Below are 228,889 nucleotides of genomic sequence, written 5' to 3'. Positions count from 1 at the left end.
GATAGGGCAGCAGCGTGGCGACGGGGCCGAACACCTCGGTGTCGTGCACCGCTGAGGCCGCATCGGCATCGGCGACGCCGAGCAGCGTCGGCCCGATGCAGCAGGCCACGGCCGGATCGGCGTCAACCAGCGGCTGCCGCGTGCCGTCGTGCAGCATCTGCGCGTGCTGGCGCAACGCCGCAAGCCCTTCGGTGACCGCATCGAACTGTGCGCGGCTGACCAGCGCGCCCATGCGCACCGCGTCGTTGCGCGGATTGCCGACGGTGACTTTCGACAGCCGCGCGCCGATCGCTTCGGCGGCCTGCCCGTAGAGCGCTTCGGGCACGAACACGCGGCGGATCGCGGTGCATTTCTGCCCGGACTTGACCGTCATCTCGCGCACCACTTCCTTCACCAGCAGGTCGAGCGCGGCGGCGTCCGGCCCCGCCTGCGGCAGCAGGACCGCGCTGTTGATGCTGTCCGCCTCGATATTCACGCGCACCGAACGTTGCGCGATAGCCGGATGCGAGCGGATCACCGCGGCGGTATCGGCCGAGCCGGTGAACGACACCACGTCGAACGGTTGCAACGGGTCCAGCAACCCCGCCGAGCTGCCGCAGATCACCGACAGCGCGCCGGCCGGCAGCACGCCGGCCTCGACCACGTCGCGCACCATGCGCTGGGTCAGCCAGGCCGTGGCGGTGGCGGGTTTGACGATCACCGGCACGCCGGCCAGCAGCGCGGGCGCAGCTTTCTCCCACAGGCCCCAGCCTGGAAAGTTGAAGGCATTGATAAACAGCGCCACGCCGCGCGTGGGCACCAGCACGTGCTGCGATTGGAACAGCGGATCCTTGCCCAGCCGCGCGGCCTCGCCGTCGGGCAGGTAGTGGCGATCGCCGAGCGTATCGCCCAGCTTCGCATAGGTGCCCAGCGTAAAGATGCCGCCATCGATGTCGACCGCGGAATCGTTCTTCACGGTGCCGCTGTTCGCGGTGGCAATCTCGTAATAGGCATCGCGGTTGGCCTGCAGCACCTTGACGACTTCACCCAGCAGCGCGGCGCGCTGGCGGTAGGTCAGCGCGCGCAGGGCGGCACCGCCCTGTTCGCGCGCGAAGGCAAAGCCGGCGGCGAGGTCCAGGCCGGTGGCATCGACCCGCACCAGTTCATCGCCCAGCACGGGATCGAACAGTGGCGTGCCGGCACCGCTGCCTGCCTGCCATTTGCCGCCGAGATAGTTGGAAAGCAGTTCGGTCATGGCAGTCCTTAGCGGGTGAAGTCGCGGGTGAAGTCGATGCGGCCTTCAGGCAGCAGGTAGAGCACCAGCGCGCGGCCGTTGCTGACGGTGGGGCGGTGCGCACTGCCCGGCGGACATACCAGCCAGCCGGCGGCGCGGCCATCGAATTGCGCATTGCCTTCCAGCGGCATGATCAGGTCGATCTCGCCGTTGGGATGCATATGGTGCGGACCGGCAATGTCCCGCATGTCGACCACGTCGACCGAGAATCCGTGCAGGTCGCCGGCGGGCTTGAAGATGCGGCCGTAGCGGATGCCGCCGCCTTCGCGGTCGCACAGCCAGCCTTCCGCCACACCGGCCTCGCAGCTTGCCTTCAGTTGCTGGTAGGTGGCAGTGCTGGCGCCATGCTCGGCATTGAGCCAGTCGTCCAGGGCGGCATCGAGCGGCCGGCCGGCAAGCTGTGCGGTAAGTTGCGCAATCTGCTCGCGGAATTGCGTTGGAGAGAGGGTGGGGGACATCCGAGGGGCTCCGTCTGATTCAGCCATTGCTATCCAAGACTTCATGCATTATTGTGCATGTATGAAAAATAGGACCGCCGAGAAATCATGTCAAGCACTATATTGCATGAATCTGGGTTAACCCGGGATCAGCGCCTGCAAGATGATTCAGGCGCAGCCGCCGCCAACGGCGCCGAGAAGAACCCCTTCCTGGTCGCGCTGGGGGAGCGCGTGCGCGACCTGCGCGCGCGCCGCGGCCTGACACGCAAGGCCGCGGCGCAGGCCGCCGGGGTGTCGGAGCGGCACCTGGCCAACCTGGAATATGGCAGCGGCAACGCGTCGATCCTGGTGCTGCAGCACATTGCCGACGCGCTGCAGTGCTCGCTGGCCGGGCTGCTGGGCGACGTCACCACGTCCTCGCCGGAATGGATCCTGCTGCGCGAGCTGCTGGAGCACCGCGATGAAGCCACGCTGCGGCGCGTGCGCATTGCCGTGGGCGAAATGCTCGGCACCGGCGGCGAGAATGCCGTGCAGGCGGCGCGCAGCCCGCGCGTGGCGCTGATCGGCCTGCGCGGCGCCGGCAAGACCACGCTGGGCGGCATGCTGGCCGAGGACCTGGACTTCCCGTTCGTCGAGCTGAGCCGCGAGATCGAGAAGTTCGCCGGCTGCAGCATTGCCGAGATCCAGGGGCTGTACGGCATGAACGCCTACCGCCGCTACGAGCGCCGGGCGGTGGAAGAGGCCATCCAGATCTATCCAGAAGCCGTCATCGCCACGCCCGGCGGGCTGGTGTCCGACCCGGCCACCTTCAACCTGCTGCTGGCCCACTGCACCACGGTCTGGCTGCAGGCCGACGCGGAAGACCATATGGAGCGCGTGCGGGCACAGGGCGACTTCCGCCCGATGGCGGCCAGCAAGGAGGCGATGGAAGACCTGCGCCATATCCTGGCCGGCCGCGCCGCGTTCTATTCCAAGGCGGAGTTTTCGCTGGATACCAGTGCGCAGCCGCTTGAAGCCACGTTCGCGGCGCTGCGCGAGCTGGTGCGCACGGCGCTGCAGATGCCGGGCTGAACCGAGTCTGCTGTCAGCGGCGGCACTTCGGTGCCGCCGTTCTGCTTTCCGGGCGGCGCGAACGCCGCATATGAACCATGGCGGCGCCGCGTTCGCCATATCCTCCAAAATCTGCACAATAGTGCTTGCATGAAATTCTGTTGATGAACTATAGTTCGTTTCAACAGATTCCTGCTCATGCACTATGGTGCAGATCCACAGAGGAGACACCGCCGTGACCACCGCCCCCCGCGTCGAGTACCAGACCACCCCCGCCCAGTACAAGCACCTGAAGCTGAAGTTCGAAGGCCCTGTCGCCACGCTGGCGGTGGATATCGACGAAAACGCCGGCCTGCGTCCCGGCTACAAGCTCAAGCTGAACAGCTACGACCTCGGCGTCGATATCGAGCTGAACGATGCGCTCAACCGCATCCGCTTCGAACATCCGGTAGTGCGCACCGTGGTTGTCACCAGCGGCAAGGACAAGGTGTTCTGCTCGGGCGCCAATATCTTCATGCTCGGCGTCAGCAGCCATGCCTGGAAGGTCAACTTCTGCAAGTTCACCAACGAGACCCGCAACGGCATCGAGGACTCGTCGCAGCACAGCGGCCTGAAGTTCCTGGCCGCGGTCAACGGCGCCTGTGCCGGCGGCGGCTATGAACTGGCGCTGGCCTGCGACGAGATCCTGCTGGTGGACGACCGCTCGTCGGCGGTCAGCCTGCCGGAAGTGCCGCTGCTGGGCGTGCTGCCGGGCACCGGCGGCCTGACCCGCGTGACCGACAAGCGCCATGTGCGCCACGACCTGGCAGATATCTTCTGCACCACCACCGAAGGCGTGCGCGGCCAGCGCGCCAAGGACTGGCGGCTGGTCGACGATATCGCCAAGCCGGCGGTGTTTGCGCAAAAGGTGCAGGAGCGTGCGCTGGCGCTGGCCGCAAAGAGCGACCGGCCGGCCGATGCGCAGGGCGTCGCGCTCACGCCGATCGAGCGCACCACCGAAGCCGATGCGCTGCGCTATACGCATGTGACGGTCGAGATCGACCGCGCCGGCCGCACCGCCACGTTCACGATCAAGGCGCCGACGGGCACGCAGCCGCAAGACATTGATGACATCGTGCAAGCCGGCGCCAGCTGGTACCCGCTGCAACTGGCGCGCGAACTGGAAGACGCGATCCTGTCGATGCGCACCAATGAGCTGGACATCGGCACCTGGCTGATCAAGACCAGCGGCGACGCCGCCGCGGTGCTGGCCACCGACGCGACGCTGCTGGCGCACAAGGACCACTGGTTCGTGCGCGAAACCATCGGCCTGCTGCGCCGCACGCTGAGCCGACTGGACGTGTCGTCGCGCAGCCTGTTCGCGCTGATCGAACCGGACTCCTGCTTTGCTGGCACCTTCCTGGAACTGGCGCTGGCCTGCGACCGCAGCTATCACCTGGCGCTGCCCGATGACGAGGCGCGCGCGCCGAAGATCACCGTGGCGGAAGTCAACTTCGGCCTGTACCCGATGGCCACCGGCCAGAGCCGCCTGGGCCGCCGCTTCTATGACGAACAGCCGGCGCTGGACGCGGTGCGCGCCAGGGCCGGCCAAGCGCTCGATGCCGATGCCGCCCATGCGCTCGGCCTGGTCACCGCCAATCCCGACGACATCGACTGGACCGATGAAGTGCGCATCGCGCTGGAAGAGCGCGTGGCGATGTCGCCCGATGCGCTGACCGGGATGGAAGCCAACCTGCGCTTCAACGGCCAGGAAAATATGTTCACCCGTATCTTCGGCCGTCTGACCGCGTGGCAGAACTGGATCTTCCAGCGCCCCAACGCCGTCGGCGACAAGGGGGCGCTCAAGGTCTACGGCAAGGGCGACAAGGCTGCCTTCGACTGGAACCGCGTCTGATCCCGCACCCAACGACAACCGAATCGTCCTCCCCAGGAGACCACCATGTCCGGCATCAACTACAGCGACAAGATTCCCAACAACGTCAACCTGAGCGAAGACCGCACCCTGCAGCGCGCGCTCGAGCAGTGGCAGCCCAACTACCTGAGCTGGTGGAACGACATGGGCCCGGAAGGCTCGCACAGCCATGACATCTACCTGCGCACCGCGATCAGCGTCGATCCGCAGGGCTGGGCCCACTTCGGCCACGTCAAGATGCCGGATTACCGCTGGGGCATCTTCCTGAACCCGGCAGAGGCCAACCGCAGGATCCACTTCGGCGACCACAAGGGCGAGGACGCGTGGCAAGACATCCCCGGGGAATATCGTGCCAACCTGCGCCGCATCATCGTCACGCAGGGCGACACCGAGCCGGCATCGGTGGAGCAGCAGCGTCACCTTGGCCTGACCGCGCCCAGCATGTATGACCTGCGCAACCTGTTCCAGGTCAACGTGGAAGAGGGCCGCCACCTGTGGGCCATGGTCTACCTGCTGCACAAGTACTTCGGCCGCGACGGCCGGGAAGAGGGCGAAGCGCTGCTGGAGCGCCGCAGCGGCCAGCAGGACAACCCGCGCATCCTGCAGGCGTTCAACGAGCAGACCCCTGACTGGCTGTCGTTCTTCATGTTCACCTACTTCACCGACCGCGACGGCAAGTTCCAGCTATGCGCGTTGGCCGAGAGCGCCTTCGACCCGCTGGCACGGACCACTAAATTCATGCTGACCGAGGAAGCGCACCACATGTTCGTCGGCGAGAGCGGCGTGTCGCGCGTGATCCAGCGCACCTGCCAGGTGATGAACGAACTGAAGACAGACGATCCGGCGAAGCTGCGTGCCGCAGGCGTGATCGACCTGCCGACCATCCAGCGCTACCTGAACTTCCACTACAGCGTCACCATCGACCTGTTCGGCGCGGATGAGTCGAGCAACGCCGCCACCTTCTACAGCACCGGCCTGAAGGGCCGCTATGAAGAAGGCAAGCGCATGGACGACCACGTGCTCAAGGGCCAGACCTACCGCATCCTGCAGGCGCAGAACGGCCAGTTGACCGAGAAGGAAGTGCCGATGCTCAACGCGCTCAACGAAGTGCTGCGCGACGACTACATCAAGGACAGCATGGCCGGCGTCGAGCGCTGGAACAAGGTGATCGAGAAGGCCGGCATCCCGTTCCGCCTGAAGGTGCCGCACAAGGCTTTCCACCGCAATATCGGCGCGCTGGCCGGCGTGAAGGTATCGCCGGACGGCCGCGTAGTCTCCGACGCCGAATGGCGCGATTTCCGCGACCAGTGGCTGCCCACCGAAGGCGACCGCGCCTTTGTCGCCAGCCTGATGGGCCGCGTGGTCGAGCCGGGCAAGTTCGCCAACTGGATCGCGCCGCCGGTCATGGGTATCAACCGCCAGCCGGTGGATTTCGAGTACGTGCGGTTTAACTGACCGGCATGGCGGCTTCCGTGCTGCCGGCTTTCTCCCCTCTCCCGCTTGCGGGAGAGGGGCGGGGGTGAGGGCGGGAGCTTCAACGAAGCGCCGGTGCTTAAACCACCCCTCACCCTGCCCTCTCCCCTGAGGGGAGAGGGGAACACCGGTGGCACGGGATGCATGCCCGGAAGTCCTCTGAATTGTGGAGACCGCCATGGACATGGCCGAAATTCAAGTCATCAAGCAGCACCTGATCGATCCCGAGATCTGCATCCGCTGCAACACCTGCGAAGCCACCTGCCCGGTGGGCGCGATCACCCATGACTCGCGCAACTACGTGGTCGATGCCGACAAGTGCAACCTGTGCATGGCCTGCATTTCCCCGTGTCCGACGGGATCGATCGACAACTGGCGCACCATGCCCAGACTGCGCGCCTACAGCGTCGAAGAACAGCTCACTTGGGACGCGCTGCCCGAAGAGCTGTCGCCCGAGCAACTGGCCGACTTGGCGCCAGGCGCCGACCTGCAGACCGCCGCGCCGGAACCTCCAGCGGCGTCGCCGCTGTCCGGCACCGCCGAGGAGACCTTCAACAGCGCCCGCTATGGCGCCACCGTGCCGCCGTGGTCCGCCGCGCATGCCTACACCAACCTCTATGGCGCCAAGTCCGCGCACAAGACCATCACTGCCACGGTGACCGGTAACGTGCGCGTGACCGAAGTCGGCCGCGAATACGACACGCACCACATCGTGCTGGACTTCGGCGCGACGCCGTTCCCGGTGCTCGAAGGCCAGTCCATCGGCATCGTGCCACCTGGCACCGACGCCAGCGGCCGCCCGCACCACGCGCGCCAGTACTCCATCGCCAGCGCGCGCAACGGCGAGCGGCCGGGCTACAACAACCTGTCGCTGACCATCAAGCGCGTGCTGCAGGATCACGACGGCAACCCCGTGCGCGGTGTCGGCTCGAACTACATGTGCGACCTGAAGGTGGGCGACAAGGTGGAAGTGATCGGCCCGTTCGGCGCCAGCTTCCTGATGCCGAATCACCCGCGCTCGAACATCGTGATGATCTGCACGGGCACGGGCAGCGCGCCGATGCGGGCGATGACCGAATGGCGCCGGCGGCTGCGCAAGGCCGGGAAGTTCGATGGCGGCAAGCTGATGCTGTTCTTCGGCGCGCGCACGCAGGAGGAGCTGCCATACTTCGGCCCGCTGCAAAAGCTGCCCAAGGACTTCATCGACATCAACCTGGCGTTCTCGCGCACGCCCGGCCAGCCCAAGCGCTATGTGCAGGACCTGATGCGCGAACGCGCGGCGGACCTGGCGGCGCTGCTGGCTTCACCGGATACGTACTTCTATGTCTGCGGGCTCAAGAGCATGGAAGAGGGCGTGGTGCTGGCGCTGCGCGAGGTGGCGCAGCAGGCTGGGCTGCATTGGGAGACGCTGGCGGAGGGGCTGAAGCGGGACGGGCGGCTGCATCTGGAGACGTATTAAACGCTATGCTGCAACAAGTGCCGTCGTCGCTGGCACAGGATCCCCTCGACCGCTAGCGGGAGAGATCAATGCACGCTTGCACGCCGGCTTGCCTTCCAGTAACCGTTGGTTGTCGTCCCCGCGCAGGCGGGGATCCTGCTGGCCGAGCGCGACACCGTATGCTCCAGCTCTGACAATGAAAACGCCCTTTTTATGTATCCTCGATATTGTCCGGCGAACACATAATCGTTTTCATCCTTTTTGCTGGTTGCGTAGCCAACATGCTCTTTCATTTTTTCCGGCCATGTGCGCCGATAGCCAGAATTATCCTGCATGACGATGTGATGAATGTCGCCAAAATTGACCGTAACCCCTTTGGTTGATGGATATCCGAGTAAGCAGCTTTCAATGACGGCGCGCGGAGGCTGTGCATATGCCAACTGGCACGCCGAGGTGAGCAAGAATCCGGCTCCAATTTTCCTCATATATATTCCTTTCCGCCTTTATTTTTAGATAGCCTTCGGAGAATTTCCAGAATATCGTTCCACCTTGCGCCGCCGTTGACTCGTATTGATAGCCAACCGTGCCAAGAACTTTCCTTTCTGTCACGATTTTTCCTTTAGTGCCTTAACCAGTTCTGTCCACCCGTTCTTCTGCTGGCGGCGTCGGGGATTAACGACTGACGCAGCACTGGTATTGCTGTGAAAGCCCGTCCAATGCCTGCGCGGTCGCAGTGAATATTCGCGTAAAATCGCGGATGGTTGTCAGCCATATAATGCCAAAGTCGCCCCGTTTTGTGAGCAACCTTGTTGACACGTGCGGCCTGTTTTCTGAAAGCCGCGCTAGACAAGGGACTCATTTGAGAGGGGAGAACACACGCGAAAGGCGAGGCCCTCAGCCATACGCAAACCGCCTGCGCAACACCTTCCCCGCATCCACCAATTTCCCCTCCGCCACCTCCACCGTGCGCTGCAGGTAATCCTCGCTCGCCGCCAGCAGCGCACCATACATCGCGCTGCACATCTCCCGCGCCGTCCGACCCGGCCAGTCCTGCGGCAGCAGCGCCTCGGGCAAATTGGGATCGCGCAGCAGCACGCGCCGGTATTCATGCACCAGCAGCGTCCGCACGAAATAGGCGTCAGCCGGCGATAGTTGCGCCGCTACGTCCGCCAGCGGTGAAAAGCGCCGCAGCAGCGCCTGCCACGCGTCCGCCACGTCGCCCAGCTTGAAGGTCTGGTGCATCAGCGCCTGCAGCGGCTGGATCGGGAACGCTTCCAGGCTGCTTGCCTGCATCACCGCGACGTACTCCTGCGCGCGCGCCGCGCCGATGATCTCGCGTAGCGACCCAAGGTCTGCATTGGGATGCGCCATCACCCCTGGCGCGATCGCGCCAAAGCCCTCCCACAGCAATTCCCGCTTCAGCTTCTGCCGCACGGTGGCGCGTACGTCACTGCGCACCATCACCATCGTCCAGCGGCCATCCCATTCCTGCGCTTCGCCCGCATAGATGCGCTTGCCGGCGTGCAGCACGCGTTGCAGCCCGGCTTCCGACAGTCCGTAGTAGCTGCGCCGTCCGATCCTGGTGGCGCTCAGCCAATCGTCCGCGGTCAGACGGAACGTGGCGGTGCGCACCAGCCGGTCGTTGATGCCGAACGGTGCCGCGAGGCGGATCAGGCTCCCCAGCCACACCGCCTGCGGCCGTGGCGCCACCACGTCGCCGAACAGCGTCACCAGCAGGGAATTGGCCCCCAGCTTGAGCCCGCGCGCCAGCCGGGCAACGCGTGGAGAGGGTTGTTCCGGGTCAGGTGAAGTCGCCATCGCAGGCCCTTGAAGTGATACACATTCGTCGATTGCTTGAATCAAATTGTATCACTACCATGCATTGCAACTGACGCAATTGACGTAAATCAAGACCCCCAAGCGGGACCCAACAAAAGCGGAGCAGGCATGTACGCACAGCTGGTGGAGACAGGAGCAACAAGGCTCCGCGCGATGGAAGAGATGGACCCGCAGGAGCGCGCGTTCCAGTCCCGTGTGGATGACGGCATCAAGATCGAGGCCAAGGACTGGATGCCCGAGGCCTATCGCAAGACCCTCGTCCGCCAGATCTCGCAGCACGCGCATTCGGAGATCGTCGGCCAGCTGCCGGAAGGCAACTGGGTGACCCGTGCCCCTACGCTGGAGCGCAAGGCGGTGTTGCTGGCCAAGATCCAGGATGAAGCCGGCCACGGCCTGTACCTGTACAGCGCCGCCGAAACGCTGGGCGTGTCGCGCGACCAGATGCTGGGCGACCTGCATTCGGGCAAGGCCAAGTATTCCAGCATCTTCAACTACCCCACGCTGTCCTGGGCCGATATCGGCATGATCGGCTGGCTGGTCGACGGCTCGGCCATCATCAACCAGGTGCCGCTGTGCCGCTGCTCGTACGGCCCGTATGCGCGCGCCATGGTGCGCGTGTGCAAGGAAGAGTCGTTCCACCAGCGCCAGGGCTACGACATCCTGCTGAAGCTGTGCAACGGCACGCCCGAGCAGAAGCAGATGGCGCAGGACGCGCTCAACCGCTGGTGGTGGCCCGCGCTGATGATGTTCGGCCCGTCCGACGGCGATTCGCCCAACAGCGCGCAGTCGATGCAATGGCGCATCAAGCTGTTTTCCAACGACGAGCTGCGCCAGAAGATGGTCGACCAGACCGTGCCGCAGGCCGAGTACCTGGGCCTGACCATTCCCGACCCGAAGCTGAAGTGGAACGAGGAACGCGGCCACCATGACTTCGGCGAGATCGACTGGTCAGAGTTCTACAACGTGATCCAGGGCAACGGCCCGTGCAACCGCGACCGGCTGCGCACCCGCGTCAAGGCCTGGGACGACGGTGCATGGTTCCGCGACGCGCTGGTGGCCCATGCGGAAAAGCAGGCCGACAAGCAGGCACAGCAAGCCGCCGCCTGACCCATGCGGCGCAGCGCGCCGCTCCCACATCGAATCGTTTTACACAGGAGGTTGCCATGAAAGAGTGGCCGCTTTGGGAGATCTTTATCCGCAGCCAGCACGGCCTGGCCCACAAGCACGTGGGCAGCCTGCACGCGCCGGACGGCGAAATGGCGATCAACAACGCCCGCGACGTCTACACGCGCCGCAATGAAGGCGTCAGCGTCTGGGTGGTGAAGGCCAGCGACGTGATGGCCAGCAGCCCCGGCGACAAGGGCCCGCTGTTCGAGCCGGCCAACAGCAAGGTCTACCGCCACCCGACGTTCTTCCCGATGCCGGAAGCGGTCAAGCACATCTGAGACGGCCCGCATCATGACGAACCACAAGCTCGAATTTTTGCTGCGCCTTGGCGATTCCGCGCTGGTGCTCGGCCAGCGCCTGTCGGAATGGTGCGGCCGCGGCCCTGCGCTGGAAGAGGACATCGCGCTGACCAACGTCGCGCTCGACCTGGTCGGCCAGACCCGCCTGTGGCTGGGCTACGCCGCCGAGGTGGAAGGCGCCGGCCGCGACACCGACCAGCTGGCCTACCTGCGCGATGCGCACCAGTTCCGCAACCTGCTGCTGGTGGAACAGCCCAACGGCAGCTATGCCGATACGCTGGCGCGCCAGTTCCTGTTCGATACGTGGCACTACTTCCAGCTCGAAGCGCTGCAGCGCTCCACCGATGCGCGCATTGCTGAAATCGCCGCCAAGTCGCTCAAGGAAGTGACCTACCACGTGCGCCGTAGCGCCGACCTCGTGGTGCGGCTGGGCGATGGCACCGAGGAAAGCCACCGCCGCATGCAGGATGCGTTCGACGACCTGTGGATGTTCACCGGCGAACTGTTCGAAGCCGATGCGGCCGAGGCCGCGCTGGTGAACGAGGGCGTGATCCCCGATCCCGCCACCCTGGCCGGGCCCTGGCAGCGCCACGTCGGCGAGGTGCTGGAAGAAGCCACGCTGCGCGTGCCCGCCGGCCAGTGGGCGCAGAGCGGCGGCCGCCACGGCCGTCATACCGAACACCTCGGCTACCTGCTGGCCGAGATGCAGTTCCTGCAGCGCGCCTATCCCGGCGCGCAGTGGTGAGCATCGTGAACACCGTGAGCGCCATGACTGCCGCCGCACAGGCACGCCCGGCCGTCGAACAGGTCTGGTCCTGGCTCGACACGGTGCCGGATCCCGAGATCCCGGTGATTTCGGTGGTCGACCTCGGCATCGTCCGCGACGTGGCCTGGGTGGACGACGCCTGCGTCGTCACCATCACGCCGACCTACTCGGGCTGCCCGGCGATGACGATGATCCGCGCCGGCATCGAAACCGCGCTGGGCGCACGGGGCGTGCACAACGTGCTGGTCCAGACCCGGCTGGCGCCGGCATGGACCACCGACTGGATGACCGCGCGCGGCAAGGCCAGCCTGACCGGCTACGGCATCGCGCCGCCGGCGCAGCAGGTGATCGATATCAGCGGCATCAGCCGCAAGGCAGGCAGGGGACCGGCGGCGCTGGTGGTGGCCTGCCCGCACTGCGGCTCGCGCCATACGCGGCTGGTCAGCCAGTTCGGCTCGACCGCGTGCAAGGCGCTGTACCGCTGCGGCGACTGCAAAGAGCCGTTCGACTACTTCAAGGCTCACTGAGAAGGAAAGGTGGGGAGATGAGCAAATTCCATGAACTGACGGTGGCCTCGGTCACGCGCGAAACCCGCGACGCGGTGGCCGTGACCTTCGCCGTGCCGGACGAACTGGCCGACACCTACCGCTACGTCCAGGGCCAGCACCTGACGTTGCGCACCGGCATCGATGGCGAGGATGTGCGCCGCTCGTACTCGATCTGCTCGGCGGTGCAGGATGCACAGCTGCGCGTGGCAATCAAGCGCGTCGACGGCGGGCTGTTCTCCAACTGGGCCAACGAGCAGCTGCAGCCGGGCATGAAGCTGGAAGTGATGCCGCCATCCGGCCATTTCCATGTGCCGCTGTCCGCCACGCACGCCAAGCACTACGTCGCCTTCGCCGCCGGCAGCGGCATCACGCCGATGCTGTCGATCATCAAGACCACCTTGCGGGCGGAGCCCGACAGCCGCTTCACGCTGTTCTACGGCAACCGCGCGTCGTCGTCGGTGCTGTTCAAGGAAGAGCTGGAAGACCTGAAGGATACCTACCTGCAGCGCTTCAACCTGGTGTTCGTGCTCAGCCGCGAGCAGCTCGACATCGACCTGTTCAACGGCCGCATCGACGGCGACAAGGTCAACGCGCTGCTGGAGCACTGGGTCAGTCCGCGGGACATCGACGTCGCCTTCATCTGCGGCCCGCACTCGATGATGGAAGAGGTCTCGCAGGCGCTGCTCGATAACGGCGTCGACAAGACCCGCATCAAGCGCGAACTGTTTGCCACCAGCATCCCGTCGGCGCGGCCCGCCGCGCATGCACACAAGCAGGTCGGCCAGCAGCAATGCGAAGTGACCGTGATCCAGGACGGCCGTACCCGTTCCTTCACGCTGGAGAAGAACAAGGATACGGTGCTCGACGCCGCGCTGGCGCAGGGCATCGAGCTGCCGTACTCATGCAAGGGCGGGGTCTGCTCGACCTGCCGCTGCAAGCGCATCGAAGGCGAGGTCGACATGGACGTCAACTTCGCACTGGAAGACTACGAAGTCGCGCGCGGCTTCATCCTGAGCTGCCAGAGCTACGCCGTCAGCGACAAGCTGGTGATCGATTTCGACCAGGAAACCTGAAGCGTTCTCCTGCCATCCCAAATACCCAGATTCAATTTCGCCCCCGGAGCAAGCCGTGTCCCATCCGTTTTTCGAACGCCACCAGGCGCTGCTGGAACAAGCCACCCAAGCCATCGCCACGCGCGGCTACTGGAGCCCGTTCGCCGAAATGCCGAGCCCCAAGGCCTATGGCGAAACCGCCAACGCCGACGGCAAGGCTGCCTTCGAGGCGCGCCTGAACCAGCCGTTCGCACTGTCGCAGCCGGGCACTGTCGGCCAGGCCGGCAAGGAAGTCTCGCCATACGGCCCGGAACTGGGCGTCACCTATCCCAAGCCCGACCTCGACCAGCTCTTTGCCGGCGTTGCCAGGGGCATGCCTGCCTGGCGCAAGGCAGGCCCGGAAGCATGGGTCGGCGTGTCGCTGGAAATCCTGCAGCGCCTGAACCGCCGCAGCTTCGAGATCGCCTACGCGGTCATGCACACCACCGGCCAGGCCTTCATGATGGCCTTCCAGGCCGGCGGCCCGCACGCGCAGGACCGCGGCCTGGAAGCCGTGGCCTACGCCTGGGATGAACTGCGCCGCATCCCGAAGCAGGCGACGTGGGAAAAGCCGCAAGGCAAGAACGAGCCGCTGCGCATGGAAAAGCGCTACACCGTGGTGCCGCGCGGCGTGGGCCTGGTGATCGGCTGCTGCACGTTCCCGACCTGGAACGGCTATCCCGGCCTGTTCGCCAGCCTGGCGACCGGCAATGCGGTGGTGGTCAAGCCGCACCCGGGCGCGATCCTGCCGCTCGCGATCACCGTCGAGGTGGCGCGCGAAGTGCTGCAGGAAGCCGGCTTCGATCCCAACCTTGTCACGCTGGTGGCCAACGACCCGAGCGAGCGCATGGCTTCGAAGCTGGCGCTGCGCCCCGAAGTGCGCCTGATCGACTTCACCGGCAGCAGCGCCAACGGCGACTGGCTGGAGCGCAACGCGCACCAGGCGCAGGTGTACACGGAGAAGGCCGGCGTCAACCAGATCGTCATTGACTCCACCGCCGACTTCAAGGGCATGGTGCGCAATATCGCCTTCTCGCTGTCGCTGTACTCGGGCCAGATGTGCACGGCGCCGCAGAACATCTACGTGCCGAAGGACGGCATCGATACGCCGGAAGGACGCATCGGCTTCGACCAGGTCGCCGCGGCGATCGGCGAGGCGGTCGGCAAGCTGACCGGCGATCCGGCAAAAGCGGTGGAACTGATCGGTGCGATCCAGAACGACGGCGTGGTGGAACGGATCGAAGCGTCGCGCGCGCTGGGCGAGGTCGTTGCCGACAGCCGCGTGCTGGAGCATCCGGAGTTTCCGGGCGCGCGCATCCGCACGCCGCTGGTGCTGAAGGTCGATGCCAGCGACGAGGCGAAGATCATGCAGGAACTGTTTGGCCCGATCTCCTTCGTCGTGGCGACCGACAGCACCGCGCACAGCATCGAACTGGCGCACCGCGGCGCGAAGACGCACGGCGCGCTGACGCTGTCGGCCTACACCACCGATGCCGGCGTGACTGAAAGCATCCGCGACGCCGCGGAAGACGCGGGCGTGGCGCTGTCGCTCAACCTGACCGGCGGCGTGTTCGTCAACCAGTCCGCCGCGTTCAGCGATTTCCACGCCACGGGTGCCAACCCCGCGGCCAATGCATCGCTGTCGGATGCAGCCTTCGTCGCCAACCGCTTCCGCGTGGTCCAGAGCCGCTCGCATATCTGATCGCAATACCTGCAGTACCCCGGCGCCGGCCCCCCCGCACGCGGCGCCATCATAACGAGATGGAGTAGACAATGGTGCAACGCAACCCCAACCCCAACGAGCTGGAGCCGATCGAGCGCGCCAGCCGCGACGAACTGCAGGCGCTGCAGCTGCAACGGCTCAAATGGAGCGTGCGCCATGCCTATGACAACGTGCCGCATTACCGCAAGGCGTTTGCCGCGGCCGGGGTGCATCCGGACGATCTGCGGTCGCTGTCCGACCTGTCGAAATTCCCGTTCCTGACCAAGCAGGACCTGCGCGACAACTATCCGTTCGGCATGTTCGCGGTGCCGCGCGAGCAGGTGGCGCGCGTGCATGCGTCGAGCGGCACCACGGGCAAGCCGACCGTGGTCGGCTATACCGCGAAGGATATCGATACCTGGGCAAGCGTGGTGGCGCGCTCGATCCGCGCCGCGGGGGGACGTGCCGGCGACCTGGTCCATGTCAGCTATGGCTACGGGCTGTTCACCGGGGGGCTGGGCGCGCACTACGGCGCCGAGAAGGCGGGCTGCACGGTGATCCCGATGTCGGGCGGACAGACCGAGAAACAGGTACAGCTGATCCGCGAGTTCCAGCCCAATATCATCATGGTGACGCCGTCGTACATGCTGAACCTGATCGAAGAGATGGAGCGGCAGGGCATGGACCCGTCGGAAAGCTCGCTGAAGGTCGGCATCTTCGGCGCCGAGCCCTGGACCGACGCGATGCGCGCGGAGATCGAGGCGCGCGCGGGCATCGACGCGGTAGACATCTATGGCCTGTCCGAGGTGATGGGGCCGGGCGTGGCTTGCGAATGCATCGAGAGCAAGGACGGCCCGGTGATCTGGGAAGACCACTTCTATGCCGAGATCATCGACCCGGTGACCGGCGAGGTGTTGCCCGATGGCGCGGAGGGCGAGCTGGTGTTCACCTCGCTGACCAAGGAAGCGCTGCCGGTGATCCGCTATCGCACGCGTGACCTGACGCGTCTGCTGCCGCCGACTTCGCGTTCGATGCGGCGCATCGGCAAGATCACCGGACGCTCGGACGACATGCTGATCATCCGTGGCGTCAACGTGTTCCCGTCGCAGATCGAGGAGCTGATCCTGAGGGCGCCGGCGCTGGCGCCGCAGTACCAGCTGGTGGTGACGCGCGACGGGCACCTCGACAAGCTGGAGGTGCGGGTCGAGGCGCGGCCGGAGCGTTCCGCGTCGCTGACGGCGGATGACCGGGCGGCGCTGGAGCGTGACCTGAAGGACCAGATCAAGACCTATGTCGGCGTGACCACGCGGGTGCAGGTGGTGGCGGCCGAGGGGATCGAGCGCACCACGGTTGGCAAGGCACGGCGCGTGCTGGACATGCGGCCGAAGGTTACGCACGAGCAGCCGGTCGGCGCGATCTGACAGCGCTGCTTTTCACCCACACCCCTGGCAAAGGCTCCCCTCTCCCGCTTGCGGGAGAGGGGTGGGGGTGAGGGCGGGAGCCTCCACGAAGTGGCAGCGCATCGTGCTTGCCACACGCCGGCCCTCACCCCCGGCCCCTCTCCCGCGCGCGGGAGAGGGGAGCAAACCGCCGGCAGATTGACTTCAACCGATTTACCAAAAAAAGGCGCCACCCAGAGCCGCCACACCCCCCTGCGCCAAAGGAGACAACCATGGACGCACAACAACTGGAAGCCATCCAGAACCACCCCGACTTTATCCGCCTGACCCACGGCCGCACGCGCCTGGGCTGGTCGCTGACGCTGATCATGCTGGCGGTCTACTTCGGCTTCATCCTGCTGCTGGCTTTCTCGCCCGCCACGCTCGGCACGCCGGTCGCCGGAGGCGTCATGACGGTTGGCATCCCCGTCGGCGTGGCGGTGATCGTCGCCGCCGTGCTGCTGACCGCGATCTACGTCCACCGCGCCAACCGCGACCTGGACCCGCTCAACGAACGCGTGCGCAAGGAGTGCGAAGCATGAAGCCGGTACATCGTTTCCTCGGCGCCGCCCTGTGCGGGCTGGCAGCCAGCGCCGCCACGGCGGCCCCCGCGATCCAGGGTGAAGCCTCGCAGCGGCCGCTGAACTGGAGCGCCATCGTGATGTTCCTGCTGTTTGTGCTGTTCACGCTCGGGATCACCCGCTGGGCCGCGCGCCGCACCCGCTCCGCGTCGGACTTCTACGCAGCCGGTGGCGGTCTCACCGGTTTCCAGAACGGCCTGGCGATCGCCGGCGACATGGTGTCGGCCGCGTCCTTCCTCGGCATCTCGGCCATGATGTTCGACAAGGGCTACGACGGCCTGATCTACGCGCTAGGGGTGGTGGCCGGATGGCCGATCATCCTGTTCATCGTGGCCGAACGCCTGCGCAACCTGGGCCGCTATACCTTTGCCGACGTGGTCTCGTACCGGCTGGCGCAGAAGCCGGTGCGCATCACCGCCGCCTGTGGCACGCTGACCGTGGTCATCATGTACCTGGTCGCGCAGATGGTCGGCGCGGGCAAGCTGATCGAGTTGCTGTTCGGCACCAGTTATGAATCGGCCGTGGTCATCGTCGGCGCGCTGATGGTGCTGTACGTGATGTTCGGCGGCATGCTCGCCACCACCTGGGTGCAGATCATCAAGGCGTTGCTGCTGCTCGGCGGCGTGACCTTCATGGCGGTGATGGTGCTGGCCCATTTCGGCTTCAGCCCGGAAGCCATGTTCGCCAGCGCCGCCAGGGTGCATGACAAGGGTACCGCGATCCTGTCGCCGGGCGGGCTGGTGTCCAATCCGATCGATGCGATTTCGCTGGGCGTCGGCATGATGTTCGGCACCGCCGGCCTGCCGCACATCCTGATGCGCTTCTTCACCGTGGCGGATGCCAAAGAGGCGCGCAAATCCGTGCTCTACGCTACCGGTTTCATCGGCTACTTCTACGTGCTGATCCTGGTGGTGGGCTTCGGCGCGATCGTGATGGTGGGCGCTGACCCGGCCTACCGCGACGCGGCGGGCAAGCTGATCGGCGGCAGCAACATGGTGGCCGTGCACCTGTCCCATGTGATCGGCGGCGACCTGTTCCTCGGCTTCATCTCGGCAGTGGCGTTCGCGACCATCCTGGCGGTGGTGGCGGGGCTGGCGCTGTCGGGCGCTTCGGCGGTGTCGCATGACCTGTACGCCAACGTGTTCCGCCGCGGGCAGGCCAATGAGAAGGACGAGATCCGCGTGTCGAAGATCGCCACGCTGGTGATCGGCCTGCTGGCGATGGTGCTGGGCGTGATGTTCGAGAAGCAGAACATCGCCTTCCTGTCCGGGCTGGTGCTGGCGATCGCCGCGTCTGTCAACTTCCCGGTGCTGTTCCTGTCGATGTTCTGGAAGGGGCTGACCACGCGCGGCGCGGTGGCCGGCAGCCTGGCGGGGCTGGTGTCGGCGGTGGTGCTGCTGGTGCTGGGCCCGACCGTGTGGGTGGGAATCCTCAAGCACCAGCGGGCGATCTTCCCGTATGCCAACCCGGCGCTGTTCTCGATGACGCTGGCTTTTGCCGCCGCGTGGCTGGTCTCGGTGCTGGACCGCTCGGCACAGGCGAGCGGCGAACGCCAGCGCTACGGCGCGCAGTTCGTGCGCGCCATGACCGGCATCGGCGCGGCCGGCGCCAGCCAGCATTGAGCCAGCATTGAGCCAGCACGGCGCCAGCCGCGCGCTCAGTCGGTGTCCTGCTGCGCCTTGTGGCGGGACGCCATCTTCTCCTGCTGGCCCGGCGGCACGTTGTCGTAATGGCTGAACTGGATGGTGTAGCTGCCATGGCCGCCGGTCATGCTGTTCAGCCGTGACTGGTAGTCGTTCAGTTCCGACAGCGGCACCTGCCCGGCAACGACCACGCTGTTGCCGGCACCGGTGCGGGTGCCATGCACCTGGCCGCGCTTGGCGGACAGGTCGCCGATGACGTCGCCCATCGCGGTGCCAGGCACCGTGACCTCGATCTCGACGATCGGCTCCAGCACGCTGGGGCGTGCCTTCATCACCGCGTCGATAAACGCCTTGCGCCCGGCGGTGGCGAACGCCACTTCCTTGGAATCGACGGGATGGCTCTTGCCGTCGTATACGGTCACGCGCACGTCCTGCATCGCAAAGCCGGCCAGCGGTCCGCTTTCCAGCACCTGGCGAATGCCTTTTTCCACCGCCGGGATGAACTGACCGGGAATCGCGCCGCCCTTGACCGCATCGATGAACTCGAAGCCATCGCCGCGTGGCAGCGGCTCCACGCGCAGCATCACTTCGCCGAACTGTCCGGCGCCGCCGGTCTGCTTCTTGTGGCGGTGGTGGCCCTCGGCCTTGCCGGCAATGGTTTCGCGATACGCGATCTTCGGCGGCCGCGTGGCGACTTCCAGCTTGTACTGCTCGGTCAGCCGCTCCAGCGCGCAGCGCAGGTGGAACTCGCCCAGCCCGAACACCACGGTCTCGTTGGTGCCGGCGGGATGCTCGACGCGCAGGCAGGGGTCTTCGGCGCTGAGCTTGTGCAGCACCTCGGCCAGCCGCTGCTCGTTGCCGCGCCGCGCCGGCTCGATCGCCAGCCCGTAGATCGGCGTGGGAAACTCCAGCGGCGTCAGGTGGATGTCGCCATCTTCAGTGGCGTCATGCAGCACGGCGTCGAAGCCGAGTTCATCGACCTTGGCCACCGCGCAGATATTGCCCGGGCCGGCGCGCTGCACTTCCTGCGTCTCCTTGCCCTGCAGCAACAGCAGGTGCGCCACCTTGAACGGCTGGCGGCCCTCGCCGATATAGAGCTGGCTGTCGCGCGTGACCGTGCCCTGGTGGATGCGGAACACCGCCAGCTTGCCGACATAGGGATCGATCACCACCTTGAACACGTGTGCCAGCACGTGCTTGTCGGGCACCGGCTCGGCGCGCACCGCCTTGCGCTTTTCAGTGCCTTCGGCGTCCTGGCCGGTGGCGCGGTAGAACAGCGGCGGGTTGCCTTCAGTGGGATTGGGCAGCAGCCGCACAAAGACATCGAGCAGTTCCTCGACGCCCGCCCCGGTGGCGGCAGAGGTAAAGCAGATCGGCACCAGGTGGCCCTCGCGCAGCGCGCGCTCGAACGGGGCGTGCAGCTGCTCGGGCGTGATGGCCTCGCCCTGTTCCAGGTACAGCTCCATCAGTTCGGGATCGATCTCGATCACCTGGTCGATCAGCGCTTCATGCGCCGACGCCACCGATAAAAAATCCGACTCGCCGGCCGGATTGAAGAAGCAGTCCACCACCTTGCCGCCGTTGCCCGCCGGCAGGTTGATAGGCAGGCATTCCTTGCCGAACGCCTCCTGGATCTCGGTGAGCAGCCCCGGCAGGTCGACCTTCTCGCCGTCGATGCCGTTGATGACGATCATCCGGCACAGTTGCCGCGACTGCGCCCAGGCCATGGCGCGGCGCGTGGTCATCTCGATCCCGGTCTGCGCATTGATGACGATGGCGGCGGTCTCGACCGCCGCCAGCGCACTGATCGCAAGGCCGGAAAAATCGGGGTACCCCGGTGTATCGAGCAGGTAGATGCGGGTGTCGCGGAAGTCGACGTGGGTGATGGCGGAACTGAGCGAGCGCTTGTACTTGCGCTCCAGCGGATCGCTGTCGCTGACCGTCGAGCCGCGCTCGACGCTGCCCGGGGTGTGCAGCGCACCCCCCTTGTGCAGCAGCGCTTCGACCAGCGAGGTCTTGCCGCATCCCGCATGCCCGAGCAGGGCAACGGTTCGGATGGCATCGGGACTGTCGTGCATGGTGGCTCTCTCGTCCGGCAATGGCTGTCAGGGCATTATTGGCTAAATTTGCCGGAAACGACATATGCCAGTGTCGGCATCGTGACAAAGCCTGATACGGGCAAGGGTGTGAAGTGGTGCGGCCGGCGCTTGGCCGGCCGACCGCACTCGCTTCACCGCCTGGCTGCAGCGCAGCAATACGCGGACTGCTGCGCTGCAACAGGATCACGCGCGCCCGTCGGCTTGATCGGTCGAGACCGCCAATGCATGCCATGCGGCCAGCTCGCTTTCCACCTTGCGGTTCTTCTCGGCGATGCGGGCCACCGTATCGGAGCCCAGCGGCAGGCGCACCGGCGGGTTGTCGCTGTCGGCAAGGGCGAGCAGCGCCACGGCGAGCCTGGCCGGATCGCCGGGCTGCTGGTGGTTGGCGGATGCCATGTGGCCGCGCATCGCGCCGACGGTTTCGGCGTATTCGGCGATTTCGGTGCCGACGCGGACCAGCGAGCTGGCATCGAGGAAGTCGGTGCGGAAGAAGCCCGGCTCGACCACGGTGGCGCGCACGCCCAGCGGCGCCAGCTCGGCGTCGAGCGCTTCGGTCAGTCCTTCCACCGCGAACTTGGTGGCGCCGTAGACACCCCAGCCAGGATAGGCCGCATAGCCGCCGATCGAAGAGATATTGACGACGTGGCCGCTGCGCTGGCGGCGCATCTGCGGCAGCACCGCGCGCGTCACGTTCAGCACGCCGAAGACGTTGGTGGCGAACTGCTGCTCGACTTCGCGCGCCGACGCTTCCTCCACCGCGCCCAGCAGGCCGTAGCCGGCGTTGTTGACCAGCACGTCGATGCGGCCGAAGCGGGCCACGGCGGCCTCGGCGGCGGCGATCGCCTGCGCCTCGCTGGTAACGTCGAGCGCTACGGCGAGCAGGTTGTCGTGCGCGCCCACGGCGTCGGTGATCGTTTCGGGGCGGCGCGCGGTGGCGACGACACGGTCGCCGCGGGCCAGCGCGGCACGGGTCAGTTCCATACCGAAGCCGCGCGAGGCGCCGGTGATGAACCAGACCTTGCCGGCGGCAGTGGCGGCAGTGGCGGCAGTGGCGGCGTTGGCGGCGGTGTTGGCAGCGATGGTGGTGTTGGCGGACATGGTGAATCTCCTTTGGCGTAGTGCTCGGTTTGACTGCGATGTCTGATGGCGGGGGCCACGGAGACAAATTTAGGCGCGCAAGCTCCGCAACACTAGGCCGCGCAATTGCGATATAAAGACAACCAAAAGTTGTCAATAGACGCGCGTGCTATCGATTGAGCATTTCTCAAGCGTGTGGCAGACTCGCCGGCATGGACAAACTGCCTCCCCTGAACGCCCTGCGCGCCTTTGAAGCGGCGGCCCGGCACCTGAGCATCACCACCGCCGCGGAAGAGCTGCACGTGACGCCGGGCGCCGTCAGCCGCCAGATCCGCGCGCTGGAAGAAGGACTGGGCGTGCAGCTGCTGCATCGCGGCCACCGGCAGATCTCCCTGACCCGTACCGGCGAGGATTACTACCGCGCGGTGACCCGGGCCATGGACGACCTGCGGGAGGCGACGCGGCGGCTCAGCAAGCGGGCCCGGCGCAAGCAGCTCAAGGTGCGCGCCTATACCACCTTCGCCATGCGCTGGCTGATCCCGCGGCTGTCCAGCTTCCATGCGGCAAATCCCGGCATCGAGGTGCTGTTGACCGCGTCGCTGGATCCGGTCGATTTCCGCAAGGAAGACATCGACGGCGCGATCCGCCTTGGCGACGGCAAGTGGAGCGGCGTGAATACCTACCGGCTGGTGTCCAACATCCTGGTGCCGGTCTGCAGCCCCGGTGTTGCCGCCGGCAGCCCGAAGGTGAAGAAGCCTGCCGACCTGCAGCACCAGACGCTGCTGCATTCGATCGCGCGTCCGGACGACTGGGCGCACTGGCTGAAGGCGGCGCGCGCCGACGCGCAGGTCGATGCGCGCAGCGGCATGACCTTCCAGAGCTCCGCCATGGCATACGCGGCGGCAATGGAAGGGCAGGGCTTCGCCATCGCCCAGCGCTTCCTGGTCGCGGCCGACCTGGAAGCCGGGCGGCTGGTCGCGCCATTCCGCCAGGCCGTCGACATGGGCGATTTCACCTACTACCTGCTGACGCCGGCGGACCGCAAGGAAAGTGCCAGCATGGCGGTGTTCCGCGAATGGCTGCTGGCGCAGTGCGAGACGCAGGGTTAGTTTCCTGAACACCAGCGCGGCGCGCGCCGCTTACCATCCGGCGAAGCGGGCAAATGCCTCCACCGGCTCGCGCGTGGTGCGCAGCCCGTTGGCCGGCTCGGCGGGATCGGCATAGCCGAGCGACATGCCGCACACCACGATTTCGCTGTCGGGAATGGCAAGCTGCGCGCGGATGACCCGGTGGTAGCGCGCGAACGCTTGCTGCGCGCAGGTCTCCACGCCGTGCCCCAGCGCCGCCATCATCACCGCATGCAGGAACATGCCGAGATCCAGCCACGCTGCCTGTCCGTGCCGGCGTTCGATGGTGAAGAACAGCCCTACCGGCGCGCCGAAGAAGGCGTAGTTGCGCGCATACTGCCGCGCCATGCCGGCGGCGTCGCCGCGCGGGATGCCGAGCAGGCCGTACAGCGCCTTGCCCAGCGTGCGGCGGCGCGCCAGGTAGGGCTCGCGCCACGCGGGCGGGTAGTAGACGTATTCCTCGCAATGGCCGTCGCCGCCGCTGTCGTGCAGCGCCAGCAGGGCATCGCTGAGCCGGTCGCGCACGGCGCCGGCGCAGGCATGGACACGCCATGGCTGCGTGTTCGACGCGCTCGGGCTGCGCGCCGCGTCGGCCAGGATCGCCGCCACCGTCTCGCGCGGCACCGGCGTATCGAGAAAGCCGCGCACGCTGCGGCGGGCGTGGAGCGCGGCGATGATGTCGGCGCGGTTCATGATGCCGTTGCCGTGAGCGGTGCCTCGACCGCGTCGGCACAATGGACCGCGCCGCGCGCCTGCAAGGCAGCGATCTGTGCCGCGCTGAAGCCAAGTTCCGCGAGCACCGCCTGCGTGTGCTGCCCGCATGCCGGCGCCGGCCGCGCCGGCAGCGCGTTTTCCTGCGCGCTGTTGATCGGGAAGCCTGGCATGCGGACCTCCCCCAGCGTTTCGTGTTGGATGCGCTGTACCATGCGGTTGGCCGCCACCTGCGGGTGCGCCATCAGGTCTTCATAGGTGGCCACGCGTGCGCACAGGATGTCGGCGTCCTGCAGCACCGCCAGCCACGCGTCGGTGGAGCGGGTCACGAACACGCTGGTCAGTGCCTCGACCATTGCGCCGCGGTTGGCCACGCGCAGCGGCGAAGTGGCGAAGCGCGGATCGTCGGCGAGCGCCGGCAGGCCCAGCACATCGCACAGCCGGCGCCAGCGCTCGGGCATGTAGGCGGCGACCATGATCCATCCGTCCGCGGTGCGGAAGGCCTGGTTGGGCGCCGAGTAGGGGGCGGCGCTGCCGGCGCGTTCCGGCAGCTGCCCGTCGGCGCAATAGCTGGTGAGCGACGATTGCTGCAGCGCCAGCGCGGCGTTGAGCAGGCTCACGTCGAGGTGCCCGCCCTGGCCGTCGCGCGCCCGTTGCGCCAGCTTGCCCAGGATGCCCACGCAGGCGACATAGCCGGTCATCACGTCGACCACCGGCGCCTGCACCTTGCACGGCTCGCCGTCGGGCAGGCCGATCAGGCTCATCAGCCCGGAATCGGCCTGGATGATGCCGTCGACGCCGGCGCGGGCGGCATATGGGCCATCCTGGCCATAAGCCGAGATCGAACAGTAGACCAGCGACGGGTTCAGCGCCGACAGCTCGGCATGGCCCAGCCCGAGGCGCTCCATCACGCCGGGACGCATGCTTTCCACCACGATGTCGGCTTCCGTCGCCATCCGGCGCGCCACCGCGAGTCCCTCGGGGGATTTCAGATCCAGCGCCACGCCCAGCTTGTTGCGGTTGAAGCCGTGGAACAGCGCGCTGTCGTCGCCCAGCCAGCCGGGGCCGAGCCCGCGGCCCAGTTCGCCGCCGGGCGGCTCTACCTTGATGACCCTGGCGCCCATGTCGGCCAGCAGCATGGTACAGGTCGGACCGGCGCCGATCTGGGTGAAGTCGATGACGGTCAGGCCGTCCAGTGCGTCGCGCAGCATGTCAGCTCTCCGGAAGAATGCGGGATCGTTTGAAGGTGCCCTGCGCGGTGGCGACCAGCACGCCGGCATCGGTGGCCAGTTCGGCCGAGGCAAAGTACAGGCTCTTGCCGGCGCGGCTCACCGTGGCGGTGGCGCGCAGCCGGCCCGCGCTCGCCTTGCTGAGGTAGCTGATGGCCAGCATCACCGTCACGGCGTGGCCGAGGGCGCCGTCGGGACCGGTCGGCAGGCCGGCGTAGCCGCACGCGGCGTCGAGCAGCGTGGCGATCACGCCGCCCTGCACGCTGCCCTGCCGGTTCAGGTGGCGCGGCTCGATGTCGAGCTCGAAGGCGCAGCGGCCGTCGCCAACGCTGGCCAGGCGGATGCCAAGGTAGTCCAGCAGCGGGTTGTCGGCGGGCGGCGGCATGGCGCGATCGATGAGATCGACGAGAGCGGCGGGCGCGTTCACAGCGCCACCTTGATGTTGTTGTCCTGGATCACACGCTGCCAGCGCGACATTTCCTTGCCGATATACGCCTTCAGTTCGTCCGGCGTGGAGGCTTGCGGCTCGAAGCCCTGCTTTGCCAGCTGCCCGGCAACGTCGGGCGACTTCAGCGCCGCCACCAGCGCGGCGTTGACCTTGTCGACCACGGCCTTGGGCGTGCGCGCCGGCGCCAGCAGGCTGTACCAGAGTTCCGCGTCGTAGCCGACGATGCCGGCTTCGGCAAAGGTCGGCAGGTCGGGCATCAGCGCGCTGCGCTTCTTGCCGGCGATGCCGAGCGCGCGCAGCTTGCCGGCGCGCACGAACTGGATCGACGAAGCAAAGGTGGCGAACGAGATCTGCACCTGGCCGCCCATCAGGTCGGCGATCGACGGGCCGGTGCCGCGGTAGGGCACGTGCAGCAGCTCGGTCTTGTTCAGCCTGGCGAAGACTTCTCCCGCCAGGTGCTGCGGCGTGCCGGGCCCCGGGCTGCTGTAGCTGAGCTTGCCCGGGTTGGCGCGGGTGTACTGGATGAATTCCTGCAGCGTGCGGAAGGGCTGGTCGGGATTGGCAACCAGCATGATCGGTACCGACGCGATGCGCCCGACCGGCTCGAAGTCGCGCTCGACCTGGAACGGGACCTTCATGCCGAGGAAGGGGTTCATCGTGATCTGGCTCGACGCGATCACCAGCGTGTAGCCGTCCGGCGCGGCATGCGCGACGTAGTCGGCGCCCAGGTTGCCGCCGGCGCCGGGCTTGTTCTCGATCACGATGGTCTGGCCCAGCAGCTGGCCCATCTTGGGCGCGATGGCGCGTGCCAGGATGTCGTTGCCGCCGCCCGGGGCGAACGGCACGACCAGCGTGATCGGCTTCTGCGTGGGGTAGGGCGCCTGTGCCGCCGCACTCAGCGCCGTGACCGACAGCACGCCGGCCATTGCGGCGCGCATGATTCGAAGGATTCCTGCCATGGTTGTCTCCTGCGTGGTTCTGGTCGGGCCGCTCAGCGGCCCGTGTAGTGGGGCTGCCGCTTTTCGGCGAAGGCCTGGCGGCCTTCAACGCGGTCGGCGGTGTCGCGCAGCACGCCCCAGTAGAGTTCGGTGAGCTGCTGCGCGTCGGCTTCGCTGAGGTGGCTGGTTTGCCGCGACAGCTTCTTGACCGCCTGTACCGCCAGCGGCGCGTTGGCGGCGATGCGTGCGGCCAGCGCCAGCGCGCGGTCGAGCAAGGCATCGGGCGCCATCGTCTCGGTGACCAGGCCGATGCGCGCGGCGTGCGCGGCATCGATCCGTTCGCCGGTGAGCACCATCTGCATCGCATGCGCCGCGGGCACGGCCTTGAGCAGCCGGTGCAGGCCGGATACCGCGGGAATCGAGCCGACCGCGACTTCGGGCAGGCCGAAGGTGGCCTGCGTCGACGCAATCCGCAAGTCGCACTGCAGCGCGATCTCCAGCCCCGCGCCGAGGCAGTGTCCGTTGACCGCCGCGACCAGCGGCTTGCCGAGGCCGAGGTCGCTCAGGTCCATCAGCCGGATATAGAGCCCCAGGTCCGCCGCCTGCTCCGGCGCGCGGAACAGCGCCTCGGGGTAGGTGGCGGTCGAAGTGCGCGTGCCTTTCAGGTCCGCGCCGGCGCAGAAGGCGCGAGTGCCGGCGCCGGTCAGCACCGCGACGCGCAGGTCGTCGCGGTCGCGCACCTCGGCCAGGTGCGCGCGCAGTTCGCGCAGCGTGGTCACGTCGAGCGCATTGAGCGCGTCGGGCCGGTCGATGGTCAGCACCGCGACCGCGCCTTCGATGTGGCGTTGGATGGTCATGGCGACTCCTTACACGCTGGGCGACGACAGGCTGCGCCCGCCGCAGACGTAGAGCGTCTGGCCCGTTACGTATGACGACTGCGGATCGAGGAAGAAGCTGACCGCATTGGCGATATCGTCGGCGGTGCCGATACGCTGCACCGGCACCGACTTCTGCAGCCGCGCCTGCACCTCCGGCGCAAAGCCGCGGAACAGCGGGGTATCGACGATGCCGGGCGCGACCGCGTTGACGGTGATGCCCTTGCCGGCGAACTCGATCGCCAGCGAGCGCGTCAGGCTGACCACGCCACCCTTGGCCGCGGAGTAGTTGGCCTGCCCGAAGCCCCCCAGCCAGGCCCGCGACGAGATATTGACCACGCGCCCGTAGCCACGCTCGACCATGCCGGGCAGCGCCGCGCGGCAGCACAGGAACTGCGAGCGCAGGTTGGTATCGATGACCAGGTCCCAGTCGTCGTCGGTCATCTTCAGGAAGCGCATGTCGCGCACGGCTCCCGCGTTGTTGACCAGATAGTCGACACGGCCGGCGCGTGCCGCGACTTGCGCAAAGGCGTCGTTGACCGCGGCGGAATCGGTCAGGTCGGCGGTGGCGCCGAAGGCATGCAGCCCTGCGGCGGCGAGCGTGCCGACGGCCTCGTCCAGCGCACCGCCATCGCGGTCCAGCAGTGCCACGGTCAGTCCTTGCCGCGCCAGTTGCGTGGCGATGCCCAGGCCGATGCCGCGCGCGGCGCCCGTGACCACGGCCACGTGCGTGGGATCGAATCGTTGCGTACTCATCTCAGACTCCCAGCAGGTGGACCGACGAAGCGGCGTGGTCAACCCCCGCGATGCCGCCGCCGGTGCATTGCGTCAGGCCGACGCGGGCGTTGTCGACCTGGCGCTCGCCGGCGCGCCCTTGCAGGTGCCACAGGATTTCGACCATTTGCGCCACGCCGGTGGCGCCCAGCGGGTGGCCCTTGGCCAGCAGGCCGCCGCTAGGGTTGACCGGCACGCGGCCGCCCAGCCGGGTCGCGCCGGACTTCAGCAGCGATACCGCTTCGCCGGACTCGGCGAGCCCCAGCGCTTCGTAGTAAAGCAGTTCGGCGATGGTGAAGGCGTCGTGCAGCTCGACCACGTCGACATCGCGCGGCCCCAGCCCTGCCTGTTCATACGCCTGCCGCGCGGCGCGCGCGGTGATTTCGGCGTCAAGGATGTCGTCGTCGGCCTCTTCGCGCAGGCCCGACACTACCACCGACGACAGCACCTTGACCGGGCGCGCCTGCACCGGGCGGCGCGTGCTCAGCACCACCGCGGCGGCGCCGTCGACCTGCGACGGGCAGCACTGCAGCAGCGTCAGCGGGTCGGCGATCATGCGCGAGCCCAGCACTTCTTCCACCGTGGTGGCCTTGCGCTGCTGCGCATACGGGTTGAGCGAGCCGTTGTAGCGGTTCTTGACCGCCACTTCCGCCAGGTCGGCGGGCGACGCGTCGCGCTCGTGCAGGAAGCGCGTGCCGCGCATCGCATACACCGCGGGCAGCACCATGCCGGCCTTGGCATAGAGGTCCGTCTTGTGGTCGTTGCGCTGCAGCGGGATGGTGCCGCCGCCAAGCGCGGTGAGTTGCTCGATGCCGAACACCAGCACGGTGTCATATTGCCCGGCGAGCAGCGCGTGCCGCGCCAGGTGCACGCCGGTGGCACCGCTGGCGCAGGCGTTTTCGATGTTGTAGACCGGGATGCCCTTCAGCCCCAGGTCGCGCACGATCAGCTGGCCGAGGATCATGCCGCCCAGCACATTGGCGCAATACACCGCCTGGATGCGGCTGGCCGGCACGTCGGCGTCGGCCAGCGCCTTGAGAATGGCCTGTTGCGCCAGTTCCGGTGCCAGCACGCCGGGGTGGCGGCCGAACGGCGTCATCGCGCCGCCATGGATGTAGATGTCTTGCATGTTGCTTTCCCTTTCCTTCTGCGTTCTTTCGATCGGTCAGGCCGTGACGGCCTCGAAGACATAGCCGAACTCGGCGTCCGGACGGGCTTCATAGCGGTCGCCAATCACCGGGCGCGCCTTGCCCTGCAGGCGCCCGAAGATGCGCACCGGGCCGACGAAGTCGACATAGCCGAGCGCGTACGGCGGCTGGCCGGTCTTGGGCGCGGGATGGATCACGGTGAAGCTGTAGACCACGCCGGAGCCGCGGATGGCGACGGGGTCATGCTCGGCGGCGAGCGGCGAACCGGCCGGCACGGCCGGGAAGATCCATTCGCCGGTGGCGCGGTGGCGCGAGGCGATCAGGTGGGGGAGGGGGTCCGCACTCCAGAGCGGATAGGCTTGGTCTGACACGGCAGTCTCCTGTGTTGGTGGGCCTTGGCGTAATGGTTGTCGCTGGCGGCGCGCACGACAAACGACATTTCCGGCGCCTTCGCTTGAGAAAAAATCAAATGAATGACCGGAGCAGGGCATCATGAGAAGCGTGTTGGCGGGAAGCCGGCGTGTGGCTCTGGGTGGCCGGCCGCGTACTGAAGGGTCAGGCCACCAGGCCTACCAGCCGCGACAGCGATTGCTCCGCGCCGCGGCCCGCTTCCACCACGAAGTCGATGAAGCGGCGGACCCGCACCGGCATCTGGCTGCGATGCGGGTAGTACATGTACAGGCCGACATTGCTGCTGCTGAATTCCGTCAGGATCGCCTTGAGCCGGCCGCTGACGAGGTCGGCGTGGATCATGTACGCGGAAAGCTGGCCGATGCCCATGCCGGCGCGCACCGCCTCGACCTCGGTCTCCACGTCGTTGAAGCTGGCGACGGCAGGCACCTCCTGGTAGACCAGCGCGCCGTCGACCTGCAGCTCCCAAGGCACCATGCGCCCGGTCGCCGGGCGGCGGAAGCCGGTGCACTGGTGCCGCAGCAACTCGTCCAGCGTGGCGGGCTCGCCGTGCCGCGCGAGGTAATCGGGCGCGGCGCAGATGACCAGCGGCAGGTCGCACAGCCGGCGCGCCACGAGGTTCTGGCCGGGGCTGGTGCCGGCGCGGAAGCCGATATCGATCCGGGACTCGACCAGGTCGGTGAAGAGGTCGCTCAGCACCACGTCGAAGGTGATGCCCGGATGCAGCTCGCGGAAGGCGCGCACCAGCGGCACCAGCACCCGGCTGCCGACCGACGGCGGCGCGGTCAGGCGGATCAGGCCGTCGTCATCGCTCTTGCTGCTGCGCACCTGGTCCAGCGCCTCATCGAGCTGGCGCATGCCCGGCGCGGCCAGCTCGAACAGGCGGGCGCCTTCAGTGGTGAGGCTGAGCTTGCGCGTGGTCCGGTGCAGCAGGCGCACGCCGAGGTCGTCTTCCAGCGTGCGCACCGCCTTGCTGACGGCTTGCGGCGTCACGCCGGCTTCCACCGCGGCGCGCTGGAAACTGCCGGCGCGCACCACGCCGATGAAGAGGGTCAGCACACGGGCCTTGTCCATGACTGGCAACTGGAGGTTGGGAATGTGCCGATGATAGTGCGGAACCGGCCTTGCTGGTTCGAAAAGGCGGGATTTCGTACAAGTGACGGGACCGGGCTGTGTTGCGTAGCATTGGCGGGTTACCGGGGACCAGCTGCGACAGGCGGGGAGACCATGGCAGAACCCTTGAGGTGGATCACCGAGGGCTATCGCGGCATGTATGTCCACGTGATGGCCTTCGAAATGGCGGATATCGCGGTCGCGCGAGACACGCCCGGCCCGAAGTGGGGCTACCTGCTCGGTGTCGGACGCTCGAAGGCGCCGACGACTGACATGCAGTACGGCCTTGATGTCGACGAGCAGGACTACTTCACGCGCGCCGCGGCGGAGCAGGGCGCGCTGCATTTCGGCAAGCGGTTGATTGACGTGATTCTGGAGTGCCAGTGAAGGGGCTGAAGTGTATGTGCCAGACGCCGTCGTCCGAAGTCAAGCGCAGCACTTCGTTGATGCTCCGGCCCTCACCCCCGGCCCCTCTGCGGCAAGCGGGAGAGGGGAGCAAACAGGCGGGCCAGGCTGGGCGCACGGGCTCATCGGCGAAAGCGCCGAGCGAGCGCAGCGACGCGTACTGGGCTACGGCTTTTGCCGCTCGGGCAAAAGTGACTCGCCCCTTTAGGGGCGAAACCAGGGCATATCAAATCACCACCAGATGCCAGCCGCAGGCTAAGAACCCGCGGGCACCGAAATGGTAGCCCGCCAAAAACGCCTTACATCCTCCCCTTCCAAGGCACCATCCACTTCGCCATCTTCCGCATCAGCAAATCAAACACATAGGCAATCAGTCCGATCAGCACGATCCCCATGATCACCACGTCGGTCCGCAGGAAGTTGGAAGCATTCAGCACCATCTGCCCCAGCCCGGCGGTCGCGGCCACCATCTCGGCCGCCACCAGCGTGGTCCAGCCGAAGCCGATCGCAATGCGCATGCCGGTCAGGATGTCGGGCAGCGCCGCGGGCAGTACCACGTGCCGCACCACCTGCCACGGCGTGGCGCCCATCGAATAGGCCGCGTTGATCTGCTCGATCGTGACCGAGCGCACGCCGGCCTGCGCCGACATCGCCAGCGGCGCGAAGCACGCCAGGAAGATCAGCAGCACCTTCGAGGTCTCGTCGATGCCGAACCAGATCACGATCAGCGGCAGGTAGGCCAGCGGCGGCAGCGGACGGTAGAACTCGATGGGCGGATCGAAGATGCCGCGCGCGATGCGCGACACGCCCATCAGCACGCCGATCGGCACCGCCGTGGCCACCGCCAGCCCGAACGCGCCGAACACGCGCACCATGCTCGCGGTGAAATGCTCGGTCAGCGGCTGGCCGCCTTGCAGGTTGCCCTGCCAGGCATCGATGAAGGCGGTGACGATCGATTCCGGCGTGGGCAGGAACAGCGGCGGCAGCCAGCGCAGGTGGCTGGCAATCCACCACAGCACGAGCAGGCCCACCACGGTCACGGTGGAGATGCGCGAACTCGAACCCTCGCCGGGCAGGCGATAGCCCGAGACGGCTTTCATCGGCTTGCTGGCAGGGGCGGAGGCAGGCGCGGCGCCGGGCGCTGCGCGCGGCGCGGTTTCGATGCGTTGAGCGGAAGCGGGCATCTTGTATTCCTCAGGCGGTGGCATGGATCAGGTCGACGATCTCTTCGCGGTAGCGGATGAATTCCGGGTCGGACTTGACCTGGCGGGCATCGCCGCACTCGATGAAGCGGCGCGCGAACGGCAGTTCATAGGTATGCGCGATGCGGCCCGGCGACGGTGTCATCACGATCAGCCGCGTCGCCAGGAACAGCGCCTCTTCCACGCTGTGGGTGATGAAGAAGACGATCTTCTGCTCCTTCGCCCACAGCCTGAGGATCAGCGCCTGGATCGACTCGCGCGTCAGCGCGTCGAGCGCGCCCAGCGGTTCGTCCATCAGCATCACCGCCGGATCGCAGGCCAGCGCGCGCGCGATCCCCACACGCTGCTGCATGCCGCCGGAGAGCTGGTAGACGGGCTTGGCCGCCGCCGCTTCCAGCCCAACCGCGGCCAGCTTCTCGCGTGCGATGCGCAAGCGCTCGGCGCGCGGCACGCCGCGCAGGCGCAGGCCCAGCGCCACGTTGTCGGCCACGCTCAGCCACGGCATCAGCGCATGCTTCTGGAACACTACGCCGCGCTCGGCACCGGGCCCGCGCACGGCCTTGCCGTTCAGCCGGATCTCGCCTTCCGAGGGCTCCATGAAGCCGGCGATGCACGACAGCAGCGTCGTCTTGCCGCAGCCCGACGCGCCCAGCGCGACGACGAAATCGCCGCGCTCCATGGTGAGATTGACCTGCGACAGGGCCAGCGTGCGGGCGCCGCCGGTGGCGCCGTAGTTCACGCTGAGGTTATCGATTTCAAGTTTGTTCATGACGATTTCCGCTGCTCTTGCCGTTCCACACACAGCGCGCGTTACCGCAGCGCACGCCTGGCCCATTCCGCATTGACGCCCTTGCCGTAGTCCGGCAGCACCGTCTGGATGGTCCCTTGCTCCTTCAGGAACTGCGCCGCCGATTGCAGCGCGCGCGCCGCGCCGCCACCGAGCCAGCGCTCCGAGACCTGTTCTTCCAGCGTCGGAAAGGCATACAGCGCCATGCTGGCCGGCACCGTCTCGGCCTTGGCGCCGGAGACCTTGGCCACCGCCTTGACCATTGGCGAATCGGCGGTCCATGACCCCTTGTTCTTGCGGTAGTTGTCGTCCGCGGCAGCCAGCACGCGCACCAGCTTGACCATGAATTCCGGGTTTTCCCGCGCGAATTTCTTGTTGGCGATCATCCCGTCGAAGGTCGCCTTGCCGGTATCGGCGGCGATCTGGCCGGAGGTCGTCAGCACCGTGCCCGACTGCTTGAGCTTGGCCAGCACCGGGTCCCAGATAAAGGTCGCGTCGATGTCGCCGCGCTCCCACGCGGCCGCGACCTCGGGCGGACGCATGTTGACGATGCGCACATCCTTGGGGTTGACCTTGGCGCGCTCCAGTGCGACCAGCGTGTGATAGTGCGTGGTCGACACGAACGGCACGCCCACGCGCTTGCCTTTCAGGTCGGCGATGCTGGCGATCTTGCTGCCGTTGCGCGCGACCATGGCCTCGGCCGCGTTGATGTCGTCCAGGATCCAGAACAGCTCCACGTCGAGCCCTTGCGACAGCGCCGAAGCGATCGGCGATGTGCCCGCCTCGCCGATGGCGATCTGGCCCGACGCCATCGCGCGGATCACGTCGCCGCCGCCGCCGAACTGGCGGAAGGACACCTTGTAGCCGGTCTGCTTCTCCAGCTCCTTCATGTCTTGCGCATATCGCCAGGGCACCACCATGTCCTGGTAAGCAATCACTACATCCTTGCTTTGCGCGTGGGCGGCTGGCACCAGTGCTGCTGCCAGGGCGAAATACGTCGCAAGTCGCTTGATCCACCGCATGGTTCTGCTCCTCGAAAGGAAAGGGGTTGAAGGTCTCGGCTTTATAGGTGAGCGCCGATCCGCCGCTATAGGACCAGTTGGCCGGATTCGCTGGAGCCAGCCTCGTTGCGGGGCGGGAAATGGCGACAGGGCGGGCGGAGCGGTGGCAAGGGCAAGCGTCAATCATGGAAATCCTTAGCGGCCCGAAAGTGCGCCCGCACGCATCCAAACTCATCGGATCCGACGACGAGCTTTGCGCCGTGACGGGTCAACAATGTCCGGTCGAGGCAGCGACCCACCCATCCGAGGAGACAGACATGAGCAAGCACCCCTTCGACCTGACAGGAAAAGTGGCCCTGGTGACCGGCGGCAACGGCGGCATCGGGCTGGGCATTGCCGAGGGCCTGGCCGCGGCCGGCGCGGATATCGCCATCTGGGGCACCAACGCGGACAAGAACGCCGCCGCCGCCGACCGGCTGGCGCAGCATGGCCGCCGGGTGCACACCGAGGTGTGCGACGTGGGCGACGAGCAGGCGGTCGATGCCGCGATGCAACGCACGGTGGCGACGCTGGGCCGGATCGACGGCTGCTTCGCCAACGCCGGCATTGGCGGCAACAAGGGGCCGTTCGATGCGATGACGACGGAGGTCTGGCGCAAGACCATGCGCGTCAACCTGGATGGCGCCTTTTTCACGCTGCGCGCCGCGGTGCGGCAGATGCTGGTGCAGGGCGAGGGCGGCGTGCTGTGCAGCACCGCGTCGGTCGCGGCCATCGAAGGCGCGCCGCGCACCGAGCACTATGCCGCCACCAAGGGCGGCGTGATCTCGATGATGCGCGGCCTGGCCGTCGAATATGCGCGCAAGGGCATCCGCGCGCATTCGATCCTGCCGGGCTGGATCAAGACCGAGATGACCGGCGCCGCGCAGGCCAACGATGCCTTCCAGGAGATGGTGCACAAGCGCGTGCCGATGCGCCGCTGGGGCGAGGGCAGCGATTTCGCGGGCATTGCGGTCTACCTGATGAGCCCGGCGTCGGCCTACCACACCGGCGACACCTTCGTCATCGACGGCGGCTATACCCTGTTCTGAGCGCTGTTCCGAGGCGCTCGGCCAACCGGCCAGACGCGGCCGCCGCCGACCACGTAGACGCGTTCGTCCGGCTGCGGCCGCACTGTGGCGTGGCCGGTGAAGGCGCCGAAGGCGGGCAGGATGGCGCCGCGCGGGCCGAACAGGAAGCAGGGCAGGCGCAGGCTGTCGGCGCCGGCGCCACGCAAGCGGCAGGCCGGGTGCAGGTGGCCCGCAATCACGTAGCCCAGTGGGGACGCGCCAGGCAAATGGCATAGCGCGAACGGGCTCGCCACGGCGGGCTCCGTCACCACGCGGATCTGCAGCGAATCGGGCGGGTCGCCGGCACGCGCATCGTGGTTGCCGCGCACCAGCGTGCAGCGTACCTGCGGCGGCAGGCTGCGGCGCCAGCCGTCCAGCGCCGCCAGCACCGCCGGCGTGCGCGCCGCGCGAGCGTGCAGGAAGTCGCCCAGGAAGACCAGTTCCGCGACCGGCAACTGCCGCGTCAGCTGCGTCAGCAGGCCGAGGTTGTCGCCGGTGGTGCCGTGCGGCACCGGCTGCCCCAGCGCGCGGAACGCCGCGGCCTTGCCGAAATGCACGTCGGCCACCATCAGCATGCCCGCCACCGGCCACCAGGCCGCGTGCTCGGGCAACAGCCACAGCGTTTCTCCCGCCACCTGAATGGCGCAAGCGCCATTGGCCTGCAGGGTGCCGGCATCCGGTGTCATAGCAGCGGCAGGGGTCTGGAGGGCTTGCGCGCGCGGCGGGGCTTGCGCGGCGTGCGGGTGGACGGGCCGGCGTGGTCGGCCATGCCGAAGCGCGCGGCCTCGGCCACTGCTTCGGCCTGCATGCCGGCGGCTGCACCGGGCTCGGGGCCCGCCGCCAGTTCCAGCTCGGCGAGCATGCGCGCGATGCGGTCGGCCAGCTTCTCGGTGCTGAGCTTCTCGCGCAGGAATTCCACCACCAGCGGGAACGACAGCGGCGTGGGCCGCTTCAGTTCGTGCAGGTCAAGCCTGAGCGCGGCCAGCCGTTCGAGGGTTGCGGCCAGCCGGTGCGCATCCAGTTCCTGCATCAGCACTTCGCGCTCGGCCTGGCCGAGCAGCAGGTTGCCGGGATCGTGCTTGCGGAAGACTTCGTAGAACAGGCTCGACGACGCCTGCAGCTGCCGCGCGCTCTTGGGCGCGCCCGGGTAGCCCTGGAAAATCAGCCCCGCCACGCGGGCGATCTCGCGGAAGCGCCGCAGCGACAACTCGCCCGCGTTGAGGCTGCCGAGCACGTCGGCGGCCAGGTCGCGCCGGCGCTCCTCGGCCAGCACCTGCGGCAGCCATTGGATCCAGTCCAGCGGCGCCGAGGCCAGCAGTTCCAGCCCGTAGTCGTTGACGGCGACGGAGAACGTCGCCGGCACCTTCTGCCCCAGCCGCCACGCCAGCAGGCTGCCCAGGCCAAGGTGGACCGAGCGGCCGGCGAAGGGATAGAGAAACAGGTGCCAGCCCTCGCGCGAGTGCAGCGACTCGGCCAGCAGGGTCTGGCGCGTGGGCAGCGCCGACCACTGCGCCTGCAAGTCCACCAGCGGCTGGATCAGCGGCAGTTCGGGCGTGATGCGCGGATCGAGCCGGCCCGCGGCGGCGGCTTCGAGCGTGTCGATCACCGCTTCGGCCAGCTCGGTCGACATCGGCATCTTGCCGCCGTTCCAGCGCGGCACCACCGGGCGCCTGCCGGTGGCGCGGCGCACGTAGGCGGTCATCTCCTGCACGCGCACCAGCTCCAGCAGGCGGCCGCCGAACAGGAAGCAGTCGCCCGGCGCCAGCCGCGCGATAAAGCCTTCCTCGACCGAGCCCAGCGAGGCGCCGCCGCTGCCGGCGCGGCTCCAGTAGCGCACCTGCATGGTGGCGTCGCTGACGATGGTGCCCACGCTCATGCGGTGGCGCCGCGCCAGCCCCGCGTCGGGCACGCGCCAGACGCCTTCCTCGTCGGGTATGGCGCGACGGAAGTCGGGATAGGCCGACAGCGTGGCGCCGCCCTGGCGCACGAAGTCCAGGCACCATTGCCATTCGGCGTCAGCCAGCTCACGGTAGGCCCAGGCGCCGCGCACCTCGGCCAGCAGCGCCTCGGGCCGGAAGCCGCCGCCCAGCGCCACCGTCACCAGGTGCTGCACCAGCACGTCGAGCGGCTTGTCGGGCGACTCGCGCGCTTCGATCCGGCCCGCCTGCACCGCGTGCCGCGCGGCCACCGCTTCCACCAGCTCCAGGCTGTGCGTGGGCACCACCGTCACGCGCGAGGCGCGACCCGGCGCATGGCCGGAGCGCCCGGCGCGCTGCAGCAGCCGCGCCACGCCCTTGGGCGACCCCACCTGCAGCACGCGCTCGACCGGCAGGAAGTCGACGCCGAGATCGAGGCTGGAAGTGCAGACCACCGCGCGCAGCTCGCCGTTCTTCAGGCTCAGCTCCACCCACTCGCGCACCGCGCGGTCGAGCGAGCCGTGGTGCAGCGCGATCTGGCCGGCCCAGTCGGGGCGCGCATCGAGCAGCGCCTGGTACCACAGCTCGGCCTGCGAGCGGGTATTGAGAAAGACCAGCGTGGTGCCGCTGTGCCCGAGCTCCTCGACCACGTGCGGCAGCATCGACAGGCCCAGGTGGCCGGCGAACGGAAAGCGGCTGGCATTGCCCGGCAGCAGCGTGTCGATGACGAGCGTCTTGGGCGCGTGGCCGTGCACCAGCACGCGCTGGTCTTGCGGCACGCCGGACAGCAGCACCTCGGCGGCATGCGGCAGGTTGCCGAGCGTGGCCGACAGTCCCCACACCATCAGCGCCGGCTGCCATTGCCGCAGCCGCGCCAGCGCCAGCTGCGCCTGCACGCCGCGCTTGTTGCCGATCAGCTCGTGCCATTCGTCGACCACCACCATGCGCACGCGCCGCAGGGTTTCCTGTGCATCGGCGCGGGTCAGCATCAGCGTCAGGCTTTCCGGCGTGGTCACCAGTGCGGTCGGCAGGCGGCGCTGTTGCGCGGCGCGCTCGGCGCTGCCGGTGTCGCCGGTGCGCAGCGCCACGGTCCAGTCGAGATCGAGTTCCGCCAGCGGCGCCTGCAGCGCGCGCGTGGTGTCGGCGGCGAGCGCGCGCATCGGCGTCAGCCACAGCACCGTCAGGGGCGGCGCCGGTTTCTCGTGCGACGGCGCGGCGCGCGGGGTGCCGAATGCCATCAGCGCGCCCAGCCATGCCGCGTAGGTCTTGCCGGTGCCGGTGGTGGCATGCAGCAGGCCGCTCTGGCCGCGCGCGATGGCGGTCCACACCTCGCGCTGGAACGCGAACGGCTGCCAGCCGCGCACATCGAACAGTGCCTGCAGGCCCTGCGCGACGGTGAGCGGCTCGGCGGCGCCGTCCTCCGCCGGCTTGCGCGCGGCACGCGGCGGAGTCATGCGGCGTCCTCCCGGGGCGGGGTGGCACCGGGCAGCATGGCTTCCAGCGAGGCCAGGGTGTCGGCTTCCTCGATGGGCTTGTCGGTGCGCCAGCGCAGCATGCGCGGGAAGCGCACCGCGATGCCGCTCTTGTGGCGGCCGCTGCGGGCAATGCCCTCGAAGCCGAGTTCGAACACCTGCGTGGGCTCGACGCTGCGCACCGGGCCGAATTTCTCGACGGTGGTGCGGCGGATGATGGCATCGACTGCGCGCATCTCCTGGTCGGTCAGTCCGGAATAGGCCTTGGCGAACGGCACGAGCGTCCGCCCCGGCGTACCCTGCGGCGCGTTCCATACCGCGAAGGTGAAGTCGGTATAGAGGCTGGCGCGGCGGCCATGTCCGCGCTGCGCGTAGATCAGCACCGCATCGACCGAATAGGGGTCGATCTTCCATTTCCACCAGACGCCCACGTCCTTGGTGCGGCCGGCGCCGTAGGCCGCATCCGCCGCCTTCAGCATGAAGCCTTCCACGCCAAGGTCGCGCGAGGCATCGCGCAGCCGCGCGTAGTGCTCCCAGCTGTCGGCGTCGACCAGCGGGCTCAGCTCCAGCGCGGGATGGATGTGGCTGGCGACCACCTGCTCCAGCCGCGCACGGCGCTCCGCCTGCGGCCGGGTGCGCCAGTCCTCGCCCTGCCATTCGAGCAGGTCGTACGCCATCAGGATCGCCGGCGCATCGCGCAGCAGCTTCGCGCTCAGCGTCTTGCGGCCGATGCGCTGCTGCAGCAACGCGAACGGCTGCACGCGGCCGTGCTGCCAGATCACGATCTCGCCGTCGAGCACCGTGCCATCGGGCAGGGCTGCCGCGGCATCGACGATCTCCGGGAAGCGCTCCGTGATCAGTTCCTCGCCGCGTGACCACAGCCAGGTCTGCCCGCCGCGGCACACCAGTTGCGCGCGGATGCCGTCCCATTTCCATTCGACCAGCCAGCCGCCGAGGCCGCCGAGCACGTCGCCGAACTGCTCGACGGGTGCCTGCAGCGGATGCGCGAGGAAGAACGGGTAGGGCTGGCCGCCGGCGCGCAGCTGGCGGTCGTCGTCGCTCTCCGGCGCCAGCAGGGCGAGGAAGCGCGCGGCATCGGGACGCGCCGACAGGTCCGTGTAGCCGACCATGCGCTCGGCCACGCGCTTGGGATCGATGCCCGCCACCTCGCCCAGCGCGCGCGTAACCAGCAGGCGCGACACGCCGACGCGAAAGGCGCCGGTGATCAGCTTGAACAGCACCAGCCGGCCTTGCGCGTCGAGTGGCCGCCACAGCGCGTCGAGGCGCGGCATCAGGTCTTCCGGCGGCAGCCCGCGCAGCGGCAGCAGGCGCTGCTCGACCCATTCGGCCAGGCCGGCGTGGTCGGCGTCCATGGGTTCAGGCAACAGCAGCGCGATGGTTTCGGCGAGGTCGCCCACGGCCTGGTAGCTCTCCTCGAACAGCCAGTCGGGCAGGCCGGCGGCTTCGCGCGCGAGTTCTCGCAGTACCGACACCGGGACGATCTGCCGTGGCTTGCCGCCGGCCAGGAAGTAAACGGCCCACGCCGCGTCCCGCGGCGGCGCGACACGCAGGTAGCCGACCAGCGCGGCCAGCCGGGCCTTGGTCGAGGTGGTGCCGTCGAGCGCGGCGTAGAGGTCGGCGAAGGCTTTCATGGGGCGGCCTGTTCTTCGCTGGCGCCGTTTTCGGCGGCTTTATCGCCGACCCCGTCATCGGCCCCGTCATCGGCCCCATTGTGGACCCCATCCCCCGCTTCAGACGCCTGCGCCTCCACGCGCACCGATTCATCGTCGTCGCCGTACTCGGTCTCGAACGCCTGCGCCTGCCAGCCACGTTCGTTCAGGTAGCGCACCATCACCGGCACATTGCCGTGGGTCACGATGATGCGGCCAGCGCCGGTGGCACTGATTGCCTGCAGCAGCCCCGGCCAGTCGGCGTGGTCGGACAGCGCAAAGCCGCGGTCGACCCCGCGGCGCCGGCGCGTGCCGCGCAACTGCATCCAGCCGCTGGCAAAGGCATCGGACGCATCGCCGAAGCGCCGCAGCCACGCCGAGCGTTGCGCCGATGGCGGCGCCACCACCAGCGCCTGCCGCAGCAGCGGGCTGCGCGGCGGCAGCTCGGACGCCAGCACCATCGGCGGCAGCGCCACGCCGGCGTCGGCGTAGGCGGCGTTGAGCGTGGCCAGCGCGCCATGCACGATCACCGGCCCGGGAAGTCCATCGACGCCGGCGTGGTGCAGCAGGCCATGCAGGATGCGCTGGGCCTTGCCGAAGGTGTAGGCGTAGACCACGCTGGCGCGGCCGGCCTGCGCATTGGCCTGCCACCAGTGGAAGATCTCCGCCATCAGCGTTGCCTGCGACGGCCAGCGGTAGATCGGCAGGCCGAAGGTGCTTTCGGTGATGAAGGTATCGCACGGCACCGGCTCGAACGGGTCGCAGGTTCCGTCCGCCTCCAGCTTGTAGTCGCCGGAGGCCACCCAGACCTGGCCCCCGTATTCCAGCCGCACCTGGGACGAGCCGAGCACGTGTCCGGCCGGATGCAGGCTCAGCGTGACGCCGTGATGGGTGATGCGTTCGCCGTAGGGCAGGGTGTTGAGGTGGATGCCGGGCAGCCGTGCCAGCAGCACGCCGCGGCCGGGATCCGAGCACAGGTAATGCGCATGGCCGAAGCGGGCGTGGTCGGAGTGGGCGTGGGTAATGACCGCGCGCTCGACCGGGCGCCACGGATCGATATAGAAATCGCCGGGCGGGCAATACAACCCTTCAGGCCGGGCGACGACCAGGTCGCCAGGGCGCGCGGGTTCGGACGGGAGCGGCCGGGGGTGGTCCAAGCGTGCCTCCTGATGCACTGCGGCCGGCATGCGGCCGCGATGCTCCCGGGGGTGGGAGACTTGGGCATCATACTGCGGCGGCATGGAGGGTGAGGAGGCGGTGGGGTCCGGTTTGGGTGTCGGTGGGGGTCCGACAAGCGTAAAAATGGTCGTACGCGCTACAGGTCTTTCATCATCGTCACATGACTGTCCGCATAGCCAAGCTTGCCATACAGACTTCGCGCAGCATGGTTATGTCCGAATACATGGAGTCGGATTGTGGATACGCCAAGTGTCCGAACATAGCCTTCAACTGCCAAGAGGGCACTCTTGGCATAACCAAGTCCGCGATAGTCGGGATAAATGTAGATGTCAAACAGGAATGCGGATTTATCTTTTTTTTTGACTTGAAGCCAGATGTCTCCTACGGCATGCGTTGCATATATTGGGCGAATTGACAATAAATGATGATTCGGTGTGTCTGGTCCATGTGGCAAGTACCTGCGGAAAATCTGGCCGGCTTTTGATAATGCCGTAGACATGGTCAGAGTTGAGCATTTCGTCATGTTTTCCGCATAATCGGATACCGAGCGCTGCGAGAATTTCTCAAACTCAGCTTCAGTAAGAGGGGAAAGTTTGATCATCAGGATATTAGGCTTCCGATTCCGCGGATCCCTTTGCTATGGGTGTCTGCAAGTACGCGAACAGGAGTATGCTGGTGATGCTCGACATAATTATCGCCCAACTCAGATTGAGAATGGTATTGTTGCCCATTACGCTGACCAAGGCGCTGATGGTCCCGGCAGCGCAGAACCTTATAGTGCTGCCCGCAGCTGCTGCCGTACCCGCGATCTCGTCGAATAGATTCATCGCTTCGGTGGCAGTCGCGGGACGAACAAATACGGTTCCTGCCGTACAGGCAAGCATCGGCAATAGAACTGTCAGGGCTGCCTCTGCTTCATAGTGCGACATCGCGAGCATGAGGAATCCGGATAGCATCATCAGCAGCAGCCCTAGCTTGATCTGTTGGCGAGTGTCGATTATTTTCGCCGCGTATGATGCCAAATATCCACCTGCTATATAGGCAGTTCCGTAACCCAGTAGCACTAAGGAATAATGATAGTTGTTCATTTTAAGCCCGGCAATGAATATTGTCGGTGACACAATGATGAAGGCCAGGTGGCAGGAAAAGGCTAAAGCCCCAATCACTGAGTAGATCAGGAAAGGTCGGTTTCCAAGTATCCGGAGGTAGGCTCGTCCATAAAACAGCATGCTGCCATGATGAATGTTGGAAGTTTCTTCGAAGCGATAGTGAACCTGAAAGAGTATGATCAAGGAAATGATTGAGAATAGTAAGAAACTACCCTCCCATCCTAAAGCGGATTGAAGAATGGATCCGAGCAAAGGTGAGCAGGAAATAAATATGCCGGACAACGTCGTCGTCAAGATTCTTGTTCTCACGCCTTCTGTTCCCTTGAATGCGTCCTGAACAATGGCCTGGGCTAGAACAAATGAGGCGCATCCGATGGATTGGAGAACCCGAAAAGCAATGAAGACGCCATAGTTATAGGAGAAGATGCAACCCGTCGCTCCGACAAGGGCAAGAAGAATTCCAATCATCAGCAGCTTCTTGCGTCCGAAGCGATCGGATAGCGGACCGACGAACAATTGTGCAATCGAAAAGCCTATGGAGAAGATGCTGATCGAAAGTGCTATATTGTCAATCCCGGTGTGGAAGTGGGTGGCCAACGCGGGAAACGACGGTAGCATGACGTCGAGCGGTACAGCGCTCAATAGAATCAGAAGACTGATAAGAAGCAGTAAGCGATGGTTTTTGGGGGTAGTGTCTGGCAATATAGGTCTCCTGTCGGATCAGCCCGCCGGATCAATAAGACCATGTTTGGCAAAATTGGCTACATATCGCGGCTCGCTGAAGAATGCGCATTCTCGCAGGGCATGTAGCGTTGCACTTGCCCCATTCTTTGCACGCAGACGATTTGCCGTTTCGTTATTTCTTTCCGCCGAAATTGTTTGCGCTACGTTGCTATCAAGACCTAATGCGGCCAGGTCGCGCTCAAGGAGACTCTCGTCTAGGCGAAAGCATTCCTGAATGATTACTGGTAGCTGAGTCGCGCAGAATTCCCGTTCGGGGCGAGTGAGGCGCGGCCAGAGGTACGAGAACATACGGACAAAGCATCGGCTGTGCTTCCATTCGTCTGACAAGTGATCCATAAGCATACTGTGGACCGCAGGTACGAGGGCAGATCGCCCCATTTTGGCGAATTCCTTGGTTATGGCCGTTTCCGAAACAAAGCCAATAAGGAACCATCCGAGCGCCTGTTGTTGAAAGCCCGAAGCCAGCGCCTCAAGGCGCGATATTCGACTGAATTGGCGCGTAGTTTGCGATATTCCGAAAATTTCGGAGACTTGATGTGCCACATCTGCGGACATGACAGCATGATATCCTTCGTCGGTATAAATGCGTAAAGCATCCATACACATGCCATGCGGAACTGCGACCGGTAGGCAATTATGGACGATGTGTTCGACTGATCTATTGACTATCCTATGCTCGAGCAACGTGGTGTACTCTAGAAAGCTAACCAGGTTCCTTGCCAGGAGTTCCTGTACTTGATCTGGCGTGAGATGCGCCAGCAGAGGATGAGACAGAAAAGAAAGGGCGGAGGGAAAGAACCAGTTTCCTGACTTCGGGTCATTCTTATTAGTGGGTTGGCAGTTGTATTTGTAGGGTCTCACCCGGACAGCGGACTGCTTGTCCCACTCAAGCAGATATCCGGTCTCCCCGTCGTAGATGGTCGTCGGTGGGTAGTTTTCAGGTTTCATCTGTGCTGCTCGTTGAGTATTCGGCAAGTACCTGTCGGCTCGCAGCATCGAGGTCTTCGCCGTTGCTATAGCCGGCGCCAACGAAGAGAAGGACCTGCTCACTAAGCGACTTGATATCCAGCAATCTTTCAATGTCGCTGTCCTTGAATGCGGCGGATATCCATGTCTTCAGGCCGCACGCAGTGCTTGTCAGCTGAAACGTTTGAGATAGATGGCCAATGTCCAATAGCGATACGCGATAGGCTCTTGAGTGACCGTATTTCCACCACATTCGATCGAATCTGCTAGCGATGAAAGCGCCGAAAGCTAGCCCGGAGGAAAAATACTGACCCATCAGCACAGCGGGCAGGACATCTGGATCGGGGATTTCGTTAATCAACATGAGGCTGTGGGTGGCAGGGCTATAGTGGTACGTCCCAGGACGTAATCCATCAATGCGAAGGGCCCAAATGTAAACCTCGGTCGAGTTCAAGCCGCCGCCAGATGGGCTACTTCTTCTTTGGCGCAAATATTTTGGAACGTATTTATTGATTCCTTCTTCTCGCTCACTTAGAAATCCGAACGTGGAATATAATATGGTGCTTAGTGTTTCTCGATTCACGCTCTCCTGTCGAAACTCTCTGCAGGTCCGACGCTCAAGCAAGCTTTGCCAGAGCGATTTACTGTCAACGGTCGATAGGTCTGGCGCAGGCAAGGAAATGGTGGGGCATGCGAACTGAGTTCTATAGGGCGGAATTTCGCGATTCAATGTGTCGACGCACAGTGCAGCATGATTCATGGCCCACTGCCGGGCGGTCGTGGGTGTTGAATTTTGTGGAATGTCCTTGGTTCCAACATGAAATATGCGCGCAAGAATATCCCAGCCCCAATCATGCTGTCCGAACACGTGATTAGCGACGATATTATTTCTTTGTAGCTCGCTATCAATCCGCGTGTCCGTTGCGAGGGTGCTGCCGTTGTAAGCAATTTCCAGTAGGCGAGAAGCATAGTCCGGAGCGAGGGCATATTGATGGTGTCTTTCGAAGTCCCATAGCACAACGCCATCTTGTGTAAAAATCAGAAATATATTGGGGTTAATATGCAGGTTCATATCAATTCCCTCCGTCAGGCGCCCCGGCTGGGGCGCCTGAGTTAATTACTTCTTGATGGGTTCGCCAATTTGGGTCCAGTTCGCCATTTTCGCGGATTCGAGCTTGATTTCTTTCATGACGGTGATGCCTCCTACGTGATACCGAGTTGCCGCACCAAAATGTGCGGTATTTGAAAAGTAGGAGGTGAAAGGCCGAACGGCGATACGACGATTCCGATTAGTCGCGTGGAATCGTCCGCCTTTTGAAGGTAGGCGTGTGCGCGCGCCGATATGCGGGCGCATTGAGCGTGGAAAAGCGAGGGCCTAACGGGACGGTGTGTACACGGGCTATTGCTCAAGCGACTCGGGGTTCGCCCGGCGTTTGGCTCGTGAGTTAAACCGAGGTAGGGAAGTGGGCGTTTGATCGGCGCGGCACCGCATGGCATGGATGCCGGCGCTGGCAATGTGACCGGCGCTTCAATGGGCGAGCTTGGTGGCTCGCCGAATGCCAGCTAGTGCGCTTGGATGGGAGAAGCAGTGCGGCCATGCGGCCGCCCATCTTCAAAACACATCATCCTTCCAGTGATACCAGTGATACAGCACCCGCTGCCCCATCCGGCGGAACGGCGCGAACATCTGCGACTCCACCATCTCGCGCACATTCGGGAACGGCAGCGGCGAGCGGAAGATCGGCAGCTGCGGCAGCGACGATTCCTTGCCGGCGATCAGCGCCGCCAGCCGCTTGCCCGCCTGCGCGGAGTACATCACGCCATTGCCGCCATAGCCCATCGCGTAGTAGATCGATTGCGACGGATCTGGCTGCGTGATGCGCGGCATCATGTCGTGGCTGACGTCGACCCAGCCCCACCACGAGTAGTCGATCTGGATGCCGCGCAGCGCCGGGAACTTGCGGTACATGTCGGCGATCAGCTTCTGCTTGTACTGGTCCTGCGGCGCGTCGTTGCCGGTGATCGCGCTGCGGCTGCCGATCTGCAGGCGGCCGTCGGGCATCAGCCGGTAGTAGTGGCGCAGGATGCGCGTGTCGGTGATGACCTGCGTGGTGCGGAAGTTGCACGCCGCCAGTTCATCGGCGGTCAGCGGGCGCGTGACGATCGAGTTCGACAGGATCGGGAACAGCCGGTTCTTGAGCTCGCGGTGCAGCGACTGCGAGGTGTAGCCGCCGGTGGCGACGCCCACCGCGCGGGCGCGCACGATGCCGCCGGGAGTGCGCAGGTAGTGCACGCCGTTGCGCGTTTCCCAGCCGGTCACGGGGCTGGACGGATGCACTTTGGCGCCCAGCTCGCGCGCGCGGCGCAGGTAGCCGAAAGCCAGCTTGCCGGCGTGGATACCGATGCCTTCGGGCTCGTGCATGGCGCCCGCGGCTTCCTTGTCGTCGACGTATTCGCGGCGCACGGTGTCGGCATCGAGGATGCGCGCGTCGTAGTTGAAGATTTCGCGCAGGATCTTCGCTTCCTTCTCCAGCCCCGGCATCACCTTGTCGCGGTGCGCGATATACAGGTGGCCACCCGGCTGCGGGTCGCAGTCGATATTCTTGATCAGCCCCTTGAAGGTCTCCATGCCGTCGCACACTTCCTCATGCAGGCGCAGTGCGGTATCGAGTCCGTAGCGTTGGATCCATTGCGAACGCTTGAGCCGTCCCGACGCGCATTGCGCCTGGCCGCCGTTGCGCGTGCTGCAGCCCCAGCTGACACGGTTGGCTTCGAGCACGGTGGCCTTGATGCCGTACTGCTCCGCCAGGAAGATCGCGCAGGTCAGGCCGGTGAAGCCGGAGCCGATGATGGCCACGTCGACGTCGATGTCATGCGTGATCGGGCCGTCGTCGGCGGGCGGCGTGCCGGCGGTGCCGATCCAGTAGGTGGGCGCGTACTCGCGGCCCTGTCCGGGGGTGGGGGTATGCAGCGGGTCGTAGGCGGGGTCGTACGGACGCGACGGCGCGGTCGTGTGCTCGCCGCCCAGGGCACTGCGGGGGACTACGGCTTCCATGGCGCGTCTCCTGCGTTCAGGCTTGCGCGGCCACCACCGGCGCCACCACCGGCGGGCGGTCCTTGCGGTAGGCGTTCTTCACCGCGATCTTGCCGTCGCGGAAGGTGAAGACGTCGACCATGCGCGCTTCGATGCGGGCGCCGTCGGCACGGGTGCCTTTGAAGGTGGATTCGCTGACGCCGCGGTCGCCCACGACAAAGTGCTCGCCATCGACCCATTGCGCGTCGGGGAAGGTCTGCCACGCGAGCTGGAAGCCTTCGCGCACGGCGTCGCGGCCGATGAAGCTGCGGCCCAGCAGTTCGCTGCCGGCCACGCCGTGGAAGGCGCAGTCATCGGCCATGAAGCCCATCAGGGCTTCGAGGTCGTGACGGTTCCAGGCGTCGTTGAAGGCTTGCAGCAGTTCGATACCCGCGGCGGTGTTGCGATCGGACATGGCTTGGTCTCCTGAGTGTTGTCCACCGGCCCGCGCAAGACGCTGCGGAACCGGCCATGACTCGAGGATAGGGAAGCCGGCCGCGCCGCTGTAGCGCCAGTTCGGGACAATCGCTTGGGCCAGCGCCAGCCAACGCTTTCAGGCCGCGGGGCGCGCGTGGGAAGTGACGGTGGCGTCCGCTGCGGCCGCGCCTGCCGCGCCGCCGGTGGCCTGCAGCTCACGCGCCACGCCAGCGAGCACGCGGATGCCGGGCTCGATGCGGTCCAGCGAGATCGACGAATAGCCCAGCCGGAACACGTTGCGCGGCGCCGGCTCGGCCATGAAGAAAACACTGCCGGGCTCGATCAGCACGCCCTGCAGCTCGGCCAGGCGCGCCAGCGCGTCGGCGTCGAGCCAGGGCGGCCCTTCGATCCAGCATGACGCGCCGCCGGCGATCGGCACGGGGCGGAAGTCGGGCATATGCGCGGCCAGCGCCGCCAGCACCGCCTCGGCGCGCTCGCGGTGCGCCGCCGACAGGCGCCGCAGGTGCGCGTCGTAGTGGCCCAGTGACAGGAACAGCGAGAACGCGCGCTGGATATACGCGGACGGATGCCGCAGCATCAGCCGCCGCGCCGCGCGCAACTCGGCGATCAGCGGCGCCGGCCCGACGACATAGCCGATACGCAGCCCCGGCGCCAGGCTCTTGGACAGGCTGCCGACGTAGATCACGCGGTTGCCGCGGTCCAGGCTCTTGAGCGTTGGGGTGGGATCGCCTTCGAAGCGGCTCTCGCTTTCGTAGTCGTCCTCGATCAGCACGAAGTCCGCCTCCTCGGCCTGGCGCAGCAGCGCCTGGCGGCGGGCGAGCGGCATGGTGACCGTGGTGGGGCACTGGTGGCCGGGCGTGACGTAGACGTAGTCGCACGCGCGCTGCGCGTCGGATAGCACCAGGCCCTCGCCGTCGACCGGCAGTGGCACGAGATGCGAGGTATGCGAGCCGAAGATATTGCGCGCATCCGGGTAGCCGGGGTCTTCGATGCCGACCGGCGTATCGGGGCTGACCAGCAGGTCGGCCAGCAGGTACAGCGCCTGTTGCGCGCCCACGGTGACCACGATCTCGTCGGCGCCGGCCCAGACGCCGCGGCGCGGCAATACGCGCGTGCGGATCTGCTGCACCAGCGACTCGTCGTCGCGCAGGATCATGTCCTGGGCCCAGTCGTGGATATCGAGCACGCTGAGCGCCTTCAGGCAGCATTCGCGCCAGTCGGCGGTGGGGAACAGCGTGGGGTCGTACTGGCCGTAGATGAACGGGTACGTGTAGTCGCGCCAGTTGGCGCGCTTGACGATATTGCGCTGCTGCGTGGGGCGGAACACGAAGCGCCGATCCCAGTCCGGTTCGCCGCCGCGTGCGGGCACCGGCTCGCCGCGCAGCGAGGCCACGCCGCTGACGCGCGTGCCGAGGATCTCGGGATTGACGAAATAGCCGCTGCGTTCGCGCGCCACCAGGTAGCCTTCATCGACCAGCTGCTGGTAAGCCAGCACCACGGTGTTGCGCGCCACGCGCAGCTGCGCGGACAGTTCGCGGCTGCTCGGCAGTGGCTCGCCCTGCGGCAGTTGCTCGTCAAGGATCGCCGACACCAGCATCTGGCGGATCTTGCCCTGCAGGCTCAGGCCGGACAGGGCGTGCTGCTGGAACAGCTGGAACCACATGGTGGAGGGGGACTTGAGGCTCATGGTGCGGGGGCAGCTAAACGGCACAGCGCGCCAGCTTACTGCACTGGCGCGCCGCGTGGCACATCAATACTTGTGGAGGTTGGGCCCTGGCATCTCTGCCAGCGGCACTACCGGCTCCGCGCCACGGCGAAACAGTTGCCGCGCGCCGTAGGCAATCAGCAGGATCAGCAGGCTGACCACCCCCAGCGCAAGCGGGGTGCGCTGGTCGGGGATAAAGGCCATGGCAATCACGATGCCCAGCATGCCCAGGATCGCGACATAGGTGAGATACGGGAAGCACCACATGCGCACCCGCAGCAGGCCCGGCGCTTCGCGTTCCAGCCGCGAGCGCAGGCGCAGCTGCGAGATCGCGATCAGGATGTAGACGAAGATGGCGACGGTGCCGTACGAGTTGACCAGGAAGGCGAACACCGTATCGGGCGAGACATAGGACATCACCACCGCACCGTAGCCGAACAGCGTGGCCACCAGGATCGCGCGCACCGGCACGCCGTTGCGGCTGACGCGGGCCAGCGACTGCGGCGCATCGCCGCGGCGGGTCAGCGCGAACAGCATGCGCGACGAAGCGTACAGGCCGGAGTTGAGCGCCGACAGCACCGCGGTCAGCACGATCGCGTTCATGATCTGCGCGGCGGCGGGCACGCCCATCACGTTCAGCGCGCTGACGTACGGCGTGGCGATGCTGTTGGAGTTCCACGGCACCAGGCATACCACCAGCAGGATCGAGCCGACATAGAACACCAGCACGCGCGTGATCACCGAGCTGGTGGCCTTGGCCACTGCCTTCTGCGGCTCGGCGGTCTCGGCGGCGGCGATGGTGACGATCTCGGCGCCGAAGTAGAAGCCGGTGGCCGCGACCGCGCCGGTCAGCACCGGCACGATGCCGTTCGGCAGGAAGCCGCCGTTGACGGTCAGGTTGGCCACCTGCATGCCCTGGGCGCCGGGAGCCAGACCCAGCACGTACACGCCGGCGACGAACAGGAACACGATGATTGCCGCGACCTTGATCGAGGCGAACCAGAACTCGAACTCGCCGAACGACTTGACCGATACCAGGTTGGTCAGCGTCAGCATCACCAGCAGCACCAGGCTGATGATCCAGTTAGGCACGTCCGGCAGCCAGTAGCGCACCAGGTCGGCGCCGGCGACGGCTTCGAGCGCCACCACGATGACCCAGAAGTACCAGTACATCCAGCCGGTCAGGAAGCCGGCGAGGTTGCCCACCGCGGGGCGGTCGCGCCAGGCTTCGCGCGCATACTCGTAGAAGCCGCCCGTGCCGGGCAGCGCGCAGGCCATCTCGCCAAGCATGCGCATGACCAGCACCACCAGCAGGCCGGTGATCAGGAAGGAAAGGACCGCGCCGGGGCCGGCCGACTTGATGACGACGCCGCTGCCGACGAACAGGCCGGCGCCGATCACGCCGCCAAGCGCGATCATGGTCATGTGGCGTTGCTTGAGGCCGTGGGAAAGTCCGTTGCCGGACTGGGGTTGTTGGATCATGGTGTGTCTCCTGTGCTGCGCGTGCTGCCGGTGCTACTTGCAGCCAGACCAGCGTTTTTGGCAGGCGCCACGGCTTCTCTTCGGTATAGGTGGCGGCGCGGGAAACGCCAGCCAGGGCCGTGGTCGGTTCAGTGCTTGCAATCCCGGGTGCGGGATGCTTATCCGTCCATGTCGACTAGTCTCCGGTGTTTACTTAAAAATCCGGAACCAGTTGTTCCGAAAAATTATTGTTTCACCGGAATGTAGGCCCTCCTAGGCGGAAGGTCAACCAGAAGTTTCGATAATTGATATGATTTGACTCTGAAAATGAAACTTACCTATGATGGAGCCAGGCATGAACGATATGCGCCTCGCCAAAAGTGACGCCAAGCCCGACGGAGACACGCCGGCACTGCGTTTGTTCGGCCTGCTCGAAGTCATCGCGGAGAAGGACCAGTCCTTCAACCTGCAGGCGCTGGTGGAAGAAACCGGCCTGCCCAAGCCCACGCTGCACCGCATGCTGCAGCAGCTCGAGGCGGCAGGACTGATCCAGCGCAATGGCGACGGACGGCAATACGGCACCGGCCTGCGGCTGCGCCGGCTGGCGGAGAACCTGTTGCTCAACAGCACCTCGCACGGCGCGCGCCACATGGTGCTGCGGCGGCTAGTGGAAGAGGTGGGCGAGAGCTGCAACCTGACCGCGTTCTCGGGCGGCGAGGTGCTGTACCTGGACCGCGTGGAAACCGCGGCGCCGCTGCGCTTCTACCTGCATCCGGGCTCGCGCGTGCCGGCGCACTGCTCGGCCACCGGCAAGCTGTTCCTGGCGCAGCTGGCGCCGGCGCAGCGGCAGCGGCTGCTGGCGCATGCGGAGCTGGAGCGGTACACGCAGAACACGCTGACCGATCACGCGCAGCTGGAAGCGGAACTGGAGCGCGTGAAGCGTGACGGCTACGCGCTGGATGACGAGGAATTCCTGCCCGGGCTGGTCTGCATCGGCGTGCTGGTGCCGGCCGCGGATGGCGGCAAGTCCAACCTGGGACTAGCGCTGCAGGCCCCGGTCATGCGCGTGGCGCGCGACAAGGTGGTGCAGCTGCTGCCCGCGCTGCAGCGCGCGGCGAGCGCGCTGGCGGCGATCGAGGCCGAAAGCGCCAGCAGCTGGCAAGGCGGCGCGGAAGGCGCGGAAAGCGCCGAAGAGGACGAATAGCGCGCACGGCGTCACGCGGGTAGCTCCGCTGGTCGCGGTGCCAAGGTGAAAAAAGGCATGGCGACCAACGAGGAGCATGAGGTGACGCAAGAGCAGTATGGCAAGCCGGACCGGATGATTCCGGTCCGCGAGATGTTCGGCATCGATTCCGGCCTGATGGTGCCAGCCTTCAGCGAGCGCGACGACCACGTACCGGAGGTCGACCCGGCCTACCGCTTCCAGCCGGAGGTGACGCTGGCGATCCTGTCCGGCTTCATGCGCGACCGGCGCGTGATGGTGCAGGGGCTGCATGGCAGCGGCAAATCCACCCATATCGAGCAGGTGGCGGCGCGGCTCAACTGGCCGTGCGTGCGCGTCAACCTGGACGGGCATATCAGCCGGCTTGACCTGGTCGGCAAGGACGCCATCGTCGTGCGCGACGGGCGCCAGGTGACCGAATTCCAGGAAGGCATCGTGCCGTGGGCGCTGCAGCGGCCGGTGGCGCTGATCTTCGATGAATACGACGCGGGCCGGCCCGACGTGATGTTCGTGATCCAGCGCATCCTGGAGCGCGACGGCAAGTTCACGCTGCTCGACCAGAACCGGGTGATCCGGCCGCATCCGTCGTTCCGCCTGTTTGCCACCTCGAATACCGTGGGGCTCGGCAACGTCAACGGGCTCTATCACGGTACCCAGTTGCTCAATCATGCGCAGATCGACCGCTGGAACGTGGTCGCCACGCTGGACTACCTGCCGCATGAGGAAGAGGCGGGCATCGTGCTGGCGCGCGTGCCCGAGCTGGACAACGACGCCGGCCGCACGCTGGTCGACGCCATGGTGGCCATGGCGGGGCTGACGCGGCGCGGGTTTGCGGCGGGCGACCTGTCGGCGCTGATGTCGCCGCGCACCGTGATCAGCTGGGCCGAGAACTGCCAGATCTTCCGCGATCCGGGGCTGGCGTTCCGGCTGACCTTCCTGAACAAGTGCGACGAGGCCGAGCGGCCGGTGGTGGCGGAGTATTACCAGCGCTGCTTCGGGCAGCTGCCCGGCGACACCGCCGCGGTTGCGGCCGCGTCGGAGTCCGCGCGATGACCGCGGCGTCGGCCACGGCGCCGGCCGCGCAGCTGCGCCGGCGCCAGCGGCAGGACGAGCTCTCCGGAGCCGCCGTGCGCGCGCTGACCGGCGACGCCGCGCTGCATTTCCGCGATGGAAAGCTATGGCGCGCGATGCGGCCGGTGCCGCAGCACGCGCCGCACCTGCGTACCGATCCGGATACCGACACGGCGGCCTGCCTGCGCGGCGCCGCCGACGGCGCGGCGCTGCGGCAGGCGCATTCCGATGCCACGCTGCACCGCAGCCTCTGTCCCGCCGATCCGGTCGAGCGCCTGGTCTTCGAGCTGCTCGAGCAACTGCGCTGCGAAACCCGCCTGCCGCGCGGCATGGCCGGCGTGGCAGCGAACCTGCGGCACCGCTTCATGGCATGGTCGCGCGCGTTCCATCGCTCGGGGCTGACCGAGGGCCATCTCGGCATCCTGCTCTACACCGTGGCGCAGGTGGCGTGGTCGCGCCTGAGCGGTGAGCCGGTGCTGGAAGAGACCGAAGACTTGATCGAGGGCACGCGCGCCGCCATCATCCCCGTGCTGGGCACGGCGCTGGCCGGGCTGCGCGCGCATCGCCACGACCAGTCCGGGTTTGCCGTGCATGCGCTGGCGCTGGCACGTACCGTCGCGGACATGGTCCGCAGCGAAGCGCCGCATGCCGGCGAGGATGACGACAATGCCGTTTCCTCAGCACGCGCCGGCTTTGCGCTATGGCTCGATTTCGACGAGCCACCCGCCGAAGCCTTCGCGCTCGCCGACAGCGGCCACAGCCGCGTGCTGGCCGACGCCGCCGATGGCTACCGCATCTTCACCACCCGCTACGACCGCGAAGTGCGCGCCGCCACGCTGGTGCGCCGTGCCTTGCTCGACGAGTACCGCACGCGGCTGGACGCGCGCATTGCCCGCGCCGGCGTCAACGTGGCGCGGCTGGCCCGCAAGCTGCGCGCCGCGCTGGCGCAGCCGCGTGTCGATGGCTGGTCCTTCGGCGAGGAAAGCGGCCGCATCGACGGCCGCCGGCTGGCGCAACTGGTCAGCTCGCCCGCCGAGCGGCGCCTGTTCCGCCGCGAAGCGTACAAGGCGCATGCCGATTGCGTGGTGGGTTTCCTGGTGGACTGCTCGGGATCGATGAAGGCGCGGGCGGAGCCGCTGACATTGCTGCTCGACCTGCTCGCGCGTGCCCTCGACCAGGCCGGCGTGGCCACCGAGGTGCTGGGTTTCACCACGAACGCCTGGAACGGCGGCCGCGCCCGCTCCGACTGGCTCGCGCGCGGCCGGCCGGCTCACCCTGGCCGGCTCAACGAAACCTGTCACATGGTGTTCAAGGATGCCGCGCGCAGCTGGCGCCGTGCGCGCACCGACATGACCGCCTTGCTCAAGGCCGACCTGTTCCGCGAAGGCGTGGATGGCGAGGCGGTGGAGTGGGCCTGCGCGCGGCTGCACGCTACCGGCAAGACTCGCCGCATCCTGCTGGTGGTGTCCGATGGCAGCCCGATGGATACCGCCACCGGGCTGGCCAACGATGCCAGCTATCTCGACAACCACCTCAAGGCCGTCGTGGCGCGGCACGAGACGTTGCGCGACGTGGAAGTGCTGGGGCTGGGGGTCGGGCTGGACCTCAGCCCGTATTACCGGCACACGCTGGCGCTGGACCTGGCGCAGCCGGTGGATATGGCGATGCTGGATGAGGTGGCGGGGTTGGTGGCGACGAGGCGGCGGTAGCCGCCCGTCGTTGAAACCGCTGCCAGGCCGTCGCTAGATCGCCGATGGATGGCGCGCCAGCGGCGTGACCGCGATGGTCATATAGGGAAACAACGGAAGCGAAGACAGCAAGTCGTGCAGCTCATCGTTGCTTTCCACGTCGAAGATGCTGATATTGGCATAGCGGCCGGCCACGCGCCACAGGTGGGGCCATTTGCCGGACTTCTGGATTTCGATGGCGCGCGCCTTTTCGGCGGCCTTGATCGCTTCGGCGCGGTCTGCCGGAAGCGATTCCGGGATCTTCACTTCCATCTGTACGCAATAAAGCATGGGGGTCTCCTCGCTTGTCGGGATGCAGTGTGTCTGGACGGTCAGCTCGCGCTGGCGTCGCCGGTGACGGGCGCCGTGCGGAATGGCTTGAGGCGGCCGATAAAGGTCTTGCCGTGCTCGAACCAGGCCTTGCGGACATCAGACGCCAGGTAAGTGGCGTAGGCGGCTTCGCTCTCGAACCAGCATTCGCCGATGGCATCGACGTGCCCGGTGTCGAAGTAGGGCACATGGGTATCGGTGGGCTGTCCGGCGACGAGGCGGACCTCGTACTTGTGCAGGCCGGGCACATCGTGCGACATCTCGTCGTGGCGCAGGCATTCCGCGCGGAAGGTTTCGTCGGACATGCCTTCCGGCTTGACCAGCAGGTACAGCAGTCGAATCATATTGGCTCCTCTTGGTTCGGTATTGGTTCACGCGTGGCCGTTGCGCGCCTTGCTGGCCCTCGCGCCGCGTTATCAGGCATGCGCCCGCGCCGGTTCGGCCAGGGGCGCCGGCGCGAGGCGATCGCCGTCTTCGCCGATGGACTCGATGGCGATGCCGCGGGTCTCGGGCAACAGCAGCATGCCGAATACCGCGAAGGCATAGGCCACCAGGCAAAATGTCCCCATGGCATTGGCCAGGCCAATGTGAGTGGAGAGTACGCCGACGCCGACGACGGAACCCGCGCCCACCGACTTGCCCACGTTATAGGCGAAGCCCATGCAGGTTGTGCGCACATTGGTCGGAAACAGCTCGCTGAGGAAAGGCCCAAGGGCGGCGAACATGCCGATTGCCGAGAACCCGACCAGGAAGCCGAGGACGGCGGCAAGCGTGGTGTTCAGCGGCAGCAGCATGTAGCTGACGGTGACGATCCACGCGCAGACCGACAGCAGGATCAGCGTCGGCCGCCGCCCGATGCGATCGCACAGATCGGCTGCGAACGCGAAGCCGCAGAACGAGCCGAAGGCCATGATGAAGACCGTGACGATCATCGATGTCGGCGCGACTCCCCGCTGGCTGAGCAGGGACGGCAACCAGACCAGGATGGCATAGCAGCCGGCCTGCAGGCCGATCACCAGCACGCTCGACAGGATCAGTGAACGCGCGTATTTGCGGCTGAACACCGAGGCCAGCGAAGCGCGCGGCGCGCGGCTTTGCCGGGCGCGCTCGAACATCGGTGCATCCTTGATATGGCGCCGGATGAACAGCACGATCGACGCGGGGATGATGCCGCTCCAGAACGCCACGCGCCATGCCAGCTCCTGCGGAAGCCAGGCCAGCAACAGCGTCGCCACGACGACCGCCAGCGCCCAGCCCAGCGCGAAGCCCGATTGCACATAGCCCATGGCCTTGCCCCGATGCCTGGGGTCGATCACTTCTGCCATCAGCGCCGCGCCGACCGCCCATTCGCCGCCAAAGCCCAGGCCCTGAAGCATGCGGGCGACGACGAGTTGCTGGTATGTCTGGGCGAAGCCGGCGAGTACGCCGAACAGTGTGAACCAGACGATCGCCACCACCAGGATGCGCGCGCGGCCATAGCGGTCGCTGAGTATGCCGGCACCCCAGCCGCCGATGGCGGTAACGATCAGCGCAACGGTCCCAAGCACGCCGACTTCAGCCTTGGTCAGCCCCCATGCCAGCGTCAGGGCGGGCAGCAGGAAGCTGAACATCTGCATGTCGAAGGAATCCAGCGCCCAGCCCGAATAGCATGCCCAGAACGTCTTCTTCTGCTGGGCAGTCCCGGTCTTGTACCAAGCTAACATGGTTGTCTCCTGTATTGCGTTTCGTTCTTTGTTTGTCCGGCGCCCCAGCATGCATCGATGCCCGGGGGCGCTGGCGTTCCCGGCGGGAATCAGGCAGGCTCGGCCATGGCCAGCGTGGAGAAGTCGAGATCCACGTCTGTGACTGACTGGAGCGCCTGCGGCGACATGTCGCCGATGATCTCGATGACCGACACCCCTTGCGCACCGATGGCAAAGGTGCCGAGTTCGGTGTAGACGCGGCTCACGCAGGCAAGCCCCGTCAGCGGATAGCTGCATTGGCGGCGCAGCTTGCTGGCACCGTCCCTGGTCATGTGGTCCATCATCACGAACACGCGCCTGGCGCCGATGGCCAGGTCCATGGCGCCGCCGACCGCCGGAATGGCGTCGGCTGCCCCGGTGTGCCAGTTGGCCAGGTCGCCGCGTTGCGATACCTGGAATGCCCCAAGCACGCAGATATCCAGATGGCCGCCGCGCATCATGCCGAAGGCGTCGGCATGATGGAAAAAGGCCGCGCCTCGCTCCAGCCGGATGGCTTCCTTGCCCGCATTGATCAGGTCCCAGTCTTCCTGCCCGGGCTCCGCAGCCGACCATTGCCCGAGCACGCCGTTCTCGCTGTGCAGGATGACTTCGCGGTGGCGGGGCAGGTGGTTGGCCACCAGGGTCGGCAGGCCGATGCCCAGGTTCACATACGATCCGTTGGGGATGTCGCGCGCCACGCGCGCGGCCAGAAGGTTCTTGGCTACTTGGTCCATGGTTCTCAATCCGCTTGCATGGGCGCAGCTTGTGCGTGCGCGCTGTCGCGCAGCACCACGCGGCTGACGAAGATGCCGGGCGTCACGATGGCTTCCGGGTCCAGCTCGCCCAGCTCGCAGATCCGCGCCACCGCGGCGATCGTCTGGCTTGCCGCCATCGCCATGACGGGAGCGAAATTGCGCGCGGTCTTGTTGTAGACGAGGTTGCCCCAGCGGTCGGCCGCCTCCGCATTGATCAACGCAACGTCCGCATGGATCGGATGCTCAAGCACGTAGCCGCGCCCGTCGATCTGGCGCGTCTCCTTGCCCTGGGCCAGCAGCGTGCCAAAGCCGGTCGGCGTGTAGAACGCGCCGATGCCGCTGCCGGCGGCGCGCAGGCGCTCCGCCAGCGTGCCCTGCGGCACCACTTCCAGCTCGATCTGGCCGGCGCGGTACAGGGCTTCAAAGACGTGGGCATCGCGCTGGCGCGGGAACGAGCACACCAGCTTGCGCACGCGACGCGCCTTGAGCAGCGCAGCCAGTCCGGTGTCGCCGTTGCCGGCGTTATTGCTGACTACCGTGAGATCGGTGGCGCCCTGTTCGATCAGGGCGTCAATCAGTGCATCGGGCATGCCGGCGCCACCGAATCCGCCGATCGCGATGGTGGCGCCGTCGGGGATGTTGTCCACCGCTTCGCGCGTCGTTCTGTAGAGCTTATCGATCATGTCTCGCTTCGTTGTTGTCTGGCGAGACTAGGTTGCCATGCAGCGGGCGGCCTCACAATTTCGGGTTCTGCAAGCACCCTTAGCGCTGGCTTAAGGTCCCGAAGGCAGCCCGCGAACTAGCCGTTGATCCCCGGTGCATAGCGGCCGATCAGCCGGTTGGCAAATTCACGGGCGAAGCTGGACAGGCCGTCGAGGTCGCGCGCACAAACCTGGAAGGTTCGCACGGCCCAGTCATCGCGCAGGTCGCAGGCGCCGATCGGTTGCTCGCCCTTGAGGCGCGCGAACGCGGCCTTGGGCATGATGGCGATGCCGGCGCCGGCTGCGACCATGCGGCAGATGGCATCGTAGCTGGCCACATGCACGCGGATGGTCATGGGTTTGTGCAGCGCCCCTGCGGCGCGTGTCATGAACATCTGGAAGGCGCTGCCATCGAGCAGCGCGACGAAGGCATATTGCAGCGACTGCTCGAACCAGACCTCGCGCTGCGTCAGCAGCGGGTGGCCCAGCGGTGCAACCAGGATCAGCGCGCTCTTGACAAAGGGAACAGCCTGCAAGCCGGCGGTGGGCACATTGCCGGAGATGATGCCGAGGTCGGTGCCGCCTTCACGCACCAGGCGGACAATGTCATCGCTCAGGCGCTCGCGGACATCGATGCGTACATCCGGATGGCTGGCAAGGTAGTCACCGATCACCGGGGGCAGGTACTCCGTGATTGCCGTGGTATTGGCCACCAGTTTGAGCTGCCCGGAAAGGCCTGTGGTGAACGGCTGGAGGTTGCCCGTAAGCCGTTCCAGCTCGGCAAGCACCACGCGGGCATGCTGGAGATAAACCTCGCCGGCTGCCGTCAGCGTCACGCCCTGGGGCGAGCGCTCCAGCAATCGTACCCCGAGCGTGTCTTCAAGGTTTTTGATGCGGTTGCTGACCGCCGGCAAGGAGAGGAAGGAACGCTCCGCGCCACGGGTCAGGCTGCGTGTTTCCGCCACATTGACGAAGAGGCGGAAATCGGTGATGTCGAAGGGAACGGCCATGCTGCTGGTCTCGCGGCGTACTGACTGTGCCACCGATACCCGCGTCGGCGGGCATGCGGCGGCGGGATAACGGCCGCCGCGTCGCTACCAGGTGGCGGGCTCGAAGCGGAAGCCTGGGCCCTGGCGCCTGACGTAGCCACAATAGGGCTCGCCGAAATGCACCGGCAGGATCAGCGCCTCGCGCTCGGCGGCGTCATTCAGGAAGGCCAGGCGCGTGCTGCGCGCCAGGTCGGGGCGGATGCAATAGCCGGAGTTCACGTCAGGGCGAACGATCTGCAGCGGGCTGTGCAGGATATCGCCGCAGAAGACCGCCTCTTCGCCGCGCGAACGGATGCGGAACGCCACCTGGCCGGGACTATGGCCCGCAGCGGGTTCTACCTGCAGGCAGCCCGCGATCTCCTGCCCAGGCACCATCATTTCCGCCAGACCTTCGCTGACCACTGGCATCACGCTGTCAAAGAAGGACTCACCGAACACGTCCACCACGCCCGGCTCCTTGTTCCGGCCCTCGTCGCAGAATGTGAAGTCATCCTTGGGGATGAAATAGCGCGCGTTGGGAAAGGTCGGCACCCAGCGGTTGTCCTGCCAGGTGGTGTTCCATCCGACGTGGTCCGCGTGCAGGTGCGTCATCACGACATGGGTGACCTTTTCCGGCGGTGCGCCAGCCGCGATCAACCACTCGCGCACCAGCGTGTTGAGCCTGTGCATGCGCGCGATGCCGGCGCGCGGCTTGAAGTTGCCAACGCCCGTATCGACCACGATGATGCTGTCCCCCGCATGGACCACCCAGAACTGGATCGTCACGATCAGCTTGTTCATGTGCGGTATCCAATGGTGCGGCGCCATCAGGTCAGCATGGGCGTCAAGCACGGCGCGGCCGATGTCCGGGAACAGGAACGCGGGATCGTGCGTCGGCCCCGCATATTCGAGGATGCGGGTGATCTTGAGGTCGCCGAAGGTGCGCGCTTGCATCATGTGGCTTGTCTCCGTTTGGTGTTGTGAGCGCCCAGCGGCGAGGCCGCTTGCGGCATGGCCGATGCCGGCTTTGGCAGGCATCGAGCATCGGCGATCTTCGTCACCTCGCCAATTTCGCAATCCAAAAGAGGGGTTTCAGGCAGCTTCATGCATGACGCTGCAGCACTGCGGCAGAGGATCGATCAGGGACAGCAGCGAGGTCCGTCACTTATCGATTCGCGACCATGACTGGACCAGTTGCCAGTCGGCCGGAGTATGGGCCCTGGAGTTGCAGGCGTCCAAGACAGAAAAAGTTGTTTCCCATACCCGATGGGTATGGGGATAGAGCAAAGTGGCGAGACCGTCGGATACATCGCCGGGTGAGCCCGAGCACTGACCGCGCCTTTCTAGCCTTCGCCGGCAGCGGCAGTCTGTCTTCGAGCAATCACGTCTTTCGGCTGCCACGACACCGCGATATCGCCATCGATGAAGGTCTGGCAAGCCAGCCGGAAGCCCGCTGCGAGTTCGTCTTCCGTCAGCAGTTTCTTTTCCTTCGGCTTGACCGCGTCGGTATGCTCGCGGCCCTTGTCGATGCGGCACTTGCAGGTGCCGCACAGGCCGCCGCCGCATTTGAACGGAATGCCGCCCTGCTCGCGCAGCGACACGCGCAGCAGGTTGCTGTTGACCGGCGCGCTGACCGTCTTGCCGTGGTTGGTGAGGAAGGTGATCTGGATCATGGCGATGAATGCGTAGCGTACGGTCGGGTGGCTTCAGGATCGGCCGCCCACGGCGAGCGGCGTGGGCACGAGGGCGATGTCCATGGTGCCGAAGCTGGCCAGCTCGCGCAGCGCGGCGCGGGCGGCCTCCAGCGTGGCGTATTTTTCGAGGAACCTGGTCGATACCAGGTTGACGACGCCGGGCGGGGTTTCCTCCTGCACCCGCACCCTGGTATCGGCCGCCAGCTCGGCGATGACAAAGCGGGCCGTGCGCTTGCCGTAGAAGACGTAGTCGTACGCCTCGACCGCGGTCATGCCGTCGGTCGGTTCGGTGCGGAACTGGCCGGGGCGGCTGGTGAGCAGCACGAACATGTCAGGCTCCCGCGGTCGCCGTGGCGAGCGCGGCGGGCGCCGGCAGATCATCCTGCGCCAGCTCGATGTCATGCTCGATCCACAGCTGGCACGCCAGCCGGTATCCCTGCTCCAGCCGGCCGCCGAGCTGCTTCTTTTCCTTCCAGTTGGGCGGCGGCAGGTGCTCGGCGCCGGCGAGCACGCGGCAGGCGCACTTGGAGCATTTGCCCATGCCGCACTCATAGCGCAGGTTGGGGTAGGGGAACTGCCGGATGCCGGCGCGGACAACCAGGTTGGTCTGGGGCTTGACCTCGTCGGTGAAGGTTTCGCCGAGCTTGTGGAAGGTGACTTTGGGCATCGTTCGTTCTGGGAAGAATCAGGGAAATCCGGCTGCGGTGGTGATGCTCGCGCGCGCCTACGACCACAACACCATTGCCGCCACGGTGGAGCAGCCCAGCCCGATCAGCACCGGGAGCAGCAGCGCGCGCACCGCTTCCAGCACCGGCACACGGGCGAAGCCGGCCACCGCGATCAGCGACGACCAGGCGATCAGCGTGCCCCCGCCGGTCCAGACCGCGCCCATCTGGCCAACGGCCGCCAGCGTGGCCGGGTCGAAGCCGACCACCGGGCCGAGCGCGCCGGCCAGCGTGCCGGTCAGCGGCAGGCCGGCGAAACCGGAGCCGTCGATGCCGGTGATCATGCCGACCAGCAGCACGCCGAAGGCGACCAGCACGTGGTTGTCCGGGATCATGTGCTGGTAGGCCTGGATCAGTTCGAACAGCAGGCTCGGCGCCTTGCCCGGCGGCAGGCCGAGGATCTGCGCGGCAGTTTCGCCCGCGCCCACGAAGAAGAAGCCGGCGATCGGCAGCACCGAGCCCATCGCCTTGAAGGCGAAGACGAAGCCATCGGTGATGTGTTCCGGGCAGACGTCGAGCATGCGGCGCGGGCCTTCGGCCGCCAGCGTCGCCAGCATCATCAGCACCGCCGCGACCCCGCCGACCAGCGCGGCCGCGTCGCCGCCCTTGAGATCCTGCACGCCGGCGCCGAGCTTGGGCAGCACCATCACGGCGACCACGGCGAGGAAGGCAATCGGCGTCACGATGGCGAAGCACTTCGACCACTTCACCCGGCGCCTCGCGACCATCGACAGGCTTGCCTCGATATTGCTGTCGGTGGCAAGCGGTTCGGTGTGGGCGGTGCCCCTGGCGATCTCGGCCTTGTCGAAGGTGATGCCGCCGTCGATGGCCTCGGCGGTGCCGCCTGCCTGCGCCTGCCAGCGGTCGAGCAGGGTGCCGCAGGCCGGTACGATGTGCTTGCGCATCGACAGGTATGCCAGGCACAGCGCAATGCAGCCGGTGATGATTGACAATGCCAGCGCGCGGTCGGCCACCACCGCGGCGCTGACCGCCGCGCCGGCGGCCTTGGCGCTGATCCCCGGCGCGACGCCGATCACGTAGTCCGACGACAACGCCATGCCCTGCCCGGCGATTGCGATCGCCATCGCGCCCGCCAGCGGCGGCAGCCCCGCCGCGATCGCGGCCGGCAGCAGGATGGCCGAGACCAGCGGCACCGCCGGCGTCGGCCAGAAGAACAGCGAGATGACGTAGGTGATGCCCGCCAGGATAAAGAACGCCGAATGCCCGTTCTTCATCACCACGCGGAAAGGCTCGACCATGCGTATGTCGGAGCGCAGCGTCTTGAGCGCATTGAGCAGCGCCGTCATGAAGGCGATCACCAGGAAGATATTGAACAGCTCCTTGGCGGCGACCAGGCTCGCGGAAAACACTCCGCCCAGTGCCGACACCGGGCTTCCGGTCAGCGCAAAGACGACCAGGGCAGTGCCGACGATCGACGGGACGACAACATTGGCGCGCAGGATCATCGTCAGCACGATGACTGCTACCCCTGACAGATAGATCCAGTGCGCGGCACCGATCACGACTTGTTGTGACATGAAGACTCCCTGGGGGCGGAGGGTTTGTGGGGGCGATTCGATTCCATCGGGCTGCGCTGCACCCGTGTCGGTATACTATATTCCAGAGCATCTTCGCGCCAAGCGATTTCGCATCCGGACTTACGCTTAGGCGAGAACGGTGCGGAGTCGCTGTGAAGCGCACATTTATGGGGAATCTGGCCGCTTTCAGCCCCTTCCGGTGGTGCATGGGCTGCCCAGGCCGGTTGCCTGGCATCCCATGGATATGTAGACTGTATACCGTTATGTATCGATGTCGGCGGGACAAGCGAGCAAGATGAGCGGGACGCGTCCCCGTTCCCCGGGCGATCCGTCAACCAACCCGGCCGTCCGGCTGTCCCCGCCCCCACCACTTCCGCCATGCCCGACACATTGCTCACGCTGCTGCCCGCCGGCCTGTCCGTCCCGGCCTACCTGTCGATGGGAGCGCTCATCCTGACGGGCGCCTGCCTGCAGGGCGTGGGTGGGATCGGCTTTGCCATGCTGTCGGCGCCGCTGGGCGCGATCTTCTTCCCGGACCTGGTACCTGGGCCGCTGCTGGCAATGGGCTGCTGCCTGTCGCTGATGGGCGCTTTGCGTGAGCGCGAGGCCATCGTCTGGGACATCGCCGGTCTTGCGCTGGCGGGCCGCGCCCTTGGCGGCGCCGCGGCCGTGCTGACCATCGCCTGGCTGGCGCCGGGACCGCTGGCGGTGCTGTTCTCGGTGTCGATCCTCGCCGCCGTGGCGTTGAGCCTGCTGGGCTGGCGTCTGCTGCCGACCGCGCGCAACGTGGTCGTTGCGGGCACCCTGTCCGGCTTCATGGGCACCATCACCTCGGCCGGCGCGCCGCCGTTCGCGCTGGTCATGCAGCACATGGCGCCGGCGCCGCTGCGCGCAACCATGGGCTGCATCCTGTCCGGCGGCGCCGTGCTGTCGCTCGCCATGCTGGCGCTGGCGGGGCGCTTCGGCCTGCGGCAACTGGTGCTGGCGCTGGTGCTTGCACCGTTCCTGCTGGCCGGCTTCGCGCTGTCCAACCGGCTGCGCGGGCGCGTGTCGCCCACCGCGGTGCGCCGCTTGCTGCTGGGCCTGTGCGCGGCCGGCGCGCTGGGCGTGCTCGGCCGCGCGGCCCTTGCCTGATGCCGGCGGGCCCGCGGCGCTTCCGAATTTTTCCAGTTCAACCCAACCAGCGGAGTTCCCATGCAGCACATCACAGACGCGATGATCGATGCCCACGTCACCCCGGAAGATGCCCGGCAGGTCATGGAGGCGGCGTTTTCCAGCTTCGGGCGTGGCGAGGCCGCGATGCAGGAACGTGTCCGCACCGAGGCCGGCGGCGTCAAGCTGTCCACGCTGGGGGCGGTGATCCCCCAGCAGGGCGTGGCCGGGGCCAAGGTCTACACCACCATCAACGGCCAGTTCTCCTTTGTCATCCTGATTTTCTCGGCCGAAGACGGCCGCCCGCTGGCTTCATTCGATGCCGGCGCCATCACGCGCCTGCGCACGGCGGCCTGCACCACGCTGGCGGCGCAGCGGCTGGCGCGTCCCGGTGCGCGCACGCTGGCTTTGTTCGGCGCCGGCACGCAGGGCGTGCAGCACGCGCAGCAGCTCAGCGCCACGCTGGGGCTGGAACGCATCCTGGTGTCCGATCCGCACGCGGACGCCGGCATGCCCGCGCGGCTGTCGGCGCTGTGCGGCATCCCGGTCGTGCTGGCGGAGCCCGATGCAGCGGTGGCCGAGGCCGACGTCATCGTCACGGCTTCGCGCGCAACCACGCCGCTGTTCGCCGGCACGTCGATCCGGCCGGGCGCCTTCGTGGCCGCCATCGGCTCCAGCCTGCCGCACACGCGCGAACTGGATGACGCCGCGCTGCGCCGCGCCGCCGCGGTGGTGGTGGAGTGGCGGCCGCAATCGACCCGCGAGGCCGGCGATATCGTGCTGGCCGATCCCGAGGCGCTGCCGGCGCAAAAGATCGTCGAACTGGCCGACGTCGTGCTCGGCAAGGTGTCGCCAAGGCAGCGCGAGGACAGCGAGGGTGACATCGTGATCTACAAGTCGGTCGGCGTGGGCCTGGAAGACGTGGCGCTGGCCGGCCTCGCCTGGTCGCGCATCGCCGGCGGGGCGGAGCGCCGCGCCGCGTGAGCGGCGCCGATCGCTCCAGCGCCGGGTAAACACTGACGTGATTAGTCAACAGAGCCCTTGTCGTCGCTGATTGAATGTATATAGTATACAACCATGCCGAGCCCGATCTGTCTGCGACCCGGGCCTGGCATCCAACCCACCGAATCGCCCCACATCGCCAACCAGGAGCCCCCGTCATGGCCGAACTGATGAACCGCGAAGATTTCCGTGCCGCCCTTGAAGAAGCCATCAAAGGCAAGAGCGCCAACAAGGCGCCGTTCAGCGTGGCCTGGGCCAGCGGCAAGCTGACCCGCGCCCATCTCGCGCGCTGGGCCGAGAACCACTATCACTACGTCGGCCCGTTCGCGGATTACCTGGGCTACATCTACGCCCGTACGCCGGACCGCTATACCGAAGCCAAGGATTTCCTGCTCGCCAACATGTACGAGGAAGAGATCGGCGGCGACCGTCACACCGACTTGCTGATCCGCTTTGCCGAAGCCTGCGGCACCACGCGCGAGCGCGTGATCGACCCGGACAACATGTCGCCCACCACGCGCGGCCTGCAGAGCTGGTGCTACGCGGTGGCCATGCGCGAGGATCCGATCGTGGCCGTGGCCGGCCTGGTGGTCGGGCTGGAGTCGCAGGTGCCGTCGATCTACCGCAAGCAGACCCCGACGCTGCGCGACCAGTACCAGTTCACCGATGAAGAAGTCGAGTTCTTCGACCTGCATATCGTCTCGGACGAGATCCACGGCGAACGCGGCTACCAGATCGTGCTGGAGCACGCCAACACCCCGGAGCTGCAGCAGCGCTGCCTGAAGATCTGCGAGATCGGCGCGCAGATGCGGCTGCTGTACACCACGGCGCTCTACCACGACTACGTCGAGAAAGAGCTGCCGCTGCCCGAACTGGACATGGCCGCCTGAGCGGCGCCGCGCATCCGCACCGACGATGACCATATTCCTGAACCATATCGACGGCGAATGGACGGCCTGCCAGTCGGGCCGCACCTTCGACAACGTCAACCCGGCCGACACCGCCGACCTTGTGGGCCGCTTCCAGGCGTCGTCCGCAGTTGACGCGCAGGCGGCCGTGGCCGCCGCGGCGGCGGCCTTTGCCGGCTGGAGAAAGACTCCCGTCGGCAAGCGCGCCGCCATCCTCAACCGCGCGGCGGAGCACCTGGAAGCCCATGCCGACAGCATCGCCGCCGAGCTGACCCGCGAGGAAGGCAAGGCGCTGGCGCTGGCGCGCGACGAGGTGCTGCGCTCGGCCCAGACGCTGCGCTTCTATGCCGTGGAAGGGCAGACCTTCACCGGCGAGGTGTATCCGAACGACGACCCCGATCAGCTCGTCTACAGCCAGCGCGAGCCGCTGGGCGTGGTGACGGTGATCGCGCCGTGGAATTTCCCGGTGTCGATCCCCGCGCGCAAGATCGCGCCGGCGCTGGTGACCGGCAACACGGTGGTGTTCAAGCCGTCGTCAGAGGCACCGCTGTCGGGCTACCGGCTGGCCGAGGCATTGATCAAGGCCGGCTTGCCCAAGGGCGTGCTGAACTTCATCACCGGCAGCGCCACCGAGATCGGCGCGACCATCACCGAGGCGCCGGCCGTGCGCGCGATCTCGTTCACCGGTTCGTCGCGCGCCGGCGAGCAGATCCACCGCGCCGCGCCGCTGACCACGCGCACGCAGATGGAACTGGGCGGCAAGAACCCGCTGATCGTGATGGAAGACGCCGACCTCGATCGCGCCGTCGACCTGACCATCAAGGGTGGCTTCTCGCTGTCGGGGCAGGCCTGCACCGGCACCAGCCGCGTGCTGGTGGCCGAGTCGGTCAAGGCCGCATACACCGAGCGCCTGCTGGCGAAAATCGCGACGCTGAACGTCGGCAGCGGCATGACGCCGGGGATGGATCTAGGGCCGCTGGCCTCGCACAAGCAATTGGAAACCGTGCTGCGCTACATCGACATCGGCAAGTCCGAGGCAACGCTGCTGTGCGGCGGCACGCGCCTGACCGGTGCTGACTTCGACAAGGGCTATTACGTCGCGCCGACGGTATTCACCGACGTGACGCAAGCGATGCGGATCGCGCGCGAGGAGATCTTCGGCCCGGTGATCGCCATCATCGGCTTCACCGATTATGCCGACGCCATCGCCAAGGCCAACGATACCGAGTACGGCCTGGCCGCGGCCATCGTCACCGGCAACCCGCGCTACATCCACCACTTCGCCACCGACATCGAGGCGGGCACGGTCAAGATCAACCGCACCACCACGGGCAACCTGGTCAACGCGCCGTTCGGCGGGGTCAAGAGGTCGAGCACCTCGACCTTCCGCGAGTCGGGCCGCACCGGGCTGGAGTTCTATACGCAGGTCAAGACGGTCTACCGGGGCGCCTGAGCCCGGCCGTCGCAAGGAGTCACAGACATGAAGAAAGCCATCAAGCTGGAACTGCGCGAAGCGCGCCACATGGTTGCCGCCGCGATCCGGCGCTCGGAAGAAATCGGCGTGCTGGAGTCGATCTGCGTGGTCGACGAGGGCGGCTACCCGCTCGCGCTCGAACGCATGGACGGCGCCCGCATCACCGGGCCGCAGATCGCATGGAACAAGGCCTTTACCGCCGCGGGCCACAAGCGCTCCACCCACCTGTTCACTACGCCGCCCAACGGGCCGGCGCTGCCGGGCAACGAGGCCTTTGGCATCCAGTGGAGCTTCGAGGGCAAGTTCGCGGCGTTCGTCGGCGGCTTCCCGATCGTGGTCAATGACGAGGTCATCGGCGGCATCGGCCTGTCCGGCGGCAACGGCGAGCAGGACACGCAGGCCGGGCTGGCGGCGCTGCAGGCGCTGGCCGAGCTGCTGGCGCCGCAGGACCTGAAGGTGCTGGTGCAGGCCGACATCAAGAAGTAAGTACAAGTTCGTCTCAGCGGAGGTTCCATGTCGTACCGCATCCAGATCGCCGAAACGCAGCAGGTCTTTTTTGTCGAGCGCGGCGAGACGCTGCTGCAGGCCGCGCAGCGCGCCAGCATCGCGTTGCCGCACGATTGCCAGCTGGGCGGCTGCGGCACCTGCCGCATCCGCCTGCTCGACGGGCAGGTGCGCTACGACGAGGAACCGTTCGGCCTCGCGCCGGACGAAGCCGCCGCCGGCTACGCGCTGGCTTGCCAGGCGCAGCCGCTGGCCGACCTCGTCATCAGCGCCGCACGCGAGGACGAGGCCTGCGCCGAGCCCGCGCGGCACCGCGCGGTGGTGCAGGCGGTGCGCCAGCTGTCGGCGGACGTCATGCACGTGGAGCTGGAGGTGCCGGACGCTGGCGCGCTCGACTACCGCCCCGGCCAGTACCTGAAGCTGTTGAGCACCGACGGGCTCGCGCGCAGTTTTTCGATGGCTTCGGTGCCACGCGACGGCCGCGTCGATCTGCACGTGCGCCGCATTCCGGGCGGCGCCTTTACCGACGGCATCCTGCCGCGCATGAAGGCCGGCGATGCGATCGACGTCGAACTGCCGCTCGGCAACTTCTTCTATCGCGCCCGCGATTACCGGCCGCTGCTGATGGTGGCCACCGGCACCGGCATGGCGCCAATCAAGGCGATCCTGGAATCGCTGATGGGCGATCCCGACTGCCCGCCGGTGTCGCTGTACTGGGGCATGCGCCAGGCGCAGGACCTCTACCTGCACGACGACATCGCCGGGTGGGGCGAACGGCTCTACGACTTCCAGTACGTCCCGGTGCTGTCGCGCGCCGGGGCGGACTGGCAGGGCAGGCGTGGCCATGTGCACGACGCGGCGCTGGCCGACCTGGGCGACCTGAGCGAACACGCCATCTACCTGTGCGGCTCGCCCGACATGATCCGTGACGCCCGTGCCGCTTTCCTGGCGCGCGGCGCCAGTCCAGATCATATCTACGCGGACAGCTTTACCTTCCAACACCCTTGTTAAGACATGGCGGTATGCAAGAGGAGGCTGGTATACAATAACGCCAGCCTTTCCGCCTACGCCTCTGCCGACCCATGTCCCTCACTTCGTCTTCCGCCGCGCCCGCCGAGCCGCTGAGCCTCGGCGCCAGCCACTCGCCGCTGTTCGCCCTTGTCACCGACAAGGTGCGCGAAGGCATCCTGAATGGCAAGTACGCGCCGGGCGAGCGGCTGGTGGAAAACAAGCTGTCGGCGGAACTGGGCGTGTCGCGCATCCCGGTGCGCGAGGCGCTGCGCGCGCTGGCGAGCGAAGGACTGGTGCTGATCGAGCCGCGCCGCGGCGCGACCGTGGCAAGCCTGTCGCCGGTGATCGCGCGCGAGATGGTCGAGGTGCGCGCCACGCTGGAAGGCCTCAACGCCAAGCTTGCCGCGCAGCGGCGCGACCCGGCGCTGGTGGCGGAACTGGAAACGGTGCTGCGCCAGGGCATGGAAGCGGCCGCACAGGGCCGCGCGGATGAGCTGCTGGCGCTCAACACCCGCTTCCATGAGGTGCTCGGCACCATCGCCGCGAACAGCGTGCTGCAGGAAATGATGCGCTCGCTGCGCGAGCGCACCGCGGTGCTGTTCGGCCCCGCCAACGTGGTGCGCGCGCGCCAGAACTGGGACGAGCATGCCCAGATCCTGCAGGCCGTCATCGCCGGCGACGCGGACCTTGCCGCGCTGCTGGCCGCGCGCCATGTCTACAGCGCCGCCAAGGCGGCCGACCTGCCGGTGGGCGGGCAGGGCGCGGTGCAGGCGGCCTGAGCGAAGGCTGCGGCCCGGGCTGTCACCCGCTCCCGGCCGGTATTTCCCCAATCCGCGTTGTCATTGCCATTGCATGCCCCGCAACAGGGCATTGCATGCTTGCGAATGACGCACTGCACCAATAATGTGTATACTGTAGGCACTCAAGGTCAATTGGGATTTACCATGCAGTCGCCCGAGCAACGTTACCTGTCGCAACCCGTAGGCCAGCAACTGCTGCGCCACTTTGCAGCGTGCGACGCCGTGCGCCACGCCTCACCGCTGATGCCGCTGCGCCTGCGCGATATCGGCCGCTTCTTGCTGGCGCTGGGCGGCCGCGCGCCGCGCCGAAGCCATTGCTGATCCAGCCTGAATGACCGGGCGGCGCAGCGCGCCGCTCCTTCCCCTTTTCCCTCCTGGCACGCGTCCTGCGCGCCGTCGCAACCTTCCGTTCCTTCTGGCGCTGCCAGCGCGGTATCCGCACGCACATTAGCCTTGCACTGCGCGAAAGACGGAATATAGTATACCAACACAATCGCAGCACCTCCTGAGCCCATACGCCCCCCACCGCGCCTGAACCGCGCGGATAACGACAAGGAGCCAATGTGAACCTGCCGGACTGGACGACTGGCGGCTTTCCGCCGCTATGGGAGGTGGCACAACGGCTCGCCGGCGGCTCAGTTTCATCGGAGGAACTGGTAGACGCGTGCGAGGCAGCGTGGCAGCAATGGCACGGCGCCATCAACGCGCTGGTGCTGTCGGATTTCAGCGCAGCGCGTGCCGCGGCGCGCGACAGCGACCGGCGCCGCCGCGCGGGGCAGGCGCGCGGCGTGCTCGACGGCGTGCCGTTCTCGGTCAAGGAATCGTTCGACGTCGCCGGCTGGCCGACTACCTGCGGCAATCCTGCCTTGCGCGGGCACGCCGCCCAGCGCGATGCCGTAGTGGTGCAACGGCTGCGCGAAGCCGGCGCGGTCCTGCTCGGCAAGACCAACGTCCCGCTCGGGCTGCGCGACTGGCAGAGCTACAACGCCATCTACGGCACGACCCGCAATCCGCACGATCCGTCCCGCACGCCGGGCGGCTCGTCCGGCGGCAGCGCCGCGGCGGTCTGCGCGGGTTTGTCGTTCTTCGACGTGGGTTCCGACATCGGTTCCTCGCTGCGCAACCCGGCGCATTATTGCGGCATCTTCTCGCTCAAGCCGAGTCACGGGCTGGTGCCGCTGGCAGGCCACGGCACCGGCGCGGCGCGCTTCGGGGAACAGGACATCAATGTCGCCGGACCGCTGGCCCGCAGCGCGCGCGACCTCGAACTGGTGCTGCGCACGATCGCGGGGCCGGCCGATGACGAGGCGCTGCCATACCGCCTGCAGTTGCCAGCATGCCCGTACCGCTCGCTCGCCGACTTCCGCGTTGCCGTGCTGCCGACCCATGCCCAGGCGGAAGCCGACGCCGAGGTTGCCGGGCGGATCGAGCAGCTTGGGCACTGGCTGGCCGGCAAGGGCGCCCGCGTCGACTGGCATGTGCGGCCGGACTTCGACGCCGGCGAGCTGTGGCATGTCTACGTGACGCTGCTGCGCGCCACCACCTCCGTGCACATGGACGACGCCGCCTTTGCCGATGCGCTCGCCCGCAGTGCCACCGCCGCGGTGGGCGATCATGGCTATGCCACCCTGCAGGACACCGGCGCGACGCTGAGCCACCGTGACTGGCTGCGGTTGCAGGTTGCGCGCGAACGCTTTGCCGCCGCCTGGCGCAGCTTCTTCACCGGCTACGACGTGCTGCTATGCCCGGCCGCGGCCACCACGGCCTTTGTCCTTGACGAGGCGGGCGAGCCCTGGCAGCGCACCATCACCGTCAACGGCCGCCCGCAGCCAATGACCACGCAGCTGTTCTGGGCCGGCCATTCCGGGCTGTGCGGCCTGCCTTCGGCCGTCGCGCCAATCGCGCCATTCGGGCCAGGCACCGGCGGCCTGCCGGTCGGCGTGCAGATCGTCGCCGGCCGTTACCAGGATCTCACTGCCCTGCGTTTTGCCAGCCTGCTGGAGGAAGCAGGCCATCGCTGCCGGCCGCCGCCGCGGCCGGCAGCGTAGCCGGCGGACCACCGCAACCAACCAACCACACCACACCACATCACACACCACTGGGGAGGGGAATCATGTTCGACTGGTTCCGTGATTTGTCGCGCATGGAGCGCAAGGGCTTCTATGGCGCGTTCCTGGGGCATGCCGTCGACGTATTCGACTTCATGATCTATTCCTTCCTCATCTCCACGCTGCTGGGGCAGTGGGGCATGAGCAAGTCCACGGCAGGCGCCATCGTCACGTGGACGCTGGTGTCGTCGCTGGTCGGCGCAATCGGCGCCGGTATCCTGGCCGACCGCTACGGGCGCGTGCGCGTGCTGCGCTGGACCATCATCGTGTTCGCGGGTGCCTGCTTCCTGTGCGGGCTGGCGCAGTCGCCGGAGCAGCTGATGCTGTTCCGCATGATCCAGGGGCTTGGCTTCGGCGGCGAGTCGTCGCTGTGCATGGTGCTGGTGACGGAGATGATCCGCAACCCGGCGCACCGCGGCAAATACTCGGGCTTTACCGCCAGCAGCTATTCCTTCGGCTGGGGCGCGGCGGCGATCGTGTATGCGATCACCTTCAGCGTGCTGCCGGCGGAAACGGCATGGCGCGTCTGCTTCTTCCTCGGCATCCTGCCGGCGCTGGTGGTGATCTACCTGCGCCGCAACCTGGAGGAGCCGGAGATTTTCCTGAAGAGCCGCGCGGCGGGGCGGCAAGGCTCTGCGCTGGCCGGGCTCGGCCGCTTGTTCCGCGGTCCGCTGCTGTCGAAGACGCTGCTGTGCAGCCTGCTTTCGGGCGGCATGCTGGGGGCGTACTACGCCATTGCCACGTGGCTGCCGACCTTCCTCAAGACCGAGCGCGGCCTGTCGGTGTTCGGCACCAGCTCGTACCTGACGGTCACCATCATCGGCTCGTTGGTCGGCTACGTGGCGGGGGCCTACGCCACTGACCGCTGGGGCCGGCGGCTGACCTACATCGTGTTCGCGGCGGGTGCGTTCGTGGCCGCGCTGGTCTACATGGTGATTCCGGTGTCGAACACGTCGATGCTGTTCCTGGGGTTCCCGCTGGGAGTGCTGATGCAGGGCGTGTTCGCCGGCATCGGTGCAACCATCTCCGAGTCCTATCCCAACGATATCCGCGCGACGGGCTATGGCGTCTCGTACAACGCGGGCCGCGTGATCGGCTCGCTGTTCCCGTTGTCGGTCGGGTGGCTGAGTTCGGGCCACACCTCGCTGCCGATCGCGATCGCGATCGTTGCCGGGGTTGGCTATGCGATGGTGGTGGTCGCCGCGGTATTGCTGCCGGAAACCACCGGCATGGATCTCGGGCAGGCCGGCGGCAGCGGGGAGCAGGAAGACGCCGCGCCGCTGGCGCAGCCGGCGGGAACGGTGGCCTGAACGCGCGGGGAGGGCGCTGCCGGCGCCCTTACCGCATCCACGCCGAGATCGCCGGCAGCATCAGGCTGACACCGATTCCGACCAGCACGCCGAACGCGACGCGCCGCGTCGTGGCTGGCGAGAACGGCGGCGGAAAGCGCCGCCCCAGCAGCGTGGCGACCACCACCACCGGCACGCCGAACGCGGCCTGCAGCCAGATCGCGCCATCGAGCTGGCCCTGCCACGCCGAGAACAGCGTGCGCACGCTGGACGTGACGGTGAACACCAGGATCAGCGCGCAGCGGATCTCTATGGGCTTCATCGGCTGCCGGTAGAACTGGAAGATCAGCGGCGGCCCGGACACGCCGAACATGCCGCTCAGCAGCCCGCCGAACACGCCGCTCATGAAGAAGCTGCCGTCGCCGGAGCGTCTTGGCAGCGGTTCCGGCCGGAAGGCCGCGCTGAGTCCGCCATACAGGATCACCGCGCCCAGCAGCAACTGCAGCAGCGTGGCGGCGCTGGAACTCAGGTATTCCAGCACCAGCACGCCGACCAGCACCGACGGCAGGATGCCGATGGCGGCCGCGCCCACTGCGCGCCAGTCGATATGCTCCAGCTTGCCGGGCAACGCGCAGGCGCTGTTGGCCAGCGTCACCAGGCTGACCACGGCGGCAACGGTGGCCACCGGCGCGAGCCCCAGCCCGCTGGTGGCGCCCATCACGATCATGCCCAGGCCGAAGCCGGTCACCGTCTGGAAGTAGGTGCCCGCGCCGAGCAGGGCTTGCAGCCCGAGCAGCGGCAACAACAATTCCGCTTTCATGCCGCCGCCTGCTCGCCTTTGCTGGCCTGTTCCGCGGTGGCTTGCGCCTGGACCACGGTGACGGCGATGACATGGAATACGTCGTCGGCACTGCAGCCGCGCGACAGGTCGTTGGCGGGCTTGCTCAGCCCTTGCAGCATCGGTCCGATGGCCTTGGCGCCGCCGACGCGCTCGGCCAGCTTGTAGCCGATATTGCCGCTCTCGAGGTTGGGGAACACCAGCACGTTGGCGCGGCCGTTGACCTGCGAATGCGCGACCTTGCGCGCTGCGATCTCCGCGACGATGGCGGCATCGAGCTGCACGTCGCCATCGATGGCCAGGCCGGGGCGCTGCGCGCGCACGCGCTCGGTGGCGGCCACCACCTTGTCGACGGCGGCGTGGTGGGCGCTGCCGCTGGTGGAGAACGACAGCATCGCCACGCGCGGCTCGTCGTTCAGCAGCGCACGTGCGCTGTCGGCGGCGGCCATGGCGATATCGGCCAATGCCTCGGCATCGGGATCGACCACCAGCCCGCAGTCAGAGAAGATCAGGCCGCCCTTGAGCGTATGGAAGGGCTCGCACAGCATCATCAGGAAAAAGCTCGACACCAGCCGGAAGCCGGGTGCCAGCCCGATCAGCTGGATCGCGTTGCGCACCACGTCGGCGGTGGTGTGTTCCGCCCCCGCGACCGAGCCGTCCGCATGGCCGAGGCGCACCATCAGGTTGGCAAAGCACAGCGGATCGAGCACCGCGCGCCTGGCTTCGTCCAGCGTCATGCCTTTTTTCTGGCGCAGCGCGTAGAGCTGCTGCGCGAAGGAGGGCGCGAGTGCCGAGGTGGCGGGATCGACCAGCGTGATGCCGTCCAGCGCGATGCCGTGGATGGCGGCGGCGGCGCTGATCTGGCGCGGATTGCCGACCAGCACGATGCGCGCGATGCCTTCCTGCGTGGCACGCTGCGCGGCCTGCAGGATGCGCGGGTCTTCGGCCTCGCACAGCACGATGCGGCGAGGGGCGGCGCGGGCGCGGTCGATGATGCGGAGGATGGGTTTCATGGTGGTTGGCTCGGTAAACCTGAAAAAAGGGCCGTAGCCCTTGTCATGCTGGTGATTGGCTCCCCTCTCCCGCTTGCGGGAGAGGGGCAGGGGGTGAGGGCAGGCGCGCGCCATACCGAAGCGTGTGACTTCGTGGTTGCGCCTGGCCCTCACCCCAACCCTCTCCCGCAAGCGGGAGAGGGAGCACACCGGTCGCAAGCGAGGGTTCTGGGCAAGCTCAGGCTCAGACGTAGTCCTTGTACTTGTCCAGGTACCGCACCGGCTTGGCCAGCGCATCGCGGCGGAACGGGTCGCCCAGTTCACGCGTGCACATGATCTCGATGATCGTGGTCTTGCCATGATTCATCTGCAGGTCGATGGCGCGCTTCAGTGCCGGGCCCACGTCTTCCAGGCGATCCACCACGATGCCTTCCGCGCCCATTGCCTTGGCGATCTCGGCGAAGCTCTGGTTGTCGAGCTCGCCCGCGACGAAGCGGCGGTTGTAGAAGTCCACCTGGTTCTTCTTCTCCGCGCCCCACTGGCGGTTGTGGAACACCACCGCGGTCACCGGGATGTTGTGGCGCACGCAGGTCATGGTTTCCATCAGGCTCATGCCCCAGGCGCCGTCACCGGCGTATGACACGGCCGGGCGATGCGGAGCCGCGACCTTGGCGCCGATGATGGTGGGGAAGGCGTAGCCGCAGTTGCCCCAGCTCATCGCCGCAAAGAAGCTGCGCGGCTTCTCGAAGCGCAGGTAGCTGTTGGCCACCGAGTTGATGTTGCCGATGTCGGTCGACACCATCACATCTTCCGGCATGGCCTTTTCCAGCTCGCGCAGCACCTGGCGCGGATGCAGGTAGTGGCCGCCGGTGGGCGTGCGCTCGTTCTTCTGCTCCTCGATCATGTCCAGGCTGTACGGGTCGCGCTCATGCGTCCAGTCATCCAGCTCCTTCTCCCACGCCGCCTTTTCGTTGGCGATTTCGGTGGCGCGGCCATCGCGGCTGGCGTCGCATGCCAGCGTGCGGCCGGCCAGGCGCTGGGTCAGCGCGATGGCGGCAGCCTTGGCGTCGCCGCAGATGCCCACCGAGATCTTCTTCACCAGGCCCAGCATCTTGTGGTCGGCATCGATCTGGATGATCTTGGCGTTCTTCGGCCAGTAGTCCATGCCGTGCTGCGGCAGCGTGCCGAACGGTCCCAGGCGCGAGCCCAGGGCCACCACCACGTCGGCGCGCGAGATCAGCTTCATCGCGGCCTTGGAGCCCTGGTAGCCCAGCGGGCCGCACCACAGCGGGTGGCTGGCGGGGAACGAGTCGTTGTGCAGGTAGCTGTTCACCACCGGCGCGCCCAGGCGCTCGGCCAGGGCCTTGCATTCCTCGATCGCATCGGCCATCACCACGCCGCCGCCCGAGATGATCACCGGGAACTTGGCATTGGCCAGCAACTCGGCCGCCTCGTTCAGGCTCTGCTCGCCGCCGGGGCCGCGATCAAGGTTCTGCGGCTTCGGAATCTCGGCGGTGATCTTGCCGTAGAAGTGGTCGCGCGGGATGTTCAGCTGCGTCGGGCCCATTTCGGCCTTGGCGCGGTCGAAGCAGCGCGCGGTGAATTCGGCCATGCGCGCCGGGTTGGTGACGTGGCCCTGGTACTTGGTGAACTCCTGGAACATCGGCAGCTGGTTGGCTTCCTGGAAGCCGCCCAGGCCGATGCCCATGGTGCCGGCTTCGGGGGTGACGATCACCACCGGGCTGTGGGCCCAGTAGGCGGCGGCGATCGAGGTCACGCAGTTGGAGATGCCGGGGCCGTTCTGGCCGATCACCACGCCGTGGCGGCCGGACACGCGGGCGTAGCCGTCGGCCATGTGGCCGGCGCCTTGCTCGTGCACCACCGGGATCAGGCGGATGCCGGCGGGGGCGAAGATGTCCATGGCGTCCATGAAGGCCGAGCCCATGATGCCGAACATGTCGGTCACGCCGTTGGCGGCCATCGTTTCGACGAAGGCTTCGGACGGGGTCATGGTCTGCGGGCCAGCCGGAACCTGGCTGTCCTTCGCGGCGGCCGAGCCACCGGAAACGGCGGGCTGCTTGGTGGTTTCGAGGTCGCGCATGGCGGGTGTCTCCTGGTTGGGGTGTTATAAAGTGGAACAGTACGTTCCGGAAAATTGATGCGTTGGTCGAAATGTAGGCGGAAGATCGGCGGTCGTCAATAAGAAGTTCTGGTTTACGGAATGAAATAATCAAAAAAATGAGACAAGATCGGATATAAGCGCCTTGTGAGGCACTATTGCGTCCGTCATGGGAGGAGAGTAGGCAAGACAACGCCGGCATGGGGGCCGGCGCAGGGGGAGGAAAGCAGGAAGGAAGGTGCCGCGCCCAGGCGGCGCAGGGTATCAGCGCGTCGACAGCGCTTCGAGGACAGGCAGGTTGCCCTCGCCGAAGCCCTCATGACCATCACGCTGGACGACCTCGAAGAAAAACTCGCCTGCCTCGCGTTTCAGGAAGGCTTGCTGGAAGCGCCCGCGAGGGCCGGTGCCATCGACGAGGATGCCGTAGCGTTGCAGTGCGGCCAGGTCGAGCCCATGGCCTGGCACCCGCGCCGGCAAGGCATCGTAGTAGGCCGGCGGCGGCTGCACGAACTGCACGCCACGGTCAGCCAGTGCCGCGGCACTGGCCAGAATGTCCCCGCTGGCCAGCGCAATGTGCTGAATGCCTTCGCCGTGCTGATCTGACAGGTAATGACGCATCTGGTCGTGGCGCGTCGTTCCCTTCTCGTACAGCGGGATGCGGATGCTGCCGCATGGCGATACCAGCGCGTGGGACTCGCCGCCGCTGCGCAGTTCCCGGAACCCCAGCACCTTGCGGTAGAACTCCAGCCATTCCTCCAGGTGGCCGGGATCGACCGCCTGGGTCAGGTGGTCGACGCGGAGCAGGCCGGCGTCGGGCATGTCGCCGGCTGGCGGCAGCGGCCGGAAATCCACGTCGTAGATCGAGATATCCCCGACATCGCCGGGCCGGCCTTCCTTCCCGCGCCAGCGGTCGATGAAATACAAGACCGACTGTCCGATCCCCTGGATGGCGGGAATATTCAGCTCCATCGGCCCCACCGTGCCACCCTCGAACGGCCATGCGCCGGCCTCCAGCGCTCGCGCAAACGCTGCCGCCGCATCGTCGACGCGAATCCCGATCGCACAGATCGACAAGCCATACCGCGCCGCATAGCGCGTGGCGAACGAATCCGGCTCGGCATCGACGATGAAATTCATCTCGCCCTGCCGGTACAGCTTCACCGCCTTGTGGCGATGCCGCGCGATCGCGGCGAAGCCGAGGCGTTCCAGCGTCCGGCCGAGCGCGGCCGGATCTGGCGAAGCGAACTCGATGAACTCGTAGCCTCGGATGCCGAGCGGGTTGTCCCACGGTTGGACATCATCGGCGCGCGGGGAAGAGTCGGTTGCGGCGCTCATGGTATGGGCTCCTGTCTGGGTATTGCGGGGGTATTGCGGCGTATTGCGGCGTATTGCGACGTATTGCGGGCGCGGTGCCGGGCGCGGTGCCGGGCCTTGCGGCGACGACCGATAGTAGCAACGGCGCCGAGGCAACCCGCGCGTTGGCGCCCTTCGCAACGGACCCGTAGAAACCCGCATTCGGCGCCTTGATCGCGCATGTACGTTCATTAATCGCGCAGAGTGCCATATGCGACAGTTGGCTGTGCGCTGGGCGGCCACTAATCTCCGGTCAACGACGCGCCCCCGTCTCCCTGCCAGGTCCATACAGAGGCCCCATGCCGGAGTCCGGGAAGCGCGAATCACCGGAACCCAGGCACACCATGATCCACGGCAAGACCACGCTAATCCCCCACATCGGCTATCCGACGGAATCGTTCAAGGCGCCGATGATCTACAACCCCTGGTTCGACCGGCAAGGCATCGACGCCGCCGTGATCCCGATGGGGGTCAGGCCGGACGACTACGCGACGGTATTTCCGGCGCTGTTCCGCCTGACCAATATCCGCGGCGCGCTGGTGACCATGCCGCACAAGGTCGCCACCGTCGAGCTGGTCGACGAACTGACGCCCGCCGCCCGCATCGCCGGCGCCTGCAACGCGGTGCTGCGGCGCGACGACGGCACGCTGGTCGGCGACCAGTTCGACGGTGAGGGCTTCGTTCGCGGCATCCGGCGCAAAGGCTGCCGGCTGGAAGGCGCGCGCGCCATCGTGTCGGGCAGCGGCGGGGTGGGCAGCGCGATCGCCGCCTCGCTGGCGGCGGCCGGCGTGGCCGAGCTGGCGCTGTTCGACGCCCGCGAGGCGGCCGCGTGCGCCCTGGCGCAGCGCCTCGCCGCGCACTACCCGGCGCTGCGCGTCAGTACCGGCTCGGCCGACCCGGCGGGCTTCGACGTGGTGGTCAATGCCACGCCGCTGGGCATGCAGCCCGGCGATCCGCTGCCGTTCGACGTGGCGCGCATCGCCCCCGGCGCGATGGTCGGCGAGGTGGTGATGAAGCAGGAATACACGCCGCTGCTGCAGGCCGCGCTGGCCCGCGGCTGCAAGGTGCAGGTGGGCACGGACATGCTGTTCGAGATGATCCCGGCCTACCTGGAGTTCTTCGGGTACGGCACGGCCACGCCCGACGCGCTGCGCGAGGTGGCGCAGATCCGGTACTGATGCATCGACGGGCGGGGGCGCAAGCCCTGCCCCGGGCCGCGCGCGAGCCACCACAAAAAGGCACGCCGGCAAGGAAGACTTCTTATCCATTGGTGGAGACAGACAACATGACAACGACTCACAAGGAGCTGCCAGCGGCTTCCGCGCTCGGCAACTCGCTCGGCGACAAGGTGCGCGCCGCCTTTGCCTTCGGCAAGGTGCGCTGGGGCATGCTGGCGCTGGTGTTCTTCGCGACCACGCTGAACTATGTGGACCGCGCCGCGCTGGGCGTGTTGCAGCCGGTGCTGGCCAAGGCCATGGCCTGGACCGCGCAGGACTACGCCAATATCAACTTCTGGTTCCAGGTGGGCTATGCCATCGGCTTTGCGCTGCAGGGCCGCTTCATCGACCTGGTTGGCGTCAAGCGCGCCTTTGCGCTGGCGGTGCTGCTGTGGAGCATTGCCTGCGGCGCGCATGCGTTTGCGGCGTCTGCGGTCGGCTTCATGATCTGCCGCTTCTTCCTCGGCTTGTCGGAAGCGGCCAACTACCCGGCCTGCGTCAAGACCACGCGCATCTGGTTCCCGGCCAGCGAGCGCGCCATCGCCACCGGCATCTTCAATGCCGGCACCAACGTCGGCGCGATGCTGACGCCGATCATGCTGCCGCTGATCCTGCAGGCGTGGGGCTGGCAGGCCGCGTTCCTGGTGATCGCTTCACTGGGCGCGATCTGGCTGGCATTCTGGTTCGCGCGCTACCACAACCCGGAGCAGCACCCGACCGTCACCGCCGCGGAACTGGCGCACATCACCCGCGACACCGATCCGCCGGCCCAGCGCATCCGCTATGCGCAGATCCTGCGCATGCGCGGCACCTGGGCCTTCGCGCTGGCCTACGCCATCACCGCGCCGGTGTTCTGGTTCTACCTGTACTGGCTGCCGCCGTTCCTCAACCAGCAATACCAGCTCGGCATCAGCGTGACGCAGATGGGCATTCCGCTGATCGTGATCTACCTGTGCGCCGACGTGGGCAGCGTGGGCGGCGGTGCACTGTCGTCGTGGCTGATCGCGCGCGGCATGCCGGCGGTGCGGGCGCGGCTGCTGTCAATGCTGGTCTTTGCCGTGTGCATCACCTCGGTGGTGATGGCCGCCGGCGCCAGCAGCCTGTGGATGGCCGTGGCCGCGATCTCGGTGGCGATCGGCGCGCACCAGGCCTGGACCGCCAATATCTGGAGCATGGTGATGGACTACACGCCCAAGCACGTGGTCAGCTCGGTGTTCGGCTTTGGCGGCATGATCGGCGCGATCGGCGGCATGTTCATGACGCAGCTGGTGGGCTACGTGCTGACCGCGACCCACAACAACTACGCGGTGCTGTTCACGATGATCCCGTGCGCTTACTTCATCGCGCTGACGTGGCTGTTCTTCCTCGCGCCGCGCAAGGTGCCTGACGCCGTCTGACCACACGCCCCCGGCGGCACCGCTGGTGCCGCCAGACGACAACAACAAAGCCAGAGACAACACTTCCGATGCATAAACGACTCATTGCGCTGCTCGCGCTGGGCGCGGGCAGCGTGCCCGCTGTCGCCCAGACTTCCGGCGGCGTCACGCTCTACGGCCTGCTCGATACCACCATCCGCTACAGCACCAACGAAGACGCGGCCGGCCACAGCCGCACCCAGATGACCGACGGCGTGCTGACCGGCAGCCGCTGGGGCATCCGCGGCACCGAGGATATCGGCGGCGGCAACAAGGCGTGGTTCATCCTGGAGTCGGGCTTCTCGCCCGACACGGGGACCAGCCAGCAGGGCGGGCGGCTGTTCGGGCGTACCGCCGTGGTCGGCTTCGATGGTCCTTACGGCAAGCTCGCGCTCGGCCGCCAGTACACGCTGGCGCATGAAGTGCTGTCGTCGTACGAGGCGATGGCCTTTGCCAACAACTCCATCGTCGGCTACCAGGGCGGCAACTACACCGGGCTGCGCTACGACAACACGCTCAAGTACATCAAGAGCTTCGACGGCCTGCAGGTGGCGGCGGCCTATACCTTCGGCGAGGTGCCGGGCAGCATGAAGACCAATTCGGCGGCGGCCGGGTCGCTGGTGTACAGCTCGGGGCCGCTGGAAATCGGCGCGGTCTACCAGCAGACGCAGAACGTCACCTCGGCCTATTTCGGCGCGGTGCCGGCGGCGCAAGCGAGCAAGCAGACGGTGTGGGGCGTGGGCGGGACGTGGAAGGCGGCGCGGTCGCAATACTACCTGGGCTATACCAACAACCGGCTCGACGTGGCGGACTATCGCAACAACGTGGGCTATGTCGGCACGCGCTTCAGCCTGACGGATGCGCTGGCCTTCATCGGCACGTTCCAGTACGACTGGCTGCGGCACGCGGGGCAGGGCGGCAAGCGGCTGACCACCGCGGGCATGCTGGACTACAACTTCAGCAAGCGTACCGATGTCTATGTGGAGGTGGACTACACCCACCTGCAGGGGCAGTGGATTGCGCTGAACAGCGGAGCGGCATTTGTGAACAGCGGCAATACCTATGGGAACAAGACGCGGCTGGGAGTGATGGCGGGGGTCAGGCACAAGTTCTGAGCGCGCAGCGCAAGCCTATCCCTCGCTGCGGGTGTGCTCCCTCTCCCGCCTGCGGGAGAGGGGAGCAAACCGCCGGCATGAGACGGCGGCCGGGCAGCGCTCACGCCGGATCTGTTTGCGCCGCCACCCCCGTCACCTGCGCCACCGCCGCCACCGCCAGCCCATATCCCTTCACCCCCAGCCCCGCCATCACCGCCACCGCCACGGGCGAAATCCACGACTTGTGCCGGAACGCCTCGCGCGCATGGACGTTGGAGACGTGGTACTCGATCACCGGCACTGCTGCGCCCTTGATGGCATCGTGCAGCGCAATCGACGTATGCGTGAGCGCGCCCGCGTTCAGCACCACGCCGGCCATCTCGCCGCTCGCGCACAGCTTGCCCGCCTCGTGGATCCAGTCGATCAGCTGCCCTTCGTGGTTGCTCTGCCGGCACTCCGCCCGCAGCCCGAGCCGCTGCGCGGCCTGCTGGCAGATGCGTTCCACGTCGGCCAGGGTTTCGCTGCCGTAGACGGCCGGCTCGCGCGTGCCGAGCAGGTTGAGGTTGGGCCCGTTGAGCACCAGTACTGTCTTCATCATGTCTCCTTCATGTCCGCTTCATGTTCCCTTCAATCTGCCGCGCTGCTGGCGCGGCCACGGCCGATAGCCTATCGTTTAGCCCTCGTCCCATCATCCACTGCCATGGAAACTCAGCATGCGCCCAGCGCGAACAATGACCCGTTCCTGCGCGACCTGCGGCTGTTCTGCACGGTGGCGCGGCGCGCCAGCTTTATCGCCGCGGCCCAGGAGACGGGCATTTCGCCGGCCCATGTGAGCAAGCGCATCGCCATGCTCGAGGCCATGCTCGGCGCAAGGCTGTTCCACCGCACCACGCGCCGCGTCAGCGTCACCGCCGAAGGCGAGAGTGCGTTTGCCTGGGCGCAGAAGATCCTGGAAGACGTGGACGGCATGCTGGAAGCGGTCGGCGGTGCCGGCGGCGAGGCGCGCGGCCAGTTGCGCATCGCCACCAGCCTGCGGCTGGGGCGCCGGCACGTGGCGCCGGTGCTGTCGCTGCTGCGGCAGCAACATCCGGGGCTGGAGGTGTGGCTGGAGCTGCTGGATCGCCGCGTCGACCTGATCGGCGAGCAGTTCGACCTTGATATCCGCGTGGGCGACGTGCAGGAGCCGCACCTGATCGCCAGCCGCATCGCCACCGGCAGCCGCGTGCTGTGCGCTGCGCCGGCCTACCTGGCGCGACGTGGCATGCCGGAGCATCCGTCCGACCTGCCGCGCCATGACTGCCTGCTGCTGCGCGAGCGCGACCAGGCGTTCGGCGTGTGGCGGCTGCAGGGGCAGGACGGCGCCTGGGAGACAACGAAAGTCACCGGCCCGATGGCATCGAATGTTGCCGACGTGACGCACGAGTGGGCCCTCGAGGGCTACGGCATCATCATGGCGTCGGTCTGGGACGTGGCTGCCGCGGTGCGGGCGGGCGACCTGGTGCGCGTGCTGCCCGGCTGGCAGCATCCGTCCGACATCTGGGCCGTCACCAGCGCGCGGGCATCGGCCTCGGCGCGCATGCGCGTGTGCCTGGCCTTCCTCAAGGCGCAACTGACACAGGGGCCGCACGCGCTGGCGACGTCGCTGGAAGGCTAGGCGCGCTACAGCACGCGCATGATCAGCAGCGCCGTGTCCTGCATCACCTGCAGCACGCGGTCCAGCGCCTGCTGCGGAGTCTCGTCGCCGATCGGCATGTTCACCGACAGCGCGGCGATCACCTTGCCGTGGCGATCGCGCAGCGGCACCGCCACGCCGCGCACGCCGGTCTGCAACTGCTGCTCCAGCATCGCATAGCCCTGCGCGCCGGCCTTGCGGATCTCTTCCAGTAGCCGGTCGTGCTGCAGGATGGTGTAGGGCGTGTAAGGCGCCAGCACCACGTTCTCTAGCCATGTCCTGACTTGTTCTTCCGGCCGCGACGCCAGCATCATCACGCCCGCCGAGCCCAGCGGTGCCGGCACCCGCGCGCCCAGCACAAAGCCCGTGCTCATCACGCGGTTGGTGCTGGTGCGGGCGATGAACACCAGCTCCCAGCCATCGAGCACGCTCAGGTAGGCGGCCTCGCCAAGCTGCGCGGTGATCTGCTGCAGGAACGGCTGCACCGTGCGCGGCAGCCGCGCCGAATCGAAGTACGACCAGCCCACCTTGAGTACGCGCGGCGTCAGGCTGAACAGCGTGCCGTCGCTGGTGGTGTAGCCCAGGTGCTCCAGCGTCAGCAGGTAACGGCGCGCCGCGGTGCGCGTCAGGCCGGTGCGCTCGGCCGCCTGCGTCGGGGTCAGGCGCGGATGGTCGTGGTCGAAGGCCTCCAGGATGGCCAGGCCTTTCTCCAGCCCGGCGATCCAGTCGCGCCGGTTCAGCGGTTCGTTTTCCATGGTTAACCCTTGCTTCGCGCGATAGATGATTGCATTGGAGCGATTGTCGCACGCATGCGCGCGAATGACGGTTGTTGCGGGCAATGATGGCTCATAACCTTGGGAAATCCAAGCCGCCATCCCGACTGACCGCCATGACTCCTTTTTCTGCCCCGCTGCGCAAATCGATCGCCACCGTCACCTTGTCGGGATCGCTGCCGCAGATGCTGCAAGCCGCTGCCGGCGCCGGTTTCGACGGCGTGGAGATCTTCGAGGACGACCTGCTGCAATTCCCCGGCACGCCCGCCGAGGTCCGGCGCATGGCCGCGGACCTCGGGCTGCAGATCCTGCTCTACCAGCCGCTGCGCGATTTCGAGGCCATGCCGGGCGGCCTGTCCGCCGCGGAGCTGGTGCGTGCAGGGCGGAAGTTCGACGCAATGGAGCAACTCGGTGTGGAACTGGCGCTGGTCTGCAGCAACGTGCAGGAAGCGGCTCTGGACGATCCCGCGCGCGCCGCCGCCGATCTGCACGTGCTGGCCGAAGCCGCGGCCCGCCGCGGCCTGCGCCTGGGTTACGAGGCGCTGGCCTGGGGCCGCCATGTGCGCCGCTGGCGGCAGGCCTGGGACATCGTGCAGCGCGCCGGGCATCCCGCGCTGGGGCTGATGCTGGACAGCTTCCATACGCTCGCGCTGGGGGATACGCTGCATGGCCTAGATGCCGTGCCGGCCGAGCGGATCTTTTTTGTCCAGCTGGCAGATGCACCACGCATGTCGCTGGATGTGCGCACCTGGAGCCGCCACCACCGCAATTTCCCCGGCCAGGGAGACCTGCCCGTGGCCGGCTTCACGCGTGCCGTGCTGCGGGCCGGCTATCGGGGACCGCTGTCGCTGGAGGTGTTCAACGATGCCTTCCGCGTGGCGCCCCCGCTGCCGGTCGCGCAGGACGGGCTGCGCTCGCTGCAATGGCTGGAGGCGGTGACGAACGGCGTACCCATGGCCGCAGCGCGCTCCGGCGGCGCAGCGCTCGCGGCAAGGTGAAACGCTAGACCGCGCTCGCTTTGCGCCGCCGGCCGTGCCGGCAAGGCGCGTTCGCGGGCCGCCACCGCGGTGCCGGCCACGCCGCTGGCGGCAATCATCGCCACGCCCAGCAGCGACCAGGCGTCGGGCAGCCAGCCGAATACCAGCCAGCCGCCCAGCATGGCGAAGGCGATCTGCAGGTAGAGATAGGGCGTCAGCACGCCAACGGGCGCACGCGCATAGGCCAGCACCAGGAACATGTGCCCGGCGCAGCCGGCGAGCGCCATGCCCGCCAGCAGCCACCAGTGCAGCGCGTCGACATGCCAGGTCCATGCCAGCGGCAGCGCCGCCGACAGCAGCACCGCGGCAATGCAGCCGGTATAGAAATGCGTGGTGCCGCCGCCGTCGGTCCGGGTCAGCACGCTGGTCAGCAACTGGTAGGCGGCATTGAGGCAGACCGCCGCGAGCGGCAGCAGCATGGCCGGCTCCACGTCGGCGCCGGGCCGGATCACCACCAGCGCGCCGGCAAATCCGGCCAGCAGGCAGAGCCAGCGCAGCGCCGACATGCACTCCCCGAACAGCGTCGCCGCCGCCAGCGCGATCGCCAGCGGCGTCAGGCTGACCACCGCGGTGAACTCGCCCACCGGCAGCACCTGCAGGCTGAAGAAGGCGCAGGCGCTGGACAGCAGCATCGTTACCGCGCGCGTTGCCTGCAGCCACGGCCGGCGCGTGCGCAGCAGGATGCGGCCGCGCGCCGGCAGCAGCACCGCGCCGGTCAGTGCCGCCTGCGCGAGATAGCGCACCCACAGCGCCATCACCACCGGCACGGCGGCGCCGGTGATCTTGGTCATCGTATCGAGCGCGGCAAAGCATGCCACCGCGGCAACCATCAGTGCGATGCCCTGCAGGGGCCGCGAACTTCCCATGGCGCTCATGGCGCCACCCTCAACCACAACATGTCAGCGTTCCAGGCTGGTCCTTCATGAAGCCGAGGGTACTGTCCCGGGCGAGGCCGATGGCGGCTGCGGCTGGAAAGTCAGAATTCGCTGCCAGCGAACAATCACTGCTCAATGGATGAATCCGCCTTTGACGAAGCGTACCGGCTCGGCATCCATGCGCAGCAGCAACGCCGTCAGGCCATCGATGCCGGCGGGCATGGCCGGCGCCGCGGCGGCCGGCCCGGACACGCAGACGAGGTCGGCATCGGACCATGCAGTGCCCGGCGTGCCGCGCGCGCGCAGCCATCCCGCGCTATCCGCCAGCAGTTGGGTGCCCGCCAGTTCTGCCGGCGGCAGGCCGGCGATCGCCGCCATGGCTTCCCAGGCCCGGGCCGCTGCCGTGCAGCCTGCGCGGAAACGCGGCACCTGCGCCGGCACGCGGCCGTCCCGTGTGACGAGCACGGTCAGGAAGCGCGGGTCTTCATACGGCAGGGACGCGGCGGTCCCGTCCACTGCCACCAGCCGCACGCGCTGCCCGCCGCGCCATTGCGAGAGCGCCACCGGCGCGGCGTCGCCGCAGCGGATGGCCATCTCCGGCAACCGCAGCGGCACGGGCCAGTTGCCTTCGGCACTGTTGGCTGCCGACAACGCCTTCATGTAGTCGATCACGGCCCAGGCCTCGCGATCGGCAAGCTGGCCGCGGAACGCCGGCATGGTTGGACGCCCGCGCCGGTCGCGCATGCCGGACAGCACGTGCCAGAACAGTTCGCCCTCGGCACGGCGTGCAAGCAGGGGGCTGACCAGTGTCGGCGGCCATTGCGGCAGGCTGGCGGCCAGCGGGCCTTCGCCGCGGCCGTCATTGCCGTGGCACGCGGTGCAATGCCGTGCGTAGGTGCGTTGCCCCAGCACGATGCTATCGACGGCAAAACGGGTAGGGCTGGCGTGGAAACTTGTGGGGCTGGCCGGGCCGAGCAGCAGCGATGCCTCCGGCCACGGCGCGAGCAGCAGGGCCAGCCCGGCTGACACCAGGAGCACGGGGCGGCCCCGGCGCCATGCCAGGGCGACGACGAGCGCCAGCACGGCAAAGGCGAGCGCGCACAGGCTGAAGCCGACCTGCCGCGCGAGGGGAAGGTCGATCAGCAGCGTTTCGCCGGCAATGCGCCGCGCCCATGGCCAGGCCGGCTGGCCATGGCTGGTGCCGCTCAGCCCCAGCGCATGCCACAGCCACAGCAGGCCCAGCTGGCTTTTCTCGGCCAGGACGAGCAGTGCGTTCAGCCACGCATGGGGCTGCGGGCCGTTCAAGACGCGGCCCGCCAGATGCTGCGATCGGACATTACCAGCTCGCGTCCAGTCCCAGGTGGCGCAGCGCTTCGTGACGCAATTCGGTCAGGCGCGGGTCGCCGCGATGGCGCGGGTAGGGCAGGTCGACCCTGAGTTCCGCCGCGATGCGCGCGGGCCGCTGGCTGAACACGATCACGCGCTGCGCCAGGAACAGCGCTTCTTCCACGTCATGCGTGACCAGCAGCGCCGAGAAGCGCGAGCGCTGCCACAGTTCGACCAGGTCGCTCTGCATCGCCAGCCGTGTCAGCGAATCGAGCTTGCCCAGCGGCTCGTCCAGCACCAGCAGGCGCGGATCGTTGACCAGCGCACGCGCCAGCGCCACGCGCTGCGCCATGCCGCCGGAGAGCTGGTGGGGGAAGGCGCGCGCGAACGATTCCAGCCCGACCCGGCGCAGCGCGTCGTCGACGCGATGGCGCTGCTGCGCGAGGATGCCCTGCGCCTGCAGCCCTAGCGCGACGTTGTTCCAGACGCGGCGCCACGGGTACAGCGTGGGATCCTGGAAGACCACTATGCGCGAGGGATCGGGCTCGGTGATGGGCGTGCCGTCCTGCAGGATCTCGCCGGACGTGGGCTGGTCCAGGCCGGCGACCAGGCGCAGCAGCGTGGACTTGCCGCAGCCGCTGGGACCGAGCAGGGCAACGAATTCTCCGGGGGCGACGCTGAGGTCGACGTGGTCGAGGACCTGCAGGCGCTCGTTGCCGTGGCCGAACCAGTGGCTGACCTGATGGATCCCGATACGGGCCCCGGTCAGTACTTTCGAGTCATCACCTGCCGCCGCGTTAACTCCCCTCTCCCGCTCGCGGGAGAGGGGCTGGGGGAGAGGGCCGGCGCCTGCAGCACCTATATCGCCTGCAGCACGGCCACCGCCTGCCCTCACCCCCGACCCCTCTCCCACTGCGCGGGAGAGGGAAGCCTTCTGCCCGCGTCCGTAAGCCCCGGCGGCTTTCAACCGCTCCACCACGCTCACCATTTCACCGTCCCCTTCTGCCACGACAACACGCGGTCCCGCGCCACGAACAGCAACGTAATCACCCCGGAAAACAGCAGCGCCATCACGATCAGCGCCGCATACATGTTCACGTACGAGGCCCAGCCCTGCGCCCAGGTCAGATACCACCCCAGCCCCGATTTCACGCCCATCATCTCCGCTGTCACCAGCACCGAGAACGACGCCCCAAGCCCCATGAACAGCCCGACAAACACCTGCGGCAGCGCCGCGGGAATCGCCACGCGCAACACCAGGAACCAGCCCGAAGCCCCAAGCGTGCGCGCCACGTCGTAGTAGCTCTTGTTGACGCCGGCGACGCCGGACCACGTCAGCACGGCTACCGGGAAGGCGGTCGCCAGCGCGATCAGGAACACGGCCGCCGAATAGCTCGACGGGAAGAAGTAGAAGGTCAGGGGCAACAGCGCGGTCGAGGGCAGCGGCCCCAGTACGCGCAGCACCGGATGGACCCAGTAGCCGATGCGCCGCGACCAGCCGATGGAAACGCCGACCAGGAAGCCCGCCAGCCCGCCATATGCCACGCCCAGCCCCAGCAGTTTCAGCGTGTTGAGCACGCTGTCGCCGAGCCGGCGCCAGTCATCGGCATAGACTTCGATCAGCGCCTGCGGCGGCGCGAAGAACGGCGTCGGCAGGATCGCGGTCTTGGCGGTCAGGATCTCCCATGCGGACAGCGCCGCCGGGATCGCCACCAGCCACGGGCCGGCGATGCGCAGTGCGGCCAGCGGCCGCTGCAGCGCGCGCACGTGCGGGCCGCCGAGCGCCAGCAGCGCCAGCAGGGCCGCAGCCAGGAGCGCCGCGAGGCCCAGTTCCTCGGTGTAGGCCCAGTCGCTGAAGCCGACCACGCGGTTGGGCCAGCGCCACGTCAGAGCGCCGAAGCCGGCCCATGCCAGCGCCGCGAGCAGCCCAACGGGCCAGATGCGTGCCGGGGCGGCGTCGTGCGCGGGGGTGTCGGAAATCGCGGCGGCCGGCTGCCGCGCCAGCTGTACATCCAATGCAGGTTGGCTTGTCGTCATCGCTTACCCCAGTACGTTGGCGTACACATGCTGCGCCAGGCGTTTGGCATCGGTGGTCTTCTTCAGCACGCCGATGCGGCGGAAATCGTCGGCGTAGAACGCAATCTCGTCGCGCAGGTCGGCGCCGGTCGGGTGGTGCGTATAGGTCAGCGTCGCGTACAGCTTGCGCAGGTCGTCCGGATTGATCCTGGGCGAGTATTTGGCGAAGACCTTCGCGGCCTCGTTGGGGTTCTCGTTGACGTAGTCCGTGGCCTGCACGATGGCGCGCGCCAGCGACGCGGCGGCGGGGCGGTCATTGCGCACCAGTTCACCGCGCGCGCCGACCACGCAGCACACCTTGCGCGCATATTCGCCGGTCAGGTTGGTGGCCAGCTCCACATAGGCGCCGTTGGTGCGCTTCTCCAGCAGGTAGAGGTTGGGATCGCCGTCGGCGATGGCCTGGATCTCGCCCTTGTCGACCGCCACGCCGAGCAGGTCGGCCGGATACTGGCGCCATGTGATGTCCTTGTCCGGGTCGATGCCGTTCCTGGCCAGCAGGATAGTGAAGAAGTGCTTGCCGGGCGCGGCCAGGTCGCTGACGCCCACGGTCTTGCCCTTCAGGTGCTGCAGGCTGGTCACGCCCGCCGCTTTCGCTCCCACCAGGCGCACGCAGCCACCGTGCGAGCTGCCGATGATCTTGACGTCGAAGCCTGCCTCCAGCGGCTTGAGCCAGCGGTGGATCATGCCGACCGCGGCATCGGCCTTGCCGGTGGCGATCGATTCCAGCAACTGGTCGGTCGAGCCGCTGTAGTTGATCAGGTCGACCTGCAGTCCGTTTTTCTCGAAGAAGCCTTTCTCCTGCGCCACCACGACCGGCGTCAGGCAGAACGAATTCTGGTTCCAGGCGAAGGTCAGCTTGCGCGGCGCGGACCAGGCCTGGCGGCAAAGGATCAATGCGGGCGCGGCGACCGCGGCGGCGCCGGCAAGTCGCAGCACGCTGCGGCGGCGCGGGTCGGTGTCGTTGTGCTTGTGGCTCATGGAGAGACTCCCCGATTCTTGTTGTGGGTTTGTTGTGGTGGCTTATGGCTGCAGTGGTCAGGCGGCGCGGCGTTCCGCCTCGCTGGCGGCATCGTGCTGCGCCACCAGCTCGCGCACGCGCGGGATCAGCTCGCGCCCGTAGTCAGCGGCGTCTTCGAGCGGGTCGAAGCCGCGGATCAGGAAGGTGGTCACGCCCAGTTCGTAGTACGGCAGCAGTGCATGCGCGACCTGCTCTGGCGTGCCGACCAGGCCGGTGGAATTGGAGCGACCGCCGGTCTCGCGCGCGATCGCGGTCCACAGGCGCTGGTCGACGCGGTCGCCCTTGTCGGCGGCGGCCAGCAGCCGGCGCGCGCCTTCGCTCTGCTGCGGGCCGCCACGGCTGTAGCCGGCCTGCACGCGCAGTGCGCGGGTGCGTTCCAGGATGCTGTCGGCGCGCGCCCACGCCTTCTCTTCGGTCTCGGCCAGCACCGGGCGGAACGACACCGAGAAGCGCACGGTGCGGCCATGCCTGGCCGCCTCCGCGCGCACGCGGGTGGTCAGTTCGCGCACCTGGTCGAGCGACTCGCCCCACAGCGCGTAGACGTCGGCATGCTTGCCGGCGACCTTCAACGCCGCATCGGACGCGCCGCCGAAGTAGATCGGCACATGCGGCTGCTGTGCCGGCCTGACTTCGGAAAAGCCCTGCGTGAAGCGGTAAAACTCGCCAGCATGGTCAAACGGCTGCGGCTCGGTCCAGATGCGCCGCAGGATGTGCAGGTACTCGTCGGTACGTGCATAGCGCTGGTTATGGTCGAGGAAATCGCCGTCGCGCTGCTGCTCGCTGTCGGAGCCGCCGGAGATGACATGCACGCCCAGGCGCCCGCCGCTGAACTGGTCGAGCGTGGCGATCTGGCGCGCCGCCAGCGTCGGCGCGGTAAAGCCGGGCCGGTGCGCGAGCATGAAATGGATGCGCTCGGTCACGCTCGCGGCATACGCGATCGTCAGCGTGGCCGAAGGCCCGGTCGAATGGTGCGGCACCAGGATGCGGTCGAAGCCGGCCTGCTCGTGCGCCTGCGCAAAGGCGCGCACATAGTCGCGGTCGATCACGGGCCCCGCGGGGGGATGGATCTCGGACTGCTTCTGGCTCTGGATCATGCCGATGAAATCGACTGGCATTGGTACGCTCCTGTTCGGTGATGGCGGCGGCGTGCCGCCCGGGTCTTGTATGGACTGGGGAATAAAGTACGCCCGTGGCGCGCCGCGACTAACGAATAAAAACGACGGACCTTATTCAATAAGCGTCGTTCCCGGAACGCGGGCGCGGCGCTACGCTATGCGGCATCGGTGGCATTCGGCTCGAGCTGCCGCAAGCTTTCCGAATTGCCAGCCATCCCTCCCGGAGTCCCTTTCCATGTCTTCGACTTCATCCCTGCGCCGCCTGCCAGCCGGCGACGCGCGCCTTGGCGAAGTGCTGGGCGGGCTGTCGGCGCGCTTCGCCGCCGGCGCCGCCGCGCACGACGCGGCGGCCAGCTTCCCGCATGACAATTTCGCGCAGCTGCATGCGCATGGCCTGATCGCGCAGGTGGTGCCGCGCGACTACGGCGGCGGCGGGGCCGGGCTGGCGCAGGCGCGCCGCATCATCGCGGCCATCGCGGGTGGCGAGCCGGCCACGGCGCTGGTGCTGACCATGACCTGGCTGCAGCATCGCGCCATCGCGCGCCCCGATTCGCACTGGCCGCAGGTGGTGCGCGAGCAGGTCTTTGCCAACGCGGTCCAGGAGGGGGCGCTGATCAACGCGCTGCGCGTCGAGCCCGGGCTCGGCTCCCCTGCGCGCGGCGGCCTGCCCGGCACCATCGCCACGCAGGTTGCGGATGGCTGGCGCCTGAGTGGCCGCAAGCTGTACAGCACCGGCATCCCCGCGCTGCGCTGGCTGGCGGTCTGGGCACGCACCGACGAGCCGCAGCCGCGCGTGGGGGTATTCCTGGTGCCGGGTCCCGCAGCGGGCGTGGCCGGCGTGCGCGTCGTCGAGAACTGGAACCACCTGGGTTTGCGCGCCTCGGGCAGCCACGAGACCGTGCTCGACAATATCTGGATCCCGCCCGACCACGCGGTCGATATCCGCCTGCCCGCCGCCTGGGCGCCGGCGGGCGCGAGCCAGGCCGACACCGATGCCAACGCTGACCAGCAGGCGTGGATGATCGTGCTGCTCGGCAGCCTCTATGACGCAGTGGCGCGCGCCGCCGGGTCGTGGGTGCGCGGCTTCGTGCGCGAGCGCGCACCCGGCAGCCTGGGCGCGCCGCTGGCCACGCTGCCGCGCGTGCAGGAAACCATCGGCGAGATCGGCGCGCTGCTGCGGACCAATCAGGTCCTGCTCGACGATGCCGCCGCGCGCACCGACGCCGGTGCGCCGCCTGCGGCTGCGGACAGCGGCCTGCTCAAGTTCACGGTGACCGGCAACGCGATCCGCGCGGTGGAACTGGCGCTGCAGCTCGCGGGCAACCACGGCCTGAGCCGCAACCATCCGCTCGAGCGGCACTATCGCGATGTGCTGTGCAGCCGCATCCATACGCCGCAGAACGACTCGATCCTGGTCGCAGCCGGCAAGCACCAACTGGGCCTGCAGGTGCATGCGCCGCCGCTGGCATGAACGCGGCCGCCGCGACCGTGTTATGTTTGCAGCGGCAGCGCCCCACAGAGGGCCCGAAGACAGAACTACCCCCGGAGGCATTTCATGAGCAGTTCCCCCGATGCCAGCGGGCTTGCCCCGCTGCGCGATTTCATCACCGGCCTGGCCGCGCTGCTGGACCAGCATCCCGACGAGCCGCGCATCCTGCGCGAGGGCGGGGCGCTGCTGGCGCGGCTGGTGGCACGCGACGACTGGCTGCCCGAGGCATGGGCCGAGCCGCACCCAGAGTATTACCAGCAGCACCTGCTGCATTGCGATTCCGCCGAGCGCTTCTCGGTCGTCAGCTTTGTCTGGGGCCCGGGGCAGCGCACGCCCATCCATGACCACACCGTATGGGGCCTGATCGGCATGCTGCGCGGCGCGGAAGAGTCGCAGCCCTTCGTGCTCGACGCCGCCGGCCGTCCCGTGCCGAAGGGCGAACCGGTGCGATTGCAGCCCGGGCAGGTCGAAGCCGTGTCGCCCACGGTAGGCGACATCCATCGCGTCAACAACGTGCACGACGACCGCGTCTCGGTCAGCATCCACGTGTACGGCGCCAATATCGGCGCGGTGCGCCGCTCGGTCTACGCCGAGGACGGCACGCGCAAGCCCTTTATTTCCGGGTATTCCAACCCGACCCTGCCCAACCTGTGGGACCGTTCCCGCGAAGCCTAGAAGTCATGACCATCCAGCACGCCACGCCAGCCGACACGGCATTCCCGACCTTCACCCGCGCGCAGGTGCGCCAGGCCCTGCTGGCCGGCGCCGAGATCGCGCTGATCGACGTGCGCGAGGAAGACCCCTTCGCGCAGGCGCATCCGCTATGGGCCGCCAATTTCCCGCTGTCCAGGCTTGAGCTGGAGGCCTGGACGCGCATCCCGCGCCGCGACACGCTGATCGTGGTCTACGGCGAGCATGCCGGCGAAGACCTCGCGCCGCGCGCGGCGTCGGTGCTGCAAGCACTGGGCTATACCAATGTGCATGGGCTCGAAGGCGGGCTGGCCGGATGGATCGACGGCGGCGGCGAGGTGTTCCGCGACGTCAACGTGCCGAGCAAGTCGTTCGGTGAAGTGGTCGAGTCAAGGCGCCATACGCCCTCGCTGTCCGCCGAGCAGGTGCAGGCCCTGATCGACAGCAAGGCCGATGCGGTGATCGTCGACGCGCGCCGCTTCGACGAGTACCAGACCATGAGCATTCCCACTGCCACCAGCGTGCCCGGTGCCGAACTGGTGCTGCGCGTGCGCGAGTTGGCGCCCGACCCGCACACGCAGGTGATCGTCAACTGCGCCGGCCGCACGCGCAGCATCATCGGCACGCAGTCGCTGGTCAACGCCGGCATTCCCAACCCGGTGGCGGCGCTGCGCAACGGCACCATCGGCTGGACGCTGGCGGGCCAGCAGCTCGACCACGGCGCGAGCCGCCGCGCCCCCGCCGAGGTGAGCAGCGACAACCGCGACAGCGCCCGCCGCGGCGCGCGCGCGATCGCCGACCGTGCCGGCGTGCGCCGCATCGCGCTGGCCGCGTTGCCATCGCTGCAGGAACCGGGCCGCACCGTGTACCGCTTCGACGTGCGCACGCCGGAGGAATTCGCAGACGGGCACCTGCCGGGCTTCGCCAATGCGCCGGGCGGACAGCTGGTGCAGGAAACCGACCACAACGCCCCGGTGCGGGGCGCGCGCTTCGTGCTCGCCGATGACGACGACGTGCGCGCCAGCATGACGGGATCATGGCTGGCGCAGATGGGCTGGGAGGTCTGGGTGGTGGAGCCGGCCGATGCCGCCGCGCGCAGCGAGTCCGGCACGGTGGCGGCCGACGTGCCGGTGCCCCCGGCGGTGCCGGCGGCGACGGCCGCCGAACTCGCCGCGTGGCTCGACAAGGGCGCGGACGGCAGCACCGTGGTGCTCGACTTCACCGCCAGCGCCAACTACGTCAAGCGCCATATCCCCGGTGCGCACTTCGTCATCCGCGCGCAGCTGGCGGGTGCGCTGGCGCGCATCCCGCAGGCACGGCGCTATGTGCTGACGTGCGGCTCCAGCCTGCTCGCGCGCTTTGCCGCCGCCGACCTGCGGCGGCTGACCGATGCGGAGGTGGTGGTGCTGGAAGGCGGCACGCAGGCGTGGATCGCGGCCGGGCTGCCGCTGGAGTCCGGCGAGACGCACCTGGCGTCCGAGCGCACCGACCGCTATCGCCGGCCATATGAAGGCACCGGCAATCCGCGCGAGGCGATGCAGGGCTACCTCGACTGGGAGTTCGGCCTGATCGCGCAACTGGAGCGCGACGGCACGCACGGGTTCAGGGTGGTCTGAGCGGCGTTGGTTCGGGTGGTGCGCACCCGTGCTCGTGCAGCCCGCTACCGGGGCTGAGGCCAGGCCTGGCACCGCGCAGCCACGCGACAACGCTCGTGCGCGCTGGAGACCTCATGCCAGTCCAGGCCACGCAAGTGGGGGCCCGTCGACGTCGGACTGTCAAGCCTTCAGCATCTCCGGGTGATTCGCATGCAGCCATTGCGAGGTCTCGTTCAGCATGCGCTCCGCAAGTGCCAGGGCCAGGCGCAGGTCGGGTGCCCTGACCGTGGCAAATCCCGTGTACTTCGAATTGCGGATCGATAGCAGGCCATCAAGTTCGTCCAGCAGCAGCTGCCCGCCTTCGAGGGATCCGACCAGGCCCTCCAGCGCGATTCGATGGTGGCCGTGTGCCGCGGATAGCCGGAAGCCTTGGGCGGCAAACACGGCAAGCGCCGCGAACAGGATGGCGTCGTAAGCGGCTTCAAACTTTGTCGGGTCGGAAACGCCAGCGACTTTGGTGTCCTGGAACTTCTGCACGGCCGCGCGCAAGAGTTCCTGGACCATCTGCTTGTTCTGCATCCGCTCCGCTCGGACAACTTGCGGCTCTTCAAGTGCCAGCGTTGATGGCTTTCGTGCGGCCATGGGCCAATTCTCCTTTCAGCAAAATCATCGGCTGTTGCATCACCCCGACCGCGAAGCTGTTGCCGCCGGCCAGCATCTCCTCGAACTCGGACCGCGAGAAGACCGAGGCATGGATGTCGCGGCCGTGCTTCCGTCCCACAGCTTTCAACAGGGCGTTGATGCGGATCGAACTGAGTTCCTCGCCCAGCACCAATACGTCAAGATCCGACTCTGCCTTCTCCTCGCCGCGCGCCACCGATCCGAATATCGCGGCCATCTCAGTCTCCTCCGGGAGTGCCGCCCTGATATCGTCAAGTACCGCATCGCTGCGCCGTACGATATCGGTTAGCCCCGCCAACGCAGGGGACTCGGCTGCACGATAAAGCACATTTCGCCCATCCTGATGGCGTACTGTAAGCCCCACCTGAGCCCATCGCCTTAGCCAACGGGTCACATTTCCGCTGTCTGCTCCGGTAAGGCGGGCCAGTTCCGCGGGTGAATATTGCTTGCCGGGACTCATGTAGAGCGCCCTAAGCAGCGCGAAGCGCTGCTCGCCTCCAAAGAGCTCGGCCAAAAGAGCGTTTCGCATAGCATCGAACTGTCTATTGAACAGTGATACTGTACTACATACAATTGTACTGCGTGTTAGACAGTAGCACTGTCTAACATACAGTGTTGGCCTGGTTGGCGCCTCGTTGCGAAGGGATAGCCCTAAATCCACGACTTGGTATAACGCCTCAGCCTTTTCGCTCGCATGCAGCAAAATGCCGAATTTCCAACTTCCACTGCCCATCTTCCGTCTTCGATAGGGAACGAACGTAACGATTCTCTGTCAATCGTAATCGTTACGTTACAATGCTGTACCGCAGCACGGCGTGCGCCTTGCCAGAATGGCGCTTTCGCCCGTGCTTCCAGCCCCCGACCCATGCGATTGTTGTTCCTGCTGTTGACTGCCATGTGCCTGTCACTGCTCTCCTTTGGAGCGGTGGCGGACGCACGCGCGTCGGTGCAGCCGGAGCTGCAGGCCAGTACCGAGCTGGCCGCGCTGGAGTCGGTGGACGACATGGGCCGCGTCATCGTTCCTGGCGACGATGGCCTGCATGACGACGACATCTGCGCAGACCCGCCACCCGGGTACTGCAATATCTGGTCGGCCGACCTGCTCGATCCGCTGGACCTGCTGGACGAAATCGAAGAGTCCAGTGCCCTCATTGCCCTGCCCCCGGTGAAGCTGCTGCTGCCCACGGGGGATGTCGCGCAATATCCCCCAGGCCGCGCCGGGCCGCCGCCTTCGACCTTCTTCCGGCCGCCGATATTCCGCTCCTGAGCGCCGGGCGTTCATACGCCTTGCCGCTCCCCCGCGCGCACGCGCTGCCCCCGCAGCTGCCGTGCCGCGGGCCGCGCCCCCTTGCCTGATACCGCCAGCCTGCCCGCCGCTACCGCGCGCGGGTAAGCCGCTGCCGTGGTCCGTCCCGCCGTGACTCGCGCCGGGGCGCGCCGCGGCATGGCGCAGGCGTCGCATTGCTTGCATTCCGGACTCATGACAACAACCAAGCTGACCCTGATCGCGTCGCTTTCGCTGCTCGCGTTCGCCGCTGCCCCGGCCCATGCCGGAGAGCAGGGCGCCGCTCCGGCGAAGGCCGCGGGGGCAGCGGGCACCAAGCCCGCTATCCCTGCCTCACCGGCCGCACCGCTCTCCAAGCCTTCCGCGAAGATTTCCGCCGCCCCGGCGCCCACGCCCGGCGCCGAACTGGTGGCCGCCACGGCCGTGCCCAAGGCGGCATCCGCGCGCCCCGCCGGTGCGGCGGCCGGCCCGGCTTTCTCGCTGCCGCAACTGCTCGACATGGCGCAGTCGACCAACAAGGGCGTCGCCGTGGCCGAGGCCAATGTCGATGCCGCCAGCGCCGCCATCAGCAGCGCGCGCGCCTATCCCAATCCGCAGGTCGAAGTGATGTACGGCCGCCTGTCCGGCAAGCAACCCGGCGTGACCAGCGGCAATGCGCCGAGCTACGCCGTGGTGCAGAAGCTGGACTACCCGCACCAGCGCAGCCTGCGCGAGGCCATGGCCTCGCGCGGCCTGGAGTCGTCGCAGGCGGCCCGCCAGGGCTTCCGCGCAGACCTTGCCGCGCGCGTCAAGACTTCCTATTACGATGTGCTGCGTCGTGAAAGCGAGCTGCATGCCGCGGAAGAAGACCTGGCGATGATGCGGCAGATCCATTCGCGCGCACGCCTGCGCGTGGAGGTGGGCGAAGCGCCGCGCTATGAACTGATCAAGGCCGAGACCGAACTGCTGGCCTCGCAGAAGAACCAGCAGACCACCGAGCTGCGCGTGAACCAGGCCAAGGCCGCGCTGCGCCAGCAGGTTGGCGGCGCCATGCCGGGCCAGTTCTCGCTGGACGGCACGCTGGCACAGTCGCCGGACGTGCCGCCGCTGCCGGTGCTGCGCGACACCATGACCGCGAGCAATGCCGAACTGGTCCAGCGCCGCACGGAACTGGAGCGCGCCCGCCTGGGCGTCGACTACCAGCGTTCGCTGCGCTGGCCGGAAGTGGCGGTGCGCGCCAGCACCGACCGCCAGCCCGACAACAACGTCTCGCAGATCGGCCTGGTCATGACCATCCCGCTGTGGGACCGCCGCCGCGGCCCGGTGGGCGAGGCCACCGCGCAGGCGACGCAGGCGCAGAGCGCGCTGGAAATGCGCGAGTTCGAGCTGGCGCAGGAACTGGAATCCGCCTACCGCCAGTACGAGATCACGCAGGCGCAGGTGACCGCGCTGGAGTCCGGCATCGTGCGCGAGGCCGAGTCGGCGCTGGGCGTGGCCGAGGCCGCCTACCGCTTCGGCGAGCGCGGCATCCTTGACTTCATCGATGCTCAGCGCGTGCTGCGCAGTGCGCGCAACGAGCTGATCGCCGCCCAGTACGAGCAGCAGCTGGCCGCCATCCAGATCGAAAAGCTCATGTCGACCGCCCCGGGCGCCACTGCCGCGCCAGGCCTGCCGCCGACCTCCACCATCGAACAGAAATAACCATGCGTCCCAATTTCCTGCTTTCGCTGACGGCCGCTGCCGTCCTGACGCTCAGCCTGGCGGCCTGTTCCGACAAGCCTGAACCCGTTGCCGAAGCGCCCAAGCTGCCGCCCGGCGTGATCCAGCCGGAAGGCAACCTGCAGCAGTCGCTGAAGGTGGCGCCGGTCACCACCTCCCCGTTCAGCGAGATGCTGCGCGTGGCCGGCCGCATCGACTTCGATGAGCAGCGCGTATCGCGCATCGGCGCCAGCGTGACCGGCCGCGTCACCGACCTGTATGCCACGCTCGGCCAGGAAGTGAAGGCCGGCCAGGTGCTGGCGCGCCTGCACAGCAGCGAGCTGGGCGCCGCGCAGATGTCGTTCCTGAAGAGCGAGGCGCAGCACGACCTGCAGGTGCGCAACGCCGAGCGCGCGCGCCAGCTGTTTGCCGCCGACGTGATCGGCCGCGGCGAGCTGCAGCGCCGCGAGAGCGAACTGGCGATCGCCTCCGCCGAGATGCGCGCCTACCGCGACCAGCTGCGCGTGCTGGGCATGTCGCAGGGCTCGATCGCCGAGCTGGCGAAGAACGGCAGCATCAACTCGCATTCGCCGGTGTATTCGAGCATCAGCGGCACCGTGGTCGAGCGCAACGTGGCGCAGGGCCAGGTGGTGCAGCCGGCCGACGCGCTCTACACCGTGGCCGACCTGTCGCGCGTGTGGGTCGTGGCCGAGGTGCCGGAGCAGCAGGCCGCGCAGGTCGCCGAAGGGCAGAGCGTGGAGATCGAGGTGCCGTCGCTGGCCAATGGCAAGGGCGGCAATACCATCACCGGCAAGCTGATCTACGTGGGCCGCACGGTCAGCCCGCAGTCGCGCACGGTGCTGGTACGCACCGAGCTGGAGAACCGCGAAGGGCGCCTGAAGCCCGCCATGCTGGCCAGCATGCTGATCGCCGGCAAGCCGCAGGACCAGCTGGTGATTCCCGCCGCCGCGGTGGTGCGCGAGGGCAACGACGAGCTGGTCTATGTCGAGATGCCGGGCAACAAGTTCCGCCTGACCAAGGTCAAGCTGGGCGCCGAGAGCGACGGCATGCGCGTGGTGCAGAACGGCGTGAAGGCCGGCGACCGCATCGTGGTCGATGGCGCGTTCCACCTGGACAACGAGCGCAAGCGCATCGAGCAAGGGTAATCGGACATGATGAAATCCCTAGTCGAAGCCGCCATCAAGCAGCGGCTGGTGGTTTGCGTGCTGGCCGTGGTGCTGTTCTTCTTCGGCCTGCGCGCTGCCACCAAGCTGTCGGTGGACGCCTTCCCCGATGTGACCAACGTGCAGGTGCAGATCGCCACCGAAGCCGCGGGCCGTTCGCCCGAGGAAGTCGAGCGCTTTGTCACCGTGCCGGTGGAAATGGCGATGACGGGCCTGCCCGGCCTGGAAGAGATGCGCTCGCTGAACAAGGCGGGCCTGTCGCTGATCACGCTGGTCTTTACCGACGCCACCGACGTGTACTTTGCACGCCAGCTGGTGATGGAGCGCCTGATCGAGGTGGGCGGGCGCATGCCGGAAGGCGTGTCGCCGGTGCTGGGCCCGGTCTCGACCGGCCTGGGCGAGGTCTACCAGTACACGCTGGACCGCGCCGACGACGGCAACCGCGAACTGACCCAGGAAGAGCTGGCCGAGCGCCGCATCGCCCAGGACTGGGTGGTGCGCCCGCTGCTGCGCTCGATCCCCGGCGTGGCCGAGATCAACTCGCAGGGCGGCTACGTGCGGCAGTACCAGGCGCTGGTCAACCCGGAGCGCATGCGCCACTACGGCGTGTCGATCCAGCAGGTCTACGAGGCGCTGGCGCGCAACAACGCCAATTCCGGCGGCGGCGTGCTGCCGCACTACGCCGAGCAGTACCTGATCCGCGGCGTCGGCCTGGCCAAGGGCGTGGAGGACCTCGGCAGCATCGTGCTGAAGGAAGTCGACGGCACGCCGGTCTACCTGCGCGATGTGGCTAACGTCACCGTCGGCCATGAGGTGCGGCAGGGCGCGCTGGTCAAGAACGGCCAGACCGAGGCCGTCGGCGGCATCGTCATGATGATGCGCGGCGGCAATGCCAAGGAAGTGGTCAGCCGCGTGAAGGCGCGCGTGGCGGAGATCAACGAGCGCGGCATGCTGCCCGGCAAGCTGCAGATCGTGCCGTACTACGACCGCAGCGAGCTGGTCGATGCCGCGCTGTGGACGGTGACCAAGGTGCTGCTCGAAGGCGTGGTGCTGGTGGTGATCGTGCTGTTCCTGTTCCTGGGCGACGTGCGCTCGTCGGTCATCGTGCTGGCCACGCTGGTGCTGACGCCATTGCTGACCTTCATGGTGATGAACCACGTCGGGTTGTCGGCCAACCTGATGTCATTGGGAGGGCTGGCGATCGCGATCGGCCTGATGGTCGACGGCTCGGTGGTGGTGGTCGAGAACGCGTTCGAGCGATTGGGGCACAAGGAACCGGGGCTGACCAAGACCGAGATCCTGGTGAAGGCCGTGCAGGAAGTGGCCACGCCGGTGATCGTCGGCGTGGGCATCATCATCCTGGTGTTCCTGCCGCTGATGACGCTGTCCGGCATGGAAGGCAAGATGTTCGCGCCGCTGGCGTTCACCATCTCGATCGCGCTGGCGATCTCGCTGTTCCTGTCGCTGACGCTGTCGCCGGTGCTGTCGTCGTACCTGCTCAAGGGCGGCGCCGAGCATGACACGTTCCTCATTGCCTTCATGAAGCGCCACTACCTGCGCATGCTGCACTGGGCGCTGGGCAACAGCCGCAAGACCGTGCTCAGCGCGGTGGGCGCGTTCGTCGCCACGCTGCTGATCGTGCCGCTGCTGGGTACCTCGTTCATCCCCGAGATGAAGGAAGGCTCGATCGTTCCCGCGATCGACCGTGTGCCCAACATTTCGCTGGAAGAGTCGATCAAGCTGGAGAAGGAAGCCAACAAGCTGGTGCTGGGCGTGCCGGGCGTCAAGTCGGTGGTGTCGGGCGTGGGCCGCGGCGAAAGCCCGGCCGACCCGCAGGGCCAGAACGAATCGACCCCGATCGCCAGCCTGAAGGACCGCGACGAGTGGCCCGACGGCTGGACCCAGGACGATATCGCCAACGCCATCCGCGAGAAGCTCAAGGCCATCCCCGGCGTGCAGATCGTGATGGCGCAGCCGATCTCGGACCGCGTCGACGAAATGGTCAGCGGCGTGCGCTCGGACGTGGCGGTGAAGGTGTTCGGCGACGACCTGGACAAGCTGCGCGAGCTGGCCGGCGAGATCTCGCGCGTGGCCGGCGGCATCCAGGGCTCGCAGGACATCCGTATCGAGCGCGTCTCGGGGCAGCAATACCTGTCGATCGAGATCGACCGCCAGGCGATCGCGCGCTACGGGCTCAACGTATCCGACATCCACGACGTGATCGAGATCTCCATCGGCGGCAAGCGTGCCACGGACATCTTCGAAGGCGAGCGCCGCTTTGCCGCGGCCGTGCGCCTGCCGGATGACTTCCGCAACAACGTGCAGGCGATTCGCCAACTGCTGGTGACTACGGCTGACGGCACGCAGGTACCGCTGCAGAGCGTGGCCAAGATCGAGGTCAACGACGGCCCGGCCCAGATCAGCCGCGAAATGGCCAAGCGCCGCGTGGTGGTGATGATCAACGTGAAGGACCGCGACCTCGGCGGTTTCGTGGCCGAGCTGCAGCAGGCCACGGCAGCCAAGGTCAAGCTGCCCGAAGGCTACTACCTGGAGTGGGGCGGCCAGTTCCAGAACATGGAACGTGCCATGGGCCACCTGAAGATCATCGTGCCGGTCACCATCGCCGCGATCTTCTTCCTGCTGTTCCTGCTGTTCAACTCGCTGCGCTTTGCCACGCTGATCATCACGGTGCTGCCGTTCGCTTCGATCGGCGGCATCATCGGGCTGTTCGTCACCGGCGAATACCTGTCGGTGCCAGCGTCGGTGGGCTTTATCGCGCTGTGGGGCATGGCGGTGTTGAACGGTGTGGTGCTGGTGTCGTATATCCGTTCGCTGCGCGATTCGGGCTTGTCGCTCGACGAAGCGGTGGTGCAGGGCGCGACGCAGCGATTCCGTCCGGTGATGATGACCGCGACCATCGCGATGCTGGGCCTGGTGCCGTTCCTGTTCTCTACCGGCCCCGGATCCGAGGTGCAACGTCCGCTGGCGGTGGTGGTGATCGGCGGGCTGATTACGTCGACGCTGCTGACGCTGGTGATGGTGCCGACGCTGTACCGGTGGTTCGATGACAGCAAGCCGGATCCGACCAGGGATGTGCCGGTTTAAGGTTCACCTTGTGTCTGTGTAGTGTGCAACGCCTCATGCGCCATTTGCGCGTGGGGCGTTTTTTTATGGCTCGATTCGCTGCTGTCGTCTTGGCCTGAATTGCCTTGGGATGGCCGCCATCGCCCGTATCGCCTCACCGCGCGTTTCCCCGCAGGGCAATCGAAACCAGGGTGTACAAGCCTTTCCAGCCACGTAGGCCGAGCCTGCGACCCGATTCGAACGCCACAGGGGAATCGCCATCCGGTGGGCGAGTCGACAATGCCGAAGCGCCGCATGCGTTGGGCGGATAGCGCCAAGACTGCTCATTGTTGGTTTGCGTCCTGCCCAGTGTGCCGGACATCGGTGCCCTCGACGATGTAGATCGTGAATTCGGCGATGTTCGTGGCGTGGTCGCCGATGCGTTCGATCGCTTTGGCGATGAAGAGATAGTCGAGCGACACGGAGATCAGCTTTGGGTTCTCCATCATGTAGCTCATGAGCTTGCGCACGAAGCCGTGGTTATTCGACTTCGCCGCAATCGGTATCGCCTTCAGCGTCTTTCTCGTGGCGCATCGCCGCGGCAGTCAAGGTGGCCACTTCCGCTGGCGCGGCGTCCTTGCGCTCGCTGTAGCGGTCCGTCAGATAGTCAATGCGATCGCGCTCAGCATCAATCGACTTGATGTTCGCCGGAGGACTCGATGATATTCGGATGGCCATGGCGCACGTGGCGTGGCTCGAGCAACCGGTGCAGCATGAGTCCGATCGCGGCCCCTGCGCATTGAGCCAGCACGAACCCCGGTACGCTGCCCGGTGCAATACCAGCAAAGCTGTCGCTGAACATCCGTCCAAATGCCGCCGCCGGATTGGCGAACGACGTGGAAGCGGTGAACCAGTAGGCAGCACCGATATACGCCGCAACCATGGCGGAGGCCCGGCCGTTCGGGGCGCGCAGGATAACCAGCAGGAGACCGGCAGTTGCGACCGTCTCTGCAATCCATTGCCCGGGGCCACTACGCACCTTGGCGGAGAACTGCAGCATGGTCATGTCGAACATGGCATGAGCCAACCAAGCTCCGAGTACCGCGCCGACAAGCTGTGCGGCGATATATGGAACCAGCGCGGCGCCAGGCAGCTCTCCTTGCGCCACCATGACCGAACTGACCACCGGGTTGAAATGGGCGCCACTGATCGGGCCGAACACTTCGATCAGGATGTAGAGGCCACCGACGGTTGCCGCCGTATTGGCCAGCAGCGCCACGGCGACATTGCCGCCTGCAAGCCGCTCGGCCATGATCCCAGAGCCGATGACGACGGCCAGCAGCAAGGCTGTTCCAAGCGTTTCCGCGGCCAGTCTGTTGCGCAAATCAATCATGGCGCTCAACTCTTGGAAATACGCTCAAGGTGTTCCTGCAACTCGGCGTTGCTCATCGAATCCAGCGGTAGCATCAGCAGTTGCATCATCCGATAGCCGATGGCCTGCCGCGTCAGCTCGAAGGCCTGGCGCTTCCCTTCATCACCGCCCGGCGCATTGGAGGGATCGGCATATCCCCAATGCACCTTGACCGGGCCTCCCGGCCAGTACGGGCATTCCTCGGCCGCCGCGCTGTCACAGACAGTGATGACAATGTGCATCTCCGGGGCACCGTCACCAGTGAACTCATCCCAGCTCTTGCTGCGATAACCGCTGACGTCGACGCCGGCGTTACCCAGCGCCTCGATGGCGAACGGGTTGATCCGTCCGCTGGGTGAACTTCCGGCACTATAGGCGCGTACGTCCCGGCCGAATTGCCTGGCCAGATGGTTCAGCATTCCCTCGCTCAGCACGCTGCGGGCCGAATTATGGGTACAGAGGATCAATACGTTCGTCGTCATGGAGCGCTGTGAAATCAAGAATGAATGCGGTTCAGTAAACGAGTCAGCGCGTTCCGATGTCCTGGACAGCCTTCCGAAGCGCGACCGCGTCCAGCTTAGGAAGCGGCAATGACAGGAACAATTCGATACGGCGCTTGAGCGTAATGGTTGCGTCGTTGATAGCCTGCAGCATCTGGGCTTCCGTACCCACGCAGGCGGCCGGATCGGCGACACCCCAATGCAGTGGGTTCGGCGGCGAAGAGGGCCGAGGAATAACGGATGCTCGCGGTCAGGTCGGCGACGCTGACGTGGACGTGGAAGCGTTTCATGATTTGGACTCGGAGGCGATGGTGCAGCTGGACACAGGCGAGCACGGATTGCCGCTGCAGCAGTTCTCCGTGAGGTAACCCAGCAATGCGTTCATGGTCTCGAAACGAGCCATATAGATGATGGAGCGTCCGTCCTGGCGGCTGGAAAGCAGGCCCGCGCGGTGCAATTCCTTCAAATGGAAGGACAGCGAAGATGCGGGCACTTCCATCAGTTCAGCAATCCGGCCAGCCGGTAGTCCTTGTGGACCGGCCTGAACCAGCAGCCTGAACACGGACAGGCGGATCGAATGAGCGAGCGCGGCGAGCGCTTCAAGTGCGTGGTCTGTTTCCATGATTCGAAGATAATAGAATCATGGAAATTTTGAAAGTGAAGTCTTTGTGACAGGGCAGTGCGTCTACCTTTTTGTTACAGGATCGGCACTTCGGCACGCTTTCCAGGGGTGATGATGTTTCTGCGCTATCGATGGGGGCGCTGTCCGCCTTGCACTAGAGCGTATATTCCTGAAACTCGCGGCATTCATACGGCTTGCGGGCCACCCACATGACCTTGTTGGCGGCATCCATCAGCGTCGTTGCCACCGTGGCGGAGATGCTGCTGAAATCACCGGGCTTCGGGCTGCGCAATACTCCGTCGGGGAAACCGAAGTCGTCCGCCAGAATGGATCGGATATCGCTCCATTCAATGCCACGGTCCGTCATGGAGCGCAGGGCATGCTCCACGCGATGCTGCCTGTAGAGGCTATCGGGCCTTGTGGCCAGCCCGGGGTCCCGAAGCCTTGTGACTGCCACGGGCGATAGCCAATGATTGGCATGCACGAGCACATCATCCTGAGGAAGCGTCCAATACACGTCGGTGGGTGCAGCTTCAAGGCTTGCGCAACACCCGTCGGTGGTGCTGCTCTGCGCAAGGATCATGTTGCTCGAGCAGTAGCGCCGGGCGTTCCATACGGTTCGCATCGCGTGCGCGAGGTTGGCGGATTCCAGGAGCCGCCGGCGCAAAAGCACTACCGGGACGCCGGGGCCATGCTGATAATCCTCATGGCAGGACAGCGCATTCCCTGTAAGCGACACGCCGTTACTGTTGAAACCGTGCCGCGCCAGGGCACCGGCTTCCGTGAAGGCCAGGATATCGGGGCCATTTTCGGCGCGGATGCGCAGGACGATGCAGGTATCCACGCACTCCTGGCGCCAGTCCCAGTTGTGCGCATGCAGCAGCCGGCCTGTGGCGGAGCGTTTCGGTAATACCACCAGCCCGGTGCAATCGCCGTCTTCGCCGCCGTCTTCCTGTGCCGCGTTGCCGCCGATTGTCGAGAAGCCATACAGCATCTCCGTCCGGCAATTGATGACGACGACGTCTTCGAGCGAAGTACCGGCGCCATGGGCGATGCCGCGCATCTCTTCCAGGTAGGCCGGGTCGAATGCTTCGATTTGCGGAAGCATCGCGCGTGCGAGCCGCTCGATGGAGGCATCGTCCAGGCCGCGACGGCCGAGTTGGGCTCGGTATAGCGCCGCACCGGCAGCGATTCGTTCGGGTACCGCGCCCCCGTGTTGCAGCCCGCGGTCGTATGGCCCGCCGGCCACGTCCACGAGCGGGAAGTATTGCATTTCACGCATTCGAATATCCATCATCCAGCAGTCATGAAGGGGCAGGGACCGTTCAGCCGTGGTCTGCCCAAACGAGGTCTTACTGCGCCGCCAGGTTCAGGGATCTGACCAGCGGGCCCCACTGTTCAGCATCCTGCCGGGTGGATTTCGCGACAGCGGAAGCCGTTTTATCCGCGGGTTCCGCCATGTAGATCCTGCCCAATTTCTGCCGGGATTCAGGATCTGCCCACATCTTCGTGGTGGCCGCATTGAGCTTCTGGATGATGGCGTCGGGCGTTCCCTTTGGCGCAACCAGGCCATACCAGCCGCCGCCCAGCGACTTGGGAATCCCGATTTCAGCCTGCGTAGGGACATCGGGCATTTCGGGAACCCGCTTGTCGGCAAATACGACCAGCGGCTTGACCTTCTTTTCCTTGATAAACGGGATCGCGGAAAAGACCACGGCGCTGGTCAACTGGGTTTCGCCGCCCACAACGGCCAGCAAGGCGGCAGCGCTGCCTTTGTAGGGAACATTGAGAAGATCCACGCCAACATGCCTGGCGAATATCTCCATATTCAAGTGGGTGGAGTTTCCTTTTCCCGCGGTGCTGTAGGAGAACTTCCCCGGCGATGCCTTGGCCAGACGGATCAGATCCGCGATGTTGTTTGCCGGGACGGCGTTATTGGCCAGCAATACTTGCGGAGTGGTGGCGAGAAGGCCGACGCCGGCGAAGCTCTGGTCGGGATCGTAGTTCAGCTTGCCGTACGAGAAACGGTTGAGTGCGAGATTGGACTGGGTGGCGAGCAGGATCGTGTAGCCGTCAGCCGGCTGGGTGGCGACGTATGCCGCCGCGATCGATCCGTTGGCCCCGGCGCGGTTTTCCACCACGACGGTTGCACCCAGGTGACGGGCCACATAATCGCCCCAGATCCGCGCGAGGCCGTCTGCACCCCCGCCGGGCGGCAGCGGCACAATCAGCCGAATCGGTTTCGCCGGAAACGTGTCCTGGGCCAATGCATTGGCTGCCAGGCAGGTGGCGGCCACGGCACCACAGCACGTCAGCGCCTTGAAAACATCCTTCATCTTCAGTCTCCGCGATGCCGGTGCTGCGTTCTGCAACACCGTCTTGTGCGCTAAGTATGGCGCCTGAAAACATCAGTTTTTCATCATATTATTTCTGGTCGACATACCGAATTTGGTATGATTTGCTGGCCTGAGCCGGGACGGGCCGGCCAGGACAGGTGCCGTGCGCCCGCATCCGAGATCGAAAAATGAATCTCCTGTCGCTAAGACGCTTCGACCTGAATCTGCTGGTGGTATTCGAGTCCCTGATGGAGACGGGCAGCGTTACCAAAACCGCGGAAAAACTCGCGCGCACGCAGCCGGGCGTGAGCCGCGATCTTGCCCGGTTGAGGGAAGAACTGTCCGACCCGCTTTTTGTCAGGGTTCGCGGAAAACTGGAGCCCACTGAGCTGGCCCGCACTCTCCGCGATACGGTCAGGCGCGCACTGGAAGCCGTCGACCACGCGCTGGAGGAGGGTGGGGGCTTTCATCCATCCGAATCGGCCCAGGTATTCAAGATCGGCACAACGAGTGCCGTCGAACTCTTGTTGGCCCCCTTGCTGCACAAGTTTCTCGAAACTGAAGCGCCCAACGCGGCCGCCTACTTTTTCCCCGTATATGGGGATGTCACGCCTGTCGAGGAGCTCGAAACGGGCGCCATCGACCTTGCGATTGGCCGCTTCGACCGCCAGGCGCACAACGTGACGTTCTTTCCGCTGTTCGAAGAACGGCGTGTATGTCTGGTGAGGCGCGATCATCCACTCAGCGAGAAGCGGCTGGAGCTGGCCGATCTTGCCGAGATGCGCTTTATCAGCACGATCAATATGCTTGGACGAGACAACGACGTCGACAACCTCCTCAAGGATCATGGATTGCCCAAGCGCAGGTTTCCGATGTATGTCTCGACGCTGTCCCTGGCACCGTTCGCCATGCGCGAGAGCGACGCGGCAATAACCCTGCCGGTGCGTGTTGCGCGGATCCTGGCGAGCCAGTTCGAACTGAGCGTACTGGAATTGCCGGCCGAAGTGCAAAATCGGACGTACTCGATTGCATGGCATTCGCGCTGGGACCCATCGCTGTCGCATCGCTGGATGCGAGACGCAGTCATATCGATGCTCGTCTAATCCGGGAGAAGTCAGCACGCGGCTACCCGGCGTCGACGCGACGACAAGGAAGGTTCACAGCGCTTCTGGCGCAGCGTCGGCCATTCGTACACCGGGTTTGCCGTCGCCCAGCTCACCGGCAAACCGGTGCGGCAGCTACCAATGGGGGTAAGGCAGGAGACTCCTGCCAGATGCACGACTACGTCAGCGCCTATGCTTCTGGTAGGTCCCGATGAGTTCGGCATGGGCCAATATGTGCCCCTGCATCGCCTGTTCAAGTGCCGCCTTGTCCGGCTTGCCGAGCTCTGGCAGCACGACGTCCAAGGCATATAGCTTGTGGAAATACCGGTGCCGGCCAATTGGAGGGCACGGTCCGCCGTAATCGGCACGGTGCCAGTCGTTGAAACCTTCGCGAGCGCCAGGCGGCAAGCTTTGCCGGCTCATGCCTTGTGCAAGCGAGCCGGAACTGGGAGGCAGGTTGTACACGAGCCAATGGACCCATGTCATTTGCGGTGACGCCGGGTCTGGCGCATCCGGATCATCGACAATCAAGACCAGGCTGGCGGTGGAGGGTGGCAACCCTGACCACGCCAGGGGAGGTGACACATCGGCGCCTTCGCACGTGTGCACAGTGGGGATCTCCCCGCCTTGGGCAAACGCGGGGGATGTCAGTATGAGCGGCATCGGTGGCCTCTGCTGGGCAAGTAGCGCTGGTTGATCAAATGTCGAAGTAGAGGTGGAACTCCCAAGGGTGCGGCCGTAACTTCAATGTATCAATCTCGCGTGTGCGCTTGTAGTCAATCCAGGTCCTGAGCAGGTCTTCAGTGAAGACATCTCCCTTTTGCAGGAATGCCGAGTCGGATTCCAGTGCGGATAGGGACTCTTCGAGGGAACCTGGAACCTGCCGGATGCTGGCGGCTTCCTCCGGTGGCAGATCATAGATGTTCTTGTCGAGCGGGTCGCCCGGGTCCGTCTGGTTCTCAATGCCGTCGAGCCCGGCGAGCAGCATTGCCGCGAAGGCGAGGTAGGCATTGGCCGACGGGTCAGGACAGCGAAATTCAACGCGCCTGGCGCCAGGGGAATCCGAAACCATTGGAATCCTGGCGGCGGCAGACCGGTTGCGCTGCGACATGGCCAGGTTGACAGGCGCCTCGTATCCAGGCACCAGTCGCTTGTAGGAGTTTGTGCTCGGCGCGCAGAACGCCATCAGGGCGGGGGCGTGCTTGAGCAAGCCGCCGATGTACCAACGGCATAGCTGCGACGTCTGCGCCCAACCGTTCTCGTCATAGAAGAGGTTCTCGCCGCCGCGCCAGAGGCTCTGGTGGCAATGCATGCCGCTCGCGTTGTCGGCAAACAGCGGCTTGGGCATGAATGTGGCGACCTTGCCGTGGCGGCGTGCAACATTCTTGCAGATGTACTTATACATCATCACGTTGTCCGCCATTCGGGTCAGCGGCGCAAAGCGCATGTCGATTTCATTCTGGCCCGCCGTGGCTACCTCATGGTGATGCACCTCGACCTGGACGCCTGCCTGCATCAGCGCGAGTACGATTTCGGAGCGGATGTCCTGCAGCGTATCGCTTGGCGGCACTGGAAAGTACCCTCCCTTGTAGTTCTGCTTGTAGCCAAGATTGCCTCCGCCATAGGCGCCTTCGTCACGACCCGAGGCCCATTCGCCTTCGGCGGATTCGACGTAGTAGTAGCCAGAGTGCTGGTCCTGCCCGAAGCGAATAGAGTCGAAAATGAAGAACTCCAGTTCGGGGCCAACATAGCAAACCGTAGCCAGGCCGGTTTGCTGGAGGTACAGCTCCGCCTTTCGTGCGATGTAGCGCGGATCGCGCGAATATGGCTGGTGCAGGACAGGGTCCAGTACGTCGCAGATCAGCGCCAGGGTTGGTGCCGTGCAAAACGGGTCGACGAATGCTGTGGCAGGGTCAGGCCTGACCAGCATGTCGGACTCGTGTATTTCCTGGAACCCACGGATGGAAGACCCGTCGAATCCGATGCCGGCGGAGAATAAATCGTCGTTGACTTCCGGCAGCGTGATCGAGAAGTGCTGCCACACGCCAGGCAAGTCGGTGAACCTCAGGTCGACGACCTGGATCGCGTGCTTCCTGATCAGTGCGATGACTTCACCGGGGTTTTGCGGCGCTGCAACCTGAAAACTGCCGGGTTCTATGGAGACCGTGCTCATAACTGCCTCCGTCGTCTGGACCGAAGCACAGTCCAACATTAGTCTGTCAAGTTCCGATTGCAAAGCACCTCACGAACCCGTGCAGCTTTTTCGAAACGGCACTACGTGTGAAAGCCGTGTTCTTATCAGGCAGTTGCCAGAACAAGGAATCCTGGAAGTAAGTGATGTACGACGACCTTTTGGGGGATCCTGGCGATTGCCTGGATCGATTGCTTCGAATCCTTGGCGGCGACATCAACCTTGAGCGCGAGGGCCCACCCCAGCCACACCTCAATCAGGCCAACCTCATCTCCAACTGCCTGGACCACAAATCCATCGTGAAATCCGGCTCCTGGTGATGAATATGCCCGTACAGCCCGGGCTGCGCGCCGATCGCGTCATGCACTGCCTGCGCGGTGATCTGCTGCTCCGCGAACAGGTGGCGGAAATGGCAGGCGACAATGACACCGTCTTCACTCAATGCACCCGCCGCAAGCGCTGCGACCTCGTGCCAGTCGGACTTCGGGAAGTAGTACCCCAGTTCGGAAAACACGATCAGGTCGAACGATCCCTCGGGCCAATGCTGTGGCAGTTCCCCCGTCAGCACCTGCACGTGCGCAAACTCTGCCACGCGTTGCCGCGCCTGCCCGGCCGCGCTGTCGGCCAGCTCCATTGCCACCAGCGCATCGCAGCGCGGCGCCAGTTCGACGGTAAGATGCCCCCCGCCGCAGCCGGGCTCGAACGCGCGTGCAAAGCGTTCGCGCGGCAGCGTGGCCATCAGCAGCGCGCGCTTGCGTGCCTCGTACCAGCGCGTGCCAATGCCCCAGGGATCTTCCTGCCGGCCGTACAGCCGGCTGAAGTAATCGCGATCGACCGGCATGCTCAGTAGCCGTAGTATGGCTGTTGCCGGTAGTAGCCGGACGGCTGCGGGCCGCACGGTACATAGGCGCGGTCGTAGTCGCTGTAGCAATAGCCCGGCGGCACCGCCGGCGCCGCGTATGAGACCGGCGCGGGGGCATAGGTGACCGGCGGCGGCGCCACCGCCACGGGTGCGGCGACTACCGGCGCCGAGGCCAGCGCGGCGCCGAAGGCCAGGCCGACCAGCGCGCCGACGGCGAGCATCGCGCCGGCATTCGACCCGCCATGGTGGCGGCCGCGCGCGGAGGCGGGGCCAGCGGCTACCAGGGCCACGGTCAGCGCGGCCGCGGCGACGATTCGGGTAGAGGGGCGCATGTCGGACTCCTTGGGATGCAGCTTGTGTCCCTGAATGATGGATGCAAACTGCCCGGCAAGGTGTTTCGCCGCAGAGGCCGACTTGTTAGCTTTGTAACAGGGGCTTTTTACCGGACCGGTTTTTAACGGGCTGTAATACACCCGCTCTCACGGACCTGTCCGGAAGCCCTCTCTCAGGGTTTGGGCCGGCCCGCGCGCGCCCGCGCAGGGCGGGCGTACCGATGTCCTGAGCCGGACCAGCGGGGCACAGCGGGCGGCGGACTTATCCCGCCGCGTACGCGCGCTGCGATGCTTCGCCGAACGGCGGCAGGTTCTCCAGCCGCAGCGATTGCGGTTCGGTCAGCGCGATGTCGGCCGCGCGCAACCGCTTGAGGATCTCGAACAGCAGATCGCTGCGCGTATTCGCGGCGATGCGCGGGCTGCTGACGTAGCCCGTCACCGACAGCGTGATGCCGTTGGACGCCAGCTGGCTGAACATGACCGACGGCGCCGGCACGTCCAGGATGGCCTCGTTCTCCTTGTAGACATCGATCAGCAGGTCGCGCAGCTGTTCCGGATCGGTATTGAGCGGGAACGTCAGCTGCAGCGAAGCCACGCCCTGCGTGCTGTTGCTCATGGTCACGTTGCGCACGTTCTGCGAGATCAGCTGCGAATTGGGCACGATCACCGTCGAGCGGTCGCCCAGCTGGATCTCGGTCGCGCGCACGTTGATGCGGCGGATGTCGCCCTCCACGCCGGCCAGGCTGACCATGTCGCCGACCTTGACCGGGCGCTCGGTCAGCAGGATCAGGCCCGAGACAAAATTCTTCACGATCTCCTGCAGGCCAAAGCCGATGCCCACCGACAGTGCGCTGACGATCCACGCCAGGTTGTCCCAGCGCACGCCCAGCAGCGACAGCGTCAGCAGCACCAGCAGCACATAGCCGACATTGCTGAACAGCGTGATCAGCGACGCGCGCAGCCCCGGCTCCTTGCACACCTTGGGCAGCAGCTCCGCATCGAGCCAGCGCCGTACCGAACGCAGCAGCCAGATGCCCACGCCGAGCGCCAGCACCGCGTTCAGGATGCGGTCCGGCATGATGTTCAGGCTGCGCAGCTTCTCGCCGCCCAGCACCGTCAGCAGGCTGTTGAGCAGGTCCGCCGGCGTGGTGCCGAAGCCGCCGGTCAGCAGCGCCACCACGGCGACCAGCAGCAGCACGCTGGCGCCGATGCCCGACAGGATGGTCGAGGCCTGCTCCAGGTGCGAATCGTCGACGCCGAACAGCTGCTTGATGACGCGGCCGCTGGCGTGGTTGGTCGACAGCACGGCCTCGCAGACATCGCGCGTGACCTGCGTCAGCAGGTACAGGCTGCACAGCACGATGTCGAACCAGACCAGCTCATAGGTCAGGAAGCGCGCGAAGCTGATATAGCCGGCCAGCAGCGCGACCATCGACACGATCACCAGCACGGTCACGGCGGCGTGGATCATGCCGGCCAGCGTGGCGCGCGCCTCGGGGCGTTCGCCCGCGGCGGCGAGTTCATTGCGCACGCGGTTGGCGCGCAGCAGCGCCGCGCCGATGGTCAGCACCACCACGAGGGATACCAGCCCGCGGCCCAGCAGCGTGACCTGCACGGTGGTGTCGGCGATGCGGTTGATCTGCTCGAGCGTGCCGGCCAGCAGCAACAGGCCGGCCAGCACCGCGGGGAAGGGCTTCATCGCCAGCGCAACCGGGTCGGCCAGCGCGGGCAGGCGCCAGCTGGGATGCCGCGTGCATAGCAGCGCGCGCCCCAGCCCGACGATCAGCGCGCTGGTCAGCGTCAGCTTGACCAGCTGCGCGTAGAGCGCCATCACGTCGGGCGGCAATTCATAGTTGCGAGCAAAGGCGTGGTACACCAGCTGCACCGCGAGACCGGTGGTGCAGACCGTTGCCAGCGTGGTCGCCAGCGCCAGCGCGCTGCGGCGCAGGCGCGTCTCGGGCAGCCGGGTCAGGCAGAACCATGCCAGCGCGCGCTCCGCAAGGCGCCGTCCCAGCGTCCACACCGCCAGCGCGAGCAGCAGCAGCGCCACCGTGGCCGCGCGCTGCGACGGCTGCCACGCCAGCTGCAGCATCGGCACCACCTGGTCGCGGAAGCCGTCCAGGCGCGCCTGGTCTTCCGGCGGCGGGCTGAACAGCGGCTGCCAGAACTGCGGGTTCAGGATGCTTTCCGAGCGCAGCGCGAGCTGGTCTTTCAGGTGGCCGCGCTCCAGCCGGCCCAGCTGCTCGCTGAGATTGGCGATGTTCTCCTTGCTTTCGGCGGCCTGCTTCAGATGAGAATCGAGTTGCGTGCGGCGCGCATTGAGTTCGGCACGCTGCTTTACCACGGCGGGCGCTTCCTTGGTGGTGCCATCGGCGGGCGGCGGTCCGAGCACGTCGAGCTGCGCCTGCAGCTGGGCGCGCTGCGGCGTCAACGCCGCGCCCAGCTTGTCGACGTCGGCGTCGAGCCGCTGCAGCGTTTCCTGCAGGTCGTGCAGCCTGGTATTGCCGTCGGGGTCAGAGGCCTGCTGCTTGACGCTGTCCTGCTCCGTCTGCAGGCGCTTGAGTTCGGCGGTGGCCTCGGCGTGGCTCAGTGCGGGCGCTTGCGCGGCGGCCTCGGCTTCCGATGCGGTCTCTGCGGCATGGACGGCAGGCAGTGTAGCCGGCATCAGGTGGCATAGGGCAGCGAGCGCAAGGCCCAGTACGAGCCGTGAAGCTTTGCTCATGGAGGATTCTCGTCGGATGGTGACGGCTTGCGGCGCTCCGGCGGCAGGTGGAAATGGCAAGGCACGGTGCGGGCAGGGCCACATGGTGCTGCGTCGCGATTCCGCTGCGGAACGGCCGGGACACCGGCGATGAACACGGGAAGGGAGGGCTGCGTGCAGTCCATCCGCTTCGGCGAATCTGGGTCAGCCACGAGAAAGGCCTGCGGGCGAAGCCGCAAGCCGGCAATGCGTGGCACGGGTCGTGCTGACCGATCGCGGCGGGTCCATTTTCCGGAGCCGCCGCGGCTCGCGCCATTATACGAAAGCGTTCAGGTCACATGCCCCGCGCAAGCGGCGCCTGGGGCACCGGCGGGCAGAATTTTGCGCCACGGAGCACGCGCGGCGACAAGGCGGGGCGGCATGCTCGCCACAATCGCATTACCATCACGGTTTTCTCGGGCCGGCAAGCGGCTTGCCCGACATTGCAAGGAGCATTCATGGGAGGACCGTCTGCCACGGAAACGGCGCACCTGGCCGGCGCCGCCGGGCCGATCGAGATGCTGGTCGACCGTCCCGCCGGCACGGCGCGCGGGATCGCAGTGGTGTCGCATCCGCACCCGCTGCTGGGCGGCTCGGCCACACACAAGGTGCCGCACCAGCTGGCCAAGGCGCTGCTGGCGCGCGGCTTCCTCACCGTGCGGCCCAATTTCCGCGGCGTGGCCGGCTCGGGCGGCGAGCACGACCAGGGCCGCGGCGAAACCGACGACATGCTGGCCGTGGTGGCGCAGCTGCGCGACGACCACCCCGGCCTGCCGCTGGCGCTGGCGGGTTTTTCGTTCGGGGCGTTCGTGATGGCGCAGGTGGCCGCCACGCTGGCCGCGCAGGGCGTGCCGATCCGCCACCTCGTGCTGGCCGGCCTGCCCTATGGCATGGTCAAGGCCCATCGCAGCTATGACACGCCGGCCGTGCCCGCCGATTGCCTGGTGGTGCATGGCGAGCGCGACGAGCGCGCGGAACTGCCGGCGCTGTTCGACTGGGCCCGCCCGCAGGCGCTGCCGGTGGTGGTGGTACCGGGCGCGGATCATTTCTTTACCGGCAAGCTGCCGTTGCTGGTGCGCATCGTCGGCCAGTACCTCGACCGGCCCGACGGGGATGGACCAGGCGCATGACGTTGTTGCGCATCGTGTAAAAACTGCGTCCCGCGGCGCTGCCCCGGGGCGCGATGCGGCGCGCAACGGGCCAAGGGCATGTTTTGTGCTACCGATATCAGGCTAGGACGTCAGATCGGAGGCAATCCATGAAAGACTACCCACCGTCGGAAATTCGGGAAACCTGGCGCCACCGCGGCTACGCCGACCCCGACGATACCCGCCAGGCACGCCACTGGCGCAGCGGCGACACCGGTGGCTCGCCGCATGGCTATGGCGAGGCCCGCTATGGCCTGGAGGATGAAGATGACGAGCGGCCCACGCGCCCTTCGCGCTGGGCCACGCAAGCGGGCTCGCGCCGCATGCCCAAGGGCTACCAGCGCACCGACGCCCGCATTCGCGATGACCTGTGCGAACGGCTCGCACACGCCGATGACGATGTCTCGGATGTCACCGTCGATGTCGGCTCGGGCATCGTCACGCTGGCCGGCACCGTCCGCGACCGCGACGCCAAGTTCCGTATCGAGCAAATGGCCGAGGATGTGCTCGGCGTCAGTGAAGTGCGCAACAACATCCAGATGGCGCGGCCGGGCAGCGCCGGAAGCGGCGGCAATGGCGGAATCGGCGAGCGTGCCGGCGGCGCAGTGCGCGGCGAGGATCGGGATCAGGGGCGGGATCAGGGCCGGGGTCAGGATCCTGGACAGCAGCGGGTCGGCCAGTCCACCGGCCAGCACCGGCAGGTCGGCTCCCCGGCCGGCGACGTGCTGTACATCGTGCAAGGCTGGGACGGGCGCTTTCTCGCCAACGAGCGCGGCGAGGCGGTGATGGTGAGGTCGATCGCGCAGGCTGGCCTGTTCGACGATGCCGATGTGGCCCGCGCCGCTGCCGCGGAGCACTGCGGACGCGGCTACCGCCTGCTGGCCACGCGCCGCTAGCGTGCCTGCGCACGCAAGTCTGTGCGCAAGGCCACGCCGGTGTTATCGTGAGGGCCCACGGCAAGCACTGCCGCCACCGGGCCCCACATCATGCATGAAGCCAGCATTCTCCGGCCGCCGCACGCGGCGGTCGGCCAATCGTTGTCAGCGTTGTCCACGCCTGCGCTGCTGATCGAACTCGATGCCTTTGAAGCCAACCTGGCGCGCATGGCGGAACTTGCCGAACGCACCGGGGTAGCGCTGCGCCCGCATGCCAAGGCGCACAAGTCCGTGGCGATCGCGCAGCGGCAGATCGATGCCGGCGCGGTTGGCATCTGCTGCCAGAAGCTGTCCGAGGCGTATCCCTTTGCCGCGGCCGGTATTGCCAGCATCCACCTTAGCAATGAGTTCGTCGGCGCCGACAAGGCCGCGATGGCGGCCGAACTGGCGCGCCACACGCGCTTGTCGATCTGCGTGGACGATGTGCGTCAGGTCAGCGAGATCGGCGCCGCCGCGGGGCGCGCCGGCGTGCGCATCGCGGTGTTGCCGGAGGTGGACGTGGGGCAGGGCCGCTGCGGCGTGGACAGCGACGAGGCCTTGCTGGCGCTGGTCGATGCGATCGACGCTGAAGCCGCACTGTATTTCGGCGGCCTGCAGGGCTATCACGGCGGCATCCAGCATATCGAGGCCTGGGCGCAGCGGCGCGAGGCCGCGCAGCGCGCGGCCGAGGCCACCGCGGGCTACCTGCGCGCGCTGGAGCGGCGCGGGCTGCGTTGCCCGGTGGTGACCGGCGGCGGTACCGGCACCGCCGAGTTCGATCTGGAGAGCGGCGTCTACACCGAAATCCAGCCGGGCTCGTACCTGTTTCTCGACGGCCATTACGGCTCGCTCGAATGGGAAGGCGCGCTGCGGCCGCTTCATTCCCTGTTCGTGGCATCGACCGTGATGAGTGCGGCGCGCGCCGGCGTGGCCGTGTGCGATGTCGGCCTGAAGTCGGTCGCAGTCGATTCCGGCCTGCCGCACGTGTGGCCGCGCGATGCCGACGGCGCGCTGGAGTACGTTGCCGCCAACGACGAGCATGGCGTGCTGACGGTGACCGACGCCGACAGCCGCGACCTGCTGGGCGAGCGGCTGTGGCTGGTGCCGGGCCATTGCGATCCCACCGCCAACCTGCACGATGCCTACGCCTGCGTGCGCGGCGAGCGTGTGGAAGCGGTATGGGCCATCGAGGCGCGCGGGCTCAGCCGATGAAGTTCACCTGGTTCGCCTGGTTCGCCTGGTTCGCCTGGCCCAGCGGGCTTAATCGACTGGCTTAATCGACTGGCCGGCGCGCTCAGCGCGCCGGCGCGTTGCCTTCGCGCGGCAGCCCGGCGCCCGCACGCCGCTCGATCAACGCCACCGACAGCGCTGACACCAGCCCGGCAAAGGTCACGTAGGCGCAGATCTGCCACGGCTTGCCGCCGCCCGACTTGAGCAGCGCGGTGGCAATGATCGGCGTGATGCCCGAAGCAAAGATGCCGGAGAACTGGTAGACGAAGGAGATACCGGTATAGCGCACGCGCGCATCGAACAGCTCGCAGAACAGCGCGGCTTCGGGCCCGTACACCGCGGCATAGAAAATGCCGAAGGGCACCACGATCGACAGCCACAGCAGCATCATGCTCTGCCCGCTGTTCAGCATCAGCCAGAACGCCGGGAATGCCGACAGCGCCGTGATCAGCGAACCCCGGAAGTACACCCGCGTGCGGCCGATGCGGTCGGACAGGTGGCCGAAGAACGGGATGAAGAAACACATCGCGATCGCGGCGGCCATCACGCCCACCAGCGCTTCGGTGCGGCTGATATTGACGGTCTGCGTCAGGTAGCTGATCGAAAACACGCCGAAGATATTGAAGAACACACCGTCGATATAGCGCGCGCCCATGCCCTTGAGGATATTGCCCGGGTAGCGGCGCATCATGTCGAGGAAGGGGATGCGGGTTTGCGCATTGCGCTGCTTGACGCGGGCGAACTCGGGTGTCTCCCTCACGTTCAGGCGGATATACATGCCGACGAACACCATCCCCGCCGAGATCAGGAAGGCGACGCGCCAGCCCCACGACAGGAACTGCGCATCGGTCAGCGTCAGCGACAGCAGCGCCACCACGCCCGAGGCCAGGCACAGCCCGATCGCCAGCCCGATCTGCGGCAGCGAGGCATAGAAGCCACGCCGCTCCGGCGGCGCATATTCGTACGCCATCAGCACCGCGCCGCCCCATTCGCCGCCCAGGCCGATGCCTTGCAGCACGCGCAACAGCAACAGCAGGATCGGCGCGGCGATGCCAATGCTTTCATAGGTGGGCACCAGTCCGATCAGGAAGGTCGACACGCCCATGATCATCAGCGTGATCACCAGCATGCTCTTGCGGCCGACCTTGTCGCCGAAGTGGCCGAAGATCACGCCGCCCAGCGGCCGCGTGACAAAGCCGACCGCAAAGGTGGTGTAGGCCAGCATGGTGGCGACCAGCGGGTCGTCACCGGGAAAGTACAGCTTGTTGAAGACCAGGCCGGCGACCACGCCGTACAGGAAGAAGTCATACCATTCGATGGTGGCGCCGATCACCGACGCCAGCGCTACCTTGCGCACCGCCTGTTCATTGGGGCTTGTCATTGCTGTCTCCTCTGGTGGTGGGAGGCGTCCGCTTTAATCGTCATCTTCGTCGTATTGGACGCCGCGTGCACTGCAGGGTCGGCCTTTGTCGTTGTCAGCGCCGGCCGTGGCGCTTGTCGAAAAACGTCAGGCGACCGCCGCCACTGGCACGCGCTCGGCGATTTCCGCCGACAGCGGCTCGCGCCGCGCATCCTCGCGGATAAAGTCGGCGGCACGCTCGGCCATCATCACCACGGGTACGTTGGTGTTGCCCGACACCAGCGTCGGCATCACCGAGCAGTCGACCACGCGCAGGCCGCCCACGCCATGCACGCGCAGGCGCGCGTCGACCACGGCGAGCGGATCGTGCGCGGGGCCCATCCTGGCGGTGCCCGACGGGTGGAAGATGGTGGCGCCGTACTCGCGGCAGAAGTGCAGGATCTCGTCGTCGCTCTGCACCGCATCGCCGGGGCGGAATTCGCGCTGCATCAGCCCGCGCATCGGTTCTGCCTGCGCCACGCGGCGCGCGTAGCGGATCGCGGCGATGGTGCAGCGACGGTCCAGCTCGGCCGACAGGTAATTGGGCTGCATCGAAGGCGCCTCGAACGGATCGGTGCTGCGGATGCGCACCGTGCCGCGCGAGGCCGGCCGCAGCTGGCAGACCGAATAGGTGCAGCCCGAGAACGGATGCACGCTGCCGCCGGCCATGTCCGCGGACAGGGTGGCGAAATGGAACTGCGTATCGGGCGTGGCGCTTTGCGGCAATGCGCGGCAGAACATGGCGCCCTGGTTGATGCCGATCGCCAGCGGCCCCCTGCGCATCAGCAGCCATTCCAGCCCCATGCGCGCCTTGCCCGCCAGCGAGCGCAGCTGGTCGTTGGTGGTGATGGGCCGCGCCACCTCGTAGATCAGGCGGACCTGCAGGTGGTCCTGCAGGTTCTCGCCGACGCCCGGCAGCGCCTGCACCACCGGCACGCCCAGCTCCCGCAGCAGCGGGGCGGGGCCGATGCCAGACAACTGCAGCAGCTGCGGCGACTGCAACGCGCCGGCGCACAGGATCACCTCGCGGCGCGCCCGCAGGATATAAGGCTGGCCGTCCTTGACGTAGCGCACGCCCACCGCGCGCTTGCCCTCGAACAGCACGGCGGTGGTGTGGGCATCGGTCTCGACGCGCAGGTTGGCACGAGTGCGTGCCGGCCGCAGGTACGCCACCGCGGTGGAGCAGCGCCAGCCGTTGCGCGTGGTGAGCTGGTAGTAGCCCACGCCCTCCTGGTCGCCCTCGTTGAAATCGGTCTTGCGCGGCAGGCCCAGCACCTGCCCGGCTTCGATGAAGGCATCCACCAGCGGGTGCCGCCGGTCGATCGAGGTGGCGTTCAGCGGGCCCGTGGTGCCGCGCGTCGGGCCGGCGCCGAGGTCGTTGTTCTCGAGCTTGCGGAAGTAGGGCAGGCAGGCGTCCCATTCCCAGCCGGGGTTGCCCAGTGCGGCCCAGTGGTCGTAGTCCTGGCGCTGGCCGCGCACGTAGATCAGGCCGTTGATGGCGCTGCTGCCGCCCAGCGTGCGCCCGCGCGGCCAGTAGATGCGGCGGTTCAGCATGTTTGGGTCGGGATCGGTATAGAAGCCCCAGTTCACTTCCTTGTGGAACATGGTCTTGCCGTAGCCGATCGGGATATGGATCCACGGGTAGCGGTCCGGCGGGCCGGCCTCGAGCAGGCAGACCGAATGGCGGCCGTCCTCGCTGAGCCGGTTGGCCAGCACACAGCCGGCCGAGCCGGCGCCTACCACGATGTAGTCAACGCTTTGCGACATCGTCGCTGTCTCCTTTGATGGCCGGCGAACTGGTTTGTTGCTCCGGCACCGATCTATAATCTGAAACGTTCTGTTCCGGATTTTATTTTTCAAAAGTGGAATGGAAAGCCCAATCGCGAGGAGACGCCGGTTGTGAAACAGAACGTGTCAATCCCGTTTCAGAATCGCAGTGCAGCAGAGGCCGCCAGCGGTGCGCTGGCCACAGGCCTGGCCACCGACGCGGGCGCTCCCGCTGCCGGCGATGACGATGCCCGCAGCCTGCGCGCGCTCACGGTGCTGGCCAGCCTGGCCCGCGCCCAGCATCCGCAGACCCTGTCGCAGCTGGCGCAGCGGCTGCATGTGCCCAAGGCAACGCTGATGCGGCTGCTGGCCGCGATGGAGCGCGCCGGCTTCGTGGTCAGGATGCCGGCCGAGCGCGGCTTCGTGCCCGGGCCCGGCGCCAGCGCACTGGCATTGCAGACGCTGCGCAGCCCGCCCGTGCTGCGCGAGTGCCGCGCGATCCTGGCCCGGCTGGTGGCGAACCTGGGCGAAACCTGCAACCTGACCGCGCTGGACGGCGACCGCGTGCTGTACGTGGAGCGTGTCGAGACGCACGAGCCGTTGCGGCTGCAGCTGTCGCCGGGTATCCACGTGCCGCTGCATTGCACCGCCAGTGGCAAGCTGTTCCTGGCGGCGATGAGCCGGCTGGAGCGGCGCCAGATGCTCGGGCGCCTCGCGCTGACGCGCAACACGCCACGCACCTTGTCGGACCTGGCGTCGCTGGAGGCGGAACTGGACCGGCTGGGCACGCGCGCGATCGGCGTCGACCATGAGGAATTCGTGCGCGGCATGTGCGCGGTGGCGGTGCCGGTACTGGAGCCCGTGCCGAAGTCGGGGGCGGGGGCGGGGGCGGGGCCGGGATCGGAGGTGGGGCCGAAGCCGGCGCGGCGTCAGGTGGTGGCCGCCATCGCCTGCCACGCGCCGACGGCGCGTGTGTCGATGGATGCCTTGCTCAAGGCGGTGCCGATGCTGCAGGGTGCCGCCGACGAGATGGCGCGGGTACTCTGCGCGCCATAGCGGGTCACGCGCCTTGCCGGGCAAAGCGCTTACACTGGGAAGCCCCGCATCGCCCAGCCCGCTGATTTTGCCTCGTACCCGATCCACCAGGCTTGACCGGCTCCTCGCCGACATTGCCGCCTGCCGCGCCTGCGCCTTGCCGCATGAGCCCAGGCCGGTGGTGCAGGCCGGCGCCCATGCGCGCCTGCTGATCGTCGGCCAGGCGCCGGGACGGCGCGTGCATGAAACCGGCATCCCCTGGAATGACCCGTCCGGCGACCTGCTGCGCACCTGGCTGCAGCTGACGCCGGAGCAGTTCTATGACGCCGGCAAGGTGGCGATCGTGCCGATGGGGCTGTGCTATCCGGGCAAGGGTGCCAGCGGCGACCTGCCACCGCGGCGCGAATGCGCGCCGCTGTGGCATGCGCCGCTGCTGGCGTCCATGCCGGATATCCGGCTGACGCTGCTGGTCGGCCGTCACGCACAGGCCTGCTACCTCGGCAGCCGGGCCGGGGCGACGCTGGCCGATACCGTCGCCGCCTGCGCCGACTACCTGCCAGCATTCTTCCCGCTGCCGCACCCCAGCCCGCGCAACCGCTTCTGGCTGCGGCGCCACCCGTGGTTCGACACCGACGTGCTGCCGCGGCTGCGGCAGCAGGTGGCGCTGGCGCTATCCGGCTGATGCCGCTCAGCAGTCCTTGTGCGGGAAGCGGATGTCGAACTCCGTGAACTCGTGCTCGACGGAACGGCAACTGATGCCTGCCCCCCAGCTGGTCAGCACGTTCTGGCAGAACGCCAGCCCGATGCCGGTGCCACGGTGCGCCGGGTAGGAGAAGAAGGGCTGGAACATGCGCGCCAGCACCTTCGGCGGCACCCCGGTCGCGGTGTCGCGGAAGGTGACGTGCACACCGTCCGGCCGCACCTCGCAGTGGATCCGGATGTCACCCTTGCCGGCGCGCTTGATCGCTTCGAGCGCGTTCTTCAGCAGGTTGGTCATGACCAGCCCGAACAGCTGCGCGTTGCCGAGCACGCGCACCGGGCCGGGCAGATCGAACGTGACGATGTCGCGGCCAGGGTTGTCGAACGGAAACCGGGCGATGGTGTCGCGGATCACGCCCCCCAGATCGAACAGCTCGCGCGTGGCCTTTTCCGGATTCTTGGAGTTGGCCACCAGCAGTTCGATGCTGTTGCTGATGTGCGCGATGTCGGACTCCATGCGCGCCGCCGCCTGCATCAGCCCCTCGCGGCGCGGCGCGTCCTGGTCCAGCGCTGCCGGCAGCCGTGCCTTGAGGCCGCTCGCGCTGATGCTCAGGCTGGTCAGCGGTGTACGCAGCTCATGCGCGACGGTGGCCAGCGCCGCCGCCATGCCGCGCCGCTTCTGCTCGACCAGCAACTGGCGGTCGAGCTTGATCACCACCAGCACCGAGATCACGAAGCCGATGATCGGCAACTGCAGCAGCACCGGCTCCCACGGGATGCCGCCCATGGAGTTGCCGGCCAGCACGAACAGCGCCACCGCGGCGGCCGCGCCGGACAGCAGCGAGATGGTCGCGAAGGCCGTATTGAAGTGATAGAGGATCACCACGGCAATGATGACCGACTCCGCCCAGGCCATCGACCCGCCGTTCTCCAGGTACAGGAAGATGAAGGCGAACGGCATGCCCACCGTGATCGCAAACAGCGCATACGGCGGCAGCCAGCGCCGGTGCGAGAACGCCCTCGCAAACAGCAGCGGCACGAACAGCGCGGTGCAGACCAGGCGCAGCCACAGGTTCTCGTAGGGCTGCGGGAACACGTACGACCAGATCAGGTAGTAGAGCGGGTGGCCGATGACCCCCAGCGCGCCCACCATCTGGATCCGCCGCAGGCGGATGACGCTTTCCTCGTCGAGCAGGATGGCCCGTGCCGCGGTATCGAACACCGACTGCCAGGTCCGGCGGGCGAGGCCGGCAAGTCCTGACAGGCCGGCGCGGTGCTTGCGGCCGCCCGGGTCGGCCAACTCTGCTTCCATCTCCAACGGCTACTCCTCGCGGGAGCTTGCGGCGAGCTCCTCCTTGGGATTGGGGGATTTGCGCCGGCTGCGGCGCGTCGATGACCATTCTTCCAGACGCACCTCGTCGCGGATACTGGCGAGGACGCTGACCAGCCGGTCGATTTCACCGGCGCTAAGTTTCGCATGCAGGGTAAGTCGCATCAATGCCCGATTCTTGGGGGTTGCCGGTGAGCAGAATACCGCGCCGAAGATGCCGCGCTGCTGCAGCGCGTTGCGCAGGACCATCACCTGCGGCTCGGTGCCTGCCTCCAGCCCGATGATCTGCTCGGAGCCTTCGCTGATGTTGTACCCGAGCGCACTGATCGCTTCGCGGGTCTGGCGGGTGATCGCATGCAGCTGTTCGCGCCGCTGGTCCGCCGCGGCAATGAAATCGATGGCGGCGTCGAACCACGCGACCTCGTGGCGCAGCAGCCCGGAACTGAAAATGGCTGGCCTCGACTCGACCGCAAAGAAGTCCTTGAACCGGCTGGAGCAGGTGACGAAGCCCGCGCGCCCGGCGAAGGCCTTGGCCAGCGACGCGGTGCGGAAATGCACCCGCTCCGACAGCCCCAGCGCCGGCACCAGTCCGCCGCCCGACGGCCCGTGGGTGCCGAGCGAGTGCGATTCATCGACGACCAGCACCGAGCCCGACGCTTCCGCCACCGCGACGTATTCCTCCAGCGGCGCCACGCTGCCGGTGGTGGAGTACACCGCGTCGACCATGATCACGCCGGGGCCGAAGCGCTCGGCCTGGCGGCGCGCATGGCCCACGTCGTTGTGGCGGATCGGCACGGCCTGCGCGCCGGCGGCGGTGATGCCTTCCCACAGCGAGGCGTGGCCGTTCATGTCGATATAGACCGGCACGCCCGGCCCGGCGATGCATTGCACCAGGCCGACGTTGGCGGCCCAGCCGGACTGCGCGATCAGCCCGTCCTCGGCCTGCATCAGGTTGGCCAGCTTGCGCTCGACGTGCCGTTGCGGCGTCTCGCCGTACTGGAACACGGACGACATCAGCAGCTCGGGCTGTTCGTCCAGCAGCGCGCGCGCCTGCGCTTCCAGCAACGGCCGCTCGCCCAGCAGGCAGAGGTAGTCGTTGCTGCTCAGGTGCAGCGCGTCGGGACCCGGCTTGCGCCCGTGCAGCAGGTGGTCACCGCCCCAGAGCTTGCCCAGCCGGGTCTCGAAGTGCTCTGACATGCGGGCTGCGATCCACTGCGGCAGCGGCGGCGTGGCCACGCTGCGGGGCGGGCAGGGAACAGGGTGCGTCGGCTGCGGACGCTGGGCGGCGGAGAACATCGGTATTCCTCAGGTAGGTAAGAGGGATCGAAGGGGATCGCTGGGGGCATTGCCAGGAACCCGGGCATCGCAGGCACGTCGGGCTTTCTCCACCTCAGCGATTACTGTGCCAAGTCCTCGGCAACGATTGTGACCGGGCTTCCACCAGTTCAACGCTTGTATGAGCGGGAAGGGCCACGCTGCCGTTGCATTGTGGCGCGGCCAGCGCTCGCTGGCATGTGGGTACATCACCGATTAGTGACTGGCAGGTCATATATAGGCAGATATGCCCACAAATGCCACCCTCCGGGCGGGCGGGGACCGCTTAGGGTTTGTCCTGAAGACCAGGCGTAGCGGCTTGTTTTGATTGTGATTTCCGGCGACGGGATGGGCGCCGAAGCGCCGCCGGCCCGAACTTTCGCCTTGACCTCCGGCGCCGGCCGCCGATAATACTGCAAACGTTTGCAAAGGAGGCATGACATGGACACATCGATCGCGCGGCAGGTATCGCCGGCCCCGCGCCCCACGCTGATAGACGACGAGCATTCGGTCACTGGCATCGTCCTGGCCGCGATGGCGGACACCGGCAACCCACGCCTGCGTTTCGTCATGGATGCGCTGGTGCGGCATCTGCACGGCTTTCTGCGCGAAGCGCGCCTGACCGACGAAGAGTTCGAGTTCGCGCTGGGCTGGCTCGCCAGCCTTGGCCATGCGACGCACGCCACGCACAACGAGGTCGTGCTCGCGGCGGACGTGCTGGGTTTGTCGACGCTGGTGACGGTGATGAACAACAGCACCCGCGACGGCCGCACGCCTGGCGCCTTGCTGGGACCGTTCTACCGCGCCAACGCGCCGCGCTATGCCTGCGGCGACTGCGTGGTGCAGGACGACGCGCCCGGCCTGCCGCTGCTGGTCAGCGGCACCGTGCGCGGAACCGACGGCACGCCGCTGGCCGGCGCGCTGGTCGAGGTATGGCAGGCCTCGCCGGTCGGCCTGTACGACAACCAGGACCCGACCCAGCCCGACCGCAACCTGCGCGGCTGCTTCCATGCCGATGCCGACGGCGGCTACCGTTTCCGCACGGTGCGTCCCGCCGGCTACCCGGTGCCGACCGACGGCCCGGTTGGCGCGCTGCTGGCCGCGCAACAGCGCCATCCGTACCGGCCGGCGCATATCCACTTCATCGTCGCGGCGCCGGGATACCGGACGCTGGTGACACAGGTATTTGCCGACGAGGCCGGCAAGCTGGCCTCGGATGTCACCTTCGGCGTGCACCAGCAACTGGTCGGCTCGCTGCAGCGGCACGAACAGGGCCGCAGCCCGTGGGGCGACGTGCCGGCGCCGTTCTACACGCTGGACTTCGACTTCACGCTGGAGCCGGGTCAGCAGACCTTTCCCAGGCCGCCGATCGACTGAACGCCGGCCGTTTTCCCTTCACTGCAAATTCAACTCCGAACATGAGCGCATCCCCCCTATCCGGCAAGGTTGCCGTGATCCTCGGCGGCACCGGCAGCATCGGCTTTGCCGCCGGTGAAACGCTGGCCCGCCTCGGCGCGAGCATCGTCCTGACCGGCCGCGACGCCGACAAGGCGGCCAGCGCGGCGGCCGCGCTGCCGGCAGGCAACCATCTTGCCGCGGTCGCGGAAGTCGCCGACAGCGCCTCGCTGCGCGCGCTGGCCGACGAAGTCATCCGCCACTACGGCCGGGTCGACATGCTGGTCAATACCGCCGGCTTTACGCGGGCCATCCCGCACGGCGATCTCGACGCGCTCGACGACGCGCTGATCGACGAACTCTTCGCCATCAACTGGCGCGGCCAGTTTGCCGCGATCCGCGCCTTCGCGCCGCACCTGCGCGCCAGCGGCGACGGGCTGGTGGTCAATGTCGGCTCCATCGCGGGGCGCAACGGACAGGGCAGCAACGTGGCGTACTGCGCGGCCAAGGCCGGGCTCGATGTCATGGCGATGTCGCTGGGGCGCGCACTGGCGCCGCAGATCCGCGTGCTGAACGTGTCGCCCGGCGTGGTCGACAGCGCGTTCGTGCCCGGCCGCGACAGCAGCTTCAACGAGCGCGCCGCGAGGACGACGCCGCTGCAACGCATCGGCCAGGCGCAGGACGTGGCCGATGCCATTGCCGCGTGCGCGACCTCGCTGCGCTTTGCCACCGGCACCACCATCGTCGTCGACGGCGGCCGGCAGCTCGGCTAGCCCGGCGCCGCGCTCCGCTTTTTCCTTGTTCCTCACCAACGCTCGCAACATTCCCTCATGCACGCACGCAAGACCATCATCACCTGCGCGGTGACCGGCAATATCGTCACCCCCGAGCAGCATCCCGGCCTGCCGGTCACGCCGGCGCAGATCGCCGACGCCGCGCTCGAAGCCGCCGAAGCCGGCGCTGCCGCGGCCCATATCCACGTGCGCGATCCCGAAACGGGCCGCCCGTCGATGGCGCTCGAGTACTACGCGGATGTCATTGACCGCATCCGCGCGCGCAACCGCACGCTGATCATCAACCTCACCACCGGTCCCGGCGGCCGCTTCGTGCCGAGCGAAGAGGAGCCGCGCGTGGCCGCGCCCGGCACCACGCTGCTGCCGCCGGGCAAGCGCGTGGAGCACATCGCCGCGTTGCGCCCGGATGTGTGTTCGCTCGACCTCAACACCATGAACTCCGGCGGCGACGTGGTCATCAACACGCCCGCCAACGTGCGCAAGATGGCCGCCGCGATCCGCGCCGCCGGCGTCATGCCGGAGCTGGAGATCTTCGACTCGGGCGACCTCAACATGGCGCTCGACTTCATCCGCGAAGGCGTGCTCGACGGGCCCGGCCTGTGGACCTTCGTGCTGGGCGTCAAGTACGGCTTCGCGCCCACGCCCGAGACCATCTTCTATGCGCGCAACATGGTGCCCGCCGGCGCGCACTGGTCAGCCTTCGGCATTGGCCGCGCCGAGTTCCCGATCGTGGCGCAGGCATGGCTGGCCGGCGGCCACGTGCGTGTGGGCCTGGAAGACAACATCTACCTGGAGAAGGGCGTGCTGGCCCCCAGCAATGCCGCGCTGGTCGCCAAGGCCCGCGACATCGTGCGCTCGCTCGGCGGCGAGGTCGCGTCGCCGGCCGAAGCGCGCCGCACGCTGGGCCTGCGCGAAGCGTGATCCCCGCCAACCGAATTGCGATTCCTGAAAGGACAGAACTCATGAACACGATCCGCGTGAACCAGAAAGCCGCCGATATCGACGCGCTGCAGCTCGAGCTGCTCGGCGTGCCGCGCCCCGATGCCGCGGCGGACCAATGCATCATCGAAGTTGCCAGTGCCGGGGTCAATCCCAGCGACGTGAAGGCGACGCTGGGCCTGATGCCGCATGCGGTGTGGCCGCGCACGCCCGGCCGCGACTATGCCGGCCTGGTGGTCGACGGGCCCGCCGCGCTGCTGGGCCTGCAGGTGTGGGGCAGCGGCGGCGAGCTGGGCATCCGCCGCGACGGCACGCATGGCAAGTACCTGCGCATCCCGGCCAGCGCGGTGCGCGCCAAGCCGGCCTCGGTGTCGCTGCTGGAGGCCGGCGCCGTGGGCGTGCCGTTCATCACTGCCTATGAGGGCCTGCGCCGCGCCGGCATGCCGCAGGCCGGCAGCACCGTGCTGGTCTGTGGCGGCAATGGCAAGGTGGGACAGGCCACCATCCAGATCGCCACGGCGCTGGGTGCGCGCGTCTTTGCCGTCGAGCGCACGGCCGAGCCTTACCGCGGCCATGCCAGCGGCGAAGTGCGCATGATCGACGCCAGCCGCGAAGCGATCGCCGGGGTGGTGCGCGACGAGACCGGCGGCCATGGCGCCGACATCGTCTACAACACCGTCGGCAGCCCGTACTTCGAGCAGGCCAACCAGGCGATGGCCGTCGGCGCGGCGCAGATCTTTATCTCGACCATCGAGAAGCCGGTGCCGTTCGACATCTTCGCCTTCTACCGCGGCCAGCATACGTACGTCGGCGTCGACACCCTGGCGCTGGACAGCGGCGCGTGCGCGAAGATTCTGGACCAGCTCGCGCCGATGTTCGCCTCGGGCGCGCTGCGGCCGTTCCCGGTGCTGTCCGATTACACCTATGCACTGGCCAATGCCAAGGACGCGTACCGCGCGGTCCTGCAAGGCGCGACCGAGCGCGTGGTGCTCAAGCCATGAACACGACCCGTTTTACCGGGGCGCCGGCGTATTTCCCGCCCAATCACGACGGCATGCATTGCCTGCGGCTGCAGGGGCACGAGGCGGGGCCGTCCGAGGCACTGTGGCTCGGGGTCTCGGTGCTGCTGCCAGGCGGGCATACCGCGCTGGATGCCTCGCCGGTGGAAAAGCACTACGTCGTGCTCGAGGGCGAAGTCTGCGTGCATACGCCGGACGAGGCCGTCACGCTGGGGCAGTACGACTCGGTGTGCCTGGCGCCGGGCGAGGCGCGGCAGGTGTCCAATCCGGGCAACCGGCCTGCCATGCTGCTGCTGGCGATGCCGTATCCGGAGGGGTAATCCTTCTCCCCGGAATGCAAACGATTGCAGGGCCGGATTTCACGGCACTGACCACGGAAATGACTACAAAAAGAATGACCACAACCACAGGGGTAGACCAATGACATCCGTTTCCAAGCGGTGCCGCTTGCTGCTGCTGGCCGTGGGCGCCGCCTGCAGCGGCCACGCCGGCGCGCAGTCGTCCGTGACGCTGTACGGGCGCCTCAACACCGCGCTGGAGTATTCGTATGCCAATACGGCGACCGACGGCACGCGCCTCGGCGGCGTCGGCCGCCTGACCAATAACCGCTCCGTGTTCGGCATGCGCGGCGAGGAAGGGCTGGGCGGCGCCCTCAAGGCAATCTGGCAGATCGAGAGCAACGTCTCGCTCGACACCGGCCAGGGCCAGATCGCGGGGCGAAATTCGCGCATCGGGCTGCAGGGCAGCGCCGGCACGCTGTTCATGGGGCACTGGCAGACGCCTTACACCGAGGCGACCTCGGCCTACGATCCGTATTACCCGACCACCGCGGGCTACATGGCGCTGATCGGCAACGGCTCCACGTCAAGCTCGGACAACGTGCAGGACACCAGCGCGTTCGACCGCCGGCAGAAAAACATCATCGTCTACAAGACGCCGTCGCTGGCGGGCTTCAGCGGCGCGGCCGCGTGGGGCATCAATGAGGAAAAGATCACGGTGCCGCGCAACCCGGGGCTGTACTCGTTTTCCGCCGCCTACGACAACGGTCCGCTCAATGTGGTGCTGGCCTATGAAATCCACCAGCACTACCAGACCGCGGGCCGCAACGACGATGCGATGAAGGCGGGCGTTTCCTACAAGTTCCCGAGCACGACCGTCGCGCTGCTCTATGAACGGCTGCACTACCGCACCGCCACCGGCGACCTGACGCGCAACGGCTATTACGCGTCGGTGGTGCAGAAGCTGGGGCCGGGCAGCGTGCGGGTCGGCTTTGGCCTGGCCAGCAACGGCGCCGGCAACGCCACCGAGACCGTCGGCTTCTTCCGCAGCGGCGCGGAGACGGGCGCGACGCAGGTCACGGTGGGTTACGACTACCCGTTGTCCAAGCGCACGGCGCTGTTTGCCTACTACAGCCGTATCAACAACAAGCGCAACGCGATCTATGACTTTGCCATCAACGAGCTGGGCGTGAGCGCGGGCGCCGACCCGCAGACCGTCGCGCTCGGCATGCGGCATTTCTTCTGAGGCGCGGCACACGCGTCCCGACCGGCAATGAGGAGACAAAGAATGATTCGATCCATCCAGGGCGCCGTGCTGGCGCTGACTTCGACGTTGATGCTGGCGGCAGCCCCCGCCGCCTCCGCCGCCAGTATGCAGCCCCAGTACCCCACCAAGCCGATCCGGCTGGTGGTGCCGTTCTCGGCCGGCAGCGCCACCGATATCCTGGCGCGCATCCTCGGCAGCAAGATGGGCGAGGGCGGCAGCTACCAGGTGATCGTCGACAACCGGCCCGGCGCGGGCGGCACCGTCGGCGCCACCGGCGTGGCCAAGGCGGCGCCGGACGGCTACACGCTGATCCTGGTGTCGGTCGGGCACGCGATCAACGCCACGCTGTATCCCAGGCTCGGCTATGACACGGTGAAGGACTTCGCGCCGGTGTCGCTGGTGGCCAGCGTGCCCAATGTGCTGGTGGTCAACGCGGCCAGCAAGTACAAGTCAGTGCGCGACGTGGTGGCGGCGGCCAAGGCCACGCCCGGCGCACTGAACTTTGACTCCGCGGGCTCCGGCAGCTCCACGCACCTCAGCGGCGAGATGTTCAAGATGCAGGCCGGGATTGACATCGCGCATATCCCGTACAAGGGCACCGGCGAAGCGCTTACCGACGTCATGGCCGGCCGGGGCGACATGATGTTCGCGCCCTCCGTCTCGGCCATGCCGTTCGTCAGGCAAGGCAAGCTGCGCGCGCTGGCGGTGACCACGGCCAGGCGGGCCAGCGCGCTGCCGGATATCCCGACCGTCGCGGAGTCCGGCTTTCCGGGCTATGCCTTCGATTCCTGGTTCGGCATCCTGGCCCCAGCCGGGACGCCGCGCGAGATCGTCGACGCCCTCAACGCCGAGATCGGCAAGGCGCTGTCATCGCCCGACGTGCGCGAGCGCCTGGCCGCGCAGGGCGCCGAGCCGCGGCGTTCGTCACCGCAGGAGTTTGCCGCGTATATCCAGGCGGAAATCGGCAAGCTGGCGCCGGTGGTGCGGCAGTCCGGCGTGAGGGCGGGAGAGTAGCGCGCTGCACTTCGTGGAAGCTCCGGCCCTCACCCCCGGCCCCTCTCCCGCAAGCGGGAGAGGGGAGCAAACAGCGGGCGGCGGCAGACGCTTGAGCTCATCGGCGATAGCGCCAAGCGAGCGCAGCGACGCGTTCAGTGCCAGCCGGCGCGCAGCGCAGCCGCAGGCGTTCCTATGATGCCGCCAGCAGCAGGAACCACCCACAGCTCTGGGCTCGTTCAATCACCGCGTCAATCCCGAGCCACCGTGGCGCACCACGGCGTCAGGCAGCCCTGTTTTGTGAGGAAGCGAAGCCCCGTACGAAAGCCCCGGCACGCTACGATAAAAGTGGCGGCCCGCCCGCTCAGCCAGAGCCAAATCAGGACGCGACATGCCATGGAACTGAAGCGCCGGAATTAGTCCCCATTGGCAATGCCCTTTAAAATGTCGCATCCCACCATCCCCGGGCCGCCGCCCAGCCACCTGCCGTCATGTCCGAGCGCAAGCGCCTCACCCTCAAAGACCTGGCCGCCGAGATCGACGTGCATTACTCGACGGTCTCGCGGGTCATGAACCCGGCCACGCGGCATCTGGTGGCGCAGGACGTGGCGGCGCGCATCCTGGAGGTGGCCGAGGCGCGCGGCTTCCGCCCCAACCGCATCGCCGCGGGCTTGCGCACGCAGCGCTCCGGCCTGGTAGGCGTGGTGCTGCCCGATATCGCCAACCCGGTGTTCCCGCCGATCCTGGCGGGGATCGAGTCGGTGCTGGCGCAGCAGGGCTACGTGCCCATCGTCGTCAACGCCGGTACCGACAAGAGCCGGCAGCGCTTCATCATCGACCAGATGATCGGCCGGCAGGTCGAAGGGCTGGTGCTGGCGACGGCGGAGCGCGAGGACGCGGTGCTCGACTACTGCATCCGGCAGCATATCCCCGTCGTCACGGTCAACCGCGGCGAAGAGACGGGACGGGTCTCGTGCGTGGTCAGCGACAACCTGCTGGCGATGCGGCTGACGGTTGACCACCTGGCCGGCCTCGGCCATCGCCATATCGGCCATATCGCCGGGCCGGCCGCGCTGTCCACCGGCTTCCTGCGACGCGAGGGCTTTGTCCAGGCGGTCAGGCGGCACCGCCTGCGCCGCGACGCATGGCATGTGATCGAGGCCGCCAGCTATTCGCGCGAGGCTGGCAAGCAGGCGTGCGCGCAGCTGCTTGAAGCCTTTCCGGCGGTCACCGCCATCGCCGCCGGCAACGACCTGGTGGCGATGGGCTGCTACGACCTGCTGCGCGAACGCGGACTGGATTGCCCCGCCGACATTTCGGTGGTGGGCCACAACGACATGCCGTTCGCCGATGCGCTGACGCCGCCGCTGACCACGGTGCGCATCGCCGTCCATGAAATGGGCGAGGAGGCGGCGCGGCTGCTGCTGCGGCAGATCGACAAGCCGGGATCCGATGCCGTCACCGTGCAGCTCACGCCGCAGCTGATTGTGCGCGGTTCCACCGCCGCGCCGCGCGGCGACGCGTCATAGAACCGCCCGCCGCGTACTCTGGCAGGCACATGCCGCACATGCCGCACAGGCGGAAGGGCGGTAATTCTGGAACGCCCGTTGCAGGATGGAGCGACAGATGTCGCCCCACGCGCCGCATTGCGGGCGCCGGCGCTCTGGAATGGGATTTGCTATTGCCATGCAGGACACCTCGCGACAGGACCTCGCATGCTTTCCCTTGGCCCCGTGTCGCCGCGCGCCGCCTTCGAGCTGATCCGCGAGAGCATCAAGTCGTGGATCGACGACTATGCCCCGAGCATGGGTGCGGCGCTGGCGTACTACACCGTTTTCTCCATTGCTCCGCTGCTGATGATCGTCATCACCGTGGCGGGCGTGATCTTCGGCGCGGAAGCCGCGCGCGGGGAGGTTGTCAGCGAGCTGAACGGTCTGATCGGCACCGAAGGGGCGGAGGTGGTCGAAGAGATGCTGATCGCGGTCAGCGAGCCGGCGGCCAGCACCGTCACCGCCATCTTCGGCGTGGTGGCACTGCTGATCGGCGCGACCACGGTGTTTGCCGAGCTGCAGTCGGCGCTCGACCGCATCTGGCGCGTGCCGCAGCGCCTGAAGAGTTCAGGCCTGTTCTCGCTGCTGCGCGCGCGGCTGCTGTCGTTCGGCATGATCCTGGGCATCGGCTTCCTGCTGGTCGTTTCGCTGCTGCTCAGCGCCGGCATTTCGGCGATGGGGCGCGAGTGGGGGCCGCTGCTGGGCGTCGACGAGGCGGTCGGGCATGCGCTGGACACCGTCATCAGCCTGGTGCTGACGACCGTGGTGTTCGCGATGATCTACAAGATCATGCCGCGCACCAAGATCCGCTGGTTCGACGTCTGGCTGGGCGCCGTCGTCACGGCGCTGCTGTTCACGCTGGGCAAGTTCCTGATCGGCCTGTACATCGGCAAGAGTGGCGTGGCCAGCGGGTATGGCGCGGCGGGATCGCTGGTGGTGTTGCTGCTATGGGTGTACTACGCCGCGCAGATTTTCCTGCTGGGTGCCGAATTTACCTGGCATTTTGCCCAGCGCTTCGGCTCGATGCGGCATAGCGGCCAGCCCGCGCCGCCGACCGCGCCGATACGCGCGCGGGCGCAGGTCGTCGTGGACGAGCACGCCCGCGGCGACGCGACCCGTCATCCGGTCAGGACCGGCAACGACGGCGTGACGCCCATCGTGGCGCTCTATGTCGACGAGATCGTGAACGCTGCCGTCAAGGCGGGCGAGCAAGGGCAGGCGACGGCGGTCGCCATCGCGGATGCCGCCGAGAAGGCCTTTATCCACTTCAGGAGCGCGGCGGGGTCGGACAAGCAGGCATTGCGCAACCGGCTGCGCGAACTGGCGCAGGCGCTGGTGGTGTCCGCCGAGGCGGGGCATCATTCCGGCGATACCCGCGACCTGATCAAGTGCGGCGCGAGCTACGTCGAAGCGTACCTGCACCGGACGCAATGAGGCGCTTGCACCGGGCGCAATGAAGCGCTGCATCGCGGGAAGGCGCCGCATCAGTCCGCAAGCGCCGGCGTGGGTTCGCTTAATACCACCACGCGGTTGCGGCCGTCGCGCTTGGCCAGATAGAGCGCCTGGTCGCCGCCATGCAGGAACGCGCGCAGGTTCGCGAACCGCTGGCCATCCCCGCCGCCGGCCGAACTGGTGGCAACGCCGATGCTGACTGACAGCGTGCCGAGCGGGCTGGTCGCGTTCGGAATCCCCAGTGCCTGTACCGCGTGGCGGATGGCCTCGGCGACCCTGGCGGCGCCGGCGGCAGGCGTGCCGGGCAGCAGGATCGCGAACTCCTCGCCGCCGTAGCGGCCGGCATAGTCGCCCGGCCCGCGGATCTGCTTCTGGATGCTGTCGCCGACCGCGGCCAGCGCATCGTCGCCGGCAAGATGGCCGTAGCGGTCGTTGAACTGCTTGAAGTGGTCGACATCGACCATCAGCAGCGACAGCGGCTGGCCGGCGCGCCACGCGCGCCGCCATTCCTTGTCGGCGGCGTCATCCAGCGCGCGCCGGCTGCCCAGGCCGGTCAGGCCATCGGTATTCACCATCAGGCGCAGGTGCGCTTCCATGTCGAGGCGGCGACGCCACTGGCGCGACAGCAGCACCGCCAGCGCCACGATCAGAGCATCGACCGCCGCGATCAGCCCGGCAAACCACCATGCGCGCTTGTACCAGGGGGCCAGCACGTCGTGGACCGAGAGCCCGACCACCACCATGAGCGGGAAGTCGGCCAGGCGCCGGTAGCTATACAGCCGCCGCACGCCGTCGACCGCGGCGACGCCGATAAAGCTGCCTTCGGTGCCCCGCAGCAGCGGCGCGAAGGAAGGGCTGGCCGAGATATTGCGGCCCACCGACGCATCGTCGTAGGGGCGGCGCATGATGATGGTCCCGTCGGTGCGCAGCAGCGTCAGCGTACCGCCTGCGCCGAGGCTGACACCATCGAACAGCTTGCGGAAGTAGTTCAGGCGCAGTGTGCCGACGACGATGCCGCGGAAAGTGCCATCGGGCCCCGACACGCGCCGGCTCAGGCCGATGGACTTGTTATCCGCGGTGAGCCGTGGCTGGAACGGCTGGCTGAGGAAGATGCCGGCGTTGGCGTTGTGCAGGTGGGCCTGGAAATAGTCGCGGTCCGCAAGGTTCACGGCGCGGGGCGGCCACTTGTGCGAATCGAGCACGAGATTGCCGCTGGCATCGGTGGCCAGCAGCGAGCCCATGTCCTCGGCATTGATCGAACGGTCGAACAGCACGCGCTGGCGCAAGGCGGTCGGCAGCTGCATCACTTCCGGGTCCTGCATGGCATCGGCGACCCCGGCGATGGCGAACTGGTAGATGTGCAGGTTGCGCGAGATGCTGCGCTCCAGCGTGAGCGCCAGGTTGGCCGAGCCTTCGCTGGCGCTCGCCAGCGCGTCGCTTCGCATCTGGGCCAGTGCCGCGGCGCCCAGTCCGGCAATGGCAACCGCCAGGGCGATGGTCGCCGGGACGATCATCGCGGCGGGGTTCAGGCGTACGCGCAGGCGTCGTCTTGCAAGGTCGATCATGGAGGCGGGCGCTGCCGGTGCATTTTTTGCAGCATTGTAGTGCCCGCGGGTACTTCGGCTGAGCCGTGGGAAAAAATGTCACAACTGACTTTAACGGCCTGCAAATCGCCTTGGGGCGTGCCGGTCCGGCTTCATGTCACCAGCTCGCCACTTGCAAACGGCGCCGGGTCACACGCTGGCGGCGCAGCGCCGGGCCGCCGCAGCGGACTGTCCGGCATGTTGACCAGGTAGTGCGCCTCGCGCCTGAGCTGCGCGGCAAAGCTGGCCGCGACGGGCGGCAGCGGCGAGTCGGCGCGGTAGATCAGGCACACGGTATGGCTGGGCAGGACGTCCTCGATCGGCAGGATGGCCAATCCGGTCGAAGCCGAAGTCCGGGCCTGCATCAGCTGGCGCGCCACCATGCACAGCAGCTTCCGGTCCTGCAGCAGCGCCTGGATCATGCCAAAGGTATCGCAGCGCACCGCCACGCGTGGCAGCGGCAGGCTGCGCGCCCGGAACGCATCCATGATGGCCGCGCCCGGGCCGTGCATGCCGGCGGTTGTCAGGATCCATTCGGATCCCACCAGCTCGCGCAGCGACCGCGCATGGCGCAGCGGATGCTCCTGGTGCGCAACGACCACCGAGTCGTTGTTGTAGAGCGGCTCGCAGATAAAGTCGTGGTCGATGCCTGCGTCGGGAACCGGGCTCACCGCCATGTCGATCAGGCCCGCGCGCAAATCCTGCAGGTGCACCGCATACCGGCCGCTGTCGATGCAGAGCTGGACTTCCGGGTGTTGCCGCCGGAAGCGGTTCAGCGCCGCGGGCACGAGCAGGTGCGCCGGTCCGCCCGTGACGCCGAGGCGGACCGTGCCGGTGCGGGCGCCCAGCATCTGCGTCATCTCCTCGGCGGCCCTGCGGGCCTCGGCCGCGATCAGGCGTGCGCGGCGCAGGAACGCCTCGCCGTAGTTCGACAGCACCACGCCGCGCGTAGTGCGCGTGAGCAGCGGCACATGCAGCTCGTCCTCGAGTTGCCGGATGCTCTTGGTGAGCGCGGGCGGCGATACGTCGCGCGTCCGGGACGCGGCACGGATGCTGCCGCCTTCCGCCACCGCGATGAAGTCCTGGATCTGGCTGAGCCGCATGGCAGGCGCTCCGGTTGGGGCGTCAGTCCAGCGTGACACCGGTGTCGGCGGTCAGTTTCAGCACCACTGGCAGGTAGGCCGTGTAGGCGGTGGCCGCTTCGGACGGGGTATTGCCGATGGGCTCGGCGCCCATGTCCTCGACCCGCTTTGAAAAGGCCGGGCTTTTCACCAGCGTGCTGACCTCGCGGCCGAGGCGGTCGATGATGGGCTGGGGTGTCCTGGCCGGGGCCATCAACGTGATCGGGCCGGTGAGCCGGTAGGCGTCGTCGGGAAAGCCGGCCTCGGCAAAGGTGGGCACGTCGGGCAGCGCCCCGGCGCGGCGCGGGCCTGTCACGGCCAGAGGGCGCAGCTTGCCGCCCGCGAAGTGCTGCTGCAGCGCGGTGACGGAGCCCACCGTGACGTTGACCTGGCCGGCCAGCAGGTCGGTCACCATCGGTCCCTCGCCGCGGTAGGGCACGTGCAGGATGTCGACGCCATACTTTTTGGCCATGTAGGTCTGGATGGTATGCGGCTGGGTGCCCGGTCCCCACGAACCCATGCGCAGCTTGCCGGGCTCCTTCTTCGCATAGTCGATCAGATCGGCCACGGTCCTGACCGGGACGGCGGCATTGACCGCCAGCACGGTGCGCGCGGTGGCGATATCCGAAATCGGCCGCAGGTCGGTGCGCGGATCGTAGGGCAGCTTCTTGTACAGCGCGAGGTTGGCGGTGATCGGGCCGGGAATGGTGAGCAGCAGGGTGTAGCCGTCGGGCGCCGCCTTGGCTGCCTGGTCGGTGCCGATGATGCCGCCTGCGCCGCCCTTGTTCTCGACCACGATGGTCTGGCCCAGCCGCTTGCCAAGACCGTCCGCCAGCGCGCGCGCCAGCGTGTCGGTCAGGCCGCCTGCCGGGTATGCCACCAACAGCCGCACGGGCTTGGCCGGGTAGGCATCCTCGGCGCCTGCGCCAGGCGGCAGCAGGCACAGGGCCGCGGCTGTGATCAGCACGGCACGCCGGCCGCGGACAAGGGTGCGTTGCTTCATTGTTTTGTCTCCTTTTCGAATCTTTGTCCGATGCGGAGAACCTTATGGGCGGCGCGCCGGAGGGGTCAACACGATGGCCTATATTTCCAATATGTGGAAATTGATTCCGCCTTTTGACACTGGATGACGTGCTGTCCAGACTGGATGGAGAGGAAAACGCCATGAACCTGCCAGTCGAACAATTCATCGCCGAACGCCGCCGCGAGGATCCGTCCTTCGGCGGCCTGCTGGCCAAGGGCTTTGCCCTGCTGCGCTGCTTTATCGACGAGCCGCGCCCGCTCGGCAACGGCGAGCTGGCACAGCGGCTGCAGCTGCCGCGCGCCACCGTCTCGCGCATCTGCCGCACGCTGTTCGAGCTGGGCTACCTCGACTGGGATCCCAAGCTCGACAAGTATTTCGTCAGCGCCCAGGTGCTGGCGCTGGGCTACCCGTACCTGACCGGGCTGCAGGTGCGCCACGTGGCCCGTCCGCTGATGCAGGCGCTGGCGGACCGCGTGGAGGGCGCTGTGTCGATGGGCGTGGCGCACCGGCTCGACGTGACCTACCTGCAGTCCTGCACCCACAACGAGGGTACCCCGGCGCGGCCGGGAACCGGCGCCGTGCGCTCGGTGCTGAGCACGGCCATGGGCCGGGCCTACCTGTGCACCTTGTCGAAGGCGCAGTTCGAAAGCCTGATGGTGGCCGCCCGCGAGGAGCGGCCCGAGGAATACGCGGCGTTCTACGACACGCTGTGCCACAACGTGGCGCACTACCCCAAGCGCGGCTTCGCGCTCAACGAGGGCGATGCCGGCATCGGCGTGTACGGCGTGGGCGTCTATTCGCGCATCAAATACCTGAACCGCCCGCTGCTGTTTAACTGCGCCGTGCCCGGCTCGCAGGTGAAGCGCGGGATGATGGAAAAGAAGGTGGCGCCGCTGCTGATGGAGATGGTCCGCTCCATCGAGGCCGCCACCGGCCTGCGGCAATAGCCCGCCAGGCCCGACCGAAACTATCCAGAAAACAAGATCCGGAGACTGCCACATGGTTGACCTGAATTCCCTGCTGTACCCGCGTTCGATCGCGGTGGTCGGTGCTTCCACCCAGCCGGACAAGGTGGGCGGCATGCCGATCCGGCTGCTGCGCGAACTGGGCTATGCGGGACGCGTCTATCCGGTCAACCCGTCCGCTGCCGAAGTGCAGGGCCTGCGCGCCTATGGCTCGCTGGCGGACATCGGCGAGCCCGTCGACCTGGCCATCGTGGCGGTGCCCGCCAGCGCCAGCCAGGACGTGATGGTGCAGCTGGCTGGCAACGGCACGCGCGCCGCGGTGGTCTTCACTTCCGGCTTCGCGGAAGCCGGCGAGGGCGGCATGCGCATGCAGGACATGCTGGCCCGCAGTGCGCGCGATGCGGGCGTGACGCTGCTGGGCCCGAACTGCCTGGGCGCAATGAACCTGCGCGAGCGCATGTTCGCCACCTTCTCGCCGATCCCCCTCAGCGGCGTGCCGCCGGTCGGCGAAGTCGGGCTGGTCAGCCAGAGCGGTGCCTTCGGTGCCTATGCGTACGCGCTGGCGCGCGAGGCGGGGCTGGGCCTGAGCCACTGGGTCACCACCGGCAACGAGGCCGGGCTGCAGGTGGCAGACGTGATCGCATGGCTGGCCAATGACCCGAACACCCGCGTGATCCTCGCCTACATCGAAGGCTGCCGCGACGGTGCGCGCCTGCGCCAGGCGCTGGGCGCGGCGCGCGCGGCGGGCAAGCCAGTGGTGGTCACCAAGGTTGGCACCACGGCGGCGGGCGCGCGCTCGGCGCAGTCGCACACGGCCAGCCTGACCGGCGAGGACGCGGTCTACCAGGCGGTGTTCGACGCCTACGGCGTGCACCGGGCCCATACGCTGGAAGAATTCTTCCGGCTCGGCTATGTGCTCTCGCGCGGCCGGCGGCCGGCGACCTCGCAGCGGGCGGCCGGTGCCGATGGCGGCGCCGTCACGCCGCTGGCGATCGTCACCGTGTCGGGCGGCGTGGGCATCATGATGGCCGATCGCGCCGAACAGCTGGGTTTGCCGCTGCCGCCGATGCCTGACGCCGCGGCCGAGGCGCTGCGCACCGCGATCCCGTTCGCCAGTACCGCCAATCCCATCGACGTGACGGGGCAGGTGGTGGCGCAGCCGCGTGTGTTCATGGATGCCCTCGCCGGCGTCGCGCGCAGCGGCGCCTATGGCTGCGTGGCGGCCTTCCTGGCCGGGGGCGCCAATGCGCCGCGGCTGTGGCCGGAGCTGCAGCAGACCATCGGTGCGTTGAGCGAAGACGCGAATGCCGCACCGCTGTTGCTGGCCGGCATCGTCGACGACGACAAGCGCGCATGGCTGGAAGCGCGCGGCTGCCTGGTGTTCCGCGAGCCGGGTCATGCGGTCGAAGCCGTCGCCACGCTGGCGCGGGCGGCGGCGCTGGAAGGCGCCCGCGGCGCGGGTACCTCGACGGAGGCCGAGCCTCGGCAAGGCATGGGCGATGCACGACTGCGCAACTTGTCCCGCGAAGCCAGGGCGCAGTGCGCGCTGTCTGAATACGAGGCCATGCGTTTGCTCGCCGACGCCGGCGTGCCGGTGGCTCCGCACGGGCTCGCGCGCGATGCGGACGAGGCGGTGCGCATCGCCGAGGGCCTTGGCTATCCCGTGGTGGTCAAGCTGTGCTCGCGCGAGATCCTGCACAAGAGCGATGTCGGCGGCGTCGCTCTCAACCTCGCCGATGCGCAGGCGGTGCGCGAAGCCTTCGCCCGCATGGCGCAAGCCGTCGCCCTGGCGCGCACCGAAAGCGGGGCGCCGGTGCCGTTCGAGGGCGTTCTGGTGGCGCGCATGGTGCGCGGCTGGGGCGAGGTGATGGTCGGCGTGCGGCGCGACCCGGTGTTTGGGCTGGTGGCGCTGGCGGGCATCGGCGGCACCGCGGTCGAGATCTTCCGCCAGACCGCCTGCGGGCTGGCACCGCTGTCGCGCGCGCAAGCGCGCGCGATGCTGTGCGACAGCCGCGCCGCCGCGCTGTGCGAAGGGCATCGCGGCAACCCCGAAGTGGATCTCGACACCGCGGCGCAGGTGCTGGCCACGGTGTCGCAACTGGCCGCCGATCTGGGGGAGCACCTGGACACGCTCGAGATCAATCCTTTTATCGTCACCGCGCAGGGGCTGGTCGCCGCCGACGCGGTGGTCACGCTTCGCGCGGATCGTTGCAGCGCTTCATAGCGACAGCGCGCAACGCGGTGGTCAAGGATGCCTGCGCAGACGGGCGCCGCCACCGCGGCAGGACGTCATACCTCAAACAAGACAGGAGACAAGCATGCAAAGGCACACGCACTTGCCGGCGCGGCGCATGGCGCTGCGCGGACTGGGCGCGCTGGCCGTGGCGCTGTGCGGGGTGGCTTCCCCCGCGCACGCCGGGCCCTATCCCGACAAGCCGATCCGGCTGGTCGTGCCGTTCCCGCCCGGCGGCGGCACCGACGTGGTCGGCCGGCTGCTGGCGGCGGGCCTGTCGAAGGAGCTCGGCAAGACCGTGGTGGTGGAGAACGTGGCGGGTGCTACCGGCACCATCGGCTCGGCTCAGGTCGCGCGTGCCGCGCCGGACGGCTACACGCTGGTGCTCGGCATCTCCGCCACGCATGCGATTGCGCCGGCGATCTTCCCGAAGCTGCCCTATGACCCGCTGCGCGACTTCGTGCCCATCAGCCGCCTCTTCTACGGCGGCAATGTGCTGATCGTCGGCCCCGGCTTTACCGGCCGCGACCTGCCCGCGCTGATCGCCGCGGCAAAGCGGCCGGGCGCCGACCTGACCTATGGCTCATGGGGCAACGGCTCCGGCGGCCATCTCGCCGGCGAAAGCCTCAACGTGCTGGGCGGCATCCGCCTGCGACACATCCCGTACAAGGGAGTCAGCCCGATGCTGACCGACGTGATGGGCGGCACGCTGCCCGTGGCCATGTCCGACCTTGCCGGCACGCTGCCGCTGATCCGCAGCGGCAAGGTAAGGGCGCTGGCGGTCACCGGCTCGGAACGCTCGCCCGCGCTGCCCGACGTGCCCACCTTTACCGAGGCGGGCGTGGCGTTCGGGGTGGACAGCTGGTTTGCGCTGTTCGCCCCCGCGCGCACGCCGGCCGAGATCGTCGACAAGCTCGAACGCGCCACCAACGCCGCCATGCGCGATCCCGCCATCAAGGCGCAGGCAGAAGCGCTCGGCATGCGCTACACCCCCCAGCCGCGCAACGCCTTCGCCGCGCAGATGCGCAGCGACGTGCCCGCCTGGGCCGCGCTGGTCAAGTCGAGCGGCGCGGCCCAGGAATGAGCCGCCCGCGCGTTTCCGCTATTTCCGCCCATTTTTCCGGAGTCCCTGCATGAACCATCCCGCGCCACAGCTTTTCTCCGCACCTGTCTACAGTTCCGGCCAGGAAGCGCTGGTCGCCGCCGCCGCCATCCCGCTGGCGATCTACGGCTATCCGCTGGTCGAAACGATTCGTACCTGCAAGGTGCAGACCGCGGTCAGCGAGGCCACTGGCTATGGCCGCGCGCCGGTCAATACGCTGTCGGCGAGCGAGCGCCAGTGGACGCATGAAGACCGCGACGTCGTTACGCCCGCCAACGACCTGCTGTACTTCTGCGGCTGGGCCAACCTGGCCGACGGGCCGGTCACGCTGCGTGTGCCGCCGCTGCCGCAACGCGGCCGCTACTACGTGGTGGAGCTGCTGGATGCTTTCACCAACAACTTCGAGAACCTGGGCCCGCGCAACGTGCCGGCAGAAGGCGGCATGGTGACGCTGGTCGGCCCGGGCCAGCATGCCGAAGGCGGGCATGTGGTGGCGTGCCCCACCTCGCTGGTCTGGCTGCTGGGCCGCGTGCTGGTGGAGGGGCCCGACGACCTGGCCGCGGCCCATGCATTCGAAAGCGGCTTTGCGCTCGACGCACCGGGCAAGACCGTGCCGCACTGCGTGCGCGACTGGTGCGAGTCCGGCAACGACGCGCTCGACTTCTTCCAGAACCTGTTCAACGCGCTGCGCGAGTACCCGCCCGCCGAACGCGAGCTGGGCGCGTTCACACTGCTGCGCAAGGCCGGCCTGAAACTGGAGGGCGAGATCGATGTCACGGCATTGCGCGCGGAAGTCCGCGCCGGCCTGGAGAACGCATATCGCCAGGCCATGCAGCTGATCGAGGCGCATACGCGCAGCCAGGGCCGCAAGAGCTGGGGCTACAGCCTGAAGCTCGGGGTCTATGGCGACGACTGGCTGCAGCGCGCCTGCACCGCGATGAAGGGCCTCGGCGCGCTGCGCGCCGACGAAGCCATCTACGCGATGGCCGATTTCGATGCCGACAGCGAGCCGCTGCATGGGGCACGGGCGTACGAACTGCGCTTCCCGCCCGGCATGCTGCCGCCGGCGCAGGCGTTCTGGTCGGTCTCGCTGTACGGCGAGGACCGCTTCTTCAGCGCCAATGAGATCGGCCGCTACGCGGTGGGAGACCGCACGCCGGGCCTGCGCATGGAGCCCGATGGCAGCCTGGTCATCCCGATCTCGCACCGGCGGCCCGAACAGGCCGACAACTGGCTGCCGGCACCCGCGGGCCCGTTTTACCTGATCCTGCGCCTGTACCATCCCGCGCCGGCCTTTATCGCGGGCGAGTACCGCATTCCGCCGGTGCGCCGGGTTGCCTGAGGAGCGAAATTCCATGACGCCATCCACCGCTGATTCCCGCACCCCCGCGCTGGCCCGCGAGGCCGTGCTGTACACGCTGCCGCTCTATGAAATGGCGCGCATGCGCGCCGCCACCTGCCCGCGCCGCCGCCGCGAAGGCGCCTTTGCCGATGCGCGCCCCGACGGCACGCTGCGCTGGGTCAACCAGTTCTTCCACACGCGCCAGCTGCTGGGCCCGCAGCACCGGCAGGTGGTCACGCCCAACAACGACACGCTGTACACCAATGCCTGGCTGGATTTGTCACAGGGGCCGCTGTTGCTGGAGGTGCCGGACAGCGCCGGCCGCTACTACGTGCTCGGGCTGCTCGATTTCTATACCAACCCGTTTGCCTACATCGGCAGCCGCACCACCGGCACGCAGGCCGGGCGCTTCCTGCTGCACGGTCCCGGCTGGCAGGGCCAAGCGCCGGCTGGCGCCACCGCCATCGCCTGTCCGACCGATGCGGTGTGGCTGCTGGGCCGGCTGCTGGTGGACGGGCCCGACGACCTGCCCGCGGTGCATGCGCTGCAGGACCGCTTCCGGCTGACGCTGCCGGACGGCGGCGACCCGGTGCGCGCCTGCGACGTCGGCATGCAGCCCAACGAACACCTCGGCGCGTCGGCGCAGCAGGTGCGGCGCTACGCCGAAGTGGTGAACCGCGCGCTGCGCGAGAACCCGCCGCCCGCGGACGAGGCGGCGACCGTGCAGGCCTTCGCCGTGCTCGGCCTCGGTGCCGCGTGCGAGGGCGTGCCGCTGGAGGAAACGCAGGTGGCGCTGCTGGGCGCTGCCATGGAGCAGGTGCTGGCCGAACTGGCCCGGCCGATGCCTTCCGCACTGGGTGGCGGCTGGAGCTTGCCGGTCGAGATCGGCGCGTCATTCGGCACGCGCTATGCCGAGCGCGCGCAGGTGGCGCGCAACTACATCGGCGCGCTCGGCATGGAAGAGGCCATGTACATCATCGCCGACTGCGACGCGCACGGACGCCCGCTTGACGGCAACGAGCCGCACGAGCTGGTGTTCCCCGCCGGAAGGCTGCCGCAGGTGGGGGCGTTCTGGTCGCTGACCATGTATGACAAGGGCGACTGCATGCTGGTGGAGAACCCGATCGGCCGCTATTCGCTGGGCGACCGCTCGCCGAGCCTGCGCTACGAGCCGGACGGCAGCCTGCGCCTGCACCTGGGTGCTGCAGCGCCGCGCGACGCGGCGCGCCACGGCAACTGGCTGCCGGCGCCGGCAGGCCCCTTCTACGTGGCGCTGCGGCTCTACGTGCCGGGCGAGGCGCACCTTGGCAAGACCTTCCCGTATCCGGGCATCCAGGCCATGGAGGCATGACGATGACTGCTGACAAGATATCGCGCAGGGCCCTGCTGGCACGCATGCGCGACGTGGCGCTGCTGGGCGCGGCGCCCGCGCTGGCGCCGCTGGCTGCACTGGCGCAGGCGTATCCGGCGCGCACGGTGCGCCTGCTCTCCCCGTATGGTCCCGGCGGGTCCAACGACACCTCTGCGCGGCTGCTGGCCGAAGCGCTGAGCCGCAAGTATGGCCAGCAGTTCGTGGTCGAGAACAAGCCGGGCGCTGGCACCCGGGTCGCCAACGAAACGCTGGCCCGCGCCGCTCCCGATGGCTACACGCTGCTGTGGGCGGCCGCGCCGTTTGCCATCAATACGGCGGCCGGCCTGCCGCAGCAATACGACATCCACAAGGACTTCGTCGCGGTGGGGCCGCGCGTGCTCGGGCCGGTGTTCCTGATCGTCAAGGCGGATTCGCCGGCGCGTTCGGTGGCGGATTTCGTGAAGCTGGCGCGGGCCAAGGCGGACGGCGTCACCTTCGCCTCGCCCGGTGCCGGGTCCGGGCCGCACCTGACCGCGGAACTGTTCGGCGCGCAGGCGAAGTTCAAGGTGCTGAACGTGCACTACCGTGGCGACGCCACGGCCTATACCGAGCTGCTGGCCGGCCGCGTCGATGCCACGCTCACCGCTATCACGACGGCGCTGCCGTTCATCAAGGCAGGGCAGTTGCGCGTGCTGGCGGTAGCGTCCGAGCAGCGCACGCCGGTCTATCCCGATGCGCCGACCTTCGTCGAGCAGGGCTATCCCGGCGTGACCGGCTATGGCTGGTTCGGCCTGATGGCGCCGGCAGGCACGCCCGCGGCGATCGTGCGCCAGCTCAACCATGATGCCAGCGCGGTGCTGTCCGGCGCGGACGTGCGCAGCAAGCTGGCGGGGCTGGGATTGCAGCCCGAGCCGGGCGACAGTGCCGGCTTTGCGCGGTTCATCGATGCGGAAGTGCGCAAGTGGTCGGCGGTGATCAAGGCCAGCGGCGTGGTGCTGGAGTAGCGGCATGCACGCCGCATGCAGGCGTGCATGTGGCGTGCGGGCAGGCATTCAGTGGATGCCGAAGGTGTCGTTCGCGCCGTGTTCCAGCATGTCGGCGGCGGCGCCATACAGGCTGCGCGACACATAGCTCCTGACCTGTCCGGCGCGCTGGCGCAGCCACGCGGCCTTGAGCCGGCGCGCCTCGGCCAGCGCGGGCGCATCGCACGGGGCCAGCGCGAGCACGTCGATCACATGCAGCGCGAGCTGCGTTTCGCCGCGTTCGGCCAGCGCTTGCGCATGGCGGATCAGCGCGCCGTGGTCGGCCACTGCCGCGGCGATTTCTGCGGCGGCATCCTGCGGCGCGGCTGGGTGCAGCGTGGTCGCGTTGCGGTCCCACCAGCCGTTTTCCGAGCGGTAGATGTCGCGCGCGATATAGCTTGGATCGCCGTATGTCGGCCGCATCCACGGCTGCTCGAACAGCTCCGCTGGCGGCTTCAGCGCGGCCAGCATCTGGCGCTCGTTGCAGCCGGCGTTCATCAGCCGCACTACCTCGGCGCGCAGCCAGCGCAGCGCGCGCGCGGTCTGGCCCAGCACGCGTTCGCATTCCGCTTCGCCATGCAGCATGGGGCCGAACTCCCGCACCACGATACGCGGCTGCAGCGCGGCCATGCGCTCCAGCGTCTCGGCCCAGCGCACGGTATCGCGCAGCGTGCGGAAGGGCGTGCCGACATTGGGAATGGAGTCGATCACGGCCGGTCCGCCGTACAGCACGCGCCGCCCCGGCAGCCAGACCGCGATCGCATCGTCGGTTTCCGAGGGCGCCCACAGCAGCTCGGCGCGGCGCTCGCCGTGGCCCAGCGTCAGGCCATCCGCGAAGGTCTCGGTCGGCGCGGTGTGGCCGAGCTTGCCCGCCAGCGCGCCGGCCGGGCGGCGGAACTGGATCTCGGCCATCCGTTCCTGCATGCGCGCGGTCTCGCGATAGCGCGCCTGGCGCGCCAGCACGTTGACATGGGCCAGCACGCGCGGCGCCGGCTCGCCGCGCGCGGCGGCATGGTCAAGCCATTGCCGCACGCCGGCGTTGTAGCCCATATGGCCGTGGCTGTAGCACAGTGCCAGCACCGGCAGGCCGGTCTGCGTGCGCAGCGCCTCGATCATGCCTGCCGTGACGCGGCCGCCCGGGCCGCTGTCGACCACCAGCAGTCCGCCGCCAACGTCGGCGACGAAGCTCTGTCCCTGTCCGTGCAACAGCCAGACGCCGTCGTCGACCGGTTCGATCCCGGCGCCGGTGACCAGCGCGACGGGCCTGTCCTCGAAATCCTGCATGCGTGACTCCCTGAGCAAAAGAATGGATGCGGCTGCCGCCATCGGCCGGATGCATGCGGCTTGCGCTGAACGGCAATGTCGCGCAAGCGGATGGCACATGGGGATTGGGGAAACTCCCCGCAAGCCGACGCGCATCGCCCGTCGCGCCAGCGCCGGCGCGGTGCGGAAGCCGGCCGCGCTGGTGCGGTGTGAACCGGTGGTTAGCAGTCGGCGTTGCGCGGCAGTTCCCGGTTGTCGCCTGGTGCGCTAAGGCGGCAGCGAAGCCCGGAATTGCCCGCGGTGCTAACCGTGGGTTTACGCCCCCGCGATCCTGGCATCTGCCGCAAAAGGCGCGGCTGCCACATGATGTCTTCGCATCAACGGAACGGGAGTGGAGCATGGCAAGCCGGCAAGACCTGCCCCTGGCAGGCATTCGGGTAGCGGAGTTCGGGCAGTTCATCGCGGCGCCAGGCGCGGCCATGATGCTGGCCGACCTGGGCGCCGACGTGGTCAAGGTGGAAGCGCTGCGCGGCGACAGCGCGCGGCGCTTCGACGGCACCAGCCCGCAGAGCCCGATGTTCCTGGCGTACAACCGCGGCAAGCGCGGTATCGCGCTGGACCTGCGCAGCAGCGCTGGCGTGGAGGCGGCGCGCCGGCTGGCACTGTCCAGCGATGTGGTGCTGCATAACACCCGCCACGGAGTGATGGAAGCGCTGGGCCTCGACGCCGGCACGCTGCGCGCAGCGAAACCGGAACTGGTCTATGCCGCGATCAGCGGCTTCGGTACGCGCGGCCCGTCGCGCTCGCGCCCCGGGCTGGACATCGCCGCGCAGGCCGAAAGCGGCATGATGTCCGTCACCGGCGAGGCCGGCGGGCAACCGCTGAGGGCCGGCTTCGCGCTGATCGACGCGGCCACCGCGCTGGCCGCTGGCAACGCCATCCTCGCTGCGCTGTTCCGCCGCTTGCGCACCGGCATGGGAGAGACCGTCGAGACCTCGCTGCTGCAGGTCGGCATCCAGCTGCAGGCGCAGCTGTGGGCCGAGTACCAGTGTTCCGGCGCGCTGCCGGTGCGCAGCGGCAACAGCCAGCCCAAGGCCGCGCCCGCGGCCGACGTGATCGCGGTGGCGGACGGGCACGTGGTGCTGTCGGCATACCTCGACGAGCACTTCGGCCGCCTGTGCCAGGCCATCGGCCAGCCCGCGCTGGCGCAAGACCCGCGCTTCGCCAGCAATGCGCTGCGCGTGCAGAACCGCCCCGCGTTGCTGGCCATCCTGCGCGAGGCGCTGCGCCACCTCAGCGGCGATGCCGCGCGAGCGTTGCTGGAGCGCCATCACGTCGTCGTCGGCGTGGTGCGCGACTACCGCCAGGTCGGCGCCAGCGACGACGTGCGCGCCAGCGGCATCCTGCGCGCGGTCGGCGACGGCGAGGGCGGCCAGTTGGAACTTCCCGGACTGCCGTTCACGCTGGCAAGCATGAAGGCCGACGACATAGCCGTCGTGCCACGGCTCGGCCAACACACTGCCGAGGTGCTGGCCGAACTCGGCTACGGCGCCGCGCAGATCAAGGATTTGGTCCGCGCCGGTGCGATCGGATGCGAACAACAGGAGGCGGCATGAGCGCAACGACCACGTCGCCGGTGCTGCTGGTGCGCCATGCCGGCTGGGCCGAGATCGTGCTGAACCGCCCGGCGCGCCGCAACGCCATCGACGCTGCGCTGGCCCGCGCGCTGGCCGATGCCGTCGACACCATCAACGCCGATGCCGAAACGCGCGCCGTGCTGCTGCGCGGCGCCGATGGCGCCTTCTGTTCGGGCCTGGACCTGCAGGCCGTGCAGACAGAGCCCGGTGGCATGGCCGCGTTTGCGCGGATTTGGGAAGGGGTACACGAGTCGCTGTTGCAAAGCCGCAAGGCCTGGATCGTCGCGCTGGAGCGCCATGCGGTCAACGGCGGCGCGGCGCTGGCGCTGGCCGGCGACCTCATGGTCTGCGGCGCCGGCGCCTTCCTGCAGATCGGCGAAATCCGCCTCGGCATGGCCGCACCGCGCAACGCGGCGTGGCTCGCGCTGCGGCATTCCGAAGCGGTGGCGGCGCGGTTGTGCCTGCTGGGCGACCGGGTGCCGGCCGCCGATCTGTTGCGGCTGGGCATTGCCACCGAAGTCACCGACGACGCCCAGGTGCTGGACCGCGCGCGCGAGCTGGCCGCGACCATCGCCGGCTTCCCTGCCGACGGCGTCGCCGCGATCAAGGGCGGCATGCGCGCCGCCAGCGCCCGCCGCCATATCCATCACTGAAGCGAGGCCCCGCATGACCGTATCCGTTACCCCTGACAGCGAGGCGTCGCTGCAGGACTTCCGCAGCGAAGTGCGCGCGTTCGTCGCACAGGCGCTGCCGCATGGCGTGCGCGAGAAGGTGCGCCTTGGCCTGGAAGTCAACAAGGACGAGATGATCGACTGGCAGCGCCGGCTGGCCGAACGCGGCTGGCTCGCGCCGCACTGGCCGCGCGAATGGCAGGGCCAGGGCTGGAGCGCCGGGCGCCGCGCCGCGTTCCAGGAGGAACTGGTGCTGGCCCACGCGCCGGAGACCGGCGGCATCTCGATCGAGATGATCGGGCCGATCCTGATCCGCTATGGCACGCCCGCGCAGCAACAGTACTTCCTGCCGCGCATCCTCAATCTGGAGCACTGGTGGTGCCAAGGCTATTCCGAGCCCAACGCCGGCTCCGACCTGGCCTCGCTGAAGACCCGCGCGGTGCGCAAGACCCGTCCCGACGGCACCGAGGTCTACGTGGTCAACGGCAGCAAGATCTGGACGTCATACGCGCAGTATGCCGACTGGATCTTCTGTCTGGTGCGTACCGACAGCGGGGCGCGCGCGCAGCAGGGCATCAGCTTCCTGCTGGTCGACATGCGCAGCCCCGGCATCAGCGTGCGGCCGCTGGTGGGCATCCACGGCTGGCACCTGTTCAACCAGGTGTTCTTCGATGACGTCGAGGTGCCCGTGAACAACCGCGTCGGCGACGAGAACGCCGGATGGGCCATCGCCAAGTCGCTGCTGGAGCACGAACGCCTGAATCTGGCTCGCGTGGCCGAGAACCGGCGCCGGCTGGCCAAGGTACGCGCCATCGCCGCCGAACTGGAAGAGCGCGGGCAGCCGCTGCTGCAGCGGCCGTGGTTTGCGCGCCGGTATCGCGAACTGGACGTGCGTCTTGAAGCGCTGGCCGCAACCGTGCTGCGGTTTCGAAAGCGGGCGCGCGCCGGCGAACGGCTGGGCCCGGAGACCGGCATGCTCAAGCTGCTGGGCAGCCGGCTGATCCAGGACATCGAGAACCTGGCCGTCGATGCACTCGGCCCGCAAACGCTGGCCTACGACCGCGCCGCGCATTTCGAGCCGGCGGCGCCGCAGCCGGGGCAATCCGCCTACGCGGCAGCGGCTTCGGCCCGGCGCTTCGTCACCCGCGGCTACACCATTGCCGGCGGCTCCAGCGAGATCCAGCACGAGCTGCTGGCCAGGCAGGTGCAACTCTAGTCCCCGCACCGCTGCAACAGGAACCAATCCATGAGCGACCTTCACGACGGTCACGACGATCAGGACGATTGCCGCATGCTGCAGGACAGCGTGCGGCGCTATGTCGAACGCGACTACGGCTTCGCGCAGCGTGGCGCGGCGCTGGCCGAGCCGGGCGGCTTCTCGCGCAGGCACTGGCAGGCTTTTGCGGAGTTCGGCTGGCTGGCGCTGGGCCTGCCGCAAGCGTGCGGCGGCCTCGGCGATGCCAGCGACCAGGCCTTGCTGGCCGAGGAGCTGGGCCGCGCGCAGCCGGCCGAACCGTGGCTGGCCAATGCCGCGCTGTGCGCGCCGCTGTTGGCCGCGTGCGGCGATCCGGCGCATGTGGCCACTGCGATGGCGATGGTGGAAGGACGCACGCTGCTGGCAATGGCCGCGTGGGAGCCGCAGGGGCGCCATGACGCCTTCGACATTGCCACCACCGCGCGGCAGCACGACGATGCCACTGTCCGTTGGACGCTGGATGGCCGCAAGACACTGGTCCTCGCCGGCGGCAACGCCGACGTGCTGCTGGTGCTGGCCCGCACCAGCGGCGCGCGCCGCGATTGCGACGGCCTGACGCTGTTCGCCGTGCCGGCCGCAACGCGCGGCATTCACATCGAATCGCTGCCGACCTACGACGGCCGCCAGACCGCGAACGTGACGCTGCGCCGCGTCAGCGTGCCGGACAGTGCCCGCATCGGCGTGGTGGATGGCGCCTGGCCGCTGGTCGAAGCGGCCATCGACCATGCCACTACGATGGCCTGCGCCGAAGCGGTCGGGACCATGGACCGTGCCTTCGAACTGACGCGCGACTATGTGACGACGCGCGAGCAGTTCGGCCGCCCGCTTTCCGCCAACCAGGTGATCCGCCATCGGCTGGTGGACCTGTATGTCAGCGTCGGACAGGCGCGCGCCATCACCGAGGCCGCCGCTGCGGCCCTGCACGGCGATGTGCCCGCGCGCCGGCGCGCGGTCTCGCTCGCCAAGGCTTTCGTGTCGGTGGCGGGGCGGGCGCTTGGCGAGGACGTGGTGCAGCTGCACGGCGCGGTGGGCATGACAGACGAGATGGAGATCGGCCACTGCTACAAGCGGCTGGCCGCGCTGGCAAATCTGTTCGGCGATGCAGACTGGCATTACGAACGGCTTGCGGAGTCTGATCAGGCGGCGCAGGCACACGCAGCCTGAGGCGCCATCCGACTTTACCCCGGGCGCCGGCGAGCGCCCGTTCACAAGAAAGCCGGCAACGCACCGGCACAGCGCGGCCAATGCGCCGCACGGAGACAGCAGCATGTTGAACCATCCCACCGGCGCGCGCCGGGCCGGCTCTGCCCTCATTGCGGCGCTGGCCCTGGCGGCCGCCCCCGGCGCGCACGCCGAGGCCGCCTACCCCAACCGGCCGATCCGCATGGTGCTGCCGTCGGGCGCCGGCACCGTGACCGACCAGACCGCACGGCTGGTCGCCGAGCGCCTGACCACGGCGCTGAAGCAGCCGGTCGTGGTCGACAACCGCCCCGGCGCCAACGGCATCATCGCCAGCGAGACCGTGGCCCGCGCCGCCCCGGACGGATACACGCTGCTGTTCACCTATTCCGCCACGCTGACGGTGAACCCGTGGACCACGCCGTCGCTGCCCTATGACCCGGTAAGGGATTTCACGCCGATCGCGCGCCCCAGCGCGCCGGGCGGCAACCTGCTCGCCGTCAGCGCCCGCGTGCCCGTGCGCAACCTGCAGGAACTGCTGGCCTATGTGAGGGCCAGCAAGAGCGAGCTGGCGTACTGCTCGTGGGGCGTGGGCTCTGGCGGCCACCTGGCGATGGAGTACCTGAAGGCGAAGACCGGCATCCACCTGCGCCATATCCCCTACAAGACCGCGACCCAGTGCAGCAACGACCTGGCCGCCGGCCACGTGACCATCGGCATCACCGATTCCGTCTCGTCCATCCCGCACCTTAAATCCAGCCGCATTCGCGGCATTGCCGTGTCGGGCCCGGAGCGGCTGCTGCCCACGCCCGACGTGCCGACCATGACCGAGCAGGGCGTGCCGTTCCAGCAAGCCAGCTGGGTCGCGCTGTTCGGGCCCAGGGGCTTGCCCGCGCCGATCGTCGCGCGGCTCAACGCGGAGGTGAACCGCATCCTGCAATCGCCTGAAGACCGCCAACGCTTCACCGCGATGAACCTGAAGCCCGCCACGCCGACCAGCGCGGCCGAACTGGCGAAGCTCGTCAGCGCCGACCTTGCGGCATGGGGCGACGTGGTGAAGGTGGCGGGACTGAAGGCGGAATGAAGGCGGAATGAAGGCAACGAGCAGCAAGCGCAACACACGAAGACAACAACGAGGACGGGAGACAGGCAGCGTGAAGGCGAGACAGTGGATGGCGATGGGATTGGCCGGGGCAGCGCTCTACGGCGGCAACACGGTCGCGGGGACAATGCAGCTGTACGGCGTGGTCGATGCCTCGATCGAATACGCGCGGGGATCCGACAGCGTGGTGCGGATGCGGGAAGGCCAGCAGGCGGCATCGCGCTGGGGCATCCGCGGCATCGAAGACCTGGGCGGCGGCCTCAAGGCCAGCTTTTTGGTCGAGTCAGGCTTCAATATCGACAACGGCACCGAGTTCTTCGGCAACAACCGCCTGTTCGGGCGGCAGGCGTACATGGGCTTGTCCGAAGGGTGGGGCGAATTCCGCCTCGGCCGCCAGTACACGCCATCGTTCTATGCGCTGCTGCGGCTCGACCCGTTCCTGCTCAACGGTGCGGTGTCGCCGTTCAACCTGCTCAGCGCCACGGCATCGCAGGGCACCGGGCATGTCGCCTATGGCGCGCGCTTCGACAACGCCGTGCAGTACTTCTCGCCCAACTGGGGCGGCTTCGCCTTCGGCGCGGCGGTGGCGCCGGGCGAGGTGGCGGGCTCGCCGCGCTCGGGGCTGAACTTCGGCATGAACGCGACCTACGAAGCCGGCAACGTCTACGCGTTCTACACCTACCAGGGCATGTACACCGGCGCCAACGTGCCGGTCGAGCCGACGCTGACGTCGAACCACTTTGTCGGCGGTTCTTACCGGTTCAAGCCGGTGGAAGTCGGTTTGCTGTTCAGCATGGCTAGCAGCAACCGTCCCGAAACGCGGTCGGCGCGCCACTATGGCGTGACCTTCAGCTGGACGGTGACGCCGCGCGACGTCTTCAAGGCCGCGGCAATCAAGCGGCAGATCCTGGGCGGCGGGGAACGGCCGCTGGCCATGACCATCGGCTGGGATCATGACCTGAGCAAGCGCACCACGGCGTACATGCGGGCGGTGTGGGTGCATAACAGTGCGGGCGGCAGCGCCAGCATCAACAGCATCGCGATCGATCCGGGCAGCGGCGACGATGCCAGGTCGGTGAGCGTGGGCTTGCGGCATCGGTTTTGAGGGCCGGGGAGCCGGGGCGGGGCGGCATGCGCGGCATGCCGGCCAGGCATGCCATGCCGACGCAATGCTCATGGCAGGCCACCTCGCCGGTTCACACAATGGAAAGGCCAACCGGAGCCTTCCATGTCCTCATGCACTCTTTCCATCGAAGCGGAATGCCGGCGCCTGCAGCTGCCTGCCGGCGCAGAGCTGGTCTGCTGCGGCGGCAGCCTGTGGCTGACTTTCGAAGACGGGGACAGGCCGTCGCCTGACGTCATGCTTGCGCCCGGCGAACGCTACCGGCTGCATCGCGACGCCGATGTGTTTGTCGCCGCGCTGCATGGCACCGGCCCCGCGTTGTGCCGGGTCGAAGCGCCGTCACGCTCCGGCAGCGCGGGATCGTCGTGGGTCAGGCGCTTCAGGTGGCTGTGGCGCGCGTGGGCGTCGTGACAGTGTGCGCGACTTCCTGGCAGATCCATTCGGCCACGCGCCTGACATCCTCGCGCGGCTGGTCCGAGGCATGGATCAGCCAGTAGGCGTTCGGGCTGGGCGGCGCCTGCAGCGCCGTCGGCACGATCACGAGCTGGCCGCCATCGATCAGCGGCCGCACCAGTTCCAGCCGCCCGAGTGCGATGCCCTGGCCCGCCAGCGCGGCATGGATGACCTGGTCGTATTGGTTGAAGCGCAGCATGCCGCGCTGGCTCGCCTGGTGGTAGCCGCCTGGCTCCAGCCAGCTGCGCCACTGCAGCCAGGTGCGGGGATCGTCGAATTCCAGAAGCGGCAGGTTCAGCAGCGGCTCGTCGTGCCCGCCGGTTTCGGTAATCTCGCGCAGCAGCGAGGGATGGGCCACCGGGGCGATGTGCTCGCCGAACAGGCGTATGGCACCGGGCGGCGCCGCGGCGTCGCGGCAATAGCGCACGGCGAGGTCGATGCCCTCGGCACGCAGGTCGCTGATGCGGTTGCTGGCTGACAGGCGTACGTCCAGGTGCGGATGCGTCTTCTGCAGGCTGCCCAGCCGAGGCAGCAGCCACAAGCCCGTCACGCCGATGCTGGCGGTGACCGTGACCGGCCGCTGGCCCTCGATGCGGCGTACCTCGGCCACCACGTCCTGCAGCTGCTGCAGCGCGCTGTCGGCGCTGCGGAACAACCGTTCGCCCTCGGCGGTGAAGGCGACGCCGCGATGCTTGCGCACGAACAGCGGCACCTTCAGCTGCTCTTCCAGCGCGTGGATCTGCCGGCTGACCGCCGACTGCGTCAGGCACAGGTCGTCCGCGGCCTGGGTGATGCTCATGCGCCGGCCGACGGCGACGAAGCCCTTGAGCAGGTCGAGCGGGAACAGTCGGACGAGCGGGACAGACATGCGGGGCCTCCAGGCAAACACGGCATCAAGACGCGCGAAACCCCATTACAGCACGATCCGCGACGCCTCTGCCATGCGTGGTGCGCATGGCAAAACGACAGAATGATCGCTTGAGGCAGGGCGCCGGGGAAGCTGCAATAGAGCCATCCCGCGCCGCCTGGCGCCATCGTCCCATCGTCCGAAAAAGGGGCCCGTCATGACCACACCACTGCCGAACGCTTCCGCCGCAGTCGCTTCGCCGCAAGCCGCCACACCGTGGTGGCGAACGGCATGGGCGCTCGTGCTGGCCGGAGGATTGCTGATGGGGTTGGCGCTGGGCGTGCGCCACGTGCAGGGCCTGTTCCTGCTGCCCATTATCGGCGAGCGCGGCTGGACCCGCGAGACCTACGGCTTTGCGATGGCGGTGCAGAACCTGACCTGGGGACTGGTGCAGCCATTTACCGGCATGCTGGCCGACCGGTACGGCTCATGGAAGGTGATGGCCGGCGGACTGGTGCTCTATGCCGCCGGGCTGTACGGGATGACGCAGGCGGACACGTCGCCGGCCTTTTTCTGGTCGGCAGGCGTGTGCATCGGCATTGCGTTGTCCGGCACGACCTTCGGCGTGGTGTACGGCGCGCTGAGCCGGATGACCGCCGACCCGCAGCGCAGCCGCGTGCTGGGCCTGGCGGGTGCTGTCGGCGGCATCGCGCAGTTCGCGCTGGTGCCCGCTACGCAGGGGCTGCTGGCCGGATCGGGATGGGCGGCCACGCTGCTGATCCTCGCCATTGCGCTGGCCGTGGCGCTGCCGATGGCGCTGCCTTTCCAGGATCGCTCCGCCGTCGTCGCGTCGGCACGCAGTGGCGAAGTCAAGCCGGCCGGCGAGCTGCCGCTGCTGGCCGCGGTACGCGAGGCCCTCAGCCATCCCGGCTTCTGGCTGCTGAACCTTGGCTTCCTGGCTTGCGGCTTCCAGCTGGCCTTCATCGCCAGCCACTTGCCCGCCTACCTGCTCGATCGCGGCATGCGTCCGGCCGACGGCATGGCCGCGCTGGCCATCATCGCGCTTGCCAATGTGGCCGGCATCTATGTGTTCGGACTGCTGGGCGGGCGCCACAGCAAGAAATACCTGCTTGCCGGCATCTACCTGGCACGCACGTCGGCGATGGCGCTGTTCCTGCTGCTGCCGCCGAGCACGCCCGCCTTGTACCTGTTCTGCGCGGCGATGGGTTTCCTGTGGCTCGGCACCGTGCCGCTGACCAACGGGATCCTGGCGCAGGTGTTCGGGGTGCGCTATCTCGCCACGCTGTTCGGCTTCGTGTTCTTCGGCCACCAGCTGGGATCGTTCTTCGGCGTATGGCTGGGTGGACTGGTGTTCGAGCTGACGCGCTCGTACGATCCGGTCTGGTTCGGCGCCATGGTGCTGGGCGTGGTGGCCGCGGCGCTGCACTGGCCGATCGACGACCGGCAGATCGTCAGGACCGGCCTCGCGCCGGCACGGACATGAAGCCGCGCTGCGGAGCGGCACTCGGTGCATGGCTGTCGGCGCTCGGCCTCGCAGCCGTGTGCGCGGCGGCACTGGCAGCGTGGCTCGATCCGGCTTTTGCGCTGGCGTGGGTGCAGCTGATGGCACTGTGCCGGTAGCCCGCTGCCATGCGGTGCGGCCAGGCTGGCATCAGTACGTGAGCGGCACCTCGACGCCGACAGGCGCGACGTACTCCGTGATCCGGCGCCGCGACAGCTCCATGTGCGCGCGCACGATATCTCCGGCGGCCTGCGCATCGTGACGCTCGATGGCTTCGATGATCTGCTCGTGCTGGCCGGCCGCCTTGCCGAGATCCGCCTCCATGTCGTGCGTGGTCGGATGCCGGTAGAAGATCTTGCCGAGCCGGGCATGGTCGATCAGGATCCGGCGCAGGCTGGGCATCAGGTATGGGTTGTGCGCCATCCTGCCAATCTGCAGATGGAACTGGTCGTTGTACAGCACGCGATTCTCGACATCGTTCTTTTCGATGGCCTCGCGGAACCGCAGCTGGATCTGCTTCAGTTCATCGATCTCGGCACGCGTTGCATTTGTCGCGGCCAGCTGCGTGGTCGCGATATAGATCAGCGGCGCGGCCTGGAAGAAATTCCGCAGCGACTGATGGTTCATCGACGACACGCGCGCCGCCCGGTTGGCCTCCAGCTCGATATATCCCTCGGCCGCCATCTGCCGCATCAGTTCACGGACTGGCGGTCGGGACAAGCCGAACTCCTCGCTTAGCGCCAGTTCGTCCACCACGGCGCCCGGCGCCATCTCCATGCTGACGATTCGCCTGCGCAGGGCTTCGTTCAGCAGCGCCTTCCGGTCAACGGAGGGATCGGCCTGCAGGGACTCGTTCTCCGCGGCTGCCTTTGTCTTCGCCATCTTCATCGCCTTTGTCTATCAATCGTAGACATTTTATAGCAGGCGGCCGGGCGCGCGGTGCCGCCAGCCGGATTGCCGGAGAAAAAGGTGCGTTATAAGGCGTATCAGTCGTCATTTCGCTGCCGTGTTTACCCTGATGGCGGCATGTCTAGCGTATGAATATTCTATGTCTACAATTTGTAGACAAACGCACGCGATGACCACGACGATTGCGACACGCGCTCCGGCGCCGGAGCGCGAGCGGTGGAGACAAGGGCGACAGCGAGTTTTCGAGATGACCAAAGTAACTTCTATTCCCGCCGACGATTCGACTTGCGGCTGGTTTCACCTGAGCCAGCCGCGCAAGCCGAAGCCATCGCATTCGGGAGAGACCAGGGCGCGCTGGGTGGTGATCGGTGCAGGATTCACCGGCCTCGCCGCGGCCCGGCAACTGGCGCTCAACTTTCCGGGCGACAGGGTGGTGCTGGTGGAGGCCCAGGAGGTGGGATTGGGCGCTTCCGGGCGAAATGCTGGCTTTGCGATCGACCTGCCCCATGACATCGGGGCGGAGGACTACATCGGCGAGATTGAAACGGCGAAGACCAGCCTGAAACTGAACCTGACCGGGCAACAGATCCTCAAGTCGCTGGTGGAGGCACACCAGATCGATTGCCAGTTCCGGGCCTCCGGCAAATACCAGGCAGCGATCGAAGATCGCGGCGTCGCCGTACTCGACGCCTATCGCCGCGGCCTGGACAAGCTTGGCCAGCCGTACGAGATGATCGAAGGCGAGGCCTTGCCCGATCACATCGGCACGTCCTACTACCGCAAGGCGCTGTTCACACCCGGCACCGCGCTGATCCAGCCGGCGGCGCTGGTGAAGGGCCTGGCCAGCAGCCTTCCCGCAAACGTGGAGCTCTACGAGCACACGGCCATCACCGACGTGGAGTACGGCGAAAAGATCGTGCTCTCGCACCGGCACGGCCGCATCGTCGCGGACCAGCTGATCCTGACCAACAACGCCTTCGGCATGCGCTTCGGCTTCCTGCAAGGGACCATGCTGCCGATCTTCACCTATGCAAGCCTGACCCGGCCGCTGACACCGGCCGAGCAGGCGCGCCTCGGCGGCAAGCCGTTCTGGGGCCTGATCCCCGCGGACCCGTTCGGCACGACGCTGCGCCGCACCCACGACAACCGCATCCTGGTCAGGAACAGCTTCAGCTTCAATCGCGACGGACGGAGCCAGCAGAAATACCTGGACCGCTTTGTCAGGACTCACCGGGAGTCCTTCGAGCGCCGGTTCCCGATGCTGCCCGGCGTCGAATTCGAATACACGTGGGGCGGCTCGCTGGCGCTCTCGCGCAACCACATGGGCCATTTCGGCCAGCTCGCTCCCAATGTCTACGGCGCGCTTTGCTGCAATGGCCTGGGGGTGACGCGCGGCACCGTCACCGGGACGTTGCTGGCGGATTACCTGGCGGGCGAGCGCAATGACCTGATCGACTTCCTGCTGTCATCGCCGGGGCCGAACCGGAATCCGCCCGAGCCGTTCCTGTCGCTGGGCGTGAATGCCAACCTGTGGCTGGGGCAGCGCCGCGCGGGCAGGGAGATCTGATCGTTCATCCATGGGTCCCCGGACCCTTCGGTTTCATCAAAAAGACTCAGGTTCCGCATTCCATCGGGGCGGCCTGGGCATTGCAGGAGACAAGGCGTGGCAAACAATGTATCGATCGAAGACGTGCCGTTGAATGGGTTCCACCAGTTGCTCTGCGTCCGCTCCGGCGGCGGCTGGGTGCTGGACGGCTACGTCCTGAGCATCATCGGCGTGGCAATGGTGCAGCTGTCGTCCGCGCTCGAGCTGGACGGCTTCTGGCAAGGCATGGTGGCGGCCTCCGCCTTGCTCGGCATCTTTTGCGGCGGCTTTCTTGGCGGCCTGCTGACCGGGCACCTGGGCCGCCAGAAGCTGTATTTCTTCGGGCCGACGATCTTCGTGCTGTGCTCGGTGGCGCAGTTCTGGGCCGATTCGGGCGTGGCGCTGTTTTTCTTCCGCTTCCTGATCGGCGTGGGTGTCGGCTTTGAATATCCGGTCGCAGGATCCCTGCTGGTGGAGTTCTTGCCGAAGAAGTACCGCGGCCCGCGGCTGGCGATGCTGACCATCCTGTGGTTCGCCGGTGCGGCGCTCGCCTATATCGTCGGCAACGCGATCCTGGATAGCGGGCGGCCCGATGCATGGCGCCTGGTGCTGGCCAGCCCGGCGGCGATCGGCGTGGTTTTGGTGCTGTTGCGCATCGGCACGCCTGAATCGCCGCGCTGGCTGCTGAGCAAGGGGCGCACGGCAGAAGCCGAGCGCGTCATCAGGAAGGTCTATGGCCCGTCCTTCTCGCTGCGGAACCTGCCGGAACAGCCGCCCGAGAAAAAGGTATCGATCCTGAACCTGCTGCACTCGGGCTACGGCAAGCGCATGCTGTTCGTGTCGGTGTTCTGGAGCTGCTCGGTCATTCCCGTCTTTGCGGTGTATGCGTTCGCGCCGACGGTATTGCAGGCACTCAACCTGAAAGGCGCGTGGGCGTTGTATGGCTCGGTGGCCATCACGCTGCTGTTCGTGGTGGGCTGCTTCATCGCCACGCGGCTGATCAATGTCATCGGCCGGCGCAGCATGCTGATCCATAGCTTCCTGTGGTCCGGTCTTGCACTGCTGGGATTGGGCGCGTTCTCCAATGGCGCCGAGATGCTGGTGCTTGCGTTTTTCGGCGCCTACGCGGTGTTTATCGGCGGCGCCCAGGTGCTGCAGCTGGTCTATCCGAATGAACTGTTCCCCACCGAGATCCGCTCCGCCGCGGTGGGCCTCGGCGCCTCGCTGTCACGCATCGGCGCAGCCATTGGCACGTGGCTGGTGCCTGTCTCGCTGCAGAGCATCGGCATCGGCAACACCATGTTCGCCGCCGCCGCGGTCACGCTGCTCGGCTTGCTGGTATCGCTGGCACTGGCTCCGGAAACGCGCTCGCTCAGCCTGCAGGAAGCGGCATCGCTGACTCGCTAGGCCGCTCCGCCTCACCAACATCCTTCCTTACTCCACGGAGAAACCATGAAATTCGAAGGCATCTATACGCCTGCCATCACGCCGTTGACGGCGGAAGGCAAGATCGACAACGCCGCCTTTGCGGAAGTCCTCGAATCCCTGATCGAAGCCAGGGTCCACGGCATCATCATCGGGGGCTCGACCGGCGAATACTATGCGCATACGGCGCAGGAACGCCTCGACCTTGCCGTGCTGGCCAGGGAGGTCATCGGCACGCGCGTGCCGCTGGTGGTCGGCACCGGTGCTGTGCGCACCGAAGATTCGGTCGAGTATGCGAAGGCGGCCAGGGCCATCCGCGCCGATGCCATCCTGGTCGGCTCGCCGCCATACGCGCTGCCGACCGAGCAGGAAAACGCCGCCCACGCGCTTGCCATCGACCGCGCCGCTGGCCTGCCCATCATGCTCTACAACTATCCCGGCCGGATGGGCGTGTCGATGGGGCGCGAGTTCTTCCGCACCGTCACGGCGGCTTCGGGCAATTTCGTGGCCATCAAGGAAAGCTCGGGCCAGATGGCACAGCTGCATATGCTGGCCACGGAGTTCAGGAACATCGACATTTCGTGCGGCTGGGACGACCAGGCGCTGGAGTTCTTTGCCTGGGGCGCGCGCAGCTGGGTCTGCGCCGGCTCGAACTTTATCCCGCGCGAGCATGTTGCGCTCTATGAAGCGTGCGTCATCGAGAAGGATTTCGACAAGGGCCGCCGCATCATGGCCGCGATGCTGCCGCTGATGGATTTCCTGGAAGGCGGGAAGTTCGTCCAGTCGATCAAGTTCGGCTGCCAGCTCGCCGGCCTGCGCCCGGGTGGTGTCCGCGCGCCGCTGCAAGGGCTCGACGACGGGGAACAACAGGCATTGCAGGCGATTGTCGCCAGGCTCAGGCAGGATGTCGCCGCGGTCGTCGGGGGGAAGGTCTGATGGCGCGGCTACTGACGGCTGCCGAATATGCAGCGATCGCCCGGGATATCGCACTGCCGACGCAGGCATTCATCGACGGCGCCTGTGTGCCCTCGGTGTCGGGCGCAACGTTCCAGTCCACCAATCCCGCGACCGGCGAAGTGCTGGCCAGCATCGCCGCCTGCGACGCGCGCGATGTCGATATTGCGGTGGCGAAAGCCAAAGCCGCATTCGAGGACGGACGCTGGCACCGCCGTTCCCCGGCCGAGCGCAAGGCAGTCCTGCTGCGTTTCGCCGACCTGCTCGAAAAGAACGCCCATGAGCTGGCCGTCATGGAAAGCCTCGACAGCGGCAAGCCGATCCGCGAATGCCAGAACACCGATATCCCCGAGACCATCCATACCATCCGCTGGCACGCAGAGCTGATCGACAAGATCTATGACAGCACGGCGCCAGTCGGGGCGGGCGCATTGTCGCTGGTGGTGCGCGAGCCGATCGGCGTGGTGGGCCTGGTGCTGCCGTGGAACTTCCCGTTGCTGATGCTGGCGTGGAAGATCGGCCCTTCACTGGCCGCGGGCTGCTCGATCATCGTCAAGCCGGCCAAGGAAACCACGCTGACGGCGTTGCGCGTGGCCGAGCTTGCGCATGAGGCCGGCGTGCCCGCTGGCGTGTTCAATGTGCTGCCGGGCGGCGGCAAGGAGGTGGGCGAGCCGCTGGGGATGCACATGGATGTGTCCATGGTCAGCTTCACCGGTTCGACGGCAACCGGCCGGCTGTTCCTCAGATACGCGGCCGATTCGAACCTGAAGCGCATCGTGCTCGAGTGCGGCGGCAAGAATCCCGCGGTGGTGCTGAAAGACGTCGAGAACCTCGATGTCGTCGCGCAGCACGTGGTCAACGGTGCCTTCTGGAACATGGGCGAGAACTGCTCGGCCTCGTCGCGCCTGATCGTCCATGCCGATATCAAGGACGCGCTGTTGTCGCGCATCGGTGTCCACATGCGCGAATGGAAGATGGGAAATCCTCTCGATCCGGAGCATCGGATTGGCGCGCTGGTCAGCGAAGCTCATTTCGGCAAGGTGAGTTCGTACATCGAGCAGGCCGGCATCGAGAAACTGCGCGTGGCCTTTGGCGGCGGCACGGACGGCGGCATTTTCGTCGAGCCGACGGTGGTCGACGGCGTGGGCCAGGACAGCAAGCTGTTCAGGGAAGAGATCTTCGGTCCCATCCTTTCGGTCACGACTTTCAACACCGTCGACGAAGCCATCGCGCTGGCGAATGACTCGGTCTACGGACTCGCGGCCTCCGTCTATACGAGCCACCTGAACCATGCGATCCGGCTGTCGCGGGAAATCCGTGCCGGCGTGGTGACGGTGAACTGCTTCGGCGAGGGTGACATCACCACGCCGTTCGGTGGCTACAAGGAGTCGGGCTTCGGCGGACGCGATAAATCGATCTGGGCGCACGACCAGTACACCGAGCAGAAGACCATCTGGATCGACGTACCGGACCAGGCGGGCAACAGCTAAGTGATCTGGCGAGCCATGCCCCGAGCCCCGTCGGGAGCGGGCATGGCGCGCACGCGATGCCCGCACGCCTCGCAACACACGTATCATGCGCGGCTCGCCGGAGTCGGCTCCGGCATTTTGTCCTTTCATCGTCCTTCATAAAGTCATCAGTTCAATGCAAGCAGGTGTTATCCGCAGCCAGCGTCAGGCAACACTCATCGGGTTGATCGCGGTCCTGTTATGGAGTGCGATCGTCGGCCTGATTCGTGGCGTCAGTGAAAGCCTTGGCGCAACCGGCGGCGCGGCCATGCTCTATACCGTTGCCTCGGTGCTGCTCTGGCTGACCGTTGGCTTCGTCAGGCCAGGTGAATTTCCCCGGCGCTATCTCATCTGGGGAAGCATCCTGTTCGTTTCCTACGAAGTGTGCCTGTCGCTGTCGATCGGCTATGCCAACAGCGGCAGGCAGGCCATCGAGGTCGGCATGGTCAACTACCTGTGGCCGAGCTTTACCATCTTGTGCGCCATGGCGTTCAACGGCCAGAAATCGAACCTGCTGATCGTTCCCGGGTTTTCGATTGCCATTCTTGGCATTTGCTGGGTGCTCGGCGGCGACCAGGGGCTGGACTTCGCCGGCATGGCGGCAAATGTCCAGGACAACCCGCTCAGCTACGGGCTGGCCTTTGCGGGCGCCGTGATCTGGGCCGCCTATTGCACCGTGACCAGCCGGATCGCCAACGGCAAGAATGGCATCACGCTGTTCTTCGTGCTGACGGCGCTGGTCCTGTGGATCAAGTATTTCACCGGCGACGGCGGGACGATGGTGTTCAGCTACCAGGCCATGGTGTATCTGGCGCTGGCAGCTTGCGCGATGGGGTTTGGCTACGCGGCCTGGAACGTCGGCATCCTGCACGGCAACGTCACGATCCTTGCGGGCGCCTCCTATTTCATCCCGGTGCTTTCCGCTGCGCTGGCGGCCATGCTGTTGCGCACGCCGCTGCCGCTCGCCTTCTGGAAGGGCGCATCGATGGTCTGCGCCGGCTCGATCCTGTGTTGGCTCGCCATGCGCGGGCAACGTTCCAAAGCACCGGCTGCGCCGGAACCAGGCGCAGTGCCTGAGCGCGTCCCCGGGCAGTGAAATCGATATAGAAACAGGACAAGAACATGTCCGCGGAGACAAAGATGAAGATTCGGTTGTCCGCTTTGCTGTGTGCGTTGTCCGCACCGGCATTCGCGCAGGGCTCGGTGACCTTGTATGGGGTGCTCGACGAGGGCCTCAACTATACGAGCAACGTCGGCGGTCACAGCATGGTGGAGATGGCAAGCGGATTTCCGCATGGCAGCCGCTGGGGACTCAAGGGGACGGAGGAGCTGGGCGGCGGCGTCAAGGCCGTGTTCCAGCTTGAGAACGGGTTCGACGTGGATAGCGGCCGCGCGTACCAGGGCGGTCTTCTGTTCGGACGCCAGGCATACGTGGGTCTTTCCAGCGAGAGCGTGGGCGCGCTCACCGCGGGCCGGCAATATGACTCCGTGGTCGATTTCCTGGCGCAGAATTCCGCGGGCGGCACGTGGGGCGGCTACATGTTTGCCCACCCGTACGACAACGACAACCTGATCAACACCTTCCGCGTCAATAACACCGTCAAGTACACCAGTCCGACGCTGGGCGGCCTGAAATTCGGCGCAACGTACAGCTTCAGCGATGACGCCAGCTGGTCGAACAACCGCCAGTACAGTGTCGGCGGCCAATACGCCAGTGGCGGGCTGGTCGTGTCCGCGGCTTTTCTCCGGGCCGACAATCCGTCGGCCACGTCCTACGGTGCGATCAACAACAGCGGTGACCAGAACCTGCTGGGCAGCAGGCTGAGGATCTTTGGCGCCGGAGCAACCTATTCCATCGGCAAGGCAGCGCTGGGAGTCGTGTATTCCGATACCGATGTGGAAAATCCGCAAAGCTCCGGCTATGTCGGGCCAATCGTCCCGCCGGCGGGGTCGCTGTCTTCGCTCAGGTTCCAGAACGTCGAGGTCAACGCCAAGTACCAGTTTGGCACCGCGTATTGGGCGGGGGTGATGTACAGCTATACGCGCGCGAGCGTCAGTGGGACATCCGGCAGGCAGCATCCCGTCTACCATTCGGTCGGCATGATGGCGGATTACCAGCTGTCGAAGCGGACCGATGTCTATGTGCAGGGGATGTACCAGCACGTTGGCGGCGATGCCACCGGCACCGTCCTCGATACCGCGTATATCGCCGGCGCGGCCAATGTCTCGTCCAACCGGAACCAGCTGTTGCTGCGCACCGGGATCCGGCACTTTTTCTGAGTCGGCAAGCCGTCGGGTCCTGCGCGTCAGGGGTGCCAGGTCGACGGCTTTTCCAGCTGCATGGCAGGCCGCTGGCTGCCTGCCATCGCATATGACAGCTTGTTGGCGGCGTCGACCACGGTCTGCGCCAGCTCGAGCAACCGCTCCTCGCCTAGCCGGGAAGTTGGCCCCGAGATGCACATCGAGCCCAGCAGTCGCCAGTGCAATCCGAACACCGGCGCGGAGACGCTGGAGACCTCGGCCTCGCGCTCGCCCAGCGACAGGTGGAAGCCGCGGCGCCGGATCATTTCGTAAGGTTCGCCCGGCTCGCCTGAGAACGCCAATATGACCCGGCCGGGCGAGCCGCTGTCCAGCGGCAGCGCCGCGCCGATCCTGACGTGATGGCGGATGGCCTGCGGCCCTTCGACACGGAGCAGGCAGGTGCGCTGCTGACCCTCGCGGATGTAGAACGAAGCGCTTTCGCCGGTCTTGATCGTCAGTTCCCGCAGCACGGGCTCCACCACTTCCTGCACATTGAACGTTGCCTGGTAGCACGCGCCCAGCCATCCCGCCGCGCGCCCGAGCCGCCAGCTGCCGTCTTCCTTCTGCACCAGGTAATTGTCCGCCGCGAGCGTGCGGGCCAGCCGCAGCACCGTGGTCTTGTGGATGCCGGTGCGCCGGCTCAGCTCGGCCAGCGACAGTTGCGGGTCATTGACCCCGAAGGCTTCCAGCACGCGCAACGCGCGCGTCACAGCGATCACGGCGCTGGGCCCCTCATCGCCTGTTAAAGCGACAGATGTATCACTTTTTCGGTTCATGGCACGAAATGCGGTGCACGGTATGAAACGGCATTGTATGCCGTGAAACGGTCGACCACAATCCGAATCAACAACGAAACCAGATTCGGAGACACCAATGAAGGCAATATCCCGTCGCGGCCTCCTGGCCTTTGCAGGCATCACCCTGTTGGCATCCGCCGCCGCCCATGCCGCGCCGCAGTATCCCGGCAAGCCCATCCGCGTCATCGTCCCGTTTCCCGCCGGTGGCGGCACCGACATCATCGCGCGGGAAGTGACCACTACCGTTGCCAAGTCGACCGGCTGGGTCTTTGTCGTGGAGAACAAGCCGGGGTCCGGGGGCAACCTTGGCGTGGACGCCACGGCGAAGGCGCCCGCCGATGGCTACACCATTGCGCTGGGGCAGACCAGCAACCTGGCCATCAATCCCTCGCTGTACGAACGGCTGCCGTATGACCCGCTGAAGGACCTTGCGCCGATCAGCCTGGTCGCCTCCGCGCCGCTCGTGCTGGTGACGCACGTCAACTCGCCGTACAAGACGATGAAGGACGCGATCCAGTCCGCCAGGGCAAAGCCCGGGTCGCTGAATTTCGCCTCGCCGGGCAACGGCACGGTTGCGCACCTGGGCGGCGAGCAATTGCAAGGCACCGCGAAAGTGAAGTTCACCCATGTGCCGTACAAGGGCGCCGCGCAGGCGGTCAATGACCTGATGGGCGGGCAGGTCGACCTGTACATGGCATCCGTGCCGACGCTGCTCGGGCATATCAAGAACAACAAGCTGCGGCCGCTCGCGGTGACGTCGTCGAAGCGCGTGCCGGACCTGCCGCAAGTGCCGACCGTTGCGGAGTCGGGCTATCCCGGCTTCGAGACCGCGACGTGGTTCGGCTTTGTCGCGCCTGCCGCGACACCGAAGGAAATCGTGGTGCGCCTGAATGCCGAGTTCAACAAGGCGCTCCAGTCCCCGGCGCTCGCCAGGAAGCTGAATGAACAAGGGGCATCAGTGCTTGGCGGCACACCCGAAGCATTCACCGCGGTGATCAAGCAGGACATCGGACGCTGGGCAACGATCATCAAGGCCTCCGGCACGAAGCTGGATTGAGCGACGCCCGTATCCATTACCTATCTCTCTCATATTGCCGGAGTTCTCCATGACTTTGCCCAACATCATCAAATCGTTCGATCGCGTGCCCGCTGACATCGTCGCGCGCGCCGCCAGGTTTCAGCCCGCGATCCTGTCCGATGTCGGCGGACGCCGCGGCGCCCTGCATGGCAGGATCAAAGCCCTGCGCCCGACCATGAAAGTCGCCGGCCCGGCATTCACCGTCGAAGTGCGTCCCGGCGACAATCTGATGATCCATGCAGCGCTGGCGCTTGCGCAGCCCGGCGATGTGCTGGTCGTGGACGGCAAGGGCGACCAGACCTCGGCGCTGATGGGAACCATCATGATGCATGCCGCCCGCCAGCGCGGCCTGGCCGGTGTTGTCATCGACGGCGCGGTGCGGGACAGCCTCGAACTGGACGACATGCAGTTCCCGGTCTTCTCGGTGGGCACCAACCCCAATGGCCCGACCAAGGAAGTCGGCGGCCGCATCGGACACCCGATTTCCGTCGGCGGCGTGACGGTGAACCCGGGCGACTATATCTGCGGCGATGCCGATGGCCTGGTCGTGGTGGAGCGCGAGAAGATCGAGGCCCTGCTCGATGCCGCCGCAAAGAAGGAAGAGGCGGAAGCCAGGCGTATCGCCCAGATCAAGGAGGGCAATACCACGGCGCCGTGGCTGCTGGCATCGCTGGTGACGGCCGGTGTCCTGAAGCAGGGAGAAGCACTGTGACCGGTAGAGATGTCATTATCGTCACGGGTGCGGACCTCGCGCCGCAAGCCCTCGCACTGCTCGCCGACTACGAGGTCGTCTTTGCCGGCAAGACGCCCCAGACCGCCGATCTGGTCGCCCTGGCAACGAAGCACAACCCGGTCGGCATTATTGTCCGCTACGGCAGCGTGACGGCCGAAGTCATGGACGCGGCCCCCGCCTTGCGGGTGATTTCGAAACATGGCACCGGCACCGACACCATCGACAAGGCCGCTGCCGAGGCGCGCGGCATCAAGGTGACCGCCGCGGCCGGGGCCAACGCGGCCGCCGTTGCCGAGCATGCGCTGGCGCTGATGCTTGCCTGCGCCAAGGCGGTGGTGCAGCTGGATGCGCGCATGCACGCCGGCCACTGGGACAAGGCCACGCACAAGAGCCTGGAACTGAATGGCCTGACCATCGGGCTCATTGGCCTGGGCGCGATTGGGCGACGGTTTGCCAGGATGTGCGATGCCATCGGCATGCGTGTGATCGGCTTCGATCCATTTGCCACGAACCTGCCGGACTATATCGAGGCTGTCCCGCTGGAAAGGATCTGGGAGAACTCCGATGTCATCTCGCTGCAATGCCCGTTGACGGCCGAGAACAAGGAAATGGTCAATGCCAGTACGCTGGCGCAGTGCAAGCGCGGCGTGATCCTCATCAATACCGCGCGAGGCGGGCTGATCGACGAAGCTGCGCTGCTCGAAGCCGTCAGGTCCGGACGCGTGGCGGCGGCCGGCCTGGACAGCTTTGCGCGCGAGCCGATGCAGGCGCCGCATATATTCCATGGGCAGCCAGGCTTCGTGCTGAGCCCGCATATCGGTGGCGTGACCAGTGCGGCCTACGTCAATATGGGGGTTGCCGCGGCGAACAATACCCTGGCGGTGCTGCGCAAGGTGGCCGAGCCGGCGCCTGCGCAGCACCAGCCCCAGCACTAAGCCTCGATACCCCGACAAGAACGTTCGCAAGAATGGAGACAGCATGAAAGACAAGACACGTGGAGTCTCGATGCTCCGGGCGCTGGCGCTTGCCGCGCTTGCCATGACATCGATGATGCCGATGGCGGCGCAAGCCCAGGGATGGCCGGCAAAGCCGGTCAAGATCATCGTCCCTTACCCGCCGGGCGGGGCCGTGGACGCCGTCACCCGCAAGATGGCGCAGCGGCTCTCCGAGCAGACAGGCCAGAGTTTCTATGTCGAGAACAAGGCCGGCGCGACCGGCACGATCGGCACGGCCCAGGTTGCGCGCGCCGCGCCGGATGGTTATACGCTGTTGGCCAACGATACGACCTACGCGCTGCTGCCCCACATCTTCAAGACACTGCCGTTCGATCCGGCAAAGGACCTGCAGCCGGTCGCGGCATATGTGTTCGCACCGATGGGCGTGGTGGTCAAGGCAGACGGAAAGTACAAGACGCTGGCTGACCTGATTGCCGCGGCAAAGTCGGACGACAAGGTTTCCTACGGGTCAGGCGGGCCGGGCTCGACCCCGCATTTCGCCAGCGAAGCCCTTGGACTCGCCGCAGGAACGCACTTCATGCATGTGCCGTTCAAAGGCGCCGGCGAAGCCACCGTTGCGCTGCTGAGCGGTACCGTCGATTTCCAGATGGCCTCCATTCCGGGAGTGATCGGGCAGGTCAAGGGCAACAAGCTGGCGGTGCTGGCGGTCAGCGGTACCAAACGCTTGCCTGCGCTGGCCGGCGTACCCACGTTTGCCGAGGCCGGCGTCAAGGATTACGGTGTTATCAATTTCACCGGATTGTGGGCGCCCAAGGGCACGCCGGCCGATGTGCTCGACCGCATCCAGAAAGAGGTCGGCAAGGCCATGGCGAGCCGGGACATGCAGTCCTATGCTGAGAGTATCGGTGCCGAGCCGGGCTATTGGGATGCCGGCGCATTCAGGACCGAAATGACCAGCAGGACCGCATTCTGGGGGAAGGTCGCCCGCGGTACGGGGTTTCAGAAGCAATAACGGACGCGCCGGCGGACAAGGCGAACAACAGGTATCGAGACATGTTCCTACTGAACTCACCGGTCATCCGAGAGGCCGTGTCGTTTTCCAGCCTTCCGGCGCGCTATCGCCATGCGCGCCGAAGCGAATGGTCCAGGGCGAACCAGGGCGGCCGCGAAATCGATTCCTTTCTGGAAGGCCCGGTCGTCGACGATGCCGGCAACCTGTACGTTGCCGATATCCCCAATGGCCGGATCTTCAGGATCGACCGGAAAGGCGATTGGGACGTGGTTGCCGAATGGAACGGCGAGCCCAATGGCATGAAGTTGCTCGATCCGGGAAGCCTGTTGGTCACGGATTACCGCAACGGCCTGATGCAGGTCGACCTGCGCGATGGCAGTGTTCGGCCCTACCTGCCGCGCCGCAATACCGAAAGCTTCAAGGGCGTGAATGACCTGACGCTGGATTCGCGCGGAAACGTCTATTTCACCGACCAGGGACAGACCGGCCTGCATGACCCCAGCGGCCGGGTATATCGGCTGACGCCGGAAGGGCGGCTCGAACTGCTGCTTGCCAATGTGCCAAGCCCGAACGGCATCGTGCTGTCGCCAGACGAGCGCTTCCTGTTCGTTGCGGTCACGCGGGGCAATTGCGTCTGGCGCATGCCCTTGCAGGAAGACGGCAGCGTATCCAAGGCCGGGCAATTCTTCACGTCGTATGGCCCCAGCGGGCCGGACGGACTCGCGATGGATGTCGATGGCCGGCTGCTGGTCGCCAATCCGGGGCTTGCCTATGTCTGGGTGCTCAATCATCGGGCCGAGCCGGTCGAGGTGATACGTGGCACTCCCGGCCACTCGCTGACGAACGTCGCCTTCGGCGGAGAGGATCGGACCACGCTTTACGTTACCGATTCGAGCGCGGGCGAAATCCTGCAAGTCGGCATGTCAGTCCCCGGCGTGAGGCCCCCGTATCTGGCGAAGTAAGCCAGGCGTTCCGGGGCTGCAGGCCGAATTAGGCAGCTGGGGCAGGCACGATGGCGACATTCTGCGGACGGGAGCGTCACCCACGCCTGGACGGCGGTGCCGGTGCCGTGGTGCACACATTGCTTCGATTTTTACCTTCCGCGAAGTGTGAACTCGTTATCGTGCGCCTACCAGCCGATGGTGCACTGGCTCTCGCCGACCCCAAGCGGACGCTAATCCAGGCTTTGTCCAATGCGCCACAACACGCTTGTGGGATCGACGATGCAGAAGTCCCGTATGCCCCAGGGCTGATTCTGCGGCGGCTCGACCCGCACTCCGTAGCGCCCGGCCAGGTCTTGCGAAACGACCCTTTCCCACCAGGCTTCGACGTCCGCCACCAGTAGATGCATCATGAAGTTTTCGGCGTGCTCCTTCACGTAGAAGTTCTGTAGCAAAAAGCTGCAATTGCCTGCGTTGAAGTAAGCCATCTCGGTGGAAAGCCAGACTTCATTGAATCCGAGGTCGGCATAGAAGCGACGCGACAGCGCAAAGTCGCGCGCTGGGACGTAGGCCTTGATTTCTATGGTTTCCATTCCCATGGCGTTTCCTTATAGCGTGCCACCGATAAATATATCGTATGTCCGCGCCTGGGCCGGCATGCGACGCAGCGCTTTATCGCCCAACCGGTGGAAGCCCGCGTGCTGGATGCGCGCACGGTGGTCGTGGTCAAAGGCCTGTCGCCCGAGAACCGGGTGGCAGTGTCCGGGGCGGCGCTGATCAACCAGGTCCGCTGAGGGGCGCGCATGTTCAACTGGATTGCATAACAAGGCGAAACTGCCACTTTATGGCTTCCTCTCCACGCGCCTCGTTGCTTTCCCGCATACGCACTATTACCTAATGCTGCATCGCGACAATTCCTTTGCTACAATTCGGGAAAACCCCATGAGGGTAATCCCGAAAGGAAGGAAGCCATGAACACCCAATCCGACATCAAGCTGACCGATCAACTGGAACGTGACCTCATCGAGCGTGAACTCGGCAAGCAAAGCCTGGGCTTCGTGCATGACGCCAGGCGCGCCATCGCCGCGCTGCAGGAAGTCATCACCCGCCTGCAGTCGCAAGCCCGCAAGGCCAAGGTGGTCTACGCCAACGGCTAAGAAGTTTCCAGCGGTATTGCAGTACCCGCGGCCCCTGGCGGCTGCGTTGTAGAACCGGCCAGACACCGCCCCAACGGGCAAGACGCGGCCGGTTTTGTTTTGCCTGCTCGGTTTAGGCATGACGTCGACATGCCTTGTGAGCAACTTTGACAAGGCTTGCCAGACCTTTTCATTTTGTCGCGGCGCTGCCGGAGGCTATCTTGGATGCCTTTGCAGAACCGTCCGCGCCCATGCCCCCGCTTGTCCTCATGTGCCTGCTGATCACCTACGTGGTCTGGGGTACGACCTACCTGGCGATCCGCTTTACGCTGGAAAGTTTTCCGCCGCTGTTCATGACGGGTACGCGCTTTCTCTGCGCGGGCCTGCTGCTGGCCGCGTGGCTGGCGTGGCGCGGCACGCCGATGCCGTCGTGGCGGCTGCTGCGCAACTGCGCGGCGCCGGCGCTGTTCCTGCTGGTAGGCGGCATGGGATTGACCGCGATTGCCGAGCAGACCATCTCGTCGGGCGCGACAACGGTGATGATCGGCTCGATGCCGATCTTTGCGCTGATCTGGGCAGCCTGCTTCGGCCAGCGCCCGAAGTGGTATGAGTATGTGGCGATTGCAATTGGCAGCGCGGGCATCCTGGTGCTGACCGCGGGGGCGGAATTCCGCGTCAGCACGGGCGGCGTGGTCGCGCTGATGCTGGCCGTGGCGAGCTGGTCGTTCGGCTCGCAGCTGGTGCGCCGGCTTGAACTGCCGCAGGGCGCGTCGGCCTTTGCCGCGGAGATGCTGATCGGCGGGGTGGTGCTGATGGTGCTGTCGGCGCTGCGGCAGGAGCCGTGGCCGGCGTCGCTGTCGTCGATCAGCGCGCAGGCCGGCTGGGCGTGGGTCTACCTGGTGGTGGCGGGCTCGCTGGTGGCGTTCTCTGCCTACATGTACCTGGTGGCGACGGTCAGCCAGACGCTCTCGGCGAGCTACGTCTACGTCAATCCGCCGGTGGCGCTGGCGATGGGCGCGTGGCTGGGCGGGGAACTGATCGCGCCGCAGACGCTGTATGCGGTGGTGTTGATCCTGCTTGCCCTCGCCGTGCTGAGCGTCGGCACGCTGCGCACGGCGCGGGCGCAGGCAGCTGCCTGAAGCCCTCCGGCCGAGAGGCTCAGCGGCCGGACTGCTCCTGGATCCATAGCGACAGCCTCACCTTGTAGGCCTGCTGGATATGGCGCCGGGCGATCTGCTCGGCCTGCGCCGGATCACGTTTTTCCAGCGCTTCGACCAGGGCGGTGTGCTCTTCATAGGAACTGCGCGCGCGGCCGGGGACTGCCAGCGTGGTGCGCCCGAGCAGGGCCATCGATTCATGTAGCGAGCGCAGGTTTTTCAGCAGATAGCGGTTGTGGGCGCAGCGGTGCAGGGTCTCGTGGAACAGCCGGTTGTTCTGCGCCAGGCGGTCGGGATCGTCGGCGAACGCCAGGTCGCGCTCGACAATATCGCGCAGCAGCGAAATCTCCACATCGGTGGCATGGCGCGCGGCCAGCGCCGCGGCGGTGCCTTCCAGCACCTCGCGCATCACATACAGCTCGCTGACCATGCTGGCGTCGAGCTGGGTCACCATCATGCCCCGGTTGGGCTCGTTGACCACCAGGCCTTCCGATTCCAGCCGCGACAGCGCTTCGCGCACCGGCGTGCGCGACAAGCCCAGCGATTCCGCCAGTTCCACTTCGCGCAGCCGGGTGCCGGGGGATAGCTGCCCCGCCTGGATGGCGGCGCGCAGTTGCTGGTAGGCACGCTCAGAGCGCGGGAGCGATGCAGCCTGGCCGCCTTCGGCGGCACCGGCAAACTCTTGAGAAATCATGTGAGGCTGGCTGGTGCGGTTTGACTGTCGTAGCCAGCCATCATACCCGCTCAAGCGCGCCTGACATCACGGCGTCGCAATATCCTGCAAAGCGGCGCCGGCTGCCGGCTGCGCCCGGGGCGGGCTTATGACTGGGTCGGGTGGTACTGGTACAGCCATGTCTCGGACAGCGGCTTGCCGTTCAGGCGCAGGAACAGGCGGATGTCGACCGGTCCCTGGCCATCGGTGGCCAGGTCGAACTGGGCGCGCCAGTGGCCGGCCACGTTGTTGGGCACGGCTTCGGTGAAGACATAGGAGAAGGTGCCGCGCGAAGCGGTCAGCACGGCTTCGGGCTTGACGCCGAACGGCAGTTTCTCCAGCGGGGCGCCCTTGAACTCGACCATGAACTTGCGCACGCCCTTGGGCCGCGGCTGCCCGGGCTGGCCGCCGTTGCCCAGGCGCGTGGCCACGCAGCGCGCCAGCGGCGACGGGTTCGGTTCGTCGGCCTGCCAGTGCAGGCGATAGCGCAGGCGGTAGGTGGCGCCGGCCTTGGCGGGCGCCTTGGGGACCCACATGGCGACGATGTTGTCGTGGATCTCGTCGTCGGTGCGCAGCTCGACCAGTTGCACGGCACCGGCGCCCCAGCCGTCGCGCGGCTCGACCCACAGGCTCGGACGCCGTTCGTAGTTGACGCCGTCCTGGTAGTGGTCGAACAGGCGGTCGCGCTGCAGCAGGCCGAAACCCTTGGGGTTGTCGTCGGAGAATGCCGAAGCCATGGTCTGGGGCGGGTTGTTGAGCGGGCGCCAGATATGCTCGCCGGCGCCGTTCCAGATGGCCAGGCCGTCGGAGTCATGGACTTCCGGACGCCAGTCGGCGATGCCCTTGATGCTTTCCGAGAACCAGTACATCGAGGTCAGCGGTGCCAGTCCCAGCCGCGCCACGTCCTTGCGCAGGAACAGCGCGCATTCCACGTCCATGATCACGGCCTTGGCGCGCTGCATCATGAAGCGGTAGGCGCCGGAGATGCTGGGGCCGTCGAGCAGCGCGTAGACGGTGACGGTATCGCCGTTGCCTTCCGGGGTCTCGAACCAGAAATGGGTGAAGGCGGGGAATTCCTCGGACTTCCCGGCCTCGGCCACGTCGATGGCGATGCCGCGCGCCGACAGCCCGTACTGGTACAGGTCGCCGATGGCGCGGAAGTAGGACGCCCCGAGGAAGGCAACCCAGTCGTTCTTGCGCCAGTCGCGCGTCTTCTGGTCGCCGAGGCGGCTTTCCTGGAAACGGAAGCCAGCGAAGCCGCTGCCCGGCGGCAGCTTGTGCGCGGGGCTGTCGGCGGGCATGTCGAAGTAGGCATCGTCATAGACGATCTCGCGGGCACGGCCGGCGCCGTCCTTGCCGCGCTCGATCACATGCATGCGCACAGGGGTGCGGAAGTAAGTGCCGAGGTGGAAAAACGTGACCGGGAACTGGCCTGGACCGTTGGCAAAGAGCGCATCGTCGGTGCGGAACCGGATCTTGCCATGGGCATCGTAGTCGATGCGCGACAGCACATCCGCTGGCGGGGAGGGCGGGGGCGCATAGGGCTTTGCAGCCAGGGCGCGCGCCCGCTCGATCAGGGCGTCGAAGCCGAACGCCTGCGCCTCGCCGAGCTTGATCCGGCTGGCCGCCAGCACCGATGGGGTAATGCCCAGCGCGGCCAGGGCGGCGGAAGCGGTGGCGGAGACCAGCAGGGTTCGGCGGTTCATCATGTGGCGACAGCGTCCTTTTCTTGTCCGTGGGATTGAGCAGAACTCTAAAAGACGGCGTTTCCCGGGAAAAGTTCGGACACCGTCTGTTACAGCCTGCAGCGGCACACGGGTCACATTGTGCCGCCTGACGCTCAGTGCGCCTCGCCGCGCGCGCGACGTGCGTGGCGCCGCTGCCGGGCCAGCATGTTCAGTCCTTCCACCGCGGCCGAGAACGCCATTGCCGTATAGATATAGCCCTTGGGCACATGCGTGCCGAGCCCTTCGGCGATCAGCGTCATGCCGATCATCATCAGGAAGGCCAGCGCCAGCATCACGATGGTCGGATTGCGGTTGATGAAGTTGGCCAGCGGTGTGGCGGCGAACAGCATCGCCATCACCGCCGCGATCACCGCGACGAACATGATCTGGACATGCTCGGTCATCCCGACCGCCGTGATGATGCTGTCCACCGAGAACACCAGGTCCAGCAGCAGGATCTGTCCGATCGCGGCGGCAAAGCTGTGCGCCACCTTGCCGGTGCCATTGCCTTCACTTTCGCCTTCCTCTCCCGCGGTAACGTGGTGATGGATCTCGCGGGTGGCCTTCCACACCAGGAAGGCGCCGCCGGCGATGAGGATGATGTCGCGCCACGACAGCCCCTGGCCAAGGATCGTGAACACCGGCTCGGTCAGCTTGACGATGACGGCAATGGTGGCCAGCAAGCCGAGACGCATCAGCAGCGCCAGGCTGATGCCCACCTTGCGCGCCTTCTCCCGCATGTCTACGGGCAGCTTGTTGGTCAGGATCGAAATGAAGATGAGGTTATCGATCCCCAGCACGATTTCCATGGCCACCAGCGTGGCCAGCGCCGCCCAGGCGGCGGGGTCCTGCAGCAATGCCAGCGACGATTCCATGAACGGGCTCCGTGTCGGTATGCAACCGGCGCCCGGGCATCGTTCCAGGCGCACGAGGCTTCATGTTAGCGCAGCGCCGCTTGCCGAAATATGTCCGCCAAGATAAAGGTTGTTTTGGGTCGAAGTGGAATATAGTATGTGATATATCAAAACATCCAATCGAGCCATCAAGGAGGCAGCAAATGAAAGTGTGTATCTACGGCGCAGGCGCCATCGGCGGCTATGTCGGGGCGCAGCTTGCGCGCGCGGGGGCCGATGTCAGCTTTGTCGCGCGCGGCCCGCACCTGGCCGCAATGCAGGAACACGGAGTCCGGCTGCTGATCGACGGCGAGGAGCGCGCGGCGCGCGTGCGCTGCACCAGCGATCCGCGCGAGCTCGGGCCGCAGGACTATGTCTTCATTACGCTGAAGGCGCATTCGGTGCCGGGCGTGGTAGACCTGATCCAGCCGCTGCTGGGTCCGGAAACCGCGATCGTGACCGGCGTCAATGGCATTCCTTACTGGTATTTCTACAAGCACGGCGGCGAACTGGCGGGATCGACGCTGGAAAGCGTCGATCCGGGCGCCCGGCAATGGCGCGGCTTCGGCCCGGAACGCGCGATCGGCTGCGTGGTCTACCCTGCCGCGGAAATCGTCGCGCCAGGCGTGATCAAGCATGTGTATGGCAAGAAGTTTCCGCTGGGCGAGCCGGACGGCAGCCGTTCCACCCGCGTGACCCGGCTCAGCGAAATGATGATGGCGGCCGACCTGGAGGCACCGGTGCGCGACAACATCCGCGACGAGATCTGGCTGAAGCTGTGGGGCAACCTGTGCTTCAACCCGATCAGTGCGCTGACCCATGCCACGCTCGATGTCATTACCTCGGACCCGGCCACGCGCGCGCTGTCGCGCCAGATGATGGTGGAGGCGCAGGGCATCGCCGAGCGCTTCGGGGTCAGGTTCCGCGTCGACGTGGAGCGGCGCATCGACGGCGCGGGAGCGGTGGGAGCGCACAAGACCTCGATGCTGCAGGACCTGGAGGCGGGGCGTGCCATGGAAATCGATCCGCTGCTCACGGTGGTTCAGGAAATGGGCCGGCTGGTCGGACAGCCGACGCCGATGTGCGACGCCGTGCTGGGTCTGATCAAGCAGCGCGACTCGATGGCCAAGCTCGCGGCTTAACCGCCGCGTCGGCAGGCGGGATAACGGGAGCGGCCACGGGGGGTTGGCCCTCCCGCCGCAAGCGGGCGGCGCCAATGTTGCGCCTGGCCCGCTTTCGGGCAGGAAATGGCAAGACGATTGTGATATACCATATACGACAGACCGCGCACGCTGACGGTGCCGATGCATGACCGCAACGTATTGCTTGATGCATTTTCGTAATGAGTCGGGCGTTTTGCTAAGCTGTGCGGAAATGTGGCGGGCAGCCATTCCGGCCGCCGCGCCACCGGTCTCACACGAGCATATTCCATGTCTGCGCAACCACAATCCATCGTCCAGCCCAACGGGCTGACCTTGTCCGTGCAACCGATCAACGCCGGCGCGAGCCTGCGCGACCAGGCCTATGCCATGTTGCGGCAGGCCATCGCCGACGCCGATATCTACCAGTCGCATGACGAGATCCGGCTCGACGAAAGAGTGCTGAGCGAAGCCATGGGCGTCAGCCGCACGCCGATCCGCGAAGCCATGACGCTGCTGGAGCAGGAAGGCTTCCTGCGTACCGTGCCGCGCCGGGGCATCTACATCATGCGCAAGACCAAGCGCGAGATCGTCGAGATGATCCAGATGTGGGCGGCGCTGGAGAGCATGGCGGCGCGTCTTGCCACGCAGAATGCCACCGACCAGGAAATCGCCCAGCTGCGCCGCATGTTCGACAGCTTCCGCGATTCGACGCCGGCCGAGCATATCGAGGAGTATTCCGACGCCAACATCGCGTTCCACCAGGCGATCGTGCAGCTGTCGAGGTCGCAGATCATCATGGACACGATCCGCAATATCTTTATCCACGTGCGCGCGATCCGGAAGATGACGATCTCGCAGAGCGACCGCGCGGCAAGGTCGATCGTGGATCACCTGCGCATCATCGAAGCGCTGGAGAAGCGCGATACCGAGCTGGCCGAGCGGCTGGTGCGTCAACACTCCCTTGACCTGGCGGACTACGTGGAGAAGCACTGCGATTTCCTTGACTGAAGCGGTCGGGGAAGGGCAAAAACGGCGGACTTCGGTCCGCCGTTTTTGTTTGGCGCCATGTCATGCCATTTCGCCAGATGATATGTGATATATCAATATGAAAGGGCAAAGCGTCGACGCGCCTTTTTCGCCGCTTTTGCTGCGCCGCATTGTCGATATTTTTGTCCCCACGGCCAAACTCCTCTTGCTCTCTTCTGATATATCACATACCGTATGTCATCAGGAGCGGCAAATCTGCGGATGCAACGCGAGAAGACCAAGGTGTCCGAAGTCTTCGACGCCAGGCGGTCCGCAAGCACCAACCATTACCGGGTCGATCCGAGCGAGTACGCGCCGGGCACCAGGAACCAGACCATGTACAAGTAAAAACCATCGCCCGAGGAGACTTTCGCAATGGAAACCAAGGCACTGCAAGGTGTTCGCATCCTGGACATGACCCACGTCCAGGCAGGCCCGTCGGCCACGCAGCTGATGGCGTGGCTGGGTGCGGACGTGATCAAGGTGGAAATGCCCGGCCGTGGCGACATTACGCGCAGCCAGCTGCGCGACGTGCCCAACGCCGACAGCCTGTACTTCACCATGCTCAACTCCAACAAGCGCAGCCTGACGCTGAACATGAAGACGCCCGAAGGCAAGGCGCTGCTCGAAGACCTGGTACAGCGCAGCGACGTGCTGATCGAGAACTTCGGGCCTGGCGTGCTGGCGCGCGCCGGCTTCGACTGGGAGCACCTGCAGGACCTGAATCCGCGGCTGGTCTATGCCTCGATCAAGGGCTTCGGCCCGGGGCCGTACGCCGACTGCAAGGCGTATGAGAACGTGGCGCAGTGCATGGGCGGCTCCGCCTCGACCACCGGCGATGCCGAAGGCGTGCCGACCGTGACCGGCGCGCAGATCGGCGATTCGGGCACCGGCATCCATTGCGTGGTCGGCATCCTGGCCGCGCTGCTGCAGCGCGAGCACACCGGCCGCGGCCAGCGCGTGGAGGTGGCGATGCAGGATGCGGTGCTGAACCTGTGCCGCGTCAAGCTGCGCGACCAGCAGCGCCTGGACAACGGCCCGCTGCGTGAATACCCGAACCAGGAGTTCGGCGACCACGTGCCCCGTGCCGGCAATGCCTCGGGCGGCGGCCAGCCGGGCGCGGCGCTGCGCTGCGCGCCGGGTGGCCCCAACGACTACGTCTACGTCATCATCCAGCCGCAGGGCTGGGAGCCGCTGATGCGCCTGTGCGGCCGCGAGGACCTGATCACCAACCCGGACTATGCCACGCCGGAAGCGCGGCTCAAGCACCTGGCCGACTGCTTCGCCGTGATCGAGAAGTGGACCAGCAAGGTCAGCAAGTTCGACGTGATGGCCGCGCTCAACGAGGTGGACGTGCCGTGCGGCCCGATCCTGTCGATGAAGGACCTGATCGAAGACCAGTCGCTGTACCAGCGCGGCTACCTTGTCGAGCTTGAGCATCCGCAGCGCGGCAACTACGTGCAGCTGGGCTGCCCGATCACGATGTCGGCATCGCCGGTGCAGGTGGAGCGCTCGCCGCTGCTGGGCGAGCATACCGACGAGATCCTCGAATGGCTGGGCCGCTCGCCCGCGCAGATCGCGGCGATGAAGCTGGCCGGGGCGGTATGACGCGCTAGCCGGAAGGTATCGCGGCCGGCGTGCCTTCGTCATTCCCGCGCAAGGGGGAATCCAGCGTTTTTCATGGCCATTGGGTTCCCGCCGTCGCGGGAACGACGGGCGGACACGCCGACGCCGTTCTCGCTCTTGTTTCCATCTTTTGACCATCCTGCAACCGATATCGGCGCAGGCAGGGCCCGCCTTTGCCTGCGCAAGGAGCATTCCCGTGCAAACCTGGATACGCTTTCGCCGTGCCGACGGCAGCATCGGCCATGGCCGCCTCGAGGGTACCGACCAGAACCGCGTGGTCGAATACGACCGCGACGGCTTCAGCCATCCCGAGCCCACGGGCGCCGTGCATGAACGCGCCGCGCTGACGCTGGTCGCGCCCTGCGAGCCCGGCAAGGTGGTGGCGCTGTGGAACAACTTCCATGCGCTCGCGCGCAAGCTGGAAAAGCCGGTGCCGACGCACCCGCTGTTCCTGATCAAGCCGGCATCGTCGCTGGCCGGCCCCAACGACGCCGTGCAGCGCCCCAAGAGCTACGACGGCAAGATCGTCTACGAGGGCGAGCTCGGCATCGTCATCGGCAAGAAGGCACGCAACGTGTCGGTGGGGGAGGCTGGCGCCCATATCTTCGGCTACACCATCGTCAACGACGTGACCGCGGCCGAGCTGATCACCGCCGATCCCAATTTCCCGCAATGGACGCGCGCCAAGGGCTTCGACACCTTCGGCTGCATCGGCCCGGCCATCGTCACCGGCTTTGACTGGCGCGGCGCCAGCGTCGTGACGCGGCTCGACGGCGTGGAGCGGCAGAACTATCCGCTGTCGGACATGATCTTCTCGCCGGAAGAACAGGTCAGCCGCATCTCGCAGGACCTGACGCTGCTGCCCGGTGACGTGATTGCCGTCGGCACCTCGCTGGGCGTGGGTTCGATGAAGGACGGCGCCGTGGTGGAGGTGTCGATCGCGGGCATCGGCTCGCTGGTCAACCACGTGCGCGGCTGAGCGCGACCCATGCCGACCCAACCCAACTCGATACGGTGAATGCCATGCCAATGACGATCGGTGTGCCCCGCGAGGTCCACCCGGGCGAGCGGCGCGTTGCCGCCACCCCGGACTCGGTCAAGGAACTGCTCAAGCTCGGCTACCAGGTCGCGGTAGAGACCGGCGCGGGCCAGGAGGCTTCGTTCTCCGACGATGACTACCGCGCCGCCGGCGCCGCCATTGTCGACGCGGCAAGCCTGTGGGCCTCGGTCGACGTGGTGGTCAAGGTGCGCCCGCCGCAGGTCCACCCCAGCCTGGGCGTGGAAGAGGCGGCGCTGCTGAAGAAGCACGCCACGCTGATCGGCTTTGTCTGGCCGGCGCAGCAGATGCCAATGCTGGAGCGGCTGGCGCAGCGCGGCGCCACGGTGCTGGCGATGGACTGCGTGCCGCGCATCTCGCGCGCGCAGAAGCTGGATGCGCTCAGCTCGATGGCCAACATGGCGGGCTACCGCGCGGTGATCGAAGCCGCGCATGCCTTCGGGCGGCCCTTTGCCGGGCAGATCACCGCCGCGGGCAAGATCCCGCCGGCGCGCGTGCTGGTGATCGGCGCGGGCGTGGCGGGGCTGGCGGCAATCGGCGCGGCGCGCAGCCTGGGCGCGGTGGTGCGCGCCTTCGATACGCGGCCGGTGGTGCGCCAGCAGATCGAAAGCCTGGGCGCCGAGTTCCTGACCGTCGAGATCGAAGAGGACGGCAGCGGCAGCGGCGGCTATGCCAAGGAGATGAGTCCCGCCTTCATCGAGGCGGAAATGCGCCTCTTCGCCGAGCAGGCGCGCGAGGTGGACATCATCATCACCACCGCGCTGATTCCGGGCAAGCCGGCGCCGAAGCTGCTGGAAGCCGGGACCGTCGGGCTCATGCGCGCGGGCAGCGTGGTGGTGGACCTTGCCGCCGAGCAGGGCGGCAACTGCGTGCTGACCGTGCCGGGCGAAAGCGTGCGCCGCGACGGTGTGACCATCATCGGCTATACCGACCTGCCCAGCCGGATGGCGGCGCAGTCGAGCCAGCTCTACGCCACCAATATCCGCCACCTGCTGACCGAGCTGACGCCGGGCAAGGACGGCCAGCTCGTGGTCAACATGGACGACGAGATGATCCGCGGCGCCACGGTGCAGCACCAGGGCGCGGTGACCTGGCCGCCGCCGCCGCTCACGGTGGCAATACCGCAGCAGCAGGCGCCGGCTGCCTCGCAGCCGGTGCAGGCGGAAGCCGCCCCGCCGCGCAACCGCACCGGCGTGACGCTGGCCGCGCTGGCGGTGGCGGCGATCGCCCTGCTCGCCCTCGGGGCGGTGGCGCCACCCGCGTTCATGGCGCACTTCACCGTGTTCGTGCTGGCGATCTTTGTCGGCTACCAGGTGGTGTGGAACGTCACCGCCGCGCTGCATACGCCGCTGATGAGCGTGACCAACGCCATCAGCGGGATCATCGTGGTGGGGGCGCTGGTGCAGCTGGGCAAGCCGTCGCTGCTGACGGCGGTGATCGCGGGCTGCGCGGTGCTGGTTGCGACCATCAACATCGCGGGCGGCTTCCTGGTCACTCAGCGCATGCTGAAGATGTTCCAGCGCGACTGAACACAAGGGCAAAGGAGACCCGAGCCATGCCTTCCGGAATCAGCAATATCGCTTACCTTGGCGCCAGCGCGCTGTTCATCCTCAGCCTGAGCGGGCTGAGCCATCCTGCCACTGCCAAACGCGGCAACCTGTTCGGCATCGCCGGCATGGTGATCGCCGTGGTGACCACGGTGCTGGCGGGCACGCCCGATGGCGTCGCCATCATCATCGGCGCGATGCTGGTGGGGGGAATCGCCGGCGCGGTGCTGGCCAGGCGCGTGGAAATGACGCAGATGCCGCAGCTGGTGGCGGTGCTGCACAGCTTCGTCGGCCTGGCCGCGGTGCTGGTCGGCTACGCCAACTACCTCGAACCGACCACGCTGGCCGGCGCGGAGAAGGCGATCCATGAGGTTGAGACCTACCTCGGCATCCTGATCGGCGCGGTCACCTTCACCGGGTCGATCATCGCCTTCCTCAAGCTGCAGGGCACCATGGGCGGCAAGCCGATGCTGCTGCCGGGCCGCCACGTGCTCAATGCCGGGGCGCTGGCGGTGTGCGTGTGGCTGGGCTATGTCTTCCTCAGCGCGCCCGATGTGCAGCAGGGGCTGGTACCGCTGGCGGCGATGACGGTGATCGCGCTGCTGGTGGGTGCGCACCTGGTGCTGGCCATCGGCGGGGCCGACATGCCGGTGGTGGTGTCGATGCTGAACAGCTACTCGGGCTGGGCGGCCGCGGCGACCGGCTTCATGCTGGGCAACGACCTGCTGATCATCACCGGCGCGCTGGTGGGATCGAGCGGCGCCATCCTCAGCTACATCATGTGCAAGGCGATGAACCGCAAGTTCCTGTCGGTGATCCTGGGCGGCTTCGGCGCGGTGCAGGCGGCGGGCGCGGCGACCGAGCAGGGCGAAGTGCTGCCGGTGTCGAGCGAGGAAGTCAGCAGCCTGCTCAAGGATGCCAACGAGGTCATCATCGTGCCGGGCTACGGCATGGCGGTGGCGCAGGCGCAGGGCACCATCAGCGAGATCGCGCGGCGGCTGCGTGCGCAGGGCGTCAACGTCCGCTTCGGCATCCACCCGGTGGCTGGCCGACTGCCGGGGCACATGAACGTGCTGCTGGCCGAGGCGAGGGTGCCATACGACATCGTGCTGGAAATGGAGGAGATCAACGACGACTTCGAGAAAGCCGACGTGGTGCTGGTGGTCGGCGCCAACGACATCGTCAACCCGGGTGCGCTGGAAGATCCCGCCAGTCCGATTGCCGGCATGCCGGTACTGGAGGTGTGGAAGGCCAGGACCGTGGTGGTGTCCAAGCGCAGCATGGCGGCGGGCTACGCGGGAGTCGACAACCCGCTGTTCTACAAGGACAACACGCGCATGTGGTTCGGCGATGCCAAGGGCAGTGTCGATGCGTTGCTGCGGCAGCTGGAGGAAACGCCGGCATAGGGGTTTTCCATTGGGGGGTGCCATGCTTGGCCCCACCATGTTGTCCCGAAGACCAGGATTTATGGTCAGGTCCGCGTTGTATAAACGGTCATGAATGGATACGATAAAAAACTTTAAGCCAACACTTATTTAGCTTCAGTTAGCATCAATCCAGCGATTTCATGTGCCGGAGGGTCAGCGTCGGTTTCGACGCTGTCCGGCGAACGCAGGCACGGCATCATGGCAGTCACAGTGATGCCCAGTCGTTGGCGTTTTCTTCGGCGTTCCTGGTAGGCCCGGCGTTGCGCCAGGCACTCAGGGGCAGGCGTCCTGGAGCAGGGCAGGCCGGAGGAAGTTGAGGACCTCGCAAGGCATTTCTGAGGGCCTCAAAGTGCTCGAAATCGTTGTATGTAATATATCTGTCGACTTGGATTCGACAGGGCGATCCATTTACGTGGGGATCTCTCGTCTGTGCAAAAGGGGAATGATTGCCGCAGACTAAGGAGTTGCCCTGATTTGAGCGCAGATAGAAGCTGGTTTGCTGCAGTGCACTGACGAAAGTTTCGTCGCAGACAGGAAAATAGCTTGCCGTTCTCTGATATATCACATACCGTATGTCATCAAGACCGGTCGAATGAACCGGCACAGGTTGAGGCAAGGGGAACAGCCCCCGCGCCCCACACAAGTTCAACGAGGAGATCAAGCATGTCCGAAGTCGTAGCCAAGCGGGCCGAGTTACCACCGCGGAAGACCCCCTGAAGTAGAAGAACTCCGACCCCAGTCAATTCGTATAGAGGAAGCAACCATGGCAGAAGTTGGAAACGAGCTGCAGCGTCACGCCGCGGAAGAACATCAGGCACAGACCGATGGTTTTCATCTGGTCATCGACGCGCTCAAGCTGAACGGCATCGAAAACATTTACGGCCTGCCCGGCATTCCGGTCACCGATCTGGCTCGTCTGGCGCAGGCCAACGGCATGCGTGTCATCAGCTTCCGTCACGAGCAGAATGCAGGCAACGCGGCAGCGATTGCCGGCTTTCTCACGCAAAAGCCGGGCGTTTGCCTGACCGTTTCTGCGCCCGGCTTCCTGAACGGCCTGACGGCGCTGGCGCATGCAACCACCAACTGCTTCCCGATGATCCTGATCAGCGGCTCGAGCGAGCGCGAGATCGTCGATCTGCAGCAGGGTGACTACGAAGAGATGGACCAGCTGGCCATCGCCCGTCCGCACGCCAAGGCTGCCTTCCGCGTGCTGCACGCTGAAGACATCGGTGTCGGTATCGCGCGTGCCATTCGTGCCGCCGTGTCGGGCCGTCCTGGCGGTGTGTACCTGGACCTGCCGGCCAAGCTGCTGGGCCAGTCGATGGAAGCCGAGAAGGGCCGCAAGTCGCTGATCAAGGTGGTGGATCCGGCCCCCCGCCAGCTGCCTGCACCGGACTCGGTCGACCGTGCCGTCGCGCTGCTGAAGAGCGCAAAGCGCCCGCTGATCCTGCTGGGCAAGGGTGCCGCGTATGCACGCGCCGAAGCGGATATCCGCACGCTGGTCGAGAAGACGGGCATTCCGTACCTGCCGATGTCGATGGCCAAGGGCCTGCTGCCCGATACGCACCCGCAATCGGCCTCGGCCGCACGCTCGTACGTGCTGGCTGAAGCTGACGTGGTGCTACTGGTCGGCGCACGCCTGAACTGGCTGCTGTCGCACGGCAAGGGCAAGACCTGGGGCAAGCCGAAGCAATTCATCCAGATTGACATCGCGGCGACCGAGATGGACAGCAACGTCGCCATCGCCGCGCCGGTAGTGGGTGACATCGGTTCGTGCGTGTCGGCAATCCTCGACAAGGTCGGCAACGACTTTGCCAAGCCGGGCGCCGACTGGCTGAACGCGGTGGCCGACCGCAGGGACACGAACCTGGCGAAGATGGCCGAGACCCTGGTCAAGGCCAGGGATGCGTCGCCGATGAACTTCCACGGCGCGCTGGGCGTGCTGAAGGAGGTCGTCAAGGCCAATCCGGGCATCTCGTTCGTCAACGAAGGCGCCAACACGCTGGACTACGCCCGTGCCGTGATCGACATGTACGAGCCGCGCAAGCGCCTGGACGTGGGCACCTGGGGCGTGATGGGCGTGGGCATGGGCTACGCGGTCGCCGCGGCGGTGGAGACCGGCAAGCCGGTGCTGGCGCTGTGCGGTGACAGTGCGTTCGGGTTCTCGGGCATGGAAGTCGAGACCATCTGCCGCTACAACCTGCCGGTCTGCATCGTCATCTTCAACAACAACGGCGTCTACAAGGGTATCGATGTGAATCCGACCGGCGGCAAGGACCCGGCGGTCACGACGTTCGTCCCGGGCGCGCGCTACGACAAGATGATGGAAGCGTTCGGTGGCGTCGGTGCCAACGTGACCACGCCGGCGGAACTCGAGGCTGCCGTGAACGAAGCCTTGAAGTCGGGCAAGCCCACGCTGGTCAACGCCGTCATCGACCCGGCTGCCGGCACTGAAAGCGGTCGCCTGACCAATCTGAATCCGCAAAGCTCGGCCAAGAAGTAATTCGTCCGAATTTCACCACTCTGATCCAATAGGAGAACGAAAGTGAACCTCCCGCTCAATGGCATCAAGATCATCGACTTCACGCACGTCCAGGCCGGGCCTGCCTGCACGCAGCTTCTCGCCTGGTTCGGCGCAGACGTCATCAAGGTGGAGCGCCCCGGTTCGGGCGATGTCACGCGCACCCAGCTGCGCGACATCCCGGATGTCGACGCGCTGTACTTCACCATGCTCAACAGCAACAAGCGCTCGCTCACGCTGGACACCAAGAAGCCGGAAGGCAAGAAGATCCTGGAGCAGCTGATCCGCGAGTCGGACGTGCTGGTCGAGAACTTCGGGCCGGGCGCGCTGGACCGCATGGGCTTCTCGTGGGAACGCATCAACGAGCTGAACCCCAAGATGATCGTGGCTTCGGTCAAGGGCTTCAGCGACGGCCACCATTACGAAGACCTGAAGGTCTATGAGAACGTGGCGCAGTGCGCGGGAGGCGCGGCGTCGACCACCGGCTTCTGGGACGGCCCGCCGACGGTGTCCGCCGCGGCGCTGGGCGATTCCAACACCGGCATGCACCTGGCCATCGGCATCCTGACCGCGCTGATCGGCCGCGACAAGACCGGCAAGGGCCAGAAGGTGGCCGTGTCGATGCAGGACGCCGTGCTCAACCTGTGCCGCGTCAAGCTGCGCGACCAGCAGCGCCTGGACCGCCTGGGCTTCCTGGAAGAGTATCCGCAGTACCCGCATGGCAGCTTCAGCGACGTGGTGCCGCGCGGCGGCAACGCGGGCGGCGGCGGCCAGCCGGGCTGGGTGCTGAAGTGCAAGGGCTGGGAGACCGACCCCAACGCTTACATCTACTTCACCATCCAGGGCCATGCCTGGGAGCCGATCTGCAAGGCGCTGGGCAAGCCGGAATGGATCGATGATCCCAACTACGCCACCGCCAAGGCACGCCAGCCGCATATCTTCGATATCTTCAACACCATCGAGGACTGGCTTGCCGACAAGACCAAGTACGAGGCGGTGGATATCCTGCGCAAGCATGACATCCCGTGCTCGCCGGTACTGTCGATGAAGGAGATCGCCGCCGATCCGTCGCTGCGCGCCAGCGGCAGCATTACAGAGGTGCCGCACAAGGAGCGCGGCACTTACCTGACGGTGGGCAGCCCGATCAAGTTCTCCGACCTCAAGCCGGAAATCACGGGTTCGCCGCTGCTGGGCGAGCATAGCGAAGAAGTGCTGGCCGGCCTGGGCTACGGCGCGGACGACATCAAGCGCCTGCGCGAGTCCCAGGTGATCTGACGCCGCCCGCCCGGCATATGTGTATGTGCCGGGGCGTCCGCCGGGGCCGCGCGAACCGCGCCGCCCCGGCGTTTTTGCTTGCAGCGCGGCCCCGTGCCGCGCTACCTTGACGGCAACATACCCCAACCGGCAATGACCGACAGAGAGGGAATCCCCATGCCAGAACCCATCGACTACGCGCAACTGGTGTCGGCCATCGGCGACGCCATCATCATCTCCGACGCCAAGGGCGCCATCACGCTGTGGAACCCCGCTGCCGAGCGCATGTTCGGTTACACCCAGGCCGAGGCCATGGGCCAGTCGCTCGACCTGATCATTCCCGAACGGCTGCGCGGGCGCCATTGGGAGGGCTATGACAAGACCATGGCCACCGGCATCACGCGCTACGGCCATGACCTGCTCAAGGTGCCCGCGGTCGACAAGGATGGCAAGACCATGTCGATCGCCTTTACCGTGGCGCTGCTCAAGGATGACACGGGTGCCATCAACGGCATCGTCGCCGTCATCCGCGACGAATCCGTGCGCTTCCAGGAAGAGCGGGCGCTGAAGAAGCGGCTGGTCGAACTGGAGAGCCAGGTCAAGGAACAGGCCTGATATCGCTGCCCCCGGCTGGCAGACTGCCCCGCACGGGCATGGCGCAATGGTCCTTGAGCGCCCTGCGGGCTCACCGCTTGCGCGCCGCGTGCCGCACCAGCAGCGACCCCAGCGGCAGGGCCAGCCCGAAAGCCAGGTAGACCAGCGTCAGCATGCGCGGCGACAGGCGCCGCTCGAAGCCGGGCGTCAGGCGGCGCGGCGTACATTTCAGGTCCACCAGGCAGGCCAGGGCTGCCACGCCAAGGCCGCCAAGCGCCAGGGTGCCCGCGGCGCCGCGGGCATGATGCCGTGCCACCGCGGTTTCATAAAATACGGCCCAGAACACCGACATTGCATGATGGATGACGTAGCCCAGCATGGTATGCCGGACTGACGGCCGGTTGGCATGCATCGCGCGTTCGCCCCAGATCCAGTGGCTGACCGCATTGACCGGCGCGAATGCGCTGCCGCAATCAACGGTGCCGCCACGGGCGAGCATGCCGGTGGAGACCACGCTGGCGCAGGCGCCGGAAATCGCGGCGCGGCGCAGGATGGTCGATGCATCCGCCGGATGGTACTGCCTGGCGCTGGCGGCTTCATCGGCCGGCATGTCTGTGCGGTATTGGTGGCGAGCGGATTCCATGTGGTGGCACGGGCGCGGCACCGGCCTGCACCGGCTGCTACGGAAGCGCCGCATGGCGGCGACACTGTCATGGCAAGCTAGTTTCATGCCGTCGCCAGCGTGCGCTTAGCGCACATGTCGGCCGCTGTTGAGCGGGTGCCGGTGGTGGCGGCTGGCGAGCCGGAATAAAAAAGGCGAGGCCGCCCAAGCGCCTCGCCTGTAACCGATCGGACCACTCAGTTAAGATGGCCGACCGCGCGCAGGTACTCGTTCTTCTTCTCGAAGATCAGTCCGCTCAGGAAGGCCGCATCATAGGCGGCAAGCAGGTGGGCGTGGTGCTCTTCGATATAGCGGGCGACGCGGGCCTTTTCGCATTCGATGCCGCACAGCCATTCATACATCTCGGCGTCCCAGCGGAAACTCAGCTCCAGTTCGATGAAGGCGGCGTTATAGGCTGCGAGCTGCGTCTCGCGCGGGATGGGCTGGTTGTCAGTGCCGACCGTAATGGTTGCGGGGCGGCTGTCAGTCTGGACCTGGTTCATGGCTTGTCTCCTCGATGCGCTGTAGCGGTGGGGTTGAGACAAGCATAGGGACGTCAAACGATTTACGATAATTAAAGTTTGACAGTCAAACCATAAATTATCGTTTATGGATGGCGATGCTAGGCTTCCAGGCGAATCAATCCTTCCACGCCGGTAATCCGCTGGATCAGTCCCGCGCCTTCCTCCATCAGGAACTGCTTGAACGCCAGTGCCACGGGCGGCAGCCGCTTGTTCTTGCGATGCACAACGTACCAGTTGAGCATCACCGGAAAGCCCTCGATATCGAGCACGGCCAGCTTCCCCGCCTGCAACTCGAGTCCGACCGTGTGCGCCGACAGGAAGGCGATGCCCATGTTGGCGATCACCGCCTGCTTGATGGTCTCCGTGCTCTTGATCTCCATGGCGATGCGCAGGTTGGACAGCCGGCCGGCAAAGCCTTCCTGCATCGAATTCCAGGTATCCGAGCCCTTTTCGCGCGAAACAAAGGCCTCGTCGGCCAGTGCCGAAAGCGGGATGTTGCGCTTGCCGACCAGCGGATGGCTGGGCGCTGCGACGATGACGTAAGGGTGGGGCGCGAAAGCTTCGTTGATGGTGTCCATGCCTTCCGGCGGACGCACCATCACCGCGAGGTCGGTCAGGTTGCCGGCCAGCTGGTGCAGCAATTCCTCGCGATTGTGCACCGCAAGGTTCAGCGTCACGCCTTCATGGCGCTCCATGAATTCCGCCAGCAGCCGCGGAAAGAAATAGTCGCCGGCGCTGATCACCGCCACATTGAGGCGCCCGCCGGAAATGCCCTTGAGCTGCGACATGGCGTCTTCGGCCTCGCGGAACTGCTGGATGATGCTGCGGCTGTAGTGCAGCATCTCGTGCCCCGCCGGCGTCAGGTAGATCTTCTTGCCGAGTTGCTCGAACAGCGGCAGGCCGACGTGGTGTTCCAGCTGCCGGACCTGGGTCGACACGGCCGGCTGCGTCAGGTGCAGCTCCTCGGCGGCGCGCGAAAAGCTCATATGGCGGGCGACGGTTTCAAAGACCTTCAGTTGCCGCAGCGTGGCGTTCCTCATTCAATCGTTCCGTGCAATATATAAACGGTCATCAATACAAACGATAAAAAACTTTATGCAGTGCTGATCTTAGATTCAAGTAGCATCAATCCCGGATTTGCATGCCGCAATGTCAGGCGTCGATCTCATACGTGACCAAGGGCCCACACCTAAGAGGCCCGGGAGAGTGTCCCGTCCGGGGACGCAGCTGGCAAGCACAAGGAGACAAGAATAGATGGCGCAATATGAAGCGGCGGCCACGCCCGCTCACAGCGATGTGAACGGCCGGGGCCTGCAAAACCGTTGGATCCAGCTCGCAATCGGCGTGGTATGCATGGGGCTGGTGGCCAACCTGCAGTATGGCTGGACCTTGTTCGTATCCCCGATGGACGCCAAGCATCACTGGGGAGCATCCGCGATCCAGGTGGCGTTTTCCATTTTTATCGTAACCGAGACCTGGCTGGTACCGCTGGAGGGCTGGCTGGTCGACAAGTTCGGTCCGCGCCCGGTGGTGGCGGGCGGGGCGATCTGCGCGGGGCTGGCGTGGGTGATGAACGCGTATGCGACCACGCTGCCGGAATTGTATGTGGCGGCGGTGATCGCGGGCATCGGCGCGGGCGGAGTGTACGGCACCTGCGTGGGCAATGCGCTGAAGTGGTTCCCGGACAAGCGCGGGCTGGCCGCCGGGCTGACGGCGGCGGGGTTTGGCGCGGGCGCGGCGATCACTGTGATCCCGATCGCGAACATGATCCAGAGCGCCGGGTATGAAAAGGCATTCCTGTTCTTCGGCATCCTGCAGGGTGCGTGCATCTTCGTACTGGCGCTGCTGCTGGTGAAGCCCAGGGCGCCAAAGGGAGCGGTGGCGGCCAAGGCGGTGCTGACCAACCCGGTGGAACACACGCCGGGGCAGATGGTGAAGACGCCGGTGTTCTGGCTGATCTACGCGAGCTTTGTCGCGGTGGCCGCGGGCGGGATCATGGCGACTGCGCAGCTGGGGCCGATCGCGAAGGACTACGGCTTTGCGTCGATGCCGGTGACGCTGCTCGGGCTGACCTTGCCGCTGCTGACGATGACGCTGTCGATCGACAACCTGTGCAACGGCTTCACGCGTCCGCTGTGCGGGTTCCTGTCGGACAAGTTCGGCCGCGAGAACACGATGTTCGTGATCTTCATCGGCGAGGGGCTGGCACTGCTGGGCCTGATGCAGCTGGGGCACAACCCGTACTGGTTCATGTTCTTCGCGGCGCTGACGTTCCTGTTCTGGGGCGAGATCTTCTCGATCTTCCCGGCGCTGTGCGCGGACACGTTCGGCAGCAAGTTCGCGGCGGCCAACGCCGGGACGCTGTACACGGCCAAGGGCACGGCGGCGATGCTGGTGCCGCTGGCATCGGTCCTGTCGGCGCGCGGCGGCTGGGAGGCGGTGTTCACGGTGGCGGCGGTGGTGACGATCGCCGCGGGGATCTCGGCCAAGGTATTGCTGGCGCCAATGCGCAGGCGCTTTATCACCGGGCAGGCCGAAGGCCTGCAGGTTGCGGATGCCGCCTATCTGCCGCGAATCCAGAGAGAAGGAGACTAAGTACCCCCGAAGGACGGCCTGCCTGCGCGCAGGCCGTTGCCATGACATCAGGCCAACGACCGCGCGACACCTGCAAATCCATACCCACAGCAACGAAGGCTGCACACAGCCACGCCCCACCAAGGAGACTGCCATGACCGGACCGCATGCATCGGTGCCCGCACCGCGACATCCCGCCGCGCCCGACCACGGGCTGCGCCTGAGCAGCGCCGTCGCGTGCCAGGGAGGGCGGCCATGAACATCTCGCTCCCCCAACTGAAGGCCTTCGCCGCGGTGGCGCGGCACAAGAGCTTTACGCGCGCGGCCGCCGAACTCGGCCTGACGCAGTCCGCGGTAAGCCGCAGCGTGCGCGAGCTGGAAGAAGAAATCGACCAGCGCCTGTTTGACCGCACCACGCGCCAGGTTGAATTGACCGACGCCGGCCTGCACCTGTCGCAGCGCATCTGCCACCTGATCGAGGAGGTCGAGCAGACGCTGCGCGACAGCCAGAGCGCGAGCCGCCCGTGCCAGGGCCTGGTGCAGATCGCGTCGGACCCGGTGCTCAGCTCGATGTCGCTGCCGGCGTGGCTGGCGGGCTGCCGGCAGGCGTGGCCGGCGATCGCGATCCACCTGAAGGACCGCTCGCAGGAATCAGTGCTGCAGAGCGTGCGCAGCGGCGAGGTCGACTTCGGCATCGCCACCGATCCGCGCGCCGCCGATGACCTGTACTGCGAACCGCTTTGCATCGACCCCTATCACGCCGTGCTGCCGGCGCAGCATCCGCTGGCGGCGCGCGACTCGGTAGGGTGGGGCGAGCTCAGCGATGCCAGCGTGCTGACGCTGGACCAGCAGTGCGGCATGCAGCCGGCGGTGGAGAAGGCGCTCAGCAGCTACCACGTGCGGACCAGCTCGCTGCAGCTGCTCGGGCACTTTGCCGCGGTGTTCGGCATGGTAGCGCTGGGGCTGGGCATCGGCGTGGTGCCGTCGCGCGCGCAGGCGGGCGGCCTGAACCCGGCCGCCGTGATGCGGCCATTGCGGCCGCAGGTGACGTCAACCGTCATGCTGGTGCGGCGCAAGAGCCGGTCGCTGAAGCCCAACGCCGCCGCCATCTGGGACGCCTTGCGCGGCCTGGAGTATGAACCCCCGGCCACGGCGGCAGTGGCGCGCCGGGATACCACCACCGTGTGAAGGGATGCGAGATCGCCATCCCGACCGCTGTTGTATTGGAGCAAATTTTCTACTGATATATTACATACAGGATATTTACACATAGTGCGGCGCAGCATATAATGAAAACTCCTGACCACAACGCAACTGGAGTTTTCAAATGGAAGTCGCATTGCTCTTCGCCCTTGGCCTGGCCGCTCTTGCCGGCGGTGTCGCCATGACCATCCTGCTGGCTAGCCGCCTGCCGATGGACGTGCTGGTGACCGCGCAGGAACATGGCCGCTTTGCCGGGCTGGGATCGAGCCAGGAAAGCGACGGAGTGGGCCGCGCACGCCAGGCGCGCGTCGTGCCCGCTGCCGGCGAACTGGCATACGCCTGATCGGCGCTGCGCCGGGCGCAGTCCGTGCGTATTGCGCATGGCACCGCCTCGAGCGCGTCTGGCAAGGATGTAGCGGCCGGCATCCCTTGTTGCTGAGCTTGTCCGTCTCAAGCCTGGCTTGAAGACCCCGCGGCCGCCAACTCTCCCTCCTTCGGTGCGCTGTCTTGCGCGCTATTCTGCCGCTGATTCGCCCCCAGCCTCCCGCCCAACGTCCCCCCAAGCCTTCCACCCTGGCGCTTGCCATCCTTCATCCTCCCCAGTTTTAGGCAAACCAGCACCTGCCATGCATGCACCTCCATGCCAAGCGGAAGTCACGTCATTTTAAATGTATCAAACTAGGGACTTTCCCCAACCGCTCGCTTTCCCGGTTTCCTCACGCCTTAATCCCCGGCATGCTGGTGGTTGCCACCGGCGCGTGGATTGATGCGCCGACTCAAGGCAACTGCTTGATTTCCAAGGATTCCTGGTGCCAGCGGCAGGGCCGTTGATGCGGCGCGCGCAATAGTGGCGCCGCAGCATCGGCCATGCCGGCGCAGGTTGCGGAAAGTGTTTGCTGCAGAGCCGCAACGAATACGCTTGACTTGTGTGATATATCACATACCGTATAGCACTAGAACGGCTAAGCTGTTCGAGACCGAGAGTCACGCAGAGGCGTCTTCAGGCGCCCAATCTTCCACCTTGGCGGCTTGCCGCTATAAGGAGACATCATGGAACTGCAGCAAAGGGAGTCCACGTCGCGTTTTGCGTCGCCGTGGGTGCAATTGGTCTTCGGCGTGATCTGCATGGCGATGATCGCCAACATGCAGTACGGCTGGACGCTGTTCGTCAACCCGATCGACGATAAATACCACTGGGGCCGCACCGCGATCCAGGTGGCATTCACCATCTTCGTCGTGACGGAAACCTGGCTGGTACCGATCGAGGGCTACCTCGTCGACAAGTACGGCCCGCGCCCGGTAGTGGTGGGTGGCGGCCTGCTTTGCGCCATCGCGTGGGCGCTGAATTCGGTGGCGTCTTCGCTGCCGATGCTGTACGTCGCCGCGGCAATCGGCGGCCTGGGCGCGGGCGCGGTGTATGGGACTTGCGTTGGCAATGCGCTGAAGTGGTTCCCCAATCGCCGCGGTCTGGCGGCAGGGATCACAGCGGCCGGCTTCGGCGCGGGCTCCGCGCTGACCGTGGTGCCCATCGCCAACATGATCAAGACGTCGGGCTATGAAGCCGCGTTCCTGTGGTTCGGCCTTGGCCAGGGCCTGGTCGTGTTCATCCTGGGCATGGCCCTGTTCCCGCCGTCCGCGAAGATCCTGAGCGAGGTCAAGTCCACGCTGAAGGCTGCCGCCACCTACAATGCTTCGCCGCGCGAGGTGCTGAAGTCGCCGATCTTCTGGGTCATGTACGCGATGTTCGTGATGATGGCCGCCGGCGGCCTGATGGCCACCGCCCAGCTCGGTCCGATCGCCAAGGACTTCGGCCTGCACGAGGCGCCGATCTCGATCCTCGGCCTGACCTTGCCCGCGCTGACCTTCGCACTGACCATCGATCGCGTCCTCAACGGCTTGACGCGCCCGTTCTTCGGCTGGATTTCCGACCATATCGGCCGTGAACGCACCATGTTCTTTGCCTTCGGGGTCGAGGCCGTCGGTATCCTGCTGCTGTCGAAGTACGGCCATCATCCGGTTGCCTTCGTGATCCTGACCGGCGTGGTGTTCTTCGCCTGGGGCGAGATCTACAGCCTGTTCCCGGCCACCTGCGGCGACACCTTCGGGCCGAAGTTTGCCGCGACCAACGCGGGCCTGCTGTACACCGCCAAGGGCACGGCCGCGCTGCTGGTGCCGTTCTCCAGCGTGATCACGGCCGCCACGGGCAGCTGGCATGCGGTCTTCATGGTGGCCTCGGGGATGGCGGCATTGACTGCGATCATGGCGCTGTTCGTGCTCAAGCCGATGCGCGAAGCCCATGCCCGCAAGTATGTCCATGCCAATACCTCGGCACCAATGGGCTACCGTACCGTGCCAGAAGACCTGACCTGATGAAGAAAGCAGTACGGCGCCAGCGGGCGCCGGTAGTATCCGGGGCAGGCGGCCGCCATGCCTGCACGGCCACCCGCCCCGGTAGCACAATACGAGAAAAATGAAGCACGACAGGAGGGTGGCCCGCGAGGCACCTTCCTGATCGGCCATCCGACATCCACAAAAGATCCAGGCACCGCCATGAACCAGGTTGTCATCCCTCTTGAGGCGACAGGGCTCGGCCGGCAGCGCAAGCGCCGCCAGCCCAAGGGCCGTCAGGTCGACGCGGCCGCGCTGGCCGAAGTGCGCGTGGCGCTGGGCGACATGCCGCGCCGCCGCGATCTGCTGATCGAACACCTGCACTGCATCAACGACCGCTACGGCCAGCTTGCGATGCCGCACCTGGTGGCGCTCGCGAGCGAGCTGAGGCTGTCGATGACCGAGGTGTACGAGGTCGCCAGCTTCTACCACCATTTCGACGTGGTCCGCGAGGACGCGGACGGACAGATCGCCGCGCCGCCCGCGCTGACGGTGCGCGTATGCGAGGGCATTGCCTGCGAACTGGCCGGTGCCCGCGCGCTGATCGACAAGCTGCCTGCCTTGCTCGGCACCGAGGTGCGCGTGATCGCGGCGCCGTGCATCGGCCGTTGCGAGAAGGCGCCCGCGGCGCTGGTCGGGCAGAACCCTGTGGACGGTGCGACCGCCGACACGGTTGCCGCCGCGGTCCAGGCCAGGGCCGTGCATCACGAGCCTGAGCCCTATATCGATTACGACGCCTACCGTGCAGCGGGCGGCTACGGCCTCCTGAAGTCCCTTGACAACGGCACCCTCGATGCCGACGCCGTGCTGTGCACGATGGAAGATTCCGGCCTGCGCGGCCTGGGCGGCGCGGGCTTCCCCACCGGCCGCAAATGGCGCATCGTGCGCAAGGAACCCGCACCGCGCCTGATGGCCGTGAATATCGACGAAGGCGAGCCTGGCACCTTCAAGGACCGCGTCTACCTGGAGCGCGATCCGCACCGCTTCCTGGAAGGCATGCTGATCGCGGCGACGGTGGTGAATGTGTCGGCGATCTACATCTACCTGCGCGACGAATACGCCGGCTGCCGCGCGCTGCTGGCCGAGGCACTGCGGCAGCTGCGCGACGACCCGCCGCTTTCCGGCCTGCCCACGATCGAGCTGCGCCGCGGCGCGGGCGCGTATATCTGCGGCGAAGAGTCGGCGATGATCGAGTCGATCGAAGGCAAGCGCGGCATGCCGCGGCTGCGCCCGCCGTATGTGGCGCAGGTGGGCCTGTTCGGCCGGCCCACGCTCGAGCACAACTTCGAGACCCTGTACTGGGTGCGCGACATCATCGAGAAGGGCGCGGAGTGGTTCGCCGCGCAGGGTCGCAACGGGCGGAAGGGCCTGCGCTCGTTTTCGGTTTCCGGCCGCGTGAAAAAGCCCGGGGTGCACCTGGCACCGGCGGGCATTTCCGTGCGCGAACTGATCGACGAATACTGCGGCGGCATGCTCGACGGCCACAGCTTCTACGCCTACCTGCCGGGCGGCGCGTCGGGCGGCATCCTGCCCGCGTCGATGGGCAATATCCCGCTCGATTTCGACACGCTGCAGCCCTACGGCTGCTTTATCGGCTCGGCCGCGGTGGTGATCCTGTCCGACCACGACAGCGCCACGCAGGCGGCGCGCAACCTGATGCACTTCTTCAAGCATGAGTCGTGCGGGCAATGCACGCCGTGCCGCACCGGCACGGCCAAGGCGCTCGACCTGATCCGGCAGCCGAAGTGGGACCTGTCCGCGCTGGACGACCTGTCCGCGGTGATGCGCGATGCATCGATCTGCGGGTTGGGGCAGGCCGCGCCCAATCCCGTCGACTGCGTGATCAAGTACTTCCCGCACGAACTCGCGTGAGAGACTGACATGAATGCACTGACCCGCGCCGAACGCGCGCTTGTCGAATCCGCCGAGCCAGCCGTCACCTTCACGCTCAACGGCCGTGAAGTCACCGCGCAGCCCGGCGAAAGCTTGCTCAAGATAGCGCAGCGCGAGGGCTTCGACGTCCCGCACCTGTGCTACAAGGACGGCCTCGAGCCCGCCGGCAACTGCCGCGCCTGCATGGTGGAGATCCAGGGCGAGCGCGTGCTGGCCCCGTCCTGCTGCCGCTATCCCGCCGCAGGCATGCAGGTGCAGACCGAATCCGAACGCGCCCGCCGCGCCCAGCGTACCGTGCTGGAGCTGCTGCAGTCGGACATGCCGGAAGCGGAATACACGCGCCACAACGAACTCGACCAGTGGGCGGCGAAGCTGGAAGTCGGCAAGCCGCGCTTTGCCCCGCGCGAGCGCGTGGCGGCGGACCTGTCGCACCCGGCCATCGCCGTCAACCTCGATGCCTGCATCCAGTGCACCCGCTGCCTGCGCGCCTGCCGCGACGAGCAGGTCAACGACGTCATTGGCCTGGCGCTGCGCGGCGATGAGGCCCGCATCGTGTTCGACATGGACGATCCCATGGGCGCCTCCACCTGCGTCGCCTGCGGCGAATGCGTGCAGGCCTGTCCGACCGGCGCACTGATGCCCGCGCGCGACGTGGCCCTGGCCGTTCCCGACAAGCAGGTCGAATCGGTGTGCCCGTATTGCGGCGTGGGCTGCCAGCTGACCTACAACGTCAAGGACAACCGCATCCTGTTCGTGGAAGGCCGCGACGGTCCCGCCAACCACCAGCGGCTGTGCGTGAAGGGCCGCTACGGCTTCGACTACGTGCAGCACCCGCAGCGGCTGACCGTGCCGCTGGTGCGCCGCGAAGGCGTGCCAAAGCGCGGCGATTTCGTCATGGACCCGGACCACGTCATGGACGTGTTCCGCGAAGCCTCCTGGGAAGAGGCGCTGGCGCTCGCCGGCGGCAAGCTCGCGCAGATCCGCGACACGCATGGCAAGCGCGCGCTGGCGGGCTTCGGCTCGGCCAAGGGCAGCAACGAAGAGGCCTACCTGTTCCAGAAGCTGGTGCGCACCGGCTTCGGCAGCAACAACGTCGACCATTGCACGCGGCTGTGCCATGCCTCGTCGGTGGCGGCGCTGCTGGAAGGCATCGGCTCGGGCGCGGTGTCGAACCCGGTGATGGATGTCGACAAGGCCGAGGTCGTGATCGTGATCGGCGCCAACCCGACCGTGAACCACCCGGTCGCGGCAAGCTGGATCAAGAACGCCGTGAAGAACGGCACCAAACTGATCGTGGCCGATCCGCGCCGCTCCGACCTGGCGCGCTTCGCCTGGCGCTTCCTGCAGTTCAAGCCCGATGCCGACGTGGCGCTGCTCAACGCGATGATGCATGTGATCGTCAACGAGGGCCTGGTGGACCGCGACTTCATCGACAGCCGCACCATCGGCTTCGACGAACTGCAGCGCAACGTCGCCGCGTACAGTCCCGAGCTGATGGCGCCGATCTGCGGCATCGACGCCGAGACCATCCGCGAGGTCGCCCGCGCCTATGCGACCTCGAAGGGATCGATGATCCTGTGGGGCATGGGCGTATCGCAGCACGTGCATGGCACCGACAACGCGCGCTGCCTGATTGCGCTGGCGCTGATGACCGGCCAGATCGGCCGGCCCGGCACGGGGCTGCATCCGCTGCGCGGGCAGAACAACGTGCAGGGCGCTTCCGACGCGGGGCTGATCCCCATGATGTATCCGGACTACCGGCGCGTCGACGATCCGGTGGCGATCGCCAGCTTCGAAGCGCTCTGGGGCATGCCGCTGGACCGCCAGCCGGGCCTGACCGTGGTGGAGGTCATGCAGGCGATCGAGCGCGGCGAAGTGCGCGGCATGTACATCATGGGCGAGAACCCGGCGATGTCCGACCCCGACGCCGAGCATGCGCGCGAGGCGCTGGCGTCGCTCGATCACCTGGTGGTGCAGGACATCTTCCTGACCGAGACGGCGTACCTGGCGGACGTGGTGCTGCCGGCATCGGCGTTCCCGGAGAAGACCGGCACCTTCACCAACACCGACCGCACCGTGCAGCTCGGGCGGCAGGCGCTCGAACCACCCGGGCAGGCGCGGCAGGACCTGTGGATCATCCGGCAGATGGCGGCGCAACTCGGGCTGGAATGGCACTACGACAGCGTGGTGGATGTGTTCAACGAAATGCGGCAGGCAATGCCAAGCATCGGCGGCATGACCTGGGAGCGCCTGGAGCGCGAGCACGCCGTGACCTATCCATGCATGGAAGAGGGCGATCCGGGCGAGCCGGTGATTTTCACGGACAGCTTCCCGACCGACAGCGGCCGTGGCCGCTTCGTGCCCGCCGACATCATTCCGGCTGCGGAGCGGCCTGATGCCGACTACCCGATGGTGCTGATCACCGGGCGCCAGCTGGAGCACTGGCATACCGGCAGCATGACCCGTCGCGCCGGCGTGCTCGATGCGATCGAGCCGGATCCGGTCGCGCTGGTGCATCCGCTGGATCTCGATGCACTGGGCGGCAAGCCCGGAGATGTGGTCACGCTGTCGTCGCGGCGCGGCGAAGTCACGCTGTATGCGCGCGCCGATGCCGGCACGCCGCGCGGCGCCGTGTTCGTGCCGTTCTGCTACTACGAAGCGGCGATCAACAAGCTGACCAACGCAGCGCTGGACCCGTTCGGCAAGATCCCGGAGTTCAAGTACTGCGCGATCAGGATGACGGTGGGCGGGCAGGTGCCGGTGCAGTCCAGCTATGGCGGCGGGCAGATACTGGAGCCCGCTGCTGTCTAGCAGCAGTAATGGTGGTGTTTCGCCTGCGCGGCGGGCGAAGCACCACCGCGTCCCTGCGCTACGCCAGTGCTTTCCCCTTCGTCTCCGGCATGAACGCATACACCAGGAACCCCGTCACGCACACCGCGGCGATATAGATCCAGCTATAGTCGGCCGAGCCCGCGCCTGACATCGACGTCATGATGTAAGGCAGGGTCCCGCCAAACAAGGTGACCGAGATCGCATATGGCAGCGCCACGCCGGTCGCGCGCACCTCGGAGGGGAACTGCTCGGCCATGACGGCCGCGGCGGTAGCGGCATAGCCGCATGACAGCAGCATGCCGATGCTGACAATGGTGGTCGCCACCCAGAAATCGTTCGCCAGGAAATGCAGCCCGGGCCAGGCAAAGAGCGCCGACCCGCCCGCGAACGCCATCAGCACGGGCTTGCGCCCGATGCGGTCCGCGAGCTTGCCGATCAGCGGGATCGCAAACAGCGACAGGATGATGGAAATCACGCTGGCGCTGAACGCGTCCTGCAGGCTCAGCCCCGTGCGCACATGCGCGAAGGTCGGGAACAACACCAGCCACAGGTAGAGCGTGAGGTTGCCCGCCATGGCGATGCCGATCACGCGCAGCGACTCGCGCCAGTGCCGGGTGACGACCAGCAGCGACGGGTGCGCGGCGGCATGGTGCGCGACCTTGCGCGTGAAGGCCTCCGTTTCCGCGACCGAGAGCCGGATCCACAGCGCCACCAGTCCCATCAGCCCCGCGATCAGGAAGCCGAGCCGCCAGCCCCATGCCGACATCGCCTGCGCATCCAGCGTGCGCGTCAGCAGGTAGCCGATCAGCGCCGCGACGAGCACGCCGGCGTTGATGCCAAAGTACTGCCATGAACCCGCGAAGGCCCGGCGCGAAGGCGCGGCCGATTCGACCAGGTACGTCGACGCCGAGCCGAATTCCCCGCCGGCCGCGAAGCCCTGCACCAGCCGGGCCAGCACCAGGATCACTGGTGCCGCCATGCCGATGGTCTCGTAGACCGGACACAGCGCGATCACCACGGTGCTGCCCGCCATCAGCGCCACCGACAGCGTCAGCCCCTTCTTGCGCCCGTGGCGGTCGGCATACGCGCCCAGCACGGCGCCGCCGACCGGCCGCATGATGAAGCCGACCGCGAACACGGCAAATGCCGACAGCAGCGACACCATCTCGTTGTGGGCCGGAAAGAAATGCCGCGAGAACAGCGAGGCGAAGGTGGCGTAGATCACCCAGTCGGCGAACTCCACGATGGTACCGAGCGTCGCCGCCGCAATCGCCTTGCGCTGCGCGCGCGTCAGCGGGACCGGTCGGTCGACTGCATCATCTGCTGGCAGGGTCGTTTCCATGCCGTCTCCTTGAATCGTCTTGTTGGCATTGCGCCGCCATGCAGGCAAAGCGCATCGGCGTGTTTGGCGGTATGCCGCCTCGACACGTTCGCGCATCGTAGAGGGGCGAGCGTTGGGGGTTCAAACGAGTTTTTTGGTCGCGACAATTGAGTTTTCATCAAGCGAGCGAGGGCTGGCAGCTTATGCCGGCAAGCGCGTCGCACGGTTGAGCAAAACTCAATCCATCGGTCCGGAAAAGTCGTTTGAAGCTGCGCGGCCGCGCTCTTAGTATCCGGTCCACAGTCAGGGGCACAGTCAGGGGTACAGTCAGAGGCGGAGCCAGTGTCCTTGATGCCGTCAGACGCTGCGCCAGCAGCAACAACAAGGAGACACGCATGACGACATTCGGGTTTGTCGGACTCGGCGCCATGGGCAGGCACATGGCCCGGCACCTGCTGAACCACGGCCTTGCGGTGACCGTATACGACAGCAATGCCGGCGCGGTCGATGACCTCGTCCGCGCCGGCGCGATCCGCGGCGAAAACGTCCGCGACGTGGGCGATTGCGCCGAGGTGGTGATGGCCTGCCTGCCGACGCCCGATGTGGTCGAGCAGGTTGCCATCGGCGCGGAAGGCATTGCCGGCGCGCGCGGCGTGAAGGTCTTCGTCGACCATTCGACCACCGGCCCGAGCGTGGCACGCCGGATCGCTGCCGTTCTGGCACGGCACGGTATCCAAGCGCTCGACGCCCCGCTGGCCGGCGGCGTGGCGGGGGCCGAAGCGGGATCGCTGAGCGTGATGGCTTCCGGCGATGCCGCGGCCTTCGCCACCGCGCAGCCGGCTTTCGAGGCCTTCGCGCGCAATATCTCTTACCTGGGCGAACGACCGGGCCTCGGCCAGACGCTCAAGCTCATCAACAACATGATCGCGGGATCGGCGCTGGTGACAGCCGCCGAGGCGGTGCTGTTCGGCGTCAAGGCAGGCATTCCGGCGGAGGCCATCCTGCAGGTGCTGTCCGGCAGCACGACCGCGCGCGGCTTTGCCGTGCAGACGCTGCTCGCTGACAAGGTGCTGTCGCGCAGGTTCGACTTCGGCTTCCGCATGGACCTGATGCGCAAGGACCTGCGGCTGGCGCTTGGCGAGGCCGAGGCCGTCGGTGCACCGATGTTCGCAACTTCCGTGGTCAAGCAGTTCTTCGATGCAGCGGTGGCCGACGGCGCCGGCAGCGACGACATGACGCGCGTCGTCCAGCAACTGGAAAAGCTGGCTGGCGCGACCATCGGGCCGGCCGGCACGCAAGGCCGTATCAAGGAGCAGCAATGAACCAGGTGTTGAACTACATCGGCGGAGAGGACATGGCGCCCTCGACGGGCCGATTCATCGAGAAAACCGACCCGCGCACCGGCGCAGCGTTGTGCCAGGTGGCCGACAGCGGCAAGCCCGAGATGGATGCTGCCGTGGCCGCGGCAACGGCGGCGCTGCCGGCCTGGCGTGCCATGCGTCCCGCCGAACGTGGCCGCATCCTGGTCGAAATCGGCCGCGCGGTGCGCGAGAGCGTGGCGACGCTTGGCAGCCTCGAAAGCATCGAGACCGGCAAGCCTGGCCGCGAGATGCCGCAACTGATGGCGCTGGTCGCGCAGTATTTCGAGTTCTACGGCGGCATCGTCAACACCATGGATGGCGAGCTGATCAACGCCGGGCCGGACTACCACATCTACACGCGGCGCGACCCTTTCGGCGTGATCGGCGTGATCCTGCCGTGGAACGCCCCGCTGCACCAGGCTGCCCGTGCGATCGCGCCGGCGCTTGCCACCGGCAACGTGGTCGTGGCCAAACCGTCGGAGTTCACCTCCGGCTCGCTGGTGGCCTTCGCCAGGCTGGCAGAGTCAGTGGGCCTGCCGCCGGGGGTGCTGAACGTCGTGGTCGGATCGGGGCCGGTGCTGGGACCTGCAATGGCCGAACATCGCGACGTGCGCAAGATCTCGTTCACCGGCAGCACGCGCGCGGGCAGGGAACTGGGGCGCCTCGCGGCCGACCGCATGCTGCCGCTGACGCTGGAACTGGGCGGCAAGTCGGCCAACATCGTCTTTGCCGATGCCGACCTGGATGCCGCGGCCAGGGGTTGCACCACCGCCTTCACCTGGAACGGCGGCCAGTGGTGCGCGGCAGGCACGCGCCTGCTGGTCCAGTCATCGGTCCACGATGCCTTTGTCGACAAGCTGCTGGGCGCGGTGGCAGGCGTTCGCGTCGGTGCCGACCATGACGCGACGTATGGGCCGATGACGACGCGTGCGCAGTTCGACAAGGTGCAGCAGAGCTTCGATACCGCGCGGCGTCTCGGACTGGTGCCGGCGGCCGGCGGCCGCCTGGCACGGGTGCGAGGCGGCGAGGGCGGCTGGTATATCGAGCCGACGGTCTACCTGGGGGTCACCAATGACATGGAGATCGCGCGCGAAGAGATTTTCGGTCCGGTGCTTTGCGTGATCCGGTTCGACGATGAGGCGGATGCCGTGCGCATCGCCAACGACTCGGACTACGGGCTGGCCGCGGGAATCTGGAGCCGCGATATCGGCCGTGTCCATCGCGTCGCCGGCGCGCTCGAGGCGGGCCGCATCGTCGTCAACGAATACAGCGGCGGGTTTGTGCAGACGCCTTGCGGCGGCTTCAAGCAGAGCGGCTATGGGCGCGAGCAAGGCGTGGAGGCGCTTGCGCACTACACGCAACTCAAGTCCGTGATCATCCGGCTGTAGGCGCACGGGATCGCCGCGCAGGAACCACAAGCGACAACGCCCGCCAGGCCCTCGGCGGGCGTTCTTCATTGCGGGGACAGTGCGCAGGCGGCTCAACTCATCTTGCCGAGGATCGCCTGCATCTCGTCGACATCGAATGCCCGCAGCGTCTGCGTGCGCACGTTGCCCAGCGCGCCGACCGCCATGCCGAAGGCGATCATGCTGGCATCATCCTGCGCCTCGACGGTCAGCACGATGTCGTATTTGCCCAGTGTCCAGAAGATGTCTTTCATCTGCACGCCGAAGCGCGCGCCCATTTCGCGCACCGCGGCGGCGCGCTTGGTGGTGTCCTTGACGGCGCGGATGCCCTGGTCGGTGAAGCTGGCTAGCACGATGTAGCGGGTCATGGCGGGATCTCCGGTAAAGGGATTGATCGAACGCCGTCCCGGCCGCGCAGGCACTTTATCGCAGCGAGCCGGGGCAGTGGTTCAGGACTTCCCGGCGCAGCACCCGGGTGCCTGAGCAACCCCATGCCGACGCATATCGCGCGCCAGCCGCCGTGGCGCGCCGCGTGGGGGGTGATGCCGCCGCGCCGGCCACCGCGTGGCGGCCCGGTGTGTATCAGCCCTGATACAGCCGACCGCCTCAGTCCTGCATCGGTCCGCTTTCGCCGCCGTCCGGCGTATCCAGCGCACGCATGTTGTCCAGCAGCTTCAGCAGGTAATGCAGCGTATGCGTCAGGTCGTTGGTCGAGAACCCGTCCAGCGCGTGCTCGTAGTACTGCCGGATTTTCGGCTGCGCCTGGTGCAGCCACACTTCGCGGCCCGGCTCGCTCATCCGCACCAGCCGCGAGCGGCGGTCGCGCCCGTCCGGCGCCAGCGTCACGTGACCGTCGCGTTCCATGCGGCTGACCAGCCCCGACAGGTTCTGACGGCTCACCATCAGGTAGCGCGCCAGGTCGCCGACGCTCATGCCATCGGCGGCTTCCGGACGCGACAGCGCGCCCAGCACTGCCCACTGCTGCGTCGTCAGGCCTTCGGCTTCGACTGCCCGCGACCCTGTTTTATGCAACATGTTTGCGCATTGGTATAGGCGGAAGAACAGCCGGTTGGCCAGTTCCATGCGGGCGTTGGTGGGGAGTTCGCCTACCTTGTCGGGGTTAACCATAGTCGTTTCCAAAGGATTGATGCCTTGCGCACGGTGCCGGTCGCACCTATTATACGCCAATATATTTACGTAATTAACGGGGCGTGTGGCGGCGGCACCGCCGGCACGATAGCACCGGAACCCTGAAAGGAGAACGGCTGTGCAAGGACTCGAAGGCAAGACGGTCATCGTGACCGGCGGTGGTGGCGGTATCGGCGGCGCAACCTGTTTGCGTTTTGCGCGTGCGGGTGCGGCGGTCGGCGTGCTTGACCTGAACCCGGAGGCAGGCGAACGCGTGGCGGCGCAGATCCGCGATGGTGGCGGCCGCGCATTGTCAGTGCGCTGCGACATTACCGATCGCGCCAGCGTCGACGCGGCGGTAGCAGCGGTGGAGCAGCAGCTGGGCCCCATCGACGTGCTGGTCAACAACGCCGGCTGGGACGTGTTCCGTCCCTTCGTCAAGACCGAGCCGGCGCAGTGGGAGCGGCTGATCGCCATCAACCTGACCGGCGCCCTGCATATGCACCACGCGGTGCTGCCCGGCATGGTGGCGCGCAAGCGCGGGCGCATCGTCAATATCGCCTCCGATGCCGCGCGCGTGGGCTCTTCCGGCGAAGCGGTGTATGCCGCGTGCAAGGGCGGGCTGGTGTCGTTCTCCAAGACCATTGCGCGCGAGCATGCGCGCCACGGCATCACCGTGAACGTGGTGTGCCCGGGGCCGACCGAGACCGCGCTGTTCGAAGACTACAAGCACGGCGCGGGCAACCCCGAGAAGCTGGTGGAAGCCTTTACCCGCTCGATCCCGCTGGGCCGTATCGGCCAGCCCGATGACCTGCCCGGCGCGGTGCTGTTCTTCGCCGGCGACGATGCGGCGTTCATCACCGGCCAGGTGCTGAGCGTGTCGGGCGGCCTGACCATGAACGGCTGAGCGCGGCCATACCAACGCAAGCGAACAACCAAGCGAAGCACGGAGACCACCATGCAATACGACGACATCCTCTATGAAGTGCGCAACGGCGCGGCCTGGATCATCATCAACCGCCCGGAAAAGATGAACGCCTTCCGCGGCCGCACCTGCGACGAACTGATCCACGCCATCAACCGCGCCGGCTATGACCGCGAGATCGGCGCCATCGTGCTGGCCGGCGCCGGCGAGAAGGCCTTCTGCACCGGTGGCGACCAGTCCGCGCACGAAGGCCAGTACGACGGCCGCGGCACCATCGGCCTGCCGATGGAAGAACTGCACAACGCCATCCGCGACGTGCCCAAGCCGGTGATCGCGCGCGTGCAGGGCTATGCCATTGGCGGCGGCAACGTGCTGTGCACGATCTGCGATTTCACCATTGCTTCGGACAAGGCCGTGTTCGGCCAGGTCGGCCCGCGCGTCGGCTCGGTCGACCCGGGCTATGGCACGGCCTTCCTCGCACGCGTGGTCGGCGAGAAGAAGGCGCGCGAGATCTGGTACCTGTGCCGCCGCTATCCCGCCGCCGAGGCGCTGGCGATGGGGCTGGTGAACGCCGTGGTGCCGCACGAGCAGCTCGACGCCGAAGTGCAGAAGTGGTGCGACGAAATCATGGAAAAGAGCCCGACCGCGCTCGCCATCGCCAAGCGCTCGTTCAATATGGACACGGCGCACCAGAGCGGCATTGCCGGCATGGGCATGTATGCGCTCAAGCTCTACTACGACACCGAGGAATCGCGCGAAGGCGTGCGCGCCTTCCAGGAAAGGCGCAAGCCGGACTTCCGCAAGTACGCGAAGTAAGCCGACCGGACCGCGCGGAGATGACCATGAATCCCTACCTTGACGAAGACCTGTCGGCGCTGGCCGAACATGCCCGCCGCTTTGCCGACGCGCGCGTCGCGCCCGGCTACCTGGAGCGAGACCGTTCCCGCGTGCTCGACCGCGCGCTGATGCGCGAAATGGGCGAGATGGGCTTTATCGCGCCCGAGTTGCCGGAACAGTATGGCGGGCAGGGCATGGGCTCGCTCGCGGCCGGCGTGATCCACGAAGCGGTGGCGCGCGCCGACCTGAGCTTGTCGTATATCAACCTGCTGGCTTCGCTGAACGGGCAGATCCTGGCGCACCATGCGCGGCCGGAGATCGGCGGCCCGTGGCTGCAGCGCCTGACGCGCGGCGAAGCGCTGCTGGCGATCGCGCTGACCGAGCCGCGCGGCGGCTCTGACGCGGCCAGCCTGCGCCTGCGCATGGAGCGCGATGGCGACTATTACGTGCTCAACGGCGAGAAGACTTCGATCTCCGCCGCCGACCAGGCCGATGCCGCGGTGGTGTTCGCGCGCAGTGGTTCAGTCGAGGCGGGCGCGCGCGGCGTGTCGGCACTGCTGGTGCCGATGGACCTGCCGGGCGTCACGCGCAACCGCTTCGACTGCCATGGCCAGCGCGCCATCGGGCGCGGTTCGATCTTCTTCGAGAACGTGCGCGTGCCGGCGAGCCATCTGCTCGGCAAGGAAGGCGAGGGCTTCGTGCAGGTGATGCAGGGCTTCGATTTCTCGCGCGCGCTGATTGGCCTGCAGGTGCTGGCCGTGGCGCAGGTGGCGCTGGACGAGACCTGGGCCTATGTGGCCGAGCGCCAGGCCTTCGGCAAGCCGCTGTCGGCGTTCCAGGGCGTGTCGCATCCGCTGGCCGACTTCGAAACCCAGGTGCAGGGTGCGCGCCTGCTGTGCCTGCAGACGCTGTGGCTGAAGGACCGGGGGCTGCCGCATACCGCCGAGGCGGCGATGTGCAAGTGGTGGGCGCCCAAGCTGGCCTACGACGTGGTGCACCAGTGCCTGCTGTCTTTCGGCCACGGCGGCTATGACCGCGGCGTGATGGAGCAGCGCCTGCGCGACGTGCTCGGCTTCCAGATCGGCGACGGCACCGCGCAGATCATGAAGACCATCATCGCGCGCACGCGCGCGGGCCGCGAAGCGGTACCGGCCTGACGCGCGCGCCCGTCGCAACGACTGGCAGCACACAACAATGAGGAGACCGCCATGGATTTCGACCCAATACTGATCGCGCCGCGCCGTGCCGCCAGCATTGCCGCCGGGCACTGGCAGGACCGTACCATCAACGACTATCTTGCCGCCTGCGTGCGGGACCGCCCCGACGCGCCCGCGCTGACGGCGCTCAGTATCGACCGGCAGGTCCTGACGCGCTTCACCTGGCAGGAACTGGCGCGCATGGCCGACCGCGTGGCGGTGGGGCTCTCCCGCCTTGGCATCGTCGCGGGCGACGTGGTCTCATGCCAGCTGCCCAACGGCTGGCACCTGAGCGTGCTGTACCTGGCCTGCGCGCGCGTGGGCGCGGTGCTCAACCCGGTCATGCCGATCTTCCGCGAGCGCGAGCTGTCGTTCATGCTGGCGCACGCGCAAAGCAAGGTGGTGGTGGTGCCGAAGGTGTTCCGCGGCTTCGACCATGCGCGGATGCTGGGGGGTTTGCGCGATGTGTTGCCCGCGCTGCGGCATATCGTCGTGGCGGATGGCGAGGGCGAGGACAGTTTCGAGGCGCTGCTCAGCGGGCCATCCTGGGAAGACGCCCCGGATGCCGCCTCCATCCTGCAGCGCAGCCGCCCCGGTCCGGATGACGTCACGCAGCTGATCTACACCTCCGGCACCACCGGCGAGCCCAAGGGCGTGATGCATACCGCGAACACGCTCTTCTCCAACATCGTCGCCTATGCCGGCCGGCTCCGTCTCGGCGGCGACGACGTGGTGCTGATGGCGTCGCCGATGGCGCACCAGACCGGCTTCATGTACGGCATGATGATGCCGGTGGTGCTGGGCGCGCACGCGGTGCTGCAGGACATCTGGGACCCGGCACGCGCCGCCGCGCTGATCCGCGACGAAGGCGTGACCTTTACCATGGGCTCCACGCCTTTCCTCACGGACCTGGCGCGCGTGGTGGCCGAGTCCGGCGCGACTGTGCCGAGCCTGCGCATCTTCCTGTGCGCGGGCGCGCCGATTCCGGGCGCGCTGGTCGAGCAGGCGCGGCAGGCGCTGGGCGCGAAGATCGTATCCGCATGGGGCATGACCGAGAACGGTGCGGTCACCACGACGCTGCCGGAGGACAGCGTCGAACGCGCGTCGACAACCGATGGCCGCCCGCTGCCCGGGGTTGCAATCCGCGTCGTCGACGGCGCCGACGAGGACGTGCCGGTTGGCGAGACCGGCCGGCTGCTGGTGCGCGCCTGCTCCAACTTCGGCGGCTACCTGAAGCGCCCGCAGCTGAACGGCACCGATGCCGGCGGCTGGTTCGACACCGGCGACCTGGCCCGGCTCGATGCCGAGGGGTATTTGCGCATCGCCGGCCGCAGCAAGGACGTGATCATCCGCGGCGGCGAAAACATTCCCGTGCTGGAGGTCGAGACCCTGCTGTACCGCCATCCCGCGGTGGCGCAGGTGGCGATCGTCGCCTATCCCGACGAACGGCTGGGCGAGCGTGCCTGCGCTTTTGTGGTGCCGCGCGCCGGGCATGACTTCGACCACGCGGCGATGGTGGACTGGCTCAAGGGGCAGAAGATGGCGCTGCAGTACATCCCGGAAAAGCTCGTCGTGCGCGACGCCTTGCCGGCGACGCCGGCGGGAAAGATCCAGAAGTTCAGGCTGCGCGATTTGTTGCGGGAATCGCTGTAAAACTGTGCTGTAGCCGCCGGTTTGCTCCCCTCTCCCGCTTGCGGGAGAGCGGCAGGGGGAGAGGGCCGGCGCGTGTCAAGCACGCCTACCGTAACACCCGCGTAGCGGCCCCAAGCGCCTCGCCAAACAACTCACCCACCAGATCCACCTCAGCCTCGTCGATGACCAGCGGCGGCAGGAACCGCACCGTCGCCCCATGGCGCCCGCCAAGCTCGACGATCAGCCCGCGCTGCAGGCATTCGCGCTGCACGGTACGCGCAAAGTCGCCATCGGCGGGGTACGCGCCGACCACGTCAGGTTCGGCACGCTCATCCACCAGTTCCACCCCAAGCATCAGCCCGCGCCCACGCACCTCGCCAATTGCGGCGAAGTCCGGCTGCAACTGGCGCAACCTCGCTGCCAGCCGCTGGCCCATGCCGTCGGCATGTGCCACCAGCCCCTGCGCGGCGATGGCGCGGATCGTGGCCGAGCCCGCCGCCATCGCCAGCTGGTTGCCGCGGAAAGTCCCGGCATGCGCGCCCGGCTGCCACGCGTCGAGCGCGCCATCGTAGATCACCACCGACATCGGCAGCCCGCCGCCGATCGCCTTGGACAGCACCAGCACGTCGGGCACGATGCCGGCATGCTCGAACGCGAAAATGCGCCCGGTGCGGCCCAGCCCGGTCTGCACTTCGTCCAGCACCAGCGCGATGCCACGCTCGCGCGTGATGCGGCGCAGTTCGCGCAGCCATCGTGCCGGCGCGGGGATGACGCCGCCTTCGCCTTGCACCGCTTCCACCACAACCGCCGCCGGCGGCAATACGCCGGACTCGGGATCGGACAGCATCTGCTCGATATAGCGCAGCCCGGCATCGATGCCGGCTTCGCCGCGCAGGCCGAACGGGCATCGATAGTCATACGGGTACGGCAGGAACTGCACGCTCGCGCCGAGCGCGCCCAGCGGCGCCTTGGGCCCAAGGTTGCCCATCAGGGCCAGCGTGCCGTGGGTCATGCCATGGTAGCCGCCGGCGAAGCTCAGCACGGTGTGCCGGCCGGTCGCGGTCTTGGCCAGCTTGAGCGCGGCTTCGATGCCGTCGGCGCCGGTCGGGCCGCAGAACTGGATGCGGGCGCGCGCGGCGAACTCGGCCGGCAGCAGGCCGAACAGGTCGTCGATGAACCGGTCCTTGACCGGCGTGGCCAGGTCAAGCGTATGCAGCGGCAGGCCGCTGTCGAGCGTATCGCGCAGCGCGCGCACCACCGCCGGGTGGTTGTGGCCGAGCGCGAGCGTGCCGGCGCCGGCCAGGCAGTCGATGAAGAGCTGGCCGCTGGTATCGCGCAGGTACACGCCGTAGCCCTGTTCCAGCGCCAGCGGGATGCGGCGCGGGTAAGAGCGGGCGTTCGACTCGCGGGCGCACTGGCGCTGCAGGTAGGCGTTGTCGTCGAGCCGGATCGGTGCTTGCCGGGCAAAGGCGCCGGCGGAGAACGGCGCGGGTTGGCCGTGGGCGAGCGTGGCGAGCGAGGGAGGCGTCATGGTGTCGTTCCTAGCGGAGGGCGTTGTACGGGGGCGTTGACTGCAAGGACTGGATCAAGGGTTGGCACTGGCGCAGCGCGGAGGGTATTGCCGTTGCACGACGCGCACGGCCGCCAGCGGCGTGGCCACGCATGCCACATAGCGCGGACCGCCGCCGGCATCGTGCAGATACCAGACACCGGCGCCGGCGCGCGCCAGCGGCGGCACGCATTCGGCGCTGCCGGGCAGCGCCACGCGCACCGCTTGCGGCGACGCCGACAGGCCGGTGCCGAGCGCCTTGCTGCATGCTTCCTTGGCGGTCCATAGCCGCAGGAAGCCAAGCATGGCGTGCTCCGGCTGCCGCTGCGCCAGCCCGGCGAGCCAGTGCATTTCATCGGGCGCGCAGGCCACGGCGGCGCTGTCGCGCCAGTCCGCCCAGGCCATGCCGGCACGCAAGGCTTCGATGTCAATGCCGACCGGCGCGCGCGACAGTGCGATCACCGCGCGCGCGCCGCTGTGGCTGACATTGAAGTGCAGGGACGGGTCCTGCGGGCCCGTGGCAAGCACGGGCTTGCCGAAGGCGTTGGCGGCCAGCGGGACGGCGGCGGGCGGCAGCCCCAGGCAGCCGCCCAGCAGCGTACGCAATGCCGTGCGCGCCGCGGTAAAGCGGTTGCGGTCTGCGGCCTGGCGAAACGCGGTGGCGCGGGCGTGCTCGTCGGCCGAAAGCACGGCCGAAAGCGTGGCGGAATCCGCCGGCGCATCGGCCGCTACGTGCCACACGTGGATGTCGTCGTGCGACGGCGCGGCGAGGTCAGGCAAGCGCATGGCCGGTTTCTCCGCTGAGCGCCGCGGTGCCAAGCACCGCCTGCGCAATGGCGTCCAGCACCGCGGGCGCGGCGTCGTGCAGGAAGAAGTGCCCGCCCGCGAAGACCTGCTGGCGGCAGTCGTGCAGGGTTTCGTCGCGCCAGGCCGCCAGCATCGCCGGCGGCGCGTGAACGTCGTCCTGGCCGCCCAGCACGGTAATCGGGCAGCCCAGGCGCGGGCCGCGGGCGTAGCGCCAGCGCTCGCACAGCGCGATGTCGGCACGCAGCACCGGCAGGAAAAACGCCAGCGCTTCCGGGGTTTCGCGGATCTCCGCCGGCATGCCGCCCATCGCGGCGATGACGTCGGCGAAGGCGCCGTCAGGCAGCGTGCTGAACGGAGGCCGCGCCGACGGCAGCGCCGGCGCGCCGCGCCCGGACACCACCAGCGCCGCGGGAGAAAGGCCGTGCACGGCTTCGAGCACGCGTGCGGTTTCGAAGCCGAGCAGGGCGCCCATGCTGTGCCCGAACAGCGCAAAGCGCGGCGCTTCGGTGCGCGCCGCGCGCGCGATCGCCGCGGCCAGGGCCGTGGCCAGTTCTTCGATCGATGCGGCATGCGCCTCCGCCGTGCGCATGCCGCGTCCGGGCAGGCATACCGGCGCGAGCTCGACCGGCGCCGGCAGCGTGTCGCGCCAGCCGTGGTAGGCGGTATGGCCGGCGCCCGCATAGGGCAGGCAGTACAGGCGCACGCGCGCAGCCTCGGCATGCGCGGCATCGCTTGCCCGCCCGGGCATCACGGCAAACCAGCGCTCGCGCAGCGGCAGCGGCGCGCTCATGCGCCGGACAGCGCGCGCTGCAGGCTGAGCGGGCGCATGTCGGTCCAGACCGTGTCGATATGGGCCAGGCACGCATCGCGGCTGCCCTGGAAGCCGGTGCTTTCCCATCCTGCGGGGACGGGCTTGTAGTCGGGCCAGATCGAGTACTGGCCTTCTTCATTGCGGACGACATGGAAACGCGTGTCGGGATGGTCCCAGCTCATGGCAATGCTCCTTCTGGTGGTGTGGAAACGCAATCGCGGTGCAGGCAAGCCAGTACGCCGCGACGGCGCGGCGAACATTCGAGACAACTCGTGCAACGACATCGTAAATGATAATGATTTGTATTTCCATTCGTAAATAATTACGCTACACTCGCTTCACACTTTCAATGTGCAGACATTGTTCGCGTGGCTGCCCCCGTTGGCCTCATTGACTCTCAGGCCGCCACTGGCCTCGCGAACGCACCCGTAGAGGCAACAGGGATATGGACACGACCAGTACCATCGCCGACCTCCGGGCGGACCATCGCGCCGCTGCCGGCGTGGCTACCGCCGCAACCTCAGCCGCCTCGATGAGCGCCGCCAGCGCAGGCGGACTGCGTACCGCCCCGCTGTCGGCGCAAGGCGCACTGCCCCTGGTGGTCACGCCTGACGGCGGCACCGACTGGCGCGGCCAGTTCCATGCCATGGCGGCGATTGCCGCCGAGCATCTGCCTCGCGTCGGCGGCGTGCTGTTCCGCGGCTTCCGGTTCGATGACGATGCCGCGTTCCGCGCCTTCGCCAGCGCGTTCGGCCATCCGCTGCTGAGCTACGAGTTCGGCTCCACGCCGCGCTCGCAGCTCAGGGAGGGCGTCTACACCTCGACCGAATACCCGGCGCACCAGGTGATCCCGCTGCATAACGAGCAGTCGTACACGCTGCAGTGGCCGATGAAAATCTGGTTCCACTGCGTGCAGCCGAGCGAAACCGGCGGCGAGACGCCGATCGCCGACAGCCGCCTGGTCTACCAGCGCCTCGACCCCGCTATCCGCGAGCGCTTTGCGCAACGCCGGCTGATGTACGTGCGCAACTACGGCAACGGCCTCGACCTGAGCTGGCAGCGTGCCTTCAACACCGAAGACCGCGCGCAGGTGGCGCGCTTCTGCCGCGCGCAGCAGATCGAGTTCGAATGGAAGCCCGACGGCGAGCTGCGCACGCGCCAGCTGTGCCAGGCGGTCGCGCGCCATCCGGTGACTGGCGAGATGGTGTGGTTCAACCAGGCCCACCTGTTCCATGTGTCGAACCTGGCGCCGCATGTGCGCGAGGCCTTGATGGCCGTGGTCGGCAGCGTCGACGAACTGCCGCGCAATGTCGTCTACGGCGACGGCGCGCCGCTGGAAGACGATGCCCTGGCGTCGATCCGCGCCACGCTGGACCAATGCACGGTGCGCTTCCCCTGGCAGCAGGGCGACGTGCTGATGCTCGATAACATGCTTGCCGCCCACGGGCGCGGCACCTTCACCGGCGCGCGCCGCGTGATCGTCGCCATGGCCGAACCCGCGCCGCCCGGACTGGGCTGAGGCGCGTTTCCCTTCCGATCACTCCCGGCCGTGCAGATTGCGCCTGCGCGGCGGGGACCCGTCATCTCCAACGTTTTCGCCATGTCGTCTTCCGAAGCTCCCTTGCCGGCCGAAACTGGCGCCCTGATGCGAACCCTGCGCGCCGAAGGCGTGCGCCTGCGCCTGCAGGACGGGCGCTGGCGTGTGGCCGGCGACAGCGCGGCCGGCACCGATGCGCAGCAGGCCGCGGCCGAGCTGCTGGCCCCCCGCGCTGCCGAGGCCGATGCCTGGCTGGCCGCGCATCCCGGCTATTTCGACCGCTATCCCGCTGGCCCCGGCCAGCTCGCGTTGCTGGCCTTCCAGCGCCGCCATCCGCACAGCGCCGCCTACAACATGGTGTTCGCCATCGAGATCCCGGCTGCCCTGCGCTTCGAACTGCTCGAACAGGCGGTGCGCCACGTGGTGGACTGCCATGAGGCGCTGCATAGCGGCTTTATCGAGGAAGACGGCGAGATCGTGATGGCACGCCCCGCGGGCTTTGCCGCGGAGGTGTCGCTGACCCGCGCCGACGGCCTCGACGAAGCCGGCCTGCACGCCTGGTTCGAGCGCGAAGCCGACGAGCCTTTCGATCCCGATGCGGGGCAGGTCTGCCGATTCCGCTTTATGGTCTCGCGCCAGGCGGGCGGCGCCGAGCGCATGTGGATGTGTGCGGGCATGCACCATATCGCCGGCGACTACCTCGGCTTCGAACTGGTCTGCGACCAGATCTTCGCCACCTACGATGCGCTGTGCGCCGGCGAAGCGCCGATGGCGTCGCAAGCCGGCCGCTACCGCGACTGGCTGGTGCGCCAGCGGCAGCTGCTGGCGGGCCCGCGCGGCGCCACGCTGCGCGCGCACTGGGAGGGCGTGCTCGAAGACGCGCCCGCGGCGCCGGCGTTGCCCGGCACGTGGAGCGCGGAAGCGCGCCACCGCGGCGCCGAACTCGAATTCCACCTCACGCCGCAGCAGACGGCCGGCCTGCGCGAGCTGGCAACGCGGCTGCAGGTCAGCGTCTTTGTGGTGATGCTGGCGCTGTTCAAGACCGTCGTGCACCGCGCCAGTGGCGAGGATGACTTCCTGATCGGCACGCCGACCGCGGGCCGCTCTGGCGCGCAGTCCGCCGACCTGATCGGCTTTACGCTGAACACGGTGCCGCTGCGCGCAAACTTCTCCGCCAATCCGGCCTTTGCCGCGGTGGTGCGCGACTGCGCCCGCCAGATGCGCGGCGCGCTGCGCCACCAGCAGTACCCGCTGGCGCGCATGGGCGGGGAGGGGCCGTTGTTTCGGCATATGACCACCTTCGTGCCGGTGGGGCCGCGCAATGTGCTGGGCCGCTACCTGGTGCGCGAATACCTCGCCACGCAGCGCGGCGCGGCCAACGACATGAACCTGCGCTGGCAGGACGAAGGCGATCGCCTGCGCGGGCAATGGCGCTATGACGCCGACCGGTTCGACGCGCACACCATCCAGCGCCTGGTCGCCACGCTGCGCGCGGCGGTGGATGCCGTGCTCGACAACGCCGACGCGCGTGTCGGGGACCTGCCGCTGTATGAGGCCGCACTGCTCTCCGACATGCGTGCAGGCCGCATCGGGCGGCACGCCACAGCACTGGCGGCCTTCGAGGCCGGCGTGCGCGCGCATCCGGAGCGGCTCGCCGTCGATGCCGCCGATGCGCAATGCAGCTACGCCGCGCTCGACCGCGCCGCGGGCGCGCTCGCCGCAAGCCTGCGCGGCGGTGGTGTCCAACCCGGCGAGGTGGTCGGCCTGTTGCTGCCGCGCGGCGCGCGCATGGCTGCAGCCATGCTCGGCGCATGGAAGGCCGGCGCCGCCTTCCTGTGCCTCGACGCCGGCATGCCCGCGGCGCGGCTGGCGCAACTGGCCGCCGATGCGGGCCTGGCCGCCGTGGTGGGCGAGGGCGCGCGGCCGCAGTGGCTGGCGCAAACCATGCCGGGTGCCGCCTGGCATGTCGCCTCGCTCGCGAGCCATGACGCAGCCAGCGCTGCGGCATGGCCTGCCGCCGCTCCGGCACAGCCCGCCTACCTGATCTACACCTCCGGCTCGACCGGCACGCCCAAGGCCGTGGTGGTCACGCAAGGCAACCTCGCACATTACGCGGCCGGCGTGCTGCACGCGCTGGCGCTGCCGGCAGGGTCGTCGCTGGCGTCGCTGTCCTCGGTCACGGCCGACCTTGGCCACACCGCGTGGTTCGGCGCGCTGCTCGGCGGCCACACGCTACGCGTGCTGGACGACGCGCTGGGCGAGAATCCCGAAGCGCTCGCCGAAGCCCTCGCAGCGCGGCCGGCCGATTGCCTGAAGATCGTCCCGTCGCACTTGCGCGCGCTGCTGGCCGTCGCCGATCCGGCGCGGCTGGTGCCGCGCCAGTGCCTGGTGTTCGGCGGCGAGGCGCTCGATGCGGCGCTGGTGGCGCGCGTGCAGGCGCTGCGCCCGGCATGCCGCGTGGTCAACCACTACGGCCCCACAGAAACCACGGTCGGCTGCCTGACGCATGCGGTGCCCGACGCCGCTGCGGCTGGGGCAATTCCCGTCGGGCAGCCGCTTGCCGGCGTCAGCGCCTACGTGCTCGACCGCCACCTGAACCGCGTGCCGCGCGGCGCGGTGGGCGAGCTCTTTATCGGCGGCGCCGGCGTCGGCAGCGGCTACCTGCGCCGCCCCGCGCTGACCGCCGAGCGCTTCGTGCCGGACCCGTTCGAGCCGGGCGGCCGCCTGTACCGCACCGGCGACCGCGTGCGCATGGACGAAGCCGGCGCCATCGTCTTCCTCGGCCGTGCCGACGCACAGGTCAAGATCCGCGGCTTCCGCGTCGAGCCCGGCGAAGTGGAAGCCTGGCTGCGGCAAGCGCCGGGCGTGCGCGATGCCGTGGTACTGGCGCAGGCGTCGCCGGCAGGTGAAGGGCTGCGGCTGGTTGCCTACCTGGTGTCCGACGCCGGCCAGGATCTCGATACGCTGCGCACCGCCATGGCCGCCGCGCTGCCGGCGCCGATGCTGCCCGCGGTGTTCGTGCCGTGCGAGGGCTTCGCGCGGCTGCGCAACGGCAAGGTCGACCGCAAGGCGTTGCCTGCCGTGCCGGGCGAAACCGCGGCACCGTCGCGGGCGGCATTGCGCGACGAGACCGAGGCGACGCTGGCACGCCTGTTGGCTGGCGTGCTGGGACGCGAAACGGTGGGCGCCGACGACAATTTCTTCGCGTTGGGCGGCGACTCCATCCTCGGACTGCAACTGGTCGCGCAGGCGCGCAAGGCGGGCCTGCCGCTGACGCCCAGGCTGCTGTTCGCGCATCCCACCCCGGGGGCGCTGGCCGCCGCGCTGCGCACGAACGCGGCACCGGCCGACACGCAGGCGGCTGCCATCGAACAGGCGCTGGCAGCACTGTGGCGCGAAATCCTGCAACGCGAGCAGGTCGACCGCGATGCCGACTTCTTCGCGCTCGGCGGCGATTCCATCCTGGCGCTGCAGATCGTCGCCAGGGCGCGCGCGCAGCAGCTGGTGCTGGTGCCGAAGGACCTGTTCGCGCATCCAACGCTGGCACGCCTGGCCGCCCATCTCGCCGGGCGCGAAAAATCAGCCAGCGCGGCTGCCACGCCCGCGGCGCCGCTGCCCTTCGCGCTGAGCGGCTGCGATGCGCAGGCGCTGGAGCGGCTGCGTGGCGAAGCGGCCAATATCGAAGATGCCTACCCGCTGTCGCCGCTGCAGGAAGGCCTGCTGTTCCACCACCTGCGCGATGGCGGCAACGGAACCTATGTCAACCAGCTGGTGCTGCAGGTCGACGGTCCGCTCGACACCGGACGCATGGCCGCCGCCTGGCAGGCGCTGCTGGACGAACACCCGATCCTGCGCACCACCTTTGCCGCGGCAGGTGAAGCGGGCGGCGACCGCGCGCTGCAATGCGTGCATGCGCGCGCCACGTTGCCGGTGACGGTGGAAGACTGGCGCGGCGCCGACGCCGACGCGCAGGCCGTGCAACTGGCGGACTGGTGCCGGGCCGACCGCACGCGCGGCTTCGACCCCGCCGGGCTGCCGCTGATGCGGCTGGCGCTGCTGCGCACCGGCGACGCGGGCTGGTGGCTGGTCTGGAGCCGGCACCACCTGATCGTCGACGGCTGGGGCTCGGTGCAACTGCTTGACGAGGCGCTGGCCCGCTATGCCGATCCGGCGCATGTCCCGACGCCGCGCCGTCCGTACCGCGACTACATCGCCTGGCTCGCGGCACAGCCCGCGCGCGCGCGGCAGGCCTTCTGGCGCGCGGCATTCGCCGGCCTGGCCGGCCCGAGCGTGCTGCCGGGCATTGCCCCGCCCAGCGCGCACGGCCGGTCCACGCCGCTGTGCCGCGATCTCGTTCTGCCAGCGGGCCTCGACGCCAGCCTGCGCACATTGGCCGCCGCGCACCGCGTCACGCTCAACACCGTGATGCAGGCGGCGTGGGGCATCGTGCTGTCGCGCCACGCCGGCAGCGACGATATCGTCTTCGGCGTGACCTCGGCCGGCCGCCCCGCGGGGCTGGAAGGCGCGGAGCGCATGCTGGGCGTGTTCATCAACACCCTGCCGTTGCGGCTGCGTCCGCAAGGCGCGCTGGCGGTGGCGCACTACCTGCAGGCAACCCAGCACGCCGCCGTGGCGATGCGCGAGTTCGAGCACGCTGCGCTCGCCGAGATCCAGGCCGAGTCAGGCATCGGCGGCGCACTGTTCGATACGCTGATGGTGTTCCAGAACCTGCCCGACCTCGGCGACCGCGCGCGCGAGGTGGCCGGGCTGCGCCTGCGCCAGCACGACAACATCGAGCAGACCCACTACGGCCTGACGCTGGAGGTCATGCCCGACAGCCGCTTCATCATCCGCTTCACCTGCGATGCCGCGCGCGTGCAGGCGCACCGGCTGGCGCAATGGATGGACGCCTACGCCGCCGTGCTGGGATCGCTGGCCGCCGGGACCGCGCGCGTGGGCGCCGTCGACATGCTTGATGGCGCCACGCGTGCCAGGCTGCAGGCATGGAGCGCGAGCGACGACACCAGCGTGGCGCTCACCGCCTTGCAGGACGACTACGTGCAGCGGGTCGCACGCCAGGTGGCCGCGCATCCGCAGCGGGTGCTGGCGCACTGCGGCGCCGAGGCGCTGAGCTATGGCGACTGGTGGGAGCGCGCCGGCCGCGTCGCCGGTGGCCTGCGCGCCGCCGGCGTGCGCCCGGACGATCTCGTCGCGGTGCTGCTGCCGCGCGGGCTGGACTGGCTGATCGCGCTGGCCGGCATCCTGCGCGCCGGCGCGGCGTGGGTGCCGCTCGACGTCAGCCATCCCGCGGCACGCTGGCAGCAGGTGCTGGCGCAGGCCAGGGCCGCCCAGATCCTGACGGATGCCCGCGGCGTGGCCGCGCTGGACACCGCCGGCGTTGCAGGTGCCACCACGCTGCCTGCACTGGAAGCCGGGGCGGCGCTTGCTGCAGACGTGCCCACGCATCCCGCACAGCTCGCCTACGTGCTGTTCACCTCCGGCTCGACCGGGGTGCCGAAGGGCGCGATGGTCACGCGCACCGGCATGCTCAACAACATGCTGGCCAAAGTCGTGCCGCTGGGGCTGGGCGACGGCGACGTGATCGCCCAGACCGCGCCGCCGTGCTTCGATATCTCGGTCTGGCAGGCGCTGGCCGCGCCGGTGTTCGGCGCACGCGTGGAGATCATCGCCGACGACGTCGTGCGCGATCCCGCCGCACTCACCGCGCTGCTGGCGCAGCGCAACGTGACGCTGTTCGAGCCGGTGCCGTCGCTGTTGCAGGCCATGCTCGACTGCCAGGACGCCGAAGGCCTCTACGCATCGCTGCCCGCGCTGCGCTGGGTACTGCCGACCGGCGAGGCGCTGCCGCCCGCCACTGCGCATGCCTGGCTGGGCCGCTATCCGGGCGTGCCGCTGATGAACGCCTACGGGCCGGCGGAATGCTCGGACGACGTGGCGTTCCATTCCCTGCGCGCCGACGCGCTGGCGCAGGCGGCGCAAGCCGCAGACACCGTGCCGATCGGCCGCCCGACCGCCAATGCCGTGCTGCAGGTGCTCGATGCCGACGGCAATCTCGCCGCGCCCGGCGTGGTGGGCGAAATCGCGGTGGCCGGCGCCGGCGTCGGCCGCGGCTACCTCGCCGACCCGCGCCGCACCGCAGCGGCCTTCGTGCCGGACCCGACCGGCGCGCCCGGCAGCCGCCGCTACCTGTCCGGCGACCTCGGCCGCTGGCGCGAAGACGGCGTACTCGAATACATCGGCCGCAAGGACTTCCAGGTCAAGCTGCGCGGCTACCGCGTCGAGCTGGGCGAGATCGAAGCCGTGCTCGCCGCGCATCCGGCGGTGCGCCAGGCGCTGGTAACGGTGCACCGTGCCGCCGGCACCGAATGGCTGACCGCGTACTGGCAGCCGCAAGCTGGCCAGGCGCAGCCCGAGCACGACGCGCTGGAAGCCGAGCTGTCTGCCAGCGTCGCGTCGCGGCTGCCCGTGTACATGGTGCCGTCCGCATGGGTATGCATGCCGTCGTGGCCGCTCAATGCGAACGGCAAGCTCGACCGCAAGGCCCTGCCCGCGCCGCAGGTGGTGGCGCAGGAGGGGGCACCGCCCGCCACGCCCACCGAGCAGGCTGTCGCCGGCATCTGGGAGGCGCTGCTGCCGGGCGTGCGCATCGGCCGCGACAGCCATTTCTTCCGTCTGGGCGGCCATTCGCTGGTCGCCACGCGCGTGGTGGCGCGGCTGCGCGCCGCGGGCCATGCGCAGGCCACGCTACGCGATGTCTTCGAGGCGCCGGTGCTGTGCGACTTCGCCGCACGGCTGGATGGCGCCACGCCTGTGGCGGCGATGCCGGCGCTGGTTCCGGTACCGCGCGCCGCGCGCATGCCGGTATCGCTGGCGCAGCAGCGTCTGTGGCTGGTCGAACGCCTGCAGGGCAACGCCGGAGCGGCTTACAACATGGCCGGCGCGCTGCGCCTGCGCGGACCGCTGGAACTCGCCGCCCTGCGCCAGGCGCTGGCAGCCGTGGCGGCGCGCCACGAGATCCTGCGCACCGCCTATCCCGACGATGATGGCGAGCCCTACGCACGCATCGATGCCGTGGCCGACATCGCCCTGGCCGTGATCGATTTGCAGGCGCTGGTGCCCGAAGCGCCCGAAGCGCGGAAGGCGGCCCTGCGCGAAGCCATGCAGGAACACGCATCGCGCCCGTTCGACCTTGGCCACGCGCCGCTGTGGCGCGCCACGCTGCTGCGCTGCGCGCCGCAGGAACACGTGCTGCTGGTCGCCATGCACCACCTGGTGTCGGACGGCTGGTCGGTCGGCCTGCTGGTCAACGAGATCACCCACGGCTACCGGCACGCGCTGGCGCCGGGGCAGGTCGCGCCGCTGCCGCCGCTGGCGCTGCAATACGCCGACTATGCCGCGTGGCAACGCGACTGGCTGCGCGGCGCCGCGCTGGAGCGGCTCGCCAGCTACTGGCGCGGCGCGCTTGCCGGCGCACCGGCGGCGCTGGCATTGCCGGCCGACCGGGCGCGCCCGCCGGTGGCGCGCATGGAAGGCGACGCCGTGGCGCTGCGGATCGACGGCGAGCGCATGTGGCAGGTGCATGCCCTGGCGCGGGCCGAGCAGGTCACGCCATTCATCGTGCTGCTGGCCAGCTTCCAGTGCTGGCTGCACCGCGCGACCGCCATGGACGACCTGCTGCTCGGCACCGACGTTGCCGGCCGCCACGATGCCGCGCTCGAGCCGCTGATCGGCTTCTTTGTCAACGTGCTGCCGCTGCGCTCGCGCCGCATCACCGGCGCCAGCTTCCGCGATGTGCTGGCGGCGTGCCGGCGCGACGTGCTGGCCGCCTTCGAGCACGACGGCCTGCCGTTCGACCGCATCGTCGAGGCGGCGGGCGTGCCGCGCGACCGCAGCCGCAACCCGCTGGTGCAGGCGCTGTTCGTGCTGCAGAACACCCCGGCAGGGCAATTCGGCATGCCCGGCGTGGAGGCCCGGATGCTGCCGCCCATCGAACGCACGTCGAAGTTCGACATGGCGTTGTTCCTGGAACCCGAGAGCGATCAGGAAGCGGCGCCGCTGCGCGGCGACTGGGTCTTTGCCAACGCGCTGTTCGAATCCGCCACCGTGGCGCGCTTCGCCGCCGAATGGCTGGCCACCCTGGAAGCGCTGCTGCGCGCGCCGGACCAGCCCGCCGACCGCGCTGCCGCACATGTCCCGGGCGCCGCGCGCCCGTCAAAACCGAAACCCGAGGAGTCCCGAACCATGGAAACCAGCCAACGCATGGCGGCCAAGCTCGACCAACTCAAGTCGCTGGCGAGGCCACGCCCGGCTGCCGCTGCGCCCGCAGCGCCGGGGCGGCAGGCGGGTGCAGCCGATCCGGCCAGCCAGGTGCGGCTGCGCCCGCTGCGCGCCGGCGAAGCCTTCCCCGTCGTGATCGAGCCGGCGGTGCCGGGCCTGGACCCGGTCGCGTGGGCCGCGCGCTCGCGCGAGCTGGTCGCCGCGACGCTGCACCGGCACGCAGGCATTGTCTTCCGCGGCTTCGACCTGCCCAACCCGCAGGCCTTTGAAGCCTTCGCCGAAGCCATGCACCCCGGCCTGTACGGCAGCTATGGCGATCTGCCCAAGAAGGAGGGCGGGCGCAACACCTACCGCTCCACGCCGTACCCCGAGCGCCAGATGATCCTGTACCACAACGAAAGCGCGCACCTGGAGCGCTGGCCGCGCAAGCAGTGGTTCTTCTGCGAGCTGCCCTCGGCCGTGGGCGGCGCCACGCCGATCGTCGACTGCCGCGAACTGCTGCGACGCCTGCCGCCGGCGCTGGCGGAAGAATTCGCCCGCAAGCAGCTGATGTACGTGCGCACCTTCACGCCGCGGCTCGACGTGGACTGGCGCGACTTCTACAAGACCGACGATCGCGCCGAAGTCGAGGCGCGCTGCCGCGCCGCCGGCATCGACTGCCGCTGGCTGGATGGCGACGTGCTGCAGACCCGCGCCGTTTGCCCCGCCATCGTCAGCCATCCGGTCACCGGCGAGCGCAGCTTCTTCAACCAGGTGCAGTTGCATCACGTCTCGTGCCTGGAGGCTGACGTGCGCGAAGACCTGCTCGAGATGGTCGGCCTGGAGCGCATGCCGCGCCACGTGATGTTCGGCGACGGCACGCCGATTCCCGACGAGGCCATGGCGCTGATCGGCGAGCTGTATGAAGCCTGCGCCGTGCGCTTCGACTGGCAGCACGGCGATGTGGTGATGCTCGACAACATGCTGGCCGCGCATGCGCGCGATCCCTATGAAGGCCCGCGCAAGATCGTGGTGGCGATGGGCGACATGTTCGACCGCAAGCGGCTGGACGCCCAGCCTGCCGCCGTGCGCCCGCAGGAGAACGCCGGTGCCTGAGATGCGCGACGCCTGGAGTCCTACTCCCGAACAACAGGCCGCCTGGCAGCAATGGCGCAATGCGCCGGCGCCGCATGCGCATGTGGTGCGTATCGCGTTGGCTTGCCAGCCTGAGCCGGCCGCGGTTGACGCCGCGCTCGCGGCGCTGCGCGAACGCCACGACGTGCTGTGCATGGCTTGCATCGGCGATGGCAGCCAGCTGGTGGCATGCGTGCCGCAGAGCGGCAGCGGCGTGGCGACAATCGTTGTCACGGACGGCGCTGCGCCGGCGCTGCCTGCGCTCGAACCGGCGCAGGGCGACGTGCTGCGCGCCTGCCTGTGCCCGCTGGCCACCGGCGGTGCCACGCTGTGGCTGCTGGTCAGTCCGCTGGCGGTGGACCGCGACAGCGTGCTGCGCCTCGCCGAAGCCGTACGCGCAGCAGTGGAGACCCCTGCCGCGGACGACGCCGGGCCGCCGCTGCAATACGCCCAATATGCCGACTGGCAGGAAGGCGCGCGCCTGGGCGAGGACGGTACCGGCAACGCCGGCCGCGGCTACTGGCAAGCCCATGCGGCCGGCCTGCCCGCGCCGCTGCGCCTGCCCGACGCGCTCGCTGGCTCTGCCGCCACGCCCGCCGACAGCTGGCGCCACACGCTGCACGCTGCGCACCGCCTGGCGCTGGACGCCACCGCGCGCCAGTTCGGCACCACGCCCGAGCGCGTGCTGCAGGCCGCGTGGTGGACCCTGCTGGCGCGCCTGTGCGCGCAGCCGGCATTCAGCGCCACGTGGCTGCACGACTGCCGCCGCGATTACGACGTGATGGCCGGCGCGGCCGGCGTATTCGTCAAGGCGCTGCCGCTCGGCGTGCAATGGGATGACGAAGCCAGCCTGCGCCACCACTGGCAGGCATGGCTGCCGGCGCTGGATGGCCACGCCGCGTGGCAGGAAGCGTGGCCGCCCGGCGATGCCGGCCCGCGCATCGGGTTTGCGGTATCGCTGTTGCCCGCCGGCGGGATCGCGCTGGCCAGCCCGGCGTGGCCCGGCATCGATCTGGTGTGCGAGGCACTGGACGACGGGCAGGGCATGGCCGCGCTGGCGCTGCATGCGCAAGCCGGCGCGCTGCATCCGCGGGTGGGACCGTGGTTGCTGTCTCATCTCGCTGCACTGATCGGCACGCTGCCGGCTGCACTGGACGCGCCGCTGCCGTCGCTGTGGTGGCCGGACGACGATACCTTGCGCGTGCCGCCATGCTGGAGCGGCGAGAAGCCGGCCGCGGCGGACGACCCGCTCCTGAACCGCATTGCCAGGCATG

Annotated in this window: 199 protein-coding genes and 4 pseudogenes (2 of these 203 only partly in view); 109 read left to right on the top strand and 94 right to left on the bottom strand. The window is 67.3% G+C overall.

Annotated features, from left to right (window positions below; genetic code table 11):
• Together J8I82_RS04470 and J8I82_RS04465 are read right to left on the bottom strand one after the other, a co-directional pair.
• On the bottom strand, positions 1-1,234 hold the 5' portion of the coding sequence (locus tag J8I82_RS04470; RefSeq protein ID WP_209754767.1) for a 3,4-dehydroadipyl-CoA semialdehyde dehydrogenase. The gene continues 314 nt to the left of window position 1, outside the view; only the first 1,234 of its 1,548 coding nucleotides appear in the window; its start codon is at positions 1,232-1,234; its stop codon lies beyond the left edge, outside the window.
• An 8-nt stretch (positions 1,235-1,242) separates the two neighbouring features.
• The gene (locus J8I82_RS04465; protein WP_209754765.1) at positions 1,243-1,731 is read right to left on the bottom strand and encodes a DUF4863 family protein; all 489 of its coding nucleotides are present in this window, start codon (positions 1,729-1,731) and stop codon (positions 1,243-1,245) included.
• 87 nt (positions 1,732-1,818) lie between these two features.
• On the opposite strand from J8I82_RS04465, the gene J8I82_RS04460 reads away from it, so the two are divergent.
• The 4 genes from J8I82_RS04460 to boxA all read left to right on the top strand — a co-directional run bounded on the left by J8I82_RS04460 (position 1,819) and on the right by boxA (position 7,604).
• On the top strand, positions 1,819-2,781 hold the full coding sequence (locus J8I82_RS04460; RefSeq protein ID WP_209754764.1) for a helix-turn-helix transcriptional regulator: 963 nt from the start codon (positions 1,819-1,821) through the stop codon (positions 2,779-2,781).
• Between the two features lie 214 nt (positions 2,782-2,995).
• Positions 2,996-4,654, top strand: coding sequence for a 2,3-epoxybenzoyl-CoA dihydrolase (boxC, locus tag J8I82_RS04455; protein WP_209754762.1), 1,659 nt, complete (start codon positions 2,996-2,998; stop codon positions 4,652-4,654).
• 45 nt (positions 4,655-4,699) lie between these two features.
• Positions 4,700-6,127 carry a benzoyl-CoA 2,3-epoxidase subunit BoxB gene (gene boxB, locus J8I82_RS04450; RefSeq protein ID WP_209754760.1) on the top strand — a complete coding sequence of 476 codons (1,428 nt, stop codon included), beginning with the start codon at positions 4,700-4,702 and terminating at the stop codon, positions 6,125-6,127.
• A 196-nt stretch (positions 6,128-6,323) separates the two neighbouring features.
• Positions 6,324-7,604 carry a benzoyl-CoA 2,3-epoxidase subunit BoxA gene (boxA, locus tag J8I82_RS04445; protein WP_209754758.1) on the top strand — a complete coding sequence of 427 codons (1,281 nt, stop codon included), beginning with the start codon at positions 6,324-6,326 and terminating at the stop codon, positions 7,602-7,604.
• Positions 7,605-7,669: 65 nt separating this feature from the next.
• Here the strand turns inward: boxA and J8I82_RS04440 are convergent, their stop codons facing one another.
• Entirely contained in the window at positions 7,670-8,068 is a 399-nt protein-coding gene (locus tag J8I82_RS04440; protein WP_209754757.1) for a hypothetical protein, read from the bottom strand.
• Between the two features lie 409 nt (positions 8,069-8,477).
• On the bottom strand, positions 8,478-9,401 hold the full coding sequence (paaX, locus tag J8I82_RS04435; RefSeq protein WP_209754755.1) for a phenylacetic acid degradation operon negative regulatory protein PaaX: 924 nt from the start codon (positions 9,399-9,401) through the stop codon (positions 8,478-8,480).
• 129 nt (positions 9,402-9,530) lie between these two features.
• On the opposite strand from paaX, the gene paaA reads away from it, so the two are divergent.
• From paaA to J8I82_RS04390, 9 genes are all read left to right on the top strand, one after another.
• A complete protein-coding gene (paaA, locus tag J8I82_RS04430; protein ID WP_209754753.1) occupies positions 9,531-10,529 on the top strand; it encodes a 1,2-phenylacetyl-CoA epoxidase subunit PaaA in 999 nt (332 codons plus the stop codon).
• Between the two features lie 56 nt (positions 10,530-10,585).
• Positions 10,586-10,867 carry a 1,2-phenylacetyl-CoA epoxidase subunit PaaB gene (paaB, locus tag J8I82_RS04425; RefSeq protein ID WP_029044895.1) on the top strand — a complete coding sequence of 94 codons (282 nt, stop codon included), beginning with the start codon at positions 10,586-10,588 and terminating at the stop codon, positions 10,865-10,867.
• A 13-nt stretch (positions 10,868-10,880) separates the two neighbouring features.
• Positions 10,881-11,633, top strand: coding sequence for a 1,2-phenylacetyl-CoA epoxidase subunit PaaC (gene paaC / locus J8I82_RS04420; RefSeq protein WP_209754751.1), 753 nt, complete (start codon positions 10,881-10,883; stop codon positions 11,631-11,633).
• 23 nt (positions 11,634-11,656) lie between these two features.
• Positions 11,657-12,181, top strand: a complete 525-nt coding sequence (paaD, locus tag J8I82_RS04415; protein WP_209755021.1) for a 1,2-phenylacetyl-CoA epoxidase subunit PaaD — start codon at positions 11,657-11,659, stop codon at positions 12,179-12,181.
• 17 nt (positions 12,182-12,198) lie between these two features.
• Positions 12,199-13,275, top strand: coding sequence for a 1,2-phenylacetyl-CoA epoxidase subunit PaaE (paaE, locus tag J8I82_RS04410; protein ID WP_209754749.1), 1,077 nt, complete (start codon positions 12,199-12,201; stop codon positions 13,273-13,275).
• Positions 13,276-13,330: 55 nt separating this feature from the next.
• A complete protein-coding gene (gene paaN / locus J8I82_RS04405) occupies positions 13,331-14,995 on the top strand; it encodes a phenylacetic acid degradation protein PaaN (RefSeq protein WP_209754747.1) in 1,665 nt (554 codons plus the stop codon).
• 71 nt (positions 14,996-15,066) lie between these two features.
• A complete protein-coding gene (gene paaK, locus J8I82_RS04400; RefSeq protein ID WP_209754745.1) occupies positions 15,067-16,416 on the top strand; it encodes a phenylacetate--CoA ligase PaaK in 1,350 nt (449 codons plus the stop codon).
• A gap of 251 nt (positions 16,417-16,667) precedes the next feature.
• On the top strand, positions 16,668-16,976 hold the full coding sequence (locus J8I82_RS04395; protein WP_092310227.1) for a DUF485 domain-containing protein: 309 nt from the start codon (positions 16,668-16,670) through the stop codon (positions 16,974-16,976).
• On the top strand, positions 16,973-18,637 hold the full coding sequence (locus J8I82_RS04390; protein ID WP_209754743.1) for a cation acetate symporter: 1,665 nt from the start codon (positions 16,973-16,975) through the stop codon (positions 18,635-18,637). The genes J8I82_RS04395 and J8I82_RS04390 overlap by 4 nt, the downstream gene beginning before the upstream one ends.
• A 35-nt stretch (positions 18,638-18,672) precedes the next feature.
• Here the strand turns inward: J8I82_RS04390 and fusA are convergent, their stop codons facing one another.
• A complete protein-coding gene (gene fusA / locus J8I82_RS04385; protein WP_209754741.1) occupies positions 18,673-20,736 on the bottom strand; it encodes an elongation factor G in 2,064 nt (687 codons plus the stop codon).
• 204 nt (positions 20,737-20,940) lie between these two features.
• Positions 20,941-21,855 (bottom strand): oxidoreductase, encoded by a 915-nt coding sequence (locus J8I82_RS04380; RefSeq protein WP_209754739.1) that lies wholly within the window; start codon positions 21,853-21,855, stop codon positions 20,941-20,943.
• Between the two features lie 191 nt (positions 21,856-22,046).
• Between J8I82_RS04380 and gcvA the strand changes: the two genes are divergently transcribed.
• A complete protein-coding gene (gcvA, locus tag J8I82_RS04375) occupies positions 22,047-22,943 on the top strand; it encodes a transcriptional regulator GcvA (RefSeq protein ID WP_209754737.1) in 897 nt (298 codons plus the stop codon).
• A gap of 30 nt (positions 22,944-22,973) precedes the next feature.
• Here gcvA and J8I82_RS04370 read toward each other — a convergent pair whose 3' ends face one another.
• From J8I82_RS04370 to J8I82_RS04330, 9 genes are all read right to left on the bottom strand, one after another.
• Positions 22,974-23,654 carry a nitroreductase gene (locus tag J8I82_RS04370; RefSeq protein ID WP_209754736.1) on the bottom strand — a complete coding sequence of 227 codons (681 nt, stop codon included), beginning with the start codon at positions 23,652-23,654 and terminating at the stop codon, positions 22,974-22,976.
• Positions 23,651-24,883 carry a CaiB/BaiF CoA transferase family protein gene (locus J8I82_RS04365; RefSeq protein WP_209754734.1) on the bottom strand — a complete coding sequence of 411 codons (1,233 nt, stop codon included), beginning with the start codon at positions 24,881-24,883 and terminating at the stop codon, positions 23,651-23,653. Before J8I82_RS04365 ends, J8I82_RS04370 begins: the two co-directional genes overlap by 4 nt.
• A gap of 1 nt (position 24,884) precedes the next feature.
• A complete protein-coding gene (locus J8I82_RS04360) occupies positions 24,885-25,328 on the bottom strand; it encodes a PaaI family thioesterase (RefSeq protein WP_284182869.1) in 444 nt (147 codons plus the stop codon).
• Complete coding sequence (locus tag J8I82_RS04355) at positions 25,325-26,308, bottom strand: tripartite tricarboxylate transporter substrate binding protein (protein WP_245179388.1); 984 nt, start codon at positions 26,306-26,308, stop codon at positions 25,325-25,327. Before J8I82_RS04355 ends, J8I82_RS04360 begins: the two co-directional genes overlap by 4 nt.
• 32 nt (positions 26,309-26,340) lie before the next feature.
• Positions 26,341-27,144 (bottom strand): enoyl-CoA hydratase/isomerase family protein, encoded by an 804-nt coding sequence (locus tag J8I82_RS04350; RefSeq protein WP_209754733.1) that lies wholly within the window; start codon positions 27,142-27,144, stop codon positions 26,341-26,343.
• Between the two features lie 9 nt (positions 27,145-27,153).
• Positions 27,154-27,918 carry an SDR family oxidoreductase gene (locus tag J8I82_RS04345; protein ID WP_209754732.1) on the bottom strand — a complete coding sequence of 255 codons (765 nt, stop codon included), beginning with the start codon at positions 27,916-27,918 and terminating at the stop codon, positions 27,154-27,156.
• A 1-nt stretch (position 27,919) separates the two neighbouring features.
• Positions 27,920-29,065, bottom strand: coding sequence for a thiolase family protein (locus J8I82_RS04340; protein WP_209754731.1), 1,146 nt, complete (start codon positions 29,063-29,065; stop codon positions 27,920-27,922).
• Positions 29,066-29,101: 36 nt separating this feature from the next.
• Entirely contained in the window at positions 29,102-29,455 is a 354-nt protein-coding gene (locus J8I82_RS04335; protein WP_116319551.1) for a Zn-ribbon domain-containing OB-fold protein, read from the bottom strand.
• A gap of 184 nt (positions 29,456-29,639) precedes the next feature.
• Positions 29,640-30,569, bottom strand: a complete 930-nt coding sequence (locus tag J8I82_RS04330; protein WP_029044914.1) for a LysR family transcriptional regulator — start codon at positions 30,567-30,569, stop codon at positions 29,640-29,642.
• Between the two features lie 153 nt (positions 30,570-30,722).
• On the opposite strand from J8I82_RS04330, the gene J8I82_RS04325 reads away from it, so the two are divergent.
• Positions 30,723-30,995 (top strand): hypothetical protein, encoded by a 273-nt coding sequence (locus tag J8I82_RS04325; RefSeq protein ID WP_209754730.1) that lies wholly within the window; start codon positions 30,723-30,725, stop codon positions 30,993-30,995.
• A 317-nt stretch (positions 30,996-31,312) separates the two neighbouring features.
• Here the strand turns inward: J8I82_RS04325 and J8I82_RS04320 are convergent, their stop codons facing one another.
• Genes J8I82_RS04320 through tauA form a run of 3 tightly spaced genes read right to left on the bottom strand, consistent with a single transcriptional unit; the run spans position 31,313 to position 34,024 of the window.
• Positions 31,313-32,197, bottom strand: coding sequence for an ABC transporter permease subunit (locus J8I82_RS04320; protein WP_209754729.1), 885 nt, complete (start codon positions 32,195-32,197; stop codon positions 31,313-31,315).
• Between the two features lie 10 nt (positions 32,198-32,207).
• Positions 32,208-32,984, bottom strand: a complete 777-nt coding sequence (locus J8I82_RS04315; protein ID WP_209754728.1) for a taurine ABC transporter ATP-binding protein — start codon at positions 32,982-32,984, stop codon at positions 32,208-32,210.
• A 41-nt stretch (positions 32,985-33,025) separates the two neighbouring features.
• Complete coding sequence (gene tauA / locus J8I82_RS04310; RefSeq protein WP_209754727.1) at positions 33,026-34,024, bottom strand: taurine ABC transporter substrate-binding protein; 999 nt, start codon at positions 34,022-34,024, stop codon at positions 33,026-33,028.
• Positions 34,025-34,320: 296 nt separating this feature from the next.
• Here tauA and J8I82_RS04305 point away from each other — a divergent pair, with 296 nt between their 5' ends.
• Positions 34,321-35,091: an SDR family NAD(P)-dependent oxidoreductase gene (locus tag J8I82_RS04305; protein WP_209754725.1), complete on the top strand. Its 771-nt coding sequence runs from the start codon at positions 34,321-34,323 to the stop codon at positions 35,089-35,091.
• Here the strand turns inward: J8I82_RS04305 and pdeM are convergent.
• The 12 genes from pdeM to J8I82_RS04245 all read right to left on the bottom strand — a co-directional run bounded on the left by pdeM (position 35,076) and on the right by J8I82_RS04245 (position 50,863).
• Positions 35,076-35,795 (bottom strand): ligase-associated DNA damage response endonuclease PdeM, encoded by a 720-nt coding sequence (pdeM, locus tag J8I82_RS04300; protein WP_209754723.1) that lies wholly within the window; start codon positions 35,793-35,795, stop codon positions 35,076-35,078. The two genes, J8I82_RS04305 and pdeM, sit on opposite strands and share 16 nt — an antisense overlap.
• Entirely contained in the window at positions 35,792-38,479 is a 2,688-nt protein-coding gene (locus J8I82_RS04295) for a ligase-associated DNA damage response DEXH box helicase (RefSeq protein WP_209754721.1), read from the bottom strand. Before J8I82_RS04295 ends, pdeM begins: the two co-directional genes overlap by 4 nt.
• Positions 38,476-40,149: an ATP-dependent DNA ligase gene (locus J8I82_RS04290; protein WP_209754719.1), complete on the bottom strand. Its 1,674-nt coding sequence runs from the start codon at positions 40,147-40,149 to the stop codon at positions 38,476-38,478. Before J8I82_RS04290 ends, J8I82_RS04295 begins: the two co-directional genes overlap by 4 nt.
• Positions 40,146-41,354: a ligase-associated DNA damage response exonuclease gene (locus J8I82_RS04285; protein ID WP_245179387.1), complete on the bottom strand. Its 1,209-nt coding sequence runs from the start codon at positions 41,352-41,354 to the stop codon at positions 40,146-40,148. Before J8I82_RS04285 ends, J8I82_RS04290 begins: the two co-directional genes overlap by 4 nt.
• Positions 41,355-41,482: 128 nt before the next feature.
• A complete protein-coding gene (locus J8I82_RS04280) occupies positions 41,483-41,947 on the bottom strand; it encodes a GNAT family N-acetyltransferase (RefSeq protein ID WP_209754716.1) in 465 nt (154 codons plus the stop codon).
• A 7-nt stretch (positions 41,948-41,954) separates the two neighbouring features.
• Positions 41,955-43,157 (bottom strand): MFS transporter, encoded by a 1,203-nt coding sequence (locus tag J8I82_RS04275; protein WP_209754714.1) that lies wholly within the window; start codon positions 43,155-43,157, stop codon positions 41,955-41,957.
• Positions 43,158-43,175: 18 nt separating this feature from the next.
• The gene (locus tag J8I82_RS04270) at positions 43,176-44,147 is read right to left on the bottom strand and encodes a diiron oxygenase (RefSeq protein WP_209754712.1); all 972 of its coding nucleotides are present in this window, start codon (positions 44,145-44,147) and stop codon (positions 43,176-43,178) included.
• Positions 44,137-45,237 carry a SagB family peptide dehydrogenase gene (locus J8I82_RS04265; RefSeq protein WP_209754711.1) on the bottom strand — a complete coding sequence of 367 codons (1,101 nt, stop codon included), beginning with the start codon at positions 45,235-45,237 and terminating at the stop codon, positions 44,137-44,139. The genes J8I82_RS04270 and J8I82_RS04265 overlap by 11 nt, the downstream gene beginning before the upstream one ends.
• Before the next feature lie 540 nt (positions 45,238-45,777).
• Positions 45,778-47,220 carry an NAD(P)/FAD-dependent oxidoreductase gene (locus J8I82_RS04260; protein ID WP_209754710.1) on the bottom strand — a complete coding sequence of 481 codons (1,443 nt, stop codon included), beginning with the start codon at positions 47,218-47,220 and terminating at the stop codon, positions 45,778-45,780.
• 16 nt (positions 47,221-47,236) lie between these two features.
• A complete protein-coding gene (locus tag J8I82_RS04255) occupies positions 47,237-47,653 on the bottom strand; it encodes a nuclear transport factor 2 family protein (protein ID WP_063239806.1) in 417 nt (138 codons plus the stop codon).
• 138 nt (positions 47,654-47,791) lie between these two features.
• Positions 47,792-49,363 carry a MocR-like pyridoxine biosynthesis transcription factor PdxR gene (gene pdxR, locus J8I82_RS04250; protein WP_209754709.1) on the bottom strand — a complete coding sequence of 524 codons (1,572 nt, stop codon included), beginning with the start codon at positions 49,361-49,363 and terminating at the stop codon, positions 47,792-47,794.
• 63 nt (positions 49,364-49,426) lie between these two features.
• Positions 49,427-50,863, bottom strand: a complete 1,437-nt coding sequence (locus tag J8I82_RS04245; protein WP_209754708.1) for an amino acid permease — start codon at positions 50,861-50,863, stop codon at positions 49,427-49,429.
• Between the two features lie 334 nt (positions 50,864-51,197).
• Between J8I82_RS04245 and J8I82_RS04240 the strand changes: the two genes are divergently transcribed.
• The 3 genes from J8I82_RS04240 to J8I82_RS04230 are packed head-to-tail and all read left to right on the top strand — an operon-like array spanning position 51,198 to position 54,844.
• Complete coding sequence (locus J8I82_RS04240; protein ID WP_348635551.1) at positions 51,198-52,046, top strand: IclR family transcriptional regulator; 849 nt, start codon at positions 51,198-51,200, stop codon at positions 52,044-52,046.
• A 57-nt stretch (positions 52,047-52,103) separates the two neighbouring features.
• Positions 52,104-53,117 (top strand): AAA family ATPase, encoded by a 1,014-nt coding sequence (locus J8I82_RS04235; RefSeq protein ID WP_209754706.1) that lies wholly within the window; start codon positions 52,104-52,106, stop codon positions 53,115-53,117.
• Positions 53,114-54,844, top strand: a complete 1,731-nt coding sequence (locus J8I82_RS04230; RefSeq protein WP_209754705.1) for a cobaltochelatase CobT-related protein — start codon at positions 53,114-53,116, stop codon at positions 54,842-54,844. The genes J8I82_RS04235 and J8I82_RS04230 overlap by 4 nt, the downstream gene beginning before the upstream one ends.
• Before the next feature lie 33 nt (positions 54,845-54,877).
• Here the strand turns inward: J8I82_RS04230 and catC are convergent, their stop codons facing one another.
• The 12 genes from catC to J8I82_RS04170 form a co-directional block, all read right to left on the bottom strand.
• Entirely contained in the window at positions 54,878-55,153 is a 276-nt protein-coding gene (gene catC / locus J8I82_RS04225) for a muconolactone Delta-isomerase (RefSeq protein WP_209754704.1), read from the bottom strand.
• Positions 55,154-55,194: 41 nt separating this feature from the next.
• A complete protein-coding gene (gene mmlI / locus J8I82_RS04220) occupies positions 55,195-55,536 on the bottom strand; it encodes a 4-carboxymethyl-4-methylbutenolide mutase MmlI (RefSeq protein ID WP_209754703.1) in 342 nt (113 codons plus the stop codon).
• Positions 55,537-55,608: 72 nt separating this feature from the next.
• Complete coding sequence (locus J8I82_RS04215; RefSeq protein ID WP_209754701.1) at positions 55,609-56,895, bottom strand: MFS transporter; 1,287 nt, start codon at positions 56,893-56,895, stop codon at positions 55,609-55,611.
• A gap of 89 nt (positions 56,896-56,984) precedes the next feature.
• On the bottom strand, positions 56,985-57,647 hold the full coding sequence (locus tag J8I82_RS04210; protein ID WP_209754699.1) for a 3-oxoacid CoA-transferase subunit B: 663 nt from the start codon (positions 57,645-57,647) through the stop codon (positions 56,985-56,987).
• Positions 57,648-57,652: 5 nt separating this feature from the next.
• Positions 57,653-58,351 carry a 3-oxoacid CoA-transferase subunit A gene (locus J8I82_RS04205; protein WP_209754697.1) on the bottom strand — a complete coding sequence of 233 codons (699 nt, stop codon included), beginning with the start codon at positions 58,349-58,351 and terminating at the stop codon, positions 57,653-57,655.
• Positions 58,352-58,467: 116 nt separating this feature from the next.
• A complete protein-coding gene (locus J8I82_RS04200) occupies positions 58,468-59,379 on the bottom strand; it encodes a LysR family transcriptional regulator (RefSeq protein ID WP_209754695.1) in 912 nt (303 codons plus the stop codon).
• Positions 59,380-59,463: 84 nt separating this feature from the next.
• Positions 59,464-60,354, bottom strand: coding sequence for an MBL fold metallo-hydrolase (locus tag J8I82_RS04195; RefSeq protein WP_209754693.1), 891 nt, complete (start codon positions 60,352-60,354; stop codon positions 59,464-59,466).
• Positions 60,351-60,503: a hypothetical protein gene (locus J8I82_RS04190; protein WP_209754691.1), complete on the bottom strand. Its 153-nt coding sequence runs from the start codon at positions 60,501-60,503 to the stop codon at positions 60,351-60,353. Before J8I82_RS04190 ends, J8I82_RS04195 begins: the two co-directional genes overlap by 4 nt.
• A gap of 237 nt (positions 60,504-60,740) precedes the next feature.
• Positions 60,741-61,070 carry a 2Fe-2S iron-sulfur cluster-binding protein gene (locus J8I82_RS04185; RefSeq protein ID WP_209754689.1) on the bottom strand — a complete coding sequence of 110 codons (330 nt, stop codon included), beginning with the start codon at positions 61,068-61,070 and terminating at the stop codon, positions 60,741-60,743.
• Between the two features lie 33 nt (positions 61,071-61,103).
• Positions 61,104-61,421: a ferredoxin gene (locus J8I82_RS04180; protein WP_209754687.1), complete on the bottom strand. Its 318-nt coding sequence runs from the start codon at positions 61,419-61,421 to the stop codon at positions 61,104-61,106.
• 1 nt (position 61,422) lies between these two features.
• Positions 61,423-61,758, bottom strand: coding sequence for a 2Fe-2S iron-sulfur cluster-binding protein (locus J8I82_RS04175; RefSeq protein WP_209754685.1), 336 nt, complete (start codon positions 61,756-61,758; stop codon positions 61,423-61,425).
• A 57-nt stretch (positions 61,759-61,815) separates the two neighbouring features.
• Positions 61,816-63,354, bottom strand: coding sequence for a hypothetical protein (locus J8I82_RS04170; RefSeq protein WP_209754683.1), 1,539 nt, complete (start codon positions 63,352-63,354; stop codon positions 61,816-61,818).
• Between the two features lie 378 nt (positions 63,355-63,732).
• On the opposite strand from J8I82_RS04170, the gene J8I82_RS04165 reads away from it, so the two are divergent.
• The 10 genes from J8I82_RS04165 (at position 63,733) to J8I82_RS04120 (ending at position 73,623) form a co-directional block, all read left to right on the top strand.
• Complete coding sequence (locus tag J8I82_RS04165) at positions 63,733-64,488, top strand: sulfite exporter TauE/SafE family protein (protein ID WP_245179386.1); 756 nt, start codon at positions 63,733-63,735, stop codon at positions 64,486-64,488.
• A 60-nt stretch (positions 64,489-64,548) separates the two neighbouring features.
• Positions 64,549-65,490 (top strand): ornithine cyclodeaminase family protein, encoded by a 942-nt coding sequence (locus J8I82_RS04160; RefSeq protein ID WP_209754681.1) that lies wholly within the window; start codon positions 64,549-64,551, stop codon positions 65,488-65,490.
• Positions 65,491-65,666: 176 nt separating this feature from the next.
• Positions 65,667-66,398, top strand: coding sequence for an iron-containing redox enzyme family protein (locus J8I82_RS04155; protein ID WP_209754679.1), 732 nt, complete (start codon positions 65,667-65,669; stop codon positions 66,396-66,398).
• A gap of 25 nt (positions 66,399-66,423) precedes the next feature.
• On the top strand, positions 66,424-67,869 hold the full coding sequence (locus tag J8I82_RS04150; RefSeq protein WP_209754677.1) for an aldehyde dehydrogenase family protein: 1,446 nt from the start codon (positions 66,424-66,426) through the stop codon (positions 67,867-67,869).
• Positions 67,870-67,896: 27 nt separating this feature from the next.
• Positions 67,897-68,376, top strand: coding sequence for a GlcG/HbpS family heme-binding protein (locus tag J8I82_RS04145; RefSeq protein WP_013953475.1), 480 nt, complete (start codon positions 67,897-67,899; stop codon positions 68,374-68,376).
• Between the two features lie 27 nt (positions 68,377-68,403).
• Positions 68,404-69,405, top strand: a complete 1,002-nt coding sequence (locus J8I82_RS04140) for a 2Fe-2S iron-sulfur cluster-binding protein (RefSeq protein ID WP_209754675.1) — start codon at positions 68,404-68,406, stop codon at positions 69,403-69,405.
• Positions 69,406-69,476: 71 nt separating this feature from the next.
• Positions 69,477-70,184, top strand: a complete 708-nt coding sequence (locus J8I82_RS04135) for a GntR family transcriptional regulator (RefSeq protein ID WP_209754673.1) — start codon at positions 69,477-69,479, stop codon at positions 70,182-70,184.
• A 165-nt stretch (positions 70,185-70,349) separates the two neighbouring features.
• Positions 70,350-70,526 (top strand): hypothetical protein, encoded by a 177-nt coding sequence (locus J8I82_RS04130; RefSeq protein WP_209754671.1) that lies wholly within the window; start codon positions 70,350-70,352, stop codon positions 70,524-70,526.
• A gap of 242 nt (positions 70,527-70,768) precedes the next feature.
• Complete coding sequence (locus tag J8I82_RS04125; protein ID WP_209754669.1) at positions 70,769-72,253, top strand: amidase; 1,485 nt, start codon at positions 70,769-70,771, stop codon at positions 72,251-72,253.
• 65 nt (positions 72,254-72,318) lie between these two features.
• Positions 72,319-73,623 carry an MFS transporter gene (locus J8I82_RS04120; protein ID WP_209754667.1) on the top strand — a complete coding sequence of 435 codons (1,305 nt, stop codon included), beginning with the start codon at positions 72,319-72,321 and terminating at the stop codon, positions 73,621-73,623.
• A 28-nt stretch (positions 73,624-73,651) separates the two neighbouring features.
• On the opposite strand, the gene J8I82_RS04115 is transcribed toward J8I82_RS04120, so the two are convergent.
• From J8I82_RS04115 to J8I82_RS04100, 4 genes are all read right to left on the bottom strand, one after another.
• On the bottom strand, positions 73,652-74,422 hold the full coding sequence (locus J8I82_RS04115; protein WP_209754665.1) for a sulfite exporter TauE/SafE family protein: 771 nt from the start codon (positions 74,420-74,422) through the stop codon (positions 73,652-73,654).
• Positions 74,419-75,453: a phosphate acetyltransferase gene (pta, locus tag J8I82_RS04110; protein WP_209754663.1), complete on the bottom strand. Its 1,035-nt coding sequence runs from the start codon at positions 75,451-75,453 to the stop codon at positions 74,419-74,421. Before pta ends, J8I82_RS04115 begins: the two co-directional genes overlap by 4 nt.
• A gap of 223 nt (positions 75,454-75,676) precedes the next feature.
• On the bottom strand, positions 75,677-77,443 hold the full coding sequence (xsc, locus tag J8I82_RS04105) for a sulfoacetaldehyde acetyltransferase (RefSeq protein ID WP_245179440.1): 1,767 nt from the start codon (positions 77,441-77,443) through the stop codon (positions 75,677-75,679).
• A 372-nt stretch (positions 77,444-77,815) separates the two neighbouring features.
• Complete coding sequence (locus tag J8I82_RS04100) at positions 77,816-78,886, bottom strand: 4-hydroxyphenylpyruvate dioxygenase family protein (RefSeq protein WP_209754658.1); 1,071 nt, start codon at positions 78,884-78,886, stop codon at positions 77,816-77,818.
• A 362-nt stretch (positions 78,887-79,248) separates the two neighbouring features.
• Here J8I82_RS04100 and J8I82_RS04095 point away from each other — a divergent pair, with 362 nt between their 5' ends.
• The 3 genes from J8I82_RS04095 (at position 79,249) to J8I82_RS04085 (ending at position 82,651) form a co-directional block, all read left to right on the top strand.
• On the top strand, positions 79,249-80,082 hold the full coding sequence (locus J8I82_RS04095) for a shikimate dehydrogenase family protein (RefSeq protein WP_209754656.1): 834 nt from the start codon (positions 79,249-79,251) through the stop codon (positions 80,080-80,082).
• A gap of 107 nt (positions 80,083-80,189) precedes the next feature.
• Entirely contained in the window at positions 80,190-81,518 is a 1,329-nt protein-coding gene (locus tag J8I82_RS04090; RefSeq protein WP_209754654.1) for an MFS transporter, read from the top strand.
• A gap of 68 nt (positions 81,519-81,586) precedes the next feature.
• Positions 81,587-82,651: a porin gene (locus J8I82_RS04085; protein WP_209754652.1), complete on the top strand. Its 1,065-nt coding sequence runs from the start codon at positions 81,587-81,589 to the stop codon at positions 82,649-82,651.
• Positions 82,652-82,751: 100 nt separating this feature from the next.
• Here the strand turns inward: J8I82_RS04085 and aroQ are convergent, their stop codons facing one another.
• Positions 82,752-83,225 carry a type II 3-dehydroquinate dehydratase gene (gene aroQ / locus J8I82_RS04080; RefSeq protein ID WP_209755012.1) on the bottom strand — a complete coding sequence of 158 codons (474 nt, stop codon included), beginning with the start codon at positions 83,223-83,225 and terminating at the stop codon, positions 82,752-82,754.
• Between the two features lie 105 nt (positions 83,226-83,330).
• Here aroQ and J8I82_RS04075 point away from each other — a divergent pair, with 105 nt between their 5' ends.
• Positions 83,331-84,284, top strand: coding sequence for a LysR family transcriptional regulator (locus J8I82_RS04075; RefSeq protein WP_209754649.1), 954 nt, complete (start codon positions 83,331-83,333; stop codon positions 84,282-84,284).
• Positions 84,285-84,289: 5 nt separating this feature from the next.
• Here the strand turns inward: J8I82_RS04075 and J8I82_RS04070 are convergent, their stop codons facing one another.
• Positions 84,290-85,057, bottom strand: coding sequence for an IclR family transcriptional regulator domain-containing protein (locus J8I82_RS04070; RefSeq protein ID WP_029044961.1), 768 nt, complete (start codon positions 85,055-85,057; stop codon positions 84,290-84,292).
• Between the two features lie 134 nt (positions 85,058-85,191).
• On the opposite strand from J8I82_RS04070, the pseudogene J8I82_RS04065 reads away from it, so the two are divergent.
• A pseudogene (locus tag J8I82_RS04065) lies at positions 85,192-86,037 on the top strand (sugar phosphate isomerase/epimerase family protein); the annotation flags it as partial.
• A gap of 533 nt (positions 86,038-86,570) precedes the next feature.
• On the opposite strand, the pseudogene J8I82_RS39555 reads toward J8I82_RS04065, so the two are convergent.
• From J8I82_RS39555 to J8I82_RS04035, 6 genes and pseudogenes are all read right to left on the bottom strand, one after another.
• Positions 86,571-86,978 (bottom strand): annotated as a pseudogene (locus J8I82_RS39555) (EamA family transporter); the annotation flags it as partial.
• Positions 86,979-87,119: 141 nt separating this feature from the next.
• The gene (locus J8I82_RS04055; protein ID WP_209754645.1) at positions 87,120-88,292 is read right to left on the bottom strand and encodes a c-type cytochrome; all 1,173 of its coding nucleotides are present in this window, start codon (positions 88,290-88,292) and stop codon (positions 87,120-87,122) included.
• A 31-nt stretch (positions 88,293-88,323) separates the two neighbouring features.
• The gene (locus J8I82_RS04050) at positions 88,324-89,301 is read right to left on the bottom strand and encodes an ABC transporter ATP-binding protein (RefSeq protein WP_245179438.1); all 978 of its coding nucleotides are present in this window, start codon (positions 89,299-89,301) and stop codon (positions 88,324-88,326) included.
• A complete protein-coding gene (locus J8I82_RS04045) occupies positions 89,295-90,350 on the bottom strand; it encodes an ABC transporter permease (RefSeq protein WP_209754643.1) in 1,056 nt (351 codons plus the stop codon). The genes J8I82_RS04050 and J8I82_RS04045 overlap by 7 nt, the downstream gene beginning before the upstream one ends.
• A gap of 3 nt (positions 90,351-90,353) precedes the next feature.
• Positions 90,354-91,367 carry an ABC transporter substrate-binding protein gene (locus tag J8I82_RS04040; protein WP_209754641.1) on the bottom strand — a complete coding sequence of 338 codons (1,014 nt, stop codon included), beginning with the start codon at positions 91,365-91,367 and terminating at the stop codon, positions 90,354-90,356.
• A 57-nt stretch (positions 91,368-91,424) separates the two neighbouring features.
• Positions 91,425-92,522 (bottom strand): LLM class flavin-dependent oxidoreductase, encoded by a 1,098-nt coding sequence (locus J8I82_RS04035; RefSeq protein WP_209754638.1) that lies wholly within the window; start codon positions 92,520-92,522, stop codon positions 91,425-91,427.
• Positions 92,523-92,757: 235 nt separating this feature from the next.
• On the opposite strand from J8I82_RS04035, the gene J8I82_RS04030 reads away from it, so the two are divergent.
• The 3 genes from J8I82_RS04030 (at position 92,758) to J8I82_RS04020 (ending at position 96,317) form a co-directional block, all read left to right on the top strand.
• Complete coding sequence (locus J8I82_RS04030; protein ID WP_209754636.1) at positions 92,758-93,993, top strand: acyl-CoA dehydrogenase family protein; 1,236 nt, start codon at positions 92,758-92,760, stop codon at positions 93,991-93,993.
• 84 nt (positions 93,994-94,077) lie between these two features.
• Positions 94,078-94,686 (top strand): cysteine dioxygenase family protein, encoded by a 609-nt coding sequence (locus J8I82_RS04025; protein ID WP_209754634.1) that lies wholly within the window; start codon positions 94,078-94,080, stop codon positions 94,684-94,686.
• Positions 94,687-94,691: 5 nt separating this feature from the next.
• The gene (locus tag J8I82_RS04020) at positions 94,692-96,317 is read left to right on the top strand and encodes a rhodanese-related sulfurtransferase (protein ID WP_209754632.1); all 1,626 of its coding nucleotides are present in this window, start codon (positions 94,692-94,694) and stop codon (positions 96,315-96,317) included.
• Positions 96,318-96,476: 159 nt separating this feature from the next.
• On the opposite strand, the gene J8I82_RS04015 is transcribed toward J8I82_RS04020, so the two are convergent.
• Together J8I82_RS04015 and J8I82_RS04010 are read right to left on the bottom strand one after the other, a co-directional pair.
• Positions 96,477-96,938: a hypothetical protein gene (locus tag J8I82_RS04015; RefSeq protein WP_209754629.1), complete on the bottom strand. Its 462-nt coding sequence runs from the start codon at positions 96,936-96,938 to the stop codon at positions 96,477-96,479.
• Positions 96,904-97,194, bottom strand: coding sequence for a nucleotidyltransferase domain-containing protein (locus J8I82_RS04010; RefSeq protein WP_209754627.1), 291 nt, complete (start codon positions 97,192-97,194; stop codon positions 96,904-96,906). Before J8I82_RS04010 ends, J8I82_RS04015 begins: the two co-directional genes overlap by 35 nt.
• A 648-nt stretch (positions 97,195-97,842) precedes the next feature.
• On the opposite strand from J8I82_RS04010, the gene J8I82_RS04005 reads away from it, so the two are divergent.
• The 4 genes from J8I82_RS04005 (at position 97,843) to J8I82_RS03990 (ending at position 104,228) form a co-directional block, all read left to right on the top strand.
• The gene (locus J8I82_RS04005; RefSeq protein ID WP_209754625.1) at positions 97,843-98,244 is read left to right on the top strand and encodes a cobalt-zinc-cadmium resistance protein; all 402 of its coding nucleotides are present in this window, start codon (positions 97,843-97,845) and stop codon (positions 98,242-98,244) included.
• A gap of 213 nt (positions 98,245-98,457) precedes the next feature.
• Positions 98,458-99,942 (top strand): TolC family protein, encoded by a 1,485-nt coding sequence (locus J8I82_RS04000; RefSeq protein WP_209754623.1) that lies wholly within the window; start codon positions 98,458-98,460, stop codon positions 99,940-99,942.
• A gap of 2 nt (positions 99,943-99,944) precedes the next feature.
• Positions 99,945-101,105: an efflux RND transporter periplasmic adaptor subunit gene (locus J8I82_RS03995; RefSeq protein WP_209754621.1), complete on the top strand. Its 1,161-nt coding sequence runs from the start codon at positions 99,945-99,947 to the stop codon at positions 101,103-101,105.
• Positions 101,106-101,111: 6 nt separating this feature from the next.
• The gene (locus tag J8I82_RS03990) at positions 101,112-104,228 is read left to right on the top strand and encodes an efflux RND transporter permease subunit (protein WP_209754619.1); all 3,117 of its coding nucleotides are present in this window, start codon (positions 101,112-101,114) and stop codon (positions 104,226-104,228) included.
• Positions 104,229-104,530: 302 nt separating this feature from the next.
• Here J8I82_RS03990 and J8I82_RS03985 read toward each other — a convergent pair.
• The 8 genes and pseudogenes from J8I82_RS03985 to J8I82_RS03950 all read right to left on the bottom strand — a co-directional run.
• Positions 104,531-104,719 (bottom strand): annotated as a pseudogene (locus J8I82_RS03985) (phosphate signaling complex PhoU family protein); the annotation flags it as partial.
• Positions 104,720-104,874: 155 nt separating this feature from the next.
• Positions 104,875-105,579 (bottom strand): aquaporin, encoded by a 705-nt coding sequence (locus J8I82_RS03980; RefSeq protein ID WP_209754617.1) that lies wholly within the window; start codon positions 105,577-105,579, stop codon positions 104,875-104,877.
• A 5-nt stretch (positions 105,580-105,584) separates the two neighbouring features.
• Positions 105,585-106,079, bottom strand: a complete 495-nt coding sequence (locus J8I82_RS03975; protein ID WP_209754615.1) for an arsenate reductase ArsC — start codon at positions 106,077-106,079, stop codon at positions 105,585-105,587.
• A gap of 43 nt (positions 106,080-106,122) precedes the next feature.
• Positions 106,123-106,251 (bottom strand): hypothetical protein, encoded by a 129-nt coding sequence (locus J8I82_RS39025; RefSeq protein ID WP_280905972.1) that lies wholly within the window; start codon positions 106,249-106,251, stop codon positions 106,123-106,125.
• A gap of 43 nt (positions 106,252-106,294) precedes the next feature.
• Positions 106,295-106,387, bottom strand: a pseudogene (locus tag J8I82_RS03965) (ArsI/CadI family heavy metal resistance metalloenzyme); the annotation flags it as partial.
• Positions 106,384-106,719 carry an ArsR/SmtB family transcription factor gene (locus tag J8I82_RS03960; protein WP_209754613.1) on the bottom strand — a complete coding sequence of 112 codons (336 nt, stop codon included), beginning with the start codon at positions 106,717-106,719 and terminating at the stop codon, positions 106,384-106,386. The gene J8I82_RS03960 and the pseudogene J8I82_RS03965, both read right to left, overlap by 4 nt.
• A gap of 154 nt (positions 106,720-106,873) precedes the next feature.
• Complete coding sequence (locus J8I82_RS03955; protein ID WP_209754611.1) at positions 106,874-108,001, bottom strand: C45 family autoproteolytic acyltransferase/hydrolase; 1,128 nt, start codon at positions 107,999-108,001, stop codon at positions 106,874-106,876.
• Positions 108,002-108,071: 70 nt separating this feature from the next.
• A complete protein-coding gene (locus J8I82_RS03950) occupies positions 108,072-109,055 on the bottom strand; it encodes a Bug family tripartite tricarboxylate transporter substrate binding protein (protein WP_209754609.1) in 984 nt (327 codons plus the stop codon).
• Positions 109,056-109,243: 188 nt separating this feature from the next.
• On the opposite strand from J8I82_RS03950, the gene J8I82_RS03945 reads away from it, so the two are divergent.
• The gene (locus J8I82_RS03945; protein ID WP_209754608.1) at positions 109,244-110,158 is read left to right on the top strand and encodes a LysR family transcriptional regulator; all 915 of its coding nucleotides are present in this window, start codon (positions 109,244-109,246) and stop codon (positions 110,156-110,158) included.
• A gap of 183 nt (positions 110,159-110,341) precedes the next feature.
• Here the strand turns inward: J8I82_RS03945 and J8I82_RS03940 are convergent, their stop codons facing one another.
• From J8I82_RS03940 to J8I82_RS03920, 5 genes are all read right to left on the bottom strand, one after another.
• Complete coding sequence (locus tag J8I82_RS03940; protein ID WP_209754607.1) at positions 110,342-110,821, bottom strand: YbhB/YbcL family Raf kinase inhibitor-like protein; 480 nt, start codon at positions 110,819-110,821, stop codon at positions 110,342-110,344.
• A gap of 34 nt (positions 110,822-110,855) precedes the next feature.
• Positions 110,856-112,331, bottom strand: a complete 1,476-nt coding sequence (gene glnA, locus J8I82_RS03935) for a type I glutamate--ammonia ligase (protein ID WP_209754606.1) — start codon at positions 112,329-112,331, stop codon at positions 110,856-110,858.
• A gap of 274 nt (positions 112,332-112,605) precedes the next feature.
• Positions 112,606-113,190, bottom strand: a complete 585-nt coding sequence (locus J8I82_RS03930) for a class I SAM-dependent methyltransferase (protein WP_209754605.1) — start codon at positions 113,188-113,190, stop codon at positions 112,606-112,608.
• Positions 113,191-113,192: 2 nt separating this feature from the next.
• Positions 113,193-113,543, bottom strand: a complete 351-nt coding sequence (locus J8I82_RS03925) for a mechanosensitive ion channel protein MscS (protein ID WP_209754604.1) — start codon at positions 113,541-113,543, stop codon at positions 113,193-113,195.
• A 262-nt stretch (positions 113,544-113,805) separates the two neighbouring features.
• Entirely contained in the window at positions 113,806-116,265 is a 2,460-nt protein-coding gene (locus J8I82_RS03920; RefSeq protein ID WP_209754603.1) for a DUF3772 domain-containing protein, read from the bottom strand.
• Between the two features lie 476 nt (positions 116,266-116,741).
• On the opposite strand from J8I82_RS03920, the gene J8I82_RS03915 reads away from it, so the two are divergent.
• From J8I82_RS03915 to J8I82_RS03905, 3 genes are all read left to right on the top strand, one after another.
• Positions 116,742-117,413, top strand: a complete 672-nt coding sequence (locus tag J8I82_RS03915) for an alpha/beta hydrolase (protein ID WP_209754600.1) — start codon at positions 116,742-116,744, stop codon at positions 117,411-117,413.
• A 128-nt stretch (positions 117,414-117,541) separates the two neighbouring features.
• On the top strand, positions 117,542-118,327 hold the full coding sequence (locus J8I82_RS03910) for a BON domain-containing protein (RefSeq protein WP_209754598.1): 786 nt from the start codon (positions 117,542-117,544) through the stop codon (positions 118,325-118,327).
• Between the two features lie 90 nt (positions 118,328-118,417).
• Positions 118,418-119,557: a DSD1 family PLP-dependent enzyme gene (locus J8I82_RS03905; protein ID WP_209754596.1), complete on the top strand. Its 1,140-nt coding sequence runs from the start codon at positions 118,418-118,420 to the stop codon at positions 119,555-119,557.
• A gap of 82 nt (positions 119,558-119,639) precedes the next feature.
• On the opposite strand, the gene J8I82_RS03900 is transcribed toward J8I82_RS03905, so the two are convergent.
• Positions 119,640-120,956 carry an MFS transporter gene (locus J8I82_RS03900; protein WP_209754594.1) on the bottom strand — a complete coding sequence of 439 codons (1,317 nt, stop codon included), beginning with the start codon at positions 120,954-120,956 and terminating at the stop codon, positions 119,640-119,642.
• A 126-nt stretch (positions 120,957-121,082) separates the two neighbouring features.
• The gene (locus tag J8I82_RS03895; RefSeq protein ID WP_209754592.1) at positions 121,083-122,741 is read right to left on the bottom strand and encodes a GMC family oxidoreductase; all 1,659 of its coding nucleotides are present in this window, start codon (positions 122,739-122,741) and stop codon (positions 121,083-121,085) included.
• A 132-nt stretch (positions 122,742-122,873) separates the two neighbouring features.
• Between J8I82_RS03895 and J8I82_RS03890 the strand changes: the two genes are divergently transcribed.
• Both J8I82_RS03890 and J8I82_RS03885 read left to right on the top strand, forming a co-directional pair.
• Positions 122,874-123,797 carry an IclR family transcriptional regulator gene (locus J8I82_RS03890; RefSeq protein ID WP_209754589.1) on the top strand — a complete coding sequence of 308 codons (924 nt, stop codon included), beginning with the start codon at positions 122,874-122,876 and terminating at the stop codon, positions 123,795-123,797.
• Between the two features lie 67 nt (positions 123,798-123,864).
• Positions 123,865-124,458, top strand: a complete 594-nt coding sequence (locus tag J8I82_RS03885; protein WP_245179383.1) for a uracil-DNA glycosylase family protein — start codon at positions 123,865-123,867, stop codon at positions 124,456-124,458.
• Between the two features lie 6 nt (positions 124,459-124,464).
• Here J8I82_RS03885 and J8I82_RS03880 read toward each other — a convergent pair whose 3' ends face one another.
• On the bottom strand, positions 124,465-125,787 hold the full coding sequence (locus J8I82_RS03880; protein WP_209754585.1) for a sensor histidine kinase: 1,323 nt from the start codon (positions 125,785-125,787) through the stop codon (positions 124,465-124,467).
• 9 nt (positions 125,788-125,796) lie between these two features.
• Positions 125,797-127,101, bottom strand: coding sequence for an alpha-hydroxyketone-type quorum-sensing autoinducer synthase (gene cqsA / locus J8I82_RS03875; protein ID WP_209754582.1), 1,305 nt, complete (start codon positions 127,099-127,101; stop codon positions 125,797-125,799).
• A 459-nt stretch (positions 127,102-127,560) separates the two neighbouring features.
• Here cqsA and J8I82_RS03870 point away from each other — a divergent pair, with 459 nt between their 5' ends.
• From J8I82_RS03870 to J8I82_RS03830, 9 genes are all read left to right on the top strand, one after another.
• Entirely contained in the window at positions 127,561-128,496 is a 936-nt protein-coding gene (locus J8I82_RS03870) for a dioxygenase family protein (protein WP_209754580.1), read from the top strand.
• A 41-nt stretch (positions 128,497-128,537) separates the two neighbouring features.
• Complete coding sequence (locus tag J8I82_RS03865) at positions 128,538-129,287, top strand: SDR family NAD(P)-dependent oxidoreductase (RefSeq protein WP_209754578.1); 750 nt, start codon at positions 128,538-128,540, stop codon at positions 129,285-129,287.
• A gap of 57 nt (positions 129,288-129,344) precedes the next feature.
• Complete coding sequence (locus tag J8I82_RS03860; protein WP_209754576.1) at positions 129,345-130,229, top strand: beta-keto acid cleavage family enzyme; 885 nt, start codon at positions 129,345-129,347, stop codon at positions 130,227-130,229.
• Between the two features lie 41 nt (positions 130,230-130,270).
• Complete coding sequence (locus J8I82_RS03855; protein WP_209754574.1) at positions 130,271-131,248, top strand: quinone oxidoreductase family protein; 978 nt, start codon at positions 130,271-130,273, stop codon at positions 131,246-131,248.
• Positions 131,245-131,586, top strand: coding sequence for a cupin domain-containing protein (locus J8I82_RS03850; RefSeq protein WP_209754572.1), 342 nt, complete (start codon positions 131,245-131,247; stop codon positions 131,584-131,586). The genes J8I82_RS03855 and J8I82_RS03850 overlap by 4 nt, the downstream gene beginning before the upstream one ends.
• Positions 131,587-131,686: 100 nt before the next feature.
• On the top strand, positions 131,687-132,790 hold the full coding sequence (locus tag J8I82_RS03845) for a porin (protein WP_209754570.1): 1,104 nt from the start codon (positions 131,687-131,689) through the stop codon (positions 132,788-132,790).
• Between the two features lie 42 nt (positions 132,791-132,832).
• Positions 132,833-133,825, top strand: coding sequence for a tripartite tricarboxylate transporter substrate binding protein (locus J8I82_RS03840; RefSeq protein WP_209754568.1), 993 nt, complete (start codon positions 132,833-132,835; stop codon positions 133,823-133,825).
• A gap of 470 nt (positions 133,826-134,295) precedes the next feature.
• Positions 134,296-135,333 (top strand): LacI family DNA-binding transcriptional regulator, encoded by a 1,038-nt coding sequence (locus J8I82_RS03835; protein WP_209754566.1) that lies wholly within the window; start codon positions 134,296-134,298, stop codon positions 135,331-135,333.
• 186 nt (positions 135,334-135,519) lie between these two features.
• On the top strand, positions 135,520-136,788 hold the full coding sequence (locus tag J8I82_RS03830; RefSeq protein WP_209754564.1) for a YihY/virulence factor BrkB family protein: 1,269 nt from the start codon (positions 135,520-135,522) through the stop codon (positions 136,786-136,788).
• Between the two features lie 50 nt (positions 136,789-136,838).
• Here the strand turns inward: J8I82_RS03830 and J8I82_RS03825 are convergent, their stop codons facing one another.
• The 3 genes from J8I82_RS03825 to J8I82_RS03815 all read right to left on the bottom strand — a co-directional run bounded on the left by J8I82_RS03825 (position 136,839) and on the right by J8I82_RS03815 (position 140,513).
• The gene (locus J8I82_RS03825; protein ID WP_209754561.1) at positions 136,839-138,371 is read right to left on the bottom strand and encodes a sensor domain-containing diguanylate cyclase; all 1,533 of its coding nucleotides are present in this window, start codon (positions 138,369-138,371) and stop codon (positions 136,839-136,841) included.
• A gap of 131 nt (positions 138,372-138,502) precedes the next feature.
• Positions 138,503-139,492, bottom strand: a complete 990-nt coding sequence (locus J8I82_RS03820; RefSeq protein ID WP_209754559.1) for a LysR family transcriptional regulator — start codon at positions 139,490-139,492, stop codon at positions 138,503-138,505.
• Positions 139,493-139,514: 22 nt separating this feature from the next.
• Positions 139,515-140,513, bottom strand: coding sequence for a Bug family tripartite tricarboxylate transporter substrate binding protein (locus tag J8I82_RS03815; RefSeq protein ID WP_209754557.1), 999 nt, complete (start codon positions 140,511-140,513; stop codon positions 139,515-139,517).
• Between the two features lie 161 nt (positions 140,514-140,674).
• Here J8I82_RS03815 and J8I82_RS03810 point away from each other — a divergent pair, with 161 nt between their 5' ends.
• The 6 genes from J8I82_RS03810 (at position 140,675) to J8I82_RS03785 (ending at position 148,531) form a co-directional block, all read left to right on the top strand.
• Positions 140,675-141,481, top strand: coding sequence for an IclR family transcriptional regulator (locus tag J8I82_RS03810; RefSeq protein WP_209754556.1), 807 nt, complete (start codon positions 140,675-140,677; stop codon positions 141,479-141,481).
• A 52-nt stretch (positions 141,482-141,533) separates the two neighbouring features.
• Positions 141,534-143,723, top strand: coding sequence for an acetate--CoA ligase family protein (locus tag J8I82_RS03805; protein ID WP_209754554.1), 2,190 nt, complete (start codon positions 141,534-141,536; stop codon positions 143,721-143,723).
• Between the two features lie 94 nt (positions 143,724-143,817).
• Positions 143,818-144,816: a Bug family tripartite tricarboxylate transporter substrate binding protein gene (locus J8I82_RS03800; RefSeq protein WP_209754552.1), complete on the top strand. Its 999-nt coding sequence runs from the start codon at positions 143,818-143,820 to the stop codon at positions 144,814-144,816.
• Positions 144,817-144,865: 49 nt separating this feature from the next.
• Positions 144,866-146,176: a DUF1254 domain-containing protein gene (locus J8I82_RS03795; RefSeq protein WP_209754550.1), complete on the top strand. Its 1,311-nt coding sequence runs from the start codon at positions 144,866-144,868 to the stop codon at positions 146,174-146,176.
• A 13-nt stretch (positions 146,177-146,189) separates the two neighbouring features.
• On the top strand, positions 146,190-147,527 hold the full coding sequence (locus J8I82_RS03790) for a DUF1254 domain-containing protein (protein ID WP_209754548.1): 1,338 nt from the start codon (positions 146,190-146,192) through the stop codon (positions 147,525-147,527).
• A 2-nt stretch (positions 147,528-147,529) separates the two neighbouring features.
• Entirely contained in the window at positions 147,530-148,531 is a 1,002-nt protein-coding gene (locus J8I82_RS03785) for a tripartite tricarboxylate transporter substrate binding protein (protein WP_209755009.1), read from the top strand.
• Between the two features lie 48 nt (positions 148,532-148,579).
• Here the strand turns inward: J8I82_RS03785 and J8I82_RS03780 are convergent, their stop codons facing one another.
• Positions 148,580-149,833 carry an alkyl sulfatase dimerization domain-containing protein gene (locus J8I82_RS03780; protein ID WP_209754546.1) on the bottom strand — a complete coding sequence of 418 codons (1,254 nt, stop codon included), beginning with the start codon at positions 149,831-149,833 and terminating at the stop codon, positions 148,580-148,582.
• Between the two features lie 377 nt (positions 149,834-150,210).
• Here J8I82_RS03780 and J8I82_RS03775 point away from each other — a divergent pair, with 377 nt between their 5' ends.
• From J8I82_RS03775 to J8I82_RS03745, 7 genes are all read left to right on the top strand, one after another.
• Positions 150,211-151,428: a CaiB/BaiF CoA transferase family protein gene (locus J8I82_RS03775; protein WP_209754544.1), complete on the top strand. Its 1,218-nt coding sequence runs from the start codon at positions 150,211-150,213 to the stop codon at positions 151,426-151,428.
• Positions 151,425-152,102: an enoyl-CoA hydratase/isomerase family protein gene (locus tag J8I82_RS03770; protein WP_209754542.1), complete on the top strand. Its 678-nt coding sequence runs from the start codon at positions 151,425-151,427 to the stop codon at positions 152,100-152,102. Before J8I82_RS03775 ends, J8I82_RS03770 begins: the two co-directional genes overlap by 4 nt.
• 13 nt (positions 152,103-152,115) lie before the next feature.
• Complete coding sequence (locus J8I82_RS03765; RefSeq protein WP_209754539.1) at positions 152,116-153,336, top strand: acyl-CoA dehydrogenase family protein; 1,221 nt, start codon at positions 152,116-152,118, stop codon at positions 153,334-153,336.
• Between the two features lie 30 nt (positions 153,337-153,366).
• Complete coding sequence (locus tag J8I82_RS03760) at positions 153,367-154,539, top strand: acyl-CoA dehydrogenase family protein (protein WP_245179381.1); 1,173 nt, start codon at positions 153,367-153,369, stop codon at positions 154,537-154,539.
• Between the two features lie 103 nt (positions 154,540-154,642).
• Positions 154,643-155,638, top strand: a complete 996-nt coding sequence (locus tag J8I82_RS03755) for a Bug family tripartite tricarboxylate transporter substrate binding protein (protein ID WP_209754537.1) — start codon at positions 154,643-154,645, stop codon at positions 155,636-155,638.
• Between the two features lie 88 nt (positions 155,639-155,726).
• The gene (locus J8I82_RS03750; protein WP_209755005.1) at positions 155,727-156,761 is read left to right on the top strand and encodes a porin; all 1,035 of its coding nucleotides are present in this window, start codon (positions 155,727-155,729) and stop codon (positions 156,759-156,761) included.
• 123 nt (positions 156,762-156,884) lie between these two features.
• A complete protein-coding gene (locus J8I82_RS03745) occupies positions 156,885-157,190 on the top strand; it encodes a DUF2917 domain-containing protein (protein WP_209754535.1) in 306 nt (101 codons plus the stop codon).
• Here J8I82_RS03745 and J8I82_RS03740 read toward each other — a convergent pair.
• Complete coding sequence (locus tag J8I82_RS03740; RefSeq protein WP_209754533.1) at positions 157,159-158,100, bottom strand: LysR substrate-binding domain-containing protein; 942 nt, start codon at positions 158,098-158,100, stop codon at positions 157,159-157,161. The two genes, J8I82_RS03745 and J8I82_RS03740, sit on opposite strands and share 32 nt — an antisense overlap.
• 196 nt (positions 158,101-158,296) lie before the next feature.
• Between J8I82_RS03740 and J8I82_RS03735 the strand changes: the two genes are divergently transcribed.
• Together J8I82_RS03735 and J8I82_RS03730 are read left to right on the top strand one after the other, a co-directional pair.
• On the top strand, positions 158,297-159,583 hold the full coding sequence (locus tag J8I82_RS03735; protein ID WP_209754531.1) for an MFS transporter: 1,287 nt from the start codon (positions 158,297-158,299) through the stop codon (positions 159,581-159,583).
• A complete protein-coding gene (locus J8I82_RS03730) occupies positions 159,580-159,720 on the top strand; it encodes a hypothetical protein (protein ID WP_209754529.1) in 141 nt (46 codons plus the stop codon). Before J8I82_RS03735 ends, J8I82_RS03730 begins: the two co-directional genes overlap by 4 nt.
• A gap of 31 nt (positions 159,721-159,751) precedes the next feature.
• On the opposite strand, the gene J8I82_RS03725 is transcribed toward J8I82_RS03730, so the two are convergent.
• Complete coding sequence (locus tag J8I82_RS03725) at positions 159,752-160,483, bottom strand: GntR family transcriptional regulator (RefSeq protein ID WP_209754526.1); 732 nt, start codon at positions 160,481-160,483, stop codon at positions 159,752-159,754.
• 274 nt (positions 160,484-160,757) lie between these two features.
• On the opposite strand from J8I82_RS03725, the gene J8I82_RS03720 reads away from it, so the two are divergent.
• From J8I82_RS03720 to J8I82_RS03695, 6 genes are all read left to right on the top strand, one after another.
• Positions 160,758-162,077, top strand: coding sequence for an NAD(P)/FAD-dependent oxidoreductase (locus tag J8I82_RS03720; protein ID WP_209754524.1), 1,320 nt, complete (start codon positions 160,758-160,760; stop codon positions 162,075-162,077).
• A 96-nt stretch (positions 162,078-162,173) separates the two neighbouring features.
• On the top strand, positions 162,174-163,502 hold the full coding sequence (locus J8I82_RS03715) for an MFS transporter (RefSeq protein WP_209754521.1): 1,329 nt from the start codon (positions 162,174-162,176) through the stop codon (positions 163,500-163,502).
• A 45-nt stretch (positions 163,503-163,547) separates the two neighbouring features.
• Entirely contained in the window at positions 163,548-164,456 is a 909-nt protein-coding gene (locus J8I82_RS03710) for a dihydrodipicolinate synthase family protein (protein ID WP_209754519.1), read from the top strand.
• Positions 164,456-165,964 carry an aldehyde dehydrogenase gene (locus J8I82_RS03705; RefSeq protein WP_209754516.1) on the top strand — a complete coding sequence of 503 codons (1,509 nt, stop codon included), beginning with the start codon at positions 164,456-164,458 and terminating at the stop codon, positions 165,962-165,964. Before J8I82_RS03710 ends, J8I82_RS03705 begins: the two co-directional genes overlap by 1 nt.
• Positions 165,965-166,133: 169 nt before the next feature.
• Positions 166,134-167,078: an aromatic amino acid DMT transporter YddG gene (gene yddG / locus J8I82_RS03700; protein WP_284182899.1), complete on the top strand. Its 945-nt coding sequence runs from the start codon at positions 166,134-166,136 to the stop codon at positions 167,076-167,078.
• A 44-nt stretch (positions 167,079-167,122) separates the two neighbouring features.
• Entirely contained in the window at positions 167,123-168,262 is a 1,140-nt protein-coding gene (locus tag J8I82_RS03695; protein ID WP_209755001.1) for a porin, read from the top strand.
• 26 nt (positions 168,263-168,288) lie between these two features.
• Here J8I82_RS03695 and J8I82_RS03690 read toward each other — a convergent pair whose 3' ends face one another.
• The gene (locus J8I82_RS03690) at positions 168,289-169,059 is read right to left on the bottom strand and encodes an IclR family transcriptional regulator (protein WP_209754514.1); all 771 of its coding nucleotides are present in this window, start codon (positions 169,057-169,059) and stop codon (positions 168,289-168,291) included.
• A 97-nt stretch (positions 169,060-169,156) separates the two neighbouring features.
• Between J8I82_RS03690 and J8I82_RS03685 the strand changes: the two genes are divergently transcribed.
• The 5 genes from J8I82_RS03685 to J8I82_RS03665 all read left to right on the top strand — a co-directional run bounded on the left by J8I82_RS03685 (position 169,157) and on the right by J8I82_RS03665 (position 173,821).
• Positions 169,157-170,137 (top strand): Bug family tripartite tricarboxylate transporter substrate binding protein, encoded by a 981-nt coding sequence (locus J8I82_RS03685; protein WP_209754512.1) that lies wholly within the window; start codon positions 169,157-169,159, stop codon positions 170,135-170,137.
• A gap of 49 nt (positions 170,138-170,186) precedes the next feature.
• Entirely contained in the window at positions 170,187-170,870 is a 684-nt protein-coding gene (locus tag J8I82_RS03680) for an RraA family protein (RefSeq protein ID WP_209754510.1), read from the top strand.
• Positions 170,867-171,826: an NAD(P)-dependent oxidoreductase gene (locus J8I82_RS03675; protein ID WP_209754508.1), complete on the top strand. Its 960-nt coding sequence runs from the start codon at positions 170,867-170,869 to the stop codon at positions 171,824-171,826. The genes J8I82_RS03680 and J8I82_RS03675 overlap by 4 nt, the downstream gene beginning before the upstream one ends.
• A 115-nt stretch (positions 171,827-171,941) precedes the next feature.
• Positions 171,942-172,859, top strand: coding sequence for a Bug family tripartite tricarboxylate transporter substrate binding protein (locus J8I82_RS03670; protein WP_245179379.1), 918 nt, complete (start codon positions 171,942-171,944; stop codon positions 172,857-172,859).
• 41 nt (positions 172,860-172,900) lie between these two features.
• Positions 172,901-173,821: an SMP-30/gluconolactonase/LRE family protein gene (locus J8I82_RS03665; RefSeq protein WP_209754999.1), complete on the top strand. Its 921-nt coding sequence runs from the start codon at positions 172,901-172,903 to the stop codon at positions 173,819-173,821.
• Positions 173,822-174,033: 212 nt separating this feature from the next.
• Here J8I82_RS03665 and J8I82_RS03660 read toward each other — a convergent pair whose 3' ends face one another.
• Entirely contained in the window at positions 174,034-174,399 is a 366-nt protein-coding gene (locus J8I82_RS03660; RefSeq protein WP_209754503.1) for a VOC family protein, read from the bottom strand.
• Between the two features lie 372 nt (positions 174,400-174,771).
• On the opposite strand from J8I82_RS03660, the gene J8I82_RS03650 reads away from it, so the two are divergent.
• Both J8I82_RS03650 and J8I82_RS03645 read left to right on the top strand, forming a co-directional pair.
• A complete protein-coding gene (locus tag J8I82_RS03650) occupies positions 174,772-174,957 on the top strand; it encodes a hypothetical protein (RefSeq protein ID WP_209754501.1) in 186 nt (61 codons plus the stop codon).
• A gap of 230 nt (positions 174,958-175,187) precedes the next feature.
• Positions 175,188-176,075, top strand: coding sequence for an EamA family transporter (locus J8I82_RS03645; protein ID WP_209754499.1), 888 nt, complete (start codon positions 175,188-175,190; stop codon positions 176,073-176,075).
• A gap of 19 nt (positions 176,076-176,094) precedes the next feature.
• On the opposite strand, the gene J8I82_RS03640 is transcribed toward J8I82_RS03645, so the two are convergent.
• The 3 genes from J8I82_RS03640 to J8I82_RS03630 form a co-directional block, all read right to left on the bottom strand.
• Entirely contained in the window at positions 176,095-176,787 is a 693-nt protein-coding gene (locus tag J8I82_RS03640) for a GntR family transcriptional regulator (protein ID WP_209754497.1), read from the bottom strand.
• Between the two features lie 125 nt (positions 176,788-176,912).
• Positions 176,913-178,514, bottom strand: coding sequence for an OpgD/OpgG family glucan biosynthesis protein (locus J8I82_RS03635; RefSeq protein ID WP_209754495.1), 1,602 nt, complete (start codon positions 178,512-178,514; stop codon positions 176,913-176,915).
• A gap of 131 nt (positions 178,515-178,645) precedes the next feature.
• Positions 178,646-179,407, bottom strand: a complete 762-nt coding sequence (locus tag J8I82_RS03630; protein WP_209754493.1) for a TerC family protein — start codon at positions 179,405-179,407, stop codon at positions 178,646-178,648.
• A 182-nt stretch (positions 179,408-179,589) separates the two neighbouring features.
• Between J8I82_RS03630 and J8I82_RS03625 the strand changes: the two genes are divergently transcribed.
• The 10 genes from J8I82_RS03625 to J8I82_RS03585 all read left to right on the top strand — a co-directional run bounded on the left by J8I82_RS03625 (position 179,590) and on the right by J8I82_RS03585 (position 191,640).
• Entirely contained in the window at positions 179,590-180,567 is a 978-nt protein-coding gene (locus J8I82_RS03625; RefSeq protein WP_209754491.1) for a 2-dehydropantoate 2-reductase, read from the top strand.
• 288 nt (positions 180,568-180,855) lie between these two features.
• Positions 180,856-181,575, top strand: coding sequence for a GntR family transcriptional regulator (locus tag J8I82_RS03620; protein WP_029047003.1), 720 nt, complete (start codon positions 180,856-180,858; stop codon positions 181,573-181,575).
• 240 nt (positions 181,576-181,815) lie between these two features.
• Positions 181,816-181,941 (top strand): hypothetical protein, encoded by a 126-nt coding sequence (locus tag J8I82_RS39020; RefSeq protein WP_280905816.1) that lies wholly within the window; start codon positions 181,816-181,818, stop codon positions 181,939-181,941.
• Positions 181,942-181,968: 27 nt separating this feature from the next.
• On the top strand, positions 181,969-183,201 hold the full coding sequence (frc, locus tag J8I82_RS03615; protein ID WP_209754489.1) for a formyl-CoA transferase: 1,233 nt from the start codon (positions 181,969-181,971) through the stop codon (positions 183,199-183,201).
• 214 nt (positions 183,202-183,415) lie between these two features.
• On the top strand, positions 183,416-184,198 hold the full coding sequence (locus tag J8I82_RS03610) for a fumarylacetoacetate hydrolase family protein (protein WP_209754487.1): 783 nt from the start codon (positions 183,416-183,418) through the stop codon (positions 184,196-184,198).
• A 44-nt stretch (positions 184,199-184,242) separates the two neighbouring features.
• Positions 184,243-185,805, top strand: a complete 1,563-nt coding sequence (locus J8I82_RS03605) for a Re/Si-specific NAD(P)(+) transhydrogenase subunit alpha (protein ID WP_209754486.1) — start codon at positions 184,243-184,245, stop codon at positions 185,803-185,805.
• Positions 185,806-185,831: 26 nt separating this feature from the next.
• A complete protein-coding gene (gene pntB / locus J8I82_RS03600) occupies positions 185,832-187,229 on the top strand; it encodes a Re/Si-specific NAD(P)(+) transhydrogenase subunit beta (RefSeq protein ID WP_209754485.1) in 1,398 nt (465 codons plus the stop codon).
• Between the two features lie 784 nt (positions 187,230-188,013).
• The gene (gene oxc, locus J8I82_RS03595; RefSeq protein ID WP_209754484.1) at positions 188,014-189,753 is read left to right on the top strand and encodes an oxalyl-CoA decarboxylase; all 1,740 of its coding nucleotides are present in this window, start codon (positions 188,014-188,016) and stop codon (positions 189,751-189,753) included.
• Between the two features lie 42 nt (positions 189,754-189,795).
• Positions 189,796-191,046 (top strand): formyl-CoA transferase, encoded by a 1,251-nt coding sequence (gene frc / locus J8I82_RS03590; RefSeq protein WP_209754483.1) that lies wholly within the window; start codon positions 189,796-189,798, stop codon positions 191,044-191,046.
• A 156-nt stretch (positions 191,047-191,202) separates the two neighbouring features.
• Positions 191,203-191,640 carry a PAS domain-containing protein gene (locus tag J8I82_RS03585; RefSeq protein WP_209754482.1) on the top strand — a complete coding sequence of 146 codons (438 nt, stop codon included), beginning with the start codon at positions 191,203-191,205 and terminating at the stop codon, positions 191,638-191,640.
• Between the two features lie 70 nt (positions 191,641-191,710).
• Here J8I82_RS03585 and J8I82_RS03580 read toward each other — a convergent pair whose 3' ends face one another.
• From J8I82_RS03580 to J8I82_RS03570, 3 genes are all read right to left on the bottom strand, one after another.
• Positions 191,711-192,262 carry a hypothetical protein gene (locus J8I82_RS03580; protein WP_245179377.1) on the bottom strand — a complete coding sequence of 184 codons (552 nt, stop codon included), beginning with the start codon at positions 192,260-192,262 and terminating at the stop codon, positions 191,711-191,713.
• 215 nt (positions 192,263-192,477) lie between these two features.
• On the bottom strand, positions 192,478-192,783 hold the full coding sequence (locus J8I82_RS03575) for an HAD family hydrolase (RefSeq protein ID WP_209754481.1): 306 nt from the start codon (positions 192,781-192,783) through the stop codon (positions 192,478-192,480).
• 119 nt (positions 192,784-192,902) lie between these two features.
• Positions 192,903-193,844 (bottom strand): LysR family transcriptional regulator, encoded by a 942-nt coding sequence (locus J8I82_RS03570; protein WP_029046993.1) that lies wholly within the window; start codon positions 193,842-193,844, stop codon positions 192,903-192,905.
• 214 nt (positions 193,845-194,058) lie between these two features.
• Between J8I82_RS03570 and oxlT (J8I82_RS03565) the strand changes: the two genes are divergently transcribed.
• From oxlT (J8I82_RS03565) to fdhF, 6 genes are all read left to right on the top strand, one after another.
• Positions 194,059-195,399, top strand: a complete 1,341-nt coding sequence (gene oxlT / locus J8I82_RS03565) for an oxalate/formate MFS antiporter (protein ID WP_209754480.1) — start codon at positions 194,059-194,061, stop codon at positions 195,397-195,399.
• Positions 195,400-195,633: 234 nt separating this feature from the next.
• Positions 195,634-196,566: a LysR family transcriptional regulator gene (locus J8I82_RS03560; RefSeq protein ID WP_209754479.1), complete on the top strand. Its 933-nt coding sequence runs from the start codon at positions 195,634-195,636 to the stop codon at positions 196,564-196,566.
• A gap of 139 nt (positions 196,567-196,705) precedes the next feature.
• Positions 196,706-196,924, top strand: coding sequence for a hypothetical protein (locus J8I82_RS03555; protein WP_209754478.1), 219 nt, complete (start codon positions 196,706-196,708; stop codon positions 196,922-196,924).
• A gap of 707 nt (positions 196,925-197,631) precedes the next feature.
• Positions 197,632-198,951, top strand: coding sequence for an oxalate/formate MFS antiporter (gene oxlT, locus J8I82_RS03550; RefSeq protein ID WP_209754477.1), 1,320 nt, complete (start codon positions 197,632-197,634; stop codon positions 198,949-198,951).
• 180 nt (positions 198,952-199,131) lie between these two features.
• Entirely contained in the window at positions 199,132-200,841 is a 1,710-nt protein-coding gene (locus J8I82_RS03545) for an NADH-ubiquinone oxidoreductase-F iron-sulfur binding region domain-containing protein (RefSeq protein ID WP_209754476.1), read from the top strand.
• A 9-nt stretch (positions 200,842-200,850) separates the two neighbouring features.
• Positions 200,851-203,673, top strand: coding sequence for a formate dehydrogenase subunit alpha (gene fdhF, locus J8I82_RS03540; RefSeq protein WP_209754475.1), 2,823 nt, complete (start codon positions 200,851-200,853; stop codon positions 203,671-203,673).
• 58 nt (positions 203,674-203,731) lie between these two features.
• On the opposite strand, the gene J8I82_RS03535 is transcribed toward fdhF, so the two are convergent.
• Positions 203,732-205,036, bottom strand: a complete 1,305-nt coding sequence (locus J8I82_RS03535; protein WP_209754474.1) for an MFS transporter — start codon at positions 205,034-205,036, stop codon at positions 203,732-203,734.
• A 374-nt stretch (positions 205,037-205,410) separates the two neighbouring features.
• Here J8I82_RS03535 and J8I82_RS03530 point away from each other — a divergent pair, with 374 nt between their 5' ends.
• Positions 205,411-206,337: an NAD(P)-dependent oxidoreductase gene (locus J8I82_RS03530; protein WP_209754473.1), complete on the top strand. Its 927-nt coding sequence runs from the start codon at positions 205,411-205,413 to the stop codon at positions 206,335-206,337.
• On the top strand, positions 206,334-207,764 hold the full coding sequence (locus tag J8I82_RS03525) for an aldehyde dehydrogenase family protein (protein ID WP_209754472.1): 1,431 nt from the start codon (positions 206,334-206,336) through the stop codon (positions 207,762-207,764). Before J8I82_RS03530 ends, J8I82_RS03525 begins: the two co-directional genes overlap by 4 nt.
• A gap of 92 nt (positions 207,765-207,856) precedes the next feature.
• Here the strand turns inward: J8I82_RS03525 and J8I82_RS03520 are convergent, their stop codons facing one another.
• Both J8I82_RS03520 and J8I82_RS03515 read right to left on the bottom strand, forming a co-directional pair.
• Complete coding sequence (locus J8I82_RS03520) at positions 207,857-208,150, bottom strand: GYD domain-containing protein (RefSeq protein ID WP_209754471.1); 294 nt, start codon at positions 208,148-208,150, stop codon at positions 207,857-207,859.
• A 238-nt stretch (positions 208,151-208,388) separates the two neighbouring features.
• Positions 208,389-208,910 (bottom strand): MarR family winged helix-turn-helix transcriptional regulator, encoded by a 522-nt coding sequence (locus tag J8I82_RS03515; RefSeq protein WP_209754470.1) that lies wholly within the window; start codon positions 208,908-208,910, stop codon positions 208,389-208,391.
• A gap of 139 nt (positions 208,911-209,049) precedes the next feature.
• On the opposite strand from J8I82_RS03515, the gene badH reads away from it, so the two are divergent.
• From badH to aliA, 4 genes are read left to right on the top strand one after another with little or no spacing between them, the layout of a single operon-like run.
• Positions 209,050-209,817: a 2-hydroxycyclohexanecarboxyl-CoA dehydrogenase gene (badH, locus tag J8I82_RS03510; RefSeq protein WP_209754469.1), complete on the top strand. Its 768-nt coding sequence runs from the start codon at positions 209,050-209,052 to the stop codon at positions 209,815-209,817.
• A gap of 51 nt (positions 209,818-209,868) precedes the next feature.
• Positions 209,869-210,651: a 2-ketocyclohexanecarboxyl-CoA hydrolase gene (gene badI, locus J8I82_RS03505; RefSeq protein ID WP_209754468.1), complete on the top strand. Its 783-nt coding sequence runs from the start codon at positions 209,869-209,871 to the stop codon at positions 210,649-210,651.
• 26 nt (positions 210,652-210,677) lie between these two features.
• Positions 210,678-211,829 carry a cyclohexanecarboxyl-CoA dehydrogenase gene (gene aliB, locus J8I82_RS03500; RefSeq protein ID WP_209754467.1) on the top strand — a complete coding sequence of 384 codons (1,152 nt, stop codon included), beginning with the start codon at positions 210,678-210,680 and terminating at the stop codon, positions 211,827-211,829.
• A 51-nt stretch (positions 211,830-211,880) separates the two neighbouring features.
• Positions 211,881-213,521 (top strand): cyclohexanecarboxylate-CoA ligase, encoded by a 1,641-nt coding sequence (gene aliA / locus J8I82_RS03495; protein WP_209754466.1) that lies wholly within the window; start codon positions 211,881-211,883, stop codon positions 213,519-213,521.
• 85 nt (positions 213,522-213,606) lie between these two features.
• Here the strand turns inward: aliA and J8I82_RS03490 are convergent, their stop codons facing one another.
• From J8I82_RS03490 to J8I82_RS03475, 4 genes are read right to left on the bottom strand one after another with little or no spacing between them, the layout of a single operon-like run.
• Entirely contained in the window at positions 213,607-215,031 is a 1,425-nt protein-coding gene (locus J8I82_RS03490; RefSeq protein WP_209754465.1) for a diaminobutyrate--2-oxoglutarate transaminase, read from the bottom strand.
• 54 nt (positions 215,032-215,085) lie between these two features.
• A complete protein-coding gene (locus J8I82_RS03485) occupies positions 215,086-215,835 on the bottom strand; it encodes a 4'-phosphopantetheinyl transferase family protein (RefSeq protein ID WP_209754464.1) in 750 nt (249 codons plus the stop codon).
• Positions 215,822-216,646, bottom strand: coding sequence for a thioesterase II family protein (locus J8I82_RS03480; RefSeq protein WP_209754463.1), 825 nt, complete (start codon positions 216,644-216,646; stop codon positions 215,822-215,824). The genes J8I82_RS03485 and J8I82_RS03480 overlap by 14 nt, the downstream gene beginning before the upstream one ends.
• Positions 216,643-216,849, bottom strand: coding sequence for an MbtH family protein (locus tag J8I82_RS03475; protein ID WP_209754462.1), 207 nt, complete (start codon positions 216,847-216,849; stop codon positions 216,643-216,645). Before J8I82_RS03475 ends, J8I82_RS03480 begins: the two co-directional genes overlap by 4 nt.
• Positions 216,850-217,199: 350 nt before the next feature.
• On the opposite strand from J8I82_RS03475, the gene J8I82_RS03470 reads away from it, so the two are divergent.
• The 3 genes from J8I82_RS03470 to J8I82_RS03460 form a co-directional block, all read left to right on the top strand.
• On the top strand, positions 217,200-218,186 hold the full coding sequence (locus J8I82_RS03470; protein ID WP_209754994.1) for a TauD/TfdA family dioxygenase: 987 nt from the start codon (positions 217,200-217,202) through the stop codon (positions 218,184-218,186).
• A gap of 126 nt (positions 218,187-218,312) precedes the next feature.
• Positions 218,313-227,597 carry a non-ribosomal peptide synthetase gene (locus J8I82_RS03465; protein ID WP_209754461.1) on the top strand — a complete coding sequence of 3,095 codons (9,285 nt, stop codon included), beginning with the start codon at positions 218,313-218,315 and terminating at the stop codon, positions 227,595-227,597.
• Position 227,598: 1 nt separating this feature from the next.
• A protein-coding gene (locus J8I82_RS03460) for a non-ribosomal peptide synthetase (RefSeq protein ID WP_245179433.1) crosses the window boundary here: on the top strand, positions 227,599-228,889 show its start. Its footprint extends 1,817 nt past the window's final position; 1,291 of the gene's 3,108 nt are visible here — the first part of the coding sequence; it begins with the start codon at positions 227,599-227,601; the stop codon falls past the right edge of the window.

It is taken from the genome of Cupriavidus consociatus (assembly GCF_017814975.1).
Lineage (GTDB): Bacteria > Pseudomonadota > Gammaproteobacteria > Burkholderiales > Burkholderiaceae > Cupriavidus > Cupriavidus consociatus.
Note: the sequence above shows the minus strand (reverse complement) of the source record. Positions and strands in the feature narration are given on the sequence as shown.

Excerpts from the sequence above, each read along its gene's own strand:
- J8I82_RS04465 (WP_209754765.1), bottom strand. The coding sequence starts at position 1,731 with ATGTCCCCCACCCTCTCTCCAACGCAATTCCGCGAGCAGATTGCGCAA.
- J8I82_RS04460 (WP_209754764.1), top strand. The coding sequence starts at position 1,819 with ATGTCAAGCACTATATTGCATGAATCTGGGTTAACCCGGGATCAGCGC.
- boxB (WP_209754760.1), top strand. The coding sequence starts at position 4,700 with ATGTCCGGCATCAACTACAGCGACAAGATTCCCAACAACGTCAACCTG.
- boxA (WP_209754758.1), top strand. The coding sequence starts at position 6,324 with ATGGACATGGCCGAAATTCAAGTCATCAAGCAGCACCTGATCGATCCC.
- J8I82_RS04440 (WP_209754757.1), bottom strand. The coding sequence starts at position 8,068 with ATGAGGAAAATTGGAGCCGGATTCTTGCTCACCTCGGCGTGCCAGTTG.
- paaX (WP_209754755.1), bottom strand. The coding sequence starts at position 9,401 with ATGGCGACTTCACCTGACCCGGAACAACCCTCTCCACGCGTTGCCCGG.
- paaA (WP_209754753.1), top strand. The coding sequence starts at position 9,531 with ATGTACGCACAGCTGGTGGAGACAGGAGCAACAAGGCTCCGCGCGATG.
- paaB (WP_029044895.1), top strand. The coding sequence starts at position 10,586 with ATGAAAGAGTGGCCGCTTTGGGAGATCTTTATCCGCAGCCAGCACGGC.
- paaC (WP_209754751.1), top strand. The coding sequence starts at position 10,881 with ATGACGAACCACAAGCTCGAATTTTTGCTGCGCCTTGGCGATTCCGCG.
- paaD (WP_209755021.1), top strand. The coding sequence starts at position 11,657 with ATGACTGCCGCCGCACAGGCACGCCCGGCCGTCGAACAGGTCTGGTCC.
- paaE (WP_209754749.1), top strand. The coding sequence starts at position 12,199 with ATGAGCAAATTCCATGAACTGACGGTGGCCTCGGTCACGCGCGAAACC.
- paaK (WP_209754745.1), top strand. The coding sequence starts at position 15,067 with ATGGTGCAACGCAACCCCAACCCCAACGAGCTGGAGCCGATCGAGCGC.
- J8I82_RS04395 (WP_092310227.1), top strand. The coding sequence starts at position 16,668 with ATGGACGCACAACAACTGGAAGCCATCCAGAACCACCCCGACTTTATC.
- J8I82_RS04390 (WP_209754743.1), top strand. The coding sequence starts at position 16,973 with ATGAAGCCGGTACATCGTTTCCTCGGCGCCGCCCTGTGCGGGCTGGCA.
- fusA (WP_209754741.1), bottom strand. The coding sequence starts at position 20,736 with ATGCACGACAGTCCCGATGCCATCCGAACCGTTGCCCTGCTCGGGCAT.
- J8I82_RS04380 (WP_209754739.1), bottom strand. The coding sequence starts at position 21,855 with ATGTCCGCCAACACCACCATCGCTGCCAACACCGCCGCCAACGCCGCC.
- gcvA (WP_209754737.1), top strand. The coding sequence starts at position 22,047 with ATGGACAAACTGCCTCCCCTGAACGCCCTGCGCGCCTTTGAAGCGGCG.
- J8I82_RS04370 (WP_209754736.1), bottom strand. The coding sequence starts at position 23,654 with ATGAACCGCGCCGACATCATCGCCGCGCTCCACGCCCGCCGCAGCGTG.
- J8I82_RS04365 (WP_209754734.1), bottom strand. The coding sequence starts at position 24,883 with ATGCTGCGCGACGCACTGGACGGCCTGACCGTCATCGACTTCACCCAG.
- J8I82_RS04355 (WP_245179388.1), bottom strand. The coding sequence starts at position 26,308 with ATGGCAGGAATCCTTCGAATCATGCGCGCCGCAATGGCCGGCGTGCTG.
- J8I82_RS04350 (WP_209754733.1), bottom strand. The coding sequence starts at position 27,144 with ATGACCATCCAACGCCACATCGAAGGCGCGGTCGCGGTGCTGACCATC.
- J8I82_RS04345 (WP_209754732.1), bottom strand. The coding sequence starts at position 27,918 with ATGAGTACGCAACGATTCGATCCCACGCACGTGGCCGTGGTCACGGGC.
- J8I82_RS04340 (WP_209754731.1), bottom strand. The coding sequence starts at position 29,065 with ATGCAAGACATCTACATCCATGGCGGCGCGATGACGCCGTTCGGCCGC.
- J8I82_RS04330 (WP_029044914.1), bottom strand. The coding sequence starts at position 30,569 with ATGGACAAGGCCCGTGTGCTGACCCTCTTCATCGGCGTGGTGCGCGCC.
- J8I82_RS04325 (WP_209754730.1), top strand. The coding sequence starts at position 30,723 with ATGGCAGAACCCTTGAGGTGGATCACCGAGGGCTATCGCGGCATGTAT.
- J8I82_RS04320 (WP_209754729.1), bottom strand. The coding sequence starts at position 32,197 with ATGCCCGCTTCCGCTCAACGCATCGAAACCGCGCCGCGCGCAGCGCCC.
- J8I82_RS04315 (WP_209754728.1), bottom strand. The coding sequence starts at position 32,984 with ATGAACAAACTTGAAATCGATAACCTCAGCGTGAACTACGGCGCCACC.
- tauA (WP_209754727.1), bottom strand. The coding sequence starts at position 34,024 with ATGCGGTGGATCAAGCGACTTGCGACGTATTTCGCCCTGGCAGCAGCA.
- J8I82_RS04305 (WP_209754725.1), top strand. The coding sequence starts at position 34,321 with ATGAGCAAGCACCCCTTCGACCTGACAGGAAAAGTGGCCCTGGTGACC.
- pdeM (WP_209754723.1), bottom strand. The coding sequence starts at position 35,795 with ATGACACCGGATGCCGGCACCCTGCAGGCCAATGGCGCTTGCGCCATT.
- J8I82_RS04295 (WP_209754721.1), bottom strand. The coding sequence starts at position 38,479 with ATGACTCCGCCGCGTGCCGCGCGCAAGCCGGCGGAGGACGGCGCCGCC.
- J8I82_RS04290 (WP_209754719.1), bottom strand. The coding sequence starts at position 40,149 with ATGAAAGCCTTCGCCGACCTCTACGCCGCGCTCGACGGCACCACCTCG.
- J8I82_RS04285 (WP_245179387.1), bottom strand. The coding sequence starts at position 41,354 with ATGCCGGCCGCAGTGCATCAGGAGGCACGCTTGGACCACCCCCGGCCG.
- J8I82_RS04280 (WP_209754716.1), bottom strand. The coding sequence starts at position 41,947 with ATGATCAAACTTTCCCCTCTTACTGAAGCTGAGTTTGAGAAATTCTCG.
- J8I82_RS04270 (WP_209754712.1), bottom strand. The coding sequence starts at position 44,147 with ATGAAACCTGAAAACTACCCACCGACGACCATCTACGACGGGGAGACC.
- J8I82_RS04265 (WP_209754711.1), bottom strand. The coding sequence starts at position 45,237 with ATGAACCTGCATATTAACCCCAATATATTTCTGATTTTTACACAAGAT.
- J8I82_RS04260 (WP_209754710.1), bottom strand. The coding sequence starts at position 47,220 with ATGGAAGCCGTAGTCCCCCGCAGTGCCCTGGGCGGCGAGCACACGACC.
- J8I82_RS04255 (WP_063239806.1), bottom strand. The coding sequence starts at position 47,653 with ATGTCCGATCGCAACACCGCCGCGGGTATCGAACTGCTGCAAGCCTTC.
- pdxR (WP_209754709.1), bottom strand. The coding sequence starts at position 49,363 with ATGAGCCTCAAGTCCCCCTCCACCATGTGGTTCCAGCTGTTCCAGCAG.
- J8I82_RS04245 (WP_209754708.1), bottom strand. The coding sequence starts at position 50,863 with ATGATCCAACAACCCCAGTCCGGCAACGGACTTTCCCACGGCCTCAAG.
- J8I82_RS04240 (WP_348635551.1), top strand. The coding sequence starts at position 51,198 with ATGAACGATATGCGCCTCGCCAAAAGTGACGCCAAGCCCGACGGAGAC.
- J8I82_RS04235 (WP_209754706.1), top strand. The coding sequence starts at position 52,104 with ATGGCGACCAACGAGGAGCATGAGGTGACGCAAGAGCAGTATGGCAAG.
- J8I82_RS04230 (WP_209754705.1), top strand. The coding sequence starts at position 53,114 with ATGACCGCGGCGTCGGCCACGGCGCCGGCCGCGCAGCTGCGCCGGCGC.
- catC (WP_209754704.1), bottom strand. The coding sequence starts at position 55,153 with ATGCTTTATTGCGTACAGATGGAAGTGAAGATCCCGGAATCGCTTCCG.
- mmlI (WP_209754703.1), bottom strand. The coding sequence starts at position 55,536 with ATGATTCGACTGCTGTACCTGCTGGTCAAGCCGGAAGGCATGTCCGAC.
- J8I82_RS04215 (WP_209754701.1), bottom strand. The coding sequence starts at position 56,895 with ATGTTAGCTTGGTACAAGACCGGGACTGCCCAGCAGAAGAAGACGTTC.
- J8I82_RS04210 (WP_209754699.1), bottom strand. The coding sequence starts at position 57,647 with ATGGACCAAGTAGCCAAGAACCTTCTGGCCGCGCGCGTGGCGCGCGAC.
- J8I82_RS04205 (WP_209754697.1), bottom strand. The coding sequence starts at position 58,351 with ATGATCGATAAGCTCTACAGAACGACGCGCGAAGCGGTGGACAACATC.
- J8I82_RS04200 (WP_209754695.1), bottom strand. The coding sequence starts at position 59,379 with ATGGCCGTTCCCTTCGACATCACCGATTTCCGCCTCTTCGTCAATGTG.
- J8I82_RS04195 (WP_209754693.1), bottom strand. The coding sequence starts at position 60,354 with ATGATGCAAGCGCGCACCTTCGGCGACCTCAAGATCACCCGCATCCTC.
- J8I82_RS04190 (WP_209754691.1), bottom strand. The coding sequence starts at position 60,503 with ATGAAGCTGCCTGAAACCCCTCTTTTGGATTGCGAAATTGGCGAGGTG.
- J8I82_RS04185 (WP_209754689.1), bottom strand. The coding sequence starts at position 61,070 with ATGATCCAGATCACCTTCCTCACCAACCACGGCAAGACGGTCAGCGCG.
- J8I82_RS04180 (WP_209754687.1), bottom strand. The coding sequence starts at position 61,421 with ATGTTCGTGCTGCTCACCAGCCGCCCCGGCCAGTTCCGCACCGAACCG.
- J8I82_RS04175 (WP_209754685.1), bottom strand. The coding sequence starts at position 61,758 with ATGCCCAAAGTCACCTTCCACAAGCTCGGCGAAACCTTCACCGACGAG.
- J8I82_RS04170 (WP_209754683.1), bottom strand. The coding sequence starts at position 63,354 with ATGTCACAACAAGTCGTGATCGGTGCCGCGCACTGGATCTATCTGTCA.
- J8I82_RS04165 (WP_245179386.1), top strand. The coding sequence starts at position 63,733 with ATGCCCGACACATTGCTCACGCTGCTGCCCGCCGGCCTGTCCGTCCCG.
- J8I82_RS04160 (WP_209754681.1), top strand. The coding sequence starts at position 64,549 with ATGCAGCACATCACAGACGCGATGATCGATGCCCACGTCACCCCGGAA.
- J8I82_RS04155 (WP_209754679.1), top strand. The coding sequence starts at position 65,667 with ATGGCCGAACTGATGAACCGCGAAGATTTCCGTGCCGCCCTTGAAGAA.
- J8I82_RS04150 (WP_209754677.1), top strand. The coding sequence starts at position 66,424 with ATGACCATATTCCTGAACCATATCGACGGCGAATGGACGGCCTGCCAG.
- J8I82_RS04145 (WP_013953475.1), top strand. The coding sequence starts at position 67,897 with ATGAAGAAAGCCATCAAGCTGGAACTGCGCGAAGCGCGCCACATGGTT.
- J8I82_RS04140 (WP_209754675.1), top strand. The coding sequence starts at position 68,404 with ATGTCGTACCGCATCCAGATCGCCGAAACGCAGCAGGTCTTTTTTGTC.
- J8I82_RS04135 (WP_209754673.1), top strand. The coding sequence starts at position 69,477 with ATGTCCCTCACTTCGTCTTCCGCCGCGCCCGCCGAGCCGCTGAGCCTC.
- J8I82_RS04130 (WP_209754671.1), top strand. The coding sequence starts at position 70,350 with ATGCAGTCGCCCGAGCAACGTTACCTGTCGCAACCCGTAGGCCAGCAA.
- J8I82_RS04120 (WP_209754667.1), top strand. The coding sequence starts at position 72,319 with ATGTTCGACTGGTTCCGTGATTTGTCGCGCATGGAGCGCAAGGGCTTC.
- J8I82_RS04115 (WP_209754665.1), bottom strand. The coding sequence starts at position 74,422 with ATGAAAGCGGAATTGTTGTTGCCGCTGCTCGGGCTGCAAGCCCTGCTC.
- pta (WP_209754663.1), bottom strand. The coding sequence starts at position 75,453 with ATGAAACCCATCCTCCGCATCATCGACCGCGCCCGCGCCGCCCCTCGC.
- xsc (WP_245179440.1), bottom strand. The coding sequence starts at position 77,443 with ATGACCCCGTCCGAAGCCTTCGTCGAAACGATGGCCGCCAACGGCGTG.
- J8I82_RS04100 (WP_209754658.1), bottom strand. The coding sequence starts at position 78,886 with ATGAGCGCCGCAACCGACTCTTCCCCGCGCGCCGATGATGTCCAACCG.
- J8I82_RS04095 (WP_209754656.1), top strand. The coding sequence starts at position 79,249 with ATGATCCACGGCAAGACCACGCTAATCCCCCACATCGGCTATCCGACG.
- J8I82_RS04090 (WP_209754654.1), top strand. The coding sequence starts at position 80,190 with ATGACAACGACTCACAAGGAGCTGCCAGCGGCTTCCGCGCTCGGCAAC.
- J8I82_RS04085 (WP_209754652.1), top strand. The coding sequence starts at position 81,587 with ATGCATAAACGACTCATTGCGCTGCTCGCGCTGGGCGCGGGCAGCGTG.
- aroQ (WP_209755012.1), bottom strand. The coding sequence starts at position 83,225 with ATGAAGACAGTACTGGTGCTCAACGGGCCCAACCTCAACCTGCTCGGC.
- J8I82_RS04075 (WP_209754649.1), top strand. The coding sequence starts at position 83,331 with ATGGAAACTCAGCATGCGCCCAGCGCGAACAATGACCCGTTCCTGCGC.
- J8I82_RS04070 (WP_029044961.1), bottom strand. The coding sequence starts at position 85,057 with ATGGAAAACGAACCGCTGAACCGGCGCGACTGGATCGCCGGGCTGGAG.
- J8I82_RS04050 (WP_245179438.1), bottom strand. The coding sequence starts at position 89,301 with ATGGTGAGCGTGGTGGAGCGGTTGAAAGCCGCCGGGGCTTACGGACGC.
- J8I82_RS04045 (WP_209754643.1), bottom strand. The coding sequence starts at position 90,350 with ATGACGACAAGCCAACCTGCATTGGATGTACAGCTGGCGCGGCAGCCG.
- J8I82_RS04040 (WP_209754641.1), bottom strand. The coding sequence starts at position 91,367 with ATGAGCCACAAGCACAACGACACCGACCCGCGCCGCCGCAGCGTGCTG.
- J8I82_RS04035 (WP_209754638.1), bottom strand. The coding sequence starts at position 92,522 with ATGCCAGTCGATTTCATCGGCATGATCCAGAGCCAGAAGCAGTCCGAG.
- J8I82_RS04030 (WP_209754636.1), top strand. The coding sequence starts at position 92,758 with ATGTCTTCGACTTCATCCCTGCGCCGCCTGCCAGCCGGCGACGCGCGC.
- J8I82_RS04025 (WP_209754634.1), top strand. The coding sequence starts at position 94,078 with ATGAGCAGTTCCCCCGATGCCAGCGGGCTTGCCCCGCTGCGCGATTTC.
- J8I82_RS04020 (WP_209754632.1), top strand. The coding sequence starts at position 94,692 with ATGACCATCCAGCACGCCACGCCAGCCGACACGGCATTCCCGACCTTC.
- J8I82_RS04015 (WP_209754629.1), bottom strand. The coding sequence starts at position 96,938 with ATGGCCGCACGAAAGCCATCAACGCTGGCACTTGAAGAGCCGCAAGTT.
- J8I82_RS04010 (WP_209754627.1), bottom strand. The coding sequence starts at position 97,194 with ATGGCCGCGATATTCGGATCGGTGGCGCGCGGCGAGGAGAAGGCAGAG.
- J8I82_RS04005 (WP_209754625.1), top strand. The coding sequence starts at position 97,843 with ATGCGATTGTTGTTCCTGCTGTTGACTGCCATGTGCCTGTCACTGCTC.
- J8I82_RS04000 (WP_209754623.1), top strand. The coding sequence starts at position 98,458 with ATGACAACAACCAAGCTGACCCTGATCGCGTCGCTTTCGCTGCTCGCG.
- J8I82_RS03995 (WP_209754621.1), top strand. The coding sequence starts at position 99,945 with ATGCGTCCCAATTTCCTGCTTTCGCTGACGGCCGCTGCCGTCCTGACG.
- J8I82_RS03990 (WP_209754619.1), top strand. The coding sequence starts at position 101,112 with ATGATGAAATCCCTAGTCGAAGCCGCCATCAAGCAGCGGCTGGTGGTT.
- J8I82_RS03980 (WP_209754617.1), bottom strand. The coding sequence starts at position 105,579 with ATGATTGATTTGCGCAACAGACTGGCCGCGGAAACGCTTGGAACAGCC.
- J8I82_RS03975 (WP_209754615.1), bottom strand. The coding sequence starts at position 106,079 with ATGACGACGAACGTATTGATCCTCTGTACCCATAATTCGGCCCGCAGC.
- J8I82_RS39025 (WP_280905972.1), bottom strand. The coding sequence starts at position 106,251 with ATGCTGCAGGCTATCAACGACGCAACCATTACGCTCAAGCGCCGTATC.
- J8I82_RS03960 (WP_209754613.1), bottom strand. The coding sequence starts at position 106,719 with ATGGAAACAGACCACGCACTTGAAGCGCTCGCCGCGCTCGCTCATTCG.
- J8I82_RS03955 (WP_209754611.1), bottom strand. The coding sequence starts at position 108,001 with ATGCGTGAAATGCAATACTTCCCGCTCGTGGACGTGGCCGGCGGGCCA.
- J8I82_RS03950 (WP_209754609.1), bottom strand. The coding sequence starts at position 109,055 with ATGAAGGATGTTTTCAAGGCGCTGACGTGCTGTGGTGCCGTGGCCGCC.
- J8I82_RS03945 (WP_209754608.1), top strand. The coding sequence starts at position 109,244 with ATGAATCTCCTGTCGCTAAGACGCTTCGACCTGAATCTGCTGGTGGTA.
- J8I82_RS03940 (WP_209754607.1), bottom strand. The coding sequence starts at position 110,821 with ATGCCGCTCATACTGACATCCCCCGCGTTTGCCCAAGGCGGGGAGATC.
- glnA (WP_209754606.1), bottom strand. The coding sequence starts at position 112,331 with ATGAGCACGGTCTCCATAGAACCCGGCAGTTTTCAGGTTGCAGCGCCG.
- J8I82_RS03930 (WP_209754605.1), bottom strand. The coding sequence starts at position 113,190 with ATGCCGGTCGATCGCGATTACTTCAGCCGGCTGTACGGCCGGCAGGAA.
- J8I82_RS03925 (WP_209754604.1), bottom strand. The coding sequence starts at position 113,543 with ATGCGCCCCTCTACCCGAATCGTCGCCGCGGCCGCGCTGACCGTGGCC.
- J8I82_RS03920 (WP_209754603.1), bottom strand. The coding sequence starts at position 116,265 with ATGAGCAAAGCTTCACGGCTCGTACTGGGCCTTGCGCTCGCTGCCCTA.
- J8I82_RS03915 (WP_209754600.1), top strand. The coding sequence starts at position 116,742 with ATGGGAGGACCGTCTGCCACGGAAACGGCGCACCTGGCCGGCGCCGCC.
- J8I82_RS03910 (WP_209754598.1), top strand. The coding sequence starts at position 117,542 with ATGAAAGACTACCCACCGTCGGAAATTCGGGAAACCTGGCGCCACCGC.
- J8I82_RS03905 (WP_209754596.1), top strand. The coding sequence starts at position 118,418 with ATGCATGAAGCCAGCATTCTCCGGCCGCCGCACGCGGCGGTCGGCCAA.
- J8I82_RS03900 (WP_209754594.1), bottom strand. The coding sequence starts at position 120,956 with ATGACAAGCCCCAATGAACAGGCGGTGCGCAAGGTAGCGCTGGCGTCG.
- J8I82_RS03895 (WP_209754592.1), bottom strand. The coding sequence starts at position 122,741 with ATGTCGCAAAGCGTTGACTACATCGTGGTAGGCGCCGGCTCGGCCGGC.
- J8I82_RS03880 (WP_209754585.1), bottom strand. The coding sequence starts at position 125,787 with ATGGAAGCAGAGTTGGCCGACCCGGGCGGCCGCAAGCACCGCGCCGGC.
- cqsA (WP_209754582.1), bottom strand. The coding sequence starts at position 127,101 with ATGTTCTCCGCCGCCCAGCGTCCGCAGCCGACGCACCCTGTTCCCTGC.
- J8I82_RS03870 (WP_209754580.1), top strand. The coding sequence starts at position 127,561 with ATGGACACATCGATCGCGCGGCAGGTATCGCCGGCCCCGCGCCCCACG.
- J8I82_RS03865 (WP_209754578.1), top strand. The coding sequence starts at position 128,538 with ATGAGCGCATCCCCCCTATCCGGCAAGGTTGCCGTGATCCTCGGCGGC.
- J8I82_RS03860 (WP_209754576.1), top strand. The coding sequence starts at position 129,345 with ATGCACGCACGCAAGACCATCATCACCTGCGCGGTGACCGGCAATATC.
- J8I82_RS03855 (WP_209754574.1), top strand. The coding sequence starts at position 130,271 with ATGAACACGATCCGCGTGAACCAGAAAGCCGCCGATATCGACGCGCTG.
- J8I82_RS03850 (WP_209754572.1), top strand. The coding sequence starts at position 131,245 with ATGAACACGACCCGTTTTACCGGGGCGCCGGCGTATTTCCCGCCCAAT.
- J8I82_RS03845 (WP_209754570.1), top strand. The coding sequence starts at position 131,687 with ATGACATCCGTTTCCAAGCGGTGCCGCTTGCTGCTGCTGGCCGTGGGC.
- J8I82_RS03840 (WP_209754568.1), top strand. The coding sequence starts at position 132,833 with ATGATTCGATCCATCCAGGGCGCCGTGCTGGCGCTGACTTCGACGTTG.
- J8I82_RS03835 (WP_209754566.1), top strand. The coding sequence starts at position 134,296 with ATGTCCGAGCGCAAGCGCCTCACCCTCAAAGACCTGGCCGCCGAGATC.
- J8I82_RS03830 (WP_209754564.1), top strand. The coding sequence starts at position 135,520 with ATGCTTTCCCTTGGCCCCGTGTCGCCGCGCGCCGCCTTCGAGCTGATC.
- J8I82_RS03825 (WP_209754561.1), bottom strand. The coding sequence starts at position 138,371 with ATGATCGACCTTGCAAGACGACGCCTGCGCGTACGCCTGAACCCCGCC.
- J8I82_RS03820 (WP_209754559.1), bottom strand. The coding sequence starts at position 139,492 with ATGCGGCTCAGCCAGATCCAGGACTTCATCGCGGTGGCGGAAGGCGGC.
- J8I82_RS03815 (WP_209754557.1), bottom strand. The coding sequence starts at position 140,513 with ATGAAGCAACGCACCCTTGTCCGCGGCCGGCGTGCCGTGCTGATCACA.
- J8I82_RS03810 (WP_209754556.1), top strand. The coding sequence starts at position 140,675 with ATGAACCTGCCAGTCGAACAATTCATCGCCGAACGCCGCCGCGAGGAT.
- J8I82_RS03805 (WP_209754554.1), top strand. The coding sequence starts at position 141,534 with ATGGTTGACCTGAATTCCCTGCTGTACCCGCGTTCGATCGCGGTGGTC.
- J8I82_RS03800 (WP_209754552.1), top strand. The coding sequence starts at position 143,818 with ATGCAAAGGCACACGCACTTGCCGGCGCGGCGCATGGCGCTGCGCGGA.
- J8I82_RS03795 (WP_209754550.1), top strand. The coding sequence starts at position 144,866 with ATGAACCATCCCGCGCCACAGCTTTTCTCCGCACCTGTCTACAGTTCC.
- J8I82_RS03790 (WP_209754548.1), top strand. The coding sequence starts at position 146,190 with ATGACGCCATCCACCGCTGATTCCCGCACCCCCGCGCTGGCCCGCGAG.
- J8I82_RS03785 (WP_209755009.1), top strand. The coding sequence starts at position 147,530 with ATGACTGCTGACAAGATATCGCGCAGGGCCCTGCTGGCACGCATGCGC.
- J8I82_RS03780 (WP_209754546.1), bottom strand. The coding sequence starts at position 149,833 with ATGCAGGATTTCGAGGACAGGCCCGTCGCGCTGGTCACCGGCGCCGGG.
- J8I82_RS03775 (WP_209754544.1), top strand. The coding sequence starts at position 150,211 with ATGGCAAGCCGGCAAGACCTGCCCCTGGCAGGCATTCGGGTAGCGGAG.
- J8I82_RS03770 (WP_209754542.1), top strand. The coding sequence starts at position 151,425 with ATGAGCGCAACGACCACGTCGCCGGTGCTGCTGGTGCGCCATGCCGGC.
- J8I82_RS03765 (WP_209754539.1), top strand. The coding sequence starts at position 152,116 with ATGACCGTATCCGTTACCCCTGACAGCGAGGCGTCGCTGCAGGACTTC.
- J8I82_RS03760 (WP_245179381.1), top strand. The coding sequence starts at position 153,367 with ATGAGCGACCTTCACGACGGTCACGACGATCAGGACGATTGCCGCATG.
- J8I82_RS03755 (WP_209754537.1), top strand. The coding sequence starts at position 154,643 with ATGTTGAACCATCCCACCGGCGCGCGCCGGGCCGGCTCTGCCCTCATT.
- J8I82_RS03750 (WP_209755005.1), top strand. The coding sequence starts at position 155,727 with ATGGCGATGGGATTGGCCGGGGCAGCGCTCTACGGCGGCAACACGGTC.
- J8I82_RS03745 (WP_209754535.1), top strand. The coding sequence starts at position 156,885 with ATGTCCTCATGCACTCTTTCCATCGAAGCGGAATGCCGGCGCCTGCAG.
- J8I82_RS03740 (WP_209754533.1), bottom strand. The coding sequence starts at position 158,100 with ATGTCTGTCCCGCTCGTCCGACTGTTCCCGCTCGACCTGCTCAAGGGC.
- J8I82_RS03735 (WP_209754531.1), top strand. The coding sequence starts at position 158,297 with ATGACCACACCACTGCCGAACGCTTCCGCCGCAGTCGCTTCGCCGCAA.
- J8I82_RS03730 (WP_209754529.1), top strand. The coding sequence starts at position 159,580 with ATGAAGCCGCGCTGCGGAGCGGCACTCGGTGCATGGCTGTCGGCGCTC.
- J8I82_RS03725 (WP_209754526.1), bottom strand. The coding sequence starts at position 160,483 with ATGGCGAAGACAAAGGCAGCCGCGGAGAACGAGTCCCTGCAGGCCGAT.
- J8I82_RS03720 (WP_209754524.1), top strand. The coding sequence starts at position 160,758 with ATGACCAAAGTAACTTCTATTCCCGCCGACGATTCGACTTGCGGCTGG.
- J8I82_RS03710 (WP_209754519.1), top strand. The coding sequence starts at position 163,548 with ATGAAATTCGAAGGCATCTATACGCCTGCCATCACGCCGTTGACGGCG.
- J8I82_RS03705 (WP_209754516.1), top strand. The coding sequence starts at position 164,456 with ATGGCGCGGCTACTGACGGCTGCCGAATATGCAGCGATCGCCCGGGAT.
- J8I82_RS03695 (WP_209755001.1), top strand. The coding sequence starts at position 167,123 with ATGAAGATTCGGTTGTCCGCTTTGCTGTGTGCGTTGTCCGCACCGGCA.
- J8I82_RS03690 (WP_209754514.1), bottom strand. The coding sequence starts at position 169,059 with ATGAACCGAAAAAGTGATACATCTGTCGCTTTAACAGGCGATGAGGGG.
- J8I82_RS03685 (WP_209754512.1), top strand. The coding sequence starts at position 169,157 with ATGAAGGCAATATCCCGTCGCGGCCTCCTGGCCTTTGCAGGCATCACC.
- J8I82_RS03680 (WP_209754510.1), top strand. The coding sequence starts at position 170,187 with ATGACTTTGCCCAACATCATCAAATCGTTCGATCGCGTGCCCGCTGAC.
- J8I82_RS03670 (WP_245179379.1), top strand. The coding sequence starts at position 171,942 with ATGCCGATGGCGGCGCAAGCCCAGGGATGGCCGGCAAAGCCGGTCAAG.
- J8I82_RS03665 (WP_209754999.1), top strand. The coding sequence starts at position 172,901 with ATGTTCCTACTGAACTCACCGGTCATCCGAGAGGCCGTGTCGTTTTCC.
- J8I82_RS03660 (WP_209754503.1), bottom strand. The coding sequence starts at position 174,399 with ATGGGAATGGAAACCATAGAAATCAAGGCCTACGTCCCAGCGCGCGAC.
- J8I82_RS03650 (WP_209754501.1), top strand. The coding sequence starts at position 174,772 with ATGAACACCCAATCCGACATCAAGCTGACCGATCAACTGGAACGTGAC.
- J8I82_RS03645 (WP_209754499.1), top strand. The coding sequence starts at position 175,188 with ATGCCCCCGCTTGTCCTCATGTGCCTGCTGATCACCTACGTGGTCTGG.
- J8I82_RS03640 (WP_209754497.1), bottom strand. The coding sequence starts at position 176,787 with ATGATTTCTCAAGAGTTTGCCGGTGCCGCCGAAGGCGGCCAGGCTGCA.
- J8I82_RS03635 (WP_209754495.1), bottom strand. The coding sequence starts at position 178,514 with ATGATGAACCGCCGAACCCTGCTGGTCTCCGCCACCGCTTCCGCCGCC.
- J8I82_RS03630 (WP_209754493.1), bottom strand. The coding sequence starts at position 179,407 with ATGGAATCGTCGCTGGCATTGCTGCAGGACCCCGCCGCCTGGGCGGCG.
- J8I82_RS03625 (WP_209754491.1), top strand. The coding sequence starts at position 179,590 with ATGAAAGTGTGTATCTACGGCGCAGGCGCCATCGGCGGCTATGTCGGG.
- J8I82_RS03620 (WP_029047003.1), top strand. The coding sequence starts at position 180,856 with ATGTCTGCGCAACCACAATCCATCGTCCAGCCCAACGGGCTGACCTTG.
- J8I82_RS39020 (WP_280905816.1), top strand. The coding sequence starts at position 181,816 with ATGCAACGCGAGAAGACCAAGGTGTCCGAAGTCTTCGACGCCAGGCGG.
- frc (WP_209754489.1), top strand. The coding sequence starts at position 181,969 with ATGGAAACCAAGGCACTGCAAGGTGTTCGCATCCTGGACATGACCCAC.
- J8I82_RS03605 (WP_209754486.1), top strand. The coding sequence starts at position 184,243 with ATGCCAATGACGATCGGTGTGCCCCGCGAGGTCCACCCGGGCGAGCGG.
- pntB (WP_209754485.1), top strand. The coding sequence starts at position 185,832 with ATGCCTTCCGGAATCAGCAATATCGCTTACCTTGGCGCCAGCGCGCTG.
- oxc (WP_209754484.1), top strand. The coding sequence starts at position 188,014 with ATGGCAGAAGTTGGAAACGAGCTGCAGCGTCACGCCGCGGAAGAACAT.
- J8I82_RS03585 (WP_209754482.1), top strand. The coding sequence starts at position 191,203 with ATGCCAGAACCCATCGACTACGCGCAACTGGTGTCGGCCATCGGCGAC.
- J8I82_RS03580 (WP_245179377.1), bottom strand. The coding sequence starts at position 192,262 with ATGGAATCCGCTCGCCACCAATACCGCACAGACATGCCGGCCGATGAA.
- J8I82_RS03575 (WP_209754481.1), bottom strand. The coding sequence starts at position 192,783 with ATGAACCAGGTCCAGACTGACAGCCGCCCCGCAACCATTACGGTCGGC.
- J8I82_RS03570 (WP_029046993.1), bottom strand. The coding sequence starts at position 193,844 with ATGAGGAACGCCACGCTGCGGCAACTGAAGGTCTTTGAAACCGTCGCC.
- oxlT (WP_209754480.1), top strand. The coding sequence starts at position 194,059 with ATGGCGCAATATGAAGCGGCGGCCACGCCCGCTCACAGCGATGTGAAC.
- J8I82_RS03560 (WP_209754479.1), top strand. The coding sequence starts at position 195,634 with ATGAACATCTCGCTCCCCCAACTGAAGGCCTTCGCCGCGGTGGCGCGG.
- J8I82_RS03555 (WP_209754478.1), top strand. The coding sequence starts at position 196,706 with ATGGAAGTCGCATTGCTCTTCGCCCTTGGCCTGGCCGCTCTTGCCGGC.
- oxlT (WP_209754477.1), top strand. The coding sequence starts at position 197,632 with ATGGAACTGCAGCAAAGGGAGTCCACGTCGCGTTTTGCGTCGCCGTGG.
- J8I82_RS03545 (WP_209754476.1), top strand. The coding sequence starts at position 199,132 with ATGAACCAGGTTGTCATCCCTCTTGAGGCGACAGGGCTCGGCCGGCAG.
- fdhF (WP_209754475.1), top strand. The coding sequence starts at position 200,851 with ATGAATGCACTGACCCGCGCCGAACGCGCGCTTGTCGAATCCGCCGAG.
- J8I82_RS03535 (WP_209754474.1), bottom strand. The coding sequence starts at position 205,036 with ATGGAAACGACCCTGCCAGCAGATGATGCAGTCGACCGACCGGTCCCG.
- J8I82_RS03530 (WP_209754473.1), top strand. The coding sequence starts at position 205,411 with ATGACGACATTCGGGTTTGTCGGACTCGGCGCCATGGGCAGGCACATG.
- J8I82_RS03525 (WP_209754472.1), top strand. The coding sequence starts at position 206,334 with ATGAACCAGGTGTTGAACTACATCGGCGGAGAGGACATGGCGCCCTCG.
- J8I82_RS03520 (WP_209754471.1), bottom strand. The coding sequence starts at position 208,150 with ATGACCCGCTACATCGTGCTAGCCAGCTTCACCGACCAGGGCATCCGC.
- J8I82_RS03515 (WP_209754470.1), bottom strand. The coding sequence starts at position 208,910 with ATGGTTAACCCCGACAAGGTAGGCGAACTCCCCACCAACGCCCGCATG.
- badI (WP_209754468.1), top strand. The coding sequence starts at position 209,869 with ATGCAATACGACGACATCCTCTATGAAGTGCGCAACGGCGCGGCCTGG.
- aliB (WP_209754467.1), top strand. The coding sequence starts at position 210,678 with ATGAATCCCTACCTTGACGAAGACCTGTCGGCGCTGGCCGAACATGCC.
- aliA (WP_209754466.1), top strand. The coding sequence starts at position 211,881 with ATGGATTTCGACCCAATACTGATCGCGCCGCGCCGTGCCGCCAGCATT.
- J8I82_RS03490 (WP_209754465.1), bottom strand. The coding sequence starts at position 215,031 with ATGACGCCTCCCTCGCTCGCCACGCTCGCCCACGGCCAACCCGCGCCG.
- J8I82_RS03485 (WP_209754464.1), bottom strand. The coding sequence starts at position 215,835 with ATGCGCTTGCCTGACCTCGCCGCGCCGTCGCACGACGACATCCACGTG.
- J8I82_RS03480 (WP_209754463.1), bottom strand. The coding sequence starts at position 216,646 with ATGAGCGCGCCGCTGCCGCTGCGCGAGCGCTGGTTTGCCGTGATGCCC.
- J8I82_RS03475 (WP_209754462.1), bottom strand. The coding sequence starts at position 216,849 with ATGAGCTGGGACCATCCCGACACGCGTTTCCATGTCGTCCGCAATGAA.
- J8I82_RS03470 (WP_209754994.1), top strand. The coding sequence starts at position 217,200 with ATGAGCGCCGCCAGCGCAGGCGGACTGCGTACCGCCCCGCTGTCGGCG.
- J8I82_RS03465 (WP_209754461.1), top strand. The coding sequence starts at position 218,313 with ATGCGAACCCTGCGCGCCGAAGGCGTGCGCCTGCGCCTGCAGGACGGG.